The 188,052-nt window shown below is 57.9% G+C and carries 156 protein-coding genes and 2 pseudogenes (1 of these 158 only partly in view); 84 read left to right on the forward strand and 74 right to left on the reverse strand.

Features of this window, described 5'->3' with window-relative positions; genetic code table 11:
- A protein-coding gene (locus tag ACR6A7_RS04560; RefSeq protein ID WP_434123629.1) for a molybdopterin-dependent oxidoreductase crosses the window boundary here: on the forward strand, positions 1-2,093 show its 3' portion. 190 nt of this gene lie to the left of the window's left edge; the window shows 2,093 of its 2,283 coding nt (coding positions 191-2,283); its start codon lies off the left edge, out of view; it ends in the stop codon at positions 2,091-2,093.
- Positions 2,094-2,103: 10 nt separating this feature from the next.
- Here the strand turns inward: ACR6A7_RS04560 and ACR6A7_RS04565 are convergent, their stop codons facing one another.
- A complete protein-coding gene (locus tag ACR6A7_RS04565; protein WP_434123631.1) occupies positions 2,104-3,405 on the reverse strand; it encodes an MmgE/PrpD family protein in 1,302 nt (433 codons plus the stop codon).
- A gap of 268 nt (positions 3,406-3,673) precedes the next feature.
- On the opposite strand from ACR6A7_RS04565, the gene ACR6A7_RS04570 reads away from it, so the two are divergent.
- On the forward strand, positions 3,674-4,747 hold the full coding sequence (locus ACR6A7_RS04570) for an iron-containing alcohol dehydrogenase family protein (RefSeq protein WP_434123633.1): 1,074 nt from the start codon (positions 3,674-3,676) through the stop codon (positions 4,745-4,747).
- A 39-nt stretch (positions 4,748-4,786) separates the two neighbouring features.
- A complete protein-coding gene (locus ACR6A7_RS04575) occupies positions 4,787-6,088 on the forward strand; it encodes an LLM class flavin-dependent oxidoreductase (RefSeq protein ID WP_434123634.1) in 1,302 nt (433 codons plus the stop codon).
- A gap of 76 nt (positions 6,089-6,164) precedes the next feature.
- Here the strand turns inward: ACR6A7_RS04575 and ACR6A7_RS04580 are convergent, their stop codons facing one another.
- Complete coding sequence (locus tag ACR6A7_RS04580; RefSeq protein WP_033748500.1) at positions 6,165-6,566, reverse strand: H-NS family histone-like protein; 402 nt, start codon at positions 6,564-6,566, stop codon at positions 6,165-6,167.
- 1,065 nt (positions 6,567-7,631) lie between these two features.
- On the opposite strand from ACR6A7_RS04580, the gene fhuE reads away from it, so the two are divergent.
- Entirely contained in the window at positions 7,632-9,797 is a 2,166-nt protein-coding gene (gene fhuE, locus ACR6A7_RS04585) for a ferric-rhodotorulic acid/ferric-coprogen receptor FhuE (RefSeq protein WP_434123809.1), read from the forward strand.
- 107 nt (positions 9,798-9,904) lie between these two features.
- On the opposite strand, the gene ACR6A7_RS04590 is transcribed toward fhuE, so the two are convergent.
- The 4 genes from ACR6A7_RS04590 to ACR6A7_RS04605 form a co-directional block, all read right to left on the reverse strand.
- The gene (locus ACR6A7_RS04590; RefSeq protein WP_434123636.1) at positions 9,905-11,014 is read right to left on the reverse strand and encodes a helix-turn-helix domain-containing protein; all 1,110 of its coding nucleotides are present in this window, start codon (positions 11,012-11,014) and stop codon (positions 9,905-9,907) included.
- A gap of 10 nt (positions 11,015-11,024) precedes the next feature.
- Positions 11,025-11,618 carry a hypothetical protein gene (locus ACR6A7_RS04595; RefSeq protein ID WP_434123637.1) on the reverse strand — a complete coding sequence of 198 codons (594 nt, stop codon included), beginning with the start codon at positions 11,616-11,618 and terminating at the stop codon, positions 11,025-11,027.
- 105 nt (positions 11,619-11,723) lie between these two features.
- Positions 11,724-12,824 (reverse strand): LLM class flavin-dependent oxidoreductase, encoded by a 1,101-nt coding sequence (locus tag ACR6A7_RS04600; RefSeq protein ID WP_434123640.1) that lies wholly within the window; start codon positions 12,822-12,824, stop codon positions 11,724-11,726.
- The gene (locus ACR6A7_RS04605; protein WP_434123642.1) at positions 12,824-13,966 is read right to left on the reverse strand and encodes an acyl-CoA dehydrogenase family protein; all 1,143 of its coding nucleotides are present in this window, start codon (positions 13,964-13,966) and stop codon (positions 12,824-12,826) included. The genes ACR6A7_RS04600 and ACR6A7_RS04605 overlap by 1 nt, the downstream gene beginning before the upstream one ends.
- Positions 13,967-14,170: 204 nt before the next feature.
- Between ACR6A7_RS04605 and ACR6A7_RS04610 the strand changes: the two genes are divergently transcribed.
- On the forward strand, positions 14,171-15,229 hold the full coding sequence (locus ACR6A7_RS04610) for an ABC transporter substrate-binding protein (protein WP_434123643.1): 1,059 nt from the start codon (positions 14,171-14,173) through the stop codon (positions 15,227-15,229).
- Between the two features lie 45 nt (positions 15,230-15,274).
- On the opposite strand, the gene ACR6A7_RS04615 is transcribed toward ACR6A7_RS04610, so the two are convergent.
- Genes ACR6A7_RS04615 through ACR6A7_RS04625 form a run of 3 tightly spaced genes read right to left on the reverse strand, consistent with a single transcriptional unit; the run spans position 15,275 to position 18,412 of the window.
- Entirely contained in the window at positions 15,275-16,324 is a 1,050-nt protein-coding gene (locus ACR6A7_RS04615; protein WP_434123644.1) for a PLP-dependent cysteine synthase family protein, read from the reverse strand.
- Positions 16,325-16,347: 23 nt separating this feature from the next.
- A complete protein-coding gene (locus ACR6A7_RS04620; protein WP_434123646.1) occupies positions 16,348-17,352 on the reverse strand; it encodes an ABC transporter permease in 1,005 nt (334 codons plus the stop codon).
- Between the two features lie 10 nt (positions 17,353-17,362).
- On the reverse strand, positions 17,363-18,412 hold the full coding sequence (locus ACR6A7_RS04625) for an ABC transporter substrate-binding protein (RefSeq protein WP_434123647.1): 1,050 nt from the start codon (positions 18,410-18,412) through the stop codon (positions 17,363-17,365).
- A gap of 191 nt (positions 18,413-18,603) precedes the next feature.
- Between ACR6A7_RS04625 and ACR6A7_RS04630 the strand changes: the two genes are divergently transcribed.
- Complete coding sequence (locus tag ACR6A7_RS04630) at positions 18,604-19,380, forward strand: ABC transporter ATP-binding protein (RefSeq protein ID WP_434123649.1); 777 nt, start codon at positions 18,604-18,606, stop codon at positions 19,378-19,380.
- Between the two features lie 9 nt (positions 19,381-19,389).
- Here the strand turns inward: ACR6A7_RS04630 and ACR6A7_RS04635 are convergent, their stop codons facing one another.
- The 4 genes from ACR6A7_RS04635 to ACR6A7_RS04650 form a co-directional block, all read right to left on the reverse strand.
- Positions 19,390-20,697: a type II toxin-antitoxin system HipA family toxin gene (locus ACR6A7_RS04635; protein WP_434123650.1), complete on the reverse strand. Its 1,308-nt coding sequence runs from the start codon at positions 20,695-20,697 to the stop codon at positions 19,390-19,392.
- Complete coding sequence (hipB, locus tag ACR6A7_RS04640; protein WP_434123651.1) at positions 20,697-20,933, reverse strand: type II toxin-antitoxin system antitoxin HipB; 237 nt, start codon at positions 20,931-20,933, stop codon at positions 20,697-20,699. The genes ACR6A7_RS04635 and hipB overlap by 1 nt, the downstream gene beginning before the upstream one ends.
- A 67-nt stretch (positions 20,934-21,000) precedes the next feature.
- The gene (locus ACR6A7_RS04645) at positions 21,001-22,362 is read right to left on the reverse strand and encodes a glycoside hydrolase family 10-like protein (protein WP_434123810.1); all 1,362 of its coding nucleotides are present in this window, start codon (positions 22,360-22,362) and stop codon (positions 21,001-21,003) included.
- A 324-nt stretch (positions 22,363-22,686) separates the two neighbouring features.
- A complete protein-coding gene (locus ACR6A7_RS04650) occupies positions 22,687-23,265 on the reverse strand; it encodes a DUF4142 domain-containing protein (RefSeq protein WP_434123652.1) in 579 nt (192 codons plus the stop codon).
- 810 nt (positions 23,266-24,075) lie between these two features.
- On the opposite strand from ACR6A7_RS04650, the gene ACR6A7_RS04655 reads away from it, so the two are divergent.
- The 3 genes from ACR6A7_RS04655 (at position 24,076) to idnO (ending at position 27,053) form a co-directional block, all read left to right on the forward strand.
- Positions 24,076-24,534 (forward strand): GNAT family N-acetyltransferase, encoded by a 459-nt coding sequence (locus ACR6A7_RS04655; RefSeq protein WP_434123653.1) that lies wholly within the window; start codon positions 24,076-24,078, stop codon positions 24,532-24,534.
- Between the two features lie 730 nt (positions 24,535-25,264).
- Positions 25,265-26,221, forward strand: a complete 957-nt coding sequence (locus tag ACR6A7_RS04660) for a 2-hydroxyacid dehydrogenase (protein WP_434123654.1) — start codon at positions 25,265-25,267, stop codon at positions 26,219-26,221.
- A 67-nt stretch (positions 26,222-26,288) separates the two neighbouring features.
- Positions 26,289-27,053, forward strand: coding sequence for a gluconate 5-dehydrogenase (gene idnO, locus ACR6A7_RS04665; RefSeq protein ID WP_434123655.1), 765 nt, complete (start codon positions 26,289-26,291; stop codon positions 27,051-27,053).
- Positions 27,054-27,166: 113 nt separating this feature from the next.
- On the opposite strand, the gene idnD is transcribed toward idnO, so the two are convergent.
- Positions 27,167-28,207, reverse strand: a complete 1,041-nt coding sequence (gene idnD / locus ACR6A7_RS04670; RefSeq protein WP_434123656.1) for an L-idonate 5-dehydrogenase — start codon at positions 28,205-28,207, stop codon at positions 27,167-27,169.
- A 471-nt stretch (positions 28,208-28,678) separates the two neighbouring features.
- On the opposite strand from idnD, the gene ACR6A7_RS04675 reads away from it, so the two are divergent.
- The 8 genes from ACR6A7_RS04675 (at position 28,679) to ACR6A7_RS04710 (ending at position 38,539) form a co-directional block, all read left to right on the forward strand.
- The gene (locus ACR6A7_RS04675) at positions 28,679-29,311 is read left to right on the forward strand and encodes an RraA family protein (RefSeq protein ID WP_434123657.1); all 633 of its coding nucleotides are present in this window, start codon (positions 28,679-28,681) and stop codon (positions 29,309-29,311) included.
- A 64-nt stretch (positions 29,312-29,375) separates the two neighbouring features.
- Positions 29,376-30,716, forward strand: a complete 1,341-nt coding sequence (locus ACR6A7_RS04680) for an MFS transporter (RefSeq protein WP_434123658.1) — start codon at positions 29,376-29,378, stop codon at positions 30,714-30,716.
- A 34-nt stretch (positions 30,717-30,750) separates the two neighbouring features.
- Positions 30,751-32,838: a hydantoinase/oxoprolinase family protein gene (locus ACR6A7_RS04685; protein WP_434123659.1), complete on the forward strand. Its 2,088-nt coding sequence runs from the start codon at positions 30,751-30,753 to the stop codon at positions 32,836-32,838.
- The gene (locus ACR6A7_RS04690) at positions 32,838-34,520 is read left to right on the forward strand and encodes a hydantoinase B/oxoprolinase family protein (protein ID WP_434123661.1); all 1,683 of its coding nucleotides are present in this window, start codon (positions 32,838-32,840) and stop codon (positions 34,518-34,520) included. The genes ACR6A7_RS04685 and ACR6A7_RS04690 overlap by 1 nt, the downstream gene beginning before the upstream one ends.
- 3 nt (positions 34,521-34,523) lie before the next feature.
- Positions 34,524-35,345: an SDR family oxidoreductase gene (locus ACR6A7_RS04695; protein WP_434123662.1), complete on the forward strand. Its 822-nt coding sequence runs from the start codon at positions 34,524-34,526 to the stop codon at positions 35,343-35,345.
- The gene (locus tag ACR6A7_RS04700; RefSeq protein WP_434123663.1) at positions 35,342-36,493 is read left to right on the forward strand and encodes a pyridoxal phosphate-dependent aminotransferase; all 1,152 of its coding nucleotides are present in this window, start codon (positions 35,342-35,344) and stop codon (positions 36,491-36,493) included. Before ACR6A7_RS04695 ends, ACR6A7_RS04700 begins: the two co-directional genes overlap by 4 nt.
- 45 nt (positions 36,494-36,538) lie before the next feature.
- Positions 36,539-37,144 carry a TetR/AcrR family transcriptional regulator gene (locus tag ACR6A7_RS04705; RefSeq protein ID WP_434123665.1) on the forward strand — a complete coding sequence of 202 codons (606 nt, stop codon included), beginning with the start codon at positions 36,539-36,541 and terminating at the stop codon, positions 37,142-37,144.
- Positions 37,145-37,267: 123 nt separating this feature from the next.
- On the forward strand, positions 37,268-38,539 hold the full coding sequence (locus tag ACR6A7_RS04710) for a Glu/Leu/Phe/Val family dehydrogenase (protein WP_434123667.1): 1,272 nt from the start codon (positions 37,268-37,270) through the stop codon (positions 38,537-38,539).
- 251 nt (positions 38,540-38,790) lie between these two features.
- Here the strand turns inward: ACR6A7_RS04710 and ACR6A7_RS04715 are convergent, their stop codons facing one another.
- Positions 38,791-39,408, reverse strand: a complete 618-nt coding sequence (locus ACR6A7_RS04715) for a TetR/AcrR family transcriptional regulator (RefSeq protein ID WP_434123668.1) — start codon at positions 39,406-39,408, stop codon at positions 38,791-38,793.
- Positions 39,409-39,554: 146 nt separating this feature from the next.
- On the opposite strand from ACR6A7_RS04715, the gene ACR6A7_RS04720 reads away from it, so the two are divergent.
- The gene (locus tag ACR6A7_RS04720; RefSeq protein ID WP_434123669.1) at positions 39,555-40,430 is read left to right on the forward strand and encodes an oxidoreductase; all 876 of its coding nucleotides are present in this window, start codon (positions 39,555-39,557) and stop codon (positions 40,428-40,430) included.
- 234 nt (positions 40,431-40,664) lie between these two features.
- On the opposite strand, the gene ACR6A7_RS04725 is transcribed toward ACR6A7_RS04720, so the two are convergent.
- Positions 40,665-41,555 (reverse strand): LysR family transcriptional regulator, encoded by an 891-nt coding sequence (locus ACR6A7_RS04725; RefSeq protein WP_434123670.1) that lies wholly within the window; start codon positions 41,553-41,555, stop codon positions 40,665-40,667.
- 119 nt (positions 41,556-41,674) lie between these two features.
- Here ACR6A7_RS04725 and ACR6A7_RS04730 point away from each other — a divergent pair, with 119 nt between their 5' ends.
- Entirely contained in the window at positions 41,675-43,228 is a 1,554-nt protein-coding gene (locus ACR6A7_RS04730) for an MFS transporter (protein WP_434123671.1), read from the forward strand.
- Positions 43,229-43,333: 105 nt separating this feature from the next.
- Here the strand turns inward: ACR6A7_RS04730 and ACR6A7_RS04735 are convergent, their stop codons facing one another.
- Positions 43,334-43,687, reverse strand: a complete 354-nt coding sequence (locus ACR6A7_RS04735; protein WP_434123673.1) for a winged helix-turn-helix transcriptional regulator — start codon at positions 43,685-43,687, stop codon at positions 43,334-43,336.
- 80 nt (positions 43,688-43,767) lie between these two features.
- On the opposite strand from ACR6A7_RS04735, the gene ACR6A7_RS04740 reads away from it, so the two are divergent.
- The 3 genes from ACR6A7_RS04740 (at position 43,768) to ACR6A7_RS04750 (ending at position 45,534) form a co-directional block, all read left to right on the forward strand.
- The gene (locus tag ACR6A7_RS04740) at positions 43,768-44,517 is read left to right on the forward strand and encodes an SDR family NAD(P)-dependent oxidoreductase (RefSeq protein ID WP_434123674.1); all 750 of its coding nucleotides are present in this window, start codon (positions 43,768-43,770) and stop codon (positions 44,515-44,517) included.
- Between the two features lie 178 nt (positions 44,518-44,695).
- Positions 44,696-44,986 (forward strand): hypothetical protein, encoded by a 291-nt coding sequence (locus ACR6A7_RS04745; protein WP_434123675.1) that lies wholly within the window; start codon positions 44,696-44,698, stop codon positions 44,984-44,986.
- Between the two features lie 296 nt (positions 44,987-45,282).
- On the forward strand, positions 45,283-45,534 hold the full coding sequence (locus tag ACR6A7_RS04750; RefSeq protein ID WP_434123676.1) for a hypothetical protein: 252 nt from the start codon (positions 45,283-45,285) through the stop codon (positions 45,532-45,534).
- A gap of 145 nt (positions 45,535-45,679) precedes the next feature.
- Here ACR6A7_RS04750 and ACR6A7_RS04755 read toward each other — a convergent pair whose 3' ends face one another.
- The 3 genes from ACR6A7_RS04755 to ACR6A7_RS04765 form a co-directional block, all read right to left on the reverse strand.
- Entirely contained in the window at positions 45,680-48,769 is a 3,090-nt protein-coding gene (locus ACR6A7_RS04755) for an efflux RND transporter permease subunit (RefSeq protein WP_434123811.1), read from the reverse strand.
- A complete protein-coding gene (locus ACR6A7_RS04760) occupies positions 48,762-49,877 on the reverse strand; it encodes an efflux RND transporter periplasmic adaptor subunit (protein ID WP_434123677.1) in 1,116 nt (371 codons plus the stop codon). The genes ACR6A7_RS04755 and ACR6A7_RS04760 overlap by 8 nt, the downstream gene beginning before the upstream one ends.
- A 73-nt stretch (positions 49,878-49,950) precedes the next feature.
- Positions 49,951-50,565, reverse strand: a complete 615-nt coding sequence (locus ACR6A7_RS04765; protein WP_434123678.1) for a TetR/AcrR family transcriptional regulator — start codon at positions 50,563-50,565, stop codon at positions 49,951-49,953.
- Positions 50,566-50,654: 89 nt separating this feature from the next.
- Between ACR6A7_RS04765 and ACR6A7_RS04770 the strand changes: the two are divergent.
- From ACR6A7_RS04770 to ACR6A7_RS04780, 3 genes and pseudogenes are all read left to right on the forward strand, one after another.
- A pseudogene (locus ACR6A7_RS04770) lies at positions 50,655-51,080 on the forward strand (TolC family protein); the annotation flags it as partial.
- A complete protein-coding gene (locus ACR6A7_RS04775) occupies positions 51,070-51,300 on the forward strand; it encodes a hypothetical protein (protein ID WP_434123679.1) in 231 nt (76 codons plus the stop codon). The pseudogene ACR6A7_RS04770 and the gene ACR6A7_RS04775, both read left to right, overlap by 11 nt.
- A gap of 277 nt (positions 51,301-51,577) precedes the next feature.
- Positions 51,578-52,198: a protein phosphatase CheZ gene (locus tag ACR6A7_RS04780; protein ID WP_434123680.1), complete on the forward strand. Its 621-nt coding sequence runs from the start codon at positions 51,578-51,580 to the stop codon at positions 52,196-52,198.
- 63 nt (positions 52,199-52,261) lie between these two features.
- Here the strand turns inward: ACR6A7_RS04780 and ACR6A7_RS04785 are convergent, their stop codons facing one another.
- Positions 52,262-52,573, reverse strand: a complete 312-nt coding sequence (locus ACR6A7_RS04785; RefSeq protein ID WP_434123681.1) for a chorismate mutase — start codon at positions 52,571-52,573, stop codon at positions 52,262-52,264.
- Positions 52,574-52,819: 246 nt separating this feature from the next.
- The gene (locus ACR6A7_RS04790) at positions 52,820-54,463 is read right to left on the reverse strand and encodes a methyl-accepting chemotaxis protein (protein ID WP_434123682.1); all 1,644 of its coding nucleotides are present in this window, start codon (positions 54,461-54,463) and stop codon (positions 52,820-52,822) included.
- 516 nt (positions 54,464-54,979) lie between these two features.
- On the opposite strand from ACR6A7_RS04790, the gene ACR6A7_RS04795 reads away from it, so the two are divergent.
- A complete protein-coding gene (locus tag ACR6A7_RS04795; protein WP_434123684.1) occupies positions 54,980-55,675 on the forward strand; it encodes a haloacid dehalogenase type II in 696 nt (231 codons plus the stop codon).
- Positions 55,676-55,802: 127 nt separating this feature from the next.
- Positions 55,803-56,183 (forward strand): hypothetical protein, encoded by a 381-nt coding sequence (locus ACR6A7_RS04800; protein WP_434123685.1) that lies wholly within the window; start codon positions 55,803-55,805, stop codon positions 56,181-56,183.
- 116 nt (positions 56,184-56,299) lie between these two features.
- Here ACR6A7_RS04800 and ACR6A7_RS04805 read toward each other — a convergent pair whose 3' ends face one another.
- The 8 genes from ACR6A7_RS04805 to ACR6A7_RS04840 are packed head-to-tail and all read right to left on the reverse strand — an operon-like array spanning position 56,300 to position 65,462.
- The gene (locus tag ACR6A7_RS04805) at positions 56,300-57,148 is read right to left on the reverse strand and encodes a VOC family protein (RefSeq protein ID WP_434123687.1); all 849 of its coding nucleotides are present in this window, start codon (positions 57,146-57,148) and stop codon (positions 56,300-56,302) included.
- A gap of 20 nt (positions 57,149-57,168) precedes the next feature.
- Positions 57,169-58,299 (reverse strand): amidohydrolase, encoded by a 1,131-nt coding sequence (locus tag ACR6A7_RS04810; protein ID WP_434123688.1) that lies wholly within the window; start codon positions 58,297-58,299, stop codon positions 57,169-57,171.
- 2 nt (positions 58,300-58,301) lie between these two features.
- Entirely contained in the window at positions 58,302-59,414 is a 1,113-nt protein-coding gene (locus ACR6A7_RS04815) for an alkylhydroperoxidase domain protein (protein WP_434123689.1), read from the reverse strand.
- Entirely contained in the window at positions 59,411-60,421 is a 1,011-nt protein-coding gene (locus ACR6A7_RS04820) for a putative FMN-dependent luciferase-like monooxygenase (RefSeq protein ID WP_434123690.1), read from the reverse strand. The genes ACR6A7_RS04815 and ACR6A7_RS04820 overlap by 4 nt, the downstream gene beginning before the upstream one ends.
- Positions 60,418-62,031, reverse strand: a complete 1,614-nt coding sequence (locus tag ACR6A7_RS04825; protein WP_434123691.1) for a dipeptide ABC transporter ATP-binding protein — start codon at positions 62,029-62,031, stop codon at positions 60,418-60,420. The genes ACR6A7_RS04820 and ACR6A7_RS04825 overlap by 4 nt, the downstream gene beginning before the upstream one ends.
- Complete coding sequence (locus ACR6A7_RS04830) at positions 62,028-62,876, reverse strand: ABC transporter permease (RefSeq protein ID WP_434123692.1); 849 nt, start codon at positions 62,874-62,876, stop codon at positions 62,028-62,030. The genes ACR6A7_RS04825 and ACR6A7_RS04830 overlap by 4 nt, the downstream gene beginning before the upstream one ends.
- Positions 62,873-63,817, reverse strand: a complete 945-nt coding sequence (locus ACR6A7_RS04835) for an ABC transporter permease (protein ID WP_434123812.1) — start codon at positions 63,815-63,817, stop codon at positions 62,873-62,875. Before ACR6A7_RS04835 ends, ACR6A7_RS04830 begins: the two co-directional genes overlap by 4 nt.
- Positions 63,818-63,830: 13 nt before the next feature.
- Positions 63,831-65,462: a TIGR04028 family ABC transporter substrate-binding protein gene (locus ACR6A7_RS04840; RefSeq protein ID WP_434123693.1), complete on the reverse strand. Its 1,632-nt coding sequence runs from the start codon at positions 65,460-65,462 to the stop codon at positions 63,831-63,833.
- 324 nt (positions 65,463-65,786) lie between these two features.
- Between ACR6A7_RS04840 and ACR6A7_RS04845 the strand changes: the two genes are divergently transcribed.
- The 8 genes from ACR6A7_RS04845 to ACR6A7_RS04880 all read left to right on the forward strand — a co-directional run bounded on the left by ACR6A7_RS04845 (position 65,787) and on the right by ACR6A7_RS04880 (position 73,452).
- Positions 65,787-66,785: an MsnO8 family LLM class oxidoreductase gene (locus ACR6A7_RS04845; protein WP_434123695.1), complete on the forward strand. Its 999-nt coding sequence runs from the start codon at positions 65,787-65,789 to the stop codon at positions 66,783-66,785.
- Positions 66,786-66,802: 17 nt separating this feature from the next.
- Entirely contained in the window at positions 66,803-67,957 is a 1,155-nt protein-coding gene (locus ACR6A7_RS04850; RefSeq protein ID WP_434123696.1) for an amidohydrolase, read from the forward strand.
- A gap of 79 nt (positions 67,958-68,036) precedes the next feature.
- Positions 68,037-69,350, forward strand: a complete 1,314-nt coding sequence (locus ACR6A7_RS04855) for an LLM class flavin-dependent oxidoreductase (RefSeq protein ID WP_434123697.1) — start codon at positions 68,037-68,039, stop codon at positions 69,348-69,350.
- 13 nt (positions 69,351-69,363) lie between these two features.
- Entirely contained in the window at positions 69,364-70,305 is a 942-nt protein-coding gene (locus ACR6A7_RS04860) for an ABC transporter substrate-binding protein (RefSeq protein ID WP_434123698.1), read from the forward strand.
- A gap of 10 nt (positions 70,306-70,315) precedes the next feature.
- Positions 70,316-70,828, forward strand: a complete 513-nt coding sequence (locus ACR6A7_RS04865) for a GNAT family N-acetyltransferase (protein WP_434123699.1) — start codon at positions 70,316-70,318, stop codon at positions 70,826-70,828.
- Positions 70,829-70,837: 9 nt separating this feature from the next.
- Positions 70,838-71,767: an amino acid ABC transporter permease gene (locus tag ACR6A7_RS04870; RefSeq protein ID WP_434123700.1), complete on the forward strand. Its 930-nt coding sequence runs from the start codon at positions 70,838-70,840 to the stop codon at positions 71,765-71,767.
- The gene (locus ACR6A7_RS04875; protein ID WP_434123701.1) at positions 71,751-72,545 is read left to right on the forward strand and encodes an amino acid ABC transporter ATP-binding protein; all 795 of its coding nucleotides are present in this window, start codon (positions 71,751-71,753) and stop codon (positions 72,543-72,545) included. Before ACR6A7_RS04870 ends, ACR6A7_RS04875 begins: the two co-directional genes overlap by 17 nt.
- Before the next feature lie 10 nt (positions 72,546-72,555).
- On the forward strand, positions 72,556-73,452 hold the full coding sequence (locus tag ACR6A7_RS04880; RefSeq protein WP_434123813.1) for an ABC transporter substrate-binding protein: 897 nt from the start codon (positions 72,556-72,558) through the stop codon (positions 73,450-73,452).
- A gap of 80 nt (positions 73,453-73,532) precedes the next feature.
- Here ACR6A7_RS04880 and ACR6A7_RS04885 read toward each other — a convergent pair whose 3' ends face one another.
- Entirely contained in the window at positions 73,533-73,865 is a 333-nt protein-coding gene (locus ACR6A7_RS04885; protein WP_434123702.1) for a hypothetical protein, read from the reverse strand.
- A 462-nt stretch (positions 73,866-74,327) separates the two neighbouring features.
- Positions 74,328-74,654, reverse strand: coding sequence for a four-helix bundle copper-binding protein (locus ACR6A7_RS04890; protein WP_434123703.1), 327 nt, complete (start codon positions 74,652-74,654; stop codon positions 74,328-74,330).
- 375 nt (positions 74,655-75,029) lie between these two features.
- Here ACR6A7_RS04890 and ACR6A7_RS04895 point away from each other — a divergent pair, with 375 nt between their 5' ends.
- The 3 genes from ACR6A7_RS04895 to ACR6A7_RS04905 all read left to right on the forward strand — a co-directional run bounded on the left by ACR6A7_RS04895 (position 75,030) and on the right by ACR6A7_RS04905 (position 76,816).
- Positions 75,030-75,590, forward strand: a complete 561-nt coding sequence (locus tag ACR6A7_RS04895) for a non-canonical purine NTP pyrophosphatase (RefSeq protein ID WP_434123704.1) — start codon at positions 75,030-75,032, stop codon at positions 75,588-75,590.
- Positions 75,587-76,381: an SIR2 family protein gene (locus ACR6A7_RS04900; protein WP_434123705.1), complete on the forward strand. Its 795-nt coding sequence runs from the start codon at positions 75,587-75,589 to the stop codon at positions 76,379-76,381. Before ACR6A7_RS04895 ends, ACR6A7_RS04900 begins: the two co-directional genes overlap by 4 nt.
- Positions 76,382-76,486: 105 nt before the next feature.
- Positions 76,487-76,816: a YebG family protein gene (locus ACR6A7_RS04905; protein WP_434123706.1), complete on the forward strand. Its 330-nt coding sequence runs from the start codon at positions 76,487-76,489 to the stop codon at positions 76,814-76,816.
- A gap of 348 nt (positions 76,817-77,164) precedes the next feature.
- Here ACR6A7_RS04905 and ACR6A7_RS04910 read toward each other — a convergent pair whose 3' ends face one another.
- Positions 77,165-77,503, reverse strand: a complete 339-nt coding sequence (locus ACR6A7_RS04910) for a cupin domain-containing protein (RefSeq protein ID WP_434123707.1) — start codon at positions 77,501-77,503, stop codon at positions 77,165-77,167.
- A 162-nt stretch (positions 77,504-77,665) separates the two neighbouring features.
- On the reverse strand, positions 77,666-79,126 hold the full coding sequence (gene proP, locus ACR6A7_RS04915; RefSeq protein WP_434123708.1) for a glycine betaine/L-proline transporter ProP: 1,461 nt from the start codon (positions 79,124-79,126) through the stop codon (positions 77,666-77,668).
- A gap of 517 nt (positions 79,127-79,643) precedes the next feature.
- Between proP and ACR6A7_RS04920 the strand changes: the two genes are divergently transcribed.
- The gene (locus tag ACR6A7_RS04920) at positions 79,644-80,384 is read left to right on the forward strand and encodes an SDR family oxidoreductase (RefSeq protein WP_434123709.1); all 741 of its coding nucleotides are present in this window, start codon (positions 79,644-79,646) and stop codon (positions 80,382-80,384) included.
- A gap of 33 nt (positions 80,385-80,417) precedes the next feature.
- Here the strand turns inward: ACR6A7_RS04920 and ACR6A7_RS04925 are convergent, their stop codons facing one another.
- Together ACR6A7_RS04925 and ACR6A7_RS04930 are read right to left on the reverse strand one after the other, a co-directional pair.
- Positions 80,418-81,692, reverse strand: coding sequence for a Glu/Leu/Phe/Val family dehydrogenase (locus ACR6A7_RS04925; RefSeq protein ID WP_434123710.1), 1,275 nt, complete (start codon positions 81,690-81,692; stop codon positions 80,418-80,420).
- Positions 81,693-82,068: 376 nt separating this feature from the next.
- On the reverse strand, positions 82,069-82,446 hold the full coding sequence (locus tag ACR6A7_RS04930; RefSeq protein ID WP_434123711.1) for a RidA family protein: 378 nt from the start codon (positions 82,444-82,446) through the stop codon (positions 82,069-82,071).
- A 179-nt stretch (positions 82,447-82,625) separates the two neighbouring features.
- Here ACR6A7_RS04930 and ACR6A7_RS04935 point away from each other — a divergent pair, with 179 nt between their 5' ends.
- The 7 genes from ACR6A7_RS04935 to ACR6A7_RS04965 all read left to right on the forward strand — a co-directional run bounded on the left by ACR6A7_RS04935 (position 82,626) and on the right by ACR6A7_RS04965 (position 90,484).
- Positions 82,626-84,755: a TonB-dependent receptor gene (locus ACR6A7_RS04935; RefSeq protein WP_434123712.1), complete on the forward strand. Its 2,130-nt coding sequence runs from the start codon at positions 82,626-82,628 to the stop codon at positions 84,753-84,755.
- Positions 84,756-84,767: 12 nt separating this feature from the next.
- The gene (locus ACR6A7_RS04940) at positions 84,768-85,787 is read left to right on the forward strand and encodes an ABC transporter substrate-binding protein (RefSeq protein WP_434123713.1); all 1,020 of its coding nucleotides are present in this window, start codon (positions 84,768-84,770) and stop codon (positions 85,785-85,787) included.
- A gap of 159 nt (positions 85,788-85,946) precedes the next feature.
- Positions 85,947-86,348 (forward strand): hypothetical protein, encoded by a 402-nt coding sequence (locus tag ACR6A7_RS04945; protein ID WP_434123714.1) that lies wholly within the window; start codon positions 85,947-85,949, stop codon positions 86,346-86,348.
- Positions 86,349-86,755: 407 nt separating this feature from the next.
- Positions 86,756-88,186, forward strand: coding sequence for a sodium:solute symporter family protein (locus ACR6A7_RS04950; protein ID WP_434123716.1), 1,431 nt, complete (start codon positions 86,756-86,758; stop codon positions 88,184-88,186).
- Positions 88,170-89,339, forward strand: a complete 1,170-nt coding sequence (locus ACR6A7_RS04955; protein ID WP_434123717.1) for a sialidase family protein — start codon at positions 88,170-88,172, stop codon at positions 89,337-89,339. The genes ACR6A7_RS04950 and ACR6A7_RS04955 overlap by 17 nt, the downstream gene beginning before the upstream one ends.
- The gene (locus tag ACR6A7_RS04960; protein ID WP_434123718.1) at positions 89,336-89,806 is read left to right on the forward strand and encodes a NanQ anomerase/TabA/YiaL family protein; all 471 of its coding nucleotides are present in this window, start codon (positions 89,336-89,338) and stop codon (positions 89,804-89,806) included. Before ACR6A7_RS04955 ends, ACR6A7_RS04960 begins: the two co-directional genes overlap by 4 nt.
- The gene (locus tag ACR6A7_RS04965) at positions 89,807-90,484 is read left to right on the forward strand and encodes an SDR family NAD(P)-dependent oxidoreductase (RefSeq protein WP_434123719.1); all 678 of its coding nucleotides are present in this window, start codon (positions 89,807-89,809) and stop codon (positions 90,482-90,484) included.
- On the opposite strand, the gene ACR6A7_RS04970 is transcribed toward ACR6A7_RS04965, so the two are convergent.
- Entirely contained in the window at positions 90,481-91,227 is a 747-nt protein-coding gene (locus ACR6A7_RS04970) for an SGNH/GDSL hydrolase family protein (RefSeq protein ID WP_434123720.1), read from the reverse strand. The genes ACR6A7_RS04965 and ACR6A7_RS04970 overlap by 4 nt on opposite strands.
- A gap of 81 nt (positions 91,228-91,308) precedes the next feature.
- Positions 91,309-91,584, reverse strand: coding sequence for a hypothetical protein (locus tag ACR6A7_RS04975; protein ID WP_434123722.1), 276 nt, complete (start codon positions 91,582-91,584; stop codon positions 91,309-91,311).
- A gap of 305 nt (positions 91,585-91,889) precedes the next feature.
- Between ACR6A7_RS04975 and ACR6A7_RS04980 the strand changes: the two genes are divergently transcribed.
- Both ACR6A7_RS04980 and corA read left to right on the forward strand, forming a co-directional pair.
- Entirely contained in the window at positions 91,890-93,017 is a 1,128-nt protein-coding gene (locus ACR6A7_RS04980) for an acyltransferase family protein (protein ID WP_434123723.1), read from the forward strand.
- A gap of 126 nt (positions 93,018-93,143) precedes the next feature.
- Positions 93,144-94,109, forward strand: coding sequence for a magnesium/cobalt transporter CorA (corA, locus tag ACR6A7_RS04985; RefSeq protein ID WP_434123724.1), 966 nt, complete (start codon positions 93,144-93,146; stop codon positions 94,107-94,109).
- Positions 94,110-94,149: 40 nt separating this feature from the next.
- Here corA and ACR6A7_RS04990 read toward each other — a convergent pair whose 3' ends face one another.
- Positions 94,150-95,142 (reverse strand): sugar phosphate isomerase/epimerase family protein, encoded by a 993-nt coding sequence (locus ACR6A7_RS04990; protein ID WP_434123725.1) that lies wholly within the window; start codon positions 95,140-95,142, stop codon positions 94,150-94,152.
- A gap of 289 nt (positions 95,143-95,431) precedes the next feature.
- Here ACR6A7_RS04990 and ACR6A7_RS04995 point away from each other — a divergent pair, with 289 nt between their 5' ends.
- On the forward strand, positions 95,432-96,157 hold the full coding sequence (locus ACR6A7_RS04995; protein WP_434123726.1) for a YoaK family protein: 726 nt from the start codon (positions 95,432-95,434) through the stop codon (positions 96,155-96,157).
- A gap of 58 nt (positions 96,158-96,215) precedes the next feature.
- Here the strand turns inward: ACR6A7_RS04995 and ACR6A7_RS05000 are convergent, their stop codons facing one another.
- The gene (locus ACR6A7_RS05000; RefSeq protein WP_434123727.1) at positions 96,216-96,911 is read right to left on the reverse strand and encodes a B3/B4 domain-containing protein; all 696 of its coding nucleotides are present in this window, start codon (positions 96,909-96,911) and stop codon (positions 96,216-96,218) included.
- 199 nt (positions 96,912-97,110) lie between these two features.
- Here ACR6A7_RS05000 and ACR6A7_RS05005 point away from each other — a divergent pair, with 199 nt between their 5' ends.
- The 11 genes from ACR6A7_RS05005 to ACR6A7_RS05055 all read left to right on the forward strand — a co-directional run bounded on the left by ACR6A7_RS05005 (position 97,111) and on the right by ACR6A7_RS05055 (position 113,588).
- Positions 97,111-97,434: a hypothetical protein gene (locus ACR6A7_RS05005; protein WP_434123814.1), complete on the forward strand. Its 324-nt coding sequence runs from the start codon at positions 97,111-97,113 to the stop codon at positions 97,432-97,434.
- Between the two features lie 914 nt (positions 97,435-98,348).
- Positions 98,349-99,722, forward strand: a complete 1,374-nt coding sequence (locus tag ACR6A7_RS05010) for a NarK family nitrate/nitrite MFS transporter (protein WP_434123728.1) — start codon at positions 98,349-98,351, stop codon at positions 99,720-99,722.
- Positions 99,723-99,760: 38 nt separating this feature from the next.
- Positions 99,761-103,495 carry a nitrate reductase subunit alpha gene (locus ACR6A7_RS05015; protein WP_434123729.1) on the forward strand — a complete coding sequence of 1,245 codons (3,735 nt, stop codon included), beginning with the start codon at positions 99,761-99,763 and terminating at the stop codon, positions 103,493-103,495.
- Positions 103,492-105,027 (forward strand): nitrate reductase subunit beta, encoded by a 1,536-nt coding sequence (gene narH / locus ACR6A7_RS05020; protein WP_434123730.1) that lies wholly within the window; start codon positions 103,492-103,494, stop codon positions 105,025-105,027. Before ACR6A7_RS05015 ends, narH begins: the two co-directional genes overlap by 4 nt.
- Entirely contained in the window at positions 105,027-105,716 is a 690-nt protein-coding gene (narJ, locus tag ACR6A7_RS05025; protein ID WP_434123731.1) for a nitrate reductase molybdenum cofactor assembly chaperone, read from the forward strand. Before narH ends, narJ begins: the two co-directional genes overlap by 1 nt.
- Entirely contained in the window at positions 105,713-106,393 is a 681-nt protein-coding gene (gene narI, locus ACR6A7_RS05030; protein WP_434123815.1) for a respiratory nitrate reductase subunit gamma, read from the forward strand. Before narJ ends, narI begins: the two co-directional genes overlap by 4 nt.
- A 220-nt stretch (positions 106,394-106,613) precedes the next feature.
- Positions 106,614-107,366: a YoaK family protein gene (locus ACR6A7_RS05035; protein ID WP_434123732.1), complete on the forward strand. Its 753-nt coding sequence runs from the start codon at positions 106,614-106,616 to the stop codon at positions 107,364-107,366.
- Between the two features lie 484 nt (positions 107,367-107,850).
- Positions 107,851-109,185: a carbohydrate porin gene (locus ACR6A7_RS05040; RefSeq protein WP_434123733.1), complete on the forward strand. Its 1,335-nt coding sequence runs from the start codon at positions 107,851-107,853 to the stop codon at positions 109,183-109,185.
- Between the two features lie 164 nt (positions 109,186-109,349).
- Positions 109,350-110,183 carry a transcriptional antiterminator BglG gene (gene bglG / locus ACR6A7_RS05045; protein WP_434123816.1) on the forward strand — a complete coding sequence of 278 codons (834 nt, stop codon included), beginning with the start codon at positions 109,350-109,352 and terminating at the stop codon, positions 110,181-110,183.
- Positions 110,184-110,321: 138 nt separating this feature from the next.
- Positions 110,322-112,181 carry a PTS beta-glucoside transporter subunit IIABC gene (gene bglF, locus ACR6A7_RS05050; protein ID WP_434123734.1) on the forward strand — a complete coding sequence of 620 codons (1,860 nt, stop codon included), beginning with the start codon at positions 110,322-110,324 and terminating at the stop codon, positions 112,179-112,181.
- 12 nt (positions 112,182-112,193) lie between these two features.
- Complete coding sequence (locus tag ACR6A7_RS05055) at positions 112,194-113,588, forward strand: glycoside hydrolase family 1 protein (protein WP_434123735.1); 1,395 nt, start codon at positions 112,194-112,196, stop codon at positions 113,586-113,588.
- A gap of 62 nt (positions 113,589-113,650) precedes the next feature.
- Here the strand turns inward: ACR6A7_RS05055 and ACR6A7_RS05060 are convergent, their stop codons facing one another.
- The 3 genes from ACR6A7_RS05060 to ACR6A7_RS05070 all read right to left on the reverse strand — a co-directional run bounded on the left by ACR6A7_RS05060 (position 113,651) and on the right by ACR6A7_RS05070 (position 117,845).
- A complete protein-coding gene (locus ACR6A7_RS05060) occupies positions 113,651-115,117 on the reverse strand; it encodes a pyridoxal phosphate-dependent decarboxylase family protein (RefSeq protein ID WP_434123736.1) in 1,467 nt (488 codons plus the stop codon).
- A gap of 18 nt (positions 115,118-115,135) precedes the next feature.
- The gene (locus ACR6A7_RS05065; RefSeq protein ID WP_434123737.1) at positions 115,136-116,518 is read right to left on the reverse strand and encodes a diaminobutyrate--2-oxoglutarate transaminase; all 1,383 of its coding nucleotides are present in this window, start codon (positions 116,516-116,518) and stop codon (positions 115,136-115,138) included.
- Positions 116,519-116,960: 442 nt separating this feature from the next.
- Positions 116,961-117,845, reverse strand: a complete 885-nt coding sequence (locus tag ACR6A7_RS05070; protein ID WP_434123738.1) for a LysR substrate-binding domain-containing protein — start codon at positions 117,843-117,845, stop codon at positions 116,961-116,963.
- A 102-nt stretch (positions 117,846-117,947) separates the two neighbouring features.
- Here ACR6A7_RS05070 and ACR6A7_RS05075 point away from each other — a divergent pair, with 102 nt between their 5' ends.
- The 4 genes from ACR6A7_RS05075 to ACR6A7_RS05090 all read left to right on the forward strand — a co-directional run bounded on the left by ACR6A7_RS05075 (position 117,948) and on the right by ACR6A7_RS05090 (position 121,614).
- The gene (locus ACR6A7_RS05075; RefSeq protein WP_434123739.1) at positions 117,948-118,295 is read left to right on the forward strand and encodes a carboxymuconolactone decarboxylase family protein; all 348 of its coding nucleotides are present in this window, start codon (positions 117,948-117,950) and stop codon (positions 118,293-118,295) included.
- Positions 118,286-118,675, forward strand: coding sequence for a tautomerase family protein (locus ACR6A7_RS05080; protein WP_434123740.1), 390 nt, complete (start codon positions 118,286-118,288; stop codon positions 118,673-118,675). Before ACR6A7_RS05075 ends, ACR6A7_RS05080 begins: the two co-directional genes overlap by 10 nt.
- Entirely contained in the window at positions 118,672-119,196 is a 525-nt protein-coding gene (locus ACR6A7_RS05085) for a DUF4865 family protein (protein WP_434123741.1), read from the forward strand. Before ACR6A7_RS05080 ends, ACR6A7_RS05085 begins: the two co-directional genes overlap by 4 nt.
- 93 nt (positions 119,197-119,289) lie before the next feature.
- Positions 119,290-121,614, forward strand: coding sequence for an FdhF/YdeP family oxidoreductase (locus ACR6A7_RS05090; protein ID WP_434123742.1), 2,325 nt, complete (start codon positions 119,290-119,292; stop codon positions 121,612-121,614).
- 28 nt (positions 121,615-121,642) lie between these two features.
- Here the strand turns inward: ACR6A7_RS05090 and ACR6A7_RS05095 are convergent, their stop codons facing one another.
- Positions 121,643-122,515, reverse strand: coding sequence for an oxidoreductase (locus ACR6A7_RS05095; protein WP_434123744.1), 873 nt, complete (start codon positions 122,513-122,515; stop codon positions 121,643-121,645).
- Between the two features lie 95 nt (positions 122,516-122,610).
- A complete protein-coding gene (locus ACR6A7_RS05100) occupies positions 122,611-123,369 on the reverse strand; it encodes a hypothetical protein (protein WP_434123745.1) in 759 nt (252 codons plus the stop codon).
- A 324-nt stretch (positions 123,370-123,693) separates the two neighbouring features.
- Here ACR6A7_RS05100 and ACR6A7_RS05105 point away from each other — a divergent pair, with 324 nt between their 5' ends.
- Complete coding sequence (locus ACR6A7_RS05105; RefSeq protein ID WP_434123746.1) at positions 123,694-125,241, forward strand: GGDEF domain-containing protein; 1,548 nt, start codon at positions 123,694-123,696, stop codon at positions 125,239-125,241.
- A 3-nt stretch (positions 125,242-125,244) separates the two neighbouring features.
- Here ACR6A7_RS05105 and ACR6A7_RS05110 read toward each other — a convergent pair whose 3' ends face one another.
- Positions 125,245-127,824, reverse strand: a complete 2,580-nt coding sequence (locus ACR6A7_RS05110) for a bifunctional diguanylate cyclase/phosphodiesterase (RefSeq protein WP_434123747.1) — start codon at positions 127,822-127,824, stop codon at positions 125,245-125,247.
- A 229-nt stretch (positions 127,825-128,053) separates the two neighbouring features.
- Here ACR6A7_RS05110 and ACR6A7_RS05115 point away from each other — a divergent pair, with 229 nt between their 5' ends.
- Positions 128,054-129,706 (forward strand): methyl-accepting chemotaxis protein, encoded by a 1,653-nt coding sequence (locus tag ACR6A7_RS05115; protein ID WP_434123749.1) that lies wholly within the window; start codon positions 128,054-128,056, stop codon positions 129,704-129,706.
- Positions 129,707-129,820: 114 nt separating this feature from the next.
- Here the strand turns inward: ACR6A7_RS05115 and yajD are convergent, their stop codons facing one another.
- The 10 genes from yajD to ACR6A7_RS05165 form a co-directional block, all read right to left on the reverse strand.
- Positions 129,821-130,168 carry an HNH nuclease YajD gene (yajD, locus tag ACR6A7_RS05120; protein ID WP_434123750.1) on the reverse strand — a complete coding sequence of 116 codons (348 nt, stop codon included), beginning with the start codon at positions 130,166-130,168 and terminating at the stop codon, positions 129,821-129,823.
- 369 nt (positions 130,169-130,537) lie between these two features.
- Entirely contained in the window at positions 130,538-131,569 is a 1,032-nt protein-coding gene (locus tag ACR6A7_RS05125; protein WP_434123751.1) for a methionine synthase, read from the reverse strand.
- Positions 131,570-131,595: 26 nt separating this feature from the next.
- Positions 131,596-132,579, reverse strand: a complete 984-nt coding sequence (locus ACR6A7_RS05130; RefSeq protein ID WP_434123752.1) for a DUF1852 domain-containing protein — start codon at positions 132,577-132,579, stop codon at positions 131,596-131,598.
- 675 nt (positions 132,580-133,254) lie between these two features.
- The gene (locus ACR6A7_RS05135) at positions 133,255-134,361 is read right to left on the reverse strand and encodes a PTS fructose transporter subunit IIC (RefSeq protein WP_434123753.1); all 1,107 of its coding nucleotides are present in this window, start codon (positions 134,359-134,361) and stop codon (positions 133,255-133,257) included.
- A 37-nt stretch (positions 134,362-134,398) separates the two neighbouring features.
- Positions 134,399-134,710, reverse strand: coding sequence for a PTS fructose transporter subunit IIB (locus ACR6A7_RS05140; protein WP_434123754.1), 312 nt, complete (start codon positions 134,708-134,710; stop codon positions 134,399-134,401).
- Between the two features lie 66 nt (positions 134,711-134,776).
- Complete coding sequence (locus ACR6A7_RS05145) at positions 134,777-135,247, reverse strand: PTS sugar transporter subunit IIA (protein ID WP_434123755.1); 471 nt, start codon at positions 135,245-135,247, stop codon at positions 134,777-134,779.
- A gap of 141 nt (positions 135,248-135,388) precedes the next feature.
- Complete coding sequence (gene alsE, locus ACR6A7_RS05150) at positions 135,389-136,069, reverse strand: D-allulose 6-phosphate 3-epimerase (protein ID WP_434123756.1); 681 nt, start codon at positions 136,067-136,069, stop codon at positions 135,389-135,391.
- Positions 136,070-136,095: 26 nt separating this feature from the next.
- Positions 136,096-137,358, reverse strand: coding sequence for a PTS ascorbate transporter subunit IIC (ulaA, locus tag ACR6A7_RS05155; RefSeq protein ID WP_434123758.1), 1,263 nt, complete (start codon positions 137,356-137,358; stop codon positions 136,096-136,098).
- Between the two features lie 28 nt (positions 137,359-137,386).
- Complete coding sequence (locus tag ACR6A7_RS05160) at positions 137,387-137,653, reverse strand: PTS sugar transporter subunit IIB (protein WP_434123759.1); 267 nt, start codon at positions 137,651-137,653, stop codon at positions 137,387-137,389.
- Between the two features lie 11 nt (positions 137,654-137,664).
- Complete coding sequence (locus ACR6A7_RS05165; protein WP_434123761.1) at positions 137,665-138,102, reverse strand: PTS sugar transporter subunit IIA; 438 nt, start codon at positions 138,100-138,102, stop codon at positions 137,665-137,667.
- 149 nt (positions 138,103-138,251) lie between these two features.
- Here ACR6A7_RS05165 and ACR6A7_RS05170 point away from each other — a divergent pair, with 149 nt between their 5' ends.
- A complete protein-coding gene (locus tag ACR6A7_RS05170) occupies positions 138,252-139,358 on the forward strand; it encodes a LacI family DNA-binding transcriptional regulator (protein WP_434123763.1) in 1,107 nt (368 codons plus the stop codon).
- A gap of 137 nt (positions 139,359-139,495) precedes the next feature.
- Here ACR6A7_RS05170 and ACR6A7_RS05175 read toward each other — a convergent pair whose 3' ends face one another.
- The 6 genes from ACR6A7_RS05175 to ACR6A7_RS05200 all read right to left on the reverse strand — a co-directional run bounded on the left by ACR6A7_RS05175 (position 139,496) and on the right by ACR6A7_RS05200 (position 150,507).
- Positions 139,496-141,694: a glycoside hydrolase family 2 protein gene (locus ACR6A7_RS05175; RefSeq protein WP_434123764.1), complete on the reverse strand. Its 2,199-nt coding sequence runs from the start codon at positions 141,692-141,694 to the stop codon at positions 139,496-139,498.
- Positions 141,691-144,387, reverse strand: coding sequence for a response regulator (locus ACR6A7_RS05180; protein WP_434123765.1), 2,697 nt, complete (start codon positions 144,385-144,387; stop codon positions 141,691-141,693). Before ACR6A7_RS05180 ends, ACR6A7_RS05175 begins: the two co-directional genes overlap by 4 nt.
- A gap of 9 nt (positions 144,388-144,396) precedes the next feature.
- Positions 144,397-145,800, reverse strand: a complete 1,404-nt coding sequence (locus ACR6A7_RS05185; RefSeq protein ID WP_434123766.1) for a DUF3131 domain-containing protein — start codon at positions 145,798-145,800, stop codon at positions 144,397-144,399.
- Complete coding sequence (locus tag ACR6A7_RS05190) at positions 145,785-147,263, reverse strand: DUF3131 domain-containing protein (RefSeq protein ID WP_434123818.1); 1,479 nt, start codon at positions 147,261-147,263, stop codon at positions 145,785-145,787. The genes ACR6A7_RS05185 and ACR6A7_RS05190 overlap by 16 nt, the downstream gene beginning before the upstream one ends.
- A gap of 68 nt (positions 147,264-147,331) precedes the next feature.
- Positions 147,332-148,690: a DUF3131 domain-containing protein gene (locus tag ACR6A7_RS05195; RefSeq protein ID WP_434123767.1), complete on the reverse strand. Its 1,359-nt coding sequence runs from the start codon at positions 148,688-148,690 to the stop codon at positions 147,332-147,334.
- Positions 148,687-150,507, reverse strand: a complete 1,821-nt coding sequence (locus ACR6A7_RS05200; RefSeq protein ID WP_434123768.1) for a glycosyltransferase family 2 protein — start codon at positions 150,505-150,507, stop codon at positions 148,687-148,689. Before ACR6A7_RS05200 ends, ACR6A7_RS05195 begins: the two co-directional genes overlap by 4 nt.
- 322 nt (positions 150,508-150,829) lie before the next feature.
- On the opposite strand from ACR6A7_RS05200, the gene opgC reads away from it, so the two are divergent.
- The 7 genes and pseudogenes from opgC to ACR6A7_RS05235 form a co-directional block, all read left to right on the forward strand.
- Positions 150,830-152,044: an OpgC domain-containing protein gene (gene opgC, locus ACR6A7_RS05205; RefSeq protein ID WP_434123769.1), complete on the forward strand. Its 1,215-nt coding sequence runs from the start codon at positions 150,830-150,832 to the stop codon at positions 152,042-152,044.
- A gap of 14 nt (positions 152,045-152,058) precedes the next feature.
- On the forward strand, positions 152,059-152,976 hold the full coding sequence (locus ACR6A7_RS05210; RefSeq protein ID WP_434123770.1) for a hypothetical protein: 918 nt from the start codon (positions 152,059-152,061) through the stop codon (positions 152,974-152,976).
- An 8-nt stretch (positions 152,977-152,984) separates the two neighbouring features.
- Positions 152,985-154,220 (forward strand): PP2C family protein-serine/threonine phosphatase, encoded by a 1,236-nt coding sequence (locus ACR6A7_RS05215; RefSeq protein ID WP_434123771.1) that lies wholly within the window; start codon positions 152,985-152,987, stop codon positions 154,218-154,220.
- The gene (locus tag ACR6A7_RS05220) at positions 154,210-154,554 is read left to right on the forward strand and encodes an STAS domain-containing protein (RefSeq protein WP_434123772.1); all 345 of its coding nucleotides are present in this window, start codon (positions 154,210-154,212) and stop codon (positions 154,552-154,554) included. Before ACR6A7_RS05215 ends, ACR6A7_RS05220 begins: the two co-directional genes overlap by 11 nt.
- A 3-nt stretch (positions 154,555-154,557) precedes the next feature.
- Complete coding sequence (locus tag ACR6A7_RS05225) at positions 154,558-154,995, forward strand: ATP-binding protein (RefSeq protein WP_434123773.1); 438 nt, start codon at positions 154,558-154,560, stop codon at positions 154,993-154,995.
- Between the two features lie 431 nt (positions 154,996-155,426).
- Positions 155,427-156,119: a hypothetical protein gene (locus ACR6A7_RS05230; protein WP_434123774.1), complete on the forward strand. Its 693-nt coding sequence runs from the start codon at positions 155,427-155,429 to the stop codon at positions 156,117-156,119.
- Between the two features lie 245 nt (positions 156,120-156,364).
- A pseudogene (locus ACR6A7_RS05235) lies at positions 156,365-156,511 on the forward strand (type VI secretion system tube protein Hcp); the annotation flags it as partial.
- A gap of 83 nt (positions 156,512-156,594) precedes the next feature.
- Here ACR6A7_RS05235 and ACR6A7_RS05240 read toward each other — a convergent pair.
- The 3 genes from ACR6A7_RS05240 to ascF form a co-directional block, all read right to left on the reverse strand.
- The gene (locus ACR6A7_RS05240; RefSeq protein WP_434123775.1) at positions 156,595-157,770 is read right to left on the reverse strand and encodes an alpha/beta hydrolase-fold protein; all 1,176 of its coding nucleotides are present in this window, start codon (positions 157,768-157,770) and stop codon (positions 156,595-156,597) included.
- Positions 157,771-157,866: 96 nt separating this feature from the next.
- The gene (locus ACR6A7_RS05245; protein ID WP_434123777.1) at positions 157,867-159,297 is read right to left on the reverse strand and encodes a 6-phospho-beta-glucosidase; all 1,431 of its coding nucleotides are present in this window, start codon (positions 159,295-159,297) and stop codon (positions 157,867-157,869) included.
- A gap of 8 nt (positions 159,298-159,305) precedes the next feature.
- Positions 159,306-160,760: a PTS cellobiose/arbutin/salicin transporter subunit IIBC gene (gene ascF / locus ACR6A7_RS05250; RefSeq protein ID WP_434123778.1), complete on the reverse strand. Its 1,455-nt coding sequence runs from the start codon at positions 160,758-160,760 to the stop codon at positions 159,306-159,308.
- A gap of 269 nt (positions 160,761-161,029) precedes the next feature.
- On the opposite strand from ascF, the gene ACR6A7_RS05255 reads away from it, so the two are divergent.
- The gene (locus ACR6A7_RS05255) at positions 161,030-162,046 is read left to right on the forward strand and encodes a LacI family DNA-binding transcriptional regulator (RefSeq protein WP_434123779.1); all 1,017 of its coding nucleotides are present in this window, start codon (positions 161,030-161,032) and stop codon (positions 162,044-162,046) included.
- On the opposite strand, the gene lplA is transcribed toward ACR6A7_RS05255, so the two are convergent.
- Positions 162,043-163,059, reverse strand: coding sequence for a lipoate--protein ligase (gene lplA, locus ACR6A7_RS05260; RefSeq protein WP_434123780.1), 1,017 nt, complete (start codon positions 163,057-163,059; stop codon positions 162,043-162,045). The two genes, ACR6A7_RS05255 and lplA, sit on opposite strands and share 4 nt — an antisense overlap.
- Before the next feature lie 154 nt (positions 163,060-163,213).
- On the opposite strand from lplA, the gene eptA reads away from it, so the two are divergent.
- The 4 genes from eptA (at position 163,214) to ACR6A7_RS05280 (ending at position 166,634) form a co-directional block, all read left to right on the forward strand.
- Positions 163,214-164,854 (forward strand): phosphoethanolamine transferase EptA, encoded by a 1,641-nt coding sequence (gene eptA / locus ACR6A7_RS05265; protein ID WP_434123781.1) that lies wholly within the window; start codon positions 163,214-163,216, stop codon positions 164,852-164,854.
- 351 nt (positions 164,855-165,205) lie between these two features.
- On the forward strand, positions 165,206-165,694 hold the full coding sequence (gene tssD / locus ACR6A7_RS05270) for a type VI secretion system tube protein TssD (RefSeq protein WP_434123819.1): 489 nt from the start codon (positions 165,206-165,208) through the stop codon (positions 165,692-165,694).
- Complete coding sequence (locus ACR6A7_RS05275) at positions 165,694-166,056, forward strand: tlde1 domain-containing protein (protein ID WP_434123782.1); 363 nt, start codon at positions 165,694-165,696, stop codon at positions 166,054-166,056. The genes tssD and ACR6A7_RS05275 overlap by 1 nt, the downstream gene beginning before the upstream one ends.
- Entirely contained in the window at positions 166,053-166,634 is a 582-nt protein-coding gene (locus tag ACR6A7_RS05280; RefSeq protein ID WP_434123783.1) for a hypothetical protein, read from the forward strand. The genes ACR6A7_RS05275 and ACR6A7_RS05280 overlap by 4 nt, the downstream gene beginning before the upstream one ends.
- A gap of 378 nt (positions 166,635-167,012) precedes the next feature.
- Here ACR6A7_RS05280 and ACR6A7_RS05285 read toward each other — a convergent pair whose 3' ends face one another.
- The 4 genes from ACR6A7_RS05285 to ACR6A7_RS05300 form a co-directional block, all read right to left on the reverse strand.
- Positions 167,013-168,113 (reverse strand): NADH:flavin oxidoreductase/NADH oxidase, encoded by a 1,101-nt coding sequence (locus ACR6A7_RS05285; RefSeq protein WP_434123784.1) that lies wholly within the window; start codon positions 168,111-168,113, stop codon positions 167,013-167,015.
- A 415-nt stretch (positions 168,114-168,528) separates the two neighbouring features.
- Positions 168,529-172,284 carry an FAD-dependent oxidoreductase gene (locus tag ACR6A7_RS05290; protein WP_434123785.1) on the reverse strand — a complete coding sequence of 1,252 codons (3,756 nt, stop codon included), beginning with the start codon at positions 172,282-172,284 and terminating at the stop codon, positions 168,529-168,531.
- Between the two features lie 443 nt (positions 172,285-172,727).
- The gene (locus tag ACR6A7_RS05295) at positions 172,728-173,495 is read right to left on the reverse strand and encodes an amino acid ABC transporter ATP-binding protein (RefSeq protein ID WP_434123786.1); all 768 of its coding nucleotides are present in this window, start codon (positions 173,493-173,495) and stop codon (positions 172,728-172,730) included.
- Position 173,496: 1 nt separating this feature from the next.
- Positions 173,497-174,147 (reverse strand): amino acid ABC transporter permease, encoded by a 651-nt coding sequence (locus ACR6A7_RS05300; protein ID WP_434123788.1) that lies wholly within the window; start codon positions 174,145-174,147, stop codon positions 173,497-173,499.
- Positions 174,148-174,438: 291 nt separating this feature from the next.
- Between ACR6A7_RS05300 and ACR6A7_RS05305 the strand changes: the two genes are divergently transcribed.
- From ACR6A7_RS05305 to ACR6A7_RS05315, 3 genes are read left to right on the forward strand one after another with little or no spacing between them, the layout of a single operon-like run.
- Entirely contained in the window at positions 174,439-175,203 is a 765-nt protein-coding gene (locus tag ACR6A7_RS05305) for an ABC transporter substrate-binding protein (RefSeq protein ID WP_434123789.1), read from the forward strand.
- Positions 175,204-175,250: 47 nt separating this feature from the next.
- A complete protein-coding gene (locus tag ACR6A7_RS05310; protein ID WP_434123790.1) occupies positions 175,251-175,856 on the forward strand; it encodes a cupin domain-containing protein in 606 nt (201 codons plus the stop codon).
- Positions 175,857-175,881: 25 nt separating this feature from the next.
- Positions 175,882-177,210 carry an NAD(P)/FAD-dependent oxidoreductase gene (locus tag ACR6A7_RS05315; protein WP_434123791.1) on the forward strand — a complete coding sequence of 443 codons (1,329 nt, stop codon included), beginning with the start codon at positions 175,882-175,884 and terminating at the stop codon, positions 177,208-177,210.
- Positions 177,211-177,243: 33 nt separating this feature from the next.
- Here ACR6A7_RS05315 and betA read toward each other — a convergent pair whose 3' ends face one another.
- The 3 genes from betA to betI are packed head-to-tail and all read right to left on the reverse strand — an operon-like array spanning position 177,244 to position 181,033.
- Positions 177,244-178,923 (reverse strand): choline dehydrogenase, encoded by a 1,680-nt coding sequence (gene betA / locus ACR6A7_RS05320; protein WP_434123792.1) that lies wholly within the window; start codon positions 178,921-178,923, stop codon positions 177,244-177,246.
- Between the two features lie 27 nt (positions 178,924-178,950).
- A complete protein-coding gene (gene betB / locus ACR6A7_RS05325; protein WP_434123793.1) occupies positions 178,951-180,423 on the reverse strand; it encodes a betaine-aldehyde dehydrogenase in 1,473 nt (490 codons plus the stop codon).
- 13 nt (positions 180,424-180,436) lie between these two features.
- On the reverse strand, positions 180,437-181,033 hold the full coding sequence (gene betI / locus ACR6A7_RS05330; RefSeq protein WP_434123794.1) for a transcriptional regulator BetI: 597 nt from the start codon (positions 181,031-181,033) through the stop codon (positions 180,437-180,439).
- Between the two features lie 231 nt (positions 181,034-181,264).
- Between betI and ACR6A7_RS05335 the strand changes: the two genes are divergently transcribed.
- A complete protein-coding gene (locus ACR6A7_RS05335; RefSeq protein WP_434123795.1) occupies positions 181,265-183,292 on the forward strand; it encodes a choline transporter in 2,028 nt (675 codons plus the stop codon).
- 32 nt (positions 183,293-183,324) lie between these two features.
- On the opposite strand, the gene ACR6A7_RS05340 is transcribed toward ACR6A7_RS05335, so the two are convergent.
- Positions 183,325-183,909: a DJ-1/PfpI family protein gene (locus ACR6A7_RS05340; RefSeq protein WP_434123796.1), complete on the reverse strand. Its 585-nt coding sequence runs from the start codon at positions 183,907-183,909 to the stop codon at positions 183,325-183,327.
- A gap of 579 nt (positions 183,910-184,488) precedes the next feature.
- Between ACR6A7_RS05340 and ACR6A7_RS05345 the strand changes: the two genes are divergently transcribed.
- Positions 184,489-188,052 (forward strand): Ig-like domain-containing protein (locus tag ACR6A7_RS05345; protein WP_434123797.1); only part of this gene is annotated, 3,564 nt, incomplete at its 3' end.

Raw genomic sequence — 188,052 nt, forward strand, 5'->3', positions numbered from 1 at the left:
CGGGTCCCGACGCGCGCCGCGGTCTGGACAGCTACGTAGCGGTGAGCTGGGAAGAGGCGTACGCGCGGGTGGCGGACGAACTAGGGCGCGTCGGGGAGCGCTATGGGCCGGCCGGTATTTTCGGCGGATCTTACGGCTGGTCGAGCGCCGGGCGCTTTCATCATGCGCAAAGTCAGGTGCACCGCTTTCTGAATACCGTGCTGGGCGGCTATGTGCGCTCGGTCAACAGCTACAGCTCCGGCGCGGCCTCGGTGCTGCTGCCGCATATCGTCGGCGATATGAACGAGATTGCGCGGCGCGGCGTCAGCTGGGAGTCGATCGCAGAGCATAGCGAAGTCGTGCTGGCGTTCGGCGGACTGGCGCTGAAAAATTCCCAGGTGGCGAGCGGCGGCCTTAGCGAGCACACCGAGCGCGGCTTTATGCAGTGCGCCGCCCGACGCGGCACGCGTTTTATCTCCGTTAGCCCGCTGAAAAGCGATCTGCCTGATGAAGCAGGCGGTGAATGGCTACCGCTGATCCCCGGCAGCGACGCGGCCCTGATGCTCGCGCTGCTGCATGAGCTGACCACGCAGGGCCTGACCGACGACGACTTTCTGGCGCGCTATACCCACGGCTGGCCGACGCTCAAAGCCTATCTGCTGGGCGAAGAAGACGGCATCACGCGTGATGCCGACTGGGCCGCCGATCTCTGCGGCCTGCCCGCGGCGCAGATCCGCGCGCTGGCGCATGCACTGCACGGCAAACGCGTAGTGATTACCGTGGCGCACGCCCTGCAGCGGGCGCAGCATGGCGAGCAGCCGGTCTGGCTGGGCCTGGCGCTGGCAGCCGCGCTGGGTCAGCCAGGCCTGCCCGGGGGCGGTTTTACCTATGCGCTCGGCGCGCTGGGGCACTATGGCAAACACCATAATCTGGCGAGTTTTCCGGCGCTGCCGCAGGGTAAAAACGGCATCGATCGCTTTATTCCGGTAGCGCGCATCGCCGATATGCTGCTGCATCCCGGCGAAAAATTTCACTATAACGGCCGCCATCTGACCTATCCCGACATTCGGCTGGCCTACTGGGCAGGCGGTAACCCGTTTCATCATCATCAGGATCTGGCGCGGCTGCGTCACGCCTTTTGCCGTCTTGATACGCTGATCGTCCATGAGAGCGCCTGGACGGCCAGCGCGCGCCACGCGGATATCGTGTTGCCCGCCACCATGACGCTGGAGCGCGAAGATGTTGGCGGCGCGCCGACCGATCGCCATCTTATCGCCATGCAGCCGGTGGCGGCCCCGTACGGCGAGGCGCGGGACGATTACCAGATTTTCAGCGAGCTGGCGCGGCGCCTGGGACGAGAGGCGGCGTTTACCGAAGGGCGCGACGCGCGCGGCTGGCTTGAACATCTTTATGCGCAGCTGCAGGAGAAGCTGGCGGCGCATCAGGTCAGGCTGCCCGATTTCGCCGCTTTCTGGCGGGAAGGCGTGGTGACGCTGCCGCAGCTGCAGGATGGCGGCCGCATGATGAATGCATTTCGCGCCGATCCGGCAGCCCATCCGCTGCCGACGCCCACCGGAAAGATCCAGATCGCTTCCGAGGCCATCGCCGGTTTCGGCTATGAGGATTGTCCCGGCCATCCGGTCTGGCGCGCGCCGCGCGAGCAGCCCTCCACAAACTATCCTTTCTGGCTGATCGCCAACCAGCCTGCGACGCGCCTGCATAGCCAGCTCGATTTCGGCGACTACAGCCGCAGCGCCAAGCGCAACGGGCGTGAGGTTTGCAGCCTGCATCCGCTGGACGCGCAGCGGCTGGGCATCGCCGATAACGACATCATTGAGCTCTATAACGCGCGCGGGCACCTGCTGGCGAGCGCTGCGCTCACCGAAGCGATCAGGCCTGGCGTGGTGCGCCTGCCGACCGGCGCCTGGTACGATCCAGTCGATCCCGCCGCAGCGCGACCGCTCTGCCGTCACGGCAACCCTAACGTGCTGACGCAGGATATCGGCACCTCGGCGCTGGCGCAGGGCTGCACCGGCCAGATTGCCGTGGTGAACGTCAGAAAATATATCGGCGACGCGCCGCCGGTCGCCGCCTTTACGCCGCCGCAAGGCTAAGCGCCGCCCGCTACAGCGCGGCGATCAGTGTCTGCGCCAGGCGGTGTAAATCCTCATCATCGCGCAGCGCGCTGCAGGCCAGTAGCGCAGGCTGCCCGTTGAGCGCCGCGCGCAGCTTGCCTGCGACGTCCACCGGCGTCGCCAGCGACTGCTGGCGGGTGCGCCGCTGGCGCAGCAGCGTGCCGTCGTTGAGAAACAGCGTCACTTCATGGAAGCGCAACCCGGGATTGATGGCATCCGGCGGCGCATTCTGGTCGGGCTGGCGCGTTACCTTCGCCGCCAGCGCCATAATTTGCGGGTTGATTTCACCTTCGGCAAAATCCGCCATGCGCAGGTCGCCGTAAATCAGCATGGCGGCGATGACATATTCCAGGCTAAAACGCGCCTCGATGCCGTTTTTCGGCTGGCGCACTGAGGCAGCGATATCGCCGCCGGGCGGAAAGGCCACGGTTATGCGATCGATAGCGCTCAGCAGCGCTGGTGTCGAACCGCTCCAGCGCTGGCGGATCTCGCGCGTCGCCTCCGCCGCGCTGTGCGTGCCGGCGCAGGTGGCGAAGGGTTTGAACTCCAGGCCCGGCGTGACAATGCGCCAGGGCGCGCCGCAGTTTTCCAGCAGCTTTTCAGGCTGCGCCTCACGCGCGCTGCCCAGCGAAATAAAGGCCTCAAGCACGCCCTCCGGCTGTCCGTCGAACCCCGCCAGCGCCAGCTGCGCGGCGCGCACCGCGCGCTCGGCGGCGAAACCGGCGTGCAGCGGCTTCACCGCCGAGCCGAACTGGGCGCGCAGGCCGCTCGCTTCGGTAGCGGCGATGCCGAGCAGCACCGCGGTCTGGCGCGCGTCCGCGCCGCTAAAGCGCGCCAGTGCCGCGGCGGCGGCCAGCGTGCCGAGCGATGCGGTATTGTGGTAACCGAGCGTGTAGTGGCTTTGCGTCATGGCGAGACCCAGCCGGCCGGCCATCTCCACGCCGATGCTATAAGCGTCCAGAAAGCGCGCCGCGTTGAACGCGTTGTTCTCCGCCGCCCACGCCAGCAGCGCAGGCAGGATCACCACGCTGGGATGGCCGCGAAAGTCGGCGTGAAAATCGTCATAGTCGAGCGCGTGTGCGGCGTAGCCGAGCAGCAGCGCGCGCGACGCCGGGCCGCTATCGCCGTAAATCGTTTTCAGCAGCGGCAAGCCGCTGTCCGGCACCTGTCGGTTGAGCACCGGCCAGCTGACGGCGAGAAAATCCTGCACCCCTTCGCGCGCGCGCTGGCGCGCTGCCTCGTCAGGTTGGGAACCGGTTATCAGCTGGCTAAGCTGCGCGGTGAGGCTCACAGCATCGCCGCCAGATCAGGGGAAAAACGCATCGTCATCTCCAGACTAAAAAGCAGAGTGCAGAGGGTAGCAACAAAGGCGCCGCTCGCTATATCTGAAATATCGATAAGCTAATGCGAATTTGTGAAGAGCAGAGGCCGCATAAGGCGTTGCTTAAATTAGCGTTTGTCGTACTATACCCTGCAGACGCCACGCGCATGGGCAACCTTATTAACTCTCTGTTTACCCGACCTTTTTAGCGGGCAGCAGACCCACAGCAGGATAAGCCGTGTTAGCTATCAAATCGCCGCAAGCCTATCTACAGCAGGCCGGGATCTGCGCGCGGGCCGGAGAACATATTCGTCCCATCGCTACCCATCTTCGCATTCTCTCCTCGCCGCGCGCCTGGCAGGCGGTGAATCCTGAACTCACCGAAAGCCTCGAAAGGCAGGGCATCCGCTGGCAGCTGGAGCTGCTCGACGGCGAATGCACCGACGAGGCGATTAGCCAGCTTCAGGCGAATACGGCGCAGCAGGGCGCGGAGGCGATTCTGGCCGTCGGCGGCGGGCGCGTGCTGGACTGCGCCAAAGCGGCGGGCGACGGGCTGGATAAGGTTGCGGTGATCAACTTTGCCACGCTGGCCGCCACCTGCGCCGCCTGGTCGCCGGTGGCGATCGTCTATAACGCGCAGGGCGCGCATCTGCGCAGCCAGCCGCTGCGCAAAATGCCGGCGCTGGTGCTGGTGGACAGCGAAATCATCGCCCGCAGCGATGTGCGCTACCTGAAAGCGGGCATCGTCGATGCGCTGGCCAAGTGGTACGAGTTTCGTCCCTATCAGCGTCACAATCCCGACAGCCTGGCGCTCGATTTGAAGGTCATGGCGGCGCAGCGCGCGGTGGACGCCTATCGGCAGTGGGGCGACGAGGCGGTAGCGGCCAACCGGCAACGTCAGGTGACTTTTGCGCTGGAGCGTATCATCGACGCGAATATCGTGCTGGCTGGACTGGCCAACAGTATGCGCGATACTCTACCCACGCCGGGCTACGCCCACGCCATCCATAATCGCCTGACCGGACTGCCGGAGCTGCACCCCTGGCTGCACGGCGAAAAAGTCGGTTACAGCCTGTTGGTTCAGTCTTTTATGGAGCAGGGCAACGGCGAACCGGACCCGGCGCTGGTGGCGCTGCTGCGCCGCTTCGACGCCCCATTGAAGCTGCCCGTGCTGGCAGGCGATCGCGCGGCGGCGCTGCATCGTCTGGCCGCTGAAGTGCGTTTTCCGGCAGCCAGCGCGGCGCGTCTGCCGTTTGAGGTTTCGCCAGCGGCGCTGGAGCAGGCACTTATCGCTACCGACCATTTTTCATAGCCGCCCAAAGAGGGCTTTTACTGCAATCAGGGAAATAATATGGACAGTTCATCTGCAAAACATCGTCTGCGTCTTGGTCTTTTCGTTCAGCCGGTAGGGCATCACGTCAGCGGCTGGCGCCTGACCGAAGAGCTGGGCGCGCCGACCGATATCGACTGGCTGATTCGCCTGGCGCAGAAAGCGGAGGCGGGACGTTTTGACCTCTTCTTCGTTGGCGACGCGCTGGCGACCAGCATGTATCGTTTGCCCTCTACCATGGCGCGCCTTGAGCCGCTGACCATGCTGTCAGCGGTGGCGGTCAATACCCGCCGTATCGGCCTGGCCGCCACCGCGTCGACTACCTTCAGCGATCCCTTCACCATGGCGCGCACCTTCTCCTCTCTCGACCATATCAGCCGCGGCCGCGCCGCCTGGAACGTGGTGACGTCGTTCTCCGCCGACGTGGCGAAAAACTTCAGCCGCGACGATATGCCGAACCACGCCGAGCGCTATGCGCGCGCGCGCGAATTTCTGCAGGTGACCAGTAAACTGTGGGAAGGGTGGGAAGAGGGCGCGGTAGAGCCGGATCCGGCCTCGGGACAATATTTCGTCAACGACAAGATCAATCCGATTAACCACGTCGGCGAGCATTTCCAGGTGCAGGGCCCGCTGAATATCACCCGCTCCCCGCAGGGACGCCCGGTGATTATCGAAGCGGGATCTTCCGCCGACGGCCAGCAGCTCGCCGCCGAAACCGCCGAAGTGGTCTTTACCGCCGCCGCCAGCCTGGAGGAGGCGCAGGCGTTTTATCAGTCGCAGAAGGCGCAGGTCGCAGCCGCGGGCCGCAACCCGGAGCACGTGGTGATCATGCCGGGCGTGATGCCGATTGTCGGCCGCACGCGCGAAGAGGCGAAGGCGCTGTGGAAAGAGCTGAACACGCTGGTGGATATCGACAACGGGCTGAAGCAGCTTTCGCTGCGCTTTGGCATGGATCTCTCTGGCTATCCGCTGGACGGCCCGGTACCGGAGGTGCCGCTGGGCGAGGGCAACCAGAGCCGCGTGAAGCTCATGACCGATATGGCGAAGCGCGAGAACCTGACGCTGCGCGAGCTGGCGGCGATCGCGGCGGGCTCGCGCGGGCACCGGGTGATCGTCGGTACCGCAGAGGATATCGCCGACGACTTCCAGCTCTGGCTGGAGCAGGGCGGCGCGGACGGCTTTAATATTATGCCGGCCATTATGCCGGAGCAGCTGGATCTGTTTGTTGAGCTGGTAATCCCGGAGCTGCGCCGTCGCGGCCTGTTTCCGACCGACTATGCTTACGCCACGCTGCGTGAAAATCTCGGCCTGCCAGCGGTCTGATCTGGCCGCCGTGCAGTAAGCCGCAATGCAGAAATAAAAAAGGCGCTGATATCAGCGCCTTTTTTATTCAATCAGCTTAGATCAGGAACTCGTCGAGCGAGCCGCCTGCATCCAGCACTTTTTTGATCGGCGAAGGCGTGCGGCCCTGACCGGTCCAGAATTTGGTTTCGCCGGTTTCATCCGTGAACTTATATTTTGCCGGGCGCGGGGCGCGTTTCGCTTTAGGCTTGCTTTCGTTCTGCGCCAGGTCGGCCAGATCGGAAATATCGATGCCATCTTTCATCAGCATCTCTTTATACAACGCCAGCTTCTCCGCTTTTTCTTTTTGCGCGGCTTGTTCAGCATTCACTTCTTCACGGCGTTCTGCGACAACGACAGAGAACTTTTCGAGCATCTCGTTTAACACGTCGAGCTCAATTTCTCGTGCCTGAACGCGCAGCGTACGAAGATTATTCAATGCTTTCAGCGCATCACTCATGGATATAACCCTTAACGAATCAAAATAGGTAAAACGCGCAGTTTACGGTAAAAATTAGATAAAGGAAATAAGCTAAAGCACAGAGCGTAGCATTTAATTGATAATCTGTGGCTAGCTCGCCCGGGGGAAACTATTAGCATAAAAAAACAAGAACAAATATAGCGCAGCAGCCAGGTGGGAGCGCAGCGAATAGTTTTTGCGCGGTTGCCGTTATGGCGGGCAGGCTGCTGTGCGGGCTATATATTTAAACGTAACGGATTTTATCTTGCTGATTACAGTTAGATTAGCCCAACTGAGCCGCTATATCGGCTCACTCTTTTACCGGTTGTATGTAGAGTGGCACAAAAGGGTAAAATGAAGAGACGTTATAAATTTCTAAACCGGCCACCCTTTGCGCAGCGTTATCATTAACCTTTGCAATATTTACCTTTCGCAAATGCCAGCCACTATTTAGCACAACATGCCGGTAGTGACGTGCGGAACTATTTTATCTGCCCGAATAGCACGCGTTGTTTCACTATTTCATCATCCGGAATAAATATTCTTCAGTCACAGGATGCCTTAAATTAAATAGCCAGCAATCAACGCATTAATAAAATTGCTGAGCTTGCCGAACAGCGTGTTGCTTATTAACCCGCGACCGACCTTCAGGCTGGCAGGCTAAGCGACGAAACTGTTTTTCGCGGACATGACGCATCAGGTTGCGGCCAGCGCGCCCAGCGCTGCCCGATAAATCACCCTCTGACTTTCCTGTAAATTCCAGTAGTTTTGCCTTCTGAACATGTCACGCCTTAAAAAATCCATATTAATCAGCTACATATTCGATTTGCAGGCTGATAGGTTTTTGCAGCATTTATTAACAATTGCTTGCAATGATAATAGCAATGCGTATATTTCTCATTTGCTTTCCTGCGGCATTGCGTCAGGAAGGCGTCCTGCGACCGGACAGGAGAGACGATCCAGCAACCCGTGGCAGCCATACCCAATAACGAAAAAAGAGGAAGAGTGATGTCTTTTGATGTTCAGCGCGTCAGGGAATACCGTGCGGGCGAGTCCGCCAGCGCCATGAAACGCCCGCTGCAACGCTCGCTGCTGGCCGTGCTGATCGCCGCCAGCGTTGCGCAGAGCGCTTACGCTGCCGAGACGGCCGCCTCCAGTGAACAGACGCTCGTCGTCGACGCCAGCGCCAGCAGCACCGGTCAGCAGGACGCGCGCGATTACAGCGTGCCCATTACCCGCGCCGGCACCAAAATGGCACTGACCGCGCGCGATATCCCGCAGTCGGTGACCATCGTCAGCAAGCAGCGCATGGAAGACCAGCAGCTCCATTCGCTGAATGACGTGCTGCACAACACCACGGCGATCACCGCCGTCAGCCCCGATATGGATCGCATTACTTATTATTCGCGCGGCTTTCCCATCGACAACTTTATGGTCGACGGTATTCCGACTACCTTCGCCTCAAACTGGAACCTGGGCGACGCCAAATCTGATATGGCGCTCTACGAGCGGGTTGAAGTGGTGCGCGGCGCGACCGGTCTGCTGACCGGGCCGGGCAACCCGTCGGCCGCTATCAATATGGTGCGCAAGCACGCCGACAGCAAAGAATTCACCGGCAGCGTCTCCGCGACCTACGGCAGCTGGGGCAGGCAGCGCTACGTCGCCGATCTCTCGACGCCGCTCAACAGCGACGGCAGCGTGCGCGGCCGCCTGGTAGCGGGCTATGACGACAAAAACAGCTTTATTGAGCGCTACGGCGCGACTAAGCAGTTTGTCTACGGCGTGGTTGACGCCGATCTGACCGACTCTACCACCCTCTCGGTGGGCTATGAATTCTCGCAGGTCAACACCGACTCGACGATGTGGAGCGGCACGCCGCGCTGGTACACCGACGGCACGCAGATTCATACCCGCCGCGGTTTCAACACCGCGCCGGAGTGGGCCTATAACGATCAAGAGAACAAAAAGCTGTTCGTGAGCCTGAAGCAGGATTTCGACAATGGCTGGAACATCACGCTGAACGGTACGCATAACGAGATGTACCTCGACAGCAAGCAGCTCTACCTCGACGGCTACTTTGATAAAACCACCGGCCTCGGCGTCTCGCAGTACGCCAACTATCCGGTAGTGGGCGGCACCGGCTATAACACCGGCAAGCGCAAGGTCGACGCGGTCGACGCTTTCGCCAGCGGCCCCTATGAGCTGCTGGGTCGTCAGCACGAGCTGATGGTCGGCGTTAACTACAGCCGTCAGGACAATAAATACTACAGCTCCTGGGCCAATATCTCAGCGGACGAGCTGGGCAACTACAACGACTATAACGGCAACTTCCCGGAGACCGACTGGGGCCCGCGTGAGCTGACGGCGGACAGCACCACCGTGCGGCAGAAAGCGGTCTACCTCGCGACGCGCATTTCGCTGGCCGATCCGCTGCATCTGATCCTGGGCGCGCGCTACACCAACTGGAACCGCCAGACGCTGGCCAGCGGCGAGGAGCTGGAGAAGAACAACACCACGCCGTACGGCGGGCTGATTTACGACTTCGCCGAGAACTGGTCCGCCTACGCCAGCTATACCTCGGTGTTCCAGCCGCAGGACTACCGCGACAGCAGCGGCGCTTTCCTCTCGCCGGTGATCGGGAAAAACTACGAGGTGGGGGTGAAGTCCGACTGGCTCAACAGCCGTCTGACCACTACGCTTTCCGTGTTCCGCACCGAGCTGGACAATGTTGGTGTAGATACCGGCCAGGTCATTCCGGGCTCGCAGAGCACCGCCTACGTAGCGAAGGATGGCGTGGTCAGCCGCGGCGTGGAGTTTGAGCTGAACGGCGCGCTGACCGATAACTGGCAGATGACATTTGGCGGCACCACCTATCTGGCGGAAGATCGCGACGGCAACGCCTATAACGCGCAGCTGCCGCGCACCAGTTTCAACCTGTTCACCAGCTATCGCCTGTCGATGCTCGATCAGCTGACGCTCGGCGGCGGCGTGAACTGGCAGACGCACACCTGGCAGGATGTCGGCGCGCCGGAAGGCAACGGCACCTGGCACGCGAAGCAGGGCAGCTATGCGCTGGTGGATCTCTTCGCGCGTTATGAGGTGAATAAAAATCTGTCGCTGCAGGCCAACCTGAATAACCTGTTCGACAAAGAGTACGACACCTGGGTGGGCGCCTATAACGTCTATGGCGCGCCGCGCAACTTCTCGGTATCGGCGACCTATCGATTCTGATGGAATGTAGGTGATAAAGCATCGGCGAGTCAGCTAGCTTTGCGCTGCACTCGCCGTTTTTACTTTTGAGAAGCGGCATCGCTATGCAGGTTAAACAAGGCGTCGTTTTAGCGGCTGCTTTTCATATGGCCGTTTAAATAAATGATATTACCCCCATCGCGCACGTCGCATTTGGACGAGGAGAGTTCAGCGAGCTCATCCAGTAAAGAGGGCGTTATTGCCAGCGCATGCGCCACTGCTGCTTTGTCAAAATTCATGTTTTCATAGAGAAAAGTCAGAGCGTTGGGTAAAAACTCAGGCTTTTCACTGGCAATCATGCCATCTTCCTTTTCATCTATCGCTTCGCCTTTGCGTTTCAATGCGGTAAAAGCCGTTTTGTACTGTGCGTCCGTCAACAAACCGAGCTGATGCGCCCGGTAAACGATCGCCGCTTTGCTGACCTTCCAGGTTAGCTTGAATTCGCTTAATCCTTTCCAGTTGATTCGTCCTCCTACTGGCGAGGGAAAGAAGCTGGCCATCGCCGATCGAGGAAGCAAAAGTGCTGAAGCGAACCTGTTCGCTTGAGATTCCGTCGTGCGATCGCCGGTCGTTATCCCGCTGTGCAGAATCAGATGCGCAATTTCATGCGCTATATCGAAGCGCTGACGACAGGCTGATTTCTTCGCTCTGTTTCTGACGATAAACGGGCGTTCGAGCGGCACAGAGAGCACATCGACCTCATCGGAAAGGGAATCAAACGAGGTTACGAAAGCACCGAGTTTTTCGGCCAGACGCGTCACGTTATCAATTGGCCCCCATCCCAGCCCCCAGTCGATACGGCATTTTTCAGCTGCTTTCTCAATCTCTTCCGGGGTATGGGCGGTAATCTCCTGAAAACAGACGGGAGGCAGTTCCAGTTGCCGATCGAGAAAGGTAATCAGGCGACCGTAAAGCTCGGCCTTTGCCAGCGTAGAAAGCCGGGTTGACACACGCGTGCCTTCCCGCTTACGAAAATGCACTAGCTCTTCATTAATGCGTTGTGGCTCCTGAAGGCAAAAAAATTGAGGCGTCACTTTTAAGGCGACGGCTAATTCTTTTGTCAGTACGGGAGTAGGGACAGCAATGCCGGTTTCCAGCCGCTGTATATACTGACGAGTCTTGCTGACGCGCTCAGCCACCTGCTCCAGCGACAGCTCGTGATACAGACGAGCCAGTCGTAAATTAGAACCGTTAAACACGTTTCACCTGTTACTCATGATTAGATTGTTCTGGCCTGTCGCGGCTCGGTGCGCGGATAGGATCCAGAACAATGGGAACGGAAGTGGGTGGGGTATCGCCCATCGCATGTAGCGGCGGAACACGCCCTTCTCCATAGGTCCATTTTGAGACAATTTCATCCAGCGCGTTAGTGCCAATGAAATGCACGCGCGCGCCTTCACCCTCAAATTCTGGCTTCTCAACCACAAAGCGATGCAGCGTAGGCGTGGTTAGCTGAGGCTCAAAAAGCTGGTCCACTTCATTCCTGCGGAAAAAACCGGGCTTTTTGGGATTGTCCGGGTCGTCTGCAAAAAAGCGCACTGGAATGTTTTCAATATTGAACGTCACATCCCTCCCCGGATGAGTCAGCTGCAGCCATGTATGCTGATTACTCAAACAGAGCGCGATAAGCATTTGTCGCTGTCGGCCAAACGTACAGGTTCCGCGAGTGTAATTATCATCCAGAGGCGAAGAGAGTTGCTGCCAGGTCATATCCAGTACCTTAAGCAGCTCTTCGGCAATAAGTGAAAGACGTTCTTCAGAAAGCGCAGGGTAAAAAAGCCAGGGGTAAGGGTGAGTTTGCATTTTAATAGTCCGTCAAATTGCAATTTGTGGGATTTGTCAACCGGGATGTTGGTGCGCAAAGGCAGGTTTGTCAATCATTTTTGGGATGCCCGACGCGTCAGAGGGTTATTTATGGTGCTGTAAATTAATACCGACGCACGCTGCTTCATACGCCGCAACGCGCTCACGAATTTTCGGCAGCAGCAACCGCCCGTAATCCGCCGCGTCGCGCAGCTGATCGAAGCCGCGGAAAAGGAACGTGGTGACGCCGAGCTTGTAATATTCCAGCGCCGCCTCGGCCACCGTCTCCGGCGCGCCGACCAGTGAGGTGGAGTTGCCCGCCGCGCCGGAAAGGGCGGCGATGCCGGTCCACAGGCAGCTGTCATACACTTTGCGCGCCGTCGCCAGCTGATAGAGCCGCTGCGAGCCGGTATTGCTGTCAGGCTGGATCGCCTGGCCGCCGATCTTCGCCTGCGCCTGCGTGAGCAGATGGTCGGCGCGCCGCCAGGCCTCTTCATCGGTCGCGCCCAGCACCGGACGCAGCGACAGGCTGAAGCGAATCTGATCCTCGCGGCCATATTTCTGCGCCGCTGCGCGCACCTGGGCGATGCGCTCTTTCACCTGCTCCAGCGGCTCGCCCCACATCATATAAACGTCGGCATGGCGCGCGGCGATCTCTACCGCCGCCTCCGACGCGCCGGAAAAGTAGATCGGCACCCGCGGCTTCTGGTGCGGCTTCACCGCGGTAAAGTTGTCCTGCACCTGATAGAAATCGCCCTCAAAGCTGAACGGCTGCGGCGACGTCCATACCTGCTTCATCACCTCCAGATATTCGCCGCTGCGCGCATAGCGGCTTTCCTTATCGAGAAAGTCGCCGTCGCGCTGCAGATCGCCGCTATCGCCGCCGGTAATCACATTGATGGCCGCGCGCCCCTGGCTGAGCTGGTCCAGGGTAGCGAACTGGCGCGCCGCGAAGGTCGGTGCCTGAAAGCCGGGCCGATGCGCCACCAGCAGGCCGAGCTTATCGGTGAGCGCCGCCACGTAGCTGGCGATAATCATTGAATCCGGCGCGCGGGTATTCACCGCCAGCAGCACTTTGTCAAACCCCGCATACGCCTGCGTCTGGGCAAAGGCTTTGATAAAGGGCAGATCTACCACCTGACCGTTGCCAGCGTCGGACTCGCTCGCCTCATGCGCGCCGACCAGACCAATAAATTCCAGCGTCATCATTTACTCCTGTCGGATAAAAGGGCCGCTTTGCCGGCGGCGGTGAAAATAACATCGTCCTGCGGCGTATGGATCCGGCCGCACAGTACATTGCGCAGGTGGCGTTCGAGCGGGCTGGCGCGCGTCAGCGCGTGATTGCCGATAGGCTCGACCATCAGCTGCACGCTGCGAATGGCGTTGTCGATGGTGACCTGTTTCACCTTTGCCGCGTCGGCTGCGGCGATCTGTCCGGTCGCTGCGGCGTCGAGCAGGGTGCGGCTGGTAAACAGCAGAGTTTCAATGCGGCCCGTTAGCTCCTGAAAGCGCGGCAGGCTCGCCAGCGGCTGGCCCAGGTTGGCGGGCACGCGCTGCTGCAGAAAGCGGATGAATTCACGCCGCGCCGCGCGCGCCACCGCGTCATAGAGCGTGCCCAGCAGTACCGCCATCCACAGACTCTCTTCGTCGTTGAGCGCCGGACGCGGCGCGCTCCAGCGGCTGACGTTGACCGCATTCTCCAGCGGCACCCAGACCTCCTCCAGCACCACGCGGTGGCTGCAGGTGGCGCGCATGCCCAGATGATCCCACTCCTCTACGATGCGAATGCCGGGCGCGCAGGCGGGCACCAGCCAGGCGCCGACCAGCGGATCGGCGTCGTCGCTGCGCCCCCAGACCAGAAACCAGCTCAGCCCGACGCTGCCGGTGGAGTAGATTTTCTCGCCGCTGATGCGCCAGCCGTCGGCAACGCGCCGTGCCGTGGTGGCGGGCAGGCCGCCGCGCGCGGGCGTGCCCAGCTCCGGCTCGACGCGCAGCGCGTTGATCAGCGCCCCGTCCTGCGCGATGCTCTGCGCCACCTGGCGGCGCAGGTCGGCGGGCCAGCTGGCGTCGTCGCCGAGCCGACGGGCGTTCAGGTATTGCATAATCAGGATAAGCGCGGTGGAAGGTTCACCTTGCGCCACCGCCGCAATCACCGCGCGGCACGCCGCCAAATCCGCGCCGCCGCCGCCCGCCGCCGCAGGCAGCGCGAAGCTGAGCAGGCCATGCTGGCGCAGCAGCGTGAAATTGGTCGTGGGGAATTCGCCACGTCTGTCCACCTCCGCCGCGCTGCTCGCCAGCGTCTGGCTAATCACCGGCAGCAGCTCGTGGAGATATTCGCTAAGCGCCATTATCTTTCCTCGGTTATTCGGGATGATTTTCGATTCTTTATTTTTCTCCCGGCGAAGTAAAAGCATTAAAGCGGATAACCACATGCGTAATCGGCATAATTTACAGGCTGGTTGCTCTCTCTGTTTCCCCTTACTCTGCTTCTGTCGTCATATTTATTCGATATTTCATTTCCGGGAAAGGGTATTTCATTCGGGGGAAAGAGCATGCCAGTAAATAGCGTTTTATCACGTCGGCAATTTTTGCATTATTCCGCTGCGGCATTCGCCGCCAGCGCCTTTTCACCGTCGCTCCGGGCGGATAACGCCATGCCCGGCATGTCGATGCCGCACGATTTGCTACAGGGCGGCGCGGGACAATGGGCGCTGGCGCAGCCGACGCCGGTGCGTCTGGCGGTCAACCTCAACGCCATCTGTCTGGCGCCGGTCGTGGTAGCGGATCAGCATCAGTTCTTTAAAGCGCACAACCTGGAGGTCGAATTCGTAAACTTCGGCAACTCCACCGAGCTGCTGCTGGAGTCGATCGCCACCGGCAAGGCGGAAGCGGCGGTCGGCATGGCGCTGCGCTGGCTCAAGGCGCTGGAGCAGGGCTTTGACGTTAAGCTGACGGCGGGCACCCACGGCGGCTGTATGCGGCTGCTGACGCGCGACGACGGGCCGACCTCGCTGCAGGCGCTGAAAGGCAAAACCATCGGCGTCACCGATATGGCGGGCGCGGATAAAAACTTCTTCTCGCTGCTGCTCAAGCGGCACGGCGTCGATCCCAACAGTGACGTGGAGTGGCGTGTTTTTCCGCAGGACTTGCTGCCGATGGTGCTGCAAAAAGGGGAGATTCAGGCGGCGAGCGGTTCCGACCCGGTGATGTGGCGTCTGACGCAGCAGCCGGGCTATCGGGAGGTCGCCACCAACCTCAGCGACGACTACGCCAACCTGAGCTGCTGCGTGATCGGCACGCGCGGCAGTCTGATCCGCGATCGTCCTGAAGTGGCCGCGGCGATTACCCACGCCATTTTGCAGGCCCACGCCTATGCCGCGCAGCATCCCGACGTCATTGCACAGGCCTTTAACAGCAAGGCGTTGAATACCCGTCCTGACGAAATCGCCAGCGTGCTGAAAACCCATACCCACGGCCACTATTCGTCAGGGGAGGCCTTTGTGAAAGAGATCGATATCTACGCGCGCGATCTGAAGGCCATCAACGTGCTGCGCCCGGAAACCGATCCGCTGCTGTTCGCCAAAGGCATCACCGCGAACGTGCTGGCGTAAAAAAATACGGCAGCCCGAGGCTGCCGTTTTATTCCTCTGTCTCTCTTACAGCAGCAGCTGCGAGGTCTGCACCGCCGTCGCCTCTTTCAGGCTCTCCGCGGGGTGCTCGTGGCTGAACAGCCGCGTGCTGAGGTAGTTGACGCCGCCGTCGGCCAGCAGCAGAACGATGCGCTTGCCCTGATTTTCCGGTCGCGCCGCCAGCTGCTGCGCAGCAAACAGCACTGCGCCCGATGAATCCCCGACCAGTATGCCTTCCGCCAGCGCGAACTGGCGCGCAGCCTGATACGCCTGCCAGGTTTCCACCGCGATCGCGTCGTCATAAACCTGAGGATCCAGATTCGGCGGGATCCGCTCCGGCGGCTGGCCGCTGAAGGCGTGGACGCCGGTAATCTCCAGCGGTTCCGGATGCTGCGGGCTCGGCTGCGAGCCGATGCCCGGTTCGACGGCGACTACCTGAATGGCGGGATCCTGCGCTTTCAGATAACGCCCGATGCCGGAAAGGGTGCCGCCGGTGCCCACCGAGGCGACGAAAATATCGAGCTTGCCCTGGGTATCGCGCCAGATCTCCGGGCCGGTGGTCAGCTCATGCACGCGCGGGTTCGCCGGGTTCTGTAGCTGCTGAAGAAAATGCACGTTCGGCTCGGCTTCGGCCACCTGCGCCACCAGCCAGCGGGTGGCGGCGACAAAGTCGCCGTCGCTGGCCTCGTAGTAGTCGGCGAAGCCTGGCACGGTGCTGAAGGGCACTACCTCTGCGCCGTAGGCCTGGATAATCTTGCTGCGCTCGATACTGACGAAGTCGTTGATGTAGACGCGAAAGCGATAGCCTTTGGCCGCCGCAATCGAGGCGACGCCGATGCCGGTGTTGCCGCTGGTGGTTTCGGCAATCGTATCGCCCGGCCTGATGAGACCGTCGCGCTCCGCCTGTTCAATCATCGCCAGCGCGATGCGATCCTTGACGCTGTGGTTAGGGTTAAAGAGTTCCAGCTTGCCGAGCAGTTCGGCGCGCACGCCGTGGCGCTCGCTAAAGCGCGACAGGCGCAGCAGCGGCGTTTGGCCAATCAGTTCGGTCACAGAGTTATAGATAGATGCAGCCACAGGCGACTCCTCTTGAGAAAGCGTTACCATTTCACCGCGTTGCGCTGCCAGGCGAGCGTGCGGTCGCGAACCAGAAACAGCAGGGTGATCAGCGATGAGAACAACACCGCCATCACGATCAGCGCGGCATACATATTGGCGTAGGCGGCCCAGCCCTGCGCCCACTGCAAATACCACCCCAGACCCGATTTGACACCCATCATCTCTGCCGCCACCAGCACCGAAAAAGAGGCGCCTAATCCCATAAACAGCCCGACGAACAGGTGCGGCAGCGAGGCGGGAACCGCGACGCGCAGCACCAGAAAGAGCGATTTCGCCCCCAGGGTGCGCGCCACGTCGTAATAGCGGCTATCGACGCTGGCGACGCCTGACCAGGTGAGCACTGTGACCGGGAACCAGGTCGCCAGCGCAATCAGAAACACGGCAGCGGCGAAGCTGGAGGGGAAAAAATAGAGCGACAGGGGCAGCAGCGCCGTCGAAGGCACCGGGCCGAGAAAGCGCAGGATCGGATGCACCCAGTAGCCCAGCCCGCGCGACCAGCCGATGGCGACGCCGGTGACGAAGCCGACGATGCTGCCGTAGAGAAAGCCGAACGCCAGCAGGCGCAGCGAGTTGATCACGCTGTCGAGCAGGCGCGGCCAGTCGGTAGCGTAAGCCTCGATCAGCGCGCGCGGCGGCGCGAAGAAGGGCGCGGGCAGCAGCGCCAGCTTGGCGGTGATGTATTCCCACAGGCCGATTAGCAGCGCCAGCGCAATCAGCCAGCGGCCGCTGCGCTTCAGCGGCTGCCAGGCCTTCAGCGTGGGCGCGGCGCAAGAGCCGAGCACCAGCGCGGTAAGCAGCGTCGCCAGCGCGATAAACAGTTCATGGGTCTCGTTGACGAAACGCGGCGCCGCGAAGCCCTGCGGCTTATCGGGCAGCGCGATCATTAGCGCTACCAGCGCCCACCACGCCAGCAGCGCGCCCCACAGCGCCGGTTCAAGGCGCCGCGACTCGGCGCGGCGGCGCAACGTCAGAATATCTGTGGCCATGCTGCTCTCCCTAACTCATCTTCATATGGTGATGCTGGCCGTTATCCGGCAGCAGATCGGGCACATAGTGATCGGCAAACTGCTGCGCGTCGGTGTCCGGGCGGATCACGCTGATTTTTTTTAGCTCGTTGACGTAGGTCGCCACTTCGCCGCGCAGCTGCGCCCCGGTAGAGTGGTGGCTGTGAGTATGCTCTTTCAGCATCGCGGCGATGGACTCGACCGGCACCGAGCCGGGTACGAACGGCTGGAAGATCTTCGCCGTCTCCTCCGGATGGTCGGCGGTCCACTGCTGCGCGTCGACAATCGCCAGGGTGATCGCCCGCGCAGTGTCGGGATCGTCGCGCACCAGCGAGCCGCGCAGCCCCAGCACGCAGCAGGTCAGGTGGGCATATTCGCCGTTCAGGTTATTGTCTACTTCTACCAGCCCGTGCTGCTGCTTCAGCAGCCAGCCCTGCGGGTCGTCGGTCGCCAGCGCCTGCACTTCGCCTTTACGCAGCGCCTCGCCGAAGAGATCGGCGGGATACTGCAGCCAGTTCACCGCCTTATCGGGATCGATGCCCTGTTTCGCCAGCTGAATGGCGAAGAAGTTGCGGATTGGGCTCGCCTGGTCGGTCACCGCCACCGATTTGCCCACCAGATCTTTTACGCTACGGATGTTGCTGTTTTCCGGCGTCAGCAGACGCATGCAGCCGCCGTGGGTGCCGACGGTGAGATCGACGTCGAATCCCTGCTCCAGCGGCTTGAGCCAGCGCAGCGCCATGCCGATGCCGCCGTCCGCCTGACCGGTGGCGATCGCCTGCAACAGCGCGTCGGTCGGGCCGCTGAAGTTTACCGGCTCGACGTTGAGACCATATTTTTTAAAGAATCCCTGCTTCAGCGCCACCGAAATGGGCGACTGGCAGACCGCGGTTTGTCCCCAGGCGAGCTTGATGGTTTTTAACGGCGCCTCCTCCGCCAGCACCGAGCCGGTAAACAGCGGCGTTAACCCGATGCCTGCGCCCAGCGTGGCGAGGCCGCGCAGTAGCGCGCGGCGGCTCATCGAAGGTGAATGTATGACCATGATGCTATCCCTTATAGTGAATTACCGGGAAACTACCCCATGCGTCAGACCCCGCCAAATAACAATCCCGCATGACTTCATGCGATATTTCATTATGAAGATCGGGCAAACCTATTACCGCTATCGGCATATTTCATTCGCGAGGCGCGTGCTATTTATGGGGTTATTAAGCGGACTTCGGAGACTATTTTATGGCGACGCAAGCGGCAGGCGTAAATATCGATATCGAAAATGTCAGCCACCATTTTACGCTGGAGGGCAGCGATTTGCCGGTGCTGGAAAATATCAGCCTGCAGGTGCGGCCGGGGGAATTTGTCGCACTGCTCGGGCCGTCGGGCTGCGGCAAATCGACGCTGCTGCGCCTGCTGGCCGGGCTTGAGCAGCCCGCCAGCGGCGTGCTGGCGGAAGAGGGACGCGCCATCACCGCGCCGCATCCGTCGCGCGTGGTGGTGTTTCAGGATCCGACGCTCTATCCGTGGCGCACCGTGTACGACAACGTCGGGCTGGGGCTGCAGATTCGCGGCGAGAGCAAACAGGCGGCGCAGACCCGCATCGACGCCATGCTGCGTCGCGTCGGGCTGCAAGAGTTCGCACGCGCCTGGCCGCATCAGCTCTCCGGCGGCATGGCGCAGCGCGCCGCGCTGGCGCGGGCGCTGGTCAACCATCCGCGCCTGCTGATCCTCGACGAGCCGCTCGGCAAGCTCGATTCGCTGACGCGCCTGCGTATGCAGCAGGAAATCGTCGATCTCTGGCAGGAGCAGAACTTCACCACGCTGATGGTGACGCACGACGTGGAAGAGGCGCTGGTGATGGCGAATCGCGTGGTGGTCTTTAGCTCGCGTCCGGCGCGGGTATTGGATGTGATCGAAGTCGAGCAGGCCTATCCCCGCCGCCGCGACGATCCGGCGCTGGTGGCGCTGCGCAGCCGGGTGCTGACGCTGCTGGGCACGGATCAGGCCGCCGCCTGAGAGATGCGATTATTTCGTCAGGCGCGCCGCCATTTTCAGCGCGTTGTCGAAGATGGCGGAGGCGATCGCTGGCGGGATAGCCGCGGGTAGTTGCGCCCTGACGCGCGCTACGGCGGTGGGCAGCGCCTCGGCGAAGAAGGCGAGGATCTGCGCCATCCGCTCCCTGGAGAAGCGCACGCTTTCCGCCGTGGCGAGGAAATGGCGCGGAAAGATTTTATCTATTTCGCTCTTTTTACCTTTCGACGCGCTTAGCCCCATCGCCAGCTTCAGCTCGCGGATATTGAGGCCTGCGCCGCCAAGCACTGGATAAGCGGAAAGAATGTCGTAGAAGGGCGTTAGCCGGTAGCTGCCGCCGCGCTCGATATAGAGCGAAAAGTTTTTTGCATGTCCATCCGTGGCGCCGATCAGCCACTGGAACACCTGAAACTTCATAAAATCGTCGCGATCCTCAAGCGCATTGCTGGAGCCCATCAGCAGCGACATAATCGCCGCGATGCCCGGGCCGCCGTCAGACTCATATTTGGTCGCTGAGGCGAGGCCGAGGCTCTGGCAGATATCTTCCTGCGGCAGACGCAGCAGCCGGGTACCGTCGGCGCTCCAGCGGCGATCAAATCGTCTGACCGCCAGCGCGCGCAGCCTGCCTGCCGTGATAATGCTGGCGTCGGGCACGCGGAAGCCGAGCTCGCGCGCCAGCGCCAGGCAGACATACTCATTTTCCACGCTGTCGCGCATATCGAGGGTAGCGAAGGGCTGTTTAATTTCGCCGATCGGCAGCTTAATGATATGCGAGGTCGGCGTCGGGCCCTGGGGGATCGCCCATCCCCGATCGGTATGCAGCAGCGCGGTTTTCTCCTGCGCGCCCGCCACGGAGATGCGGAAGTCGCGCTCTTCCGGGATCATGCCCAGCGGAATATCGCTCTGGTACGCTGAGAGGATCTTTTCCAGCCGCGCCGTGTCCAGCGGCTCATAGCGGACAGAGAGGTCAGGGGCGGCGGCCTCTTCGGGCAGGAGCATCACCGCGCCGACGCTGTCGCGGCCCACTTCCCGCAGCAGGTCGAACGGCTGCATCGACTTCGCCCGATAGCGGTTAAGGATGCGCTCCCTGACGCGCGGATTGTCCGGCAGCAGGTTGTCGAAAAAGTTAATCACGCTGGCCGAGGCGATAGCGGGGTACTGCAGCGGCAGCGAGAGCGACAGCGGCCGCGCCAGCGGATTGCTTAGCCAGCCCGGCGCATACTGAAAGAGATGCGCGCCGTTTTTCTGCCGTGTCAGGGTGCCGACGCGCTCGCCGTTCATCCAGGCGATAAGCCGATCCATTACCAGTCAAGCTCCTTGCCGTTCTGCGCCGATTTACCTTGAATAACCAGCTCCTGCTCCAGCGACTGCAGGATCTTAAATAGCGTCGTCAGCGTGGTTTTGTCAGGATTATTTTCAAAGTTCGACACCGTGGCCTGCTTGATGCCGACCCGGCGCGCCAGATCGCTCTGCGTCCAGCCACGCTTCTGCCGTTCAAGCCTGACCAGGTGGGCCAGCTGTTTGGGGCTGTATATCATCACCGCTCCTGTTCAAAGGCGGGGATGCAGCTATCCCCGCCTGGGGGTAAAATCCAAAATATACCCACTAAAGGATAAAGTAAAGCGTATCCTCACCTGGGGATAAATCAGCCGCCCAGCGGCGCTGCAGATAGCGAACGGCGGGCTGCGTCTGCGGCTGATTAAGATAGTTTTCCCGGAACAGAATGGTGCCGTCGATGCCAGGTGTAGTTTCGTTGAGATCGAGCTGCTTCTTCAGCTCCGGCACGCCGCCTTCTACCGTCCAGTCTGGCTCGGTACGCGACGGTTCGCCGATTTTATAAAGCGCGACGCCGATATAGAGGCGGGTATGGGTCGGCTTCACCACCTGCGCCCACCAGTGGGCCAGCACGTCGTAGCGCGCCGCCTGTCGCGCGAAGGGCCAGTAGAGCTGCGGCGCGATATAGTCGAGCACTCCCTGCTGCACCCAGCGGCGGGTATCGGCAAAGGCTTCGTCGTAGGCGGCCGCGCCGCGCGTGTCGGAGCCTGCCGCATCGTGTGACAGGTTACGCCAGACGCCCGCGGGACTGACGCCGAACTCGACCTGCGGCTTAATCTGCTTGATGGTGCGCGACACCTGCTCAATCAGCAGTTGCGTATTGTGCCGCCGCCAGTCCGCTTTTGAGGCGAATCCCTGGCCCCAGGCGCGATATGTCTGCGCATCGTTCAGCGGCGAGTCCGCCGTTTCCGCATAAAAATAGTCGTCGAACTGCACGCCGTCGACAGGATAGCGTTTGACCACTTCAGCTACGATGCTGGTGATCCAGTCGCGCGCGTCCGGGATGCCGGGATCCAGCACCAGCCGATCGCCGGCGGTGCGGATCCAGTCGCGGTGCAGCACATAGACGCTGGCGGGGTGCAGCGACAGGGTGCGGTTCAGCTCGGCAAGGGTTGACGGACGGGTATTGACAGCGACGCGGTAGGGATTGAACCAGGCGTGCACTTTCATGCCGCGCTTGTGCGCCTCATCCAGCATAAACATCAGCGGATCGTAGCCGGGATCGGCGCCGATGGTGCCGGTCAGCATATCAGACCAGGGCAGAATATCGGAGCGCCAGAGCGCGGTGCCGTCCGGTTTGACCTGGAAAAAGACCGTGTTGATGCCGAGGCTTTTCAGCTTGTCGAGTTTGGCCGTCAGCGCCTGCTGCTGTAGCTGAATGCGCTGCGCCGCGCTGCTGAGGTTAACCGAATTGACCGGCGGCCAGTCGAGACGGGAAACGGTCGCCAGCCAGACGCCGCGTACCGGTTGCTGTGCGGCTGGCGGCGTGGTTTTTTGCGGCTGCGGCTTTGCGCTGGGAAGGGGCGTGACCAGCGACTCAGGTGGCCTGGAGGCGCAGCCAGCCAGCAGCAGGGCTGCGGCGACCAGCAGTTTTTTGCGTGCCGCGCCGAAGGAGACGATGGAATAACTGATGGTAAACTCCCTTTCATCTTGCTAACTATCCGGAGGCATCATTCTCTGGTTATCACGGCGTAAGTCAACCGCTTATCGGAAGACGTTTACTCAAGGAAAAGGGAGCAGCGAATTGCAGAAGCGGGGATGAGGCAGGAGCGGCTGAGGAGAGACAAAAGGGCGACAAACATGCGGGGAGAGTGTCAGTTTGCCGTTGCCTGAAGGCGAGCCTCGATTAGCGGCCTGGCGCTAAAGCGCGAGCCTGTTCAGCAACACTGACACTCCCGTTGTGCACGCCTGGCGCTCCTGGAACTCAGCTTACAGGAGTCAGTAACGACCGGCAGGTTACTTACCGGCGTGCGGCATCTGCTCGGCGGACTTCAGATGCGCCTCTACCACTGGCGTATGCGCATCAGCCAGGGTTTTTACATCGGGATCCTTAATATTTTTGGCGTCACTTTGCAGTTTTGACAGCACCATCTTGTGATCTTTCGTGCCGGCGTTGGTCATATACATCTTGTCAAAGGCGGCGCCGCTCTCTTTTTCCAGCTTCGCGGCCATGGTTTTGTGTTTGGCATCCGGCTCCGTTGGCAGCGTCACCCCTTTTTGCTCGGCGACCGTCTGCACTTTGGTCAAGGCGGCGCCGTGGTCATCGACCATCTTCTGCGCGTAGGCTTTCACGTCGCTGCTTTCCGCCTTGCTCAGCGCGATTTTGGCGGCGGCTATTTCATTGATATTGGCCTGCGCCATATCCTTCAGCGCTTTTTCGTCGCCCGCGCTGAGTTTGCCGCCTGAGGCGCTCTGGCCTGCGGCGGCGTTCTGCGCCGGGCTGGCTGGCGTCTGGGCATACACGCCAGCCGTGCTAAACATCGCGATTACAGCAGAGACGGTTAACAGTGCTTTCAGGGTTTTATTCTTTGGCATGGTGTTCTCCAGTTACTGATAAGAAGGCAGGCGTCAGGCTTTTAACCCTCGCCAGCCGTGTAGGGTAATCAGACGTGCATTAGTCAGTATAGGTTAACTATTTGAGACAGCAGAGAGAGGCAAGGGGGAGGACTGAACGTGCCGGGGGCAATGACTGGCTTTGACAGATCTCAGCGGATGCCGGTCAATAGGGCGGGCAGCAGGCGCGGACAGGAGATTAATCACTCTTAACTAAATACCCCTCTCCGGCCGGGGAATGCTTTTGTTAAAAGCGTGCTATGTTCCAGAGGCGGGCGTTCAAGAGATACGCTTTGCTGCACAACTAACCTGCTCAAAATGGAATTCACTCCATGAGTAAAACCAGTACTACTACTAATCGATGTCTCAAGTACCGGAGCGGGTCACTGGAGGTTATGTGTCATTGCAAAATCTTGAAATCGTGCCTTGCCTACTGCCGGACGTCGCGTAGGCAGGAAGCGTTATACCCTTCGATGACGGGAATGCGAAATTGTGCCAGGCCCGATGCTTTACGTAAGCGTGCAGGATCTCTTTGACACGGTCATGATGTGTGTCACGCAGGTCGAAAAAATGACGCTTTATGACGTTGCGGCCAGGCCTGGAAAAAGTGCGGAATGGCCTGATGCTGAACTTTTGGAAGGGATGCGTGAGCACTACCCGTCCATAGAGATGGATTCAGAGGTTACGGTCATCCACCCTTTATCGCATGCGGCATATATTAAATTTTGACAGGCGTCATAGTTAGAAAAGGTAGGGTCGATTCAGTTGTTAAAACTGCGTAGAGGATAGTAAATGTTCAACATTTCAGAAGTCGAAAAAGGGGATTCTGACCTGACGTGGTTGGTTAGCGAGCTCGATGCATTTCAGAGCGAACTGTATCCTACTGAAAGTAACCATTGCCTGGATTTTTCAGCAGTCAGTGATGTGCAGCTCCGATGCGTGATCGTACGTGATGAAGAAAATGCACCTGCAGGTTGTGGTGCTTTGCTATTTCACGAAGACGGCTCAGCCGAGATTAAGCGGGTTTATATTCGACCGGAATACCGGGGAAGGAAGCTGGGGGAGAAGATAGTCAGTGCAATCGAGGGGATTGCTTCAGAAAAGCATTCGCGGCTATTGCAGCTTGAAACAGGGATTCACCAGCAACCGGCTATAGCGCTTTATCGCAGGTGCGGGTACGAGATATGCGATGCATTTCCGCCGTATAAGGCAGATCCGTTGAGTGTTTTTATGCGCAAAGAGCTTCCATAACTTCATGCTGTTAACGCGCCAGGGAAGGGCGCTACAGGCGTGTTATTTTTAATGTGGCGTAATATCTCTATCGCCAGAATTTTGACGTCTGCAGATCGCTCAAAGCGGACATTGATGGTTTATGCACCCTATAAAACGCATTCACATGACAGCCTTTGATGAGTGTCTTGCCGGGTTCATTCCCTGGTGGCCTGGCACATCAATCAAGTTTGCCCGATAAAACGAAACCCACCTCGTTATTCAGGATCCCCCCGGGTTCATAAAGGTATTCCGTTTTATCGTGCTTAATAAAAATATAAAAGTTAAAGACATCTCAGCGCTTTTCGCTGATAGCAACGTACTTTTCTTTTCTTAAAACGCGTCGTTTAGCAAGTCATCATTCTGTATCAGGTTTCTTTAACAAAAGCAACACTAAAAGGACTCTCTGACGCGGGGAGTTCTTCTCTCTTTTATATGAATTACTTCACACTTTATGCCCCTGTTTGAGAACAGAACATGTTGACGTTATATTGAAAAGGTGTTTCAGCCCCTGGATTTACATCCAAATAATTGATTAAAAGGGATATTACTCAGAATTGGTGCTTTTTTTGTAATACAGCAAATAAGTTGCAAACCGCGCACAATAAATGATAAAAAATTCTCAAATGAGAATTAAAATTCATTTTGTCTAGTGAAATTGATAAGTCTGATCTTGTACCTATGATGCCAACCTACGCAGGAAGGGATAGATATGCCTTACGCTGAAAAAAAATCTGTGCTGTTAATTGCACCTGTAATGGACGCTTTATACGAAAAACTTACAACTGCTTATGATGTCTTTAAGTTATATGAAGAGTCCGATCCTGAAAGCTTTCTGAATGTAAAGGGACATCAGTTCACGGCTGTCATTACCCGTGGAGACACGGGTGTTAAAACAGAAATACTGGAAAAGCTTCATTCATTAGGGCTGATAGCGGTATTCGGCGTGGGCACAGATGCAATTGACCTGACCTATACGCGGCAACATGACATCGCCGTTACGATTACTTCTGGCATTTTAACCAGCGATGTCGCTGATATGGCTATGGGCCTGATGCTGAGTGGCGCACGTAAACTCTGTCAGGGAGATCGGTTCGTTCGCAGCAGAGACTGGGAAAGTGAAGCGCCGCCGCTGGGGAGCCAGGTGAGCGGCAAGCGCATCGGCATCGTGGGTATGGGAAACATAGGACGTGCTATTGCCAGACGCGCGCTCGCGTTCGATATGCGAATTAGCTATAACAGTCGGACAGAGAAGGAGGCACTACCTTATACCTGGCAGGCAGATTTGCTGAGCCTTGCGCGGGACAGTGATTTTCTGGTGATTGCTGCCTCAGGCGGCGCACATACAAAAAATCTCATCAATTCAGACGTTATTGCCGCTATGCCCGCACACGCCTGGCTGATAAATATTGCCCGAGGCTCAATGCTGGATGAGCCCGCATTAATTGATGCTTTGCAGAGTAATAAAATCGCCGGAGCAGCACTGGACGTATTTGCCAATGAACCTAACATCTCAGACGCATGGCTGGCGCTGGATAATGTCGTGCTACAACCGCATGTAGGGAGTGCGACGCATGAGACGCGTCAGAAAATGTGTGAAAGCGTTCTCGCCAATGTAGACGCTTTTTTTTCCGGGAAAACACTGCCAGGCCAACTAAAAGGGCTGTAATAAAGCACTCTGTAGATCAATATGTAAGGCATAAGCAAGCTGCGACGACTACCTACAGGATTTCAAAATGAGTGAACTTTTCAATATTACCCAAAAGAAAGTATTAATTACCGGCGCGTCACAGGGGATAGGCTTTATTCTGGCACGGGGTCTGGCTCAACATGGTGCAGAGGTCATCATTAACGGAACCAATGCTGAGCGAGCCGAAAAAGCCGCCAGCACGCTGCGTGAAGAGGGATTCACCGTTCATGTTGCCGTGTTTGACGTGGCGAATGCAGATGAAGTACAGGCCGGCATCAGCAAAATAGAGCACACACTGGGGCCGATAGATATCCTGATTAATAATGCCGGCATTCAGCGGCGTCATCTCTTTACTGAATTTCCTCTTGATGACTGGAACGATATCATGGCTGTCAATCAGACCGGCGTGTTCCTGGTTTCTCAGGCTGTCGCTCGTCGGATGACAGAGCGGGGAGCAGGGAAAATCATCAATATATGTTCTATGCAGAGCGAGCTGGGGCGCGACACCATCACGCCTTACGCGGCATCTAAGGGTGCGGTAAAAATGCTGACGCGCGGGATGTGCGTAGAGCTGGCCAGGCATAACATTCAGGTCAACGGCATCGCGCCTGGCTATTTTAGAACGCCGCTAACAGAACCTCTTGTGCAGGATAAAGCCTTTAGCGAATGGTTATGCAAGCGAACGCCAGCCGCGCGCTGGGGAAATCCTGAAGAGCTAATTGGCGCCGCGGTGTTTCTCTCATCCCGGGCATCTGATTTTATCAATGGTCATCTTATCTTTGTGGATGGTGGCATGCTGGCTGCTGTGTAACGAAAACCCGCTTTTCAGTCAGGGTTACGTGGCCTGACTGAATGCTGCAATGATCTCTTATCAAAGAAGCCGGCCCACGCTCTGCCGGCTCGTCCCTGTTCGATAATTATCATTCAGAACAGAAGCTGAATTTTTGCATAGCGCGATTTATCGGCTGCCATCTCAAAAGCCTGCGCGGCTTCATTAATGCCGACTTCTGCTGACAAAAGAGGAAGCGGATCTATTTTGCGACTTTCCAGCCAGTTAACTGCAATGTTGAACTCATCCACAAAGCGGAATGACCCTTTTAGCTGGATCTCTTTCACCAGCAGGCTTCCCAGGGGATAATCGACGCTGGCCGCTCCCATTCCTAGCTGAACTATCGTTCCGGCAGGGCGCACAAAGCTAACTGCTGACGAGATCGCCGCAGCCGCGCCTGATGCCTCGAAGCAGACATCAAAGTAGCCCCCTCCCTCGCGCCAGAGATGCGCCTGCTGCTCATCGCGCGGATCGATCGCCGCTGTGGCTCCCATAGCGAGCGCAAGATCCCGACAGCGTTCGCTGATATCGGTGGCGATAACCTCAGACGCGCCGGAAGCCAGCGCGGCCGCAATGACAAGACAGCCGATAGGCCCCGCGCCCGTCACCAGCACGCGTTTGCCGACCATTTCGCCCGCCTGACGTACCGCATGTATACAGACGGCCAGGGGTTCGGCGAATACCAACCGTTTGGGATCACCATCGGGATGACAAGGCACGCACTGCTGCGGATCGAGTGCTACGTACTGTGCAAATCCGCCATTTACATGCGGGAAGAATTGTGCGCTGCCCATAAAACGCATTGAGCGGCACAGATTCTGATGCCCCTCTTCGCAAAATTTACATCTTCTGCAGGGACGGGAAGGATTTACCGCGACGCGCTGGCCCGCTAACAGACCACTCGTGGCGGGTGCGTACTCGACTGTCCCGATCAGCTCGTGCCCAAGAACCATAGACGCCTTGAGAACAGACATGCCTGCGCGTCCGTGAAGGTAATAGTGAATGTCCGAACCGCAGATACCGCCGCGTTCGACTTTGATCAATACCTCTTCATCACGCCACTCCACCATGTGATTTTCACAGCGGACATCATGTGCTTTATGAACAGTGACCGCCTTAACTTCTTTTTGCTGCATATTACTTCCTCAGATTCAGATTCAGATTAATCCCAATAAAAATGAAATGCTCTTTTCAGGTGCACAAGTAAGGTGCATTGAAAATCTAACGACATTTTTTAAGCCTCAGGAATTAAGGGCTTTTGAATAACAATTAATTTTTTTCTCCACCCTGTTGCACTTTTATTGTGATGAAGATCTATTTAATTTACTTTGGCGCACTAATTTTGTGCTTTGCGTCAAAATTTAACATAAGAAAACGATATATTTAGAGGTCACGTTAAAGCGCTAAAGCCGCGCCACATTAATATCATTAAAAAATCCATATAATCATAGGCTTGAAAGGATTACACCTAAAAAGTAATTGGTATTTTTCTGAGCCCGGTAATTTTACTGGCAATTTATCCTGTAAAAAAAGTGTTGCAAATGTAATTTTTAAAATGATAAAAGATTCTCAGTTGATAATCAATTTTCATTTAAAGGATGCCCGATATGTCATTAGAAACTGCTGACGTGCGTATTTCATCACCCTGGGAGCGCCCGGAGAAAAAATGGCTTTCAGCCTTCGCTGAGTTCCCCGTTGCAAACATTGGCGACGCCATGGAAAGGTTAAATATGTGTGATGCAGGCATCACTCCAGTCACCAGCAATACGGCCTTTGTGGGTTTTGCTTTTCCCGTTCTGGTCACAGCGGGGGATAACGCGGCCGTCATCAAATCCCTTAATTACATTCAGCCCGGCGACGTCATGATGATTAATGGGCTTGGTCATATCGACCGTGCGCTGGTCGGCGAGCAGCTTACACAGCGATTTCAGCATGCAGGCGCGGTAGCACAGGTCATTGACGGAGCCATCCGCGATCGCAAAGTGATTGAATCTAGCGGCCTGCCGACCTTTTGTCGTGGCATAACGCCAGCTGGGCCTTTTAAAAACGGGCCTGGCGTCATTGGTGAGCCCGTCGCGATTGGCGGAGTGGTATGCAGAGCCGGAGATATCGTGGTAGGTGATGAGGATGGCGTCATTGTCATCCCTTTCTGGCGAGCGGAAGCGGTCCTCGCTGCGGTGCGAGAGGTTGCGCGTCGGGAAGCGGAAATGACGGCGGAAGTGACCGGTAAATATCAGTAGGGCGCTCCGCCAGGTCTGACCTGTAGCGATCCAAACTTAATCAACCACTTTTCAGGGCATAACAATGACGAAATCACATGCGGTTACAATGGATTATGCTTTGCCCAAGGATGGAACGACAAAAAATAACGTTGTACGCCGCGCGTCGCTTGCAGGCGGCGTGGGTTCGTTTGTTGAGTGGTACGACTACGGCATCTATGGTCTGCTCGTCAGCTCTCTGGTACTGGTTTTTTCAGCCAGCGACATGAGTACCACTGACGCTGGGCTGATGCTGACCTACGTAGGGTTTACCGTCAGTTTTTTCGTTCGCCCGTTTGGCGGCGTCATTTGTGGTTATCTGGGAGACAGGATAGGCCGTCAGAAACTACTGGCTATCTTGCTGCTGATGATATCTCTTGCGACTGCAGCCATTGGCTTGCTGCCGACCTATGCGAGTATCGGCTGGGCGGCACCCGCGTTGCTAATATTGCTTCGAATCGTTCAGGGCTTTTCCGCAGGCGGAGAAGTTTCAGGCGCAGGCTCCTTTGTGGCGGAGTATGCGGAGGATCATCGCCGTGCGGTTGTCATGTCCCCTCTGGTAATGGGATCCTTTATCGCCTTGCTTTTCGGTAGTTTATTGATCAGCGGTCTGATTAATGTTTTCGGCGCTAGCGCCATGAACAGCTGGGTATGGCGCGTACCGTTTCTGCTTGCTATCCCCATGGCGTTGATCGGCGTCTATATCCGCACCCGCATCGAAGATACGCCTCATTTTCAGATGGTCAAATCCAGCAAACGCGTGGTGCGCAATCCTCTCAAAGCAGTTCTGACGTCAAAACGCCATTTAAAGGCGATCGGTCTGGCCATTACGCTGCCAGCGGTCAATGGCCCCGGCTACTACATTCTTTTCGTCTATATGCCAACTTACCTCAATAAGGTGATGCACTTTCAGCAGATCCAGAGCCTGCTGGTTACCGCTTGCGGACTGCTGACGATCATCGGCGCCATTCCGTTGATGGCATGGCTGTCGGATCGCCTTGGGCGTAAACCTCTGCTGATGGCTTCGGCGATTGCCATGGCCGTGCTGGCATGGCCGTGTTTCTGGCTGCTTACCCTGGGCATGATGCCGCTGGCCTGCATGTCTGCCGTTCTGCTTGCCTTCGCCTTTGCAGGACATGCTGCCGTTATTCAGGCAACGCTGGCAGAAATGTTTCCCACTAACGTCCGCTACAGCGCCTATAGCATCGGTTTTAACCTCTCAACGGTCATTTTCGGCGGCTCCGCACCGTTACTGATGACATGGCTGATCGGGCTGACGGGCATGGCCAGTATTCCCAGCTATATGGTGATGTTGACGGCCCTCCTTACCCTAGGCAGCGCCTTTTATCTGAAAGAAACTGCAGGCAAACCGCTCTGTGACGAGTAACCGTAGCGGGATTTAAGCAAACTTTGAGGTCTCTATGAAAAACGCATCTCCCTGGCGGATAGGATTCGATATTGGCGGCACCTTTACCGATCTGGTGCTGTTAAATGACATGACGGGTGAAGCCATCCGCCATAAAACGCTCACCACACCCGAAGAACCGTCTGAAGGGGCCTACACCGGGCTGACGCAGCTGGTCGCACTGGCCGGTTTGAAAGCGAATGATATTCATACCATCACGCATGGCACGACTCTCGCAATTAATGCCCTGCTGGAAAGACGCGGCGCGAAAACCGCGCTGGTCGTGACGCGCGGCTTTCGCGATGTGCTGGTGCTTGGGCGCGAATACCGCTACGACATCTACGACCTAAACGGTGCGCCGGCACAGCCTTTACTGCCTCGTTCGCACGCCTATGAGATTGCCGAGCGCGTCACGGCCCGCGGTGACGTTGTGACGCCGCTCAATGAAGCGGATGTTTTTCAGCTGGCTGCAGAACTTCGCGAAAAGCAATATGAGGCCGTTGCGGTGCTTTGCATGCACGCCTATGCCTGGCCTGACCATGAAAACCAAATTGAAGCGATCCTGAGCCGTGAGCTGCCCGGCGTTTCCATTTCCGTATCCCATAAGGTGTCGCGTGAGATCCGTGAGTACGACCGCGGTGTTCTGACGGCAATGAATGCCTTTGTGCAACCCAAAGCCAGGCGTTATATGGCGCGGCTAGAGACCAAGTTGCGTGAAGGCGGCTTCACCTGCGACTGGCTGGTTATGGGCTCGAACGGTGGCTTGATGGCGCCGCAGGTGGCAGCAGACTATCCAACGCGCATCATCGAATCAGGTCCTGCGGGCGGTATCGTCGCAACGGCGGCGTTTGCGCGTAGAAACCAGACGCAACAGGTACTGGCGTTCGATATGGGCGGCACCACGGCCAAGGCCTGCGTGGTGCGTGATGGGGAACCCTCGATCACCACCGATTATGAGGTGGGACGTGCCGACCGATTGTTGAAGGGCAGCGGCTTACCGGTGAAGTTGCCGGTAGTGGACATGATTGAAATCGGCGCAGGGGGCGGCAGTATCGCACGCGTTGACTCACTTGGCCTGCTGGAAATCGGGCCGGAAAGCGCCAGCGCCTGGCCCGGACCTGCCTGTTATGGACGTGGTGGCACGCAACCCACGGTAACGGATGCCAACCTGGTGCTGGGCTTGCTGGATCCCGACGCTTTTCTCGGCGGTCGCATGCGTCTGGACGTCGAGGCGGCCCGCCAGGCGATCCGGCGGGTGGCAGAGCCGCTGGGGCTGAGCATTGAAGATGCGGCCTGGGGCATTCATGAGGTGGCTAACAGTAAAATGTCCGAAGCATTGCGCACACACTCGGTTGAAAAGAATGTCAGCCCGTCTCAAATGACGATGCTGGCCTTTGGCGGTGCCGGCCCCAGCCATGCCTGGTCGCTGGCAAAGCAGCTGAATGTGCAGCGGGTTTATTTTCCTAACGGCGCTGGCGTTTATTCCGCATTTGGCCTGCTGACGGCGCCGCCCAGCGCAGACTTTATACGCAGCGATCGCTGCCGTTTACTGCCCGGCTTTGATGCTGCGCGTATCAGCGCGTTGTTCGCGGAGGGTTTTGATGAAGCCTTTACCACGCTGGCGGCTGCCGGTGCGGAGCAAGAGAGCATCATAAAACAGAAATTAGCAGGCGTACGCTATATCGGCCAAGGGTCTGAGCTAACGGTCGCATTACCTGAGACGTTTTTGTCTGAGGGTGACGTACAGGCGCTAGTCGACGCGTTTGAAGCGGCTCATCTGGCTCGCTTTGGCCGCACCTTGCCTGGTCAGGGCGTTGAGGTGGTGAACTGGCGCGGTCGCTTGCAGACGCCTCCACCTAAGCTCAACACCACTGACCAACTTCGCAGCCTCGAACCTGACGCTTGTGAAAAAAGCCTTCAGGTCTATCTGGGCCGTGACCAGGGTTTTAGCGCATGCCGCGTGATCCCGCGCAGTTTGCTGGTCGCTGGCGAAGCGGTACAGGGGCCAGCGTTACTGCAGGAAAAAGAGTGTGCGATTTATGTCGGACCTGGTGCCTCCGCGCAGCTGGATCAACAAGGTAATATTTTGATGGAGCTGAACTAATGACTGTTGCAACCCCTGACAACCTGTGTTTCCTGAACGATCCTGTTAGCCTGCGTATCGTCTGGGATCGTCTGGTCAGCATTTCTGAAGAGGCAGCCGCCACGCTGGTCAATATGGCTTTCTCCAGTATCATTCGCGAAGTGGGCGACTATTCGTGTCTGCTGATGGACGCCAGCGGCAGCTCGCTTGCGCAGCCAAAAACCAGCGTCCCGGTATTTATCGGCACGCTGCCTGCAACGGTGCGTCATCTGCTGGCGAAGTTTCCAGCCGAGACGCTAAAACCAGGCGACAGCCTAATCACCAACGATCCGTGGTTAGGCACAGGTCATCTCAATGACGTTACGGTCGTGACGCCCGTCTTTCGTGACGGGACGCTGGTTGCTTTTACCGGCGCAGCGGCGCATATGTCTGATATTGGTGGTTCGTTAAACATGGGCTCCTCACGTGATATGTTTGAGGAGGGTTTCCTTATCCCGCCGAGCAAGCTGATGATTGAAGGTCAGATCAATCAGCAACTGCTGGATCTACTCCTTGCCAACGTACGTGCTCCCGATCAGGTTGCGGGCGATTTGCACGCGATGCTTGCTGCCAATCAGATTGGCGCTAACGGCCTGCTGGGTCTGATGAATGATCTGCAGCTGCAGTCCGTCACGCCGCTGGCGGAAAAAATCCACGCCCTGACTGAACATGCCATGCGCAAAGCCATCGATGCGGTGCCTGACGGACGCTACGAAGCGGCAGTCGATATCGGTGATTATGAAGGCGATATTCATTTACATGTCGCAGTTATCGTTGAAGGCAGCAATATCACTATTGATTATGCAGGCTCGTCAGCCGAGTCGCTGTTTGGCAGCAATTGCCCGATGTCTTTTACGTATGCCTATAGCGTTTATCCACTGAAGTGCCTGCTTGAACCGCACCTTCCCAATAATGAAGGCTGCTTCAGATCCATTACCGTCACCGCACCTGAAGGCTCTATCGCCAACGCCCGCCCGCCCTGTGCCGTGGAGATGCGCAACCGTGTGGGTCATATGGCGCACGCTGCGATTTTTACTGCGCTTTCCCACATCATGCCTGAGAGGGTGATGGGCCACTCCGGTAGTGCGCCCGTAACCTGTGACGTGTTTGCCGGACAGTTTGACGACGGACGTCGCTTTGTGGAGAGCTTATGCGTCAATGGCGGAACCGGCGCGCGTCCTTCTGCAGACGGTATTGTTACCGGCTTTCCGGGCAATATGTCGTCTACGCCCGTTGAGCTGATTGAGGCAGCCACCCCTCTGCTTTTCTTACAAAAAGCGATTGTGCCAGACTCGGGCGGCGCTGGTCGCTATCGAGGCGGCGTGGCGCAGAAAATGGTGATCCGCAACACCAGCAAACATCCCCTTTCCCACAGCATGTTTTATTCGCGGCAGAAGCACGCGGCCGAAGGCGTACTGGGCGCGTCGGCAGGCGCGCCGAACTATGTGGCGATCAATGGCGAGCCGCTGGTCAAACCCGTGGGCCGCCACGATGTCATGCCAGGCGATGAGATCACGATTCAGATGCCGGGCGGTGGGGGAAAAATGCCCGTCGCTGAACGCGATAAACAGGCCATCCTGTGGGATCTCCAGGAGGGCTACATTACCGAAGCCGGTGCGTTGCGCGACTACGGCGTGAAGATAGCGGAACTTAAAAGGGGCTAGGGCATGGATCAGTTAACAGGAAAAGTGGTGATGGTAACGGGTGCAGGAAGCGGCATCGGTAAAGCATCGGCGGCGGGATTTGTCACACGAGGTGCGCGCGTCATCTTAGTCGGTCGCCGTCAGTCCGTGCTGGACGACGTGGCTAAAACGCTGCGAAAAAATGGTGGCGAAGTATGGGCATGTGCAGTCGACATCAGTAAAAAGGAGGAGATCAGCACGCTCGTCGCCTGGGTAAATAAGGAGCTGGGCGGGGTTGATATTCTGGTGAACAATGCGGGCAGCGCCAGCAAGACGCTGAATGCGCGCTGGATTGAAGAAGAGGAGTGGGATGAGGTTCAGGACATCAATATGAAAGCTGTATTCCTGCTGACTCAGGCGCTGTTGCCAACCATGCTGGCTCGCAAAAACGGTACGATCATCACCGTCTCTTCACTGGCGGCGTTGCGGCCAAACTTGTTAGGCGGCGCCGCCTATGGCGCTGCTAAAGCCGCGGCCCGTAATTTTATGACCTATCTGCATAACACCTTTCGCAATGACGGGATCCGCGCGACCTGCATTCTTCCCGGGGAGGTGAATACGCCGATTATGGATAATCGAGCCAGCCCGCCCACACAAGCTATCCGCGATCGTATGGTGCAGCCAGAAGAGGTCGCCGAGGCCATTTTGCTCTGCGCAGGCCTGCCGCCGCGCACGGTGATTGAAGAGCTGATCGTGGCGCCGACTTTCCTGCGCGACGTCTCAGCGGATATCGAAGTAAGCCGCTGGAAAAACGCCCCTGCCGATTGCGCAACCGAGCATGAATCTCATCAAAAAGGTGAACTATGACTTCCAGACATTTTACATCATCCGAGGCTGTTCTGCGCGTTGAGCGGACCTCTATGCGGGTACAGCAGCCGGCTTCATCCGACGATATGATTTCACTGGCAATGGGCGAACCCGACTTCGATACGCCGCCGCGGATTATTCAGGCAGGAGTAGATGCGCTGCAGAATGGATTTACGCATTACGCGCCCTTGCTGGGTGATAAAGCCCTGTGCCAGGCGCTGGCGGATGAGGTTTCTGCACAAAGTGGAAATCCTGTCAAAACGGGCGAGGTACTGGTCACGCACGGTGGGACGGCAGGCCTGGCTGCGGCGATCCTTTCGATTGTCAATCCTGGCGATCGCGTGGTTATACCCGATCCGACCTATTCGTTGTATGCCGACCTGGTAAATATGGCTGGCGGTATTTGCGTGCCAGTGCCCTGCCGCAGCGATTTACACTGGGATTTTGAGCGGCTTGATAAGGCGCTTGAAGGAGCGAAACTGTTTGTTTTTTGTAACCCTGGCAACCCGACCGGCATTGTGCATAGCCGTGACGAGATTGAAGCGCTGGGCAAGCTGGTCAACCGTTACGATACACTGGTGATTGCGGATGAGGCTTACAGCGATCTGGTGTTCACTGACCGCCCATTTACCTCAGTTTTGCAGCTTCCTGCTTTTGCCGGACGCACGCTGTTCTGTCAGACGTTTTCTAAAAGTTATGCGATGACCGGCTGGCGCGTAGGTTATCTTGCTGGCCCAGCGGAGATGATCGGAGCTGCCGCTCGCGTACACAATACGCTCAATGGTTCGGTCAACAGCGCCGTGCAGCGTGCGGCGCTGGTGGCCCTTACCGAATGTAAGGATGACGTTAAACGTATGTATGATGTTTATCGGGAGCGCCGTCTGTTAATGATACAGGGGCTGGAAACCATTCCTGAGCTGACGCTGAACAAACCAGAGGGTGCTTTTTACTGTTTCCCGTCTTATTCTCTGCCCATTCCGGCCATAGATATGGTGGCCCTGTTACGTGAACAGGGGATTGCCGTGCGGCCTGGCAGTGAGTTTGGCGTAGCCGGAGAGGGCCACTTACGCCTTTCCTATGCGGCGAGCAGTGAGGCCATCAGCGAAGGGATACGCCGCCTGAAGCGTGGACTTGCCAGTTTAAAATAACGAAAGGTACCAGAGGACACTGAATCCACTATGACGGGAAAACAGATGCGCAGCGATACCGAAAGAAACCGCAAGAATCTTATTCAGGCTGCGGCCAGATTATTCGAGCGTTCAGAAAATCCGATAAGCATGACGGAAATTGCCGCTGAAGCCGGTGTTTCCGTGGCGACTGCCTATCGTCAGTTTACGTCGGTAGAAGATGTGCTGAATACCTATCGTCAGGATGTGGGGCAACTGTTGCTGGATTACAGCCAGAAGCAGAGTTGTAGCGGGCTACTGAAGCTGGAGAAGGTAAGCCGCTACTGGATAAAGCTGGTGCGGGAGCGCGGCGCGGCCATGGTGCCGATGCGTAACCGCCGCGGCTATCTGGAGCGTTTATGGGAAGGTGCAGAGTATCTTCTGGTTCAGGCCGATGCACTGCGCCCCGCCTTGCGAGAATCAATGGAAGAGATGGGCCTGCCGGATATTGGCGACAAAGCGGTATTTCTCTGGAATATTTTGTTCGACCCGCGTGAGATATTTGATCTGTTAAATACGGTCGGTCTGACTGAGAAACAGGTCGGTACCCAGCTTCTGTCCGTACTTGTCGGCGGGTTGCGCGGGTTTGCAATGGGGAATGAATTTTCCCTTGAATCGTACAAAGTAAAATAAACGCGGCCGCCTGAAGGTGGCCGCTTTTCTTTCTCTCTCTTTTTATTATCACGTCCACCGTGAGGGTTTGCTGCGCGTTGCGTAACGCCGCACGCGTCCTCTGGCTAATTTAAAGGTGAAATAATGAGCGTACTTTCCTATGTTTCAGCAGATAACAACTCTCCATGGAAAACCTATCTTTCGCAGGTTGAGCGTGTACTGCCTTATCTGGGCGATCTGTCGCGCTGGGCTGATACGTTACGCCACCCTAAGCGCGCGCTGATCGTTGATATTCCGCTGGAAATGGATGACGGCAGCGTCCGCCACTTTGAGGGTTATCGCGTGCAGCACAATCTGTCCCGGGGGCCAGGAAAAGGGGGCGTACGCTATCATCCCGACGTTACGCTGGAAGAGGTCATGGCATTATCAGCATGGATGACAGTAAAGTGCGCTGCGCTTAATCTCCCTTTTGGCGGCGCGAAAGGTGGCATCCGAGTTGATCCGCGAGAACTTTCGCTGAAAGAGCTGGAAAGGCTGACCCGTCGCTACACCAGCGAGATCGGAACGATTATCGGGCCTCAACAGGACATTCCGGCCCCGGATGTGGGCACTAATCCACAGGTTATGGCGTGGATGATGGATACCTGGTCTATGAACACGGGTGCCACTAGTACGGGCGTTGTGACCGGCAAGCCTGTTCATCTGGGCGGTTCGCTGGGACGCGTTAAAGCAACCGGCCGCGGTGTGTTTGTGACCGGCCGGGCAATGGCTTTGCGAATTGGTCTGCCGCTGGAGAACTGTCGTATAGCCTTACAGGGCTTTGGCAATGTCGGTAGCGTGGCAGCGGAGTTATTTGCTGAAGCAGGTTCCCTTATCACTACGGTGCAGGATCACAGCGCCACGCTTTACCATCCTGACGGCATTGATATTCCCGCGTTGAGAGAATGGCAGATACAAAATGGCTCGATTTCAGGTTTTAAAGGGGCGACGGCAGTTAACCATGACGCGTTCTGGGGCTATGACTACGATATTCTCATTCCCGCAGCGCTTGAAGGACAGATCACCGCCGAACGCGCCGAAAAGTTGCGCTGCAGGCTAGTGCTCGAAGGTGCCAATGGGCCGACGCTTCCGGTTGCTGACGATATTTTGCGTGAGCGTAATATTACGGTGGTGCCGGATGTGATCTGCAACGCTGGCGGCGTAACGGTGAGCTACTTTGAATGGGTACAGGATTTTTCGAGTTTCTTCTGGAGCGAAGATGAGATTAATGTCCGGCTGGATCATATCATGGAGCAGGCGCTGCTGGCCGTCTGGCAAAAATCCCAGACATTAAAGGTGACACTGCGAACCGCTGCTTACGCTGTCGCCTGCGAACGTATTCTGATTGCCCGGAAAGAGCGCGGCATCTATCCATAAATTCATCTTTCCCACTGATATCATTCTGGCTGTTGCTCCAGTGAGCAGCAGCCTACTCTACGCGCCTCTAAAGTCCTCAACTTTTGCATAACCCACGTCTGCCACCAGTCCGCTTTGTACCAGAAGCGGATCTAAACCAGCGATTGTGAACTCTGTCGCTATTTCTACTTTGTAAGTCAGGCCCGGCGAAGCTCATTTCTCAGTCTGACAAAATACCTGCCTGATGGTATGACCAGAACATGTTGTCGGGCTTAGCGATCGGCTATGTCAGGAAGCAGTACCGTAGACTTCAATGAATGCATGTTGCTGTCGAGATACTGTCCGAGGGGTTTACTGCACGCTTCGCTTAGCCAGAGATCAACTGCGAGCCGCATCGCACCTACGCCTGCCATAGCAGCGATCTTAAGCGTCTGCGCGCTTTCGGCTTCAGGCCAGAGTTTTCGGAGAGCAGCATAAGCGGCCTCTTCCATTTTCAGAAACTTCATCTGATTTCCCAGACGCAACTGTTCGGTCGACTGCGTTATTTTCGCTATCAGCATCGCAATGTCAGGGGACATATTTATTGTCATCGTCATCAGGGCTTCGCTGACCAGTGCGAACGGCGCTGCCGTTTTACCCCGTCCGATAATTTCGCCATACAGGGCATCAGGCAGACCGTTCTGCCAGTGCAAAATGATCTCCTCTTTGGAGCTGAAGTAGTTAAAAAATGTGCGCCGCGCGATACCCGCCGTGCTGGCGATATCATCGAGTGTAGTCGCCTCAAACCCTTTGTCGGAAAACAGTTTTAGTCCTGTTTCAGTCAGGTGCTGGTACATTTCCCGGCGCTTTCTGTCACGCAGGCCCTCATGCTGTGATGACGATACTGACATGTTAATTTCCCACCCCTGTTGTAATTATGCACTTAGTGCAATATTATTTTTATTGCACCGGGTGCAATTTTATCCCCGTCAGGCTGGCTTGCACAAGCCATAAGATCTTTTTCACTCTTCACCGCCTTTATGTTCAGGATAAACCTATGAAAACGCGACTTACTGACGATAGTTTCACGCCCGCCGGAACCCGTCTTCGCCTCAGGCGAATGGGGTATGGCACCATGCAACTCTCCGGGCCGCACGTATGGGGGCCGCCGCGCGATAGAGAGGCGGCAATTGCCGTGCTCAGGGAGGCGGTAGAGAGGGGAGTAAACCATATTGATACGGCACAGTTTTATGGCCCCGACGTTGCGAATCAATTGATACGCGAAGCATTGTCTCCTTATCCGGACGACCTGACGCTGGTCACTAAAGTGGGATTTGTCAGGGGCGCCGATGCCTCCTGGCAAATTGATCGAAGTGCGGCAGGCCTGGAACGCGCGGTGTATGAAAATCTCGATACGCTGGGGCTCAGTACGCTTGACATAGTTAACCTGAGGCTGGGAGCAGCGAGCGAACCGGATGAATCACCTTTCGCTGAATCACTTGAGGCACTTGCTGGTTTACAGCAGAGAGGATTGATCCGCCATATCGGGCTGAGCAACGTAACGCCGGAGCAGTTTACTGAGGCTAAAGCCATCGTTGACATTGTTTGTGTGCAGAATCAATACAATCTCGTCAGCCGCAGTGATGATGCGTTTATCGACGCACTCGCAGAAGAAGGCGTGGCCTACGTGCCCTTTTTCCCGCTAGGCGGGTTTACTCCTTTACAGTCTTCGCTGCTTAACGAGATTGCAGAAGAAGCCAGTGCGACACCAAAACAGACAGCACTTGCCTGGCTGCTTCAGCGGTCGCCCAATATTCTGGTTATAGCCGGCACGTCCTCGGTGGCGCATCTGCGCGAGAATCTTGCCGCAGCCAGTTTGTCGCTTTCGGCTGAGCAGGTCCTTCGTCTTAACGAAATGGTTGAGAATAAGTAAGAAAAGCCGCCGAAAGGCGGTTTTGATAGTTTAGGGCTGAGGATTAATTCCATATTGCACCATCGCCTGTCTGTTAAGTCCTTTTTGGCTTCAGCCCGATGAAATGTCTGTTGTTTGCTTAAAGCGGACAGTGGCCTGTGCGTCGGCCCGCTTTGTGTCAGAAGCGGACACGTAAGAATTCATTCTCGCATCTGAAGTTAATATTAACCCGACAGTCTGCATCACATGAGCAGGCTATACAGATAAACCTGACTCAGCGATAAAGTCGATAAAGCAGCGGACTCTGGGTGAGAGGTAGCGGCCCGATGGCCACACGGCGGAGAAACACCCCTGCTTTATGCAGCATCCCTGCATCACTTCTTTGAGCAGCCCTCCTGACAGCGCTTCACGGACTATAAAGTCGGGCAGATAGCAGATGCCTGCTCCCGCCAGGCTCAGACCAATGGCAGCTTCAATATTATTCACTGTCAGTACCGAAGCAGCGTTGAGTGCAGTGCCGGAGCGAAGACCGTTCAGTTCCCAGGGCTGCAGCAGACCTGTTGAGGGTAAGCGAAAAAGAATGCACTGGTGCGCCGCCAGTTCTGCAGGTGATGCCGGAACGCCTTTTTCCTCGAGATAGTCGGGACTGGCGCAGAGAGTGAAGCTGAATTCACCCAGCCTTCTGGCGGTCAGCCTGGAGTCAGACAGCTCGCCGCTGCGTATCGCCACATCGAACCCTTCGTCAATGATATTCACCAGACGATCGCTGAAATCCAGGTCCATTTCGACCTGCGGATAACGCCGGTTAAATGCGGAAAGTGTGGGAAGCAGCAGCCTGTAGCCAGCTACGGGCAGGGAAACCCGAAGTTTTCCTACAGGCTCAGCGGCACTGTTCGTCAGCTCTGATTCGGCTTCCTGAAGCTGCTCAAGAATATGCTTACACCTGACCAGTAGTGCCGCCCCTTCCGGAGTCAGACTTACCTTTCTTGTGCTGCGATTAAAAAGCCGTACCCCCAGTTTATGTTCAAGTCTGGCAACGTTCTTACCGACCGCTGATGCTGAAATACCCAGCAGTCTTGCAGCCTGCACAAAGCTCAGCGTTTCAGCTGTCCGTACAAATGAGGTAAGAGAAGTCAGGCTGTCCATTAATTATTAACTTTGTGTCTGTTCAGAAGGTAACTGCAGTCTATTTATCCGTGCTTTTGTCCGCAATAACATCGCAGCAGTTTTCATTCATCAGCTCTCCGGATAATTAAGGTCATACCATGACATTTGCAGCCAGCACGTTCTGTCTCGCCAAGAGAACCGCAGCAGCCCTTACCATTTTTATGGCGGCTACGCTTCTGCCGTTAAGTTTTACCGGCGGCGTGGTAACAACGCCAGCCATACAGCGCATGCTGGGTGGCTCACCCGGCGAGCTGTCATGGCTTACGAATGGATTTATGCTGACGTTCGGCAGTTTTCTGCTGACAGCAGGCATAGCGGCAGATGCTATCGGGAGAAAACCGGTTTTCATCGTCGGCGCAGCGCTGTTCTGTCTCAGCAGTATTTTTATAGTCTTCACTAATAACCTGATGATGTCAGGTATTCTCAGGTGTATGCAGGGACTGGCAGCGGCCATGTTACTGGCCAGCGGAAGCGCTCTGCTGGCCAGACTCTATACCGGCGCTGACCGGACCCGCATGTTCGGCCTGCTGGGCACCGTCTTTGGCGCTGGCCTGGCATTCGGCCCGCTGGCGGTTGGGCTCATTACGAATGAGCTTACCTGGCGCTGGGTCTATATTGTGTTTACTGTGCTTTCAGGATGTGTGCTGCTCGCCGGTATGATGTTTTTGCCTCAGTCAAAGCAGGAGAGTCTGTCTTCTTCGGATAAAACAGGTCTGGCGTTGTTTACGGCGGCGCTGATGGTGTTTACCACGGCGGTTATGCTGCTGCCCACACAAGGGTTTTCATCACTTAACACACTCGCTTTATTACTCAGCTCTGTACTGCTCTTCGGCGGGTTTATCGTGCGATGCCTGCGCGTGCGCAATCCTGTCCTGGATATTTCCCTGCTGCGAAGTCCACGCTTTGTCGGGGCTTTGCTGCTGCCGGTAGCCACCTGTTATTGCTACGTTGTTCTGTTAATTATCATTCCGCTGCATTTTATGGGCGGGAGTGGATTCAGCGAGTCTCAGAGCGCGGTTTATCTTATGGCACTCACTTCTCCGATGCTGGTCGTTCCTTACTTTTCAGCCCTGCTGACGCGCTGGTTTTCGCCGGCAGCATTATCAGCTTCAGGGCTGATGATCGCATCTGCTGGGTTACTTTTCCTCGGTCACACGTTACGTGGTAACAGCACAACTTTTCTCATCTTCTCAATGTTGATAACGGGGGCCGGAGCGGGATTGCCATGGGGACTAATGGATGGACTGGCCATTTCTTCTGTTCCGGTTAAAAAGGCAGGTATGGCGGCGGGTCTGTTCAATACCGTTCGTGTTGCAGGAGAGGGTATTGCTCTTGCTGTGGTATCCGCGCTGCTCACTGAAATTAACGATTTGAACCTTAACGAAACCGTGAATGGCTTTTCACCACAGGGGATTCACCTTGCAGCTTCCTGGCTGGGAGGCGGTAACATTAAGCAGGCCATCGCAATTTTACCCGGCGTTCCCCGCGAAGTCTTGCAGGCCAGTTATAACAATGCTTATTCATTACTGTTTCAGGTTCTGGCTGCAGTAACGTTTATTTGTGCGATCGTTATCTGGGGCATGCTGGGCCATAAAACCCATGGTTCAGCTAAGGCCAATACTGATTTCAGAGACGATCACACAGAATACTGACCTGAATACAGGAGTGCGATGTCCGCTTTGTGCCAGAAGCGGACGCATTGGGTTTAAGAAGAAATCTCAGTCTTGCGATTAATTAAGGACTTACCCGCTTCATACTTATGAAGCATCTTTTTGCTTCTCTTCCGCAGCCTGTACGCGTAAACGGTTAGCATTTCCCCACTCACAAAGAGGCTGCAATGCCTGTGCAAGCGTCTGTCCGAAATCTGTGATGGTGTATTCCACCCTTGGCGGCACCTCTTGGAAATCGTGTCTTAACAATATTCCGTCCTGAGTTAGATCTTTGAGCTGCTGAATCAAGACTTTCTCACTGATTCCTTCCACGAGTCGTTTGAGTTCTCCAAAGCGACGCGGTCCGAACTGAAGATGGAATAACATAACAGGTTTCCATTTCCCGCCAATGTAGCGCAGGGCGACATCGAGCCCGCAAACTGCATTCATAATTTTCTCCATACATACCTTTTGGTAGGTACTATTATATCTGAAAGTATAACATTACTATGTTTTTCCGCTTCATTATCTGGATAAAAAACATGGGTAGGTTAGAAGGTAAAGTTGTTGTCATAACCGGTGCAAACAGTGGTATTGGCCTGGCATCAGCCAAGCAGTTTGCTGCTGAAGGTGCGAAAGTTTTTATGACAGGCCGCCGCGTAAAGGAACTCGAACAAGCGGTGTTTGAAGTTGGGCACAATGCCGTCGGGATACCGAGTGATATTTCAAATATGCAGGATCTTGACGCTCTGTTCGGAGAAGTAAAGCGCACAGCCGGACACATAGATGTGCTCTTTGCCAACGCCGGTGGCGGGAATTTTTCCTCTCTGGCAGACGTAACTGAAGAGCATTACCACCGTATTTTTGATACTAATGTTAAAGGTACGCTTTTCACTGTGCAGAAGGCACTGCCTTTACTGAAGGATGGCGCATCAGTCATCCTTACTGGTTCAACCAGCGCAACGATGGGTGTTCCGGAGTTCAGCGTTTACAGCGCCAGTAAAGCCGCTGTGAGGAATTTTGCACGCAGCTGGATTCTTGAACTCGCGCCGCGAAAAATCCGGGTAAACATCCTGGTCCCCGGCGCAACGTCAACGCCAGGCTGGCACGGCCTGACGCCAGATGAAAAATTTAACAAAGAAATGATACGTGCGGTTGAAAGCACCACTCCGCTTGGACGGCTTGCCGAGCCTTCAGAGGTCGCTGCCGCAGCGTTATTCCTGGCATCGGATGACAGTAGCTTCGTCAACGGCAGCGAGCTGTTTGTAGACGGTGGTTCAGCACAAATCTAAGCCCCCGCTCCCGGGATATCGTCCCGGGAGTCCGGCAGGGCTGACATCTTTAACAAAGCATATCGTTGCCCCGTTATTGTACAGGATGGTGCAGAATGCAGAGCCAATGTCATAAGCGTTCGTATTTAGCATATTGCCAGGCTAAATCAAAAAAGCGAGCCACTTCAGCGGAGTATTTATGCCTTATTCAGCCAAATCTTTAGCAATTCTTCGAGCTATGCGTGGCGGGGATAAATTTTTGTTGAGGGGTGACAGAAGTCATGGATGCCAGATCAGATACCATCCTGTCACAAAGCAGAGAGAAGACAGGACAGCATTGAGTCTAATCCCGTTAGAAAAAGCGGGATTCGTTAATTTTGACGCTACCTCCATCAATCCAGCCCGATATTACAGCGTAACAATCACGGAAAAGGGAATGCAATTTTTGGAAGAAAATGATGATGCCTCAGCTGAGAAACGCGCTCAATAATTTTTTCCAATTTCTGGCAGCTTGCTAATGACTGAACATTGATGTTACAGACATAGTTTAAATACCTCTAACAAATCAACATTATCGACACTAACTATATGAAAATATAAATTATATCTTAATGTAAGATGCCAATTCATTTGACTCAAACATTCGTTACCATAATCACATTTCACGTTTGCCTGTGCCGGGCTCACTGGCTGGTGACGAGCCAGTCAGTAAACAGGAGATGTTTGAAGAAAAAAGTAGCGGGAGAGGTTGAGTTATATTCCAAACCAGAAAACAGAAGCGGCTAAATGTCATCACAACAAATTAAATTAGTAAGGATTATTGCCGACATAGCTATCGCTCTCGAATTTACCAGTGAGAAACTAATCAACCCTCACGTCGTCGTTGAGATGCAGGAGAGTATTGCTGAAACTCTCCAATCCCTCGATATAAGCGACCGTGAGCAGATAGCGAGTACGTTTGAAAATATCGCAGTGTTTTATGGCGGAAAGCTTGCGGATTACGTCAGGTCTCTGCCTGTTAACTATCGCATTATATAAGTAGATAGATACTCTCACCCAAGTCGGCTTTTCGCTCAAAGCGGACATTTAGCCCAGTAATTCCGTTCAGTCTGTGCCAGAAGTTTGCATCGCGTCACGGGTTAAACCGGCACGCAGGGGAGGGGTGGTCCCCTGCGGATAGCGGTTAGTTTGCAGCGTGACCTTCGCTGTTTTCATGATTTTTGGGGCGTATCCTGAACCAGATGGCATACATAGCAGGCAGGAAAACCAGCGTAACGATAGTGCCGGCAAATGTTCCGCCAATCAGCGTGTAAGCCAGCGTTCCCCAGAAAACAGAATGCGTGAGCGGTATAAATGCCAGGATGGCGGCCATCGCCGTCAGCAAGACGGGGCGAGCACGCTGAACCGTTGCTTCCACGACTGAATCAAAAGGGGTCAGCCCTTCATGCTCATTATGATGGATTTGCCCTATCAGGATTAAGGTGTTGCGCATCAGGATCCCCGACAGCGCGATCAGTCCGACCAGCGCATTTATTCCGAACGGTTGACTGAACAGCAGCAGCGTCGGTACAACGCCAATCAGCCCCAGTGGCGCAGTCAGAAACACCATCACCATCGCTGACATTGAGCGCACCTGCAAAATGATGATCAGCAGCGTGATGGCAACCATAATGGGGAACAGCGGCGCCATGGCTTTCGTCGCTTTACCTGACTCCTCTATAGGGCCTCCCTGCTCAATTCGGTAACCAGCCGGAAGCTTAGCGATTACGGGCTGTAACTGTTTCAGAATTGCCGTAGAAACATCAGGTGGCTGCATGCTGTCGGCAATATCCCCCCTGACGGTAATGGTCGGGGTGCGATCGCGACGCCGCAGCACCGGATCTTCCATCCTCACCTCAACGTCTCCTGCCTGAGAGAGCGGAATACGCTGGCCTGATGAGCCTGCCAGGGTAAATCCGGCTATTTTAGCGGGGTCGAGCCTGATATTCCCTGCCGCGCGCGCCATCACCTGCACCGAACGAATATCTTCACGGACGGAGGTGATGGGCACGCCAGAGAGCAGGAACTGGAGCTGCTGAGCAACCGCATTTGACGTCAGCCCTACTGCCTGCAGCCGATCCTGATTGAGTGAAAAGTGCAGCGTTGGCACGCGCTGGCCCCAGTCTGTATTCACGGTCCTCATCAGGGGGCTGGCCTGCATGACTGCCTCTACTTCGCCTGCAATCTCACGCAGTTTATCCGGATCGGGCCCCATAACCCGATAAGCTACCGGATAAGGGGAGTAGGGCCCAAAGACCAGCTGGGTTATGCGAACGCGCGCCTGAGGAGCCAGTCCGGCGGCGACAGCTTCACGCAGCCGGTGCTTGAGAATATCGCGCGCTTCCTGACTGTCGGTCAGGACAACGATCTTCGCAAAGGAGGGATCGGGAAGCTCAGGTGCCATTGCCAGATAGAAGCGGGGTGAACCCTGCCCGATGTAGGCAGTGACCATTTTCGCCTCTTGTTGTTTTTTTAGCCAGCTCTCAATTTCCGCCGTCGTCGCACTGGTCTGTTCAATAGAGGTGCCGTAGGGCAACTGAACCTCAATCAATACCTCGGGGCGATCGGATGTCGGGAAGAACTGTTTCTTGACCAGACCCATGCCGAGAATGGCAAGGGTAAAGATAATGATAACGGCCCCCGCAACGATCCATTTCCGGGCGATAACGCGAACCAGCAACCGGCGAAAACGGTTGTAGCGCGGGGTATCGTAGATGGCGGCGTGGCCGCCTGATACCGTTTTTATCTCAGGCAGCATTTTCACGCCCAGATAGGGCGTGAAGACCACGGCCACCACCCATGAGGCGATCAGCGCAATCCCCACTATCCAGAACATGTTACTGGTATATTCACCGGCGGTAGACTGCGCAAAGCCGTTAGGCATAAAGCCGACGGCCGTCACCAGCGTACCTGCCAGCATTGGGGCGGCAGTATGGCTCCATGCGTAGGCTGAGGCTTTGATGCGATCGTAGCCTTCCTCCATTTTGACGACCATCATTTCAATCGCAATGATGGCATCATCCACCAGAAGCCCCAGCGCCAGAATCAGCGATCCCAGGGTTATGCGGTCAAAGTTTTTACCTGATGCCTCCATGACCATGAAAACCACCGCCAGCGTCAGCGGTACGGCAGCGGCCACCACCACGCCCACGCGCCAGCCCATGCTGACAAAGCAGACCACCATGACCACCAGCAGCGCGACAAAGAACTTGAGCATAAATTCATCGACTGCGGAACGGATGTTGACTGACTGGTCGGTGACTTTCGTCAGCGTCATGCCCAGCGGCATTGATGCGTTGATGCTGGCCGCTTCCGCATCGAGCGATTTGCCCAGTTCAAGCCCGTTCCACCCCTCGCGCATGATAATGCCCAGCAGCAGAGTAGGTTCTCCCTGATTACGGATCAGGAAAGTTGCAGGATCTTCATATCCGCGTTCAACGGTGGCAATGTCAGACAGCAGCAGCGTTCTGCCATTCACAACGACGGGCGTTTGACGAATCTGTTCCAGTTTGTTGAAAGCGCCGTCAAGGCGGATAAACACCTGGGGGCCCTGCGTATCAATTGAGCCCGCTGGCGTCAGGACATTCTGGTTATTTAGCGCTGAAAATATGTCCTGGGGTGACACGCCCAGCGTGGCCAGTCTGTCATGGGAAAAAGAGACAAAGATGCGTTCAGCCTGCTCACCAATAATGTTGACCTTTTTAACGCCTGGCACATGCAGAAGCCGCTGGCGCAGCGACTCTGCATCGCGCGCCAGTAAACGCTGAGGCTCACCTTTCGCTTTCAGCGCAAAGAGGGAAAAGGTGACGTCCGAAAACTCGTCATTGAACAGAGGGCCCATGACGCCGGCAGGCAGGTTTTTAGCCTCGTCTCCCAGCTTTTTACGCGCCTGATAAAACTCTTCCTGCACCTGTGAGGGAGGCGTGCTGTCCTGCAGCGACAGCATGGTGAACGCCATTCCCGGGCGGGTGTAGGTTTCCGTACGGTCATACCACTTAAGCTCCTGCAGACGTTTTTCGAGCGGTTCAGCAACCTGATCCTGCATTTCCTGCGCCGTCGCGCCCGGCCACGCGGTGATGATTGTCATCTGTTTGACGGTAAACGGCGGATCTTCTGCTCGTCCCAGCCCAAAAAAAGCGAGGATGCCTGCAACCGTGATAAGGATGATCAGGAACAGGGTAATCGAACGCTCCCGAACAGCGAGCGCGGAGAGATTAAAACGGGTGTTACTCATGCGGCTGGCCCCCGGCGATGCTGCCATCACCCTCAAGCGCAACGCGAACGATTTCGCCGTCATGCAGCAGATGCGCACCAAGCGCAACGACCTTATCACCGGCACCGATTCCGCTGGTGACGTTTGCCATATCGTCACTCAGCCCCTCTACCCGCACTGCGCGCCAGGATACCCGAGCGGGCTGACCGGTGATTATCCATACTCCTGGGCCTTTGCCCGGGTCAAAGAGCGCGGAAAGGGGGACCTGCATCAGCCTGTGGGCAGCATTGCCGTCAGCGATGCGCAGCGTCACGGTCGAACCCAGTGGCGCACTGGCCAGAGCGCCCTCAAGCACATAACGCGCTTCAAAGGTCCGTGTTAACGGATCGGCTGCATCTGAAAGCACGCGCAGCCGTGCATTAACGGACTGATTTTTGTCGCCATACAGCGTCGCTTCAGCCTCGCTTTGAGGCGCGGGTCTGAGTGTTTCAGGCAGCTGGACAAGGGCTTCACGCTGCCCCGCACGGGCGAGTCTGACCACCGGCTGGCCCGCACTGACTACCTGGCCTGGCTCAGCGAGCGTATCCATCACGACACCATCGGCGTCAGCCACCAGCACGGCATAGCTCCTGGCATTTTGGGCCACATCTGACTGCGCCTGGGCAGCGCTGAGATCGGCTCTTGCCGTGTCTGCAGCGGCCTTTATCTGATCGTAGGCGGATGCTGAGACAGCGCCTGCCGCCACCAGGCCGCGGTAACGCGCTTCATCCTGAGAAGCCTGTCTGGCGCGCGCGCGGGCGGCCATGACCGTCTGCTGCTGCGCCTGGGCCTGAAGGCTGAGATCGACGGGATCAAGGCGCATCAGCGGCTGTCCACGCTTAACGGTCTCACCCGCATCCACGAGGCGTTCAAGGATTTTGCCCTGCACCCTGAAGCCCAGATCGCTCTGAGTGCGGGCAACAACAACGCCGGTAAATGAACGGTAAGCAGCATTCGCTGCCCCCACGTTAATCGCCCTTACAAGGGGAGGCTGAGTACGTGGATCGTCGGTGGCAGAATTGTCACCGCAGGCCACCAGGGCCAACGGCAACAGACATACAGCCAAAGTGGCAGGTTTGATCCTGAGCATGGGTTACCTGAAAAAGTGAAAGGAAAGTAACCGCATTCTTATTCTGGTGACCAAAAATGTCAATGGTCACAGGTCAGGGTGCCAGGCTGCGTAGGATGAGCGAGGAGAGAAGGGCGGCAGCGGAAGCAGCCGTCACAAGGTTGTACTGCAACTGAACGGGGCTAATGTAGGGTCTCATGACAAGAAAAATAGCCTGTGTTGCTTCGTCCAGAGGCGTTTTCCGCTCAAACTCTCCAGAGGCCCGGCCTTCAACAATAATCATTTCAATCAGTTGCTGAAGGCGCTTTTCATGAGCTGCGGCTGATGGCCAGTTATCGCGAGCGGCAACAGCGGCGATGTCATAGAGCTTGCGGTCGTGAAAGAACAGATCGCTCCCGGACTCCGTCAGCGCCCTCAGTAGCTGCCTCATCTTTTCAGATGCGGTCGGCGAATCGGCAATCGCCGCGTTGACAATCTCCATTATCATACCCAGGCGGTTAGCGCAGATTTGCTCTCCAATGGCCTGTTTAGAATCGAAAAATTTATATATGTAGGCCTTAGAAAAACCTATAGCTTTTGCCAAATCGGATACGGTGGTTTTTTCATAACCGAAATGCCCGAAGTGTTCTGTCGCCGCAGCAACCACCTGGTCGCGGATGCTGTGTTCTGAAGGCCCCCTGGAGGGGTGAGCAGTTGTATGTTTATTCATTTTTCCAGCTTAGCGTAGCAAACTCTGATTGACAACGAGTGACCATTATGTAATCCAGTCACGGGTTTATTTTTCTCAAGGAATACTCCTTGTTCCTCAAACGCCCTTTTGCAGCGACAGTGAGCGCCAGTTTACTCGCCGGGTGCGCCGTCGGGCCAGATTATCATCGCCCTGATACACCGCTTGCAAAAGGTTATGACAGTGAGTCCGCGCGTCTGAGCAGAAGTGCGTCCCGGCCCGCCAGTTTTGCCGTCTGGTGAGAAGGATTTAACGCTCCTCACCTGAGCAAGCTCGTTACAGACGCTCTGGCGCAAAACCTCGACCACGCGCATGCAACCGCCCTGATGACCCAGGCGCGCGAAGGCCTGGGCACGACCACAGCCGCGCTGGTGCCATCAGGAAACGTCAGCGGGCAGGCGGCTGGCGCGTATCAGTCAGCTGAGACACTTCTGGGGCAAGTTCTCAGTTCCCGGCCGGATTACAACCGTTACGGTAACCACGCGTATGAACGAGACCCTGTCAGTCGTCGATGAAACCACGCAGCTGATAAATCAGGTCAGCCACTCTTCTCAAGAGCAGAGCTATGGTATCGACCAGGTGAATATAGCGGTCAGCCAGATGGAGAGTAATCTGCAACAAAACGCGGCGATGGTAGAACAGATGTCTGCGGCGGCCAGCTCGCTGAGCCAGCAGGCGGGCAGGCTTCTTGCTGAGGTCAGTTCATTCAAACTCTGAGCCTGCTCAGCATCAATCATGCTTAACTCCCGGGCCGGAAAATAATTTGCCCATTCCGGCCTCTGTTTCCCCTTATTCCAGCGCGCTTTCCGACCGCAGAGGCCAAACGCGTTCCGGTTGCCCTTGCTTCTCTCTTCAGGATGGCATTCAGGAATAAGCCACTTCTTCACGTTATGCACGCTTTTGACAGCATAAAGACAGGTCAAGAGATTAAATAGCCGCAGCAGACTGCCGATAATATCAGGTAACAGCATTCCCTAAACCAGAGGCAGCATTCATGTCATTACCCGACACCCACAGCGAGCAACAGGACATTCGTGAAATCACGGTGCGCACGGGCTCCATCCTGCGCACACTCCGTGACAGCCTGCAACAGTTAGGGCTTGATAAAACGATTGCTGATGTTGCAGGAAGCATTCCTGACGCGCGGGAACGGCTGAGCTATGTGGTAACGCTGACGCGCGAGGCAGCAAATGGCGCAATTAATAGCGTGGAGATAACTCAGCCTATGCAAACTTTACTGGCAGAAAAGGCGAAACATTTAAGTGAGCGATGGAAGGCCGCGTCCAGTCATCAGCCAGACGAAGGAGAAACCCGTGAGTTAGCAGCAGATACCCTTGCATGGCTGCATGATGTGCCAGAAATAACGAGCCTTACGCGCCAGCAGCTGCATGCCATTATGATGGCACAAGGGTTCCAGGATCTGACCGGACAGATAGTACAGAAAATGATGGAGGTGCTGAATCAGGCAGAGCAGCAGCTGATTCAGGTGCTCCGTGATAGCTCAGCAGGCTCAGTTACTGGCGAGCGCAATGCCCCAGCGCATTGCTCTTCCGCAGCGGAAAAAGCTGCCAGCCAAGACGATGTTGATGACCTGCTGGCCAGCCTGGGAATATAAACTTCAGGCCGCAGACAGCGCACTTTTCGAGATATTCACAGTCAGGAAAAAGTGCGACCTTTTTTAATGTCGCCCGCTGTCTGATTGATCCTTCTGTAATTGTTCATGTTGTTTGAGCTCATAGTCGATAAATGCATTAATCATGCTTCGATAGACTTTCTCAATAATGATCTCGGGCACTCCTGCCTTAGCGGCATTCTCGCGAGCCTTATTGATGACCTGCTCTACGCGATCCGGCGCACGAACGGCAGCGCTATCGCTTTTAAATGCAGCTGCGGCTTTAACACACTTTGCACGCTGAGCAATGATTTTAACCAACGCATCGTCAATTTCATCGATGCGCGTTCTGACCTCTTCAATACAGGTAAAATCCACGACTTACACCCGCAAACGAGTACATGAGTTCACCGGCATAGCGTAAATTTTAACTGTTGCCAGCCCTGATAGCATAAGTCGCTGAAAGCGTTGAAACATCACATGAACAGACAGAGGCCGCTTTTCGCTCAACGCGGGCTGTGACCTCTGTTTTAGGCTGCTTCAGGCCAGTGACAGGCACAACAGCCTCTTTGGCGTGATAAAAAAGCGGATGCCTGCAACAAAAAATGCAGATATCAGGCAGATTTAGCTGAAGCTGACCCACGCACCGCCTGAGACGTTTGCTTTCGCCTGAACAGAAGGCAAAGCAGAAGCGCGCAGGCCGGTAACCTCTGCGCCAGCCTGCAGTTTGAACCGGCGGGTAATAGCGCTTAACGACTGAACCTGCTCTTCCAGTATGTCAGTGGCTGCGGCGGAAGACTGAACCAGCGTGGCGTTTTGCTGAGTAACGCTGTCCATTTCCGTTACAGCTACGCCGATCTGGTTTATTCCCTTGCTCTGTTCAGAGGAGGCCGCCGCAATCTCTCCTAACAGTGAGGTCACGCCGCTAACGTCGCGGATAATTTTCTCTGTCGTCAGCGAAACCTGTGCGACTTTCTGCTCGCCAGTCTCAACGTTCGAACTGGATTCAGCAATTAGCTTTTCAATCTCCCGTGCAGACTGTGTGCTGCGTTGCGCCAGCGTGCGAACCTCGTTGGCCACCACGGCAAAACCGCGCCCCTGCTCGCCTGCGCGCGCTGCCTCTACCGCGGCGTTCAGCGCCAGAATATTTGTCTGGAAAGCAATACTGTTAATCACGGAGGTAATCTCGCTGATGGCGATTGCGCTGCTTTTAATGTCCGCCATCGTGCGCACAACCTCCTGCATCGCCGCGCCGCAGTCCGAGGCGGTTTCTGACGCCTCTAAAGCGGCGTTGCTGGCTACGGAGGCATTCCCGGCATTGAGAGCAACGGTAGAGGAGAGCTCCTCCATGCTTGCCGCGGTCTGTTCAAGCGCGGCCGCCTGCTGCTCCGTGCGGCTGGAAAGACTATGGTTACCGTCGCTTATCTGCGAGGTCACGCGGGCCACTTCGCTTACGCCACTGACGATTTCGCTCACCATGGTTTTCAGGCCAAGCTGCATGCTTTCAAGCCCCTGCAAGAGCCTGCCAATTTCATCGTTGCGGGTATGAACGATTACCGAGGTCAGATCGCCTGCGCCAATGGCTGCCGTGACCTCGCCAGCGCGACGGAGAGGTTTGATCAGAACATTTTTCAGCACCACCGCCACGACGACTGAAGCCAGAATAAACAGTATGACCGACACACCCGCCGCGGTATAAGCAATATAGGTATTGATATCGGCCTGGCGGGTAATATTGACGGATGACTGTTTATGTATGGCAATAACCTTGTCCAGCGGAACCCGGTAAGCCTCATCGAGTGCCACCACTTTCGTGCCGGCAAGCGTCAGAAAAGCGTGCACATCTTTTTTCTGTAGCGCGGTAAAAAGAGCCCCAACGCCTTGCTCCGTATAATCGTTGTAGCGGGCTGCCAGTTCCTGAGCCAGTTCCGCTTCACCGGCCAGTTTTGGCGCAGCCTGATAGGCCTGCATAAAACGTAAGCCGCCATCATAGTAAAATCTGGCCTGGGTCAGTGCGGCATTAAACGCCTCTGGATTGCTGCCGTCAGCATAAGGCACTGCGGCCAGCAGCGTAGTGCGAGCAGCACGCATCCAGTTAGTCGTGTCAGCGACGCCGAGAGTTGCGGAGACCTCATAATTAAGATCATTAAGAGACTTCGCGCTGCGATTGAGATAAATCACGCTCAGCAGTGAAGAAGTAAGAAAAACCAAAAACAGAAACAGACCGGATAGCGTCAGGATTGTGGTAAGACGGGTATTTTTCAGCATGCCAGTTAACCTCCAGGTAAGATGTTTTTTGGTTATCGGTCACTGGCTGTGGAAAATTACGCACCGTTAATAAGTAGTCATTGAAAGAAAACGTCTCAAAACCTTAAGAGAGCGGAAGCCAAAAAAGCGTTCAAAATTTAACGCATTGAATGCAATCGCTTATTTAACCGTCGACTTTTATCGCCAGAAAAGAAAACTAAAAATTAGTTTAAAATCACACGCGCAATTTTAAGAGGAATGATGGAATACCCTCAAAAAAGATCCATGCCTGATTTTTCTGCTCCTGTTTTGTTTCAGCACGCGCTATCGACGCATTCACAACCGCAACCGGTACCCTTAAAAAGCGGTTACCTGTTCCGTTTGCAATTCAAGTGCAAGAAGCTAGCCTTTTTGGGTTAAACGTTTTCTGCCGCCTGGCACGCAAGCCACTTTCTTAAACAAAGCGACGCTTCAGTTTGACCAGGGTATGGACGGGTCAGATAAGCAACCGCAAAGATTAACTTAACCGGAGACTGGATGGCTCATCATCAACCTGCAGCCGAGAAAAAGGGCGTTATCTTTTTCGATGTAAATGAAACCCTGCTTGATACCCGCCCCCTGAAGGCGTATCTGGCACGTCGGCTGGGAAATGATCCCGCCATCGCCGAGGCCTGGTTTACCTCACTTTTGCACCACTCCCTTGTGGAGACGGTCACGGGAAGCTGGCGCAGCTTTGGGGAAATAGCCGAAGCTGTGTTAAGCATGACGGCTGAGCGCTATGGTATCCCGCTCACGGAAGATGCCTTTTCAGTGGGGGAGGTGCTGGCATCAATGCCGCCATACGATGATGTGGCTGAAGGATTAGCTTCGCTCTCTCATCAGGGGTTTTGTCTGGCTGCGCTGACCAACTCTTCTGCCGATCTGGCAGAAAAACAGTTAACATCGGCCGGACTTAAGCCATTTTTTACCCGCATTCTCAGCGTTGACGAGCGGCGGATCTACAAGCCTGACCTGCGGGTGTATCAGTGGGCGATGAGCGAAATGGGTCACTCTGCCTCTGCGTGCATGATGGTGGCCGCACACGGCTGGGATCTATGCGGTGCGAAACGGGCAGGTATGAAGACCGCGTTTATCAGCCGGGAGGGGCAGGCGCTTTATCCGCTGGCACCCGCTCCCGATTTGATTGTCAGCGATATCCGCGCGCTTTCCGGCATACCAGACCTGCAGGGCTAAGCACCTTCTGACTCTTGACGTCACGCTGTTCAGCCCCGGCTAACCGTGCGTTGCAAAAGGGATTAACAGCAGAGGCTGGCCTGTATGTCCGCGCCGCTTTTACAGATTGTCAGGGGATATCTCACAGATGAAATATTACATAGCAGGGCTCGCTTTACTGGTATCTGGTCAGGTAATGGCAGACGCCATGCCTGCGCAGGCCTATCCCTCCTGTGACATACAGGCACAGCGTGATGTTAAAGGGGAGACGGGGGGCAGCATCGCCGATCCGCTTCAAGCGCACATATCCTGGCGGATAAATGTGTTGCAGGCCGATATCAGTACGGCCCGCAAGGCCCGCCGGCTTACGCAGGCCCAGGCCGACAGGCTTTGGCAGCACGCGTCGCAGATAAGAGGCGACGCGGCCCACTACGTTAAGCAACAGGGATTTCTCAGCGCTGCAGAGCGCGCCTCCTTTGACAGGGCGCTCGACCAGCTCGCCAGCCAGCTATGTAGCAAGGTGGCCTGAATCATTCACCGGGCACCAAGCCCGCTTTGTGTTTAAAGCGGGCTTGGTGCCTCTCGCCGCTGCGCATGACAAACAGGCAGGTCAAATATTGCCATCACTGCGGCCCCTTTTTCACCTCACAAATGAAACCGCAGCGCCAGGTTAAAAGCCTGTTCCGCCGCGACCACAATCGCATCCGGCTCCTCGCGAAAAGGGATATCCCCCAGCAGCAGGCTCGCCTTTACCTTCGCCAGATCGTCGCTGCGCAAGCTGAGCGCAGACATGCGCGCCGAGCCGTCATAGTCCGCCGGCAGCGAGCCGAAGCGCGTCTGCGCATAGGCAGCAGAGGCAAAACGCACCTTCGCTTCGCCCGCCCTGAGCACGAAGGCACCATCCTGACAGGCGAGAATGCGATCCGCGCCGAACAGGTGGCTGTAAACCTGGGCGGAGAGCGCCGGATCCTGCGCCACGATGACAAATTCGCTGATATTGCGCACGCCGTTGGGATGCGTCTGCCAGGCGGCCTGCCACACCGCATGCGGCGTGTCGTGCTGGCAGAAAAAGCTGCGCCCGTTGGGGATCAGCGCGGGGCGCAGCCGCACGGTGCGGAAGTGTGCCTCGCTTGCTTCGCCGTCCGGCAGCGTCACCGGGCGGTGAAACGCGGCGGGCGCGTCGCCGTCCAGATCCTGACGCTGCAGATGCAGCCAGGCGCTCTCTGCATCCTGGGTTTTCCATACCAGCCCGGTCAGGCCAGGCGGCGCCTGCCATAAATCTTTGCGCTGTTCGCCGCGGCCGGGCTCGTAGCCCAGCAGCTCCAGGTAGTTCTCGCCAAAAATCGCCAGATGGTTACTGGAGCCGAGCGTATGGTGGCCGCGTTCGCTGAGCTGAAAGCCGAGCCGCCGGTAGAGCGCGCTCGCCTCGTCCAGCCGATCGGCCACGTTAATGACCACATGATCCAGCACCGGTACGGGAACGGGGATCGCCATCTCCTTTCTCCTCTTTTTCGTCATGCGCTGGCCACGATATCCAGGGCGCGCGGCGCAAGCTGGGTAAAATAGTCCACCGCCGCGTCGAGCATGCCCTCATCGGGATCGAATCCCGGATGATGCAGCCCGAAGGCGCTGGCGCTGCCGATGCTGACAAAGGCGCCCGGCACATGGTGCAGATAGAAGGCGAAGTCTTCGCCGCCCATCTGCGGCGTGCCGCGTTCAGTAGCGAAGCCGCACGCCTGCGCCAGATCCAGCGCAAAGTCGGCCCAGGCAGGGGTATTGACCAGCGCAGGCGGCCCGGCAATCCACTCCAGCTCCGCTTCCGCGCCGAAACCCGCGGCGATGCTGCCGATCAGCTGACGCATCCGGTGCGGGATCGCCTCGCGGATCGCGTCGTTATGGGTGCGCACCGTGCCTTCCAGCTCAACGCGCTGCGGCAGCACGTTCCAGCTGTTGCCCGCCGTAAAGCGGGTCACGCTCAGCACCACCGCCTCCAGCGCGCTGAATACGCGGCTCGGCAGCGTTTGCAAGGCGGTGACGATATGGCTGCCGATTACAATCGAATCGATGCCCTCATGCGGCCGCGCGGCGTGGGCGCCTTTACCCCGAATGTGGATCACGAAGCGGTCGACGTTGGCGTAAAAGGCGCCGCCGCGCGTGCGCAGCGTGCCGAGCGGCAGATCCGGCGCGTTGTGCAGGCCGAAAATTGCCTGCACGCCCTCCAGCGCGCCAGCGTCGATCAGCTGCTGCGCGCCGTTAAACGTCTCTTCCGCTGGCTGAAACAGAATGCGCACCCGGCCGGGCAGCTGCTGCTCCTGCTGGCGCAGGCGGTGCGCGACGCCAAGCATTACCGAGGTATGCAGATCGTGGCCGCAGGCGTGCATCACGCCGGGCTGCTGCGACCGCCAGGGACGTTCAACGTCTTCTTCGATCGGCAGCGCGTCGATATCGGCGCGCAGCGCGATTAAAGGTGTGCCGTGGCCGATCTCCGCCACCACGCCGGTTTTCAGCGGCAGCGGCAGCAGGCGAATATCGCCCTGGCGCAGCCAGCGCGTGATGCGCTCGGTGGTCTGAAATTCCTGGTTCGACAGCTCAGGATGCTGATGCAGCTCGCGCCGCCAGGCGATCAGTTGGTCAGATAACAACATGCTTATCCTTGTGCGTCAGAAGGCAGGAAGGGCTCGCCGAGCGTCAGCATCAGGCGGTTGGCCCAGGCGAAGAAGGCGGTTGCCTGGATCAGATCGAGCAGCGCTAGCGTATCCAGCTGCTGGTCGCGCAGCGCCTGAAGCTGGCTCTGGCTGGCCGCCGGTGGTGTAACGGAGAGCGAGGCGGCGAAGTCGATCTCGGCGGCCCAGCGCGGCGACTGGCCGTGCGACAGCACCGCGCCGGGCGCGACGTTAAGCAGTTTCTGCACCGCATCGTGATCTTTCGCCAGCTGCGACGCCTTGCGCGCGTGAACCGAGGCGCAGTAGATGCAGCCGTTGATCTTGCTCGCCACCGTCGCCGCCAGTTCGCGTTCGGCACGCGGCAGCCCGCCCGAGGTGTAGAAGATGCCTTTATCGGTCAGGGTGCGCTGCTCCAGCACCGGCTGATTGCGCGCCAGCAGGCGGAAATAGTCGGAGTCGCTGTGGCCGAAGCGCGCCAGCAGCGCCTGCTCTTCGGCGCTGAACGCTGCCAGCGGCTTCGCCGCCAGCCAGGGCTCCCAGCCGAGCTCCGCCTGGGTAAACGCGGTGGGCGCGGTCTGGCCGCTGGCGGTCTGCGCGGCGGTGTGCCAGCGGCCCGCGACGACGGCGGGAGACGGGCCGCTGCGCTCTTCGCCCTGCAGCAGGCGCAAACCGGCCAGCAGGCGGCTCTGAAAGCTGATAAAGCCGACCAGCTGCGCCAGCGTCACCACGCCGCGCTCGCTCCAGCCTGCGCGGCGCAAGGCTTCAATATGCGTCGGCGCGGCGGCCACCGGCTCAACGGTCAGGCGCTGCGCAAAATCGCGCGCCTGCTGATGGCGCGCGTTATCGCTCAGCGGCTGATACGCCGGATGGGCGGCATAGTGGGCGCGCAGCCGTTCAGCGCCGTGCCATTCGGCCACCTGCGCCGCCAGTGCCAGGCGCTCGGCCAGCGGAAAATCGTGCTCCTGCTGGCTAAACAGCACCTCGTAGCTGCCCTGGGCGTGGCGGGTAGCGGCATCGCGCGTGGCCCGCGCCTGCGCCAGGGCGCTGGCGGGATCGATATCGGCCAGTTCAGCCAGCAGATCGTAAGAATGGGTCATAGCTTCTCCTGAGCGCCGTGCGTGCGCAGCCAGGGCGCAAGCTGTTCGGCAATAAGTTCGATGGAGCGCAGCGTATCGGCGGGCGACGGCTCGACCGAGTGCACCTGGAAAGAGATATCGGTGACGCGCGGCAGCACGCTGTCCTGCGCCAGCGAGGCGCGCACCGTGACGGCGTCACCGATGTGGGCATCGAACTGGGCGAAAAGATCGTCCAGCGAGTCGCCGCGCAGCGCATGGCCAGCGGCGCGGTACTGCTGCGCCTGCTGGCGGATGCCCGGCTCCGCGACGCGGCGCGCATAGCTGTCTGAGTCGGCGACAAAGGCGGTGCGCGAAGCAAGTATGCGTGGTGCCACCCCGGCGGGCAGCGCGTCGAGGTAGGCGTCGATAATCGGGTTCTGTATCGCATCCAGCGGCAGGCCGGGATCGCTGGCGGGGCGCGGCTGGGTGCGCGACAGCATCAGCCCGTGTCCGGCGGCGCCAGCGCGCGCGGCGCCCTCGGCGGAAAAGGTGGCGATCCAGACGCGCTGCGCCAGCTGCGGCGCGGGGGGATAGAGATGGTTGTCGGGATGGGCCAGCGAATCGCCGCGCCAGGCGCCGAGCAGCTGATGCAGGTTATCGGCGAAGGCGGCGGCGCGCTGGTCGAAGGTCAGGCCGAACGGCAAAAAAGCGTCTGGCGTGCCGCCAGAGCCCAGACCGATCTCCAGCCGTCCTTCAGCCAGCAGATCCAGCACCGCCGCATCCTCCGCCACGCGCAGGGCGTTCTCCATCGGCAGGGTGATAATCGCCGTGCCGAGGCGCAGGGTGCGGGTCTGCGCGGCGACGTGCGCCAGAAACACCAGCGGCGCTGGCAGGCCGCCTTCCGCCTCGTGGAAATGGTGCTGGGCGATCCAGGCGCTGTCGAAGCCGAGCCGTTCGGCGTGCTGGATCTGTTCGGTCGCCAGGCGGTAGCGCTGCTGCGCAGGCACCTTATCCAGCAGCCGGGTGAAAAAGCCAATGCGTCGCCTCATGCGGAAGCCCTCATACGCGGAGTGAAATGCGGAATAGCGGCGATCAGTTCGCGCGTATAGGCGTGCTGCGGGGAGGCGAACAGGGTGACAACGTCACCGCTTTCCACCACTTCGCCTGCACGTAATACCGTGACGCTGTCAGCCATGTGGCGCACCGTCGCCAGATCGTGGGTGATAAACAGGTAGGTGAGTCCCCGCTCGTTTTGCAGCTGTTGCAGCAGCAGCAGGATCTGCGCCTGAACGGTCACGTCGAGCGCCGAGGTCGCCTCATCCAGCACCAGAATGTCGGGGTTGAGGATCAGGGCGCGGGCAAGGGCGACGCGCTGGCGCTGGCCGCCGGAGAGCTCGCGCGCGCCACGCGCCAGCAGTTCGGCAGGCAGCGCCACGCGCTCGGCGACCGCTTCAGCCCGCCGCCGCCGCTCAGCGGCGCTGAGCCGTTCGAAATTGCGCAGCGGCTCCTCGATGATCTGCAGCAGCGTCTGGCGCGGATCGAGCGAGGCGAACGAGTTCTGATAGACGAACTGAATTTTACGCCGCAGGTGGCGCAGCGCTTCGCCGCGCAGGTCGCCGACGGGGACGCCGTCCAGCGTCACGCTGCCGCTCTCCGCCTGTTCGAAGCCGAGCAGAATGCGCGCCAGCGTGGTCTTACCGGAGCCGGATTCGCCTACCAGCGCGTGCGTCGAGGCGCGCGCCACCTGAAAACTAACGTTGTGCAGCGCCTGCAGCCGCCTGTTTTTACCGAGCGTAAAACTTTTGCTGACGGCGGTGGCGCTAATCGCGGGCGTCGCCAGCCGGTCGGGCGCGCGCCGTGCGACGCGCTGCGGCGCCGCATCACGCAACAGCTGGCGGCTATAGGGATGCTGCGGCGCGCCGACCAGCTGCGCGGCCGGTCCCGACTCCTGAATCTCGCCGTGGCGAAATACCATAATGCGATCCGCGCGCTCGGCCGCCAGCGCCAGATCGTGGGTAACGAACAGCACGGCGGTGCCGGTCTCGCGACGCAGCGCGTCGAGCAGATCGAGGATGCGCTTCTGCACCGTGACGTCGAGCGCGCTGGTGGGCTCGTCGGCGATAATCAGATCCGGGCTGAGCGCCAGCGCAATAGCGATCAGCACGCGCTGCTTCATGCCGCCTGACAGCTGGTGCGGATAGTGATCGACGCGCTGCTGAGGATGGCTCAGCCCGACGCGCGTCAGCAGCTCCACCACGCGGCGGCGACGCGCGTCGCCGCTGAGGGCGGTATGCAGGCGCAGGATCTCCTCGACCTGCGCGCCAATGGTTTTCACCGGGTTAAGGGAATTGCCCGGGTCCTGCGGCACCAGGCTGATGCGCGCGCCGCGCAGCCGATCGAGCCGCTTCTGCGACCAGGTGGCGATATCTTCGCCGTTGAGGCGGATCTCACCGCCGTCGCGGCGGCCGTTCTCCGCCATCAGCCCGATAATCGCCTGCGCGGTGGTGGTTTTGCCGGAGCCCGATTCGCCCACCAGCGCCACCATTTCTCCGGCCCGGAGTTCAAAGCTGACGTCATGCACCACCTGACGCCACTGATGCCCGCTGCGATAGCTCAGGCTGAGATGTTTCACCGCCAGCAGCGGCGTGGATGCGCTCATTGGCGACCTCCTGCAATCTGAATGCTGATGCGACTGGCGGCCAGCACCACGGCGATCACCAGCAGGCCGGGGAAAGTGGTCAGCCACCATGCGGTAGAGAGATAGTTGCGGCCTTCGGCGATTAGCAGCCCCCATTCGGGCGCGGGCGGCGGCGTGCCGTAGCCGAGAAAGCTGAGCGTTGAGAGCGCGAGGATCGCCTGGCCAAACTGCAGCGCGGCGAAGGCGATCACCGGCGTCAGCGCGTTAGGCAGAATATGGCGGCGCAGCACGGCGAAAAAGGTGCCGCCGCTGCCAAAAGCCGCCTCGACGTAGTCGCTGTGGCGGATGCGCACCACTTCGCCGCGCGCCAGCCGGGCGAAGCTGGCGATTGACGCCACGCCCACCGCCAGCGCGGCGTGCAGCGTGCCGAAGCCGAGCAGGATCAGCACGCTCAGCGACAGCAGCAGAGAAGGGATGGCGAGCAGCACGTCGACGGCGCGCATAATGAGCATCTCGGTTTTACCGCCGCTGGCCCCCGCCAGCACGCCGAGCGCGGTGCCCGCCGTCAGCCCCATCGCCACGGCGATCAGCGCGGCGGAGAGCGACGCCGAAGCGCCGTAAACCATACGCGCCCAGAGATCGCGTCCCAGCTGATCGGTGCCGAGCCAGTGCCCCGCCTGCGGCGCCAGACGCTGAGCCCCGGCGATGCCTTCGGTGGCGCTAAAGGCGGTAAAAAGCGTGGGCGCGAAGGCGGCGCCTGCCGCCAGCAGGATCACCAGCCACGCCAGCCATAACCCTGGCTGCAGGCGCAGCGTCCGGCGTCCGCCTGAGGCGCGGCGCGCGGCGGCGTAGTCCACAAGGCTCACAGGGCACCTCCCGCCGCGCGATTCAGGCGCGGATCGAACAGCGGCATCAGCAGATCCACCAGCAGGTTGATTACTACGAAACCGAGCGCAGAGATCATCACCACCGCCTGCAGCACCGCGACATCCTGGTTGTTTACCGCCTGCTGCGTCAGCTGGCCGAGGCCGCCAAGGCCGAATACCGTTTCGGTGATCAGCGCGCCGGCGATCAGCTCGCCCAGCAGCAGCCCGGCGATGGTCAGCACCGGCAGCATGGCGTTGCGCAAGACGTGACGCCACAGCACCCGGCTTTCGCTTGCGCCTTTGGCGCGCGCCACCGCCACAAAGGGCTGCGTCGAAACCTCATCAATGCTGCGCAGCAGGATCTGCGCCAGCGGCGCGGAGATCGGCACCGCCACCGTGACGATGGGCAGCAGCATTCCCTGCCACGGCGAAGGATTGATGACCGGTATCCAGCGCAGCTGGAAAGAGAAGATCTGGATCAGCGCGATGCCGAGCCAGAAGGTCGGAACAGAGACAAGTAGCGCGGGGAACGACTGCAGCAGCGAACGCAGGCCGCGCAGCGCTGGCAGATGCGAGAGGGCCGCCAGCGCGAACGCCAGCAGCGTCGCCAGCAGAAATCCGCACAGCGCCAGGCGCAGCGTGCCCGGCAGATTATCGGCGATTTGCGCGCTCACCGGCACGCCCGCCTGCACCGAAAAGCCGAAGTCGCCGCGCAGCATGGCGAACAGCGTATGCAGATACTGTTGCCACAGCGGGCTGTCCGCGCCGTAGGCGAGGCGCATCTCCGCTATCTGCTGGGGGCTCAACCCCAAATCGGGGTTCTGAAACTTAATCAGCACCGCGTCGCCGGGCAGCACCTGCAGCAGCAAAAAAGAGAGGGTAAAGGCCGCCCAGAGCACCATCAGGCCGCTCCCCAGCCGTTGTAGCAGAGAGTGTCGCATCATTTATCCCGCCTCAATGTTTTTCCAGCCAGGCGCCGTAGAACGCCGGGCGGCCAACCGCTTCAAAGCGCACCCCTTTCAGCCAGGGCGCGCCAGCAAACACCTGCGGCTCCTCGAAGATCGGAATGACGTAGGCGTTGTCCAGCAGGTAGCGCTGGGCGTCGCCGGTGAGCTGCAGGCGCTTCGCCGGATCGACCTCGGCGGAGATCGCCAGCAGCAGCGCGTTGAGCCTGTCGTCGCGGAAGCTCTGCACCTTGTCGCTGGAGCCGCCTTTTTGCAGCAGCGCGTCGCGGTTGCTGGGGTAGAACTGGCTTTTGATGACGTCGGGATCGGCGCGGCCCACTTCCGAGACGGTCAGCGGGGTTTTCAGCGGATCGAGGCTGTCGAGGGTTTTACTGCCCGCGTCGCCCGCTTTTACCGTCAGCGCCACGCCGACCTGACGCCACTGCTGGGCAATCAGCTGCAGCACCTCTTTGTTCTGCGGCTGCGGCAGGGATTCATAGATGGTCAGCGCCAGCGGCTTGCCCGCCCTGGCGCGGATGCCGTCGGCACCGGCCTGCCAGCCCGCTTCGTCCAGCAGCTTTTTCGCCTGTTCCGGGTCGAACCTCAGCCTGTCGCTGAGATCGACAAAGCCCGCTGCGCTGGCGGCGATCACCGATTTAGCCTGCGGGTAGTTGGGCGAAAAGAGGGTATCGACCACCTGTTTCGCGTTGGTGGCGTGCAGCAGCGCCTGGCGCACGCGCAGGTCGCTCACCAGCGGGTTGTCGGGACGGAAGCTGATGCTGTCGTTGACGCCGCGCGTCGGCGCCGCGTAGAGCGGGAAGTGCTGATCTTTCGCCTGCTTCTCGTCATAGGCCTGCACCTGGCGGATCACATCCGCCTGGCCCGCCAGCAGCGCGCCGATGCGCACGCTGTCTTCCGGCGTGACGATGATTTTGATGCCGTCAAGATTGGCGGGTCCCTGCTGCTGACCGTTTTTCGGCCCCCACTGATAGCCTTTGCGCGCGATCAGGTCGACCTCGCGGCCCAGCTTTTCGTCGCTGACCACGAAGGGACCGGAGCCGATAATATGGCGCGCGTCGCCGAGCTGGTCGAAATTACGCGCGAGGGTGCTGAGCGAAACCAGACCGGAACCGATGGTGGCGGTGCCCTGTAAAAATCCGGGCGAGGGCTTTTTGAAATAGAACTTCACCGTCAGGGGATCGATCACTTCGCTGTGGTCGTAGTTATTAATCACCTCAGAGACCGGCAGGCGCTGCGCTTTATTACCCAGACCGTAGGTGTCGAAGTTTTTCGCCACCGCATTGGCGTCCAGCGGCGTGCCGTCGGAGAAGGTGACGCCGGGCCGCAGCGTAAAGGTATATTCGGTTTTATCCGCATTGCTGCTCCAGCTCTCGGCAATCCAGGGTTCGACCTGCAATGTTTCCGGGTTCTGCCAGGTGAGCTTATCGGTGATTTGATTCAGGATGCCGCCGTTGGGATAGAAGCCGCCCGCAGGCGGATAGAGATTGGTGTGCGCCTGCTGCTCAAGATAGATCAGCGTGCCGCCTTTTACCGGCGTCTCCGCCGCGTGAACGGTAATGCTCCCTGCAAGCAGAGCCAGTGCCAGCGCGCGCGGCAGTGGCGAAAAAGTAGAACGCGTCATGTGAATTCCTTTGTTATCAACTGCCTTAAAAGGCGGAATTCATCATCGGACGCGGCGCAGGCCAAATGAACCAACGAATTGCGCAAAGCTTATCTGGAAATAACAAATAACGGCGGATTAAGGAGGAGAGCGTAATTCGCCAGAGAGGATAGGTTTTATTATTTCTCTCGCTATCCGCTTTTATTTATTTCAGGAGCGCACTGCCCGGCAGAAATAACAGCTGCTATGCCATTTTTCGCGATCCTTTTTCCATATTTGTTGTTTTACGAATTATTCGCCTCGCTCCACACTGGGTCGCAACGGAATATCAGTGAGGAAAGGTGAATGTCATATCGTCTGAGTCTGTTAGATAAAGCGCCGGTGCTTGCGGATGAGCCGGCCAGCAGCGCGTTACAGCGCACGCTGCAACTGGCGCAGCAGGCGGAACGCTGGGGCTATCACCGCTTCTGGCTGGCCGAGCACCACAACACCGCGCAGCTGGCGAGTCCGTCGCCGGAGGTGCTGATCGCCTGGATTATCGCCCAGACAGGGCATATTCGCGTCGGCTCCGGCGGCGTAATGCTGCAGCACTACAGCCCCTATAAAGTGGCGGAAAACTTCAACCTGCTGGCGTCGCTGGCGCCAGGCCGCATCGATCTCGGCGTCGGCAAGGCGCCGGGCGGGCTACCGCTGTCGACCCGCGCGCTGCAGGCGGGCGTGGACGCGCAGGCGAAAGGCAGTTTCGCCGAGCAGCTGAAGCAGCTGGGACAATGGCTTGACGCGCCGCAGCGCGCCGCGGACGACGGCGAGGCGCTGCACGCCACGCCGCTGCCGCCGCGTCCGGCTAACCGGTTTTTGCTGGGCGCCAGCGAAGAGAGCGCCGCGCTCGCCGCGCAGCAGGGGTGGCAGCTGGTCTTCGCCGCCCATCTCAACGGCGATCGTCAGCTAATGGAGAACACCCTCGGCACCTACCATCGTCTGAGCGGCCTGCGCGCGCTCGTCGCGGTGCAGGTGGTGGTGGCAGACTCCCCGGCGGAGGCGGATCTGCTGGCCAGCGGCCTGCGTCATTTTCACGTTAAGGTTAATGGCGGGCAGGGCGTCAACGTCGCCAGCCTTGAGCAGGCGGAGCGCTATGTGCGTCAGGGCGGCTTTAGCGACTACGTTATTGAGCCGCGTACGCCGTCGCTGCTGAAGGGCACCGCCGCGCAGGTGCATGCCCAGCTGGATGCGCTACAGCAGCACTACGCCGTCGACGAATTTATTATCGACACGCCAGTTGCCGAACCGAAAGCGCGCCTTCGCTCGCTTGAGCTGCTGGCGACGCACCATCTGGTCGCGGCCTGACCCTGGCGGAGAGAACCATGAGCACATTCGATTCCCAGCTGATTGCGTGGCGTCGCGAGCTGCATACCTGGCCGGAGCTGTCCGGCAAGGAAGAGGCGACCACCGCGCGCCTGCGCGCCTGGCTGCAGGCGGCAGATATTCCGCTGCTCGACTATCCGCTAAAAACCGGGCTGGTGGCGGAGATTGGCCAGGGCGAATTGCTGATTGCGCTGCGCGCCGATATCGACGCGCTGCCGGTGCATGAAGCGAGCGGGCTGGCCTTTCACTCTCGCCATTCCGGCGTGATGCACGCCTGCGGCCATGACGTGCACAGCGCGGTGATGCTGGGCGCGGCGCTGCTGCTGAAGCAGCATGAGAAGGCGCTGAAGGGGCGCGTGCGCATTCTGTTTCAGCCCGCCGAGGAGATCGCCGCCGGCGCGCGGCAGTTTATTGACGCCGGGGTGCTGGAAGGGGTACAGGCGATTTTTGGCATGCACAACGAGCCAGGTCTGCCGACCGGGGTGTTCGCCACGCGCGGCGGCGCGTTCTACGCCAACGCCGACAAGTTTATTATCCGCGTCAGCGGCAAAGGGGCGCACGCGGCGCATCCCGAAGAAGGCGTCGACGCGATTGTCGCCGCCAGCCAGATTATCCAGGGGCTGCAAAGCCTGACCAGCCGCAGCTTCAATACCCTCGACAGCCTGGTGCTGAGCGTCACGCGCATCGATGCGGGCAAAACCTGGAACGTGCTGCCCGGCAGCGTTGAGTTCGGCGGCACCGCGCGCACGCACGACCTCGACGTGCGCGCCGGGCTCGAGGCGCGCGTACGGGCGCTGGTGACCCATTTCGCCGAGGCGGCGGGCGCGCAGGCGACGCTAAGCTGGCATGCTGGTCCGCCGGTGCTGGTCAACGATCCGGAATGGGCGCGCTTTTCTGGCGAAATCGCCGAACAGGCGGGCTACCGCGTGCAGACCGCCGATCTGCACCTCGGCGGCGAAGATTTCGCTTTTTATCTACAGCAGACCCCTGGCGCCTTCGTCAGCATCGGCAGCGCCAGCGCGTTTGGCCTGCATCACTCTGGCTTTAATCCCGACGAGGCGCTGATCGCGCCCGCCGCCCGCTACTTCGCGCAGCTGGCGCAGCACGCGCTGCAGCGGCTCAGCGCGCGATGTTGCGACGCCATCCTGACCTGATCCCCTGAACTGAACGGCGCTCGCGCGAGCCGACAGGCCGCGCGAACGGCACCGCTGCAACCAAAAAAGAGAGCACATCATGACCACGAGAGAGCTTCGACTGGGCACCATCCTGCATGGCGCATCCGGCAATATGTCCGCATGGCGCCACCCCGCCGCGCAGGCGGACGCCAGCATCAGCTTCGACTATGCGAAGCGTATTGCGCGCAAGGCGGAAGAGGGCAAGCTCGATTTCCTGTTTGTCGCCGACGGCCTCTATATCAATGAAAAATCGATTCCCCACTTTCTCAACCGCTTCGAGCCGCTGACGCTGCTGTCGGCGCTGGCGGGCGTGACCGAACATCTCGGGCTGGTGGGCACCGTATCCACCTCCTACAGCGAGCCCTTTATTACCGCGCGCCAGTTCGCCAGCCTCGATCATCTCAGCGGCGGCCGCGCGGGCTGGAACGTGGTGACCTCGCCGCTGGAGGGCTCGGCAAAAAACTTTTCCCGCAGGCAGCATCCCGAACATGCGCTGCGCTACCGCATCGCCGACGAGTATCTCACCGTGGTGAAGGGGCTGTGGGACTCATGGGAAGAGGGCGCCTTCGTGCGCGATAAGGCGAGCGGCAAGTTTTTCGAGCCGGGCAAGCTGCACGCCATCGACCACCATGGCGACTTTTTCCAGGTGGCCGGGCCGCTGAATATCCAGCGCACGCCGCAGGGCCGTCCCATCCTCTTCCAGGCGGGCGCCTCCGACGATGGCAAGAAGCTGGCGGCGCGCCACGCCGACGCGATTTTTACCCATCAGCCGACGCGGGAGGAGGCGCAGGCGTTCTATCGCGATGTGAAGCGCCAGCTGGTGGAAAACGGCCGCCAGCCGGAGGATCTGCATATTTTCCAGGGGGTCAGCGTGATCGTCGGCGAGAGCGCCGAGGATGTAGAGCGGCAGTACCAGACCACCGCCGCGCTGGTGTCGATCCAGGACGCGCTCAACTATCTGGGCCGCTTTTTTGACCATCACGACTTCTCGCAGTATCCGCTGGATGAACCTTTTCCGGAGCTGGGCGATATCGGCCAGAACAGCTTCCGCAGCACCACCGACGAAATCAAACGCAAGGCGCGCGAGCACGGCCATACGCTGCGCCAGGCGGCGCTGGAAGCGGCAACGCCGCGCCCGCTGTTCCACGGCACGCCGGAGCAGGTGGCGGACGGCCTGCAGCAGTGGTTCGAAAATTTCGCCACCGACGGCTTCATCATTCAGGGCGGCACGCCCGACACCTTTGAGCGCTTCGTCGATCGCGTGGTGCCGGTGTTGCAGGCGCGCGGTCTGACGCGACGCGACTACCCCGGCACCACCCTGCGCGCCAGCTTTGGCCTGAAGGAACCGGCTAACCAGTTCTCACAACAATAAGAGCACCTTCGCTATGCAGAACAAGAAAACCCTTATCGCCCTGCTGTTGCTGGCGACGTCCGGCGGCGTCTATGCCGAAGAGACCCACGTCGATTACAACGGCCAGCGCGTCAGCCTCGAAGCCAATAAAGCGCCGATTAATACCGCGAAGAATGACCAGGCGGTGGCGCAGCTGCCGGCCGGCCATCACTTTGTGGTGCCAGGTTCATTTACCGTGGCGGTCGCGGCGCAGAACTCGCCGCCGCTGACGGTCTTCTCTGACGACAATAAAACCCTGCTCGGCAGCGAGGTCGACATCGCCCGGCTGGTAGCCGACAGCCTCGGCCTGAAGCTCAACGTGGTGCCGACTTCGTGGGAAGACTGGCCGCTCGGCGTCGCCTCGGGCAAGTATGACGCCGCTATCTCCAACGTCACCGTCACGAAAGAGCGTAAAGAGAAGTTCGATTTTGCCACCTACCGCCGCGACACCCTTGGCTTCTACGTTAAGGCCGACAGCAAGATCAAGGCGATCGCGACGCCGGAGGATATCGCCGGGCTGCGCATTATCGTCGGCTCCGGCACCAATCAGGAGGCGGTGCTGCTCGCCTGGGATAAAGCCAATCAGGCGAAGGGGCTGAAACCTTTCACGCCGATCTACACCAAAGATGACGCCACCCAGACGCTGGCGCTGCAGTCGGGCCGCGCCGACGCTTACTTCGGGCCGAACGTGATCGGCGCGTGGAAGGCGGCGCTGACCGGCAAAACCCGCCTGGTGGGCAGCTTCGACGGCGGCTGGCCGAAGGTGGCGCATATCGCGGTGACGGTGAAAAAGGGCAGCGGGCTGGCCGAGCCGATCAATACCGCGCTTAACGGCGTGATCCAGAACGGCGATTACCTTAAGGTGCTCAACCGCTGGGGCGAAGGCGTCGAGAAGATCGATCGTTCCGAAATTAACCCGCCGGGCCTGGGCGACTGAGAGGTGAACCATGAGCCAGCAATTTTTTCGCGACGTGTCGCCGGAAGCGCCTGAGCTGCAGCCGATCCTGAGCGGACTTTTCGCCTTTTACGCCTCGCGCTATGGCGACTTCTTCCGTAATCACCAGGAAGTCGAGAAAACCGAATGGTATCTGCCGCCGCGCGGCCTGTTTATCGTGCTGGAGCGCGACGGCGAGATTATCGCCATGGGCGCCTACAAGCCCTTTGATGAGGAGACCGCCGAGCTGAAGCGCATCTGGACGCGCGGCGATCTGCGCCGTCAGGGGCTGGCGCAGTTAGTGGTGCAGGAGCTGGAGCGGCGCGCGCGGCGCGCCGGTTACCGGCGGCTCTATCTCACCACCGGTTTCCGTCAGCCGGAAGCAGTGCACCTCTACAGCACTTTCGGCTATCAGCCGCAGTTCGATCTCAGCGGCGATCTGGAGCGCTACGGGCAGCCGCCCTATGACGGCCGTCTGCGCTTTACCAAAGTGATCGACGTTAACCACGTCGCTCAGGCGAGTTAAGGAGGCAACATGAGCAGGGAACATCAACAGTTGAAAGTAGTGCCGGCGCGCTATCCCGCCCGGACCGTTGGGGCGATTGTTGCCCTGTTTATTCTGGCGGGCGTGGTGGAGTCGGTGGCGCTGAATCCACGCTGGGAGTGGGGCGTCTTCGCCCGCTGGTTCTTCGATCCGGTGATCCTGCACGGCCTGGGGCAGACGCTGCTGCTGACGCTGCTCGGCACCGTTTTTAGCCTGATTTTCGGCGGCCTGCTGGCGCTGGCGCGCCTCTCGTCATCCTGGCTGCTCAGCACGCTCGCCTGGGGCTATATCTGGCTGTTCCGATCGCTGCCGCTGATCGTGGTGCTGATTATTCTGTATAACTTCTCCTACCTTTACGACACGCTCTCGTTCGGCGTGCCCTTTACCACGCTCGCCTGGGGCCATTTCCAGACCATTAACGTGCTGGGTCAGTTTCCGGCGGCGGTGATTGGCCTGACGCTGGTGCAGGCGGCCTACAGCGCGGAGATTATTCGCGGCGGCTTTCTCGGCGTCGATCACGGGCAGACGGAGGCGGCGTCGGCGCTCGGCCTCTCAGCGACGCGCCGCACCTTCCGCATCATTCTGCCGCAGGCGCTGCGCGCCATTATTCCGACCGCCTTTAACGAAATCATCAGCCTCGCCAAAGGCACGGCGATGGTTTACGTGCTGGCGATGCCGGAGCTGTTTTACACCATTCAGATGATCTACAACCGCAACCAGGAGGTGATCCCGTTGCTGATGGTGGGCGCAGCCTGGTATCTAATCATCACCACGGTGCTGTCGGCCATCCAGCACGGCGTTGAACGCTGGCTGGCGCGCAGCGTCACCCGCGATCCGCAACCTTCGCGCTGGCGCCAGTGGCGCAGCCGCCTGAACCCCCTTGCCGCAAATGAGGAGATACGCCATGTCCGAAGCCATTGATTACCGCCAGACGCACGCCACCGGCGCCATCAGCATTACCGGCGTCAGCAAAAGCTACGGCCGCCACAAGGCGCTGGACGACGTGTCGCTGGAGCTGGCGCCCGGCTCGGTGACGGTAATTGTCGGACCGTCCGGCTCCGGCAAGTCGACCCTGCTGCGCACGCTGAATCATCTGGAGCGCGTCGATGAGGGGTTTATTCAGATCGACGGCGATTATATTGGCTACCAGCGGCGCGGCGACAGGCTCTATGAGCTGAAGGAGAAGGCGATTTTGCGCCAGCGCGTCAACGTCGGCTACGTGTTCCAGAACTTCAACCTCTTTCCGCACCTCACCGTGCTGGAGAATCTGATCGAGGCGCCCATCGCTCATCGCCAGCTGTCGAAACGTGACGCGGTCGCGCGCGCCGGAGAGCTGCTCGATATCGTCGGGCTGCGCCATAAATCCGGCGCCTGGCCGCGCCATTTGTCCGGCGGCCAGCAGCAGCGCATCGCCATTGCGCGCGCCCTGATGCTGAACCCGCGCGTGATGCTTTTTGACGAGCCTACCTCGGCGCTCGATCCCGAGCTGGTGGGCGAAGTGCTCGACGTCATCAAAAAGCTGGCGCGTTCGGGCACCACGCTGGTGATTGTGACGCACGAGATCGGCTTCGCGCGTGAAGTGGCGGATAACGTGGTGTTTATGGTGGATGGCAAAATTGTCGAGCAAGGCAGCGCGACCCAGGTGCTGAGCAATCCGCGCCATGAACGCACGCGCCGCTTTCTTGCGCGCGTGCTATAGGACAGAGATGATGAGAGCCTCTTTACTTGCCCTGCTGCTGCTCGGCGCGCTGCCGCCTGCGCTATCGGCTACCCTCGACGTCACGCAGAATGAGACGCCGATTGCGGCCCCGGCCAATCCGCAGGCGATCGCCAGGATCCCGCCGGGCTTCCATTTTGTTGAGCCGGGCTACCTGACTGTCGCCACCACCAATACCAGTTCGCCACCGCTGGGGCTGCTGGCGTCAGACAATAAAACGCGTATCGGCAGCGACGCCGACTTCGCGCGGCTGCTGGCGGACAGCCTGGGGCTGAAGCTGCATCTGGTGCCCGCCTCCTGGGAGGACTGGCCGCTCGGCGTGACCGCCGGACGCTATGACGTGGCGATGTTCAACATCGCGGTGACGGAAGAGCGCAAGAAGAAGTTCGACTTCGCCACCTACCGCGCCGATGGCCATGCGTTTCTGGTGAAGGCGAGCAGCCCCATCAACAGTATCAACAAGGCGGAGGAGGTTGCGGGACTGCGCATTATCGTTGGCTCCGGCACTAACCAGGAGCGCATCCTGCTCGGCTGGGACGCGCAGAACCGCGCCAGAGGGTTAAAACCGGTGACGCCGGTCTATCTCACCGACGAGGCGGCGGCGACGCTGACGCTGCTGTCAGGACGCGCCGACGCGCTGTTCGGCCCGCAGTCGATGGCGGCCTGGAAGGTGGCGTCGCGCGGCGATACCAGAATTGTCGGCTATGGCCCGGTGCGATCCTGGGTGGCGGTCACGACGAAGAAAGGGAACGGTCTGGCGGAGGCGTTACAGACGGCGATAAACGGCACCATTTCGGGCGGTCAGTATCAGCAGGTGCTAAACCGCTGGGGCGAGCAGAATGAGGCGATTGCGACATCAACGGTAAATCCGCCAGGAATTGTTTACTGAAACAGGGCGGCGCTGCCGCTGGCGTCTCACTGGCGAAAAGAGCCGCCTCACAGGCGGCTTGTCGTCAACGCGCTTACTGTTCAGGGGTTGCGGTACTCTTCGTACGACCGCGGTTCGGGATCGCCATCTTTGCGATACAGGTTATCAGCGGCCTGACGCTCTTTGACGTATACCAGGGTCTCTTCCAGCTGCCGCTGCTCTTCCACCGGCATGGTGTTAATCACATCGCTGTTGATGGAGGCCTGAATTTTATCAAAAATTTCGATAGCGAACCCCAGGAACTCACTGTCGGTGAGGATCTCGTTCCGGTAGAGCTCGCAGAGCGTTTTTTGCTTTTCTAACTCTTTTTTAAGATCCTCAACCTGTTTGTTACAGGCATCCAGCTGTGCCGATTCTGACGCATTCGAAGCCATAGTAAATATCCTTTTGATAAGCGAATTTTAATTAAAACGCAGCTTAGTGTAGTTCCGGCAGGGTATAAATAACAGGCGGCAGGGTTACAGACGCAACGCAGCGATGCCTGATGCTAAATTTTTTGATAAGTATGGCTAAGGTTTATTTTGCCCTGAAGCCAGGAGCGCCAGCCAAGGTAAGCGCTTTGCTCACCTTTAAACCTCATCGGAGCCCGATCTGCACGCGTTGAGGCGCAGTCTCTACAGAGTAACGCGCTTATGCTGGCCGCCCGCGCGGTCGATAGTGCGGGCAAAGAGATCGACCATGAAGGGCTTAATGAGCTTGCGGGCGTAACGCAGACAACAGAAAAACGCCACAGGCATCAGTGAGTTTTCGTGAATGGCCCATGGTCTACGGGCCACTTTTGCTGGCTCAGGCAGGGGGAACGTGGGCAAAATGCCTGAGCGAGTAAGCATCTTTTATCAGGCCGCCATCTTGCGACACTGCTCGGCACAGGAATGGCACGCTCTGGCGCACGCCTGGCAATGATCGTGCTCGTGCTGGCCGCATTCGTCGCCGCACTGCTGGCAAATCTCTGCACACAGCTGGCACAGCGATTTGGCTGATTCGCTGTTGAGCGCCATAAATTGCGCGGCCAGTCGACAAATGTTCGCGCATTGCATATCCATTCTGATGCAGTTGCGCATCATCTCCAGATTCTCTTCTTCAAGACAGGACGCTGCGCAATGGTCGCAGGCGGCAGCGCACAGATAACAGGCTTCGATGCACTCTTTAAACGGATTAGACATATCTCCTCCCTAACTGAACGTGTTTAGTAAGCCTGGAAAAGAAAATGGATTATGCAACACGGAAATAAGTAAATAACTTTTTCATCGTTGCGTCTGAGGCTGGTCTGGCCGTCAGGGTCAGCAGCCTGATCCAGCGTTAAGCCACGATCATACTGCCGCAGACAGCCTGCCTGCTGGCTGATGCAGGCAAAAGTGCCAGGCTTAGTCAATGCTAAGAAGGGCTGCGTTAAGATTGGGGCCAAAGCCTGAGGAAATGCCGCTGTCTGTTCACCTGGCTCCTCGGCGCATTTTTCGATAATGCGTACAGCAGAGTAAACTATGATAACAAGCAGGTAAGATTTCTTTCTAAAAACATAATAAGTTTATAGGGTTGCAATGAAAATCCGCTTTCTGTCAGCAAATGAGCACAAGCTGACCGAGGTACGCAAAATCCTCGAACCGGTAGGCGTCGACGTCGTGCCTATCGCGCGCCGCATCGACGAAATCCAGACGGAAAACGAAATCGCGCTGGTACGTGACAAGCTGACCAGGGCGTTTTCCATTATCGGCCGCCCGCTGTTTGTTGAACACACGGGGCTCTATCTTGACGGGCTGAATGGCTTGCCCGCCGGACTGACGCGCATCTTCTGGAACCGGCTGGAGGCGGAGCGCTTCGCCAAGCTGGTGCAGGGGCTGGACAGCCAGGCGGTGACGGCGAAAACCGTGCTGGGCTACTGCGACGGGCGCAAAATGTACCAGTTTCATGGCGAAGTGCGCGGCACCATCGCCGCCAGACCTGCCGGACCGCGCGAGTTTCAGTGGGACTGCGTGTTTATCCCGGAAGGCCATAGTCAGACTTTCGCCGAGATGGGCGAGCTGAAAAATGCAATCTCTATGCGCAAGCTGGCGCTCGATCGCTTCGCCGAATTTCTGAAAACCGCCCGAGGAGTGGCATGAAACCTGAACTCAAACGCGCCTATGACTCCGGCAAACTGATCCTCTTCGCCGGCGCGGGCATCTCGCGCAACCTGGGACTGCCGGAGTGGCATGAGCTGATCGCCCATCTGGCGAATGAACTGGGCTACGATCCGAAAATCTTCAACACTTACGGCACCCATCTTTCGCTGGCGGAGTATTACAAACAGAAGAAGGGGTCGCTGGGGCCATTGCGCAGCTGGATGGATCGCGAGTGGCATCGCCCGGACATTGATGTCCGATCGTCAGAAATTCACACCATGATTACGCAGGGCAACTTTAGCCGTATTTACACCACCAACTACGATCGCTGGCTGGAAGCGGCGCACGAGGCGCACGGCGTCCCCTATAGCAAAGTCGCCAACGCGGCAGATTTGGTGGCGCTTACCGAGGACAAGCGGCATATCATCAAACTGCACGGCGATTTCGACGACGACACTTCAATCGTGCTGGATGAGAGCAGCTATTTTGAGCGTCTCTATTTCGACTCGCCGCTCGATATCAAACTGACTCACGATGTGATGGGCAATTCGGTGCTGTTTGTCGGCTACAGCATCAGCGATTTCAATATCCGCCTGCTGTTCTATCGCCTGACGAAAATGTGGGGCAGAACCGGCCTGGCGACCGCACGGCCGAAGTCCTATCTCTTCACCAACCGCAATAATCCGGTGGCGCGCGAGGTGCTGGGGCAGTGGGGAATCGATATGATCGTGTCGGAAGAGGACGACCCGCGCAAAGCGCTGGCTGATTTTCTTAATGAATTGATTTCCTGAGCGAATTCTTCACTTTTACCGGCGTAGCGATAGCGTTGAAAAAAGGATGCAATCTGCCCGCATGAGGGATATACTGTATATATTAACAGTATCGGAGAGGCAAAAATGGCTGTCGAAATTAAATACGTAGTCGTCAAGAAGGGTGAAGAGAAAATGACGTTTGCCAGCAAAAAAGAGGCGGATGCCTACGACAAGATGCTCGACATGGCGGAGGCCTTTACCGACTGGTTAGCGCAGCATCAGCCCGATATGGATGAATCTCAGGCTGAGACGCTCGGCCTGCTGCTTGCAGAGCAGAAAGATGCGATCCAGCATATCCTGCGCACCAGCAAACTTCCGGATGCGGCTGACGCGGCGAAAAAGGTTCACGTAGATGAAAGCGCCGAAGGCGAAGGCGCTCAGACGAAGAAAGTGCGCGCCGTTAAGGCCGCTTAATTTCAGCCCGATATAAAAAACGCGCCGCAGTGCCTTTGCCTGCGGCGCGTTTTTGTATGCGGGAAGCCTCTGCGGTCAGGCGCGCCTGCTCCGCCAGCTTTTATGCGTCAGTGAGCGAACAGAGAGAAGGTGCCGAAATAGTAGCTCGCCATCCATGCCACATAGACCAGCCACACCATTAACCCTGCCGTTAAACCCAGTTTACTCGTCATCAGCCTGCCTCCATAAAATGTGCGGTTACTGGAACCGTTGACACAAATTGACAGAAGGCAGCGAGGTGCGAATTGTTCTGGATCAAATAAGCTGCATACAGTGGTTACAGGTCACTGCGGCGTAGATCAAAAAGCCTCAGAGCAGGTCGATGCGATCGCCGCGCGTAGTGGGCTGCGAGATCACTAAAAATTCGACGTCACTTTCGCTGTCGTTACGGGCCTGGTGTTTCGCTTCGGGAGGAATTTCCAGACCTTCATGGGGGTGGAGCAGATGACGTTCGCCTTCAAGCTCCATACAGAGCGTGCCGCGCAGCACAAAAAAGAACTGCCGACTCTGGGCGTGATAGTGACGGATCTCTGCAGTGCCGGCGGGCATCCGCTCGTGGATAATGCTGAGATCCTGTCGCTGCAGCAGTGCCCAACCATCGCACTGGTCGCCCCAAATATAGTGTTCGGCATTCTCTTTCGAGACCATGGTGATCGTCCTTTCTCTTGCTATGGAACCGATACCATAGCGACTCTGAGCGGAAAAAAACATGTCTTTTCAACGTTCTTGTGTTTGATGCGCGCTTTTCATACGAGACATAAAAGAAAACCCGCCAGCGGCGGGTTTTTTTATCATCAGAGAGGGCTGTGATTACTGCGCCGGACGCGCTTTATTGCGTGAGCGCAGCTTTTTCACCAGACGGTGCGCCTCTGCTTCGCTGGCCACCGCAGGCGAGGAGCCACGCAGCGGCTTGCGTGCTGATTCGTGCAGCGTCAGCACAGTGATAAGGCCGATTACCCCGGCGCCCATCAGGTAGTAGGCAGGCATCATCAGGTTATGGGTGGTGTCCACCAGCCAGGCAGTAATTAGCGGTGTCGTACCGCCGAACAGTGAAACGGAGAGGTTAAAGCCGATCGCCAGCGCGCTGTAGCGGATATCGGTGACAAACAGCGCAGGCAGGGTGGCTGGCATAGAGCCGCTGAAGCAGGTATGCAGCGCGCCCAGCACGATCAGACCAGCGAACACCAGCCACATATTGCCTGACGTCACCAGCATCATGCAGGGGATCGCCAGCAGGATCAGGCCAACCGCGCCGCTGCCAATGACCGGACGACGACCCAGGCGATCCGCCCAGTGTCCCCAGAACAGCGTCAGCGGCATCATCACGAACATCACCACCATAATCAGCAGCAGGCTGCTCAGCTCGCCCATACCCAGAATGCCGGTCAGATAGCTCGGCATATAGGAGGTCAGCATATAGTTGGAGACGTTAAACAGCAGCACCAGACCAATACATTTCAGCATCGGCTTGTGATACTTCTTCAGCATCTGCACCACCGACATCGCCGGTTTGCTGTGCTCCAGCGCCTCCTGCTTCTCCATATGCTGCTGGAAGGCGGGTGTCTCTTCCAGCTTGAGTCGCACATAGAGGCCGAACAGGCCAAGCGGCGCGGCGACGAAGAAGGGAATGCGCCAGCCCCAGTCAAGCATGGTCTGTTCCGGCAGCACTGAGGTCAGCGCGGTGACGAAGCCAGCGCCCAGCAGATAGCCCCCCAGGGTGCCGAACTCGAGGAAGCTCCCCATAAAGCCGCGACGGTTATCGGTAGAGTATTCAGCGATAAAGGTTGCCGCGCCGCCATATTCGCCGCCGGTTGAGAATCCCTGCACCAGGCGCGCCACCAGCAGCAAGATCGGCGCCAGAATGCCGATGCTGGCGTAGGAGGGGATCAGGCCGATGCAGAAGGTGCCGATCGACATCATAATCATGGTCATCGCCAGCACTTTCTGTCGACCGATGCGATCGCCGAGCGGGCCGAACACCAGTCCGCCGATGGGGCGTACCAGGAAGGCCGCGGCAAAAGTACCGAAGGCGGCGATCAGCTGAGCGGTGTTGCTGGCGTTGGCGAAGAAGACTTTACCAATGGTCACGGCAAGGTAGCTGTAGACGCCGAAGTCGAACCACTCCATAGCGTTACCCAGCGCCGCTGCGCCGACCGCTCGCTTAAGCATGTCGTTATCAACGATGGTGATATCGTCAACCGTCAGCTCTTTCTGTTTTTTCTGCCAGAAATGCTTCTTGCTTTTATCTGTGGGTTGATTCCCGGTGCTCATAATATCCTCATTAACCAATGAGGCTCTTATAGCTTTCGTCGCCGAACTGCCAACAAACTCTGGGAAAGAAAGCTATAAGCAGCCTGTTAAAATAAATTACGGCAGCTTGTTTACAACAATTTACCTTACTATAAAAACGGCCTCGCTTTCAAATTAGCAGATTTTTAGACTGTGATAGCCGACTGAACACGCAATTGATGCCATATTGATCCCTCACCATGGTTTAAATGGCTTTATCTCAAGGGGTTATCCTGTAGAGAAATCTAAAAAATGTGATAAAAAAAAGCGTAGCGTGAAAATAACCTGACATATTGCAGGGATTAATAAACCGGGTGCAATCGCCTTAATGAGCCCGGGAGGAAATAACCCTGAAATAAGCAGGGTTACAGGCCGATGCAGAATGTCATCAATCGGTCATGGAGTTAATGACGCGTTATCGCTGTCGCCAGCTAACATTCAGAGAGGAGTTTGATTCGCACGCACCGCCCTGGACTGCGGCGGTCTTTCTGGAGGGGTTATGGCTCGATTTAGTGATAAGCGTATCCTGATTACTGGCGGCACCAGCGGCATGGGTCTGGCGGGCGCGCAGCGCATTCAGGCAGAGGGCGGCCGCGTGGCGGTCACCGGCCGCAATCCCAGCCGACTGCAGTATGCCAACAGCGTACTGCACGATAATGCGCTGGTGCTGCGCAACGACGCTTCCCTGGAGGCGGATATTGAGGCGCTAGGCGAAGCGGTGGAAAAATGGGGCAAGCTGGATGGGCTCTGGCTGAATGCCGGCTATGCCGAACTGGGCGAGCTGGAGTCCGTCACCGCGGAGGCATTTAACGCCATGATGAATGCCAACGTGCGCGGCCCTGTGCTGCAGCTCGCCCGTCTCTCCTCTCTGCTTAATCCCGGCGCGTCGGTGGTGGTCACCTCATCCTCGTCGAGCTATGAAGGCGCGGCGAGCACCAGCCTTTATGCCGCGACAAAAGGGGCGATTGTGGCGATTGCGCGCAGCTGGGCCACCGCGCTGGCGCCGCGTGGCATTCGCGTTAATGTGGTGGTGCCAGGGCCGATCGAAACGCACTTCCGCGATTTTATGCCGGAAACGGCGCGTCAGCAGTTCGAAGATTTCATCGTTAGTCAGGTGCCGCTAAAGCGGGCCGGGAAGGCGGAAGAGGCGGCGGCGGTCGCGCTGTTTCTGCTCTCCAGCGACGCCTCTTATGTGACGGGCAGCCAGTACGCGGTAGATGGCGGACTGGTGCGTTACTGATATCAGGGGCAGCCTGCGCTGCCCGTTGAGCCGTTAGCCCGGATAGATACCGCGCTCTTTACGCGCCATCAGAATGCGTTCGCAGGCGACAATATAGGCCGCGGTGCGCAGCGAGCATTCTTTCTCTTTGGCTTTCTCCCAGACGTGAACCATCGCGTCGGTCATGATCTTATCCATGCGCGCGTTGATCTCATCTTCGCTCCAGAAGAAGCTCGCCATATCCTGCACCCATTCGAAGTAGCTGACCGTGACGCCGCCTGCGTTACAGATGACGTCGGGCACCACGATAATGCCGCGCTCGGCCAGCACGTCGTCCGCTTCCGGATAGGTCGGGCCGTTTGCGCCTTCCAGCACCAGCTTGCAGCTCAACCGTTCCGCGCGCTCGCGGGTAATTTGTCCTTCCAGCGCCGCCGGGATAAAGATATCCATTTCAGTGCGCCAGAACGCCGCCTCATCGATCTTCTCTGCGCCAGGGAAGCCGAGGATCTGTTTGTGTGTCTGCTGCCAGCGTGAAAGTTCGACCATATCGATGCCGTCGGCATTAGCGATGGTGGCGCTGTGATCCTGAATCGCCACCACAGAGGCGCCCGCTTCGCTGAAAAGACGCGCCGCCTCGCTGCCAACGTTACCGAAGCCCTGCACCGCGACGCGCGCGCCTTCAACGGGAATGCCTGCGCGGCGCGCCACTTCGCGGCCGGTGATAAATACGCCGCGTCCGGTCGCTTTTTCGCGTCCCAGCGAGCCGCCCAGGTGGACCGGCTTGCCGGTGACCACGCCGGTCACGGTGGTGCCGCTGTTCATGGAGTAGGTGTCCATCATCCACGCCATCACCTTGCTGTTGGTGCCGACATCCGGCGCCGGAATATCTTTTTGCGGCCCGATGATAATGCCGATCTCGCTGGTGTAGCGGCGCGTCAGGCGCTCCAGCTCTCCTTCCGATAGCGCAAAGGGATCGCAGCGGATGCCGCCTTTAGCGCCACCGTAAGGCAGGTTGACCGCGGCGCACTTGATGGTCATCCACGCGGAGAGCGCCATGACTTCATTCAGATCGACATTAGGATGGTAGCGCACGCCGCCTTTACCCGGCCCGCGTGAGAGGTTGTGCTGTACGCGATAGCCTTCAAAATGGCGGATGGTGCCGTCGTCCATCTGCAGCGGAATATCGACAATCAGCGCGCGTTTAGGATGGCGCAGCGTATCGATCCAGCGTCCCAGCTCGCCCAGATAGGGCGCGACGCGGTCGATTTGCTGAAGATAGGTGGACCAGGCAGATGTACCGTTTTCAGACGCGTAGGATAACTTTTCCATAAAGACCTTTCTTTTTTAAAGTCGTTTATTATGTGTTGCCGTGGATGAGGAGCGGATTTCACCGCACCCCGTTAATTTACCACTTACTGGAGAAAGATAATTTTTCTTACGCCGCTGAAAAAAACGTTTTTGCTACATTTTGGTGCAGCACAGTGCATAAATAATGTGGTGGGTCGCGCCGCACTGAATAAAGATGTATTTATGTTGCATGGTTGTTGCATAAATGAAATTTGTTGCCACTTTTCAGTTCCTTGAGTCACCTCATAAACTGAACAAAATACGTCCGCTGCGTATTGACTTGGCAGCGGAAAGTCGCCGCATGAGCCAGAGTAATGAGTGGATTACTTTTCGTAATGGCAAATAGCGGGGCGCCTGACTAAAGGGCCATGACTCCCTCTATTTCAATTTTAAGATCGGGCGAAAACAGCGCGCTGACCTGCACTAATGAACTGGCTGGCAAATGGTCGCCGTAATAATGAAACAGCACCCGGCGTAGGGCGTCGATATCTTCAAAAGAGGTGATAAATATTGTGACTTTCAGCAGTGCGCTGAGCGTTTTGTTTTCTGCCTGAGCAATAAGCTGAAACTGTTTAAATATCGCCTCAGCCTGCTCGGCAAGAGAGCCCGCTTGCGCGTCGCTGCCGAATGCGGTGAGCCCGGAAATATAAAGCGTCTTTCCCTGTTTTACCGCATGGACATAGGGCGCTTTAACTTCACCCAGCGCGGGATAATTAATTCTTTCGATGGCTGACATTTTATCTCCTTCATTTTATCTGCCATACGGCCGTCATTGATCAGACTAATCGCGCCATAACCGAATGTCGCTGTCGTTAAATGACTTTTTCGCTATATAATTGTAAATACAACGAAAGTGGTAAATTAAGGTTACACTTTCCCGCCGTTAATATCACCTGCAGAATTGACAGAATAAAAATGAAATTACTCTCCCGCGCACGTTTCAAATCCCACTTACTTAGCTTGTTAATTTTAACTGCCCTGCAAACACAGGGCGCGCTGGCGTCCACAAACGATACGCTGGTTGTTTCTGCTGCGCCGGGCTCATCCTTGCGTCACGAGGACACCACGCAAAAAAGCGCCATGCTGGGTAACGCCGGCCAGCAGGCGCTACGCAATACGCCGTTCTCTGTTCAGTCGCTTTCCCGCGAGTTGATGAAACAGCAGCAGTTAAAAAGCGTCAGCGATCTCTATCGCTATATGCCGTCGGTACAGGGTGACGGCGCGCGGCCGCAGACGCGCGGTATGCAGGGCAGCGTGGTGCAGAACAGCATGATCGACGGCCTGAACGTCGTCTCAACGACCGATTACGCGGCAGAGCAGTTCGATCATATCGAGGTACTGAACGGCCTGGCCGGTTCACTCTACGGCCCGGCAAACCCGGCGGGGCTGTTCAATTTTGTGGCGAAGCGCGGCGCCGATTTACCACAGCGTCGTCTGCGTATTGGCGGCGGCAGCGGCGGCAACCACAACGTCGCGGCGGATTTCAGCGGCCCGCTCGATCAAAACGATCGCCTGCGCTATCGCCTGAACCTGCTGGATGACGAGGGCGGCGGCTATGTCAGCGGCAGCAAGGTGCGCCGCCAGCTGGTTAGCCTGGCGCTGGACGTAAACCTCAGCGACAATACCGTGCTGGAGAGCAACTTCAGCTATTACCACTATTACGATAAAGGTCTGCCGGGCAAATTCGCGCTCGGCAATGGACTCACCTTCCCGGCGGCACCCGACCCGAAAAAAGGCGGACTTGGGCAAGCCTATGCGGGCGACGACAACCATACCCTCACCGCAGGGCTGCGCCTGCGGCATGACTTTGACGGCAACTGGCAGGGCGAAGTGGGCGTACTGCGCCAGATTGCCGACCGCGAATCGACTGGCGCCACCAATACCTTTACCGATCGGGCGGGGCGCTATACCACGACGACCTCTTCCTCGACCGCCAGTCGCTTCACCATCAATAGCTATATGGCGAATCTTAACGGCGAAGTCGATACCGGCAGCATCCATCATCAGATCGCCACAGGCATCCGTGGTTTTGTCTGGAAGAATATGAATCCGCTGCACGGCGCGACTTCGACGCTGGGCAGCGCCTCGCTGGAACGGCCCTCTCGCTTTGAGCGGCCGGACTACCCCGACTTCAGCAATCGCTATCACTCCGCCACCGCGACGCAGCACGCTTTTTTGCTGAGCGACAACCTGCAGTTTTCTCCGCAGTGGAGCCTGCTGCTGGCAGGCAGCGAAAGCCTGCTCAGCTCCGCCAGCTACGCGAAAACCGGCGTACGCAGCAGCGAATCCACTAACAGCGGCTTTTCTGGCTCCGCCAGCCTGGTCTATAAGCCGGTGGATGCGCTGACGCTCTACCTCACCTGGGCGGATAGCCTGCAGCAGGGCGACGCCGCTCCGTCGGGCGCCAGCAACGCCGGCGCGATTCTGGCGCCTTATCGCAGCAAGCAGACGGAAGTTGGCGCGAAGCTGGCGGTAAATCGGCTGCTACTGACGGCGGCGCTGTTTGAGATCAAACGTCCCTTTCCCTATACCAATGGCAGCGGCGACTACGCTGTGGACGGCGAACAGCGCAACCGCGGCGTGGAGCTGATGGCGGATGGCGACGTCATGCAAGGGGTGCATCTCTACGGCGGCATGACCTGGCTCGATCCACGCCTGTTCGATACCGGCAGCCGCGCGACGCAGGGAAAACAGGTGGTGGGGCTGGCACGCTATACCGCCAGCCTTTTCGCTGCCTGGGATCTGCCTGGCCTCAGCGGAGCCGATCTGCACGGCGGCGCGCGCTATGTCGGACGGCGCGCCACCGACAATGCCAACAGCGGCTGGGTAAGCGGCTATACCATCTTCGACGCGGGCGCGGCTTATCAAACCCGCCTGATGAACACCGCAACCACGTTTCGGCTCGATGTGACTAACCTGACCAATCGTCACTACTGGACCAATATCGTGCCGGGCGGCCTCAATGGTTACAGCGGCGCCGGGTATGCCAGCGCCTCGCTCGGCGCGCCGCGTCAGGTGCAACTCTCGATGCAGCTCGATTTTTAAGGAATCTGAATAATGAAAACGTTACTGCGGGCCAGCCTGGCGCTGGCGCTGAGCCTGACGGCGGGCGTCGCCGCTGCCGCCACGCTAACCGACGACCTGGGGCAGCAGGTCGAACTGCCGCATCCGGCGCGCCGCATCGCCGACGCCTGGTATGCGCACCATTCGCTGCTGATGACGCTGGGCGCGGGCGACCTGATCGTTGCGACCGTCAACCATCCCGCAGACCGGCCCTGGATGTTTAAGGTGCAGCCTTCGCTGAATCAGGCGCTGCAGGCGCGCGGAAAAACCTTTTCCAGCGAAGCGCTAGTGGCGCGCGGCGTCGACGCCATCTTCGTTCCTGCGCAGGATCCTGATGCGATAAGCTATCGCCAGGCGGCTATCCCGACGCTGAGTATGCGTTTTGACGACGTGGCGTCGATGAAACGTTCGCTGCTCACCACCGCGCAGGTGGTGGGTACGCCGCAGGCGCAGCGTAGGGCGCTGGCGTACAACCGTTATCTTGACGCGCAGATCGCCGCCGTCAGCACGCAAACCGCCTCGCTGAGCGAGGCGCAGCGGCCGCGGGTGCTGCATATTCAGTCGCTGCGGCCGCTGAAGGTTGACGGCAGCCAGACGCTGATTGACAGCTGGATCCGACTTGCTGGCGGGAGAAACGCGGCGGCGGCGGTGACGGGCAATATGAAAGAGGTTTCGCCTGAGCAGGTCATAGCCTGGGATCCCGACATTATTATTATCGGGGCAGGCGCAGGCAGGCTTGAGGCGTCGCCTTATGCGGCGCTGTTTAGCGGCCTGAAGGCGGTAAACCAGCATCGCGTGCTGCAAAATCCATCGGGCGTCTTTCCCTGGGACCGCTACGGCACCGAAGTGGCTTTGCAGATCCTCTGGGCGGCGAAGCAACTGCATCCGCAGCGCTTTACGCAGCTCGACCTTATCGCCGCCACCCGCCGCTTTTATCAGCGCTTTTATGGCTACCCGCTGCGCGTGGACGAAGCGGAAAGAATCCTGGCCGGTTTGCCGCCGATTTCAGGCTGAAATCGCCAGCTTTGCTTCACTGAACAAAGTGTGCGGTGGCTGGCGTAAAAAGCAGCGAAGCGGGCGAATTCGGAACATGCTGACGCATTGTCTGGTGGGAGAAAGTGTGACATAGCGCTAAAATAGAGGCTTACTCGCAGCTGAGGTCTGACAAATATAATGATTTCACGTTTTTCCCCGATAGCGCTTTTCGCCATCGTCGCGCTCACCGGATGCGCGAAAAAGCACTCTTACCAGGATGATCCTACGTTTACCGCCGGTCCCGCGCAGGTAAGCGTTTCCCACGTCATGACGCGCACCGATGACGGCTCGTCGGTATTCGTTACCGTCGACGGCAAAGACGCCGGCAAGCTGAACGGCGGGCAGAGCAAAGATCTCTTCCTGACGCCAGGCAAGCATAAAATTGGCGGCTACGTCGCTACGCTGTTTGGTCTGGGTCGCGTCACCATCAATCCTGTTGAAGTCAACACGGCGAAAGGCGAAGTGAAGCATGTCGCCTATGAAGTTAAAAGCGACAAGCCAACCTTTACCGAATGGACACCGCCGGCTGTTGAAGGCTAATCCTCTCTCCTGGCCGGTCAGCGCCTGACCGGCTTTGCTCATCTTTTTATCCCCGCCGCTTCCTCATGCATGCGTTGCGCACTGCTCACTGCCGCCAATGATTATATATAATCATATTTGACCATATGTGAGCACCGTCAATTTATTTTGTCACTGTTTATCCTATAAATGCTCCTGAGACGCCTTCAAAAGAAAGTGCGCTGATTAAATTTAATCAATCTGTATCCCTACAGGAGATCAACGTGGCCTATCTCAACCGCAGCACGCGCTGCCCTGATTCATCCTCCGCGCCGCCTTCAGGCGTCACCACGGCGCCGCGCTAGCCCGTCAACACGCGCAATAACCTAATGGAAATGAGACGAGGGTGGTAACCCTCACGGTTTCGCTCGTCCTCAAGAGAGGCTCAGATGAATACATTCAATGCTGGAGACACCCTGATTATCGTCGGCATCGTGGTGGCTTATATTCTCTTCACCACCTGGCTGACCTGGCGGCTGCGCAGCAAAAGCAGCGGCGATTTTATGGAAGGATCCCGCGCCATGCCCGCGCTGGTGGTCGGTATACTGCTGATGTCGGAATATATCGGCGCCAAATCGACCGTCGGCACCGCGCAGGCCGCCTTTGAAGATGGTTTCGCCGCCTCCTGGTCGGTAATCGGCGCGGCGATCGGCTTTCCGCTGTTTGGCTACCTGCTGGTTAAGCGTATCTACAGCACCGGTAAAATCACGATTTCCGGCGCGATAGCGGAAAAGTACGGTAATACCACCAAGAATATCATCTCCGTCATCATGATTTACGCGTTGCTGCTGGTGAACGTCGGCAACTATGTGAGCGGCGCGGCGGCCATCTCGACCATCCTGAAGGTCAACCTGCCGGTTGCGGCCTTTATTACCGCCGTGGTCAGTACCTTTTACTTTTGCTACGGCGGCATGAAAGGGCTCGCCTGGGTCACGATGCTGCACAGCGCGCTGAAGTACTTTGGCATTCTCGCCATTATGGGATTTGCGCTCTATAAAACGGGCGGCTTCACGCCGATGATCGAACAGATGCCCAGCTACTACTGGACATGGGATGGTCATGTCGGCGCCAGCACCATCGTGGCCTGGCTGATCGGCACAATTGGCTCCATCTTCTGTACGCAATTCGTCATTCAGGCGATCTCTTCCACGAAAGATGTGCGCTCGGCGAAGCGCGCCACCTGGGTTGCCTTCTTCTTCTGTCTGCCGATTGGCCTGGCGATTGCGGTTATCGGGGTGGCGGCGAAATATCTGCATCCGGAGATCAACAGCCTCTACGCGATGCCGATTTTCCTGCAGGATATGAATCCCTGGATGGCGGGAGTGGTGACAACGTCACTGGTGGCGTCGATATTTGTCAGCGTGAGCACCGTGGCGCTGGCCATCGCTTCGCTGGTGGTAAAAGATTTCTATGTGCCGTACCGCAAGCCGACGCCAGAGCAGGAGTTCAAGGCAACGCGCTGGCTCTCGTTGATTATCGGCTTCCTGCCGCTGGTTTTTGTGCTGCTGGTGCCTGAGGTGCTGAAGCTTTCGTTCTTTACCCGCGCCATTCGTCTCTCGATTTCAGTCGTGGCCGTGATCGCCTTCTACGCGCCATTCTTTAAGAGCGCGCGCGGCGCCAACGCCGGCCTGATTGGCGCCTGCGTCGCGACATCAGTCTGGTACCTGCTGGGCGACCCGTTTGGCATCAACAATATGTATATTGCGCTGGTCACGCCGGCCATCATTATGGCGATCGATTACCTGATCCCAAACCGTCAAATCGATAAAACGCGTCTGAGCGTTGAACAGAGGGGAGTCCGATATGTCCGTAACCGTTAACCGCGATGGCGTGCTGCGCCCAGCAGAGCAGGATGCGCGCCTGATGACGGCGATGCTGCCATCGCCGTGCCCGCAAAACCATGCCGCGAACCTTTTGCCGCTGCCGGACGGGTCGCTGCTGTGCGTCTGGTTCGGTGGCACGCAGGAAGGCGTGGCGGATATCTCCGTTTACTGCTCGCGGCTGGCGTCCGGTGCCGATCGCTGGAGCGAGGCGGTAAAACTCTCCGACGATCCCACGCGGTCAGAACAGAATCCGGTGCTGTTTCTGGCGCCAGACGGCGTGCTGTGGCTGCTCTGGACGGCGCAGCTGGCCGGCAACCAGGATACCGCTATCGTGCGGATGCGCCAGTCGCGCGACCTGGGCGCCAGCTGGGGGCCGATCGAGACGCTGCTCAATGAGCCCGGCACCTTTATCCGCCAGCCGATGACCGTGCTGGAGAATGGCAACTGGCTGCTGCCGGTGTTCTACTGCCGCACCCAGCCGGGTGAGAAGTGGGTGGGCAATGATGACGTCAGCGCGGTGAAGATCTCCAGCGACGGCGGCAAAAGCTGGCGCGACGTCGCGGTGCCCGGCAGCCTCGGCTGCGTGCATATGAACATTACCGCGCTGCCTGACGGCACGCTGGTGGCGCTTTATCGCAGCCGCTGGGCAGACCATATCTACTACAGCCAGTCGGAAGATGGCGGCGAAAGCTGGTCACAGCCGGAGCCGACCACGCTGCCCAACAATAACTCTTCCGTGCAGGTCACCACGCTGCAGGATGGCACCCTGGCGCTGGTGTTCAACAACATGAGCGCGGCGGGCGCGACAGAGCGACGCGCCTCGCTTTATGACGAAATCGACGACGGCGACGATAGCCGTAAAGAGCCGCAGGCGCGCGAAGGGCGCAGCGCGTTCTGGGGTGCGCCGCGCGCGCCGATGACGGTGGCGCTGTCGCCCGACGGCGGCAAAAGCTGGCCGTGGCAGCGCAATCTCGACGAAGGGGACGGCTACTGCATGACCAATAACTCCCAGCAGAAACTCAACCGCGAGTTCTCCTATCCCACCATCAAGCAAGACGCCGACGGCGCTCTGCACATCGCGTATACCTTCTATCGCCAGGCGATTAAATATGTGCGCCTGTCGCCGACGTGGGTAAAGGAGGCATCATGATTATCGGTAATCTGCAGGCGCTGGCGATGGCAGGGCTGCCCACCGCGCTCCGCGCCATTCTTGAGCGCGACGAGTGTCGGCTTGAGGCGCTGCAACAGCGCGAGGATGGGCGCTTTCAGCCCGCGGATGCGCCATGGTTTTGCCATATCGGTCCGGCGCAGACCGAGCCAGCGGCGCAGCGCCATACCGAATACCATCGCCAGTGGGCCGATATTCAGGTGGTGCTGGCGGGCAGTGAGGTGATTAACGCCAGCCAACAGCCTCTGGCGCGGCCGGACGATGAAGAGCGCAAGGAAGATCTGTTCATCGCTGCCGCGCCAGCTCTGCCGGTTTCGATAGGCTTAAGCGCCGGCGATTTTGCCGTGTTTCTACCGGGTGAACCGCATCAGGCGCTCTGTGCCGCATCGCAGCCGGACAGGGTGCGCAAAGCGGTGTTTAAAATTCCGCGTTCGCTTCTGGAGGCGTAGATGCCACATGCGATAGTAACCGGCGTCAGCTCCGGTATTGGCGAGGCGATTGTCGCCGCGCTGCTCGATCAGGGCTGGCAGGTGACGGGACTGAGTCGTCGCGCGGTGACGCGCGACAGCGCGCGTTTCCGCAGCGTTCAGGTCGATATGAGCGATGAACCCGCGCTTATCCGCACGCTGGCCGATCTTCCCGTGCCGGATGCGCTGGTGCATGCCGCTGGCATGATGGCCGCCGCGCCGGTGGGTGAGATTAACCTCGGCGTCAGCTCGCGCCTCTGGTCACTGCACGTGCGCGCGGCGGAGATCCTCGCCAGCCGCTTTGCGCCAGAGATGCAGCCTGGGGGCCGCATTGTGCTGATTGGCAGCCGCACCTCGCGCGGGGCGGCTAACCGCTCCCAGTATGTCGCCACCAAAGCCGCTATGGTAGGGATGGCGCGCAGCTGGGCGATGGAGCTGGCGCCGCGCGGCATTACGGTCAACGTGGTGGCGCCGGGCGCGACGGAAACGCCGATGCTGTCGCAGCCGGGCCGCGAGGCCTCCAGCCCGGTCGTGCCGCCGATTGGCCGGCTTATCCAGCCGCAGGAGGTCGCCGCGCTGACCGCTTTCTTGCTTTCGCCGCAGGCTGCGGCTATCACCGGTCAGGAGATGGTGATTTGCGGCGGCGCCTCGCTGCGCTAGCCGCGCGGGTTTAGTTTCGCCAGCTGCGCGCCGAAATGCTGCTCGATCACCTTGAAGGTCTCCAGCGCCTTAACGCGGTAGAGCTGCTCTGAAGGATGAATGCAGTCGGGCGACATCATGGCGCGCCAGTCAGGCAGCTGTTGAATGCGCTGGTACTGGCTGACCAGCGGCACCTTTTCCGCGCGGGCGACGGTGTCGAGCCGCGCGGCATAAGGCGCCACATCCCATTTCTCTGCCCGGCCGCACAGCGGATGCGGCTCCTGCAATACCACCGCTTTGCCGTTCGCTCTGGCGCTGTCGATCAGCGCCGTCATCACTTCGCCGTAGCGCTGCGGACTTACCTGGTACGGTTTTTCGATATCGTGAAAGTGAAAGTGGCGCGCGTCGTTGGTAGCAAAATTAAGCAGGATCAGACGCGCGCGGGACTGTTTCATTGCCTCCTGCCACGGCGGATTATGCTCATATTTATATCGGCCGTTCAGGAGTTCGATCGCCTGCGCCGACGGGGCGCCGCGATTGATCACCTGCACGCCGCTGCCATATTTCGCCTGCAGCAGCTGATTAAGCACGGCAATTTCATTGTGCTCGCTGACGATATTGCGTAGCCGACCCGCTTCCCGCACCGCCAGTACGCCTTTAGTGCTGGATCCTCCCCAGGCTTCAATAATAAAAGTGTCGGGCGATGGGGGCTGCGCCAGAACTGCTTTAGACGCGGCGAAGGTAAGCGCAATGGATAGCGCCATCTTAAACTGCATTTTTTTTCTAACCATATCGCTCTCGGCTTGTTACCTGCGGTAAATATCGCGGTTAAACCACGGCTGCAATCACGGTAGCAAAATAATTTGGCCGCCAACAACCCGAAAACTCTCGATTGTCACCGGCAAAATTATATCAACAGGTTGTTTTTTATCGAGCGGCACTTTTTTAAGCGGATCGCGGCGAACAGGACGTTTTTTTCGTGCCAGCGAAGTAAAATAGGCAGAATCGAATTTGTTAGCAATATTTCTTTTATTAACCGGCCTTATCAGCCGTCTCGTTTGGCGGGGCGCGGCCCGCAACAGGGCGCACATGGGCGGCATTCTAAAGAGGGCTGATTCCATTTCATTGTTTTTGCTGGATAAAATTACGATCGCGAGGCTGATATGGTTATTTTTCCCTACCTGCGCTATCTGGCCTTTTTCCTAATTGAGCCGCGAATCTCCAGGCATATTCCTAATGTCCTCTCCGCGCAATGCTTTTTATCCTTAAGTGATGGTAGGCTTTACCTACACAGGCCAGACAGGGTTATTCTGATTTCTGCGCGGCCGACTTCACCGGGTCAGGATTATTTCCCTTTCGCATCTCGCTATTAAAAGGGCGGCAGCAGAGAGGCGAGGTCCTGACGCATTATCGAGAAGGGTACAACGTGGATAATAAAGCGTTTCTCTCAAGCCGAAATATCGGCCTGGATTTCCTGCGCGCGCTGTTAATTCTGGAAGGGGTTTTATACCATGCCGCACGCAGTCTTCCCGGTGGGAATAACTGGTACTATATTTCTGGAAAAAATGAGGCGGACGCTTTTACCGCGCTGATTGAGTTTATACATACCTTTCGAATGGAAGCCTTTTTCTTTCTGTCGGGCATGTTCTCGGCCATGGTCATCCTGCGTAAAGGCACTGACTTTTTTTACAGTAACCGCAAGAAGCGCGTTGTGGTGCCGCTGATCTCCGCCTTCTTATTTATTCCTGGGCTAATGTATCTTATTAACGCGCAAATTGACGGCGAAGCCCTGAACACCCATGACGCGCTGGGCGCCTACACGTCGCTGCACCACCTCTGGTTCCTGGTCTCGCTGACCGCGATGTCGTTCCTGATCCCGGGCAGTCTCTATCAGCGCGCGGCGGCGATGATGCGCCGCTTGCCTTTCCCGCTGCTGGTCGCGGCGCTGATCGTGGCGGCAAACGCCTTCTTTGTGGTGAAGTTCTTTGTGAAAGAGTTCGGCGAGTGGGTCAACCTTATCCCCGTCACCGCACGCTTTATGGTGTTCTACGCGGCAGGCTATGCGCTCTACCTTAACAGCGATCAGATCCCGCGGCAGGCGCGCAGTATCCTGGTCAATACCAAAGTGGTGGCGGCACTGGGGCTGGCCTGCTGGCTGGTGTTCTATGCCATTTTCCACTACAACATCACCAGCAGCCTGAAGTATCTGCCGGTGCTCTGCGCCAGCCTGTTCTCGGTAATTTTCTCCTACTGGGTGGTTTTCACCTTCGAGAAGTTGCGTATGAAAGAGAGCCGCCTGGTAAAAGGCGTAGTGGATTCCGCGCTGGTGATCTACATCATGCACTATCCGCTGGTGATCACCTTCGCCTGGCTGCTGGATGGCTATCTGCCCGATGCGCTGCCGATAACCTATGTCGCGGTGGTGACCTCGCTCGGCCTGATCTGCAGCGCCGCCCTCTATTTGCTGATTAAGCAGCTGCCGCTGATGTCGCTGCTGTTTGGGCTGAAGCCGGCTCGCGTGCAGACTCTGCCAGCCACCCATCCCCGGAGCTAATTGCCTCGCTTTGCCTCTGCCCGCTGGACCTTGTCCGGCGGGCATTCTGTTACAAACCTCTTTATTGAAGCGCTGCAAAAGCGGTTATGCTCTTACTACTTCAGACAACCGTGTAGCGAAGGGATCATGATTGTAAATTGCATGGTATATCGCCCAGGCCAGGTCGGGCAGGAATTAGACGTAGAAAAAATCAGTGATGTGCTCAGCGAGCCGGATGCCTTTATCTGGATGGGGCTTTATCAGCCTGAAGCGGCGTTTATGCATAAAATTCAGGATGAGTTTGGGCTGCATGAGCTGGCGGTAGAGGATGCGCTTTGCGCGCATCAGCGTCCTAAGATTGAGCAGTATGGCGAGTCGATGTTTATTGTGGTGAAAACCGTCAGTGCGGAAAATGAACACCTTCACCTGGGCGAAACCCACTTCTTTATTGGAAAAAACTTCCTCATCACCCTGCGCCACGGCGCTTCCGACAGCTATGCGCCCATTCGCGAGCGCGTGGCGCAAAACAGCGCGATGCTCGAGCACGGGCCAGGCTATCCGCTCTACTGTATTCTCGATTTTATCGTCGATCGCTATGGCGAATATACCGCCTCGCTTAGCGATAAAATTAATGAGATTGAGGCGGCGCTGTTCCGCTCCGAGTTTGATAATCTTGCGGTGAAAAAGGTTTATCGCCTGCGCCGCGAGCTGCTGAGCCTGCGCAACGCAGCGCAGCCGCTGGAGGAGATTTGCCAGCAGCTGGTGCGGCTGCACGAAGATATCGTGCCGAAAGCGCTGCGCGCCTATCTGCGCGACGTGCAGGATCATGCGCGCCACGTCGTCACCGATGCGGAGGATATGCGTGAAATGCTCACCAGCGCCATGCACGTTAACCTGGCGATGGTCGCGGTGCAGCAGAACGAAGTGACGAAAAAGCTGGCGGGCTGGGGTGCCATTCTGGTGATACCGACAGTGATCTTCAGCATGTACGGCATGAACTTTAAAGAGATGCCGGAGCTGAACTCGCCGCTGGGCTATCCGCTGGCGCTGGGCGGCACTTTCGTCGGCTGCTTCCTGCTCTGGCTGCGGCTGCGCAGGTCGGGATGGCTTTAACGGCTGCGCCGCGACGCAACGTGCGCCGCGGCCTGGCGTCTTACTCTTCGATAGACGAGAGCAGCGCATTCTGAATAATGCGCTGCGCTTTCAGCGGATTTTGTTCCAGCTGCGCCGCCTGCAGCGCCACCATATCCAGCTTGTCGAGCGCCCGGTAGATATGCTTGAGGAAGCGGATCGAGAGGTTGGCGGCTTCAACATGGTCTTCGCGGAACGGAAACTGATCGAGCTGCCAGACGCCGTCCCAGTTGTTGCACTTCAGCACGTAGAAAAACTCGAAAATCTCGGTCATATGGACGGTGCCGACCACCAGGTCATCATCCCAGCCGCGCAGGTTGTCGTTCACATCCATGCCGAACAGGCGGCCGCGATCGATAATCAGCTGCGCGGAGCCGGCCGGGGATTCGCCCGCGAACAGCGCGTGACCGAAATCGAGCAGGATCCCCACGTTGTCCAGCCCAATCTCCTCAATGCCGAGCAGCGACTTCGCCGCAGAATCCCAGGTCATTTTGACACGCGGTTCGCGCGGCTTGTATTCAATGGCAAATTTCACGTCCGGGTTTGCGCTGGCCAGTTCGCGCATGCCGTCGACCGCCAGCTTCCACAGGTTTTTGTGATCCACCTGGAAAGGGTAATCCCAGCCGTCCTGACCTGGCCAGACCTTAACGTAGTTCGCGCCCAGTTCACGCACCACGTCGGCCGCGTCGTTCATCAGCGCCAGCGCCTCAGCACGCACTGCCGCGTCGGGATGGGTAAAAGCGCCGCGCGAGAACTTGCGCAGATAGATCTCCGGCGTCACGCCTATCGCTTTCAGCCCCGCTTCCTGCAGCGCCTGTTTCACCTCGGCGACCGAGACGCCAGGGGTAAAGGGATAGGGGATATCGACGTAGGCGAGATCCTCGACTTCGGCCGCCAGCTTGATCTGATCCAGCGTGCTGAGCGCCGGCCCGTAGCCGTCAACGGCGTAGCGGTCGATATAGTTCGCGAAATGCCACAGGCCAGCGCCAAACTTCGGATAGCTATAGTCACTCATTGCCAATATTCTCCGTTCAGGATGCAGACAGAAAGGGGCGGATTGCGCTAACAACCCGTAATGGAATATATATTCAGTAAGGATTATATATTCCATTGTGCGGGCGGAATGGGCTGCGTTGCCAGCGGAGTGCGCGATAACTGTAAGGTGGGTCACAAAAAATGACTGGGCCGCTGAGAAGGGCGCAGGGTTGGCGGCGCGGCGGTGAAGAGAGAGCAGGGCTATTCGCTTGTTAAACGGCGTCATTAGAGGGATCATCTGCGCAGTCTGGGTTGATATCGTAGGCGCTATGCTCATCAGTACCGAAAACTTTCGCAGCCACGCGGCCGATACGCAGCTCGCCTGTACGCTTGCGGCTGTCGCAGGCGCACTCAATACCGCGGCCTTTGAGGTGGTCGGCTTTTTCTCCGCCAATATGACAGGCAATGTCTCTTCACTTTCGGATCATCTGGCCAAAGCAAGCCTGGCACCGGCCATTTTCTTCGTGTCGATCGTCGCCCTCTTTATTACCGGCTCCGCCTTTTCCACGCTGCTGATCAATGCCGGACGGCGTAACAATATGCGCAAGGTCTATGCCCTGACTATTCTGGTGGAGGGGGGCGGTCTGGTTGGTCTCGGCGGAATGGAAACCTGGCTGACGCCGCACTCGCCCGGCGTGGTGCTGATTTTATGCCTGAGCTTTTTAATGGGGCTGCAGAATGCCGTCGTCACCCGCATATCCAACGCGCGCGTGAGAACTACCCATGTATCGGGCACCGCAACGGATATTGGGATTGAGCTGGCGATGCTGTTCGACGTGCTGAGGCGTAAAGAGTCGCCGAAAGAGGCGCCGCTCTATATTGAGCGTTTGAGACTACACGCCTTTACGCTGCTCGCGTTTCTGGCTGGGGGCGTGGCCGGAATCTGGCTTTATCGCGCATTGGGCTATCCGTTCATTATGCTCATCGGCCTGATGCTTATCGCTCTCGCGCTGCATACCCTGCTGGGCAGGCATAGCAATCCGGCTAATCAGTAAAGCGCGTGCTGCCAGCGTGAGGCGCGGCTGGCTAAACCGCGCCTGCGGCAGGGTGCGCTCAGCTGAAGCCTGCGCCCAGCAGCGCTTTATCGATACGGCAGCCGGGCATCATCGCTTCCAGCCCGGCGATTAGCTCATCAGCGGCGTGATGCAGCGCATCAAGCGGCATCTCCGGCAGGCTTTCGAGAATAAACCACATCTGCTGCGCGCTGGCGTCGAGGCGCGTTCGCACGCCCTGACGCCAGTTCCAGCGGCGGCAGGTGACGCCGAGGTCGTCGCGCCAGATCACTTCGCCCGGCTCGGGCGACTCTTCGCAGGGTTCGCCCGCTTTTAGCGTGTCGAAGCGTTCGCTGCCGTCGGCGCGCACCAGCCGCGCATTGCCAACGTAGGCAGCCGCATTTTCGCCACCGATCGGCAGGGCGTACTTAATGCTGATGGCGTTGTAGAGATCGACGATCGGATCGATGGCGGGCAGCGCGCCATCGCGAGCGACCCGCTTGCGCAGCGCTTCGACCGAACTGGGCGTGCGGGCAGGTTTTGCGCCGAAGACTTTAAAGAGGTCGCGCCAGGCGGCGATATGCGCCTCGGCATAGGGCACATCCTCGGTGGTGACGGCTCGGCAGGCAGCGTCCAGCGCCGTGCGCGCCACCTGCGGGTGCTGCAGCGCGGTCGCTTCCACCCGAATGCTGATAGCGCGAAAGCCTGGCGCCAGCGCGAGTACGGTCAGATCGACCTCAGGAGAGAAAGAAAACATCGCTATTCCTTGTAGAGGGTTACGACATGAAGTGTAGCGACGGATGGCTGTCGCTGCTCGCCCTGAGCGGCTTTTAGCGCAGGCAGACCAGACAAAAATCCAGGAATATGCCGAATCCGAAGTAAATTACCCGCTTTTCGCTGTGCGGTTGCGTTATTTGTCTATACTGAAACTGGACTTAATAACGAGTGAGGGAATCATGAAAAAGACCATTATTGCACTTTCTGCTCTGATGCTGGCGACGCCGGTTTTTGCGGCTACCACACACGCTACCGATGAAACCGTGGCTGAAGCGCACAAAGGCGCCGATACTGCCAAAGAGAAGCTGCATCAGGCGCAGGATGCGGGCGCTGAACAGAAGCTGAAAGCGGAACACGCCGCAGAAGGCAAAAGCCATGCGACCACCAGCAAAGTGAGCGAAGGTACGCAGAAAGCCTGGCACAGCACCAAGCAGGGCAGCGAAAAAGCCTGGGATAAAACCAAGCAGGGCGCTGAAGACCTGAAAAACAAAGCAACAAACTAACTGAAAATGGCCGGTTAAACCGGCCATTTTTTTATCCTGTTCACCCCTTCAGGCGCACCGTGTGCTGTCCTGCCCGCAGCGACGCCGCGGCCATCGAAATTATTCCCAGCATCTGGCGTAAGCGACGCGACAGGCAAGCCTGAGAATAATGGCGGCTGTAACGCGGCCGGAGAAAAGCGCATTTAATAGTTACATCATACTTATATCCTGTTAGTAAGCACGGTCAGCATCGTGCCAGTTGTAAGCTAAAAAATTCAGCAGCAAAGTGCAGACAACCCTTAATTTTCTGGCAACGCATGCCCGAACGCGCTTGTTCAAATCACTCCGCCGCAACGGCGCGTGCAGGGGCTAATAATAAGTCGAGCTAACAAAAGGTTGAAAACCACGCTATATAATGCAATTAATAACGACTGCCAGGAATCTTATTGCTCTTTTCATTATTTTTGAGATGACACAGCACTAATATAAAAGGCAGCGAGAAGGGGGTTTTTAGATTAATAAAAATATTTATTAAGGCGTTCTTTGATTTATATCAACCTCAAAGAGGTCAAACCCTTCCACCTGTTTCAATACAGGTAAAACATACCTATAATTAGGTAGTTAGTCCTGCCGATGCTATTCCTCATTCCAGCGTTGCTTTGCGCTGCGTCATGAAAGCCCCTACAAATCCTCTTGTTTTTCTGGCTTGCTCAGATAGGCTTATTAACCATTCTACAGGACGGAAGCATTCGCCAAATAAGGGCGCCTGAATAATATTCGTATTTATTCGAAAAAGTCAGGGCTGGTTCGGCGTCGTCATCTGATTGCATTCAAATTCGTATTGATACGGATTTATTCAGTTTTTCATAAATGACTTTTTAATTATTACTCGCAGACAGCGGGAGCGATCCGTCTGCTGCTTATCGGGAGGATATGTGAGCGTAAAACCTCATTCCGGGCACGGCGCGCTTGAAAACTGGGCGCCTGAAAATCAACAATTTTGGGAAAGCTGCGGCAAAAAGATCGCCCGGCGTAATCTCATTATCTCCGTCTGCGCGCTGCTGCTCGCCTTCTGCGTCTGGATGCTGTTTAGCACCGTTGCCGTTAATCTGAATCGGGTAGGATTTAACTTCACCGTCGATCAACTCTTCTTACTGACCGCATTACCTTCTCTCTCCGGCGCGCTGTTTCGCGTACCCTATTCGTTTGTCGTGCCGGTGGTCGGCGGCCGTCTCTGGACGGTGATCAGCACCGCCGTGCTGATTATCCCCTGCGTCTGGCTCGGCTTTGCGGTGCAAAATCCAGCCACCCCCTACGGCGTATTTATCATCATTTCGCTCTTCTGCGGGCTGGCGGGCGCTAACTTCGCCTCAAGCATGGGCAACATCAGCCTCTTCTATCCCAAAAGCAAACAGGGCTCGGCGCTGGGCATCAACGGCGGCCTCGGCAACCTCGGCGTCAGCGTAATGCAGCTGGTCGCGCCGCTAATCATCGCGGTGCCGTTTTTCGTGGGCGGCGTGACGCTGGAAGATGGCAGTCAGATGTGGCTGGCCAACGCCGCCTGGATCTGGGCGCCGCTGCTGGCAATAGCTACTATCGCCGCCTGGGCTGGCATGAATGATATCGCTGGCATGCGCGCCTCGCTGCGCGAACAGCTGCCCGTCTTGAAACAGGGCCACCTCTGGACGCTCGGCATGCTCTATCTGGCGACGTTCGGCTCATTTATCGGCTTCTCGGCGGGCTTCGCCATGCTGGCGAAAACGCAGTTCCCGCAGATTGACATTGTGCATCTCGCTTTCTTCGGTCCTTTCCTCGGCGCGCTGGCGCGCTCAGCGGGCGGCTTCCTCTCCGACCGTTTCGGCGGGGTGCGCGTGACGGTGATGAGCTTTGCCCTGATGACGCTGTTCTCGGCGCTGGTCTTCTTCACGCTGCCGGGCGCCACTGACGGCTACTTTTTGGGTTTTTATGTCGTCTTTATGGGCCTGTTCCTGGCCTCTGGCCTCGGTAGCGGCTCGACCTTCCAGATGATCGCGGTGATCTTTCGCCAGATCACGCTGGATCGCATGACCGCCAAAGGCCACAGCAAGGAGGAGGCGCAGCACGCCGCCGTCACCGACACCGCCGCCGCGCTGGGCTTTATTTCCGCGCTGGGCGCAGTGGGCGGGTTCTTTATCCCGAAAGCGTTCGGTACCTCGTTGACCCTGACCGGTTCGCCCGTCGGCGCCATGAAAGTTTTTCTGGTCTTTTACATCGTCTGTCTGCTGTTGACCTGGCTGCTGTATGGCCGTCGCAAAACCAATAACAACTAAGCAGAGCATATGAGCACTAACCATACTGGAGATGCGCAATGAGCAAACTTCTCGACCGCTTCCGCTATTTCAAACAGAAAGGCGACAGCTTCGCAGAGGGGCACGGTCAGGTCTATAACACCAACCGCGACTGGGAAGAGAGTTACCGGCAGCGCTGGCAATATGACAAAATCGTGCGTTCCACCCACGGCGTAAACTGCACCGGCTCCTGCAGCTGGAAGATCTACGTTAAAAATGGCCTGGTCACCTGGGAGACGCAGCAGACGGACTATCCGCGCACGCGTCCCGACCTGCCTAACCATGAGCCGCGCGGCTGCCCGCGCGGCGCGAGCTACTCATGGTATCTCTACAGCGCCAACCGGCTGAAATATCCGCTGGTGCGCAAGGTGCTGCTGGAGATGTGGCGCGAGGCGCGGGCGCAGCACAGCGATCCGGTCGACGCCTGGAACGCCATTATGGCGGATAGCGAAAAGAGCAAGATCTATAAATCGCAGCGCGGCCGTGGCGGTTTCGTCCGCGCCAGCTGGCAAGAGCTGAACCCGCTGATCGCCGCCGCCAACATCTGGACCATCAAAAACTACGGCCCCGACCGTATTGCGGGCTTCTCGCCGATCCCGGCGATGTCGATGGTTTCCTATGCGGCGGGCACGCGCTATCTGTCGCTGATCGGCGGCACCTGCCTGAGCTTCTATGACTGGTATTGCGACCTGCCGCCCGCCTCGCCGATGACCTGGGGCGAGCAGACCGACGTGCCAGAATCCGCCGACTGGTACAACGCCAACTACATTATCGCCTGGGGCTCCAACGTGCCGCAGACGCGCACCCCGGACGCCCACTTCTTCACCGAAGTGCGCTACAAAGGCACCAAAACGGTGGCGATCACGCCGGACTATTCAGAAGTGGCCAAGCTCTGCGACCAGTGGCTGGCGCCGAAGCAGGGCACCGACAGCGCGCTGGCAATGGCGATGGGCCACGTGATCCTGAACGAGTTCCACCTGAAGCACCCCAGTGACTACTTCCTTAACTACGCGCGTCACTACACCGACATGCCGATGCTGGTGCTGCTGGAGCCGCGCGAAGACGGTAGCTATGTGCCTGGACGCCAGCTGCGCGCGGCGGATCTGGCCGACAACCTGGGCGAAGAGAATAATCCGCAGTGGAAAACCGTCGCCTACAACCAGGAGGACGAGCTGGTGGCGCCGAACGGTTCCATCGGCTTCCGCTGGGGCGAAAAGGGCAAATGGAACCTCGAACCGAAAGCGGCGGGCACGCCGACGCAGCTGACGCTCTCGCTGCTCGACCGGCGCGATGCGGTGATGGATGTCGCCTTTCCTTATTTCGGCGGCATTGAAAACCCGCATTTCCGCCATGTGAAACAGGAGGAGGTGCTGCTGCATAAAGTGCCGGTCAAAATGTTGACGCTGGCCGACGGACGCGAGCTGCCGGTCGCCTCGGTTTACGATTTGACGCTGGCCCACTACGGCCTTGACCGCGGCCTTGACGACGCCAACTGCGCGCGCGACTACAGCGACGTGCGTGCCTATTCGCCCGCCTGGGCGGAGCAGATTTGCGGCGTGCCGCGCAGCCAGATTGAAAAAATCGCGCGCGAATTCGGCGAAACGGCGCATAAAACGCACGGCCGCTCGATGATTATCGTCGGCGCAGGCATGAACCACTGGTATCACATGGATATGAACTACCGTGGGCTGATCAATATGCTGGTGTTCTGCGGCTGCGTCGGTCAGACCGGCGGCGGCTGGGCGCACTATGTCGGTCAGGAGAAGCTGCGTCCGCAAACCGGCTGGACGCCGCTGGCCTTCGCGCTGGACTGGAACCGTCCGCCGCGCCAGATGAACAGCACCTCCTATTTCTATAACCATGCCAGCCAGTGGCGCTTCGAGAAATTGAAGGTCAGCGAACTGCTGTCGCCTCTCGCCGACGCCAGCCAGTTCAGCGGTCAGCTGATCGATTTCAACGTGCGCGCTGAACGCATGGGCTGGCTACCTTCATCGCCGCAGCTCGACATTAACCCGCTGCGCATCGCCGAAGAGGCGAAACGCGCCGGTCAGTCCGAGCAGGCGTGGACCGTCGAGGCGCTGAAGTCCGGCAAGCTGCGCATGGCGTGTGAAGATCCCGATAACGGCGGCAACCATCCGCGCAACATGTTTATCTGGCGCTCCAACCTGCTCGGTTCGTCGGGCAAAGGTCACGAATATATGCTGCGCTATCTGCTCGGCACCGAGAGCGGCATCCAGGGCGACCCCATCAGCGATGAAAAAGATCGTCCCGAAGAGCTGGAGTGGCGCGGCGAAGCGCTGGAAGGCAAGCTCGACCTGCTGGTGACGCTCGATTTCCGCATGTCCAGCACCTGCCTCTTCTCCGATATCGTGCTGCCGACCGCCACCTGGTATGAGAAAGACGATATGAATACCTCGGATATGCATCCGTTTATTCATCCGCTTTCCGCCGCGGTCGATCCCGCCTGGGAATCGAAAAGCGACTGGGAAATTTACAAAGGCATCGCCAAAACCTTCTCAGCACTCTGCGTCGGCCATCTCGGGGAGGAAACCGACGTGGTGCTGCAGCCGCTGCAGCACGACTCGCCCGGCGAACTGGCGGCAGGCGAGGTGCGCGACTGGAAAAAAGGCGAATGCGACCTCATCCCTGGCCAGACCGCGCCGCAGATTATCAGCGTGCAGCGCGACTATCCCGCCGTCTATGAACGCTTTACCTCGGTGGGACCGCTGCTGGAGAAACTGGGCAACGGCGGTAAAGGCATCAGCTGGAACACCGATAAAGAGGTCGAGCTGCTGCGCCGTCTGAACTACACCAAAGCAGACGGCGTCGCCAAAGGTCAGCCGATGATCAACAGCGCTATCGACGCCGCCGAAGTGATTCTGACGCTGGCGCCGGAAACCAACGGCCAGGTGGCCGTAAAAGCCTGGCAGGCACTGGGCGAATTCACCGGCCGCGACCATACGCACCTGGCACGGCCGAAAGAAGAGGAGAAGATCCGCTTCCGCGATATTCAGGCGCAGCCGCGCAAAATCATCTCCAGCCCAACATGGTCAGGCCTGGAAGATGAGCATGTCTCCTATAACGCCGGCTACACCAACGTGCATGAGCTTATCCCGTGGCGCACGCTCTCCGGCCGCCAGCAGCTCTATCAGGATCATCCGTGGATGCGCGCCTTTGGCGAAGCCTTCTGCGCCTACCGTCCGCCGGTCGATACGCGCAGCGTGCAGCATCTGGAGCATATTCCCTCTAACGGTTTCCCGGAGAAAGCGCTCAACTTCCTGACGCCGCACCAGAAATGGGGCATTCACTCCACCTACAGCGAAAACCTGCTGATGCTGACCCTGTCGCGCGGCGGGCCTATAGTCTGGATGAGTGAAATCGACGCTAAAGAGCTGGGCATCGAGGATAACGACTGGATCGAGGTCTTTAACGCCAACGGTACGCTGACGGCCCGTGCGGTGGTCAGCCAGCGCGTTCCGGCGGGCATGACCATGATGTATCACGCGCAGGAGCGCCTGATGAATATTCCGGGTTCAGAGATAACCGGCCAGCGCGGCGGCATCCATAACTCGGTCACGCGTACCTGCCCGAAACCAACCCATATGATCGGCGGCTACGCCCAGCTGGCTTACGGCTTTAACTATTACGGCACGGTCGGCTCTAACCGCGACGAATTTATCATGGTACGCAAGATGAACAAGGTGAACTGGCTGGATGACGAAGGCCGCGATCAGGTACAGGAGGCGACAAAATGAAAATCCGCTCTCAGGTCGGCATGGTGTTGAATCTCGATAAGTGCATCGGCTGTCATACCTGTTCCGTCACCTGTAAAAACGTCTGGACCAGCCGTGAAGGGATGGAGTATGCCTGGTTCAATAACGTAGAAAGCAAGCCGGGCGTCGGCTATCCGCACGCCTGGGAAGATCAGGAAAAATGGCGCGGCGGCTGGATCCGCAACATCAAAGGACGGCTGGAGCCGCGCCTCGGCAGCCGCTCCTCAGTGCTGATGAAAATCTTCGCCAACCCGGTGGTGCCGGGCATCGACGATTACTACGAGCCTTTCACCTTCGATTATCAGCATCTGCACACCGCGAAAGCGGGTAAAAGCCAGCCGACGGCGCGCCCGCGCTCGCTGATCAGCGGCCAGCGCATGGACAAAATCCACGGTGGCCCAAACTGGGAAGAGATCCTCGGCGGCGAGTTCAGCAAGCGTTCGGCGGATAAAAACTTCGACGCGATGCAGAAGGAGATGTACGGCCAGTTCGAAAACACCTTCATGATGTATCTGCCGCGCCTGTGCGAGCACTGCCTCAATCCCGCCTGCGCGGCCACCTGTCCGAGCGGCGCCATCTATAAGCGCGAAGAGGACGGTATCGTCCTGATCGATCAGGACAAATGCCGCGGCTGGCGCCTGTGCGTCAGCGGCTGCCCGTACAAAAAGATCTACTTCAACTGGAAAAGCGGCAAGTCGGAGAAGTGCATCTTCTGCTATCCGCGCATCGAGTCAGGCATGCCGACCGTCTGTTCGGAAACCTGCGTTGGCCGCATTCGCTACCTCGGCGTGCTGCTCTATGACGCCGATAAAATTGCCGAAGCGGCCAGCACCGAGCATGAAACCGATCTCTATCAGCGCCAGTGCGACGTTTTCCTCGATCCTTACGATCCGCAGGTGATCGCTGAGGCGCTGGAGCAGGGCATTCCACAAAGCGTTATCGACGCCGCGCAGGCGTCGCCGGTGTGGAAGCTGGCGATGGACTGGAAGCTGGCGCTGCCGCTGCACCCGGAATACCGTACGCTGCCGATGGTCTGGTATGTGCCGCCGCTGTCGCCGATCCAGTCAGTGGTCGACGCGGGCGGGCTGGTGTCGCAGAGCAGCGTGTTGCCGGACGTGGAGAGCCTGCGTATTCCGGTGCAGTATCTTGCCAACCTGCTGACGGCTGGCGACACCGCGCCGGTGCTGCGTGCGCTGAAGCGCATGATGGCGATGCGCCACTACAAACGCGCGCAGAACGTGGACGGCGTCACCGATACCCGCGCCATCGACGAGGTGGGCCTGAGCGAAGCGCAGGTCGAAGAGATGTATCGCTATCTGGCGATCGCCAACTACGAAGACCGCTTTGTGATACCGAGCAGCCATCGCGAGCTGGCGCGCGAGGCCTTCCCGGAACGCAACGGCTGCGGCTTTACCTTTGGCGACGGCTGCCACGGTAGCGACACCAAATTCAACCTGTTCAACAGCCGCCGTATCGACGCGATCAATATCGGCGACAGCGCAGGAGGCGAATAATGGCGCTGATTAAAATAGTTGCCCTGCTGCTGGAGTATCCCGACGAGGCGCTCTGGGAAGATCGGGAGGAGCTGCGCGCGCGAGTCAGCGCGCAGCATCCCGCGCTGCTGCCTTTTATCGACCGCTACTTCGGCACGCCGCCGCTCGATATGCAGGCGGAATGGTGCGCGCTGTTCGAACGCGGCCGCGCCACGTCGCTGCTGCTGTTTGAGCATGTGCACGCGGAGTCGCGCGATCGTGGTCAGGCGATGGTCGATCTGATGGCGCAGTATGAGCGTGCCGGACTGGAGCTGAACTGCCGCGAGCTGCCGGACTATCTGCCGCTCTATCTGGAATATCTCAGCATGCAGCCGGAAGCGGAGGCGCAGCAGGGCCTGCTGGATGTGGCGCCCATTCTGGCGCTGATTGGCGGCCGTCTGAAAGAGCGCGACAGCGACTTCAGCGCCCTGTTCGATACGCTGCTCAAGGTCGCGAACAGTTCGCTGAGCAGCGAAAGCGTGGCGGCGCAGGTCGCCAGCGAGGCGCGCGACGACACCCCGGCCGCCATGGATGCGGTCTGGGAGGAGGAGCAGGTGAAGTTTATCGACGACAGCGCCTGCGACAGCTCGGCGCAACAGCAACATCAGCGGCGCTTTTACCATGACACCGCGCCACACTATCTCGATCTCTCCGCTGGAGGAACAGCCTGATGCACTATTTAAACGTGTTGTTCTTTGATATCTATCCCTACCTGTGCGGTACCGTGTTCCTGACAGGGAGCTGGCTGCGTTACGACTATGGCCAGTACACCTGGCGCGCCTCATCCAGCCAGATGCTGGATAAAAAAGGGATGCGCTTCGCGTCGAACGTATTTCATATCGGCATTCTCGGCATCTTCTTCGGCCATCTGTTCGGTCTGCTGACGCCGCACTGGATGTATGAACCCTTTCTTGCCATCGCCACCAAGCAGAGAATTGCGATGGGCGCGGGCGGCGTGTTCGGCATCATGACGCTGGTTGGTGGCTTTCTGCTGCTTAAACGTCGCCTGCTGAACCCGCGCATTCGCGCTACCTCGACGCGCGCCGATATTGTCATCCTCGGCATACTGGTGGTGCAGTGCACCCTGGGCCTGTCGTCGATTCTCTTCTCTATGCATCACCTCGATGGGGTGGGCATGATGAAGCTGGTTGGCTGGGCACAGGCGATCGTGACCTTCCAGGGCAACGCCTCGCACTGGCTGGATGGGGTAGAGTGGATTTACCGCGTACATCTGATCCTCGGCATGACCATTTTCCTGGTGTTTCCGTTCACGCGTCTGGTTCATGTCTGGAGCGCGCCGGTAGAGTATTTTACCCGCCGTTACCAGGTCGTGCGTGCCCGTCGCTGATGCTTCCCTTGCGCCAGCCCAGCCTGCGGCTGGCGCACTTTTGCTCCCGCCGCTGATTGACTTTTCCGTAACACCGTCACGTCTTTACAGTAACTTAATCAATACCGCTTTGTTTAAGTTACTTAACATTTTTATTAACTCTTTTAGATTAGGCGCTGTGACAAGGATCGCCTTTCTCCCTACGCTTAAGCCCAGGGTAATAATAAAAGGTGAAGCGTGCATGTTAATAAAAATGAAGCGAGAGCGTTCCCACACCGAAGACCGCTATCTTGCTGTCTGGCTCGCCACGGCGGCCGGTTTGCTGAATGCGATGGCGCTAGGCGCGTTTGGTTTTTTCCCCTCGCATATGTCGGGCAACACCTCGCAGCTTTCCAGTGAGGTGAATAACAGCGATCTGCGCGATCTTACCTTTCTCGGCTGCCTGCTACTGGCCTTTGTGGCGGGCGCGGTTACCGCGCGGCTGGCGGTAATCGCCGGTCTGAAATACAACCTGCGTACCATTTTCTGTCAGGTGCTGGTGGCAGAGGGGATTGCGCTGCTGTGTCTCTCGCTGTTTGAAATCTTTTTCTACTCCTCCGGCAATAACCGTGAAGTGCTGGTGCTGCTCGGTTTTCTGATGGGCGTGCACAACTCCACCTCGACGCAATTGTCTAACGGACGCGTGCGCGCGACGCATATTACCGGCACGCTGACCGATGCTGGCATTTCGCTCGCCTCGGTCATCAGCGCCATGCTGCGCCGCGATCCGTCGAAGAACGCACATGCGCAAAAGAAGCAGCTTAAAACGCACCTGACGACGATTTTCTCTTTTCTTGGCGGCGGCATCGCCGGACTCTGGCTGTTCCGGCTGGCGGGGTTTCACGCCATGGCGGCGCTGAGCGCGGTGCTTATTTTGCTGGCGCTGGCTTCAATGATACTGACGTTAATGAAGGTCAAAAGAACCCTGCTGATCAACACGCGTAGCGCGAAATGATTATCTAAAAGAGCAGACAGGAGAGCGATAATTTTTCTCAATCTGGGCATCTTTAGCCGATAGCCGGAGCGTTAAGGGAAAAGCTTATCGCTTTTTTTTCGTCCGAAATAAGAATTATCGCCAGGTTATTTCAGGAAGAACAATAAAACCAGATTAAAGGCCAGACATGCGAATTTATATTAAGAGTAAGGCGTATGCAAAATTCAAAAGCGTTAAATTAATCACATATCTTTAAAAAAATAAATAATACACCTTTTCATCGCAATAGCACAATGCTAAGGTTTCCCCGTTTTCACGTCAGGATTGTGACTGTTTACAGGCAAAACCTGAACGCCCTATGGCATCAGCCAGTACAGGGCGTTCAGGTTTTTTTTGCTCTGGCCTTTTTAACAGGCGTTAAATAAACAGATTAAATAATAAAAGGGGCTTCGATAAAGCCCCTGCGTTCGGTTTCGAGATAAATAATGATTTGCAGGGTGTGATTATGGATAAAAATACTCGCTATAAACTGTGTTCGATTGCGTTGTTACTCGTTTCCCCATTGAGTATCGCTCAGGAGTGGAACAGCACGGTATTAGGTTTTGATACGCCGCCAGCCCCCGTTCTCGGCGATATATTCGGTATTCGTCCAGCGCTGAGTAAAAATGGATTTTCTTTTAACTTTGGCTATCTGAATGAAATAGTCTGGAACGGCGGCGGTGGCTATAACCATAATTCCCATGTCGCCTACATCGATCAGTTTGCGCTGACCTTTAATCAGGACCTTGAGCGCTGGACGGGGATACCGGATGCGCGGCTTGAGGGAAATATTGTTAACCGTAACCACGATGACAACCTCACCACTAAACGCGTGCAGGATCCTCGCGTTAACGTGAATGACCTGACGCAGGAGAGCTGGGGCGGCCACGCCATCACGCGTCTGGGCTGGCTAACCTTTTCGCGCAGCTTTGACGACCGACGTCTGACCTGGCGCATCGGGATGATGAATAAGGTGCAGACCTTTGATCAGATTATTCCCTGTGATTTCCAGATACTCTCTCAGTGTGGCGGGAAGTCGGCCAACTCGCTTACCTGGAGCAACTGGAACGTACACACATGGGGCACCACGCTTGCGTATAAAGTGACACCCAGCGTCACCGTAAAAGGCGGCGTAATGGAGCAGAATCCTGCGGCTTCCAGTCAGGGCCATGCCTGGAGCTGGTCTACCAGCGGCAGCAAAGGGATACTGTTGCCGGTCGAAATAGAAACGCGTCCGCTCATTAACGGCCTGCCAGGCGCCTATAACATCGGTGTCGTGTTGACTAATGCGTCGCAAACCGATCTCTATCGCGGTAAATCGGGTGGGGCGGGCGCCACGGATTCGCATGGCTATAAAAAATATCACCGAACAGGGTTTATGTACGCCGGGCTGAACCAGCAGCTCACGCAGCTTAAAGGCGACGCGAATCGGGGATTAAGCGCGTCTGCCAGCATGAGCCTGGCCGATCAGAGAAGCAACTATATGCACCAGGTGTATGCCGCCTCGCTGCGCTACCGAGGGCTTTTTGACGCTCGCCCTGCGGACTGGATGGGCGTTGGTCTCACCTGGATTGATATGAGCAGCCACTATGCACGCCATCAGCGTGACATTAACGCGCTGAGCAGCGCGTCGGCAGCATTGATGCCAGGTCATTCGCTAAACGGCGAGTTTTACTACCGCTTCCGTCCGGTATCCTGGCTGGAACTCCAGCCGGGCATTCAGTACTGGCATCATCCAGGTGGGATACGACAAACGCAGGATGCCTGGGTAACCGAGTTAAAAACCGTGATATCTTTTTGATTTTGCTCAGGCAATACCGATCAACTTCACGTTTTTATCTCTGGGGCGTTGAGGCAGAAAATGCAGCTGATAAAGTGCCTCCACTGGATTGTGACTGCTCAGGCAGGCAAAACCTGATTTCTGGCATCAGCCGGAAGTCAGGTTTTTTTGTTTCTGAGGTTTCCATGAAAATCGCCAAGGTTCTTAATAATAATGTCGTGATCGTTCTGGATGAACGCGGGCGCGAGCAGGTCGTCATGGGTCGAGGTCTGGCCTTTCAAAAGCGCGTCGGTGCAGATCTCGATGTCACGCTGATTGAAAAGGTGTTTGCGCTGCAAAGCGATGAACTGGTGCGTCGGCTGAGCGAACTGCTGAGCCAAATTCCGCTGGAGGTGATGACCACCTGTGACCGCATTATTGAACTGGCGACGCAGCGGCTGGGGAAATTGCAGGAGAGTTTGTATATTACCCTCACGGACCACTGCTACTTTGCTATCGAACGGCAGCATAAAGGGTTGGCAATCAATAATGTCCTGCTTTGGGATATTAAGCGACTCTATCCCAGAGAGTTCGCGCTGGGGCAGGAGGCGCGGGCCATCATTGCCAGGCGGCTGAATGTCGAGCTGGCGGAAGATGAGGCCGGGTTTATCGCACTGCATCTGGTGACCGCACAGCTGAACAGTGAAATGCCTGAAGTGATGCAGGTGAGCCGCATCATGCAGGAACTCCTTCAGTTGGTGAAATACCAGCTGCGACTCGAATATGACGAAGAGGCGCTAAGCTATCAGCGTTTTGTGACCCACCTGAAGTTTTTTGCACAGCGCATATTAACCCGCACCGTGGTGGAAGATGACGATGTCTCGCTGCAAACGGCTATAAAAGATAACTACCCGAAAGCCTGGCAATGCGCCGATAAAATTGCGCAGCACCTGCATAAAAGCTATCAGCGTGAACTGACCACCGAAGAAATTATGTTCCTCGCGATTCATATTGAGCGGGTGAGAAAAGAGGGGCATTAAACCTCAACAACCGGATTGTTACTGCACAACGCAGGCAAAACCTGAGCGCGGCCTTCGCAAGAAGGATGCGCTCGGGTTTTTTTATTTTCATAAGCAAGTAATCCGCTGCCCGAGGGCATCGTACATAAGGATATTGAGATGGAATACCAGGCTTTAGCGAAGGATATTCTCGACCGCGTTGGTGGAAAAGAGAACATCCTCAGTCTTGTACACTGCGCTACCCGGCTTCGCTTCAAACTCAAAGATAGCCAGAAAGCAGATGCGGAAGGACTGAAGAAAAACAGGGACGTCATCATGGTGGTCGAAAGCGGCGGCCAGTTTCAGGTGGTCATTGGCAATCAGGTTCACGACGTCTGGCAGGCGGTACGCCTTGCAGCAGGGCTGACGGATGATGCGCGCACGCAGGAGGATAAGGGGGAAAAGAGCAACATTCTGGGCCGACTGATTGACCTCGTCTCCGGCATTTTTACGCCATTTCTCGGCGTGCTGGCGGCCTCCGGCATCCTGAAAGGACTGCTAGCGCTGGCGGTCGTCTGCGGCTGGCTGACCACGGACAGCGGCACCTATAAAATCTGGTTCGCCGCAAGTGATGCGCTGTTCTTCTTCTTTCCGCTGGTACTGGGCTACACCGCTGGAATGAAATTTGGCGGCAATCCCTTTATCACTATGGTAATCGGTGGGGCGCTTACCCATCCGATGATGATTGATGCGTTCAATGCCAGCCAGCAGACAGGGGCGCTGGCAGATACGTTTCTCAGTGTCCCAATCACCTGGTTCAATTACAGTTCGTCAGTGATCCCAGTCATCCTTGCGGCCTGGGTGAGCTGCTGGCTGGAAAAAAAGAGTACGGCGCTGCTGCCGCCATCAATGAAAAACTTCTTCGCCCCGCTGATCTGCTTAGGCGTCACCGTACCGCTAACCTTCCTGGCGATCGGGCCGCTGGCGACCTTGCTAAGTCAAACGCTTGCGAATGGATATCAGTGGATTTTCACACTGGCGCCGTGGCTGGCAGGGGCGGCAATAGGCGCGCTGTGGCAGGTGTGCGTGATCTTCGGCCTGCATTGGGGACTGGTGCCGCTGATGATCAACAACCTGGCGATGCTCGGTAATGACTCCATGCTGCCGATGCTGCTGCCTGCCGTGTTCGGCCAGGTCGGTGCGGCGCTAGGGGTTTTTCTGCGTACTCGCGATGCACGGCTCAAGATGCTGGCAGGTTCGTCCGTCGCGTCAGGGGTTTTCGGTATTACTGAGCCTGCGGTCTACGCTGTTAACCTCCCGCTGCGTCGTCCGTTTTTTTGGGGCTGTGTCGCAGGCGCTATCGGCGGGGCGATTGTCGGCTTTAGCGATACCCGCGCTTATTCCTTCGGCTTCGCCAATATCTTTACCATTGCCCAGGAAATTCCACCGCACGGTGTGGATGCTACGCTCTGGGGCGGCATTATCGGCACTCTCGTCGCGCTGGTGCTGAGCTGTGGCCTGACGCTGATGGCGGGGATGTCGGCTCAGGCAGCCCAGAAGACGGCGGTGCCAAAAGCTGCCGGTGAAAATGATGTGCTCTCTCCGATGTCGGGCGCTGTTGTGGCGCTTCATCGCGTGCCCGATACCGCCTTTGCCAGCGGGCTTTTAGGCAAAGGCGTCGCGATTATTCCCTCCGTTAATAGAGTAGTGTCCCCGTTTGCAGGTGAAGTGGCCTCTCTCTTCCAGACCAGACACGCCATCGGCCTGCTCAGTCATAGCGGTATTGAAATCTTGATCCATGTCGGAATCGACACGGTGAAGCTCGACGGCCGGTTTTTCACCGCCTGCGTGAAGGTGGGCGACAAGGTGCAGCCGGGTGACCTTCTGCTGGAGTTTGATCGCCAGGCCATTATTGATGCCGGATACGACCTGACAACACCCATCATCATCAGCAACAGCGACCAGTACAGTGACGTGGCGACCGTGGCGGGCACCTCCGTTGACATCGGCGCACCGTTACTCAGCCTACGTCATCAATAACAGGAGAACCTCATGAAGACGTTTCCAAATAATTTTTTATGGGGCGGCGCGCTAGCCGCAAATCAGGTTGAAGGCGCTTACATGGAAGAGGGTAAAGGCTTATCCACGTCAGACGTCCAGCCACAGGGTATCTTTGGTCCCGTAGTGGAGCGCGTGGCGGGTGACAGCACCATTAAGGATGTTGCCATCGATTTCTATCACCGTTATCCGGAAGACATCAGCCTTTTTGCTGAAATGGGCTTTAGCTGCCTGCGCATCTCCCTGGCCTGGACGCGTATTTTTCCCAACGGGGACGAGCAGCAGCCAAACGAAGCGGGTCTGGCCTATTACGACCGTTTACTTGACGAACTGGCCGCTTGTGGCATTACGCCAATGGTCACCTTGTCCCACTATGAAATGCCGTGGGAGCTGGTAAAACGCTATGGTGGCTGGGGTAATCGTCAAACCATTGACTTCTTTGAACGCTATGCCCGTACGCTGTTCACACGCTATCAAAACAAGGTCAAGCTGTGGCTGACCTTTAACGAAATCAACATGTCCTTGCATGCACCGCTGACCGGCGTCGGTTTACCGGCGGGCAGCAGCAGAAGTGAGATTTATCAGGCTATTCATCATCAGCTGGTTGCCAGTGCTCGTGTGGTGAGGGCCTGCCACGAAATTATTCCGGACGCCAGAATCGGCAACATGCTGCTCGGGGGGCTGATGTATCCCCTGACCTGCAAGCCGGAAGACGTATTTGAAGCGATGCAGGAAAACCGGAGCTGGCAATTCTTCGGCGACGTACAGTGCCGGGGAGCCTACCCCGGCTATATGCTGCGCTTTTTCCGCGATAACGGCATTCAGCTTCAGGTCACTGACGCTGACGACGAGGCGCTGAAAACAACCGTCGATTTTATCTCCTTTAGCTACTACATGACGGGCTGCGTGACCGCGGATAAAGCGTTGCATCAGCAGAAGCGTGGAAATGTGCTGAACATGGTGCCCAACCCGCATCTTGCCAGCTCAGAGTGGGGCTGGCAGATTGATCCTCTTGGCCTGCGTACGCTGCTGAATGTATTGTGGGATCGCTATCAGAAGCCGCTGTTTATTGTGGAAAACGGACTTGGCGCGAAGGACACCCCCGATGCCAATGGCGTAGTGAAGGATGATTATCGTATCTGCTACCTGAACGACCACCTGGTGCAGGTGCGGGAAGCGATTGAAGACGGCGTTGAGGTTATGGGCTATACCAGCTGGGGACCTATCGATCTGGTCAGCGCATCAAAAGCTGAGTTTTCCAAACGCTACGGTTTTATCTATGTTGACCGTGATGACAGCGGAATGGGCACGCTGGCGCGCAGCCGCAAGAAAAGTTTTAACTGGTATAAAGAGGTGATCGCCACCCACGGCGCATCACTGAAAGAGTAATTTCTTCCCAATAAAAAAGCCGATAACCTGCGTTATCGGCTTTCGCTTATGCCTGGTAGAGGTTAACCCACCAGCGGCTTCGCGGTTTTCTCAACCAGCGCCAGCAGGACTTTTACATCTTCCAGCGTCACGGTCGGGTTAAGCAGCGTCAGCTTCAGGCAGGTCACGCCGTTGTGCTCGGTTACGCCGACGTTGGCGCGGCCCGATTCCAGCAGCGCGTCGCCAATCCGCTGATTCAGCAGCGCAGTTTCAGCCAGATCGTGACAGCCGCTTTCCGGATGGAAGCGGAACAGCACGCTCGCCAGCTGCGGCTTCATCACCAGCTCCAGCAGCGGATGGGCGCTGATATATTTCGCCGCCTGCTGGGCGAGGGTGACGCCGTGATCGATGATCGCCGCGTACTGCTTCTGACCCAGCGCTTCCAGGCCCATCCACAGCTTCAGCGCGTCGAAACGGCGCGTGGTCTGCAGCGATTTAGACACCAGGTTTGGCACACCCGCCTCTTCATCGAACTCAGAGTTCAGGTAAGCCGCCTGATAACGCATCAGCTCGTAGTTCGCTGCGTCTTTCAGCAGGAACGCGCCGCAGCTGATGGTCTGGAAATATTGCTTGTGGAAGTCCAGGGTAACAGAATCCACCAGCTCAAGGCCGTCCAGATAGTCGCGATATTTCTCCGACAGCAGCAGCGCGCCGCCCCATGCCGCATCGACGTGCACCCAGATTTGGTTCTGGGCCGCCAGCGCGGCGATGTCGCGCAGCGGATCGATAGCGCCGGCGTCGGTGGTGCCTGCGGTAGCGACAATCGCCAGAATCTGATCGCCGTTGGCTTTCGCCTGGGCAATCTTCTCTGCCAGATCGGTCACATCCATACGCGCGTATTCGTCGGTTTTAATCTGGGTTACACACTGGTAGCCCAGGCCGAGCAGCGCCATATTCTTCTGCACGGAGAAGTGCGCGTTTTCGGAGCAGAACACCTTCAACTTGCGCAGGTCGCCTACCAGGCCATCCTGCTGAACAGAGTGGCCCTGACGCGCAAAGAACGCGTCGCGCGCCAGCATCAGGCCCATCAGGTTGCTCTGCGTACCGCCGCTGGTGAACACGCCCGCATCGCCCGCTTCATAGCCGACCTGCGCGCGCAGCCACTCAATCAGCTTCATCTCGATGATGGTCGCTGACGGGCTCTGGTCCCAGGAGTCCATGCTCTGGTTGGTGGCGTTGATCAGCACTTCCGCCGCCTGGCTGACCACCAGGCTCGGGCAGTGAAGATGCGCCACGCACTGCGGGTGATGCACCGCCAGGCTGTCCTTCAGGAAGAACTCAACCGCGCGCTCGATGGCGGCCTGGTTGCCCAGGCCGGTCGGGTTGAAGTCCAGCGCGATACGCTCGCGCAGTTCCGCGACGGTTTTGCCCTGATACATTTCAGGCTGCTTCAGCCACTCGACGACGGCTTTGCTGCTCTGCTCAATAACCTGCTGGTAGGCTTCGATGCTCTGGGCTGAGCCCGCCAGGATCGGATTTAATTCAGACATGATCGCATTCCGCTCCACTTAAACCGGCTGCACGCCAGCGGCCAGCAGCGCCTGCTCGAACTTGTCGAGGAACACGTCCAGCTCCTGGTCAGTGATCAGCAGGGAAGGCAGCAGACGCAGCACGCAGCCGTGACGGCCGCCGCGCTCGAGGATCAGGCCCGCTTCAAAGCACTTCTTCTGCAGCAGCGCAGAGAGATCGCCGTCCGCCGGATAGCAGCCCAGCTGGTCTTTGGCTTCGTTCGGCTTGACGATCTCGATGCCGATCATCAGACCCAGGCCGCGGACGTGACCGATCACCGGGAAGCGCTGTTGCATCTCGGCCAGTTTGCCTTTCAGCCACTCGCCTTGCTGCGCCACTTTGTCGGCGATGTTCTGCTCTTTCAGGATCTTCAGCGTGGTGAGGCCGGTCGCCATCGCCAGCTGGTTGCCGCGGAAGGTGCCGGTATGGTGACCCGGCGCCCAGGCGTCGAACTGCTTTTTGATGCCCAGCACGGCGAGCGGCAGGCCGCCGCCGACGGCTTTCGACATCACGATAATGTCTGGCTGAATGCCGGCGTGCTCGAAGGCGAAGAATTTGCCGGTGCGCGCGAAGCCCGCCTGCACTTCGTCGATAATCAGCAGAATGCCGTGCTCTTCGGTGACTTTACGGATGCGCTGCAGCCACTCGGCTGGCGCCGGGTTCACGCCGCCTTCGCCCTGAACCGCTTCCAGGATCACCGCCGCAGGTTTGCGCACGCCGCTTTCCACGTCGTTGATCAGGTTTTCGAAGTAGTAGGTCAGCGCTTTCACGCCCGCTTCACCGCCAATGCCCAGCGGGCAACGGTAGAGGTGCGGGTAGGGCATAAACTGGACTTCAGGCATCATGCCGTTGACCGCTTCTTTCGGCGACAGGTTGCCGGTGACGGAGAGCGCGCCGTGGGTCATGCCGTGGTAGCCGCCGGAGAAGGCGATAACGCCTGAACGACCGGTGGCTTTTTTCGCCAGCTTGATCGCCGCTTCAACCGCGTCCGCGCCGGACGGGCCGGTGAACTGCAGTTTGTACTCTTTGCCCTGACCAGGCAGCAGCGACAGCAGATATTCAGAGAACGCATCTTTTAATGGCGTTGTCAGATCGAGAGTATGTAACGGCAAGCCGCTGGTAATGACATTTTGGATGCTCTGCAGCACGTCAGGATGATTGTGACCGAGCGCCAGCGTACCCGCACCGGCCAGGCAGTCGAGGTACTCTTTATTGTCGGCGTCGGTGATCCATACGCCTTTCGCCTGGGTGATCGCTAACGGTAACTTGCGGGGATAACTTCTGACGTTTGATTCGAACTCAGCCTGACGGGCCAAATAGGTTTCATTGTTTGCGTTTGAAGTGGCATCTAAAGAATCAATACGGACTTTATCCGTCATCATATCTCTCCTACAACCGGGGCAATCGTCTGTGCCGCAGTTGAATGAATGTTAAAAATTCGGGTTACCTGATTTTAGGCGCGGCCAATATAGAGCTTTTGCGATTCGGGCTCAATCTTTTATTTTGTTTAGATTTGTTCGCGCTTATTTATAATCAGCTGTGCCTGCCGTACGACCTGACCATAAAGCATGCGCGGGCCTGATGACGCCTGTGTTAAGACGGTGTGACGGCGCAACGTTGCCGGTGAGCTTAACCGCAGTAAAAAACGCTAACCGGAGAGGAAACAGGCCATTAAAGGCGCTTTTTGTTGACGTATTAAACAAATGACGCGATGAAAATTATCACCCCATAAATTAATACGCAGCGCGAAGGTTAAGTTATATAAAAGACTTAACCTTACGTGCCGGAAACATATTTAAACTAAATTTTTTAAAGCGGGAATCTTTAGCGCAGCAGCGAAGGAAGCAGCATAGCGGAAACGGCGTCATGCAGCAGGCGCTGCGCCTGCGCATCCAGACTGCGGTTCTGCCACAGCGTAATGCCGATACGGCCCGCCGCAGGCAGCGTCCCGTCCAGGATATGCAGGCTGTTCGGCAGCCCGATGGGCGAGCGCAGGGTGATGCCGAGGCCCGCCTGTACGGCCGCCCAGATGCCGCTCAGGCTCGGGCTGGTAAAGACAACGCGCCACGGAATACCTGCCCGATCCAGCGCGGCGATGGCGCGGGATCGCATCTGGCAGGGCGCGTCAAACATCACCAGCGGTAAAGGTTCGCCGCTCGCCAGCAGCGTCCTGAGTTCTGTCTGCGGCGAAGCGATCCACACCAGCGGAGACTCCCCCAGGAACGCACTCTCATCGAGCGCCTGCTCGGGCTGCCACAGCAGCGCGATATCGAGCTGCTTATCTATCGCCGCCTGACGCAGCGCGCGGTTGCGGTCTATGCGCGCCGTGATGTTGAGACCCGGATGCTGACCAGCGAGCTGGCCGAGCAGCGCGGGCATCAGCGATTCGCCAAAATCTTCCTGCATGCCGATACGCAGCTCGCCCTGCAGCAGCTCGCCGCGCATGGCGCGCTGCGCTTCATCGTTGAGCGCCAGCAGGCGGCGCGCGTAGCTCAGCAGCCTCTCGCCAGCGGGCGTCAGCGCCAGTTTGCGCCCCTGTTTCACCACCAGTTCGGTACCGCACTGCGCTTCCAGCTTTTTGAGCTGCGCGCTGACGGCGGAGGTTGAGCGGCAGAGCCGCTGGGCGGCGAGCGCAAAGCTGTCGCATTCAATGCCCGTTACAAAGCTGCGCAGCGCATCCATATCGAAAGAAACCGGAACTTTGTTCATACCATCCTGATTTTCGGGATTATCCGTGCTGAATAATTTGATTTTCAGGATGGTAGCAGAAGGCGACACTTCAGGTGAGCGATAAATCACGAGGAAGCGACCATGAGCACCACACTCGACAAAGAGAGCCTTCAGCAGGCGTCGCCAAAGCTGGCGGAGATAACCCACAGCCTGCTGTTTGGCGATATCTGGCAGCGCGACATTCTGACGCCGCGCGAACGCAGCCTGATCACCCTGGCCTGTCTGGCCGCGCTGGGGCGCGAGAAACAGCTCGGCTGGCATATGCGCTTCGCCGCTGAAAACGGCCTGAGCCGCAGCGAACTCAGCGAAGCCTTTACGCATCTGGCGTTCTATGCCGGCTGGCCTGCCGCTGTGACTGCGCTGCACTATTTACCTGAAGAAACGTTGCCTGAAGACAAGCGGGCCGAGGAGAAAACATCATGCCGCTGACCCGCATTACGCTGTGCGATGGCACCAGCGAGGCGCGCATCGCGCACATTTCCGACATCCTCCACCGCACGCTGGTCGAGACCTTCGACGTTCCGGCGCATGACCGGTTTCAAATCGTGGAGAAGCTGCCTGCAGCGCAGCGCATTTATGACCCGCACTACCTGAGCGGCGGACGCAGCGACGATTTCATCCTCTTTACGCTGCTGGCCGGAAAGCCGCGCTCGACAGCGCAGAAGGCGGCGTTCTGCCGCACGCTGACACAGCGGCTGGCCGCACAACTCGCTGTCCCACCCGACGACGTGATGGTAGTGATTCAGTTCAACACCGCAGGCGACTGGAGCTTCAGCAAGGGCGAAATGCTCGCCGGGGAGGCGCGATGATCCTGATGCACTACCGCTTTACGCTGCCCGCCGATTACGACATGGCGATTATCGAGCGGCGCATCGCGGAGAACGGCGCAAAGCTCGACGGCTTTCCCGACCTGGTATTCAAGGCTTATCTCTATGCGCGACGCGATGAGGGTGCCAGGGCGAACAGCTACGCGCCGCTCTATCTCTGGCGCGACAGCGCCGGAATGATCGACTTCCTGCAGAGCGCTGGCTTCGCCAGGCTGACGGAGGATTTCGGCTGGCCAGTGATGCAAAGCTGGCTGGGGGTAAAAACGCCGCCGGTGGCCACGCTGCGCGACGCACGCTTTGCGGCGCTGCGCCACATGCCCGTTGCGCCCTATAGCGATCTTGCCGTAATAGACTCTGGTGCCGCGCTGGTGGGCTGGAATATTTCGGCCCAGTCGCTGCTGCAGGTCGATTTTGCCGCTGATGGAGGGGGGCCGGGTGAGCACTACCGCATCGGCTATCTCGCACTCGGCGATCCTGCTATGCGAGACGCGGTAACATCCTGAAAGAAAAAATTTAACATCTTTAGCACCGCCGCCGCCGCACGCAGGATCTGCTCGCCTACGCTAAAAAGGATAAGCACTGGAGAGCAAGGTCGTATGAAAAAACAAAACAGTAATATTGGTATTGCGCCTTATGGCGGTTCGGCAGGCGGCTGGGGCGCGCTGAAAGCGGTAGCGGATGCGATTCGCGGCCAGATGTCCGTTAAGCAGGATGTGATTGCGCTGTTCAAAGTTAACCAGCCGGAAGGGTTTGACTGTCCAGGCTGCGCCTGGCCCGACCCGCAGCACCGCTCCTCGTTTGAATTTTGCGAAAACGGCGCCAAAGCGGTCTCCTGGGAGGCGACCAGCAAGCGCACCACGCCGGAATTTTTTGCCGCGCACACCGTGAGCGAACTCTGGCAGCGCAGCGCCCTTGAGCTGGAGGGCGAAGGGCGTCTGACCCACCCGATGAAATATGACGCGGCCAGCGATACCTATCAGCCCATCGAATGGGAGACGGCGCTGAACGAAATCGGCGCGCTGCTGCGCAGCTATGAGGATCCCGACAGCGTCGAATTCTACACCTCCGGCCGCGCCTCCAATGAAGCGGCCTTTCTCTGGCAGCTCTTCGCACGCGAATATGGCACCAACAATTTTCCCGACTGCTCCAACATGTGCCATGAACCGACCAGCGTCGGCCTGCCGCAGTCGATCGGCGTCGGCAAGGGCACGGTAGAGCTGGAGGACTTTGATCACTGCGATCTGGTGCTCTGTATCGGCCACAACCCCGGCACCAACCATCCGCGCATGCTGGCGACCCTGCGCGACGTCTCGAAGCGCGGCAAAACCATCGTGGCGCTCAATCCGCTGCGCGAGCGCGGCCTGGAGCGTTTTACCTCGCCGCAAAGCCCGATTGAGATGCTGTCGATGGGGTCGACGCAGCTGGCGTCCACCTATTACAAAGTGCGCGTCGGCGGCGACGCGGCGATGCTGAAAGGCGTGATGAAGACGCTGCTGTCGATGCATGAAAAAGCGCTGGCGGCGGGCGAGCCGGGCGTGATCGACGACAGCTTTATTAACGAACACACCGAAGGGTTTGTCGCGCTGAAGGCGGATCTTGAGGCGACGGAGTGGCCGCATATTCTGAAAGTCTCTGGCATGACGCTGGAGGAAATTCAAAATATCGCCCATCTCTACGCGGCGTCGGAGCGCACCATTATCTGCTACGGCATGGGCATAACCCAGCACCAGTATGGCACCCAGAACGTCCAGCAGATCGCCAACCTGCTGCTGATGCGCGGCAACATCGGCAAGCGCGGCGCGGGCATCTGTCCGTTACGCGGTCACTCCAACGTTCAGGGCGATCGCACCGTCGGCATCACCGAAATTCCGCCGCAGTGGATGCTGGACAATATCGAAAAGGTCTTTGGCTTTAGGCCGCCGCAGAAACACGGGCACGGCGCGGTAGCGGCGATACAGGCGATGCGCGACGGCGAAGCGAAGGCGCTGCTCTGCCTGGGCGGCAATCTGGCGGAGGCGATCTCCGATCCGCAGGTGACTTTCGAGGCGATGCGCAAACTCGACCTGGTGGTGCATATGGCCACCAAGCTTAACCGCTCGCACCTGTTGCTCGGCAAGCATAACTATCTCTTCCCGGTGCTGGGCCGCACCGAGATCGATCGCCAGGCGTCGGGCGAGCAGAGCGTCACGGTAGAGGATTCGATGTCGATGGTGCACGCCTCGCGCGGCACGCTGAAACCCGCCTCGCCGCATCTCAAATCGGAGCCAGCGCTGGTCGCCGGGCTGGCGAAAGCGACGCTGCGCAACTCGCGCGTCGACTGGGACAAAATGGTGGGCGACTACAGCTTTATCCGCGACGCCATCGAGGCGGTTTTCCCCGGCTTCGACGATTTCAACAACCGCATTCTGACGCCGGGCGGCTTCCGGCTGCCGGTGGCAGCCTCGCAGCGCAAATGGCTGACGCCGAGCGGCAAGGCGCAGTTCAAGGTGATGCAGGGCATCAATGAAGATCCCCGCTCGCTAATCTGCCACGACCTGGTGCTGACCACGCTGCGCAGCCATGACCAGTACAACACTACGCTCTATGGCCTGAACGACCGCTATCGCGGCGTCACCGGTCGACGCGATGTGCTGTTTATGGCGGCGGAGGAGGCGGAGAAACGCCAGTTCCGCGTCGGCGATAGGGTGAATATGGTGGCGCTCGATCCGCAGGGTAACCGCACCGGGCGGCGTCTCGATAACCTCATGGTGGTGGTGTATGACATGGCGCCGGGTTCGGTCGCGGCTTACTACCCTGAGGCCAACGTGATGGTGCCGCTCGACAGTCACGATACCGAAAGCGGCATCCCGGCCTATAAAAGCATCCCGATAGCGCTGGAGCGATGCGAGGCGCCTGTAGAAACCTCAGGCGCGCTGCGCTAAAACGGCGAAGAAAAAGGGAGGGGCCGCGTCAGCGGCCCTTTTTATTGCCGATATCATCCAGCACCGCCAGCGCGTCATCCGTCAGCGTCAACTCCGCCGCCGCCAGGTTTTCGCGCAGATGCTCCGGCGAGGAGGTGCCGGGGATTAAAAGGATATTGGGCGAGCGCTGCAGCAGCCAGGCGAGCGCCACCTGCATCGGCGTGGCGTTGAGCTGCTGCGCCACCTGAGTGAGCTGGGTGGACTGCAAGGGCGTAAAACCGCCGAGCGGGAAGAAGGGCACGTAGGGAATGCCCTGGGCGGCAAGCTTGTCGATCAGCGGGTCATCCCCGCGGTTGGCGAGGTTGTACAGGTTCTGCACGCAGGCAATCTCGGTAAGCTGCTGCGCCTCTTCTACCTGACGCGCCGTGACGTTGCTCAGTCCGATATGGCGGATGACCCCTTGCTCTTTGAGCGCGATAAGCGCTTTGAGCTGCGGCTCAAGAGAACCTTCTGTCGGTTTTTGCGGGTTGATCATGCTGCGCAAATTCACCACTTCCAGTACGCCGAGATCGAGATTGCGCAGGTTATCCTCTACCGCGCTGACCAGCTCGTCCGGCGAAAAAGCGGGCAGCCAGCCGCCTTTCTCATCGCGACGCGCACCCACTTTGGTCACGATGATTAAATCTTCCGGGTAGGGATGCAGCGCTTTTTTAATCAGCTGATTCGTCAGGTGCGGGCCGTAAAAATCGCTGGTGTCGATATGGCGAACGCCAGCGGCAATGGCGTCGCGCAGCACCTGCATCGCGCGCGCTTCATCTTTTGGCGGGCCAAAAACGCCGGGGCCAGCAAGCTGCATCGCGCCGTAACCGACGCGGCCGACCTCATCATCGCCCAGACGATAGCGAAGAGAAAGCTGAGACATAGTAACCTCCTGATGAAAGGGACTCAGTAAGTGTACTCGTTGCGGGCTGATTACGCGTCGGCAGGAGGCAGAGGGGGAAAGAAGCGGGCGGCCGCTCAGGCAGCCGCAGGCAGTTGCGGGTATAAATGGTGTACGCGGCGATCGGGGCCGCACAGCAGAACCGGATGGCCATCCTTCAGTCGTGCCAGATAGTGCTGATGCAGCCTCTCTGTCAGGCCGGCGCCGCACCAGTAAAGATGGTGCTGGTGCGGGCTTGTGGATGAGAGAAGGTCGCTGGAGACACACACTTCTACGCAGAAGCCCTGACCGCTGAGCCTGATCGCTTCCAGCCAGATATCGGTCTGGTTCTTCTCACTGACCTTTTCCAGCAGCAGCGGAATGGCGGCGGCGCGGGTGGCGTTGCGCGTCACGGATCCCGCATGGGTGATGATCAGCTGGTGAAAGCGTTCCATACGGCGGAAGGCACCCGCGCGCGTATCATGTTGCAGCCACTGATTGAGCGGCACTAACAGCCGTAATACGAAATCGTCGCCGGTAAAGTTGCTCGCGAACTTACGCAGCAGCACCGCCAGCGACTGCTCGCTGCCAAATTCGAGCTGCCAGAGCATGTCGCCACGACGAGCCGCCCAACCGCCGGTGCGCACAGGGTACGCGCCAGCCTGCGCGATTTTGATCTCACGCAGCGTCGCCCCCTGGCTTGTCAGGCGGGTCATCTCCATCACCTCCTGCAGCTGAGCATCAGTCCAGTCGGAACCGGATGGCTTTTTATGGATCAGGCCGCTTCGGTACCAGCGCTTCAGATTATGAAGAGAGGAGCCTGATATGGCACAGATGGTTTCAGACGAATAGGTCATATGCTGTCCTTGAGCGGAGAGCGAATAGCCACCGCCTGCGGCAGTGGATGAATGTACAGTCTGAACCTGTTGCCGCGAAATTGATACAGCATAAAATGTTGTTTTGTTTGCCGTTCCGCTTAGTCAGAGAGGAAGGCCCATGGAATTAGCCACTTATCCGTTAACGTAATGATATGTGAATATTTTGTTTAGAAAGGTGATTAGGTTGCTTAAAAGATAAACGCGGCGGCGATAAATATTTTTCCGGCGCGGATCCGCTTCGCCGTCTGCGCTGTAATGCCTCCATGTGCTTAACTTATTACAAGCATTTCAAAGAGGCGGGACATGAAACTAAAAAGGAGAAGCGAGCGGGCTACATCGATAAACCGTTCGCTGCCCCAGAGCATCGCATTGGCCGGGCTGCTGCTGACGCTGGCGGTGACCGGCCTTAACCTGTGGACGATGCGCGAAGCCTGGCGCGACACGCTGATCCAGTCTGAACAGATGGCGGTAAACCTTTCTCTTTCTCAGGCGCGTCAGGCGGACGACACCATATTGCAGGCGGAGCTGTCACTGCGCGAAGTGCAGCATCAGCTGATAAGCGAAATCGCCACTGGCGTTAACGGCGGCGCCCTCAGCCAGACCATGCAGGAGCTGGCGAGCCGGCTGCCCCAGCTGCATGGGCTGTTTTACTACGACGCCCAGGGCAAGTGGATCGCCACATCGGCACGGCAAATCCCGGCACACATCAATAACGCCGACCGCGAATATTTCCGCTACCACCGTATGAATGCGCGCGACAGCGTTCATATCGGTCCGGTGATCCGCAGCCGAAGCACTGGCGATCTGGTGATCCCGGTGTCACTGCGGGTCAACGACGCCTCCGGCGGTTTTAATGGTGTACTGCTGGCCACCATCCGCGTCGACTATTTTCGTCATTATTACAGCTACTATGAACTGGGGCCGCAGGATGTGCTGGTGCTGATGCTGGCGGACAGCACCGTCCTCTACGCGCGGCCGATGCCGGACAGCTATATCGGCAAAAATCTCTCCTCCAGCCACCTCTTTCAGACGATGCTCGCCAGTGCCGACAAGGGGAGTGGCCAGTGGCGCGCCGCGCTGGACGGCCAGGCGCGCATTTTCGGTTTTGCCCGCTCCGAGCGTTACGGGCTGGTGGTGGCGGCAGGCTACGATAAACAGAACCTGTTGCGAAGCTGGATTAAAGGGCAGGTAGAGAATGTGCTGCTCGATCTGGCGCTGCTGGCGGGAATTGGCGTGCTTGGCGCCTGTATCCTCAGCCAGGTGCGACGCAGCCTGCGCTATCAGCAGGAGCTGACCCGCCTGCGCGATGAGCTGACGGCGGTGAATCTTTCGCTGGAGAATCTGGCGCATGCCGACAGCGTGACCGGCCTGGCGAACCGCCGCCAGTTTGACCATTTCCTGCAGCAGAGCCTGCTCGACGCGGCGGAGCACAACCAGCAGGTGTCGCTGATTTTGATGGATATCGACTACTTCAAGCGCTTCAACGATACCTACGGCCACGTGGCTGGCGACGCCTGTCTGAAAGCGGTGGCCAGCGCTCTGGCAGGGCTGCCGCTGCGCGGCAGCGACAAAGTGGCAAGGTACGGCGGCGAAGAGTTCGCCATTATCCTGCCGGGTGCCTCAGGATCGGATGCGCTGAACATCGCTAACGCGGCGGTGAAGGCGGTCAGCGCAAGCAATATTCCCCATGACTCCTCCTCCATCGCCGCGCACGTCACGCTGAGCGCGGGATGCGCCACCTTTCTGCCCGAAAGCGATCGTCCTGAACCTCAGGCGCTGATCGAAAAAGCAGACGAGGCGCTCTATCTGGCGAAGCATGGCGGACGCAACCAGGCGCGGCGCGGCGTCTGATCGCTACAGCGAGGCTGGCGCAGCGCAGTAAGTTTCCGCGATCTGCGCCAGCGGCTGAGGTTTGCCAAGGTAGTAGCCCTGCAGCCCGTCGCACTCCATCAGTTTGAGCTGCTCCATCTGCGAGGCGGTTTCAACCCCCTCTGCGGTCACGCTCAGGGCGTAGGCCTTGCCGAGCCCGACCATGTTCTCGACAATCCGTCGCGCCTGCAAAGAGTCATTCAGCGGAAAGATAAAAGATTTATCAATTTTAATGCCGTCGAACGGAAAGGTGCGCAGGTAGTTCAGCGAGGCGTAACCGGTGCCGAAGTCGTCGATTAAAAACTTCACCCCCAGCGCCTTGATCGCCTGCATCACCTCAAGGGCGGTTTCGGGATCCTGGAGCATGGCGTTTTCCGTTACCTCAATCTCCAGCCGACTGCTCGGCAGGCCGGTGGCATCCAGCGCGGCGCGAATACGCCGCGGCAGGCCTTTATCGCTAAACTCCACCGCGGAAAGGTTGACCGACACTGCCAGGCCTGGCAGGTCGCGGTGCGTGTCTTCGCAGGCGCGCAGCAGCACCCAGTCGCTCAGCGCGCCAATCAGCCCGGTCTCTTCCGCCAGGGGGATAAACTGATCGGGCATCAGGACGCCGTGCTGCCCGTGATGCCAGCGCACCAGCGCCTCTACGGCGGTGACGCGCGCGGCTCGGACGTCGTAGCGCGGTTGCCAGGCGAGCTGCAGCTGGTTGGTGTGGATCGCCTCGCGCAGTTCGCGCTCCATTTCGCGCCGCTGTACGATCTTCTCTCCCATGTCACGCTGATAAAACACCCAGTTGTTGCGCCCGGTATTTTTCGCTTTATAGAGCGCGATATCCGCATAGCGCAGCAGCTCGCCAGGGTCGTTGCCATCCTGCGGCGCCAGCGCAATCCCCATGCTGGCGCCGATAAAGACGTCGCTACCGTTGATGGCGAAGGGCAAATTGATTTGAGCGATGATACGGCTGCATAACTCGCCGATCGCCTGCTGGCTGTGGATATCGGAAACGATCATGACAAATTCGTCGCCGCCGAGACGAGCAGTCATCCCGGCATCCTTGAGGCAGGCGTTAAAGCGCAGGGAAACCTCATGTAGCACGCTGTCGCCGGCCGCGTGGCCGTAGAGATCGTTGACCGGCTTAAATTTATCCAGATCGATCATTATCACCGCCAGCGGGCGATCGTTATGCAGCGCGTCGCTAAGCTTGCCCGCCAGGCAGGCGTTCATCTGCGCGCGGTTGGGCAATCCGGTCAGCTCGTCGAACTGCGAGAGATAGCGCACGCGCGCCTCGGCTTCCACCTCCAGCGTGACGTCGGTGGCGGTGCCGCGATAGCCTTTTTTCCCCTGTGGCAGGGTAACGGGACGCAGCGTAAGGTTGCAGAAGCGGATATGCTGCTGCGCGGATCGGTAGCGGCAGCGCAGCAGCGTCAGCGGCTCGCCGGACAGTTCCCGCTGCGTCAGCCGCTGCGGGAGGTCGCCGTCGTCGAGCAGAAAAGCGTGCAGCGGCTGCTGCAGCCAGTCCTGGCTATGGTAGCCGGTGACGGCGGGAAAACGTCCGGAGATCCAGGTAAAGCGCAGCTGCGCGTCCGCTTCCCAAATCCAGTCGGTGGTGCTCTCCGCTACGTCGCGAAAGCGCTGCTCACTCGCGGCCAGCGCCTGCTGGCTCTGCTCCAGCAGAAAAGTACTGACATCGCTATGGCGCGCTTTGCGCAGCGCGTTGCGCATCAGCATGCTGGCGCTAATAAACGTGGCGAACATCAGTAGCACCAGCAGCGGCAGCAGCCAGGTAAGCAGCGCGCCGCCGGGATTGTCGCTCTGCCATTTCAGCGTCACGGCACCGCCCAGCGCCGACGCAAGATAGCGGTCATGCTCGCCTGCGCCCTCGGGCGGTGCGTCGGCGTAGCTGAGTTTTTGTATGCCATACTCCGCGCCCGCGCTTTCCAGCTTGGCGGGCGTCAGACGATCGACAAAAATCATGATTGAGGGCGGACCCGCTGCTATTTTTACGCTGCTATCGCCGCCGGGGGTGATCCATGCGGCGCCGAGCAGCGCCAGCCCATCACCCACGCGCACCAGCCGCGCTATCGCCTTGCCGTCGCTCTGCTGTAGCCGCTGCTTCAGCGCATTAAGCACATCCTCTCCCAGCCATGCCTGAAAGCGCTCGCGGCGCAGCGCGCCATCGAGCACGCTGTAGCGGGTTTCGCCATTGGGCGCGATGACGAATACGCCCTCATAGCCGAAAGTCTTGAACAGTGATTCGCCCAGGTTCTGGTTGCGCCATGCCCAGTCGAGGTTCAGCGTGCGATGCAGGTTGTTATAGGCTTCGCCCCATTCGGCGTTATCGCTAAGGTGAAAGCGCATGCTCTCTTCGCGGCTGGCAAACGCCTTACCCAGCAGCAGCCCGCTGCGAAGATCCGCCTTATCATTCAGATCGTCGGCCACGCAGAACAGCGCGGTCAGCGCGGCGCAAAAAGAGAGGCCAAGCAGCACCAGCATAATGAGCATCGGTTTTCTGACCAGGCCGCGCGCGCGGCCGTCAGATGAAGAGTGAAAAGCGTAAGTCGTCATGGTTAATCGCCGCGCCAGAGATTCGATAAAGGGTATTCCAGATACCTCCTCTGGTTATCGGCAGCGGGGACGGCGAACTACAGCGTCACCATGAAGGAATTGTGACACGCCGGTGGGTGAACCGTTTCGTCGATTAAAACTAATAAAAGGCAGCGCGCTGCCGATGATAACAGGGCTAAACCCTGCCTGATCGCATAAGGACAGGGACGCTTACCTTATGGAGAACAGGATGAACATTACCCAACGCCTGCTGCTGACCTTTTCGCTGCTTTTTGGCGCAATTATTTTACAAGCCATACTGGCTATCTCACTGCTGTCCGGATTTCAGGATCGCTTCGAATATGTCCAGGCCAACGCCATTCCCTCAATTAAAGACATAGGGAAAAGGGTTGATGAGAGTAATCAGCTGGCTCTTCTGCTTTATAAGCATCAAAGCCAGACCGATGATACGAAGTTTGCAGGCGTGGAAAAAGAGATCGCCGCCAGCCTGGCGCAGATCAAATCGCAGATCGATGACTACATGGCTAACAATATCTCTAATGAGGAGGACAAGCGCCTGACCCGTGTCGCCTATGAGGATCTGCGCACCATTAGCGATCGGCTGCCCGCGTTTCTTGCCGCCTCACATGCGCACCAGGACAGCCTGACGCTCGGGATGATTGAGGGCAATGAGGGTATCGGTGCGGCAATACGCCAGTTGATTAACGATAACCAGAAGCAGCTGACGCTGAATATTAACCTCAGCAACCAGCTGCGCGATACTAACCGCAGCCTGTTCACCACCGTGCTGTGGGCCACCATCGGCGGCGTCATCGCCACCGTTGTGCTGTTCGGGCTCTTCTCCGCCTTCACCACTCTGCGCATTCGCCGCAGCCTGTCAGCGATAGGCGATGTAATGACGCGCGCCAGCGACAATCTTGACCTGACGCTAAACGCCGATGAAAGCCGCCGCGATGAGATTGGCAATATGGCGCGCGCCTTTAACCACCTGATGCAGCGCGTCGCCTCGGCGCTCGCCTCGGTAAACCAGGCGTCGCAGTCGGTGAGCAGCGCCTCGGTGCAGATCACCGCAGGCAACGAAGATCTCTCTTCGCGCACCGAGCAGCAGGCGGCATCGCTGGAGCAGACGGCGGCCAGCATGACCGAACTGAGCGAGACGGTGCGCCAGACGGCGGATAACACGCGTCAGGCGAGCCAGCTGGCGGCCAACGCCAGCAGCCTCTCTGAGAAGAGCGGCCAATCACTGACCACGATGCTGGCGACGATGGAGAATATTCGCGGCAGCTCGCGCAAGGTAAACGATATTGTTTCGCTGATTGAAGGGATCGCCTTCCAGACCAATATTCTGGCGCTCAACGCCGCGGTAGAGGCCGCGCGCGCCGGTGAGCACGGTAAAGGCTTTGCCGTCGTGGCGGGCGAGGTCAGAAACCTGTCGCAGCGTTCAACCGCCGCCGCCCATGAAATCAAGGCGTTGATCGAAGCCTCACATCAGCTGACGGAGGCGGGCGCCGCGCAGGCGAGCGACGTAGGCCGCAATATGGAGGTGATGAAGGACGCGATCCGTCAGGTGAGCGATCTGGTCGGCGAAATCGCCGCTGCCGCGGTCGAGCAGAGCCAGGGTATTGCGCAGGTGCATCAGGCGGTCAACCAGATGGACGATGTGACGCAGCAGAACGCCGCGCTGGTGGAGGAGGCGTCGGCGGCGGCGCAGTCGCTGCAGGAGCAGGCCAGCACGCTGACCGAACTGGTCGGCAAATTCCGCGTCGGCAACGATTACACCGCTGTCGCGCCGCGCGCGCCAGCGGTGCAGCCTTCGCCTCTGCGCACGCCTGCGCCGCAGCGCGTCGCACTGCTCAATGAAGCGGACTGGCAGAGTTTTTAACGCGGGAAGAGATAACCGCTCTGATTCACGCCATGCAAACCAGACATCCGGAAGCGAGCCCGCTTCCGGATTTTTATGCTTTTCTGGCGGCGCAGAAGACGGCCCCTGCTGGCGCTATTTTTTCTTATTGAGCATCGCCTGTAAGTCAGCGAAGGGGTTATAGGTGGCGGCGCCGATCTCTTTTTGCGCATCTTCTCCCGCCACTACGCGGGTGCCGTACTGGTCCGCTTCCGTGTACTTTGAGTGTTCATGGTCGTGACAGTAGAGGCACAACAGCTCCCAGTTGCTGCCATCCTCTGGATTATTAGTGTGGTCGTGGTCGATATGGTGAACGGTCAGCTCGCGCAGGTTGGAGTAGACAAACTCGCGCGCGCAGCGCCCGCATACCCACGGATAGATTTTCAGCGCTTTCTCGCGGTAGCCGCTTTCCAGCCGCGCGTAGTTTTTGGGGATCAGGGCCATGTTCTTTGTTACCTGTGAAGAAAAATAAGAGGGGGGGAATGCCTGGCATTCGGTCGCCCTTGATGTCAGTCGTGAGCAAACCGCCTTTTTCTATCATAACCCTTTCCAGGCACCAAACGAGAAAATAAACTCGGTCGGGCATGCTGGCCAGCAGCGCAGCGAGTAGCGACCTTTTGTAGCGCGGTGCAGGGCATAGCCGTGATGAGAGGCGACACTACAGCGCGGGGGAAACCCTGGCGGGATTGACGTGACTGACGGCGAGGTAACGCAATAGTGCGATGGGCGAGGTTTTAGCCCGGCCAGGCGATTGAGAGCCCCCATCGCCCAACCGGACTGCCTGCTTAGGCAGAGATCGACTGCTTCACGACGTTATTTCGCCTGAAGCTCTCTTCTGACGATCTCCGCGCCCGCGCTCAGCGCACGAAGCTTGCCGTTTGCCACGTGGCGTGGCAGCGGGATCATGCCGCAGTTGGTGCAGGGATAAAGCTTATCGGCGTCAACAAACTGCAGCGCCTTGCGCAGGGTAGCAGCTACCTCCTCCGGCGTCTCGATGGTATTGGTCGCCACATCAATAGCGCCTACCATCACTTTTTTCCCGCGAATCAGCTCGATCAGATCCATCGGCACGCGCGAGTTCTGACACTCCAGCGACACGATATCGATATTCGATTTCTGCAGCTTAGGGAAAATCTCTTCATACTGACGCCATTCCGTGCCCAGCGTCTTTTTCCAGTCGGTATTGGCTTTGATACCGTAGCCGTAGCAGATATGCACCGCCGTTTCGCACTTCAGGCCTTCAATGGCGCGCTCCAGCGTGGCGATACCCCAGTCGTTCACCTCATCGAAGAACACGTTAAAGGCAGGCTCGTCGAACTGGATAATATCCACGCCGGCCGCCTCTAGTTCTTTGGCCTCCTGATTGAGAATTTTGGCGAACTCCCAGGCCAGCTTCTCGCGGCTTTTGTAGTGGGCGTCGTAAAGCGTATCGATCATCGTCATCGGGCCGGGCAGCGCCCATTTAATCGGCTGGCTGGTCTGCTGGCGCAAAAATTTCGCATCTTCGACGAAGACCGGCTTCTGACGGCTCACTTCGCCGACCACGGTCGGCACGCTGGCGTCGTAGCGATCGCGAATTTTCACAATCTCCCGCTTTTCAAAATCGACGCCGCTGAGGTGTTCGATAAAGGTGGTAACGAAGTGCTGACGCGTTTGCTCACCGTCGCTGACGATGTCGATACCGGCCTCAAGCTGATCCGCCAGACACAAGCGCAGGGCATCTTTCTTGCCATCTACCAGTTCGCGGTCCTGTAATTTCCACGGTGACCAGAGCACCTCAGGCTGTGCCAGCCAGGAAGGTTTAGGCAGGCTGCCGGCGGTAGAGGTAGGTAATAACTTTTTCATAAAACGTGACCCTGTCGGTTAAATAATCAAAGAACGGAATGCGCAGCCCATTGTTCAAGCAATGTCTGGTAGGGCTTAATAAAGTTCTCTTCGGTGAACTTACCCTGCTCAACGGCCAGCTGGCTACGTTCTTCGCGGTCGTAAACAATACGGGTTAAAGAGTAATCCTGATGATTCAGGTCCGGCTGATAACATTTTCCTGCCGCTGAGTTGGCGTTATAGATTTCAGGCCGGTAAATCTTCTGGAATGTCTCCATCATGCTGATGGTGCCGATCAGCTCAAGATTGCTGTAGTCGGCCAGCAGGTCGCCGCTAAAATAGAAAGCGAGCGGCGCGACGCTATTTAGCGGCATAAAATAGCGAACCTGCAGCCCCATTTTGGCAAAGTAGCGGTCGGTTAAAGAGGGCTGGTCTTGCTGATATTCGACGCCCAGCACCGGATGATGGTTATTGGTTCGATGATAAACGTTTTTGCTGGACACGCTCAGGCAGATAACCGGCGGCTTTTGCAGACACTCTTTATAGGCCGCCGATGCTACGAATCCTTTGAAAATGGCGCCGTGCAGATCGCCAAAATCCTCAGGAAGGGTGAATTCCGCCTTATTTTTATTGTGCTCAAAGAGCCGAACGCTGAAATCGTAATCGCGCACGTAAGAAGAGAAGTTATTGCCTGGAATACCTTCGATACGCTGGCTGGTTTTGCGGTCGATGATCGTCGGTTTCAATATTTCAATCACTGGAAAGCTTGCGCGCTGGCCTTCCGTCGCAATGGTCATTTCAGCGGAAATAATATCAACGTCGACGGCATAGCGATCGCTGTTCGGGTTATCCCACTGCGCCAGCGAGTTAAAACGGTTATTAATCATCGCCAGCGCGTTGCGCAGATTCTGCTGGCGTTTATCGCCTCGGGCCAAATTGGCAAAATTGGTGGTGATGCGCGTATTTTCCGAAGGATTATAATTTTCGTCGAAACGAAGCGTTTTAATCGTAAAATTGACAGGCTGAGTCATTTTAATCTGGCATCCTAATTCGTGATGGAGAAACTGGCGTTAATGCTTGCTTTTCAGGATATCCCGATTTGTTAAGCTGCTATTCCGCTCACAACGTTTCGTGTTACCAATACTTAACATCCATGTATCTTTTATGCCTGAGTTGGGACTCAACGAAAAGTGATATAAATTCAAAGAACATGAGAGAATTTCATGATGCTGGCGCAGATGAGAAAAATGTTGCCGTTATCGTATGCGCAAGAAAACCCGCATTGAGTCACTTTTTGCTGGCCGTTTGGTCGCCGCCTTTCGGCATTGTTCATGCTTTCCCGGCATCTCTATGCAGAGCCATCGCTAAATGCTACAGGGCGTGGGTATCGAATCAGGGAATGTCCTTCAAGGGCGGGCAAGGTGGCCGGTCAGAGGATAGAAAGGCTGCTACACCGGCGCAGCAGATGAGAAGATTTGCTGCGCCTTTTTCGGTGACGTCAAGGAGGGAGACGCGCCGCCTGCGGGTGAATTTTACGCAGGCTGTGTAACGCGCCGGGGAGAGATAGCGACACCTCTCTATCAGAGAGAACTAAACGATAAGATATCGCTATGCTCGCGCATAAAAAGAACGAAAGGATTTTGCTAAGAATTGGCTTCATCACGCCTGCGAAGATAGTCAGACAGCTTCATCACTCTCTGACAGCTTCAGCTTATTTGAATGTCATCCAGATTAAGATCCTCTTCTTCCTTCTCCTGAGAGGAGACACGCTGATACAAAACGTCTTTTTTGATGACGGCATAGGTCACCCCCGTCACCAGTATGTTGACGATCAGCGCCATAACACCGGCCAGAGGATGTGACATTGTCGGTAGCATTAACACACCGCCAAAAGGCACTGTGGCGTCAGCCCCATACATCAGTGCGACTGCACCGCCACAGGCGCCGCCAAGAGCTGCCGCCAGAACGCCACGCACAATATCGTTCATTACGATGGGAATAGCTCCCTCTACGATATTCACCACCCCCATTGGCACCGCGGATTTAAGCGTTTCAATCTCTTCCCGGTTGTAGATATTTTTACCGAGCAGTCTGCCAATAAACCAGGCCAGCCCAAAACCCACAGGTGTTGCCGTGTTAACCAGCTGAAGCGCAGTGACAGGTTCATTTATTCCCTGAGCCTGAAGCGTTAAAACGAATGCAAAACAGGTTTTATTAAGGGGGCCGCCAAAGTCGATAATACACAATGCGCCAATGACTGCGCCCAGTAACAGCGTGGATGAGGTCCCCATATTTCTCAGGAAAGTGGTTAAGGCCTCAGTAAATATCCCCACCGGCGTGCCAATAAGATAGATCATGATCAGACAGCTGATAAGCGAAGCGAAGAAGGGGACAATCAAGGTCGGCATTAGCCCACGCGCCCACTCCGGAACGCTGACTTTTCTGATAACGCCGAGGGCAAGATACCCCGCAATGTAGCCCCCAAGGATGCCGCCAATAAAGCCCGCTCCAATGGTATTAGCCGCCAGCCCTACGGTGAAACCGGGCGCAATACCTGGTTTACCTGCGATTGACCCGGCAATGCCGATAGCAATAACAACGGGTAACAACCCTAGAGCTTTAGCGCCAAGCGTGGCCAATACCTGCCATAAATCGAGCTGGCCCGAAATCAGCGTATCCTGAACCGTGCCGCCAGCCCCCATGCCAATAGCAATGATAAATCCAGAACCACAAACGATGGGAATCAGGTACGAGATAGCCGTCAGTAGATGGCCTTTAGGATTCGCGGCCTTCCATAATTCGTTGATAGTCATTATTTAGCCTTTCACGGTGAATAAAACGGGCAAAGAGTTATGCGTTTGCCAACTCGCTGAGCTTTTCAATCAGCTTATTGGGGGATTTCACGGCCATTTCAGTGGGCACTCGAACCACTTTCTTTACGGTGAATCGTTCTTCCCCTAATACTTTCACATCCGCTGCCAGCAAAACGATATCAGCCGCATTAATCTCATCCGCAGAGAGCGCATTTTCGATACCGATAGTTCCCTGCGTTTCAATCCGGACCTGATGGCCAGCTTTTTTTGCCGCTGCTTCAATCTTCTTTTGCGCGATATAGGTGTGTGCAATGCCTACCGTACAGGCCGTTACGCCGACAATATTCATCTCTGCTATCCTCTTTCGGTTTAATTAAGCATTAACTCTGCGGGTGGAACGAGCCGTTAGCTAAAATCACGGCGTAACCTCTTCATCCTGTGAACAAAAGAGCTGGATGATTTTTTGCGGATCCTCCTCTGTCAGCAGCCGTGCCAGTATCTCCTCATCCGCCAGGGAAGCGGACACCTGTGACAGCAGGCGAATATGCGTGCTGCTCTGATCCACAAGGCTAACCGCAAATAAAATAATGCAGCGCACATCACTTCCGTCCATCGTCTCCCAGGGAATGTCGTAGTGAGTCCGTCCGATGGCCAGCGCGGTACGCGCCACAGCCGAAGATTTACCGTGCGGAATAGCTATATGAGATTCAAAGCCGGTCGAGGCGATATTTTCGCGCTGCCAGACATCGTGCATAAAGGCTGCCTTATCCGTTACCGCGCCATCCACTGTTAGCAGATCGGTTAATTCCTCTATCGCCTCTGCTTTACTTCTGGCGTCCAGAGATAACTTGATATTCCTGATATTAAGCACCTGCGAAATGTCCATGATTTACTCCTTGAGATTCAAGTCAGGCTTGCACTAACGCCATCGGATGAAGGGTTTAACGTGGATTATTTTTAATCTTTTTACGCGAGCAACTTAGCAATATTTACCATTTCTTAGCGTTACCGCTCGGGCTAAAACGCTTCAGGCTACCACCTTTTCACGATTAAAAATTTCCATCATTTTTTTCCAGGCAATAGCGACGTCATCATGCAAAGAAAAAAGTCCAGAAGTTCCCACAATAAAAACGTCTACGCCCGAGTCTGAGATCTGACCAAAGGTTCTTTCATTGCATGAACCATCAATTTCCGTCAAATAGTGGAAACCTTTTTCTTCGCGCATCCTGATAAGCTTTTTAATTTTCTCCAGGGATTCGGGGATAAAACTTTGTCCGGCAAAGCCAGGATCAACAGACATAACGGTAACTTTGTCCAACAAATGGCCATATTCTGCAATTGTTTCCGCTGGCAGCGCAGGGTTAAGCACCACGCCGCATTTTTTTCCCGCCTCTCTGATTTGATTAAGCAGCCTGAAAATTTTGTTGCTCGCCGTCTCTGGATGAAAGCTGATAATATCCGCCCCAGCATCCAGGCACAGAGGAATGATATCTTCAGGATGGTTAACCATCAAATGTACATCAATCGGCACAGAGGTGATTTTTCTCAGATTTTCAATAAAGAAAGGAGAAAGTGTAATATTGCGAACGTAGTTTCCATCCATAATATCGACATGATAGAAATCAGCGGTGCGGTTCATAGCCGTGATTTGCTCTTTGAATCGGGTTAAATCCATACACATTAATGAGGGTGAAAATTTAGCGCCCATGAATAATCTCCTGCACGGGTGAAAGGTTAATGAAAAATGGCGATAATCTTGCCGAGTACAATGCCCACGGCGCTGAAGTCGGCATCGCCAAAGGTCGTGGAGCCTAATCCCATCTCCCCCATCATCGGCAAAAGAATGGCAGGCAGGAAAGAGATCAAGAGTCCATGGGCAAAGGCACCCAGCACCGCCCCACGGCGACCGCCGGTGATATTGCCGTAAACGCCCGCCGTCGCACCGCAAAAAAAGTGAGGCACCAGGCCTGGAACGATCACGCTCAGACCAAACAGCGGACAGAGAAACATGCAGACTAACCCGGCCATAAAGCTGGCGAGAAAGCCGACGATAACGGCGTTGGGCGCAAAGGGAAAAACGGTAGGGCAGTCCAGCGCCGGTTTTGCATCTTTAACCAACTTGTCAGCAATCCCTTTAAAGGCAGGGACAATCTCCGCTATCACCATTCGCACCCCGGCCAGAATGATGTAGACCCCGGCCGCAAAGGTAAGAGACTGGATAATGGCAAAAATAATGAAGTTTTGACCGGCGCTTAAGGTTTCTTCCACATAAGAGCGGCCTGCAGCGCTCACTAACACCAGAAAAAGCAGCATCATGGTGAGCGAAATTGCCACGGACGAGTCTCGAAGAAAGTTCAGGGAAGCAGGGACCTTGATCTCTTCAATAGAAGGGCTGCCTTTGCCCGTGGCTTTTCCTACCAGCGCGGCAAGCAGGTATCCCGTCGAACCAAAATGGCCTAAAGCCAGATCGTCTGTGTGGGTGATTTTTCGGGTAAAGGGCTGTAACAGGGCGGGAGAAACCACCATCATCGCGCCTAAAATCAGTGCGCCGGTTGCCACTACCCAAAACGGGGATAACCCTCCCACCGACAAAATAATAGCCAGCATGGCTGCCATGTAGAGAATATGATGCCCGGTCAAAAAGATATATTTCAACGGCGTCAGCCGGGCCAGCGCAATATTGATAAGCATGGCTAAAACCATAATCAAGGCGGTTGCCGAACCATAATGCTGCTGCGCCAGAGCGGCCATGGCGTCAGTATTGGGCACCACGCCCTGAATATGAAAGGCGTGTTCAAACAGCTGACTGAATATAGACAGCGAACTCGCAATTATCGTTGCTCCCGCGGTCAGGATAACAAAGCCCATAATGGTTTTCAGCGTTCCCGAAATAACTTCCGATATCGCCTTTCTCTGTAACAACAGTCCAGCCAGAGAAAATAGCCCAACCAGAATGGCTGGCGTTCCCAGCACATCATAGATAATGAACTGAAGCATTATATACTCCACACGTTAAGAAGGGCGGTCAGAGGTTTTTTTCCAATATCTCTTTTAGGGTCTGATTATCCAGCAGGTTGCTCAGGCCAAATATTTTCGCTGGGTGTCCGCTGAGCTGCCCGGCAATATCTTTTGCGCTAATAATGATGTCGGCATTTTCACTTTTGGCAGAACTCAAATCAGTATGACTGACCGAGGCTTCCTTGTTAATCTCTTTAAGTAGTTTTTTAACATTCATTTCGACAATAAAGCTACTTCCCAGACCATTGCCACAGACAATGAGGATTTTCTTCATTGCTCTCTCCTTCAGTTAATTACAGCCTGAATGGCCTCTTTACTGGCAGCCTTCAATAAACGATTAAGCTTCTCCTCATCGCATAGAATTCCTGCCAGTTTAGCGATCAGGCTGACGTGCTCATCCCCGGAAAAGGCGCATAACATAATAACGACGTATACAGGATCATTTTCATCAGAACCAAAACAAATTCCGTTTTTAATATGAAGGAGAGACAGGCCATTTTTTAGCGCGCCTTGTTCAGGTCGTGCATGAGGCAGAGCTAAACCGGGCGCTAACAAATAATAAGGCCCTTGTCGCTCATGGGTTTGTAAAACAGCATTGATATAATGCTGCGAGATATAACCCTGCGCCAGTAAAGGTTGAGCGACAAGGGTAATAGCCTCTTTCCAGTGATTAACCGAATTAACAATATTAATTCTGTCGTCTGTTAGCCATCCTTCACTCATATTTCCCACCTGAGTATCAACCAGGCGAACTATAAACAGCAGGATAAAATACAACTGTGATCAAACTCGCATTGTTAGCGCTAACATTGAAATGGCCGTCATAACACTCATCACCCGCTGCTTACACCCGCGCCGTGCCAGGTTATACTATGAACCTCAGGCCTGGCGTGGTTTATTTATATTACTTTCAAATAGTTGGAGTTTTTGTGCGCATTTCAGACGCAGAGGATAATCCGAAGGAAAAACGTCGTAAGGGGACGGGTAAAATTACGCTGGCTGAAGTCGCTGAGTTGGTTGGCGTGAGCACAATGACCATTTCGCGCGCGCTGAGAACGCCTGAAAAAGTGAACCCTGAACTGCGCAGGCGGATTGATGCCGCCGTCACTCAACTTGGCTATGTTCCTAACTTACAGGCGCGCTCGCTTGCATCCGTGCGATCCGACCTTATCCTGGTCGTGGCTCCCGCCTTCTCTTCATCAGGCTTTTTAGCGCTTTCTGAATCCCTGCAAAGCGTGCTGGCTGAACAGGGTTATACCGTGATGCTGGCGGAAACAGGCCATCACGGCCTCAGCAATCAAAAAGCGTTGGAAAAGATCCTTGCCTATAATCCGGCGGCTATTGTTCTGTTTAATATCGACACCGTTGAGAGCCTGACTCAACACTTTGCCAGTGTCGATCTGCCAGTCCTGGAAACCGGCGCGCTGAACAGGGCTTCTGCGGGCGTCAGCGTCGGCGTCGATTACAGCCGGGCTGTTCAGCAGGTGGTCAAGCATCTCGCAAACTTATCATTGAAAAACATTGCTTTGCTCTGTCATCCAGCAAACACTACCCGCTCTCACCAGATCCTGAGCGGCTGGAACAGTGCGATGCTTGCCTTAAACCGCTCGCCGCATAGAGTCGTCACCACCCATTTGCCTGCTACGATTGATACGGGCATAACGCTTTTCAAAGATATGATGACGACCTGGGGAGATTTGGATGCGTTAATCTGCACTTCAGAAGAGATAGCTTGCGGCTGTATGATGGCGTGCCATAGCGCAGGGTTAAACGTGCCCAATACCCTCTCTGTCGCCAGCATGGGAGGAGAGGCGCTGTCACAGGCGTGCTCGCCTGCGTTAACGGCGATTGAATTCCCCTGGCGCGATATGGGCGTTCAGGCCGGGCGCGTGCTTGTTGATCTTCTTAATGGTGTGCCAGTAGACAGGTTTACCGAACTCCCCGCTACGCTGAAAGTCAGAGCCAGCACCTCTCGCTAGTCCGGTGATGTGACAGCAGAAAAGGCTAACCGTACGCGCTGCTTTTGCCTCAGCCGCGCGGCACATCAAACCAGCCGTTTCCCGCTACTCTGGTAAGGCTCAGTGCCGCCTGTCTGACAGGGAAAATTCAGCCTCCATCAGGGCGCGACTTCAAATTCCATCTGATTATGCGCCAGGGTTTTATGCTCACCATCGACGATGCGCGCTGTTACGCGCAGCGTGCCAGCACGTGACGGTGTCACCGGCAGCTCAACCACTTTTTTACCGCTATCGGCGGCGATATCGACCGGCTGCTCGCCCTGCGCCAGCACGCTGTCGCCCTGAACGATGCGCCACTGCAGCTGGCTGCCAGGATAAGCGACCGCCAGATCGTTGATGGTCCACAGGTTGATTTGTCCCGGCTGGCCCGCCTTCCAGTCAAGTCTGTTGGGCTCTATCGACGGCAGCAGCGGCTGATAGGCGCGCTGCATCGCAAAGTAGCCCGCCTTCGGCTGGCGCAAATAGTCCACAACGCCCCAGTTTGCCGAGGGCCAGGTCTCTACAAACATAAACTGAAACAGCGCGGTGACCGGCTGGAAGCGCTGACGCCGGTAGCTTTCCGCAGCGATAGCGACCAGCTGCGCCTGATAGCGCTGGGTATTGGCGATAAAACGCTGGATGTTGTCGCCGCGGGAAATCTTCGCGTTCTGGAAAGTCTGGATAGGCTGAAAATTGTGATACTTCCAGCGTACCCACCCTGGGTCGCCCGGCTGGGTGGTAGCAGGCCAAAGCTCACCGCGCGGAATAAAGGTGCGCAGCGTGGCGAGCCGGGGCAGCGCCTGGGCGCCAAATTCGGTGATGGTGGCGGTTTTCGCCGGCTCCAGCAGGTTCGCCAGCGAGCCGAAATACCAGCCTGCCCAGTAGTGCTCTTCAACGGCGGAGAAGGGGTGCACAATGCGGCTGGTGTCCTGCGCCAGCGTATCGGCAACGCGCTGCATCAGGTTGCGGTTGAGATCCTTATGCCAGTCGGGAAAGCGCTTGCCCATCCACGGCGAGTTGAACGGCGGTTCGTTTTGCCCGCCCCAGACCACCACGGCAGGCGAGTTGCCGAACTGCTCCACCATCTCCTGCGTCTGCCTGACCGCGTTATCGGCGAAGGCGGCCGTATCGTTATAGCCCCACTGCAGCGGCACATCCTGCCAGATCATTAGCCCGCGCTCGTCCGCCGCCTGGTAGAGCGCACGGCTCGCCACATGCCCATGCACGCGGATGGCGTTGGCGTTCATCCGCTCCACCATATCGAAATCGCGCGCGTAGCGCGCTTTAGTCATGGTGCTGAGCCAGGGCGAGCCGATATAGTTGGTGCCGCGAATAAACAGCCGCTGGCCGTTGACCAGCCAGCCCTGATTTTGCGGTTGCTCGACCACCTGACGCAGTCCGGTGCGGCTGCTGCGCTGGTCAAGCACGCCCTGGTCGTCGCGCAGCCTGACCTGTACCTGATAAAGATTGGGCTTGCCGTAGCCCTTCGGCCACCAGAGCTGCGCCTTTGGCATCGGCAGCGTGACGGCGATGCGCTGCGTCGCGTCGCCGCTCGGCTGCAGCGTCACGGCCTGCGAGAGACGATAGGTCTCGCCGCTGAAATTATCGGGCCGTGCGGTAAGTTCCAGCGCCGCCGCTTTCGCCGCCGGGGCGCGATAAACGAACTCGACGCGCAGGCGCGGCTGCGTCAGACCCTGCGACCAGTCGGGCCTGAGGATCAGGTTATCGATCGCCACGCTGCGGCTGAGGCGCAATCTCACCGGCGACCAGATGCCGCCGGAGTTGGCGTCCTGCCCCTGCGGCGACCAGGCGCCGCCAGGCCGGGAGTCGTGCTGATTCAGAATGCCTTTCATCAGGTTTTTGCGCAGCGGCCAGTTCTTTTGCGGATCTTCAAACGGGCTGTCGACGCGCACCGCCAGCCGGTTATAGCGCGTCAGCGCGTCGGTAATATCGACGGCGAAGCGCTGAAAATAGCCTTCATGCCGCGCCAGTTTTTTGCCGTTAAGCCAGACGTCGGCGAAGTAATCGACGCCGTCAAACTCCAGCGTCGCCAGCCGATCGGCGGCCGGTTTACGCAGCGAAAATTCGGTGCGGTACCAGAGCGCGCCCTGATGATCCCAGCCAGCGCTGTACCAGTTTGCCGGCACGCGCAGCTTGCGCCACTTTTGATCGCTGCCGCGCCAGCCGACAAAATCGGCATCGTTGGCGTCGTGGGCGCGCCATTCGCCCGCCAGCGACCAGCTTTGCGGAGGCGGAAGCGGCGCGGCGTACAGCGGCGCGCAAATCAAGACGCTCAGCGCCAGGGCGTAACGCATCATAGCTTCTCCTGCAGATGGCGAAGTTGAGTGAAGAGCGCATCTGACTGCTGCTCAAGTTCGGTGATTAAAGCCGCGCTTTCCAGCTGCGCCTCATCGCGGGCCGACTCCTCCAGCGCCTGTAAATAGCGCGTGAAGGCGTCAAAGCCAAAGGTTGAGGCTTCGCCGCGCAGCTTGTGCGCCAGGCGGCGTATGCGCGTCATATCCTGTTCGCAGAGCGCGCTTTTTAGCTGCGCAATCATCTCCGGCAGCCCGTCGGCGAACAGCGCCAGCAGTTCGCTCAGCAGCGCGTCGTCCAGGCCGAGTCGTGCCGCCAGCGTCTGCCGATCGGGCGGCGGCGCGGGCGTGGCGGACGGCGAGGGCGTCGGCAGGGTGACCACGCGCAGGATCTCGTCGTTCAGCGACTCCAGACTCACCGGTTTGGACAGATAGCCATCAAAGCCGTGCTGCAGGCAGAACTCTTTATCACCCTTCATAGCGTGGGCGGTCATAGCAATAATGCGCTGATGCGCCCGGCCAGGACGGCTCGCTTCGCGCTCGCGGATAAGACGCGTCGCCTGCTCGCCATCCAGTTCCGGCATCTGCAAATCCATCAGGATAAGATCCCAGCTCGCCTGATCCAGCTGCTCCAGCACTTCGAGGCCGTTGCCCACCATGGCAAACTGATGGCCAAGCCGCGTCAGGAAATGCGCGGCCAGCTTCTGGTTTACCAGGTTATCCTCAGCCAGCAGAATGCGCAGCGGCCGCTCCGTCCCCGTGTCGAGCTCGCGCAGCGGCGGCAGCGGGGCGACGGCGCGGGCGGGCTGCTGCGTCAGCGCCTGTCTGATGACGTCATACAGCTCGCGCTGGTCCACAGGCTTGCCGAGAAAATAGTTCACGCCGATGCGGGCGAGCTGATCGGCATCCATCACGCGGCTCATTGAGCTGAGCATAATGATCTGGCTCTCCGCCAGCGCGGGCGACGCCTTGATCTCCTGCGCCAGCGTCATGCCGTCTTTATCCGGCATCTGCGCATCCAGCAGGATGAGCGAGAAGCCGGGATGCGCCTCCAGAATCGCCAGCGCCTCGTCGGCGCTGGCCGCCAGGCTCGGCAGCAGCCCCATGTTGCGCAGCATATCGCTCATGATATGGCGGTTGGTGGCGTTATCGTCCACCACCAGCACGGGCACGCTGACGAAGCGCGGCGAACTCTTCAGCGCGTCGCTGACCGGCTGGTGCGGCACGGGCAGGGTAAAACTGAAGACGCTGCCTTTACCCGGTTCACTCTGCACGCTCAGCTCGCCGCCCAGGATCTCCACCAGCCGCGCCGAAATGGTCAGCCCCAGCCCGGTGCCGCCATATTTGCGCGTCGTCGAGGTATCCGCCTGGCTGAAGGATTCAAAAATCAGCTGCTGCTTGTCTGCGGGAATGCCGATGCCGGTGTCGCGCACCTGGAAGCGCAGCCGGTTGCTCTGCGCGTCGCGGCGCACGGAGAGTTCAACCTCGCCGGATGGGGTAAACTTCAGCGCATTGCTGGCCAGATTGGTCAACACCTGCCGTAGCCGCACGCTGTCCGCCGTCAGCAGATCGGGCACGTCCGGCGCGACGTTGACCAGCAGCTCGACGCTCTTTTCTGAGGCCGTGGGCATCAGCGGCCGCATCAGCGCATGCAGGAAGCCGCGCAGCTGAAACTCCTCCTCGTCCAGCTCGATCTTGCCCGCCTCAATCTTGGAGTAATCGAGAATATCGTTGATCACGCGCAGCAGCGTATGGGCCGAGTGGTAGACCAGCGTCATATACTCGCGCTGCTCGGCGGTGAGCTGAGTATCCAGGCAGAGCTGGGTCATGCCGAGAATGCCGTTCATCGGCGTGCGTATTTCGTGGCTCATATTGGCGAGAAAAATACTCTTCGCCTCGTTCGCGGCCCGCGCGGCGGCCAGCGCCTGCAGCGAAAGCTGCTCCGCCTCTTTGCGTTTGGTGATGTCCTGCAGCGTGCCGATGACGCGCGCGGTTTCGCCGCTAACGGTGACGCTCGCCACCTGGCCGGAAAGCAGCATCCAGCGGTAGTTCCCGTTACGGTGTAACAGACGGATTTCGCTCTCGAATACCGGCAGCTGCTGGTTGCTGGCGCTGGAGAAGAGCTGCTGCAGCGGCTCGCGGTCGTCGGGATGCAGCAGCGTATCAAGGAAGCTGGCGCTGTAGTGCCAGGTCTCGCGCGGGTAGCCCAGCATATTGAGCAGCGCGTCGTTGACCTGCAGCAGATCTTTTTCCTGCTGCCAGTCCCAGATGCCGATCTGGGTAGACTCCGCCGCCAGCACGAAGTCGGCGTGCAGCTGGTTGCGCGACTCGCTGATCGGTTCGAAGCCCGTGATGTCGATATGCAGGCTGACAATGCCGCCTTCTGGCGTGCGGTTGTGCTGCACAAAGACCTGCCGGTTGCCGATACGGCGCATCTCGCTGTGATTATCCAGGCGGCAGCGGCTGACCAGGTTATCAATCATCGCCTGTCGGCTCTGCTGATTTTCTGTCATATAGGCGGAAGCGATAAACTCCTCGACCAGCTGCGTCAGCGTGATGCCAAGGCGAATACGCGCTTCTATGCCGGGATAGAAGCGCACCACCTGCTTGTTGAAGGCGATCAGGCGCTCCTGGTCGTCATACATCAGCACTGCCGCGCGTAGCGAATCGAGCGCTTTAGGAAGCTGGCTTTCAGGCATCACGCCTCCTTAATTGGGGCTGCCGCGCTGGGCGGCGTAGTTAACAGGAAAACAGCGGTTCGGCGTGGTGAAGGGATCCTCCAGCTGCCGACGAAAATAGCTCTGCTCGCTCAGTTCGCTGTCGCGCAGCAGCGCGCCCATATTGGCTTTAAACAGCAGCGCCTCGAGCACCATGGCGTTGGTGGTGAGCGTAATGGCGCGGTTGTAGTCGCCGGTCGCCTCAACGCGTCCTTCAAACCAGCCGCGCTGCGGATCGTTCTGCCGCTGGGTCATCGCCATCAGCGCGTCGGTGAAGGGCGTTTGCCACAGCGCCCAGAGCCCGAAAACGGCGCGGGTCGACACCTGCGCCAGACGCGGCACCCATTTACCGTCGTCAGCCAGCGTGTTCCAGGCGTAGCCGTTGGCGAAAAGGGTGTCGTTGACGTGCCAGGGCGGCGCGGAGATAGTGAAATCGCTGCGGGCGGTCAGGATATTTTTCTGCTGCCAGCGCATCTCCTGCACGCGATAGACGTTGCTGGCGCGCTGGCGCTGAAGCGTCACGATATCGCGATCGGCGCCGGGCAGCGTCCAGGCGTATTCCATGCCGCTCAGCACGTAGGGCGTGGTGGTAATCGCGGCGGGGGTCCAGGTGGTGCGCGGATCGCGCGCGTCGATATCGAGCGCCAGCCCGTCGATAATCACATGCTGCGACGGCGGACGCAGCGACTGATCGTTGGCGAAGCCCCAGAGCCCGAATCCCGCCGCGCTGTATTCGCTGTCGCCAAGTCGGCCTTCGGCCTGCGGCGTCAGCTTGTTATCACGCATCTGCCCGGCGTAGAGCTGCCCTTTGTTATCCACCACGCGGCAGAAGTCCCAGCGCAGGAGCACCCGCTCCAGATATTCGCTGTACTGAGGATGAAACGACGCTACGATGCGCAGCGCCATCATCAGCCGCGCCATATCTTTCGCCGACCAGCCGATGACCTGCGGCGTGTTGGCGTAGCCCACCATCGCGACGCTGGTGGCGTTGTAGAGCAGATTCGGCACGTTCGCCGAGGTGAGCGGCAGCCGGTTCAGGGTGCCCAGGATCAGCGTCAGGCGGCGATCGAAGGCGTCGTCGTCGATCAGATCGAGCTGGCGCGCCGCCGTAAGGGCGATCAGGGTGTCGCCCATTTGCCACAGGCTGACCACCGGCCGCTTATCGCTGCCGTTCACCAGCCCGGTTTGCGGCTGCGCGTTGTTCTCGAAGTAGCGCCAGGCGATGGTCGCCCAGCGTCGCTCCTGATCGTTAAGCACGCCCAGCCGCGCGGTGGTGTGCCAGCCGCCGTTGACCAGCCAGCGCCAGCCTGCCGCCTGATTCCAGGCGAGCAGGCCAGCCACCAGCGCGAGCGCCAGCAGCAGCGCGAGAAGGAGACGAATTACTGTTTTAGGCATGTCGTCGCCACCGGCGGTAACTTAACGGGCGCCTGGCTGTCGCAGCGCGCGCATTTGCAGGCCTGACACGACGGGGCGCTGCGCACGGCGGTGCCGCTCTGCTCGCACCAGTTTTTAATGCCTGGCGTGACGTTAAGGAACGGGCGATTGCGCGGCGTATTGTTAGGGTCAAAGATATCGACCAGCCGTTTCTCCCACATTGAGGGCGCATAGCTGGCCTTACGCGGATCGTTGCTGTTGAAGCGCAGCAGCTTGCCCTCTTTCTTGAACAGCAGCGCCTCCATCATGATGCCGTTGTTATTAGCGGTGAACTCTTTGATCGGCCCGTCGCCATTTTCATACAAACCTTCGTAGTAGCCTTTGCCCTGTTCATCGGCGTTTTCGATGGTGTCGAACAGGCGGTCGGTATAGGGGGAGTCCCACAGCACCCACATGCCGAGCGCCGCCTTAAGCGAAACCGCCGCGACGTTGGGCACATACTGGCCTTTGTCGGTAATGGTGTTCCAGTTGTAGCCGTCGCTAAACACGGTGTCGTAAACGAAGTACGGGGATTTATCGAGCTGATGCTCCGAGCGCGCCGTGAGCGTCCCGGTGATCATGTAGCGGTTTTCCTGTGCCTGATAGACGCGGTCGGCGAAGTTTTTCATCCACGGATGGCTAAAGTCGCGCGCATCGTTATCGCGGTCGTCAGCGTTGTCCCAGCCCATTTCCAGGCCGTGCAGCAGGTAGGATTCGGTGACGACGTAGTTGTGCTGGTTGGTCATGCGCGGATCGCGCGTGTCGTAGGGCACCAGTACGCAGTAGATATCCGCCAGCGCGTAAGGCTCGGGCCGGCTCGCCTGGCAGGTGGTAAAGCCCCACAGCTGGTAGCCCGATGCGGCGTACTCCTCATAGCCGAGTCGGCCTTCCTGCACGTACTGCGGCTGTTTTTTGCCGTCGAGATAGGCGCCATAGAGCGTGCCGCAGTCATCCACTACGTGGGTGAAATCCCAGCCCAGCACCACGTTGTCGATGCTGTTGCCGTGCTCGGGATAGCGCTCTTTGATGATTTTCAGCCAGAGCAGCATGCGGCCGATATCGATGGCGGAAAAACCGATCTCGCCCGGTTTGTTCAGGTAGTCTACTTTCTGGCCGGTAATGGTGTTGTACGCCTTATTGGGCACCTGATTCTGGAACAGCACCAGTTTGTTCAGCGTCGCCATAAACTGCAGCAGACGCCGATCAAACTCCGCCTTATCGATAATGCCAAGCTCGCGCGCCGCCGTGAGCGCCGCCAGATAAGAGGCGCTGTCCCACATGGTGGTGGAAGGGTATTTATTTACCGCGTTCACCAGGCCGGTCGTAGGCTGCGTGTTGGCCACAAAATAGGCCCAGGCGTTTTTCGCCACCGCCATCTCGCGTTCGGTCAGTTCGCCGTGACGCACCTTGTAATCAGATGCCGGCAGGCTGACCGCCGCCTGCATCGCAGGCGCCAGAAGCAGCAGCGCAGCCAGCAGGGCAGCGAGGCCGGAACGGCGAAGCCATAAAGATCTCATTTCGTTGTTACTCCTTGTTGCTGCGGCTGCTTAGCGGGTAAAGGGGCGGCGAGACAGCCCAGGCAAAGAAGCTGGCCGTGGGCGATATAGGAGAGGCTCTCCAGCACCATCGCGTTGGTATCCGCATCGATCGCGGCATTGACCGAGCCGTCGGCGTTGAAGCCCGCTTTCCAGCCCTTGCCAGGTTCAATCATCGGCAGCATCCCTTTGCGCAGCGCCTCGCTCCAGCGGTTGCGGAACAGCGCATACCAGGCGAAGGCGGAACGGGTTGAGGTCAGGGCGCGGCTGGCGAGCGTTTCGCTGGCGCTGTCGTTGATGTTCTGAATGGGCAGCGGCTGACTGCCGGGCAGCGCGCCGACAAAGTCGGGCGCCTGCTCGGCGTAGTCGCTGTTGATCTCGCCCGCGTCAGACGGCGTGCCGGTGCGGTTCTGGACGATCTGCATAATGCGCCAGGTAATTTCGCCGCTGCGCGCGTCGAAACCCTGCTCCAGCCCGGTCAGCAGATAAGGCATGCTGATCAGGGACGGCTGCTTGCCCCAGGGCGTGCGTAGTCCCTCATCAGGCACCGCGTGCCCGTCGATCTCCACCAGCTTCAGCCCGTCCGGCGGCTGGCTGACCGCCAGACCGGCGGAGGCGTTAATCAGCCGCAGCACGCTGCCTGCATACAGGCGATAGCCGTAGCTGCCGCGCGGATCGTCGGTGCGGATGACCCAGCGGTTGACCGGCAAACTGGCGCCCTGTGGCCCGCTGCTTTTCAGCAGCCCCGCGAGCTGCCAGTGCGAAAGCAGCTGATTGACCGCCGCCGCATGCTGCGGATAGCGCCACAGCAGGATCTGCAGCGGCATCAGCAGGCGACCCATATCGATGGCCGAACCCGCATTTTCGTCCGCAGACGGCAGCGGTTCCAGGGTGTCGGCGTGGTAAAAGGCGGCGGGCAAACCGTCGGGCTTCAGCGGCAGCGCGTCTAACGCCGCCAGCGCCGAGCCGATGCGATCGTCGAACTCGGCGTCGGGAATGATGGCGAGCTGCCTGGCGGCGATAGCCGCGAGCAGATAGCTGCCGGTGCTCCACAGGCTGAGCCAGGGCTTATCCGCCTCGGCGCTCACCAGCCCGTTGGTCTGCGTGTTGTTAACAAAATATTGCCAGGCGATACGCGCCCACACCGCCTCGTCAAAGGTAAGTTCGCGCTGCTCAGGCAAGGGCGGGAACGACTTGCTCAGCACGATACCGTCCGTGGTTTCGACCCGCGTCGGCATCTGCCGCTCGACCCACATTACGATGGCGAAGCCGATTAAAAAGCCGATCAGAATCGTGAGATAGCTGCGCGCGCTGTAAATGCCCGATTTCAGGCTCATTCCGCTTCCGCCTCCTGCGTAGCCGGCGGCGTCCACATCGCCGCCATAATCATTGGCATCATGGCGGCGATATTGACCGCGCCCCAGAAGATATTAATCACGTAGCCCGACGGGTCGTCGACGTTGCCGCGCGCCACCTGAATGCCGCCCCAGATCAGGCCGAGCAGCGTCAGCGCCACAATCGCCAGCTGCGGCTTCACCAGATAGAGAAAGCGCCCCGACTGCCGCTCTTTGGGCGTCACGTGAAACTTCACCTTCTCGCCGCGCAGCACGGTACTCAGGGCGCGCAGGTTGACGGAGAAAAAGGCGAGATAGGATGAGCGACCGTCCCAGGCGGAGATGCCCCAGGTGCCGAACATAAACGCCAGTTCCGACACGATGAAAAAAGGCAGGAAGTGCAGGTAAAAGGGCGTCGAGTAGGCGGACACCGGCGGAATGCCGGTAAAGAGATAGATCAGCGGCGAGATCAGAAATACGGTGTTCCAGATGCAGGCGAGATAGGACCAGAAGGTGGTGCCGTACATCAGCGTCTGCCCGAGGCTGAGGGTAAAGCGGCGGCGGCTGAAAATCTTGTCGTGGAACAGAATATCCAGCGAACCCGCCGCATATTTAAAGCGCTGGATCATCCAGGTAAGCAGATCCTGCGGCGACAGCATTTTCGACTCGATGCCGGGATGCATCACCGAACGCCAGCGCCGCCCGCTGTCGCCGTGCAGCACGATAGAGGTGTAGATATCTTCCGAGACGTGAAATTTGTAGGGCGTCAGCTCGGTATCGGCGATCACGTGCGGGCGCATTGCCTGACTCAGCGTGGCGCGCATCTCTTCGTCGCGAATGTCGCGGGTGTGGCGCGCAATCTCCTCTTCGACGCTGAATACGTAGCTGCGCAAGGCCGCCTGCATCACCGCCTCGCGGCGATGAACCGACGCCGCGCCGCAGCAAAATGCGGCGTTCGCCCAGTTGCGGCGGCGCAGGATAACGTCATAGAACATGCGCGGATCGTTGAAAAAGGGATCGCTGCCGACCGTCAGTCGCCCGAAAATCCCCTCTGCGGCGCGGCCGAACAGGTAGCCCGGCAGGCCGGCACGGCGGCGCAGCCAGTCGGCGAAACGCTCGCCCTCCGGCAGATCGTAGAACCACTGCGGCGTCTGTACCCAGGCGACGTCGGGATCGCGAAAATAGCCCAGCGTATTGGCCAGCAGCGTGGGGAAGACGCGGGTATCCGCATCGCAAATCACCAGAAAGTCGCCGTCGGTCTGCTCCATGCCGTTGCGGATGTTGCCCGCCTTGAAGCCGATATTGTTTTCACGCGTGATGTAGTTCACCCCTTCCTCCTGGCACACCGCGCGCATTTCAGGCCGCCGACCGTCATCCAGCACGTGGATGGCGAGGTCGAGGGGCGTGGGATAGGTCAGCTTAAGCGCGTCCCGAATCGAAAGACGCACCAGCTCGGGATCCTCGGAGTAGGTGGCGATAAAGAGATCGACCTTCGGCGGACGCGCATCGGTGCGGTCCTGCTCCAGCAGGCACTGGTTAATCTCCTCGGGCGGCGGCGGACAGGCGGGATCCTTGACCTGCCAGATATTGATGGTGAACAGCAGCGTGCCGACCCAGGCGAGCGTCTCCGCCAGCGCCAGCGGAATGGCATACCAGAGCGCGTCCATGTTAAGCGACTCCATCCAGCGCCAGCGGATGTAGTTCGCCCCCAGAATCAGCCCGGCCACAGCCAGCACCTGCCAGATCCGCATGACCCACAGCGGCGTATGGAGCGGGGCGGGCGGACGTCGATGTTCAAAGCGTGAAAAGTAATAATCCATGGCGTCTCGTTTCAATGGCGGATGCGTTGTTGATTATCTTTTCACCTGGCGGTAACGGTTAATGCATTAGATTACTAAATAGTTATTATTAAGGTATTTTTATATTTAAAGCGGGGCAAGAATGTATAAAGGTTAACCAACTTATTGCCTGAATCTCCCTGACATTTTATATAGTATTAAATTACAGCCATTTACAAGGTAATTAAGAATTTTTTCATTTCAGCGTGACTTAAACAGCGACAGCGCTAAACTTCTTCTTACAGAGTAACGATCTAATTTATTTAACTAAGAAATATCATTCCATCATTCACGGTAATCATTTATGGCGGATGTGGCGGTTGAGCCTAAAACGGTAAGCGTTGACTGGCGCGCGTGGCGCTATGCGGTGCCCGGAAAGCGCGATCTGCGCGTCGATATGCTGCGCGGCATTGCGCTGGTGATGATGGTGGTGGCGCACACTGAGCTCCTGTCGCTGGTGAATATTTTTACCTGGGAGCGCTTCGGCCTGACCACCGGCGCCGAAGGTTTTGTCATTTTGTCGGGCTTTATGCTGGGCATGCTCAACCGCCAGCGGCTGCAAAAAGAGGTGCTGCTGACGGTAGGCTGGACGCTGTGGCGGCGCGCCGGAAAAATTTATCTGGTCAATCTGACCATCATCGGTCTGATGCTGCTGCTGTCGCATATTCCCTACGTCAATACCTTTGAAGTCACCCACTTTGTCGATCGCTACTCCGGCACCGTCTGGTCGCTGTTTCCTGCCACGCCGCAGATCAAGGAGACCTGGTTCAATATCATTCTCTACCTGCAAATTGGACCACATCAGACGCAGATCCTCGGCCTCTATATCTGCCTGCTGCTGGTCAGCCCGCTATTTCTGGCGCTGCTGAAGGGGCGTCGCCCAGGCTGGCTGCTGCTCGCGTCGCTGGCAGGCTACGTCAGCTATCATCTCTGGCCGACGCGACTGACGGTGGCGGAATTTGAATTCGCCTTCCCGCTGCTTGCCTGGCAGTTTATCTATGTGCTGGGCATGTGCTGCGGCTGGTATAAAGATGAACTGATATCGCTGGCCCGCACGCCGGGCGGCTATGTTGTGATGGGCATAATGGTGATCTATGCGCTGATCATGATGTTTGTCGCGCAGAACCATACCAATCCTTTTATGCCCTCATTCCTGCTGCTGCATGTGATTCCGCCCGCCGATTTCAACTGGTTTTACTACCACCTCGCCAGCAAAAACGCCCTGGGTCCCTGTCGCGTGCTGAACGACTTCAGCCTGATGCTGCTGGTTTATCTGGTGCTGACTTTCTGCTGGCGTCCCATCGAGCGCGCCGTCGGCTGGTTTCTTATCCCGCTCGGACAGCACTCGCTTTATACCTTTATCCTGCACGTTTTCGTGGTGATGGCGGTTAGCCAGTTCGTGGACTTCGACCTCTGGCACCAGGCGTGGATACGCAACACGCTGATTCATCTTGCCGCGCTTGGGGTGCTGTGGTGGATGGCGAAAAAAGAGATTGGCGGGCGTTTTATCCCTAATTAAGCGAGGAGTGCGGCATGGTTTTCCCGGGGCTTTCGGCCAGAGGAGCAGGATGGCTGACTATCGCGTTCGCCGCAGGCGCGGCAGCGCCTGCTTATGCCGTTGCGGCCGACAACGAAACGGTTTCGGCCCACGAAGAGCCGATTCAGGCAGGGGTATTTACCAGCCGCTGGGGCCGGCTCTTTTCCGGCAACAAAGATAAATTTTCCAGCGCGCTCAGCTTCTCAAGCGGGCTGAAAGAGCAGTGGATCACCATTCCTAACGGCGAGACATCGGCGCAGCAAAAAAAGAAAATCAATCAGCTGGTGAACCTCAGCCTGCAATATTCTCCCTACAGCTTCTGGTTCGCTAACGTCACGCTGCGCGCTCCCATTACCGATTTCGATAAATACACCACCGATTTTCGCTACAGCTTCGGCTATGACGACTGGCACCCCAATACCTTTAGCCTGGTCTACAGCAACTATGGCGATAACCACCTGTTTCCTTCCGGAAATTCGCGCTTTACCTATTTCGAACAGGGCGCCTTTACCTTCGCCTACAAATTTTCGCTGCCGAAGGCGCTGGAGAAGCATCTGCTGATCAACAAAGGGGACGCGCTTACCTGCCAGGTCGGCGTCAGCTGGGTGCCGCGCTACTATTCGCTGGCGGATAACGATCTGCGCGCCAATAAGCAGGTTGGCCTGGGCGGTTGCGGCTACACCTTTAAGCAGCACTTTTTTATCCGCGCCACCGCCTTCTGGTTTCCGCACGCTGAACAGCAGCAGCCGTGGAACGGCGACTACAGCTACAGCTTTGGCTACGCCGGCTATACGCCCGGCTCCTTTTCACTCCAGTACAGCAACTATAGCGGCACGCGCTTTCCCGGCCGCGGCAGCGCCAACGCGAAGTTTCGCGAGGGCACCATCTCGCTTATCTGGTTTCTTCCTTTCTGAGGTTTTTTATGGACGCGCTACCGCCTCAATCCGTGCTCATCGTCGACGACGCGCTGCTTTACCGGCGACTGCTGGCTGGCCTGCTGCGGCAGTGGGGCTATCAGGTTTTCGAAGCGGAGAACGGCGAACAGGCGCTGACGCTGCTGGCGCAGGAGACGGTCAGCCTGGTGATCAGCGACTGGGAAATGCCGGTGATGGATGGCCTGACGCTGTGTCGCGAAATCCGCCAGCAGCGACAGGATCGTTATATCTACATTATCGTGCTCACCGCGCGCGACAGCATAGAGGATCTGCGCGTCGGTTTCGCCGCGGGTGCGGACGACTTTTTACGCAAGCCGGTCAACCAGGTTGAGCTGCAGGCGCGCCTGCACGCAGGCGAGCGCATCCTGCAGCTGGAGGGAACGCTGGCCAGCAGAAACCGCCGACTCAGCGAGGCGCTGACGCAGATCCAGCAGGATTTGCAGGCGGCGGCCACGCTGCAGCACAGTATTCTGCCGCCGCACCACCTGCGCCAGGACGACTATTTTGCCGACTGGCTCTTTATGCCCTCAGCCTGGGTCTCCGGCGATCTCTTTCATCTCTTTCCTCTCGATGACAAAGCCGTTGGCTTTTACTGCGTCGACGTCGCCGGACACGGCGTAACGGCGGCGATGATGTCGGTGGCGGTGGCGCGCCAGTTTCTGCACGGCCGTACGGTCGACCCCTTTCTGTTCGACGGCGCGGCCGTGACGCCGCCGTCACAGGTGGTGCGCATTTTGAATGCGCGCTTCTGCGCTCAGCATCCCGAGGTCACCAGCTATTTCACGCTGGTGTATGGCGTAATCGATCGTCATAGCGGCGAAGGGCGGCTCTGCCAGGCGGGCCACCCTACGCCGTTTATCGTCGGCAACAGCGGCGCGGTGCGCGAAATCGGCGGGGGCGGCCCGCCGGTCGGGCTGCTTGAGCACCTCGACTGGGATGAGTATGCCTTTCACCTGGCGCCAGGCGAGCGACTCTGTCTCTACAGCGACGGCATCAGCGAGTGCGAAAACGCCGAGCAGCAGATGTTCGGCGCCGCGCGACTGGAGGCGCTGGTGGCTTCGCTGCATAGCTACTCCATTGAAGCACTGCTGGCGGCGGTAGAGCAGTCGCTGAATCAGTGGCGCGGCAAGGCGACAGACGAAGCTGCGTCAGCGGCGGATGATATTTCCCTGCTGGTAATTGAACGACAGCAGGGCTTAACGGGAGAAACCAATGAAATTTGAAACTGAAAAGATCGACAAGGCTTTACTCTTCACGCCGGTGGTGCGTCGCCTGGACGCCTCCGTCGCGCTGCGCTTTAAGGAGGCGGTAGCGGGGCTGATCCAGCAGGGCGAAACCGCGCTGATCCTCGACTTTTCGCGCGTGGATTTTATCGACAGCAGCTGTCTGGGCGCGCTGATCTCGCTGCTGAAATCGCTGAGCGGCAAGGGTCAGCTGGTGCTTTGCGCGCTCAACGCCAATATCAAAGCGATGTTTGCGCTGACGCGCATGGATCGGGTGTTTACCCTCTGTGCCGACCGCAGCGAGGCGCTTGCCGCGATCAATGAAGGAGGTTGACCTATGTCCGAACACGCCCAGGAAAAAGCGCTACGGCTGCCCGCCACCATTAACAGCCTGACCACGCTCGGCGTCGCGCTGCGTCAGTTTCTCTCTTCGCTGCCGGTGAGCGAGGCCTGGATCTATCCGCTTGACCTGGCCTTATGCGAGGCGGCGAGCAATATTATTCGTCACGGCTACCATGACGACGCCTCGGCGTGTTATCAGGTTTCTTTTAGCCACGACGGCCGCGCGGTCACGGTGAAACTTTGTGACAGCGGCGTGCCGGTGCCGGAGGAGAAGCGTCAGCCGCCAGTAATGGATCCCGACGCGCCGCTGACGCTGGAGAGCCTGAGCGAGGGCGGACGCGGCATGCAGCTTATTTTTTCAGGCGTGGACCAGGTCAGCTACCATCAGGGGAAAACGGAAAACCAGCTGACCCTGGTGAAAGCGCTGCCTTAAGCGTTCTGCGCTGGAAAGCGCCGACATTCTCGCTGCATCAGTTACTGCGCTGAAAGCGTTGATGCATCTAAAGCCAGCGCTGTTAGCCCTTAGAGTTATTATTGATAGCAGGCGGACCATACAGCATTTCCTGCTCGGATGTATTTAAAATTGCCAGATATTCCTTTGTTCCTGTTGCTTGATCTCGTTTTAATATGCTGCCCAAAAATAAAGCTCGTAAGAGGAACGATTATTGGAGTGAAAAAAAACCGATATTTCATAAACAAGTAGAGATCGTCTCTCTGCCTGTAATTAGCGCAAGATCAATTTCTTTGATACCATCCAATGTATAATCCTTGAATGTAATATTCTCCTTTAATCGATCTCGTTAATTAACCAGCATCCCTTTCGGTAAAAAAAAAGGATTTAATATCAATCAGCATGGAGTGCTTATGTACAGCAACAAGGAAGTCATTAGTTACCTTCAGGCAAATAGCATCCTCGCAGTAAAGCTTGACCATGCAGTTTCTGCTGTTGGTCAGCAAGTCAGAAATCAGATTGACACGTTAGGGAAAGGAGCAGTCCGCCTGCTGTTTTATACATCCTGCTTTACGGATGAATATAACGACGTTTGCCAGCAGCAAAAGAGGGAAGATATCCGTTTCAGGGATGCCGCTTATAAGGTAATACGCGAGGGCGATGTAGCCTTTGAGATGCTCCACATCTATTTCGAAGAAATTTTCAAACATAAAACCTATGAACAGTTAGAAAAGATCAGGCAGTTTCTGATGGCTATCAACATCCATATCGCCGCCAGTGCGCTTAGTAGCGCTGGATTTACGTTAGCAGTCGCTGGCAGCGTTCGTATCGGATTAAATCTCAGCCTCGAATTAAGCGCTCTTGCCGGCACATGGGCCTCCCGTGGCATTGCCGCTGTTGGAGTTTATGGCGTTATACAGAAAGCGGCAGACAGTGCTCGCCGTCTTCATATTCAGTTACCTGCCTGTTATTCTGCGCTTTATGCACAAGGGCTCGAAATGTTGTATTTTCTTATTGAGCCAGTATTCCAAAAAGCGGGCGCCATCGAAGCACAGTGGGCATCAGATAACGACATTGCGCGTATGATAAGCAAGATGATCCAGTAGCCATGATTAAGCATATCAAACGCTTTTTACGATGGCAGGGGCGATTTTTCTTTTCGGTTTATGGCCCAACCGTGTTAACTATCGTTTTTGCTTTGGTTCAAGCCCATTTCTTCCCTGGCAGCCCAGTCTCGCCAATTGGTGTTTTTTTTATAGTATTAATGTTTGTGTTTAACCGATATGTAAAATAGTAAAACATTAGTTAGTAAAAGAGTTTGAGCAAACGACACCGGTTCTGTATCGCGCCTACTACAGTTTCACCTTATCTGGCGCCTAATGGCTTGAACAGCCCCCACCTGGAAACGCTCGAACTGCGCCATGAGGCGATCACCCCGAAATATATTGAAGTGCATATTATCTATCGTGTTTCATGGAGCGACCGTTGTTGTGCCTGATAACAAAAGCGTCAAAGGAGGCGAATGCCCCCTTTAGCACTAATACTAAGAAGGAATTTTCAGCGTTTTGATGTAAAAACACCTTACTTATCTGGCTGAAACAGCTTCTGCACAAAATCAATATAGGCCGGGCGCCACACATCCATTTCATGCCCCAGTTTAGGGTAGCTGTGCCAGTCGCTGCGGATGCCGCGCTGATCGAGCTGCGCCTTCAACCCGGTCATATCGCGTCCGGTGATAATGTCCTCTTCGCCGCTCACCAGCGTTAGCAGCTTAAGCTGACGATTGATCGCCGCGGGCTTCTTCAACTGCGCCGCCACGCGAAAGTCAGGCACCGTTTCAGTGGTCACACCGCTGAAAATCCCCAGCCAGGCGAACCTGTCCAGGTGACGCATGCCGCTGACCAGCGCCTGATAGCCGCCCTGAGAAAGGCCCGCCAGCGCCTGGCTGCTGGCATCCTTGCGCACCGGATAGCGCGCGGCCACCAGCGGCATAATCTCCTCCATCAGCTCTTTGTCTGCCGCCTGCGCGTTACGCGGATAGAAAACTTCACGGCGGGTGGCGGGCGCGAAGCTCTCCGGTATTGCGCCCTCAGCGTCGGTTTCGGTGTCCGGCATCACCACCAGCATCGGCACGATTTTCCCCTCGGCGAGCAGATTGTCCATAATCTGCGGCACGCGTCCCTGCGTCAGCACCGACATGCCGGTGTCGCCAAAGCCGTGATAGTAGTAGAGCACCGGCAGCGGGGGTGAATCGGCACGCGTGCCTGGCGGCACCCAGACGGCGATGCGTCGCTCGCGCTTCAGCGACGGGGAATGCCACGTCAGGGTGTGGATCTCGCCGTGCGGCACCGCGCGCTCGTCCAGCAGGCTGCCCGGTACGAGGATAAGGCTGGTATTAACCTGCCGCTGCGGTTTCGCCAGCGCGCTGCCGGTGTCGACGCTGCGGAAACCGTCCACGTTAAAAAAGTATTCATATAAGCTGGGCTGCAGCGGTTCGCTGGTAAAAGACCAGATGCCCCGATCGTTTTTGGTCATGGGGTGCGAGACGTAACGATCGGGCGTCGGCCCGGTCACGACCTCGACCGCTTTGGCGGCGGGCGCCCATAACTGCCACGTTATCGTGTTGTTAGCGTTAACGTGGCTAATATACTCTTCCGGCGGAAGGGTGTCGGGCGGACGCTGGGGCAGTGGAATCGCCAGCGGCGAATGACTCCATGCCGCCAGCGTCAGACCAAGAAAAAGGCAGCGAAAATTCATCAGATATCCTTAACAGAATGCAGGTGCGTTAAGTGTGGCATAAGCTGAAAAAATTGAGCTACCGCGCATGCATTTTGCTGCCTGATTCTCGCGTTCCTAGCTGAGATCGCGGCCGTTGCTGGCGATCACTTTTTTATACCACCAGAACGATTTTTTCCGCGAGCGCGCCAGCGTGCCGCGTCCTAAATCATCCCGATCGACATAGACGAAGCCGTAGCGCTTGCTCATCTCGCCGGTGGAGGCGGCGACCAGGTCGATGCAGCCCCAGGTGGTATAGCCCATCACCGGCACGCCGTCGTCGATCGCCTGCGCCATCGCCCGGATATGCTCGCGCAGATAGCTGATGCGGTAGTCATCGTTGATGCTGCCGTCCGCCTCCACCGTATCCTGTGCGCCCAGGCCGTTTTCTACCAGAAACAGCGGCTTCTGATAGCGGTCATACATCATGTTCATGGTGATGCGCAGACCCAGCGGGTCGATGCCCCAGCCCCAGTCGCTGCGTTTGATATAGGGATTGGTCAGCGACTTCACCACGTTGGCGGCGCTGCTGTTCTGCTCGTTCATCTCCGCTGAGGCGCAGCGTGACGCGTAATAGCTGAACGACACAAAGTCGACGCTGTTTTTCAATATCTCCACGTCGTCGCTCGCCATCTCAATAGCAACGCCTTTCTCGCGGAACAGACGGGCGGCATAGGATGGATAAGCGCCTCTGGCCTGCACATCAATAAAGAAAAGATTCTCGCGATCCTTCTCCAGCGCCGCCCAGACATCTTCCGGCTTGCAGGACCAGGGATAAAAGTTGCCGCCCGCCAGCATACAGCCGACCTGGTTAGCCGGGTTGACCTCGTGGGCAATCCGGGTGGCCAGCGCGCTGGCTACCAGCTCGTGGTGGGCCGCCTGATACTTCACCTGGTCCGGATTCTCGTCCGTCTCGAACGCCAGACCCGCGCCCGAAAAAGGGCTGTGCAACAGGATGTTGATCTCATTGAAGGTGAGCCAGTATTTCACCAGCCCGTCAAACGCCTCAAAGCAGGTGCGCGCATAGCGGGCGAAGAAATCGATCATTTTGCGGTTGCGCCACGAGCCGTACTCTATGACCAGATACATCGGCACATCAAAATGACACAGCGTGACCAGCGGTTCGATACCATACTTCCGGCACTCTTCGAACAGGCTGCGGTAAAAGGCGATGCCTTCCGGGTTGGGCTCGCGCTCATCGCCGCGCGGGTAGAGGCGGCTCCAGGCGATTGAGGTGCGGAACACCGTGAAGCCCATCTCCGCCATCAGCGCAATATCCTCTTTATAGCGGTGGTAAAAATCGATCGCCTCATGGCTGGGATAGTACTCCTCTTCGCGCAGCGCAAAGCGCTTCTCTAATCCGAGCTTAACCGGCATGCGCGCGGCGCCGTGCGGGATCATATCCACCGTCGTCAGGCCTTTCCCGCCTTCACGATAGCCGCCTTCAGACTGATTTGCGGCGAGTGCGCCACCCCATAAAAAACCTGCTGGAAATGTCAGTTCCGACATAAATTACCTCAATGATGGACAGCTGCCTTAACGGGCTTAATCGCGTCGGAGGGCGTGGGCGAGGCGCTGGCCTCGGGCGCGCTTTCCGGGATATCGTCAAAGCCTAAAATCAACGTCAAAATAAAAGAGAGCACCACGGAGAGCACCATCACCGCCACCACCCAGACGATGCTCATCGGGTTGGCGGGATCGAAAAACTGCACGCTGGTAAAGAGACCCGGCGACGCCATCGAGTGGCTGGCGAGCCCGCCGACCCCGGCGACCGCGCCGCAGACAAAGCCGCTAATCAGGCAGGCGACCAGCGGACGCTTCAGGCGCACCGCTACGCCATAGAGCGCCGGTTCGGAGATGCCCGCCACAATGGCGGAGGCGGCGGCGGCGAGGGCGGTCTGGCGCAGCTCGCGGTTTTTGGTCTTAAAAGCGACCGCCAGCGAAGAGCCGCCCAGCGACAGGTTGGCGCCGATCTCCGACGGCATCACCATGCCCTCTTTGCCGGTTTCCGCGATGGTCTGAATAATGGTCGGGGTAAAGACGCGATGCATGCCGGTCATCACCAGCAGCGGCCAGAGCGCGCCCATAATCGCCACCGAGAGCCAGCCGAGATAGCCGTGTACGGTATAAACCAGCGCGGAAATGCCGCTGCCGATCCAGATGCCGAGCGGGCCAATCAGCAGAATGGCAATCGGCGCGGCGACCAGCACAATCAGCATCGGCTTCAGGAAGTTTTTCGTCACGGCTGGCGTAATGCGGTCGATGATACGTTCGATATGCGACAGGATCCAGGTCATCACCAGCGCCGGGATCACCGTGTAGGTATATTTCACCGGCGTCACCGGGATCGACGCAAAGTCAACCGCCTGGCCCTGCGCCGCTTTTGCCATCAAATCGATAAAGCCGGGGTGCAGCAGCACGCCTGCAATGGCGATCGCCAGCGACATATTGGTTTTGAACTTCAGCGAGGCTGAGGCGGCGACCATCACCGGCAGGAAGAAGAAGGCGCCGTCGCCAATTACCGTCAGGATAGTCAGCGTCGAGGAGCCTTTCGGCAGCACGCCGCTCATTTCGAGCACCATCGCCAGCAGCTTCACCATCGAGCCGCCGATAATGGCCGGGATCAGCGGCGACATGGTGCCCACCAGCGCATCGAGAATGCTGGCGCCGATGCTTCTCAGGGTGATCTTACGCTTCACCGGCGCGCCGCCTGAGGCGGCTGGCGTACCAAGTTCAAGGATCGCCTGATAGGCCTTGCCGACGTTGTTGCCGATAATGACCTGGCACTGGGTGTCGTTGTTGACCACGCCCATCACGCCCGGCAGCGCTTTGAGCGCGGCGCTGTCGATCAGGGCGCGATCTTTTACCACAAACCGCAAACGGGTCATGCAGTGGGTGACCGCCTCAATATTCTGCATGCCGCCCAGCGACTGTACGATGGCGCGAGAGACTTCTGCATAAGGATTAGGCATAGTTTTGCGTCTCTGTTGTTATGAGTAGGGTGTTTTTTTCCGGCGGCCTGCTGTTGTAGGGACAGAGTGCGCGCTGATTCGCCCAGCGTTAAGATGCACCATAGGAAACCGGTTTCACAAAATCATGAACAGTTGCAAAATCGATAACAAGAGAGCAGAAGCGGTTATTTTTCAAACTGTGATTAACATCACTTACTGGCTTGCTGCTTGTCGAGCGGCGTCTGAGGTTAAGTAGACTGCTCAGCTGACTGAGGGAGAAGGGAAAAATTATGGCCACCATACTTGAGGTCGCGAAACGGGCAGGGGTATCAAAAGCCACGGTGTCCAGGGTGCTGTCGGGCAATGGCTATGTCAGTCAGGAGACGCGGGAAAAGGTGATGCAGGCGGTGGCCGAAACGGAGTTTCGCCCTAACTTGCTGGCGCGCAATCTGTCGGTAAAATCGACCCAGACCATCGGGCTGGTGGTAACCAACACCCTCTACAGCGGCAACTACTTTTCCGAGCTGATGTCGCATTCGGCGCGCATGCTGGAACAGCAGGGCCGCCAGCTTATTCTGGCGGACGGCAAGCACAGCGCGGCGCAGGAGCGGGCGGCGATCGACTTTCTGCTCGATCTGCGCTGCGACGGCATCATCATCTATCCGCGCTTTCTTACCATCGACGAAATGGACGAGATCGTCGCGCAGCACAAACAGCCGGTGCTGGTGGTAAACCGACGCCTGCGTCAGCACCACAGCTTCTGCATTTACGCCGATCAGAAGCGGATCGGCGCGATGGCGGTTCAGTCGCTTATCGATCTCGGCCATCGCGATATCGCCTTTATCACCGGCTCGCTCGATTCGCCGACCGGCCTGGAGCGCCTGGCCGGCTATAAGGCGGCGCTGGAGGAGAGCGCCATCCCGCTGCGCGAGGCGCTTATCGCGCAGGGGAACTGGCATGCGGAGAGCGGCGCGATGGCCACGTCTGCGCTGCTCGCCAGCGGCTGCGCCTTTAGCGCGCTGGTAGCCAGCAACGACGAGATGGCGATCGGCGCCATTCGCGCGCTAACCACGGCGCAGATCGCGGTGCCGACGCAGGTGTCGGTGCTGGGCTTTGACGATATTCCGCTCGCGCCCTTTACCGTGCCCGCGCTGTCCAGCGTCAAAATCCCTGTAACGGAAATGATTCAGGAGGCGATTGCGCGCCTGCTGGCGATGCTCGACGGAGGATGCTGGCAGGACGCCGAGGCGTTCGCTGCCAGCCTGTCGCTGCGGGAGTCGGTAGGGGCCGGCCCGTTTGCGCGCTAGCTGACGCTGGCGGTAAGCCAGCTTTTCAGCTGCGCCAGCTCCTCATGCTGTGCCGGGTACGCCGTTTGCAACCGCGCGACCGCAGCGGCCAGCGCATCGGGACGATAGGCGACGCCCTGTAGCTGCGCCGCCAGCGCCTCCAGCGGCGCAGGATTCAGACTATCGCTAAAAATCTGACAGCGGCTAATTACGCCGCGTTCGACGTCAAAATGGATCTCCACGCCGCCCCAGGCAAAGCGGGTATCAAGCAGGTGAGAGAAGTCGGGCGAGTGGCCGAAGTTCCACTCCCAGCTGCTCTGGCGCGCAAACTGTTTGGCAAAACCAGGCAGGTCGGGCAGCGCCTGCGGCGAAATACGCTCTGGCTGGCAGCGCGCACCGTAGTAGTCGAAAAAGGATTCGGTGACGGCGTCACAAATGGTGGCGTAGGTTATCGCTGGCGCGATCTCCGCCAGATTCGCCACGCGCGAACGCACCGACGTAATGCCTTTGGTTTGCAGCTTTTTGATGTCCGGGTTGAGATAATCCGCCAGCCGCGACAGATCGGAATTGATTAAAAAAGTGCCATGGTGGAAGCCGCGATCGGGGGTTTCATGGTAGGCGGAGCCGGAGATTTTACGCACCTCCTCACCGCGCCTGACCACGATATCGTTACGCCCCGACGCTTCGGCCGCGATCCCCAGCCTGCTCAGCGCATGCAAGATGATGCCGGTCGAGACGCTCTTGTCATATTCCGGCTTGCCCGCCATAAAGGTAAAGCAGCAGTTGCCCAGGTCATGAAACACCGCGCCGCCGCCGCTGCTGCGTCGCGCCAGCTTAATGCCGTCCTGCGCCATGCGCCGCGTGTTGCACTCTTTCCAGGGGTTTTGCGCCCGGCCAATCACCACGGTTTCGGCGTTGCGCCAGAGAAACAGCACCTTCTGGGTGGCGGGCATCTGCCGGTAAATACACTCCTCGACGGCGAGGTTAAACCAGGGATCGCTGGATTCCGAAAGCAGCAGGCGCAGCGTGGTCATCTCTTCTCCTTTAATAGTCAGCAAGGCGGGGAAGAAGTTTAACGCGCTTTGCCGCTGTCAGCATGATGGCGCGTGCTCTGATTAAAGCGGCTTAAGGTTTCCCTAAAGTTAATGCGGCATGCTGCTCACTCCTGTTAACAGATGGACTGCATGCATGTTTTTCCCGCTCAATAAAAGACCGACGCTAAATCGGCTCTCTTTTCTGCTGCTGTTTTCGACTTATATCGCGGTGTTTCTTAACCTGGCCTTTTATCACCAGGTGATCGCCGCCATGCCGCTGGATAGCGTGCGCAACTGGCTGGTATTTCTTTCGATGCCGCTGGTGGCGGTGTCGGTAATTAATATTGTCGTGACCATTGCCTCTTTTATCTGGCTCGATCGCGTGGTAATCGCGCTGTTTATTCTGGTCTCCGCCGCCGCGCAATATTTCATCTGGAATTATGGGGTGATTATTGATCGGTCGATGCTGGTGAATATCCTTGATACCACGCCGTCAGAGAGTCTGGCGCTGATGACGCCGCAGCTGGTCGCGACGCTGCTGCTTTCCGGCGTGGTGATGGCGCTCCTGGCGTTCTGGGTGCGCGTTCGCCCCACCAGGCCCTTCTGGAAAAGCGCCGTTTACCGCATTATCAGCGTGGCGGCGTCGGTGATCTGCATCCTGCTGGTGGCGTCGCTGTTTTACAAAGATTACGCCTCGCTGTTTCGCAATCAGAAAGAGCTGGTGAAGTCGCTCAGCCCCTCAAACTCCATTGCCGCCACCCTCTCCTGGTATAAACACAACCGGGATCTTAATCTGCCGCTGGTGAAAATCGGCGAAGACGCGCATCTGCAGCCAGCGATGCAAACGGGCAAAAAGAATCTGACTATTTTGATCGTCGGCGAAACGTCGCGCGCTGCGGATTTCTCCCTCTCCGGCTACGACCGTGAAACCAATCCGCTGCTGAAAAAAGATGACGTCACCTATTTCCCGCATACCACTTCCTGCGGCACGGCGACGGCGGTGTCGGTTCCCTGCATGTTTTCCGGCATGCCGCGCGCCCACTATGACGATGCGCTCGCCGGACATCAGGAAGGGCTGCTGGATGTGATCCAGCGCGCCGGCATTAAGGTGCTATGGAATGATAACGACGGCGGCTGCAAAGGCGCCTGCGATCGTGTGCCGCATCAGGATGTTTCCAGCCTGAACCTGGCAGGGATGTGTATTAAGGGGGAATGCTACGACGAAGTGCTGTTCCACGGGCTCGAGGCCTATATTGAGCAGCTCCAGGGCAACGGCGTGATCGTGCTGCATACCATCGGCAGCCACGGCCCGACTTATTACAATCGCTATCCGCCGCAGTTCCGCCGCTTTACGCCGACCTGCGATACCAATCAGATTCAGGACTGTTCGCAGCAGCAGCTGGTGAATACCTATGATAACACCCTGCTGTACGTCGACTTTATCGTCGATAAGGCGATCAAGCTGCTGCAGGCGCATCAGGACAGATTTACCACCAGCCTGGTCTATCTCTCCGACCATGGTGAATCGCTGGGCGAGAACGGCACCTATCTACACGGTATGCCCTATGCCATCGCGCCAGAGGTGCAGAAACATGTGCCGATGCTCATCTGGCTCTCGCCGGATTACCAGCAGCGCTATGGCGTGAACAAGGGCTGTCTTGACAAGCTCGCGGCACAGGATAACTTCTCGCAGGATAACCTTTTCTCAACCATGCTGGGGCTGACCGGCACGGCGACAAAGGTCTATAAAGCGGATGACGATATTCTGACTTCCTGTCGGAAAAGCTCATCGTAAAAGCCCTGCCAGTGAACCGCACCCCAAAAGTCGGGCACCCGACTGATTAAGGTGCGGTTCAGTGAGCAGTATTGAGTTTTCCTTCGAATTACGGCTCGCCGTTGTCACGCATTCTCCGGGCTGCAGGCGTGGTGCAGAGCATGTCGAGAAAGGGCAACGGCCTCAGCCCGGTTGAATTCCGCTTACTTCAACAGGTAGCGGCCTGAGCGCAGAGGGGACGAGGTGAAGTCTGCCGGTGGCTGAGAAAAGGTACATTTTCTTGATTTAAAGCAATAAACCATCAGGCAACACTTCATCATGAAGGCTGGACAAAAGATAATCGCCTACTCAATTAATAAAGGGATTTATTCAATGGCTATTCCGGTTTACTTATGGCTCGAAGATGATGGTGGATCGCCAATAAAGGGCAGTGTCGATATCCATGGTCGAGAAGGAAGCATAGAAGTTAGTGAATTCATGCACTCTGTAGAACAGTCTACGGATTTTCTGACTGGGAAAGCGACCCTAACCTGTCTGCATAGCTCATATGCTTTCATGAAAGGCATCGATAACTCATCGTCTTATCTGTACAAAGCATTGTCCACAGGCCAGACGCTAAAAAAGGCTGTCTTTAAATTTTATCGCATCAACCATAACGGATTCGAGGAAGAGTATTTCAGGACGACTCTGGAGAACGTGAAAGCAATAGAAATAGAACCGTTCATGATGGATATAAAAAGTCACCAATGGGAAAGGCATGATCATCTTGAATACGTTGATTTAGCTTACGAGAAGATCACATGGCATTACCTTGATGGCAATATCATTCATTCTGACTCATGGAAAGGACGGGCTGCGTAATGGCGTGGGTATATGATGTAAAAACACACACCTTCACCCGTAACGGTGAAACGTACACCGCAGACTATGCCGGAGCGACTGGATATAAAAACGACAGTTCTCAGGAATGTATGAGCGGGAAAGGCCCCCTTCCCAGAGGGACTTATACCATTGGCCATCCTCACCATTCTCCTCACACGGGGAAATACACACTTAACCTTATCCCTAACCTGAGCAATGCAATGTGTGGACGCTCAGCCTTTCGCATACATGGCGCAAGCAAAAAGCATCCGCTGGACTCATCCGAAGGATGTATTATCGCACCCATCAGCGTGAGAAAAAGCATTTGGGCGAGTGGTGACAGGGAGTTAAGGGTGAAATGAAATATATTGCTGTTGCCCTTGCTGTAATGGCTTCTCCTGCCGCCATGGCTATGCAAATGCAGGGGTTTGGTGCTAACTTCTATCAGGACGATGCGTCCGTTCCTGAATACGATACTAACAAGGATTTATCGCCTCACGTTATTATTGGCGACAACATGTTTGTTATGGAATACAGCACGCTTACAGACATAGCGAAAGTTACTGACCTGACCGTTAATAAAGGAGATCAAGCCTCATGGCTTTGCCTCAGCTCAAAAGGCGTAAGCTATTGGTTTATCTCTGACAATGAGATGGGGCTAGGCGATTTAACATCTATTGCAATAGCAAGAGATGAGAGGGCAAAAGGATGTTATTCTTATTCGGGTGATTTAAGCGTAACCATCAAGGGGGTGCCTTTGTTGAATATGACATTGAAAAACATCCGGCCAAGGTTCTCTAACACTTCAGATACAAATATAATTAGATATTGCAATAACACCAGGACTTATGGTGATTTTACTCAGGTAAACTGCCTGCAATACAATTTTAAAGACAAGAATGTAGAGGGTGTGATAATTAGCCAAATTACGTCCAGCTGAATAAGCCAAAGCATCCAGAGAAGGGCTGGTGAAGCACTGGACGCAACGCGTGTTTAAGGCATCTTTTGCCAGCGAAGCGTTCTTCCATTATTCCATCCTGCGGCTGAAACGCGAGCATGAAATAAAAGTGGCAGCGCGCTGTTATTCAGGTCCTGAACCAGATAGCTAAATAGCCAATTACGCTTGCAGAGGCGATCAGCAGCGCCAGATATTCTTCACGCTTAAAAAACAGGGCAGATTTCATTTGTACTCTCCTCAGTCACTGAGCAGAGTTTGACATTTTACAGCTTAGAGAAACCTTAAGATGGAAAAGCGCTGCCGCCGCGCGTCACAGAAACGGCGTGAAACCGGCCCTGAAGGCAGAGCCGGCAGGGCGCATTAGCGGTTAGCTTTTAATGTCCCTTTTACTTCATGCGGTTCAGAACGCAGATACTGCGGCGGTGCGCTTGCCTGCGCGCCTAGCTCGGCGGCAGCATGCCACGGCCAGCGCGGATCGTAGAGCATGCCGCGCGCCAGCGCCACCAGATCGGCGCTGCCTTCCTGCAGCACCGCTTCGGCGTGCTTCGGCTCGGTAATCAGGCCGACGGCGATAACCGGAATGTTCACCTCTTTGCGAATATCACGCGCATACGGCAGCTGGTAGCCCGGTCCTACCGTAATCGACTGCTGAGGCGCCAGGCCGCCGCTCGATACGTGAACATAATCGCCGCCTGCGGCCTCAAATTGTTTACTGAATGCAATGGACTGTGCATTATCCCAGCCGCCCTCAACCCAGTCGGTTGCGGAGATACGCACCCCGATGGCGATATCATCAGAGACCGCCTCGCGCACCGCGCGGAAAATTTCCAGCGGGAAGCGCATGCGATTTTCCAGCGAGCCGCCATATTCATCTTCACGGTGGTTGCTGAGCGGCGACAGAAACTGATGCAGCAGATAGCCATGCGCAGCGTGCAGCTCAATGAGCTGTATGCCAAGTTTCTCCGCGCGCTTTGCGGTGTCGACAAACTTCTCTTTAATACGCGCGAGATCGTCACGGCTCAGTGCCAGCGGCGGACGATCCTCTTCATTGAAGCCTTCTGCAGAAGGCGCGACCGTTTCCCAGCCGCCTTCTTCCAGCCTTAACTGATGACCGCCTTCCCAGGGCGCGGCGCAGGAGGCTTTGCGGCCCGCATGGCCCAGCTGGATGCCGACCGGGATCGGTGAATAAGCGCGAATATCTTCCAGCACCGTGCGTAAGGCCGCTTCGGTATCGTCATCCCACAGGCCAAGGTCGCCCGGAGTAATGCGGCCAACGGGTTCAACCGCGGTGGCTTCGATAATCAGCAGGCCCGCGCCGGAAAGCGCCAGCTGACCAAGATGGATGCGGTGCCATGCGGTGGCTTTGCCTTCGCTCGCGGAGTATTGACACATCGGCGCAATAACAATGCGGTTTTCCAGTGCCAGCTTGCCAATATGCGTTGCGCTAAAGAGTTGACTCATGAATACCTCATTTCCTTGTAATAGCTGCCTCGAAACAGAAAGTGTAATCGACTGCTGACAGATCATTGGATTAATGCAAAAAAATAGCATAAGGCCAGCAGGCAGGGTTTACCGTTATGGCGGCGTGGCGAGGCGGCTGGTTCTGCTTTCGCCAGATGGCGAGTAGATGACCGCACGGCGTATAAAAGTTGAACACGCCGCAAAGCGATCGCGCTACGTGAATTCTGGCGAAAACGCAGGGGGTGAGTGCAGCAGAATTCACGTAGCGATGCCATTTTACCGTATATAAAACAGCCATTCGGCTGCTTCTGGCTTTATATAATGCCCATTATATAAAGTCATGGATCCAGAGGATCCTTTTACCACCAGATGCAACGGGGGACACCAGACGCTATGCGTCCGGCATCCGCTTGGGTTACGCCGTTGTCTTACGGTTAGTCAGCAGCGCTTTCACCGTTTCGGCTGCGCGCTTGCCCGCCAGGAAAGCGTGATCCGAATTGTAGTACTCCCATTCGCTGTAACGTCCGGAAAGATGAATGCCCTGTGCCGCCAGCCAGTTGCGGATCAGCGCCACGTTGGCTTTGCGCTGATGATCGTAAACCACATAGGCATAAGGCATATCCACCTCATGAGCGGTGACGATAACGTCATCTGCGCGAATAATGCCGACGCGAATGCAGTCATCGATGCAGCGCTGGATCAGCGTCTCCCCTTGATACGGCAGCGGCTGATCGGCGCGATAGGTGATTTCGCAGGTCAAACCAAAACCGCCGGGGGGGTTGCATTCCGGGCTGGCGTTGCCCTGGAGGAAAATGCGGTGAAACAGGGTATCGCCTGGATAGTAGATCCAGTGTTTGTCGCTGAGGTTGGCTCGGCCAATGCCGAGGTTAACGCAGCGTACCGACACGTGACGCAGCAGCGAGGCGGCTTGCTGTACCGCCTGCGGCGCGCGGTTGCCCATCAGGCGCACCAGCTCGGGCAGCGGCAGAGTGCTAATCATCTGATCGTAGTGGTAGTGACGCCCATCCTTAAGAGTGACGCTGCGGCTTTGCGGCTGGATGTCGGCGATCTCCGCCTCGGTCTCCAGCACGCAATTAAGGTGGGGCAGGAAGCCATTCATCAGCGCCTGAAAGCCGCCGCGCTTAGGGTAGCCGAAGCGGGCGTTAGGGCCGACAGGCTTATCCAGCGGTGCCAGCGCGCCCGAGATGATCTGCTGAAGATCGGGCAGCGGAACGCGCCCGCCGAGCCAGGAGGTTTCCATATCGGCAAGCGGGGTTTTCCACAGTTTGCGGTTGTAGGGAACGGCAAAATGATGCGCGATACCGCGACCCCAGGTACGGAAGATAAAGTTTTCGAAGTCTTCTCCTGCTTCGTCCGCGCCCGCAGGCTCCGTCGCCTCGGCGCCCAGCACGCCGTCGGCGCAGCAGTCGCGGCAGTCGGTATTGGCCGCCGGTCGTACCGCGTTAAGCGGTGCCGCCTCCTGCGCACCCGTGACACCGTAACGCGCTTCTATCGCGCCCAGCACGCACTCGCCAATCACCTCTGCCGGCAGCCCGTGCAGCGCCGACTGGAAAGGATAGCGGGTAAAGACGTCATGGCTGTAAACCCAGGCTTCGCGGTTTTGCCAGTGCAGGTTATCGCCCAGCAGTTTGTCGTAAAGCTGAAGCACATAGGGATCGTTGGAGAACATAATGTGACCCGCATAATCGAAGGTAAATCCCTTATCTGCGATAGAGCGGCACCAGCCGCCAGGCGTCTCGTTTTTCTCCAGCACCACCGCGCCTTCGCCGTAGTGGTAGCCCGCGCTCAGGCCGGTCGGCCCGGCGCCAAGGATCAGACACTCCACCGGACGCAGAGTGACCGCGCGCACGCCGTCGGTAGTTTCCGGCACTTTCGCCGCAGCAACCGGCTGCACGACGCTATCGCGCAGCCTGACGATCTGCGCCTGCATCTGCTCAGCGGTGCGATCCCACCAGGTTTCGGCAATGATCGCCGCCATCTGCGCCGCCTGCTGACGCCGCGCCTCATCGCTCAGTGCCAGTGCGGCCTCGCAGGCGAGAATAAAGGCCTGCGGCGTATCGGCAATGCTCACCACATCGCTATAGTGGCGTACCACGTCCCGTACGGCGGTGCTGACGACTGGCAGCTGTGCCGCCATATACTCCAGCACTTTGGTCGGGCTGATAAAGCGCGTTGAGGCGTTCAGCGCAAACGGCATCAGGCAGACGTCCCATCCGGCCAGGAAATGCGGTAGCGCTTCATAGGGCTGCTGGCCGAACCAGTGCAGGTTGGGCCGCTGCGGCAGGCTGAGCGGATCGATCTTCACGACGGGACCGACCATGGCGATTTGCCAGTCGGGATGCGCATCGGCGAGGGCGGCGATCAGCCCAATATCCATACGCTCGTCAATCACGCCGTAGTAGCCCAGTATCGGGCCGGGCAGATTTTCCTGCAGCGGGTGGCCGTTGCTGCGATCGAGCGCCTGCTCGAAATGCGCGGCGTCAACGCTGCTGGCAAAACAGTGCACGTTCTGATGGCGAGGCTTTTTCGCTTCATACAGGCTGGTGCCGCCGGTAAAGACCACGTCGGCGCGGCTTAACAGAGCGGACTCGCGCTGCTGCAGCTGGCGCGGCGCCATATTAAAGGCGGAAAGCTCATCCATGCAGTCATAAATAATGGCGCTGGGGTTGAAGCAGGTAAGCAGCGGCAGCGCCATCGGCGTATAGAACCACACCAGCGGCTGCTCGTCGCTCTCCAGCAGCGCCGCGAGCAGGGGTTGCAGCACGGCGATCTGGCTGTCATGGAAGCCCGGCGCATCGACGTCGGTGTGCGGTTCGATGACGGTAACGTTGGGCGCAGGCGACTGCTGTCGCAGCCCCGCCTCGCCGGGCTGATAAACCGGCTCCTCGATGAACAGCACGCGATGGTGCTGAGCAAGACGCGACAGTAAATGTTGCGGACGTTGAAAGACGAAACCCCAGCGAAGATGACTAAAAACCACCAAAACGGACTGTTTCATAGAGGACTCCTGTGGCTCGCCGGCCGGCGATAACAGCGCGTGAAACCGGTGCAGCGAACGTTGTGATTGCCGCAAGGCTGCGGCGGTAGGCTGGTGCAGCTGACGCGTAAAATCAGGGGCGACATCCCAGAGGCCGCTGCGCGGCCAGTGGTGAGGGTCTTCCCAGAGAGGGCTTTCAATAATGGGGTAAATACAGATGCCCAGGATGTCGCAGCCGCCTAGCTGCGCCTGCGCTATCTGCGCGGTGATATAGGTCATCCAGGCGGGACGCCCGCTGCCGACATGGCTGGTTTCCGCCAGCAATATCGGACGCTGATAGCGCTGCGCTAACGTCAGCAGCAGCTTGTGCAGCGGCTTTCTGCGTTGATCCCCCAGATGCCACGCCAGCCGCTGGTTGGAGTTAGCCTCCCACTGATTGGCGTGATAGTAGTTGGCACCGATGATATCGAGATAGCGCGCCGCGCCGCCCAGTTCCGGCTCGCGCGCGCCGGCCAGCATATCCCAGGCCTGATACTGCGCGGCGTTCAACCCGGCGGTGAGCTGATAGCAGGCTTCGCTCTCTTCATCAGGAACCAGATGAATAAGGGGATCGCAATGAAGAAAGCGCGCCCGGGGATCGGCCAGCCAGATGGCGTCGCAGCCCGCCAGGGTCGCGCGCACCAGCTGGCGCTTGATCTCGTCAGGATCCGCCTCGCGGTGGTTGCCAAACAGCCCGACCGACAGGCCCCAGCTAAAAAAGGAGATCTCATTCATCGGCGAATAGACTGGTGCCTGGCGATACCAGGGCGCCAGGAAAGCAGCGACGCGCTGGCAAAAAGCGGCGAAGCGCGGAACAAAGTCGTCTGAAAAAAGATCGACATCTTCAGGCCAGCCGTAGTGGCAGAAGGTCCAGTTAATCTGAATGCCCAGCGCCTGCGCCGCCTGCATTTTGCCCCGCAGCGTGGCGAACGTTTTTTCCGGATCGTCTTCCGCCTGACGCCAGCCGATGCTCTCGCGCACGGTGCGGATGCCAAATTGCTGCAGAGCGAGATAGTCGCTGCGAAACTGAGTCTGATGGTCGGTCACGGCATCCATCACCAGGCGCTGGCCTGCCGTGTTGATATGATCCGCACCTTCATACCCGGCCTGCCAGAAGCTAGAAAAAGGCAACATCGTCTCCTCCTGTAACAATCAGGATTGAAAAAGGGCCCTGTGCTATTGCGCGCGCGGCATGCTCCCCGGCGCAGCAATCAGGCTGGAAAAGCTAAATAGAACAAGGTTGCTGTCGTGAATTCCGTGTCCGGAAAAGAGAGACGGTGCGCGACCGGCCTGGCCTGGCCGCAGAAAAAGCGTTATCCCGCACGCAGAGAAAAGAGGGTAGAGATTATTAGTTTCAGTGAGCAATCACTGTTGATTGAAGTATAACCCTGCCTGATTTTCTCACAAGTATTTGAAGGAAAACAAAAAAAGCCAAGCGGCAAAGCAGCGGATCTGTGGAGGGAATAAACGCCCTGTTGCTTTATAACAGCAGAGGTCCTGTGTGAAGGCATCGGCGCCGCGCCGGCGCTGCCTCCGCCTGAGCGGTTTAGCGCCAGCCGCGCGCAGAGCGTCAGCCTTTAAACGGCCACCTGGCACCGGGAACAAAAAGGGGTGTCGCTGCTGCCGAGAACGCGACGCAGAAACTCCTGGGTGCGCGCTTCCTGAGGCTGCAGCAGAATTTGCTGCGCGGGTCCCTGTTCGACAATCTGCCCGCTGTGCAGAAAGCAGACGCGATCGGCCACTTCGCGGGCGAACTGCATCTCATGCGTGACGACAATCATCGTCATGCCTTCCTGCGCCAGGTTGCGCATCACCTGCAGTACCTCGCCAACCAGCTCGGGGTCGAGCGCAGATGTCGGCTCATCGAAGAGTATCGCTTTCGGCTGCAGCGCCAGCGTGCGCGCAATGGCGACGCGCTGCTGCTGACCGCCGGAGAGCTGCCCCGGCCAGGCGTGGATCTTGTCCGCCAGCCCCACCAGCGCCAGCAGGGATTTAGCGCGCTTCTCTGCCTGAGCGCGCGACTCGCCGTTGACGTGAACAGGGCCTTCCATCACGTTTTCCAGCACGCTGCGGTGCGGGAAAAGGTTGAAGCGTTGAAACACCATGCCGATCTGGCGACGCAGATCGTTAATGCTTTTATGCCGGTTATCAACCCGCCGATCCAGCACGCGGATCTCGCCGCCCTCGTAGCTTTCCAGCCCGTTAATGCAGCGCAAAATCGTCGATTTGCCCGAGCCGGATGGGCCGATCAGGCAGACCACCTCCCCAGCGTTGACGGAAAAGCTGACGCCCTTCAATACCTCGACCCGGCCAAATTTTTTGTGAACGTCGTCAATCTCGATCATCTCAGGCTCCTTTCATCTGACGTTTTTCCAGCCGCCTGGTCAGCGCCATCAGCGGCATGCACAGCAGCAGATAGAGCACCGCGACCAGGGTATAGACTGTGGTGTTGTCAAAGGTTGATGCGGCGATCAGCTGACCTTGCCGGGTCATTTCTGTGACGGCGATGGTTGAGGCGAGGGCGGAATCTTTCAGCATCATCACCAGCGTATTGCTGTAGGGCGGCAGCGCGACGTGGAACGCCTGCGGCAGGATCACGCGGCGCATCGCCTTTCCAAAGCCCATGCCCATAGAGCGCGCCGCTTCAAACTGCCCGCGATCCACCGACTCAATACCGGCGCGAAATATCTCAGCAATATAGGTGGAGAAGCAAAAAGCGATGCCGATGACGCTGGCCTGAAAAGAGGTGAGGGTGATGCCAATATCAGGAAAAACAAAGTAGATATAAAACAGCACCACAATCATCGGCAGGCCGCGGGTAATATTAATCACCGTCCTCACCGGCCAGGAAATAATTTTCCACGGGCACATCTTCGCTGCGGCAAAGAGTAATCCCAGCGGCGTGCTAATCACCAGCGATAACAGGGTGATGGAGATCGTCATTTCAGCCCCTTTCAGCAAAAAGGGGAGATACGTATGAATGCTGCTCCAGTCCATCTCAGGCTCCTGAACGTGCTGCGTAACGGGTCTTGGGGCAATGGGGATTCAATATAATGAATATCTTTACCCGCTACGCGCTGTCAATAAATAGCGCTTGTCGCGAGATAGCGAATTGTTATTACCGCGATAAGAAACAGCTATAGATAGGTGGATTGATGAAAGCAACGGCTTTATCGGCAATGTGTGAGGTGCGCCGTTTTCACAAAATAAAACGTTGACAGCGGCGGCATAAATTTCATTATAGTGAAAAAGACGTTCGCCCTTTCGCTACTGAACCAGGAGTGAGTTATGTCTGTCGCCCGTAAAATAAGCCTGCTGAATATCTCCATAGCCCTGAGCGTCGCCACCGTGGTCAGCGTTAGTGCTCAGGCCGCCGCGTTGACGGCAGGGTCGCCGCCCTCCAGCGCGCCCACCACCTTCCTGAATACCCAGAGTGGAAAAATCGAAGGCTTTATGCCGGACGTCGCGGCGGAAGTGGCACGGCGCCAGCATCTGGAGGTCAATTTCACCGCCGTGCCTTTTTCAACGCTGATTCAGTCAGTTATTGCCGGGAAAATCGATATGATCGTCGCCGGTATGACGCCGACGCCGGAGCGCGCGAAGCGCATCGGCTTCTCGCAGCCGGTCACCGCCTTCGGCGCGGGGCTGGTGGTGCGCGACGACAATGCTAAAAAATATGGCTCCTGGCAGGATTTGAAAGGCGAGGTGGTGGGCACCATGGCGGGTACCGACTATACGCAAAGCCTGATGCAGAGCGGCATCGCCAAAGAGGTGAAGGTCTATGACAGCCCGGCGGACATGACGCGCGATCTTTCACTGGGCCGCATCGCGGCGGGCATGAACGACTATCCCATCCTGAAAGCGCAGGCTAAAGCGGGCGGGCTGAAAGGCATGCACGTTGTTGAGGGCTACAAGCCGGAACAGGTTTCGCCTATGGCGTTCGGCGTGAAAAAAGGCAACGACAAGCTGCTGGCGGAGATCGACAGCGCGCTGACCGCCATGAAACAGGACGGCACGCTTCAGACCATCAAAGATAAATGGGGCATGCCCTGATTTAACCCAGGTCGGCGAACAGGCGCGACGGCAAACAAGAGCATGAGATGAAAAACGCATCGCAACACAAGGCGGAACCCGGCGCCGCTGAAACGGATATCGGCTCGCGGCTGAAAAGCTTGCGCAAGGCGCGCAATCTGACCATTACCGAACTGGCGCTGCTGGCGAACGTTTCCGCCGGCGCTATCAGCCAGATAGAACGCAACCTGACGAATCCCACCGTCCGGGTGCTGGAACAGCTGCGGCTGGTGCTGAAGGTGCCGCTGACGGCGTTTCTGGAGGAGAGCGCCGCGTCGCTGCGCGGCGCCGAGCATTATGTTCGCCGCAGCGCGGAGCGGCCGCGCTTCAACGTCGGCAAGCGCGGCATCGCCAAAGAGATGCTGTCGCCGTCGGGCGACCACGATATGCAGTTTATGCTCATCGATATTCCGCCAGGCGCCCGCTCCGACGAAATACTGATCGGTCAGGGCGAAAAGGCGGGGCTGGTGGTCGAGGGCGAGCTGACGCTGGAGATCAATGGCGATATCGCGCGCCTGATGACCGGCGACAGCTTTCAGTTCAAGAGCCATCTGCCGCACAACATTTTCAACCATACCGAGAGCGATGCCAGAGTGTTGTGGATCATGCATATCCCGCCTGAAAAGCATCTCTGAACGCCCCGAACTTAAAAGGTTTTCTATGCGCATAAAAATCAATGCGGTGACAGACAGCCCGACCTTTCCCGAGCAGGTGGACGTGGTGGTGATCGGCGGCGGCATTATCGGCACCTCCGTCGCTTACGAACTGGCGAAGCAGGGCGTCGCGGTGGCGCTGTTTGAAAAAGGCGTTATCGGCGGCGAGCAGTCCGGCCGTAACTGGGGCTGGGTGCGGCAGCAGAACCGCGACCTCTACGAGCTGCCGCTGGCGATGCGCAGCCTGCAGAGATGGGAAGAGCTGGGCGGCGAAATCGGCCTGGATCTCGGCTTTCGCCGCAGCGGCATCCTCTACGGCACGCAAAACGAAGCGGACGTAGCGCGCTGGGAAAAGTGGGGCAAACAGGCGAAGCAGCTCGGTTTCGTCAGCCACCTGCTGTCGCCAAAAGAGGCGCATGAGCGGCTGGGCGACCAGGCGCGCTGGGTTGGCGGCATCTGGTCTCCGACCGACGGGCGCGCCGAGCCGTCGCTGGCGGCACCCGCTATCGCCGTCGGCGCGCAAAAGCTGGGCGCCTCCGTTCATCAGCGCTGCGCGGTGCGCGGTCTGGATATCAGCGCGGGCCGCGTCTCCGGCGTCTGGACCGAGCGCGGCCGCGTGCGCGCCAGCCAGGTAATCTGCTGCGGCGGCGCATGGAGCTCGCGCTTCTGCAAGCAGTATGGCATCGACCTGCCCAGCGCCAATATTCTCGGCACAGCGTTTAAAACCACGGCAGCGCCGGAGGTGATTCAGGGGTGCCTTAGCATGCCGGAGCTCTGTATCCGCCGCCGGCTGGACGGCAGCTACACCGTGGCGATCCCCGGCCGGGGCCAGCTCGATCTCGCGCCGCAGAATATCCGCTATGCCACGAAGTTCTACCCTATGTACCGCAGCAAGATTGCCAAAAAGCTCAAGCTCCGGCTAAACGGCTCTTTTTTTAACGGGCCGGAGGCGGCGGGTCGCTGGTCGAATGACGGCGTGTCGCCGTTCGAGAAGATTCGCGTACTGGATCCTGCGCCCGATCGGCAGATTCTTAATGAAGCGCTGGGCAGCCTTGTGAAGGCGTTTCCCGCGCTGGAGGGCATTAAAATCGATCACGCCTGGGGCGGCTGGATTGATACCACGCCGGATCTGGTGCCGGTTATCGATGAGATGCCGCGCGTGCCGGGTCTGTTTATCGCCTCAGGCTTTAGCGGGCATGGTTTCGGCATCGGCCCTGGCGCGGGCCTGCTCTGTGCGCAGCTGATGACGAATCGGCAGCTTTTTACCGATATCGCGCCGTACCGCCTGACGCGCTTCGACAAAGGCAATGCGATCCGCGAGCCGCAGATGATGTAGCGGCAAAAGCCCGCCGAAGCGGGCTAGAGTGCGTTAAGCACGACGCGGTTCGCCGCGCACCGGCGTCTCGCCTGCGACAAAGTAGCCTGCCGTCGAGGCGGGAAGCGGCTGGCGGCCACGAATGTTATCGGCGATTTTTTCGCCGATCATAATGGTGGTCGCATTCAGGTTGCCTGTGATGATCAGCGGCATAATTGACGCATCGACGACGCGCAGCCCCTGCATGCCGTGCACGCGGCCTTCGCCATCGACCACCGCCATCTCATCGCTGCCCATTTTGCAGGTGCCGCAGGGATGGTAGGCCGTCTCCGCGTGGTTGCGCACGAACTCATCCAGCTGCTCGTCGGTCTCGCACTCCACGCCGGGACTGATTTCGCGTCCGCGGAACTTGTCCAGCGCCGGCTGGTTGATAATCTGGCGCGTGATGCGGATCGCGTCGCGGAACTCATGCCAGTCCTGCTCGCTCGCCATGTAGTTGAACAGAATGGCGGGATGGCGGCGCGGATCGCGCGACTTGATGCGCACATGGCCGCGGCTCGGCGAACGCATCGAGCCGACATGACACTGGAAACCGTGCGCGTTGACCGCGTTCGATCCGTTGTAGTTAATCGCCACCGGCAGGAAGTGATACTGAATATTCGGCCAGGCAAACTCTTCGCGGCTGCGGATAAAGCCGCCCGCTTCAAAGTGGTTGCTGGCGCCGATGCCGGTACCGTTGAACATCCACTCCGCGCCGATTTTCGGCTGGTTCCACCACTTCAGCGCAGGGTAGAGCGACACCGGCTCTTTGCACTCATACTGCAGATACATCTCCAGGTGGTCCTGAAGGTTCTCGCCGACGCCGGGCAGGTCGTGCACCACGGGAATGTCGAACGACTTCAGCAGGCTGGCAGCGCCGACGCCGGAGCGCTGTAAAATCTGCGGCGAGGCGATGGCGCCCGCGCAGAGCAGTACCTCGCGCCGCGCATGCACCTTGTGCGAGGTATTGCTTGCGCCCAGCAGATACTGCACGCCGACGGCGCGCTTGCCGTCAAACAGGATGCGATCGGTGGTCGCATGCGTCACAATTTTCAGGTTGGGACGGTTTTTCGCCTGATCGAGGTAGCCGCGCGCGGTGCTGGAGCGGCGCCCCTGCGGCGTCACGGTACGATCCATTGGGCCAAAGCCCTCCTGCTGATAACCGTTGAGATCCTCGGTGCGCGGATAGCCCGCCTCGACGCCCGCGTCGATCATCGCAGCAAACAGCGGATTGTTGCCGGCTTTCGGCGTCGCCACGCAGACCGGGCCGTCGCCGCCGTGATAATCATTCGGCCCGATATCGCGCGTCTCCGCTTTGCGATAGTAGGGCAGGCAGTTTTGGTAGCGCCAGGACTCCAGCCCCGGCGCTTCCGCCCAGCCGTCGAGATCCATCGCGTTAGCGCGGATGTAGCACATGCCGTTGATCAGCGATGAGCCGCCCAGACCTTTGCCGCGTCCGCACTCCATGCGGCGATTGTTCATATGGGGTTCCGGCTCGGTCTCGTAAGCCCAGTTGTAGCGTTTTCCCTGCAAAGGAAAGGCGAGCGCCGCAGGCATCTGCGTGCGAAAATCCATACGGTAATCTGGGCCGCCCGCTTCCAGCAGCAGAACGTTGACGTCGCTATCTTCGGTCAGTCGGGCAGCCAAAACGTTCCCTGCGGATCCGGCTCCGATGATGATGTAATCAAATTCCATTAGTCGCTCCTCAGGTTTCTTTATTAATCAAAATACAGACTGAAAACGGTCCAGCTCGACCTGCACGGATTTCACCTGGGTGTAATTCTGCAGGGTCATCAGGCCATTTTCCCGGCCAACGCCGGAGTGCTTGTAGCCGCCGACCGGCATCTCTGCGGCAGATTCGCCCCAGGTGTTGATCCAGCAGATACCCGCTTCAATCTGGTGAATGACGCGGTGCGCGCGGTTGAGATCCTGCGTAACCACACCCGCCGCCAGCCCGTATTCGGTAGCGTTGGCGCGGCGCACCACTTCCTCTTCGTTCTCATAGGTCAAAATCGCCATCACCGGCCCGAAGATCTCTTCGCGCACGATGGTCATCTCATCGCTGCAGTCGGTAAAGACGGTCGGCTCGACCCAGGCGCCGGCGTCAAAGCCTGCGCCCGTCATGCGCTTGCCGCCGCACAGCAGGCGTGCGCCTTCCTCCACGCCGCGCTCGATATAGCGCATCACATTGTCGCGGTGGGCGAAACTCACCAGCGGGCCGAAGTTGGTCGCGGGATTGTTGAGGTCGCCAGCGCGAATGCGGGCGACGCGCGCCAGAATTTTCTCTTCAAACGCGGCCTTCAGGCTGGCCGGAACAAAGACGCGCGTGCCGTTGGTGCAGACCTGGCCGGAGCTGTAGAAGTTGGCCATCATGGCGATATCGGCGGCGAGATCGAGATCGGCATCGTCGAAGACAATCAGCGGCGACTTGCCGCCCAGCTCCATGGTGACCTCTTTCAGGGTCGAGCCCGCTGCGTTAGCCATCACTTTTTTGCCGCTGGCGACGCCGCCGGTGAAAGAGACTTTGTCGATGCCGGGATGCTCGGTGAGCAGCTGACCGGTCACCGCGCCGCTGCCTGGCAGCACGTTGAAGACGCCGTCCGGCACGCCCGCCTCGCTGTAGATCTCGGCCAGCTTCAGGGCGGTGAGCGGGGTGACTTCGCTCGGCTTAAAGATCATCGCGTTGCCTGCCGCCAGCGCGGGCGCGGATTTCCACAGGGCGATCTGAATCGGGTAGTTCCACGCGCCGATGCCTGCCACCACGCCGAGCGGTTCGCGGCGCGTATAGACGAAAGCCGTGTCGCGCAGCGGGATCTGCTGGCCCTCCAGCGACGGGATCAGGCCCGCGTAATACTCCAGCACGTCCGCGCCGGTAACAATATCGACGCTGGCGGTTTCGCTCAGCGGCTTGCCGGTGTCCAGGGTTTCCAGCGCGGCCAGCTCGTCGTTGCGCTCGCGCAGGATATCCACCGCGCGGCGCAGAATGCGCGAGCGCTGCATTGCGGTCATCGCCGCCCAGACTTTCTGGCCTTTGCGCGCGGCGGCAACGGCGCGGTCGACGTCGTCGCGGCCAGCCTCATGCACCTTCGCCAGCACGTCGCCGTTGGCGGGATTGATGGTCTCAAAGGTGTCGCCAGCCGCTGCCGGGACGTAAGCACCATCAATATAGAGGTGCTGCTCTGCGAATCGGGACATGGTTCCTCCTTTATCAGGGATAGGTGTTGCCAGCTAACTGCTGGCGAATAAACTGGGTCGTCAGCGAGCGAGCCAGCTGAAAATCAAAGGGCTTGCCGCCCAGCGCCGCGCGCAGCCAGAGGCCGTCGATCAGCGCCGCCAGCCCGTAAGCGGCAGTGCGCGCCGCGTCGCGCGGCAGCTCGCGGCGGAACTCCGCAGCCAGCGCGGAAAAGAGGCGGCGGCTGCTGACGCGCTCCAGCCGGTTGAGCTGAGGCTGATGCATGCTGCTCGACCAGAAGTCAAGCCACGCCTTCATCGCCGCCTTATGCAGCTGGCTTTCGTCGAAGTTGCCTTCAACGATGGCGCAAAGGCGCGCTTCGGTGCTGGCACCCGCCAGCGGCCTGAGCCTGACCGCCACCGCGTCGCGCAGCTGCTGCGTGACGTCACGCATGGTCGCTTCCAGCAGGCCGTTCTTGTCTTTGAAGTAGTGGCTGATGATGCCGGTCGAGACGCCCGCGCGGCGTGCAATCTGCGCGATGGTGGCGTCGTTGATCCCGACTTCGTTAATGGTTTCCAGAGTGGCATCAATCAGCTGCCGACGTCGTATCGGCTGCATTCCTACCTTTGGCATGACAAGTGCTCCGCCCTAAACAAGTCCCCTATTAGAACTTTTATTGATTGAACGTTCAATATAAAAAAGAAACTTGTTAGGATACTGTGCGTGGATTGTTGCAAAGGGCAGCCTGCAACCTGTCACTTTGCCGCTACGCTTAACTACCAGGAGGAGAAGAATAAAAAGGACGCGTTCGCACGCGCGATGACAATATAACCTGTTGAATTTACAATAAACCAGAGGTAACTGATGATTAATCCACCTGCAAGTGAAAAGGACAGAATCAATCCCGTGGTGTTCTACACCTCGGCTGGACTGATTCTGACATTTTCACTGGTGACGATACTTTACAGCGATCAGGCCGGAGCATGGATTCAGGCGGCAGTGAACTGGGTATCGTCTACGTTCGGCTGGTATTACATGCTGGCCGCGACGCTTTACATCGTATTTGTGCTGTTTATGGCCTGTTCGCGCTTTGGTGCGATCAAGCTCGGACCGGAGCAGTCTAAACCGGAATTTAGTCTGCTGAGCTGGTCAGCGATGCTGTTCGCCGCCGGTATCGGTATTGACCTGATGTTTTTCTCGGTAGCAGAGCCGGTCACGCAGTATATGCAGCCGCCGGAAGGCGCGGGACAGACGCTGGAAGCGGCGCGGCAGGCGATGGTCTGGACGCTGTTTCATTACGGCCTGACCGGCTGGTCGATGTATGCACTGATGGGCATCGCACTGGGCTACTTCAGCTATCGCTACAACCTGCCGCTGACCATCCGCTCGGCGCTCTATCCCATCTTCGGCAAACGCATTAACGGCCCCATCGGCCACACCGTCGATATCGCAGCGGTAGTCGGCACCATTTTCGGCATCGCCACCACGCTTGGCATCGGCGTGGTGCAGCTGAACTACGGGCTGAACGTGCTCTTCGACATTCCAGAAGGGCTGGCGGCGCAGACCGCGCTGATCGTGCTTTCTGTGGTCATCGCCACGATTTCGGTGACCTCCGGCGTCGACAAAGGCATTCGTATCCTTTCTGAGCTCAACGTGGCGCTGGCGCTTGGCCTGATCCTGTTCGTGCTCTTTTTTGGCAAAACCGATTTCCTGCTCAACGCGCTGGTGCTTAACGTCGGCGACTATATCAACCGCTTTATGGGCATGACGCTCAATACCTTCGCCTTCGATCGTCCCACGCAGTGGATGAACAGCTGGACGCTCTTTTTCTGGGCCTGGTGGGTTGCCTGGTCGCCGTTTGTCGGTCTGTTCCTGGCGCGTATCTCGCGCGGCCGCACTATTCGCGAGTTTGTGCTGGGCACGCTGATTATTCCCTTTACCTTCACGCTGCTGTGGCTGTCGGTGTTTGGCAACGCCGCGCTCTACGAGATTATTCACGGCAACGCCGGTTTTGCGCAGGAGGTGATGGCACATGCGGAACGCGGTTTCTATCTGCTGCTGGAGCAGTATCCCGCCTTTAAGCTGAGCGCTTCAGTGGCGACCATTACCGGTATGCTGTTCTACGTGACGTCGGCGGATTCCGGCTCGCTGGTGCTGGGCAACTTCACCTCGAAGCTGAAGGACATCAACAGCGATGCGCCGAACTGGCTGCGCATCTTCTGGTCAGTGGCGATTGGCGTGCTGACGCTGAGTATGCTCATGACCAACGGCATCTCTGCGCTGCAAAACACCACGGTGATTATGGGCCTGCCGTTCAGCTTCGTGATCTTCTTCGTGATGGCGGGGCTCTACAAATCCCTGAAGGTCGAAGATTACCGCCGCGCCAGCGCCAGCCGCGATACCGCGCCCTATCTGGCGGCCAGCAACGACCGGCTGAGCTGGAAAAAACGTCTGTCGCGGCTGATGAACTACCCTGGCTCGCGCTATACCCAGCAGATGATGGAAAACGTGATCTTTCCGGCCATGCAGGAAGTGGCGAAAGAGCTGGAGCTGCGCGGCGGCCGCGTGACCCTGGAGCGGCTGGCAGCGGAGGAGAGCGCGCTGGGCTATATCGATTTGCGCGTCAACCTGGGCGAAGAGCAGGATTTTGTCTATCAGGTGTGGCCGCAGCAGTATTCCGTGCCGGGCTTTACCTACCGCGCACGCAGCGGCAAATCGACCTACTACCGACTGGAAACCTTCCTGCTGGAGGGGAGCCAGGGCAACGACCTGATGGACTACAGCAAAGAGCAGGTGATAATCGACATTCTCGATCAGTACGAGCGTCACCTGAACTTTATCCATCTTCACCGCGAAGCGCCGGGCAACAATATCACCTTCCCGAGCGTGTAATACTGAGACGGGCCAGCCAGGCTGGCCCGCTATTAGTTGCCCAGGCGATCGCTGCGCCAGCGGTCATAGTAGATGTGCTCCGCCTGGAAATCCGCCGCGCCTGCCTTGCCGGTCAGCCGCAGCGCCAGCTGCAGCGCGAAGTCAAAAGCGACGCCCAGCCCTCTGCCGCTGAGCAGATTGCCATCCTCCACCACGTCCGCCATCACATATTCGCCATCCTCGTAGTGCATCCAGAGTTCGCCCGAGCAGGTGTAGCGACGTCCTTTGAGCAGACCATTGCCCGCCAGCACGCGCGCCGCCGCAGAGCAGATGGGCGCAATAATCCTCTCCGCCTCGTCGTGGCGGCGGATAAAGGCGCTGACCGCCGGGCTCGCGGCCAGGTTCATCGTGCCCTCCGGGCCGCCGGGAATGATGACCGCATCGAACAGTTCATGCTGGGTCTCTTCCAGCAGACGATCCGCCAGCGTCATCACGCCGTGATAGCTGATAACCTGATTGTGCGGGTGGCAGGCGACGGTGGTCACCACCACGCCCAGGCGGCTTAATATATCGAGGGTGATAAAGGCTTCCGCTTCTTCAAAGCCCGGCGCCAGCAGCAGGGCAGCTTTCTTTGACATCGTCTCTCCTTGCATTTGTCATTGGGTACAGGATTAAAAAATAAAACAGCGTTTCATTTATATCCTGGTTGGCCGGTAAATGACAGTGCCGCAGCAGGTCCTCCATGTTAAGCCACTTAACGTTTTATCGGTAAAACCATTACTCTTTTTTCGCTGTCGCAAAAAGAATCATTAGCGGTGTCAACAAAGGATGCGTTAATACTAAACCGAATAGCCTGATTTTACATACTATACACATTCCAGCATCACAGTAGCGCTTTGCTTTTTTGTGAGCTTGCCTTCGATGCTTGTTTGCTTTTGATTTAATAAAAGGGTGCTTAAATAAGCACCCTCTAATAATATTGCCTTGAATAATTCTTCTTTTTTTACGAACTTCCAGGAAATCGTTAATACAGGCCAGGCATAATGTGCGGCGCGTCCGTAATAATATATTGATAACAAACTGGATGCCTTTCAATAAAGCATGCCAGCACGGTGTAATAAAAAAGCAAACTCAAGGAGGTTGAGGGCATTCCTTTACCTGTCGTTCTGGTTGTTGGTTCATCGCTTTATTACTGTGGTTGATGGGGATAATAAATTATGTGGCGTCGACTGGTGTCTGTATGGCTGATTGTTTGCCAGCTATTGATACCTTATATTACTTACGCCTCACCAGTACAGGGTAGTGTACATAAGCTTAATGCCCGCGTGTCGAAACGAAAACCGCGTTCCCCAAAAGACGCGAAAAACGGACAGCACTTCCTGGCTGCGGACATAACACGCTCCGAGCCTCTCCCTGCCTTATTGCCTGAACCAGCATCATCAGCTGATGCCGCGATAAAATCTGTTCCAGCTGCCCACAACGTTCAGAAAGAAAATTCCGCATACGAAAATAACACCGATTTTCGACAGCCGTTGGCCATCGGCGCCAGGGATATCGGCACTATTCTGTCATCAAAAGCCCCCTCTGCGGAGGCTGCTAATTATGCCAGCCAGCTGGCCTTCGGATTAATAAACCAGAAAGTGGAGCACTGGCTCAAAACCTACGGAAATGCCCGCGTCAGTGTAGGAATGGATAAAAAAATCACCGGGGATTTTCTTTTGCCGCTCATGGACCGCGATAACTCCCTGCTGTTTTCGCAGGTCGGAATGCGGAGCCAGCAAGCGCGTAATACGGTCAATGCGGGGCTAGGGTATCGTCAGTACGTCGGCGACTGGATGTTGGGTACCAATACTTTTTACGATTATGACTATACGGGCGATAACCGCCGTATCGGCGCCGGGGTTGAAGCGTGGCGAGATTACCTCAAGCTTTCTTTGAATGGCTATTACGGGCTGTCTGGGTGGCATCAGTCGGTATTACCCGCCATGAAGGATTACGACGAGCGTCCGGCAAACGGGTTTGATCTGAAGGCTGCGGCTTATCTTCCTTCCATGCCGTCCCTGGGAATGAGTGTGAAGTATGCCCAGTATCTGGGAAGCGATATCTCCCTGACGGAAAACACCACCACTCCGGATACCCTGAAACATAATCCAGCCGTGCTGACGATGGGTATCAATTACACGCCAGTCCCGCTGCTGACGTTATCCGCGCGCAGGTCATTCGGTGACGCTGAGGATACCCGGCTAAACCTGATCGTTAATTACAAATTTGGCGTCCCCCTTTACCGGCAAATCAGTCCAGACTTCGTTGACTTGAGCCGGAGCCTGGCTGGCAGTAAATATGATTTCGTCGATCGAAATTACAGTATCGCCATGCAGTACCGTAAGCAGACGTTGCTGAGGATCGGGCTTCCTGCCCATTTGCAGGTGCAGGCTGCTGACACGATAACTCTCCCGCTGACCATTTTTCGGGATAAATATGGAGTAAAACGCGTGGACTGGTGGGTGTCTCCCGATCTGCTCGCGCACGGTGCTCATTATAAAACGTTGTCGCCGGAGGCGCTCGAGGTCATCGTGCCTGCCAATATTTTCAGCGGAGAGAGTAAAACCCCTCAGACATACCCGATTCAGGCGATTGCTACGGATAATGAGGGTAACCAGTCTAATACGGCAACGACTTATCTCGAAGTCATCCCCTCAGAAAAGGTGCTTACCGCGCTGGCCCTGTCACCGAAAACAGGAGGCCTGCCCGCAAACAATGAGGAAAGTTACACAGTTACCGCCCGGGTAAGCGATACGCGCCATGCGGCGCTGTCGGGGCAGCCTGTGACCTTCAGTCTGGATGGGCTGCTGGATGAAAAGGGCGTGCCGGGCACCGAGCTGACGTCATCAGACGGAAAGCAGGCCCCGCGCCAGTTAACGGTGGTAACCGCTCAGGATGGCACTGCGGTCGTGACGATCCGCAGCCGCATTGCTGGTAAGGGCACGATTACAGCGAGCATGAATAACGGCAACAGCCGTAGCACATCGGTGCTTTTCAACGCGAATGCGACGACGGCGAAGATCACATCGGTCACGCTGCAGGGCACGAAGACGGCGAAAGTGGCGGACGGCAGGAGCGCGTTCCGCTATCTGGTGACAGTCAGGGATGCAAACGGCAACCCGGTAAGCGGGGTGATGGTGACCCCGGCGGTGGACAGTAAGGACGTAACCGTGCACCCTGGCGCAGTGACGGACCCGCGTGGGAACACCACCTTCACGCTGACCAGCACGAAGGCGGCAGCGGACGTGACGGCAGACGCGAAGGCGGGCAGCGGCGCGGCGGTGAGTGCGGATAAAAAGGTCAGCTTTACCGCGGACAGCGGCACGGCGAAGGTGAGCGCGCTGACGCTCATCACCAATAACGCGAAAGCAGACGGGAAGGCTGCTGATGTGGCCCGGGTGACGGTAGTGGATGCGAACGGTAACCCGGTGAGCAGGGCGACGGTGAACCTGAGTGCCACGGCCGGGGCGGTCATTGCGGCGAGCGTGACCACGGACGGCCACGGGCAGGCAGACGCCACGCTGACCAGCACGAAGGCCGGGGCATATACGGTGACGGCGAAGGCCGGTAGCGCAGACAGGGGTAAAACGGCGACTGCCAGCTTCACGTCCGACAGCGGCACGGCGAAGGTCACCTCCGTCACGCTGCAGGGCGCGGAGACAACGAAGGTGGCGGATGGCAGGAGTGCATTCCATTACCTGGTGACGGTCAGGGACGCAAACGGCAACCCGGTGAGCGGGATTGCGGTCACCCCGGCGGCGGACAGCCGGGACGTGACGGTGCACCCCGGCGCGGCGACGGACACGAGCGGGACCTCGACCTTCACGCTGACCAGCACGAAGGCCGCGGAAGACGTGACGGCCAACGCGAAGGCGGGCAGCGGCGCGGCGGTCAGCGCGGACAAGAAGGTCAGCTTCACGGCGGACAACAGCACGGCGAAAGTCACCTCGGTCACGCTGCAGGGCGCGGAGACAACGAAGGTGGCGGACGGCAGAAGCGCGTTCCGCTACCTGGTCACGGTTAAGGATGCGAACGGCAACCCGGTGAGCGGGATCGCGGTTACGCCGGGGGCGGACAGTAAGGACGTGACGGTACACCCCGGCGCGGCGACGGACACGAGCGGAACCTCTACCTTCACGCTGACCAGCACAAAGGCGACGGCAGACGTGACGGCCAACGCGAAGGCGGGCAGCGGCGCGGCGGTCAGCGCGGACAAGAAGGTCAGCTTCACGGCGGACAGCAGCACGGCGAAGGTGGTTTCGGTGACGCTGCAGGGCGCGGAGACGGCGAAAGTGGCGGACGGCAGAAGCGCGTTCCGCTACTTGGTCACGGTTAAGGACGCGAACGGCAACCCGGTGAGCGGGATTGCGATCACCCCGGGGGCGGACAGTAAAGATGTTGTGGCGCACCCCGGCGCGGTGACGGACACGAGCGGGACCTCCATCTTCACGCTGACCAGCACGAAGGCCGCAGCAGACGTGACGGCGGACGCGAAGGCGGGCAGCGGCGCGGCGGTGAGCGCGGACAAGAAGGTCAGCTTCACGGCGGACAGCAGCACGGCGAAGGTCGTTTCAGTGACGCTGCAGGGTGGGGAGACGGCGAAGGTGGCGGACGGCAGAAGCGCGTTCCGCTACCTGGTGACGGTTAAGGATGCGAACGGCAACCCGGTGAGCGGGATTGCGGTCACCCCGGCGGCGGACAGCCGGGACGTGACGGTGCACCCCGGCGCGGCGACGGAC

Origin of the sequence: Pantoea phyllosphaerae, assembly GCF_051025595.1 — a bacterium.
In the GTDB taxonomy this organism is placed as follows: Bacteria; Pseudomonadota; Gammaproteobacteria; order Enterobacterales; family Enterobacteriaceae; genus Pantoea.

Excerpts from the sequence above, each read along its gene's own strand:
- ACR6A7_RS04575 (WP_434123634.1), top strand. The coding sequence starts at position 4,787 with ATGGACAGTTCATCTGCAAAACATCGTCTGCGTCTTGGTCTTTTCGTT.
- ACR6A7_RS04580 (WP_033748500.1), bottom strand. The coding sequence starts at position 6,566 with ATGAGTGATGCGCTGAAAGCATTGAATAATCTTCGTACGCTGCGCGTT.
- fhuE (WP_434123809.1), top strand. The coding sequence starts at position 7,632 with ATGAAACGCCCGCTGCAACGCTCGCTGCTGGCCGTGCTGATCGCCGCC.
- ACR6A7_RS04595 (WP_434123637.1), bottom strand. The coding sequence starts at position 11,618 with ATGCAAACTCACCCTTACCCCTGGCTTTTTTACCCTGCGCTTTCTGAA.
- ACR6A7_RS04600 (WP_434123640.1), bottom strand. The coding sequence starts at position 12,824 with ATGACGCTGGAATTTATTGGTCTGGTCGGCGCGCATGAGGCGAGCGAG.
- ACR6A7_RS04605 (WP_434123642.1), bottom strand. The coding sequence starts at position 13,966 with ATGGCGCTTAGCGAATATCTCCACGAGCTGCTGCCGGTGATTAGCCAG.
- ACR6A7_RS04610 (WP_434123643.1), top strand. The coding sequence starts at position 14,171 with ATGCCAGTAAATAGCGTTTTATCACGTCGGCAATTTTTGCATTATTCC.
- ACR6A7_RS04620 (WP_434123646.1), bottom strand. The coding sequence starts at position 17,352 with ATGGCCACAGATATTCTGACGTTGCGCCGCCGCGCCGAGTCGCGGCGC.
- ACR6A7_RS04625 (WP_434123647.1), bottom strand. The coding sequence starts at position 18,412 with ATGGTCATACATTCACCTTCGATGAGCCGCCGCGCGCTACTGCGCGGC.
- ACR6A7_RS04630 (WP_434123649.1), top strand. The coding sequence starts at position 18,604 with ATGGCGACGCAAGCGGCAGGCGTAAATATCGATATCGAAAATGTCAGC.
- ACR6A7_RS04635 (WP_434123650.1), bottom strand. The coding sequence starts at position 20,697 with ATGGATCGGCTTATCGCCTGGATGAACGGCGAGCGCGTCGGCACCCTG.
- hipB (WP_434123651.1), bottom strand. The coding sequence starts at position 20,933 with ATGATATACAGCCCCAAACAGCTGGCCCACCTGGTCAGGCTTGAACGG.
- ACR6A7_RS04650 (WP_434123652.1), bottom strand. The coding sequence starts at position 23,265 with ATGCCAAAGAATAAAACCCTGAAAGCACTGTTAACCGTCTCTGCTGTA.
- ACR6A7_RS04655 (WP_434123653.1), top strand. The coding sequence starts at position 24,076 with ATGTTCAACATTTCAGAAGTCGAAAAAGGGGATTCTGACCTGACGTGG.
- ACR6A7_RS04660 (WP_434123654.1), top strand. The coding sequence starts at position 25,265 with ATGCCTTACGCTGAAAAAAAATCTGTGCTGTTAATTGCACCTGTAATG.
- idnO (WP_434123655.1), top strand. The coding sequence starts at position 26,289 with ATGAGTGAACTTTTCAATATTACCCAAAAGAAAGTATTAATTACCGGC.
- idnD (WP_434123656.1), bottom strand. The coding sequence starts at position 28,207 with ATGCAGCAAAAAGAAGTTAAGGCGGTCACTGTTCATAAAGCACATGAT.
- ACR6A7_RS04675 (WP_434123657.1), top strand. The coding sequence starts at position 28,679 with ATGTCATTAGAAACTGCTGACGTGCGTATTTCATCACCCTGGGAGCGC.
- ACR6A7_RS04680 (WP_434123658.1), top strand. The coding sequence starts at position 29,376 with ATGACGAAATCACATGCGGTTACAATGGATTATGCTTTGCCCAAGGAT.
- ACR6A7_RS04685 (WP_434123659.1), top strand. The coding sequence starts at position 30,751 with ATGAAAAACGCATCTCCCTGGCGGATAGGATTCGATATTGGCGGCACC.
- ACR6A7_RS04690 (WP_434123661.1), top strand. The coding sequence starts at position 32,838 with ATGACTGTTGCAACCCCTGACAACCTGTGTTTCCTGAACGATCCTGTT.
- ACR6A7_RS04695 (WP_434123662.1), top strand. The coding sequence starts at position 34,524 with ATGGATCAGTTAACAGGAAAAGTGGTGATGGTAACGGGTGCAGGAAGC.
- ACR6A7_RS04700 (WP_434123663.1), top strand. The coding sequence starts at position 35,342 with ATGACTTCCAGACATTTTACATCATCCGAGGCTGTTCTGCGCGTTGAG.
- ACR6A7_RS04705 (WP_434123665.1), top strand. The coding sequence starts at position 36,539 with ATGCGCAGCGATACCGAAAGAAACCGCAAGAATCTTATTCAGGCTGCG.
- ACR6A7_RS04710 (WP_434123667.1), top strand. The coding sequence starts at position 37,268 with ATGAGCGTACTTTCCTATGTTTCAGCAGATAACAACTCTCCATGGAAA.
- ACR6A7_RS04715 (WP_434123668.1), bottom strand. The coding sequence starts at position 39,408 with ATGTCAGTATCGTCATCACAGCATGAGGGCCTGCGTGACAGAAAGCGC.
- ACR6A7_RS04720 (WP_434123669.1), top strand. The coding sequence starts at position 39,555 with ATGAAAACGCGACTTACTGACGATAGTTTCACGCCCGCCGGAACCCGT.
- ACR6A7_RS04725 (WP_434123670.1), bottom strand. The coding sequence starts at position 41,555 with ATGGACAGCCTGACTTCTCTTACCTCATTTGTACGGACAGCTGAAACG.
- ACR6A7_RS04730 (WP_434123671.1), top strand. The coding sequence starts at position 41,675 with ATGACATTTGCAGCCAGCACGTTCTGTCTCGCCAAGAGAACCGCAGCA.
- ACR6A7_RS04735 (WP_434123673.1), bottom strand. The coding sequence starts at position 43,687 with ATGGAGAAAATTATGAATGCAGTTTGCGGGCTCGATGTCGCCCTGCGC.
- ACR6A7_RS04740 (WP_434123674.1), top strand. The coding sequence starts at position 43,768 with ATGGGTAGGTTAGAAGGTAAAGTTGTTGTCATAACCGGTGCAAACAGT.
- ACR6A7_RS04745 (WP_434123675.1), top strand. The coding sequence starts at position 44,696 with ATGCCTTATTCAGCCAAATCTTTAGCAATTCTTCGAGCTATGCGTGGC.
- ACR6A7_RS04750 (WP_434123676.1), top strand. The coding sequence starts at position 45,283 with ATGTCATCACAACAAATTAAATTAGTAAGGATTATTGCCGACATAGCT.
- ACR6A7_RS04755 (WP_434123811.1), bottom strand. The coding sequence starts at position 48,769 with ATGAGTAACACCCGTTTTAATCTCTCCGCGCTCGCTGTTCGGGAGCGT.
- ACR6A7_RS04760 (WP_434123677.1), bottom strand. The coding sequence starts at position 49,877 with ATGCTCAGGATCAAACCTGCCACTTTGGCTGTATGTCTGTTGCCGTTG.
- ACR6A7_RS04765 (WP_434123678.1), bottom strand. The coding sequence starts at position 50,565 with ATGAATAAACATACAACTGCTCACCCCTCCAGGGGGCCTTCAGAACAC.
- ACR6A7_RS04775 (WP_434123679.1), top strand. The coding sequence starts at position 51,070 with ATGAACGAGACCCTGTCAGTCGTCGATGAAACCACGCAGCTGATAAAT.
- ACR6A7_RS04780 (WP_434123680.1), top strand. The coding sequence starts at position 51,578 with ATGTCATTACCCGACACCCACAGCGAGCAACAGGACATTCGTGAAATC.
- ACR6A7_RS04790 (WP_434123682.1), bottom strand. The coding sequence starts at position 54,463 with ATGCTGAAAAATACCCGTCTTACCACAATCCTGACGCTATCCGGTCTG.
- ACR6A7_RS04795 (WP_434123684.1), top strand. The coding sequence starts at position 54,980 with ATGGCTCATCATCAACCTGCAGCCGAGAAAAAGGGCGTTATCTTTTTC.
- ACR6A7_RS04800 (WP_434123685.1), top strand. The coding sequence starts at position 55,803 with ATGAAATATTACATAGCAGGGCTCGCTTTACTGGTATCTGGTCAGGTA.
- ACR6A7_RS04805 (WP_434123687.1), bottom strand. The coding sequence starts at position 57,148 with ATGGCGATCCCCGTTCCCGTACCGGTGCTGGATCATGTGGTCATTAAC.
- ACR6A7_RS04810 (WP_434123688.1), bottom strand. The coding sequence starts at position 58,299 with ATGTTGTTATCTGACCAACTGATCGCCTGGCGGCGCGAGCTGCATCAG.
- ACR6A7_RS04815 (WP_434123689.1), bottom strand. The coding sequence starts at position 59,414 with ATGACCCATTCTTACGATCTGCTGGCTGAACTGGCCGATATCGATCCC.
- ACR6A7_RS04820 (WP_434123690.1), bottom strand. The coding sequence starts at position 60,421 with ATGAGGCGACGCATTGGCTTTTTCACCCGGCTGCTGGATAAGGTGCCT.
- ACR6A7_RS04825 (WP_434123691.1), bottom strand. The coding sequence starts at position 62,031 with ATGAGCGCATCCACGCCGCTGCTGGCGGTGAAACATCTCAGCCTGAGC.
- ACR6A7_RS04835 (WP_434123812.1), bottom strand. The coding sequence starts at position 63,817 with ATGCGACACTCTCTGCTACAACGGCTGGGGAGCGGCCTGATGGTGCTC.
- ACR6A7_RS04840 (WP_434123693.1), bottom strand. The coding sequence starts at position 65,462 with ATGACGCGTTCTACTTTTTCGCCACTGCCGCGCGCGCTGGCACTGGCT.
- ACR6A7_RS04845 (WP_434123695.1), top strand. The coding sequence starts at position 65,787 with ATGTCATATCGTCTGAGTCTGTTAGATAAAGCGCCGGTGCTTGCGGAT.
- ACR6A7_RS04850 (WP_434123696.1), top strand. The coding sequence starts at position 66,803 with ATGAGCACATTCGATTCCCAGCTGATTGCGTGGCGTCGCGAGCTGCAT.
- ACR6A7_RS04855 (WP_434123697.1), top strand. The coding sequence starts at position 68,037 with ATGACCACGAGAGAGCTTCGACTGGGCACCATCCTGCATGGCGCATCC.
- ACR6A7_RS04860 (WP_434123698.1), top strand. The coding sequence starts at position 69,364 with ATGCAGAACAAGAAAACCCTTATCGCCCTGCTGTTGCTGGCGACGTCC.
- ACR6A7_RS04865 (WP_434123699.1), top strand. The coding sequence starts at position 70,316 with ATGAGCCAGCAATTTTTTCGCGACGTGTCGCCGGAAGCGCCTGAGCTG.
- ACR6A7_RS04870 (WP_434123700.1), top strand. The coding sequence starts at position 70,838 with ATGAGCAGGGAACATCAACAGTTGAAAGTAGTGCCGGCGCGCTATCCC.
- ACR6A7_RS04875 (WP_434123701.1), top strand. The coding sequence starts at position 71,751 with ATGTCCGAAGCCATTGATTACCGCCAGACGCACGCCACCGGCGCCATC.
- ACR6A7_RS04880 (WP_434123813.1), top strand. The coding sequence starts at position 72,556 with ATGAGAGCCTCTTTACTTGCCCTGCTGCTGCTCGGCGCGCTGCCGCCT.
- ACR6A7_RS04885 (WP_434123702.1), bottom strand. The coding sequence starts at position 73,865 with ATGGCTTCGAATGCGTCAGAATCGGCACAGCTGGATGCCTGTAACAAA.
- ACR6A7_RS04890 (WP_434123703.1), bottom strand. The coding sequence starts at position 74,654 with ATGTCTAATCCGTTTAAAGAGTGCATCGAAGCCTGTTATCTGTGCGCT.
- ACR6A7_RS04895 (WP_434123704.1), top strand. The coding sequence starts at position 75,030 with ATGAAAATCCGCTTTCTGTCAGCAAATGAGCACAAGCTGACCGAGGTA.
- ACR6A7_RS04900 (WP_434123705.1), top strand. The coding sequence starts at position 75,587 with ATGAAACCTGAACTCAAACGCGCCTATGACTCCGGCAAACTGATCCTC.
- ACR6A7_RS04905 (WP_434123706.1), top strand. The coding sequence starts at position 76,487 with ATGGCTGTCGAAATTAAATACGTAGTCGTCAAGAAGGGTGAAGAGAAA.
- ACR6A7_RS04910 (WP_434123707.1), bottom strand. The coding sequence starts at position 77,503 with ATGGTCTCGAAAGAGAATGCCGAACACTATATTTGGGGCGACCAGTGC.
- proP (WP_434123708.1), bottom strand. The coding sequence starts at position 79,126 with ATGAGCACCGGGAATCAACCCACAGATAAAAGCAAGAAGCATTTCTGG.
- ACR6A7_RS04920 (WP_434123709.1), top strand. The coding sequence starts at position 79,644 with ATGGCTCGATTTAGTGATAAGCGTATCCTGATTACTGGCGGCACCAGC.
- ACR6A7_RS04925 (WP_434123710.1), bottom strand. The coding sequence starts at position 81,692 with ATGGAAAAGTTATCCTACGCGTCTGAAAACGGTACATCTGCCTGGTCC.
- ACR6A7_RS04930 (WP_434123711.1), bottom strand. The coding sequence starts at position 82,446 with ATGTCAGCCATCGAAAGAATTAATTATCCCGCGCTGGGTGAAGTTAAA.
- ACR6A7_RS04935 (WP_434123712.1), top strand. The coding sequence starts at position 82,626 with ATGAAATTACTCTCCCGCGCACGTTTCAAATCCCACTTACTTAGCTTG.
- ACR6A7_RS04940 (WP_434123713.1), top strand. The coding sequence starts at position 84,768 with ATGAAAACGTTACTGCGGGCCAGCCTGGCGCTGGCGCTGAGCCTGACG.
- ACR6A7_RS04945 (WP_434123714.1), top strand. The coding sequence starts at position 85,947 with ATGATTTCACGTTTTTCCCCGATAGCGCTTTTCGCCATCGTCGCGCTC.
- ACR6A7_RS04950 (WP_434123716.1), top strand. The coding sequence starts at position 86,756 with ATGAATACATTCAATGCTGGAGACACCCTGATTATCGTCGGCATCGTG.
- ACR6A7_RS04955 (WP_434123717.1), top strand. The coding sequence starts at position 88,170 with ATGTCCGTAACCGTTAACCGCGATGGCGTGCTGCGCCCAGCAGAGCAG.
- ACR6A7_RS04960 (WP_434123718.1), top strand. The coding sequence starts at position 89,336 with ATGATTATCGGTAATCTGCAGGCGCTGGCGATGGCAGGGCTGCCCACC.
- ACR6A7_RS04965 (WP_434123719.1), top strand. The coding sequence starts at position 89,807 with ATGCCACATGCGATAGTAACCGGCGTCAGCTCCGGTATTGGCGAGGCG.
- ACR6A7_RS04970 (WP_434123720.1), bottom strand. The coding sequence starts at position 91,227 with ATGGCGCTATCCATTGCGCTTACCTTCGCCGCGTCTAAAGCAGTTCTG.
- ACR6A7_RS04975 (WP_434123722.1), bottom strand. The coding sequence starts at position 91,584 with ATGGAATCAGCCCTCTTTAGAATGCCGCCCATGTGCGCCCTGTTGCGG.
- corA (WP_434123724.1), top strand. The coding sequence starts at position 93,144 with ATGATTGTAAATTGCATGGTATATCGCCCAGGCCAGGTCGGGCAGGAA.
- ACR6A7_RS04990 (WP_434123725.1), bottom strand. The coding sequence starts at position 95,142 with ATGAGTGACTATAGCTATCCGAAGTTTGGCGCTGGCCTGTGGCATTTC.
- ACR6A7_RS04995 (WP_434123726.1), top strand. The coding sequence starts at position 95,432 with ATGCTCATCAGTACCGAAAACTTTCGCAGCCACGCGGCCGATACGCAG.
- ACR6A7_RS05000 (WP_434123727.1), bottom strand. The coding sequence starts at position 96,911 with ATGTTTTCTTTCTCTCCTGAGGTCGATCTGACCGTACTCGCGCTGGCG.
- ACR6A7_RS05005 (WP_434123814.1), top strand. The coding sequence starts at position 97,111 with ATGAAAAAGACCATTATTGCACTTTCTGCTCTGATGCTGGCGACGCCG.
- ACR6A7_RS05015 (WP_434123729.1), top strand. The coding sequence starts at position 99,761 with ATGAGCAAACTTCTCGACCGCTTCCGCTATTTCAAACAGAAAGGCGAC.
- narH (WP_434123730.1), top strand. The coding sequence starts at position 103,492 with ATGAAAATCCGCTCTCAGGTCGGCATGGTGTTGAATCTCGATAAGTGC.
- narJ (WP_434123731.1), top strand. The coding sequence starts at position 105,027 with ATGGCGCTGATTAAAATAGTTGCCCTGCTGCTGGAGTATCCCGACGAG.
- ACR6A7_RS05035 (WP_434123732.1), top strand. The coding sequence starts at position 106,614 with ATGTTAATAAAAATGAAGCGAGAGCGTTCCCACACCGAAGACCGCTAT.
- ACR6A7_RS05040 (WP_434123733.1), top strand. The coding sequence starts at position 107,851 with ATGGATAAAAATACTCGCTATAAACTGTGTTCGATTGCGTTGTTACTC.
- bglG (WP_434123816.1), top strand. The coding sequence starts at position 109,350 with ATGAAAATCGCCAAGGTTCTTAATAATAATGTCGTGATCGTTCTGGAT.
- bglF (WP_434123734.1), top strand. The coding sequence starts at position 110,322 with ATGGAATACCAGGCTTTAGCGAAGGATATTCTCGACCGCGTTGGTGGA.
- ACR6A7_RS05055 (WP_434123735.1), top strand. The coding sequence starts at position 112,194 with ATGAAGACGTTTCCAAATAATTTTTTATGGGGCGGCGCGCTAGCCGCA.
- ACR6A7_RS05060 (WP_434123736.1), bottom strand. The coding sequence starts at position 115,117 with ATGTCTGAATTAAATCCGATCCTGGCGGGCTCAGCCCAGAGCATCGAA.
- ACR6A7_RS05065 (WP_434123737.1), bottom strand. The coding sequence starts at position 116,518 with ATGATGACGGATAAAGTCCGTATTGATTCTTTAGATGCCACTTCAAAC.
- ACR6A7_RS05070 (WP_434123738.1), bottom strand. The coding sequence starts at position 117,845 with ATGAACAAAGTTCCGGTTTCTTTCGATATGGATGCGCTGCGCAGCTTT.
- ACR6A7_RS05075 (WP_434123739.1), top strand. The coding sequence starts at position 117,948 with ATGAGCACCACACTCGACAAAGAGAGCCTTCAGCAGGCGTCGCCAAAG.
- ACR6A7_RS05080 (WP_434123740.1), top strand. The coding sequence starts at position 118,286 with ATGCCGCTGACCCGCATTACGCTGTGCGATGGCACCAGCGAGGCGCGC.
- ACR6A7_RS05085 (WP_434123741.1), top strand. The coding sequence starts at position 118,672 with ATGATCCTGATGCACTACCGCTTTACGCTGCCCGCCGATTACGACATG.
- ACR6A7_RS05090 (WP_434123742.1), top strand. The coding sequence starts at position 119,290 with ATGAAAAAACAAAACAGTAATATTGGTATTGCGCCTTATGGCGGTTCG.
- ACR6A7_RS05095 (WP_434123744.1), bottom strand. The coding sequence starts at position 122,515 with ATGTCTCAGCTTTCTCTTCGCTATCGTCTGGGCGATGATGAGGTCGGC.
- ACR6A7_RS05100 (WP_434123745.1), bottom strand. The coding sequence starts at position 123,369 with ATGACCTATTCGTCTGAAACCATCTGTGCCATATCAGGCTCCTCTCTT.
- ACR6A7_RS05105 (WP_434123746.1), top strand. The coding sequence starts at position 123,694 with ATGAAACTAAAAAGGAGAAGCGAGCGGGCTACATCGATAAACCGTTCG.
- ACR6A7_RS05110 (WP_434123747.1), bottom strand. The coding sequence starts at position 127,824 with ATGACGACTTACGCTTTTCACTCTTCATCTGACGGCCGCGCGCGCGGC.
- ACR6A7_RS05115 (WP_434123749.1), top strand. The coding sequence starts at position 128,054 with ATGAACATTACCCAACGCCTGCTGCTGACCTTTTCGCTGCTTTTTGGC.
- yajD (WP_434123750.1), bottom strand. The coding sequence starts at position 130,168 with ATGGCCCTGATCCCCAAAAACTACGCGCGGCTGGAAAGCGGCTACCGC.
- ACR6A7_RS05125 (WP_434123751.1), bottom strand. The coding sequence starts at position 131,569 with ATGAAAAAGTTATTACCTACCTCTACCGCCGGCAGCCTGCCTAAACCT.
- ACR6A7_RS05130 (WP_434123752.1), bottom strand. The coding sequence starts at position 132,579 with ATGACTCAGCCTGTCAATTTTACGATTAAAACGCTTCGTTTCGACGAA.
- ACR6A7_RS05135 (WP_434123753.1), bottom strand. The coding sequence starts at position 134,361 with ATGACTATCAACGAATTATGGAAGGCCGCGAATCCTAAAGGCCATCTA.
- ACR6A7_RS05140 (WP_434123754.1), bottom strand. The coding sequence starts at position 134,710 with ATGAATATTGTCGGCGTAACGGCCTGTACGGTAGGCATTGCACACACC.
- ACR6A7_RS05145 (WP_434123755.1), bottom strand. The coding sequence starts at position 135,247 with ATGGACATTTCGCAGGTGCTTAATATCAGGAATATCAAGTTATCTCTG.
- alsE (WP_434123756.1), bottom strand. The coding sequence starts at position 136,069 with ATGGGCGCTAAATTTTCACCCTCATTAATGTGTATGGATTTAACCCGA.
- ulaA (WP_434123758.1), bottom strand. The coding sequence starts at position 137,358 with ATGCTTCAGTTCATTATCTATGATGTGCTGGGAACGCCAGCCATTCTG.
- ACR6A7_RS05160 (WP_434123759.1), bottom strand. The coding sequence starts at position 137,653 with ATGAAGAAAATCCTCATTGTCTGTGGCAATGGTCTGGGAAGTAGCTTT.
- ACR6A7_RS05165 (WP_434123761.1), bottom strand. The coding sequence starts at position 138,102 with ATGAGTGAAGGATGGCTAACAGACGACAGAATTAATATTGTTAATTCG.
- ACR6A7_RS05170 (WP_434123763.1), top strand. The coding sequence starts at position 138,252 with ATGAACCTCAGGCCTGGCGTGGTTTATTTATATTACTTTCAAATAGTT.
- ACR6A7_RS05175 (WP_434123764.1), bottom strand. The coding sequence starts at position 141,694 with ATGATGCGTTACGCCCTGGCGCTGAGCGTCTTGATTTGCGCGCCGCTG.
- ACR6A7_RS05180 (WP_434123765.1), bottom strand. The coding sequence starts at position 144,387 with ATGCCTGAAAGCCAGCTTCCTAAAGCGCTCGATTCGCTACGCGCGGCA.
- ACR6A7_RS05185 (WP_434123766.1), bottom strand. The coding sequence starts at position 145,800 with ATGCCTAAAACAGTAATTCGTCTCCTTCTCGCGCTGCTGCTGGCGCTC.
- ACR6A7_RS05190 (WP_434123818.1), bottom strand. The coding sequence starts at position 147,263 with ATGCAGGCGGCGGTCAGCCTGCCGGCATCTGATTACAAGGTGCGTCAC.
- ACR6A7_RS05195 (WP_434123767.1), bottom strand. The coding sequence starts at position 148,690 with ATGAGCCTGAAATCGGGCATTTACAGCGCGCGCAGCTATCTCACGATT.
- ACR6A7_RS05200 (WP_434123768.1), bottom strand. The coding sequence starts at position 150,507 with ATGGATTATTACTTTTCACGCTTTGAACATCGACGTCCGCCCGCCCCG.
- opgC (WP_434123769.1), top strand. The coding sequence starts at position 150,830 with ATGGCGGATGTGGCGGTTGAGCCTAAAACGGTAAGCGTTGACTGGCGC.
- ACR6A7_RS05210 (WP_434123770.1), top strand. The coding sequence starts at position 152,059 with ATGGTTTTCCCGGGGCTTTCGGCCAGAGGAGCAGGATGGCTGACTATC.
- ACR6A7_RS05215 (WP_434123771.1), top strand. The coding sequence starts at position 152,985 with ATGGACGCGCTACCGCCTCAATCCGTGCTCATCGTCGACGACGCGCTG.
- ACR6A7_RS05220 (WP_434123772.1), top strand. The coding sequence starts at position 154,210 with ATGAAATTTGAAACTGAAAAGATCGACAAGGCTTTACTCTTCACGCCG.
- ACR6A7_RS05225 (WP_434123773.1), top strand. The coding sequence starts at position 154,558 with ATGTCCGAACACGCCCAGGAAAAAGCGCTACGGCTGCCCGCCACCATT.
- ACR6A7_RS05230 (WP_434123774.1), top strand. The coding sequence starts at position 155,427 with ATGTACAGCAACAAGGAAGTCATTAGTTACCTTCAGGCAAATAGCATC.
- ACR6A7_RS05240 (WP_434123775.1), bottom strand. The coding sequence starts at position 157,770 with ATGAATTTTCGCTGCCTTTTTCTTGGTCTGACGCTGGCGGCATGGAGT.
- ACR6A7_RS05245 (WP_434123777.1), bottom strand. The coding sequence starts at position 159,297 with ATGTCGGAACTGACATTTCCAGCAGGTTTTTTATGGGGTGGCGCACTC.
- ascF (WP_434123778.1), bottom strand. The coding sequence starts at position 160,760 with ATGCCTAATCCTTATGCAGAAGTCTCTCGCGCCATCGTACAGTCGCTG.
- ACR6A7_RS05255 (WP_434123779.1), top strand. The coding sequence starts at position 161,030 with ATGGCCACCATACTTGAGGTCGCGAAACGGGCAGGGGTATCAAAAGCC.
- lplA (WP_434123780.1), bottom strand. The coding sequence starts at position 163,059 with ATGACCACGCTGCGCCTGCTGCTTTCGGAATCCAGCGATCCCTGGTTT.
- eptA (WP_434123781.1), top strand. The coding sequence starts at position 163,214 with ATGTTTTTCCCGCTCAATAAAAGACCGACGCTAAATCGGCTCTCTTTT.
- tssD (WP_434123819.1), top strand. The coding sequence starts at position 165,206 with ATGGCTATTCCGGTTTACTTATGGCTCGAAGATGATGGTGGATCGCCA.
- ACR6A7_RS05275 (WP_434123782.1), top strand. The coding sequence starts at position 165,694 with ATGGCGTGGGTATATGATGTAAAAACACACACCTTCACCCGTAACGGT.
- ACR6A7_RS05280 (WP_434123783.1), top strand. The coding sequence starts at position 166,053 with ATGAAATATATTGCTGTTGCCCTTGCTGTAATGGCTTCTCCTGCCGCC.
- ACR6A7_RS05285 (WP_434123784.1), bottom strand. The coding sequence starts at position 168,113 with ATGAGTCAACTCTTTAGCGCAACGCATATTGGCAAGCTGGCACTGGAA.
- ACR6A7_RS05290 (WP_434123785.1), bottom strand. The coding sequence starts at position 172,284 with ATGTTGCCTTTTTCTAGCTTCTGGCAGGCCGGGTATGAAGGTGCGGAT.
- ACR6A7_RS05295 (WP_434123786.1), bottom strand. The coding sequence starts at position 173,495 with ATGATCGAGATTGACGACGTTCACAAAAAATTTGGCCGGGTCGAGGTA.
- ACR6A7_RS05300 (WP_434123788.1), bottom strand. The coding sequence starts at position 174,147 with ATGGACTGGAGCAGCATTCATACGTATCTCCCCTTTTTGCTGAAAGGG.
- ACR6A7_RS05305 (WP_434123789.1), top strand. The coding sequence starts at position 174,439 with ATGTCTGTCGCCCGTAAAATAAGCCTGCTGAATATCTCCATAGCCCTG.
- ACR6A7_RS05310 (WP_434123790.1), top strand. The coding sequence starts at position 175,251 with ATGAAAAACGCATCGCAACACAAGGCGGAACCCGGCGCCGCTGAAACG.
- ACR6A7_RS05315 (WP_434123791.1), top strand. The coding sequence starts at position 175,882 with ATGCGCATAAAAATCAATGCGGTGACAGACAGCCCGACCTTTCCCGAG.
- betA (WP_434123792.1), bottom strand. The coding sequence starts at position 178,923 with ATGGAATTTGATTACATCATCATCGGAGCCGGATCCGCAGGGAACGTT.
- betB (WP_434123793.1), bottom strand. The coding sequence starts at position 180,423 with ATGTCCCGATTCGCAGAGCAGCACCTCTATATTGATGGTGCTTACGTC.
- betI (WP_434123794.1), bottom strand. The coding sequence starts at position 181,033 with ATGCCAAAGGTAGGAATGCAGCCGATACGACGTCGGCAGCTGATTGAT.
- ACR6A7_RS05335 (WP_434123795.1), top strand. The coding sequence starts at position 181,265 with ATGATTAATCCACCTGCAAGTGAAAAGGACAGAATCAATCCCGTGGTG.
- ACR6A7_RS05340 (WP_434123796.1), bottom strand. The coding sequence starts at position 183,909 with ATGTCAAAGAAAGCTGCCCTGCTGCTGGCGCCGGGCTTTGAAGAAGCG.